This is a genomic window from Cellulomonas soli, assembly GCF_052036975.1.
Classification (GTDB): domain Bacteria; phylum Actinomycetota; class Actinomycetes; order Actinomycetales; family Cellulomonadaceae; genus Cellulomonas; species Cellulomonas soli_A.
This window is the reverse complement of sequence record NZ_JBQIAR010000003.1, coordinates 57,672-285,384: the sequence shown is the minus strand read 5'-3', so window position 1 is coordinate 285,384 and position 227,713 is coordinate 57,672. Positions and strand designations below refer to the sequence as shown.

Below are 227,713 nucleotides of genomic sequence, written 5' to 3'. Positions count from 1 at the left end.
TCGTAGCGCGGGCCGCCGCTCGGGAAGCCGTTCTCGATGAGGTCGACGGTGGCGAACGCGGAGAACAGGTCGCCGTGACCGAACACGAGGTCCTGGTCGTACTTGATGGACCGCTGGCCGTTGAGGTCGATGTGGAACAGCTTGTTGGCCCACAGCGCCTGCGCGATGCCCGAGGTGTAGTTCAGGCCCGCCATCTGCTCGTGGCCGGTCTCGGGGTTCAGGCCGACGATGTCGCCGTGCTCGAGCTGGGCGATGAAGCCGAGCGCGTGGCCGACGGTCGGGAGCAGGATGTCGCCGCGGGGCTCGTTGGGCTTGGGCTCGATCGCGATGCGCAGCGAGTAGCCCTTCTCCTTGATGTACGCGGCGACGGTGTCGATGCCCTCGGCGTAGCGGTCGTGCGCGGCCTTGAGGTCCTTGGCCGAGTCGTACTCGGCACCCTCGCGGCCGCCCCACATGACGAACGTGTCGGCGCCGAGCTCGGCGGCCAGGTCGACGTTGCGGACGACCTTGCGCAGGCCGTAGCGGCGCACGCGACGGTCGTTCGAGGTGAACGCGCCGTCCTTGAAGATCGGGTGGCTGAAGGTGTTGGTCGTGACCATCTCGACCGTGATGCCGGTCTCGGCCAGCGCGCCCTTGAAGCGGGCGAGGATCTGGTCGCGCTCGGCCGCGCTGGAGCCGAACGGCACGACGTCGTCGTCGTGGAACGTGACGTGCGCGGCGCCGAGCTCGGCGAGCTTGTGCACGGACTCGACGGGGTCGAGCCACGGGCGGGTCGCGCTGCCGAACTGGTCCTGCGCGTTCCAGCCGACGGTCCAGAGACCGAAGGAGAACTTGTCTGCGGGGGTGGGCTTCGTTGCCAAGGGAGTGCCTCCTCGTCGAGTTTTGTTTCCGGCATGAATTTATCCCCACCGCAGCGGTAAGGTCAAGCCATGCCGAGCCGCGACGACGCCCAGGTGGCGCGACAGGACCGGATGCGCGAGCACAACCTCAGCCTCACCCTGCGCCGGGTGGTGGACTCCCGCATCCCGCTGTCGCGCGCGCAGGTGGCGGCGTCCACCGGACTGGCCCGGGCGACCGTCACGGGGCTCGTCGACCAGCTGATCGCCGCCGGGCTGGTCCGTGAGCTGGACCCGGTCTCCCAGCAGCGGGCGGGGCGCCCCGCCGTGCCCCTCGCGCCCGCGCAGCGCACCGTCGCCGGGGTGGGCATGGAGGTCAACGTCGACTACCTGGGGGTGCGGGCGCTCGACCTGGCCGGCACGGTCCTGGCCGAGCACGTCGAGAAGGTCGACCTGCGCGCCTCCGACCCTGCGGACGTGCTCGGGCGCCTGGCCCGGTCCGCGGCCGAGGTGCTGGGCGGGCTCGAGGCCGCCGACGTGCGCGTCGCCGGAACGGCGCTGGCCCTGCCGGGGCTCGTCGACCGGGTCACCGGCCCGCTGCGTGTCGCCCCCAACCTGCACTGGCGCGACCTCGACGTGGTCGCCGAGCTGTGCCGCGAGCCCGCCCTGGCCGCCCACCCGCCACGCCTGGCGAACGAGGCCAACCTGGCCGCACGCGCCGAGGCGCACGCGCGCCGCGACACCGGCGACGGCCCACCCAGCTTCGTCTACGTCTCCGGTGAGGTCGGCATCGGTGGCGCGCTCGTGCTGGACGGTGAGATCTTCCTCGGGCGGCACGGGTGGAGCGGCGAGATCGGGCACATCGTCCTGGACACGTGCACCGAGTCCGGGACGCTCGAGGAGCTGGCCGGGCAGGACGCGATCCTGCGCGCCGCGGGGCTGCCCGTCGGCGGGGCGTTCGACGCGCTGCGCGACGTGCTCGACCACGGCGAACCTGCTGCGCAGGGGCGCGCACGTGCCGCGGTGCGGGCCGCGGGCCGCTCGCTCGGTGTCGCGCTGGCCAACGTGGTCAACGTCGTCGACCTGGGCGAGATCGTGCTCGGGGGCACGTTCTCGCTGCTGTTCGACGACCTGCAGCACGAGGTGGCCGCCGAACTGGCCCGGCGGGTCATCTTCGCGCCCTGGTCGCCGCTGGAGGTCTCGCGGGCCGTCGCCCACCCGTACCCGGCGATGACCGGCGGGGCGCTCGCGGTGCTGCGGACCGTCATCGCCGAGCCGGGGGCGTGGCTGCGTCCGGTCGGCTGAGCCGTACGCTCGGTGACCGTGAGCACGCAGACCACAGCACCGAACCCGCTCTGGGTCGGCACCTACCCGGTCGCCGGCGCAGGCACCCCGACGGGCCTGGGCGAGGGCATCTGGCGGGTCGACCTGGACCCGGCCACGGGTGCCCTGGGTCGGCCGCGACAGGTCGTCGTGACCCCGTCGCCGTCGTTCGTGCTGGCCCATCCGCACGGCGCGGTCCTCTACGCGGCCGACGAGTCGCAGGTCGGCAGCGTCACCGCGTTCGCGGTCGAGCCGGACGGCACGCTGCGACCGCTCGCCACCGTCGGCTCCGGCGGTGCCTACCCGTGCCACCTCGCGCTCGACGACGACGCCCGCACGCTGTACGTCGCGAACTACACGTCCGGCACCCTCGGGGTGATCCCGCTGGCCCCCGACGGCACGTTCGCCCCCGCCGCGCTCGACGCGGCCGGCCCCGTGCAGGTCTTCGGGCACGAGGGGTCGGGCCCGGACGCCGAGCGGCAGACGAGCCCGCACGCGCACTTCGCGGTCGTCGCCCCCGGTGGTGCGCACGTGCTGGTGGTCGACCTCGGCACCGACGAGCTGCGCCGCTATGCACGTGACGCCGACGGCCTGCTCACCCCGGACGGGATCGCCGCGACGTTCCCCGCGGGTGCCGGCCCGCGCCACCTGGTGTTCGGGACGGCCGACACGACCGCTCCCGCGGCGGCGTACGTCGTGGGCGAGCTCGACGGGCACGTGCACGTGCTGACCTGGGACTGCGCGACGGCCAGCGGCACGCTCGTCGCCTCGGTGCCCACGCAGGCCGCCGCGCCCGCAGCCGGGTCCCCGACCGGTCTGCAGCTCTCCCGCACGGGACCGGCCGCTGGTCGGCCCGAGACCGTGCCCTCGCTCGGGGCGCACGTCACGCTCGACGGTGACCGCCTGCTGGTCGGCGTGCGGGGTGCGGACGTGCTGGCCGAGCACCGGCTGGCGCCGGACGATGACGGCCCGGGCGCCGCTCTGCTGCCGCGCCACCGCACCGACCACGCCCTGCCCGGGTCGTGGCCGCGCCACCACGCCGTCGTGGCCGGGTGGACGGTCGTGGCCCAGCAGGTCGACGGTGGGCTGGTCGTCCTGGCGGCCGACGGCACCGTCGTGGGTCACGCGGACGTCCCGGCACCGACCTGCGTGACCGCAGTCCCGTCCGGAGCCTGACCACAGGGCGCGAGAATGGTGCCCTGGCCTCGGGCACGACCAGCCCGCCATCGCAGGAAGGAGCATCTGTGACGCCCGAACGTGCGCCGCGCGTCGCGATGCTCTCCGTGCACACCTCCCCGCTCGAGCAGCCCGGCACAGGGGACGCCGGCGGCATGAACGTGTACGTGCTGGAGCTCGCGCGCGCCCTGGCCGCCCGGGGCGCACGCGTCGAGATCTTCACGCGCGCGGTCTCCTCCGACCTGCCCGAGACGGTCGTGCTCGACGGCACGGACGCCGACGGTGCCCCCCTGACCGGCGACGCGGCCCGCCGCGTGCTGCTCGCCGAGGACGTCCCGCCGCTCGTGGTGCCGCCGGTGCTCGTGCACCACGTGCCCGCCGGACCGTTCGAACGGCTCGACAAGAACGACCTGCCCGGCGTGCTGTGCGGCATGGCAGCAGGCGTGCTGCGCTCCGAGGCCGCCCGGCGTCCCGGTTGGTACGACGTCGTGCACTCCCACTACTGGCTGTCCGGCCAGGTCGGCCGCCTCACCGCCGAACGGTGGGAGGTGCCGCTGGTGCACACGGCGCACACGCTGGCGCGGGTCAAGAACGCTTCGCTGGCCCCCGGCGACACCCCCGAGCCGACCGCCCGGATCCTGGGGGAGGACGAGCTGGTCGCCTCCGCCGACGCCCTGGTCGCCAGCACACCCGTCGAGGCCGGCGAGCTCGTCGACCTGTACGGCGCCGACCCCGACCGCGTGCACATCGTCGAGCCGGGCGTCGACCTCGACCGGTTCACACCCGGCGGCCCGGACTCGCGCGTGCAGGCCCGGAAGGCCCTCGGGCTCCCGCTCGAGCGCGACGTGGTGCTGTTCGCCGGACGGGTGCAGGCGCTCAAGGCCCCCGACGTGCTGGTCCGGGCGCTGGGCGTCCTGGCCGCCACCGGTCGCCCCGTGCCGCTGCTGGTGGTGCTCGGCGGTCCCAGCGGCCGGTCGACCTCCGTGCGCGAGCTGCAGGCGCTGGCCGCGATGACCGGCGTCGCCGAGCACGTCATGGTGCGCCCCCCGGCCACCCGTGACGTGCTCGTGGACTGGTACCGCGCAGCCGACGTGGTGGCCATGCCGTCCCGGTCGGAGTCGTTCGGCCTGGTCGCCGCCGAGGCGCAGGCGTGCGGGGTCCCGGTGGTCGCGGCGGCCGTCGGCGGGCTGCGCACCATCGTCGACCACCGTGTCTCCGGGCACCTGGTCGAGGGGCACGACCCGGCCGACTGGGCGGACGTGCTGGCCGGCGTGCTGGCCGACCCCGCGTGCCGGCTGCGCCTGGGAGCAGCGGCGCGCACGGTCGCCGAACGGTTCGGCTGGGACGCCGCGGCCGACCGCATGCTCAAGGTCTACGACGTCGCGCGGGAGGCGCGCCTCGGCGCTCGCGGCTGACCGTGGGACGGACGTCCCTGCGTGCGTCGGCGGCAGGTGGGGCAGGATTGCCCCATGACCTACACCCTCGTGCTCCTCCGCCACGGCGAGAGCGAGTGGAACGCCAAGAACCTGTTCACCGGCTGGGTCGACGTGGCCCTGTCCGAGAAGGGCGTCCAGGAGGCCAAGCGCGGCGGGACGCTGCTCACCGACGCCGGTGTGCTGCCCGACGTCGTGCACACCTCGCTGCTGCGCCGCGCGATCACCACCGCGAACTACGCGCTCGACGCCGCCGACCGCCTGTGGATCCCGGTCAAGCGCAGCTGGCGCCTGAACGAGCGCCACTACGGTGCGCTCCAGGGCAAGGACAAGAAGCAGACGCTCGAGGAGTACGGCGAGGAGCAGTTCATGCTCTGGCGTCGTTCCTACGACGTCCCGCCGCCGGACATCGAGCTCGGCTCGGAGTTCTCGCAGGACAGCGACCCGCGCTACGCCGGTGAGCCGATCCCGCGGGCCGAGGCCCTGGCCCAGGTGCTCGTGCGTGCGCTGCCCTACTGGCAGTCGGACATCGTGCCGGACCTGCAGGCCCGCAAGACGGTCCTGGTCGCCGCGCACGGCAACTCGATCCGCGCGCTGGTCAAGCACCTCGACGACGTGGACGCGGACACCATCGCCGGGATCAACATCCCGACCGGCATCCCGCTGCTCTACACGCTCGACGAGGAGACCCTCAAGCCGACGAACCCGGGCGGGACGTACCTCGACCCCGAGGCCGCGGCCGAGGCCATCAAGGCCGTCGCGAACCAGGGTCGCTGACCTTCGCCACGCCGCGACGGCGCCGGCACCCCGCGAGGGGGCCGGCGCCGTCGTCGTTCCTGCCCGCCGGTCCTCAGCGCCCTCCCCGTCGCGGTGCCGGTCGCGGCTGACCGGCCGGTGCGCCCGATCAGCCGGTGTGCCGACGACGACGCGGGCCCGCACGCCACCCCCCGGTGACCGTGCGAGCCCGCTGTCCTCGTCGCCCCCTGGGGGCCTCGATCACGCCGTCGGCGCGTCGACCTGCTCGGCGAAGTCGCCGGTCACCAGGAACACCACGCGTCGGGCGACCGAGACTGCGTGGTCGCCGAACCGCTCGTAGTACCGGCCCAGCAGCGTCACGTCGACGGTCTCCTGCGGGCTGCCCATCCACGAGCCGCCGAGCAGCGCCGTGAAGGTGTCCTCGTGCAGCTCGTCGAGCAGGTCGTCGTCGGCCTCGATCCGCTCGGCCAGCGCCAGGTCGCGCGACTCCAGCAGCGTCGTGGTGCGCCGGGCGACCCGGACCGCCGCGTCGTGCATCTCGGAGAACGTGCCGGACAGCGGCTGCGGCACGGCCTTGCGCGGGTAGGTGCGGCGGGCGACCTGGGCGATGTGCCGGGCGAGGTCGCCCATCCGCTCCAGCGACGCGCTCATCCGCAGGGCGGAGACCACCACCCGCAGGTCGGTGGCCACGGGCTGCTGCTGCGCGAGCAGGAGCACGCAGCGCTCGTCGAGCTCGCGCTCGACGGCGTCGATCGCCAGGTCGTGCGCGATGACGGACTCGGCCAGGGCGAGGTCGCCCGTGCCCAGCGCGATCCCCGCGTCGGTGATGGCCTGCTCGACCCGGGCACTCATTGCCACCAGGTCCTGACCGAGCTGCTTGAGCTCGGCGTCGAAGATCTCCCGCATGTGCTCCCTCTCCGATGCGTGCGGCGCCCAGGTTCGCACGGGCAGGTGAACGGATCTCCTCGCCCAGGTGAACACTGGACGGCCGAGGTGTGCCTGCACGCCCACGGTGCCCGAGGCGGCCCGCGGGCGCACCTAGGGTGTGGGCTGTGGAGGGGATCGACGGGCTTGTCCTGCTGCTGGCCGGTGCGCTGGGGCTGCTGACCGGCATCGGGGCTGCATGGGCGTTCGGCTGGAGCGAGCGCGCGCTGCGCACCGTGCCGCCGCAGCCCGAGCCGGAGCTCGACGACGGGCTGGTGCGCATGATGGCCGTGCTGCGCTCGGCCGCGGTCGCGCTCGACCCGGAGGACCGGGTGGTGCGGGCCAGCCCGCCGGCGTACGCCCTGGGGGTGGTGCGCGACGGGCGCCTGCAGCACGCGGCCGTCCGGGAGCTGGTCGCGGCGGTCCGCCGTGACGGTGTGATCCGTGACGAGGAGCTCGACCTGCCGCGCGGTCCGCTGGGGCAGGGGCGCATGCTGCTGCAGGTCCGCGTCGCGCAGGTGACGCCGCAGCTGGTGCTGGTGCTCGCCGAGGACCTCACCAAGGAGCGCCGGCTCGAGGCGGTGCGCCGCGACTTCACCGTGAACGTCTCGCACGAGCTCAAGACGCCCGTCGGCGCGTTGTCGCTGCTGGCCGAGGCCGTCGAGGACGCCGCCGACGACCCTGCCGCGGTGCGCCGGTTCGCGGCACGCATGGGCTCGGAGGCCACGCGGCTGTCGGTGCTGGTGCACGAGATCATCGAGCTGTCCCGCCTGCAGTTCTCCGGTGCGCTGCAGGACATGGCGCCCGTCGACATCGATGACGTGCTGGCCGAGGCGGTCGACCGGGCGCGGACGACCGCCGGCGCCAAGAACGTCGAGCTGGTGGTCGGTGGCGACGAGGGTGAGCAGGTGCTGGGAGACCGTGCGCTGCTGGTCACCGCGGTGCGCAACCTGGTCGACAACGCCGTGGCCTACTCGGCAGCGGGCACCCGGGTGGGTGTCGGGGTGCACCGGTCCGGTGACGTGGTGGAGATCGCCGTGGTGGACCAGGGCATCGGGATCGCGGCCGTCGACCAGGAGCGTGTCTTCGAGCGGTTCTACCGGGTGGACCCCGCGCGGTCGCGCGACACCGGCGGCACCGGGCTCGGTCTGTCCATCGTCAAGCACGTCGCCGCCGACCACGGCGGTGAGGTGACCGTCTGGTCGCAGCCCGGCAAGGGCTCGACCTTCACCCTGCGCCTGCCCCGACACGAGAGGACCTCCACCCCGTGACCCGCATCCTGATCGTCGAGGACGAGCCGTCGTACTCCGAGCCGCTGGAGTACCTGCTCACCAAGGAGGGGTACGAGGTGGTGACCGCCGCGACCGGCCCCGACGGGTTGGCGCGGTTCGACGAGGGCGGCGCGGACCTGGTGCTGCTCGACCTCATGCTCCCCGGCCTGCCCGGCACCGAGGTGTGCCGGCAGCTGCGCACGCGCTCGGACGTGCCGGTCATCATGCTCACCGCCAAGGACGGCGAGATCGACAAGGTCGTCGGCCTGGAGCTGGGCGCCGACGACTACGTGACCAAGCCGTACTCCTCGCGCGAGCTGATCGCGCGGGTGCGCGCGGTGCTGCGCCGTCGCGCGGCGGCCGGCGGGTCGGCCACCGGGCGCCCGGAGGCCGAGCCGGACGACGAGGACGAGTCGGTGCTGACGCTCGGCCCGGTGCAGATGGACGTCGAGCGGCACACCGTGCACGTGCGTGGCGAGCTGGTCGCGTTCCCGCTCAAGGAGTTCGAGCTGCTGGAGATGCTGCTGCGCAACGCGGGCCGGGTGCTGACCCGCATGCAGCTGATCGACCGGATCTGGGGTTCGGACTACGTGGGTGACACCAAGACCCTGGACGTCCACGTCAAGCGGGTGCGGGCCAAGATCGAGGTCGACCCGGCCGCGCCCGAGCTCCTGCAGACCGTCCGGGGGCTGGGCTACAAGCTGGCCGACTGACCCTGCTGGACGGCCGACCATCCGTCGACTGACGTTCACCTGGGGTTCACCCAGGACCTGCGGACAGGTCATCTGGGCTTCCTACCGTCGGACCACGGCGGCGCACACAACCGGTGCGCGCCTGGACCGACAGGACGGAACACAGTGAAGCTCTCCTTCCACCGCAGCATCGGGGCGGTCGCCCTGACCGGCGCCCTGGCCCTCACGCTCGCGGCCTGCGGCTCGGACGACCCGACGGCTGCCGCTGCGACCGGCGGCTCGGGTGAGCAGACGGAGGCCTCGACGTTGAGCGGCGAGCTCAACGGTGCGGGCGCCAGCTCGCAGGAGAAGGCGATGGACGCCTGGCGCGCCGCCTTCCAGAGCACGAACCCTGACGTCACGGTCAACTACGACCCGGTCGGCTCGGGCGGTGGCCGCACGCAGTTCCTCGAGGGCGGCGTGCTGTTCGCCGGCTCGGACTCGGCCCTCAACGAGGACGAGATCGCGCAGTCGGCCGACGTGTGCACCACGCAGGCCATCGACCTGCCGGTCTACGTCAGCCCCATCGCGGTCGTCTTCAACCTGGACGGCGTCACCGAGCTGAACCTGACCCCGGCGACGATCGCGGGCATCTTCAACGGCTCGATCACCTCGTGGGACGCCCCCGAGATCGTGGCCGACAACCCCGACGCGACGCTGCCGGCCGTGGCCATCACGCCCGTGCACCGCTCGGACGACTCGGGCACCACGAAGAACTTCACGGACTACCTGGCCAAGGCCTCCGGTGGCGCGTGGACGTTCGAGGCCGACGGCGTGTGGCCGATCGAGGGTGGCGAGTCCGCGCAGGGCACGTCCGGCGTGATCCAGACCGTCCAGGGCGGCCAGGGCACCATCACGTACGCCGACAACTCGGCCGCCGGGACGCTCGGCAAGGTCGCGATCAAGGTCGGCGACGCGTTCGTGGCCCCGTCCGAGGAGGGTGCGGCCATCGCGGTCGACGCCTCGCCGCGGGACGACGCACGTGACGCGAACGACATCGTGATCAAGATCGACCGCGAGACCACCGAGGCGGACGCCTACCCGCTGATCCTGGTCAGCTACGCCGTCGCCTGCCTGCAGTACGACACGCAGGAGAACGCGGACCTGGTCAAGGGCTTCCTCTCCTACGTGGTCAGCGCCGAGGGCCAGTCGGCCGCCGAGGACGCCGCGGGTTCCGCGCCGATCTCGGACGCGCTGCGCACGGACGTGCAGGCCGCGATCGACGCGATCACCGCGGGCTGATCTCCCGCCGGGCCGCCGATGGTCGGCCCGTCCCCACCACGGGTGACGGGCCGACCATCGGCAGCCGTACGACAGGACCCCGCAGCACATCGGCAGGAGCACCGTGACATCCACCCAGAGCATCCCCACCCCGGGGGCGTCGGCCCCCGGGACGGGTACGCCGGCGCCCGCCGGCACGCCGCAGCCCGGCAGCGGACGCCCTCGTCGGGCGGGCTTGCCGGGCCGCCGCACGACCCGGCCTGCCGACCGCGGCGCCAGCCGCGTGTTCCGGTGGCTGGCGACCGGCGCGGGCACGCTGATCCTCGTGGTCCTGGCCGCCGTGGCGGTGTTCCTCGTGATCAAGGCGTGGCCGGCGCTGAGCACCCCGGCGGAGCAGCTGGCCGACGAGGTGAGCCTGCTCGGCGGTTCGACGCTGCTGGAGTTCGTCGGTCCGCTGGTCTTCGGCACGGTGCTGGCCGCGGCGCTCGCCCTGCTGCTGGCGATGCCGGTGGCGCTGGGCATCGCGCTGTTCATCTCGCACTACTCCCCGCGCCGCCTGGCCAACGCGCTGGGCTACGTGGTGGACCTGCTGGCGGCCATCCCGTCGGTGGTCTACGGCCTGTGGGGGAGCCTGGTGCTGGCTCCCGCGATCCAGCCGTTGTGGGCCTGGCTGGGGAGCACCTTCGGGTGGATCCCGCTGTTCTCCGGCGTGGTCTCGCCGACGGGCCGGGTGCTGGCGACCGTGGGGATGGTGCTGGCGGTGATGATCCTGCCGATCATCACGGCGGTGACGCGTGAGGTGTTCCTGCAGACGCCGCGTCTGCACGAGGAGGCGGCGTTGGCGCTGGGCGCCACCCGCTGGGAGATGGTCCGCACCGCCGTGCTGCCGTTCGCCCGCTCGGGGATCGTCTCGGCCGCGATGCTCGGCCTGGGCCGTGCGCTGGGCGAGACGATGGCCGTGCTGATGATCCTGTCGCCCGGGATGCTCTACTCGTTCAAGCTCCTGGTCGCCGGCCAGCAGCAGACGATCGCGGCGAACATCGCCGGCCAGTTCCCCGAGGCGAACCCGATGGGTGTCTCGACCCTCATCGCCACGGGCCTGGCGCTGTTCCTCATCACGCTGCTGGTCAACATGGCGGCTCGTGCGATCGTCGCGCGCCGCAAGGACTTCTCGGGGGCCAACTGATGACGACGACGACCCCCTCCGCCTCGTCCGGGCCGGCGACGGCCCCGGTGAGCGACCTGCGCGCCCAGCTCGAGGCGCACGACCCGCGCCGCAAGCGCACCGACCTGATGATGCGTGTGCTGATCACCGGGGCGTTCGTGCTCGCGATGGTCCCGCTCGTGTCGGTGTCGTGGACCGTGATCTCGCACGGCATCGAACGGTTCGACCTGGACTTCCTGCAGTACTCGATGCGTGGCGTGTACGGCGGCATGGACGCCGGCGGCATCTACCACGCGATCGTCGGCACGGTCGAGATCACCTTGTTCGCGACGCTGATCTCGGTGCCGATCGGCTTGCTCACCGCGGTCTACCTGGTCGAGTACGGCCGGGGCGCGCTGGCCAAGGCCGTGACGTTCTTCGTCGACGTGATGACGGGCATCCCCTCGATCGTCGCCGGTCTGTTCGCCTACGCGCTGTTCGCGGTGATCTTCGGACCGGGCGTGAAGATGGGCGTGGTCGGCTCGGTCGCCCTGTCGGTGCTGATGATCCCGGTGGTCGTGCGCTCGTGCGAGGAGATGCTGCGGCTGGTGCCCAACGAGCTGCGTGAGGCGGCACTGGCCCTGGGCGTGCCGAAGTGGCTCGTGGTGGTCAAGGTCGTGCTGCGCACGGCGGTCGCCGGCATCGGCACGGGCATCATGCTGGCCATCGCCCGTGTCATCGGTGAGACCGCACCGCTGCTGATCACGGTCGGTGTCGTCGACTCGATCAACTTCAACCTGTTCGACGGCCGCATGATGACCCTGCCGGTCTTCGTGTACCGCCAGTTCCAGCAGGGGCTGGTCCCGTGCACCCCGGGCGACACCGCCTGCATCCCGACGATCAACTACGACCGTGCCTGGGCCGCGGCGCTGACGCTGATCCTCATCGTCATGCTGCTGAACCTGCTCGGACGCCTGATCACCCGCTTCTTCGCCCCCAAGAACCTCGGCTGAAAGACACACCCATGGCACAGCGCATCGACGTCAAGGACCTGAACATCTACTACGGCGACTTCAAGGCCGTGGCGGACGTGCAGATGCAGATCGAGCCGCGGTCGGTGACGGCGTTCATCGGCCCGTCGGGCTGCGGGAAGTCCACCTACCTGCGCACCCTCAACCGCATGCACGAGGTCATCCCCGGTGCGCGCGTGGAGGGCACGGTCGAGATGGACGGCATCGACCTGTACGCGGACTCCATCGACCCGGTGGCCGTGCGTCGCCAGGTCGGCATGGTGTTCCAGCGGCCCAACCCGTTCCCGACGATGTCGATCGCGGAGAACGTGCTGGCGGGTGTGCGCCTGAACAACAGGCGCATCTCCAAGGGCGACGCGCAGGACCTCGTCGAGCAGTCGCTGCGCGGCGCGAACCTGTGGAACGAGGTCAAGGACCGGCTCGACCGGCCCGGCTCGGGCCTGTCGGGCGGTCAGCAGCAGCGTCTGTGCATCGCGCGGGCCATCGCGGTCAAGCCGCAGGTGCTGCTCATGGACGAGCCGTGCTCGGCCCTGGACCCGATCTCCACGCTCGCGATCGAGGACCTCATCGCCGAGCTGAAGGCCGACTACACGATCGTCATCGTCACGCACAACATGCAGCAGGCGGCGCGGGTCTCGGACCGGACGGCATTCTTCAACCTGGCCGGCACGGGCCAGCCGGGTCGTCTGGTGGAGATCGACGAGACGGCGACGATCTTCTCCTCGCCGCACGAGCAGGCCACCGAGGACTACATCTCGGGCCGCTTCGGCTGATCGGCCGAGGCCGCCCGACCGGCCGGTCGGGTGGCGTGCCCGGTCGCGCTGACCGGTCAGCCCGCGGCGGGCACCAGATCGGCGTACTCGGGCAGCGTGCCGTCGAGCACGGGGACCTCCAGCTCGTCGGAGCCGGCCGAGCCGGTCGCGATCGTCAGCGTGGTGAGCGCACCGGGGGCCGCCCCGACGCTGTCGATCTCGAAGGACTCACCGTCGTCGCCGCCGAACGTGACGACGCCGTCGGCAGGGACCTCGACGGTGCTCTGCGTGCCGTCGACGGTGAGGGTGACCTCGGTGTCGCTGCTGCCGTCGTTGGCGAGGCCACCGATGAGCACGCCGGGTTCGCCTTCGGCCGCGGTGATCACGAGCAGGTTGACCGCGCGCACGTCGCCGAGCGTGGTGCCCACGCCGTCCGCGGCGCTGTACGCCTCGGCGGTCTGCAGCGGGTTGGTGGCCGAGCAGGCGCTGAGACCGGCGACGGCCAGCGCTGCGGCGGCGATGACGGCAGGGCGGGTGCGGCGGGCTCGGCGGGTGGCTGACGACGGGGCGCTCGGGAGGGCGGTCGACGGGGTCGACGGGGTCACGATGACTCCTCGGTGGGGGCGCGGGCAGACGGGGCCAGCGTATCGGCCTGGCGCGCGGACTCGAAGGGCAATGCGCTGACCTGCAAGAACGCGGTTCGAAAAGGAAATCTGGTCCGCGATCGTGGCAAATCCGGCGTGGTAAGATAGGCCTCTGCGAAAGGGGACACCAGCAGATGACTTTCACTGTTGGGGAGACGGTTGTCTACCCGCACCACGGTGCAGCGTTGATCGAAGAGATCAAGACCAGGACCATCCGGGGAGAGGACAAGCTCTACCTGAAGCTCAAGGTGGCCCAGGGCGACCTGACGATCGAGGTGCCCGCGGAGAACGTCGATCTGGTGGGCGTCCGCGACGTGGTCGGCCAGGAAGGCCTCGACCGCGTGTTCGAGGTGCTCCGTGCGCCCTACACGGAGGAGCCCACCAACTGGTCTCGCCGGTACAAGGCGAACCTCGAGAAGCTGGCCTCCGGCGATGTCATCAAGGTCGCGGAGGTCGTCCGCGACCTGTCGCGTCGTGACGCCGACCGCGGCCTGTCCGCGGGTGAGAAGCGCATGCTCGCCAAGGCTCGTCAGATCCTCGTCTCGGAGCTCGCCCTGGCCGAGCACACCGAGGAGGAGAAGGCCGAGGCCATCCTCGACGAGGTCCTCGCGTCCTGACGCGCCTCGTCACCGCCTGAACTCCCTGAGCCGCGTCCCGTGACCACCGCTGTCGTCCTGACTGCGGCCGGTAGCGGGGCGCGGCTCGGTCATGTGCTGCCCAAGGCGCTCGTCCCCGTGCGGGGCGAGCCCCTGCTGGTGCACGCCGCGCGTGGGCTCATGGCCGCCCGTACGGAGGCGGGGGAGCGGGTCGCGGTCCTCGTGGTGACTGCCCCCGAGGGGTTCGTCGCCGACGTCCGTGCTGCGCTCGAGACCGACCTCGGCGCCGGTCCGGGGGTCGTACCCCCGGTGGTCGTGGTCGGCGGCGCGAGTCGGCAGGCGTCGGTCGCCGCGGGCCTGGCTGCCCTGCCGCCCGAGGTCGACGTGGTGCTCGTGCACGATGCCGCCCGCCCGTTCGCGCCCCCGGCCCTGGTGGCGTCCGTGGTCGAGGCCGTCCGTGCCGGGCACCGGGCCGTGGTGCCGGGCCTGCCCGTCACCGACACCGTCAAGCGCGTGGGGCCGGGCGGCGTGCTCGGCTGGCCCGTCGAGGCGACGGTGCCGCGTGCGGAGCTGCGCGCCGTGCAGACCCCCCAGGGGTTCGACCGGGCGCTGCTGGACCGCGCGCACCGCGCGGCGGCGGCCGATGCGCACGACGAGTCCGTGGCTGCCTCGGACGACGCCGGCCTGGTCGAGCGGCTCGGGGAGCCCGTGTGGGTCGTCCCGGGCGACGAGCGGGCCGCCAAGATCACCACCGCTCGCGACCTCGCCGTCGCCGAGCTGCTCGGCGACGACCTGTCGCCGGCCTGAGGACGGAGCGCGCATGAGCCAGACACCCGACCACGGCGCGGGCGCCGACGACCGGCCGCGCGGCACGGCCGTGCCGATCCCACGGACCGGCATCGGGGTCGACGTGCACGCCTTCGACCCGGACCCGGCACCTGGCGCGATGCTCCACCTGGCGGGTCTCGCCTGGCCCGGGGAGCGGCCGCTGGCCGGGCACTCCGACGCCGACGTGGCCGCGCACGCCGCGGCGGACGCGTTGCTGTCGGCCGCCGGTCTGGGTGACCTGGGATCGAACTTCGGCACGGCCGAGCCGGAGTGGGCCGGTGCGGCGGGTGCGGTGCTGCTGGCCGAGGCGGCACGCCGGGTCCGAGGGGCAGGGTTCGAGATCGGCAACGTCGTGGTGCAGGTGATCGGGAACCGGCCCCGGCTCTCTCAGCGGCGGGCGGAGGCCGAGAGCGTGCTGTCGGCGGCGGCCGGTGCGCCGGTGAGCGTCTCGGCGACCACGTCGGACGGGCTCGGGCTGACCGGGCGCGGCGAGGGCGTCGCCGGCATCGCCTCGGCGCTGGTCGTCCCCGTCCTGCCGGTCTGAGCCGCCCGGCTGCTGCCCAGCAGCACCCCGCCCACGACCAGGGTGCCGAGGACGATCTCGACCAGCGGCGTGGGTTCGCGCAGCACGAGCCAGGACGTGCCGATGCCGACCACGGGAACCAGCATCGAGAACGGCGCCACGACGCTCGAGGGGTGCCGGGCCATGAGCGCGGTCCACAGACCTGAGCCGAGCAGCGTCGCGACGAGCACGGTGTAGAGCAGCCCGGCGAGGGCGAGCAGCCCTTGCCGGGTGCCCAGGCCGCTGAGTGAGTCGGCGATCTGCGCGGGGCCCTCCGTGGCCAGTGAGAGGGCCAGCATCGGCACGGGTGGCACGACCGACATCCACAGCGTCAGCCGCAGCGGTTCGGGGGCCCGGGCCTGCCTGTTGGCCAGGTTGCCGAACGCCCACCCCAGGCCACCGCACAGGGTCAGCAGCACGGGCAGGAGGGTCGCGCCGCCGTCCAGCTGTGCGCGGTGCACCGCGATCCCGCCGAGGCCGATCACCGCCAGTCCGATGCCGACCGCCTGCCGGGCGGTGAACCTCTCGCGCAGCAGCACCCCGGCCAGCAGCACGGTGAACGGCGCCGAGGACTGCAGCACCAGCGAGGCCAGCCCGGTGGGCATGCCGGTGTCCATGGCCAGGTACAGGAAGACGAACTGCAGCACGCCGAAGCCGACCCCGTAACCCAGGATCCACCGCCAGGCGACGGCGGGCCGCGGTACGAGCAGCACGGTGGGCACGGCGAGGAGGGCGAACCGCAGGGCCACCAGGAAGAACGGGGGGAACTGCGCGAGCGAGAGGTGGATGGCCAGGAAGTTCAGGCCCCAGCACACGGCGACGGTCACGGCGAGGAGGCGGTCGCGCAGGGGCATGGCCCGAGTCTTGCCGGACGGGACCGTTGAGCACCATCGACTTCTCGTGACGTGTCTGTGTAGCGTCGCTGCATGGTCTCTCGTCTGCCGACCGCGGCAGTCAGTGGGTGGCTCGGTCGTGCCCCGCGGGTCTGGCGCGCGGTGCTCGGCGCGCTGTGCGTCGTCGGGGGCGTCTGGCTGCTCACGCGTCCGCTCGCCTCGCTCACCACCCTCGTCCTGGTCAGTGCCGGGTGTCTGCTCGTCGCGGGCGTCGGTGAGCTGCTCCCCGGCCCGGACAGGTCGAGGGTCGCCGGCGCGGTGCAGCTCGCGGCCGCCGTCGTCCTGGTGGTCTGGCCGGGGCCGAGCCTGCGCGTCGTCGCGCTGCTGGTCGGGGCGGCGATGGTCGTCAGCGGCGCCCGGCGCGCGTGGGGGGTCCGCAGCGCCCGCGGCCTGGACCGGGTCGTCGCGGCCGGGCTCGGCGGCGCGACGCTCGTGCTGGGGCTGCTCGCGCTGTCGTGGCCGGACGTGACGTTGCTGGTCGTCGCGGTGGCCTTCGGTGCCCGCACGCTGGCGGTCGGTCTGGTCCACCTGCTGGCTGCGGTGCGCCGCACAGTGCCTGCCGTCGACCCGGGCGGCCCCGCCGAGGGGGTGACCGGTCCGCGCCGTGGTCGGCTCGCGGCGGCCGGTGCCGTCCTCGGGCTCGTGCTGGTCCTCGGGCTGGCGGCGGTCAGCGCGGCCGTCCACCAGGGCACTCCGGTCGTCGACGCGTTCTACGACGCGCCGCAGGACGTCCCCGACGAGGCCGGCGCGCTGCTGCGAGCCGCGCCGTTCGAGCGCGACGTGCCCGACGGGGCGCAGGGGTGGCGGATCCTGTACACGACGACGCGGGACGACGGGGTCCCGGCTGTCGCGTCCGCGCTGGTCGTCGCCCCGGAACGCCACGACGCGGCCCTGCCGGTGATCGCCTGGGCGCACGGCACCACCGGCTACGCGCGCGCGTGCGCCCCGTCCCTGGCCGCGCACCCGTTCGAGTCCGGCGCGCTGTTCGTCACCGACCAGGTGGTCGCCGAGGGCTGGGTGCTGGTCGCCACCGACTACGTCGGTCTGGGCACCGAGGGCCCGCACGGCTACCTCGTCGGTCAGGGCGAAGGACGGGCCGTGCTCGACGCGGTGCGCGCCGCCCACGCGCTCGACGGCCTACGGCTCGACGACCGGACCGTCGTGTGGGGGCACTCCCAGGGCGGGCACGCCGCGCTGTGGGCGGGTCAGCTCGCCGACCAGGTGGCGCCCGACCTCGACGTGCGCGGCGTGGCAGCCCTCGCGCCCGCCGCCGACCTCGGGGCCCTGCTGCCCGCCCTCGCCGACGTCACCGGCGGCAGCGTGTTCCTCTCGTACGCGATCGCCGCCTACACCGCGACCTACGACGACGTCTCGTTCACCGCCACCGTGCGCCCGGCGGCGCAGGAGCTCGTGCGCGCCATGAGCGGGCGCTGCCTCGCCGAACCGGGTGTCGCGGTCTCCGTGCTGCAGGCCCTCTCGCTCACGCGCGACCCACAGGTGCTCGCCGTCGACCCGACGCAGGGTGCTCTCGGTGAACGGCTCGAGCAGAACACACCGACAGGGCACGTGCCCGCGCCCTTGCTCCTCGCGCAGGGGCAGGCCGACGGCCTCATCACCCCGCAGATCCAGGCCGGCTACGTCGCACGCCGCTGCGCCGCCGGTCAGTCGCTGGACTACCGGGTCTACCCGGGGCTCGACCACGTCGGTCTGGTCCGCGCGGACTCGCCGCTGGTGCCCGAGCTGCTCGCGTGGACCAGCGCGCGGTTCGACGGTGACCCGGCAGTGTCGACCTGCGCGGGCGGTGGGGGATGAGCGCGGGCGACCTCGACCCACGCGCACTGCACACGCTGCGTGCGGTCGGCACGCACGGCGGTGTCACCGCGGCCGCCAGCGTGCTGCACCTGACCCCGTCGGCGGTCTCGCAGCAGCTCGCCGGGCTGCAGCGCGACGTCGGGGTCGCGCTCACCGAGCGCGTCGGTCGTGGCCTGCGTCTCACCGCGGCCGGTCAGGCGCTCGCCGATGCGGCCGTCGACGTGGCGGTCGCGCTGGAGCGCGCCCGGGCCGCGGCGGAGACGTTCCTCGGGCGGCCTGAGGGGGTGGTCAGCGTCAGCGCGTTCCAGAGCGGCGCGCAGCTGCTGCTGCCAGGGCTGCTGACCCGGGTCGCGGCGCTCGGTGGCATCACTCTGGAGTGCAGCGACGAGGACGTCGCGCAGGACGAGTTCGCGGCGCTCACCGACCGCGTGGACGTGGTCGTGGCGCACCGGCCGGACCGCAGCCACGACTGGTCCGCCGCCGGCGTGCGGGTGCTCACCGTGCCGCTTCTGCGCGAGCCCCTCGACGTCGCCGTGCCTGCGGGCCACCGGCTTGCCGAGCGCGAGGCGATCGATCCGGCCGACCTGGTCGGCGAGGACTGGATCGCGGTCCGCGACGGATTCCCGGTGGCGACGGTGCTCGCGGCGGTCGCCACGACCTCGGGCGGCGCCCCGCGGATCGTGCACCGGATCAACGACTTCCACGTGGTCGAGGCCTTCGTCGCCGCCGGTCACGGCATCGCGCTGCTGCCGCGCTACACCTCGGGCACGGACCCCCGGGTGCGCCTGGTGCCGTTGGCGGGGGTGCGGGCGGGGCGACGGATCGACGCCCTGGTCCGCCCCGACCGTGCCGAACGGCTCGTGGTGCGGCGGGTGCTCGCCGAGCTGGAGGACCTGGCCGGTGCGGTCGTCGGCGCCCGTCCGCGTCCGTGACCTGGAGCATGTAGAGAATCGGACATATCCCCTGTAGCGTCCCGCCCGTGACGTCGACGTCTGAGCAGCTCGCCATCGGATCGATGAGGACGGGAGCGCTCCCGCAGCTCTCCCCCGTGGGCCTGCCGAGGCGCGCCCCGGTCGCACGCGTGCGCGTCCGGGTACGGGTGCCCTCCGAGGTGCTGGAGGCGGCCTGGCAGGGCCTGCAGAGCCTCGACGAGGTGCACCGGCCCGTGCTGAGCGGGCCGCTGCCTCCGCGCCCGAGCTTCTGAGTCCCCGCGCCCGCGCCACGTCGTCGCGCGGGCGCCGACGTCAGGGCGGGACCGTCAGGGCAGGAGCACGAGCTTGCCCCGCGCGTGCCCGGCTCGGCTGTCGCGGTGCGCCTCGGCGGCCGCCTCGAGCGGGTACGTGCGGGCCACGTGCACCTCGATCGAGCCGTCGGCGGCCAGCTCGACCAGCTGCGCCCGGGCCGCCTCGCGCACCTGCGTGCCCGGGTCCGCCCCCGGCCCTGAGCCCAGCAGCTGGACGCCCAGTGCGGCACCGTGCGCGAACCCCGCGATCGTCGCGACCCGGGTGCGGTCGGCGACGAGGGCCACCGACGCGTCCAGCGCCTCGTCGGTGCCGGCGGTGTCGACCGCCACCGTGACGGGCCCCGTCGTGGCCTCGACCTCCCGGACGCGGTCAAGCAGCCCCTCCCCGTAGGCGACGGGGATCGCACCGAGCTCCTGCAGCTCCGCCGCCGAGTCGGCCGAGCCGGTCGCGATGACTCGCGCGCCCCGCAGCACGGCCAGCTGCACGAGGAGCCGGCCGACGCCTCCCGTGCCGCCGTGCACCAGGACGACGTCGCCGCTGCCGACCGCCGTGGCGGCCAGCGCGTGCATCGCCGTGGCGCCCGTCGACAGCAGCCCGGCGGCCTCGGCCCAGCCGAGCGAGGGGGGTCTGCGCACGCACGACGCCTCGGGCACCCGCACCCGCGAGGCGTACGCGCCGCGGACCGGCCAGGCGACGACCTCGTCGCCGGGTGCGAGCCACCGCACGCCCGGCCCCACCTCCAGCACCACACCGGCGGCCTCCAGGCCCAGGCGCAGCGGCAGGCGTGCGGGGTCGTGACCGGCGGTGCCGGAGTAGGACTTCCAGTCCCACGGGTTCACCGCGGCCGCCCTGACGTCGAGCAGCACCTCCCCGAGACCGGGGGGGCCGGGGTCGATCGGCACCACCTGCAGCACCTCGGGGCCGCCGTAGGCGGTCGCGACGACGGCGCGGGCAGGCTGGACTCCCGGGGCGAGGGGCATCACGACAGGGTGCACCCCCTGTCACGCGCACACCAGGGGGGAGGTGCCGTCGACCTACCGGTCGGCGCCGAGCACGTGGTCCAGGTAGGCGTTGCGGAACACCCCGTCGGGGTCGGCCTGCGCGCGCACGCGCTGCACGTCGGCGAACCGCGGGTACAGCGCGTCCAGGTCGGAGGCGTCGAGCCCGTGCAGCTTTCCCCAGTGCGGGCGTCCGGCCAGCTCGGCCGCGATCCGCTCGACCGCGTCGAAGTAGCGCCGGTGCGGCAGCCGCAGGTACTGGTGCACGGCGATGTACGCGGTCGGGCGCCGGTAGGCCGTCGAGAGCCAGACGTCGTCGGCCGCGGCGAAGCGCACCTCGACGGGGAACGGCACGGGGGTGTCGTGCGACCGGGTCCAGGCGTCGATCGCGGTGAGCATGTCGGCCACGTGCTCGCGCGGCACCGCGTACTCCATCTCGCGGAACCGGACCCGGCGGGGCGAGACGAAGACCTCGTACGACGGCGCGGTGTAGGTGCGGGCCGACAGCGCGCGGGCGGCGACGCGGTTGACCGGCGGGACGGCGGCGGGCACGAGCGTGGTGAAGCGGTTGGTCATCGCGAACAGCCCGTTGGACAGCAGCTCGTCGTCGACCCACGCGCGGGCGCGGGGCAAGGGTTCGTCGACGTCGTCCTCGACGCGGTTGTTCCGCTTGGTCAGGGCGATGCGGGTGTGCGGGAACCAGTAGAACTCGGCGTGGTCGTTGCCCTCGACCAGGCCGTCGGGGTGCGCGATGCTCGCGGCGTCGGAGATCTGCTCGAGCACGGTCGGCAACGGCCATGGCTCCTCGCGCGCTCGCAGGCGGAAAGCCGGCACGGCCTCGAGCGTGACGGCGGTGAGCAGCCCGACGGATCCCAGCCCGAGCCGCGCGACCTCGAACAGCTCGGGCTGGTGGGTCGGTGAGGTCTCGACGACCTCGCCCTGGGCTGTGACGAGCCGCAGGCCCACCACCTGGGTGCACAGGCCGCCCAGGTGGGCGCCCGTGCCGTGCGTACCGGTGGAGATCGCCCCGGCGATGGACTGCCGGTCGATGTCGCCGAGGTTGCGCAGGGCCAGGCCGCGGCGGGCGAGCTCGGTGTTGAGCCGGCCGAGTCGGATACCTGCACCGACGGTGACGTGCGTGGTGCCGTCGGGCCGGGGGTCGACGCGCTGCACGTCGGCGAGGTGGTCGAGGTGCACCTGGACCCCGTCGGTGACGGCGGCCCCGGTGAACGAGTGGCCGGCGCCGACGGCTCGCACGGGCAGCGTGCCGGCGGTGCGCACGAGCTCGCACACCTCGACCTCGTCCCTGGGGTGCGCGACGCGTCTCGGTGACGCACTCTCGGTGCGTGACCAGTTCTCCCAGTGCGCTGCGACGCTGCGGCGACCCATGACGCGAGCGTCGCCTGGACACCTGTCCACGTCAAGTGTTCCGGTCATAGCCCTGCGTTGACTAGTGTCATGCCCACCATGATGCACAGATGGACGGGGAGGGCCCGATGAACCGCCTGCCGGTGGCAGAACGACGAGAACAGCTGATCGAGGCGGCCCTGGCCGTGGCCAGCCGGGACGGCATCGACGCCGCCACCGTGCGCGCCGTGGCCGCCGAGGCCGGGGTGTCGCTCGGCGTCGTCCACTACTGCTTCCAGGACAAGGCCGAGCTGATGCGCGCCATGGCGCACGCCATCACCGGCCAGAACGCCTCCGGCTCGCTCGCAGGCCTGCCCGCGGACGCCCGGGTGGAGCAGATCATCGACGCGGTCCTCGGCGGGCTGTGGGACGGCATCAGCTCGCACCGCGGCTCGCAGCTGCTCAGCTACGAGCTGACCACCTCCTCCCTGCGGCACGCCGACCTGGCCCAGGTGGCCAAGGAGCAGTACGAGGGCAGCTGGACGGCCGCCGAGCAGGCGCTGGGCATGATCGAGCAGGCCGCCGGGGTCACCTGGTCCGTGCCCCGCTCCGACCTGGCACGGGTGGTCGTCGCCCTCGTCGACGGGTACTCCCTGGCCTGGTTGGTCGACGGCGACGACGGCGCCGCCCGCAGCGGCCTGCGCAGCGTCGGCGGCTACCTGGCGACCCTCGCCCGCCCGGCGCCGACGGCCGCACCCGCGCCGGACGCGCCGCACGACCAGGGCGCAGATCAGGCGCCGCACCCGGCGGGCACCACACCCGCGCCGGACGCCTGAGTGCGCGCGGTCGACCACGCCCCTGTGCCGGGGCCCGGCGCCCGAGCCGCCAGGTTCGCGGTCTCGGGCGGGTTCGCCGCGCAGGGACTCGTCTACGCCCTCCTGCTGACCAGCCTGGAGGGGTTCAAGGAGCGCTACGGCATCGACGACGGCCAGGTGACGCTGGTCGTGCTCGGTGTGTGCGTGGTGGCCGCGCTGGGTACCTGGCTCGCCGACACGGTGGCCCGCGGCGGAGGTGGCAGCCGGCGTGTGCTCACGCTCGGGCTCGCGGTGCTCGTCGTGGCCGTGAGCCTGGCAGCGACCGCCCCCACGACCGGTGTGCTCGTCGGGGCGTTCGCGGTCTACGGGCTCGGGCTCGGACTGGTCGACGCCGGGACGAACATGCAGGCGGTGAGCGTGCAGCGGGCGTACGGCCGTTCCCTGCTCACGAGCTTCTACGCCTCGTGGACCGTCGCGGGGATCGTCGGGGCGCTCGTCGTGTCCGGTGCGGCCCGGCTGCCCGCCGCAGCACCCGACGGGCTGGCGCTCCTGCCCGGCGGGCTCGTGGCGGCGCTCGCCGCAGTGCTCGTCGCCCGGTGGGGCTGGCGCTCGCGGCCCGTCGACGTGACGCCCGACGTCGACCGCGCGGCCGCCCGCGCCCCCGCTCCGGAGCCTGCCCGGAAGGACACCCGGCTGCCGTGGGGCCCGGTGCTGCTGCTCGGCCTGGGCGTCGTCGCGTTCTACGTCGCCGACTCCGCGGTGTCGACCTGGAGCACCATCTACCTGGGCGACGTGCTGCTCGCCCCGACGGCCGTGGCACCGCTCGCCTACGCCGCCTACCTGGGCACCACCCTCGGCTCGCGGCTCACCGGCGACCTGTGCGTGCGCCGCTGGGGTCGGGGACCGGTCGTGCGCGTCGCGGCGCTGATCGGCGCTGCGGGGCTCGCCCTGGTGGTCGTGGCCACGTCCGTGCCGCTCGCGCTGCTCGGGTTCGCGCTCGCCGGTGCGGGCCTCGGACCGATCGCCCCGCTGTGCTTCTCGGCCGCCGGCAGCCTCGCGCCGGGGCACGCCGACGCGGTCGTGGCGCGGCTCAACGTGTTCAACTACGTCGGAGCGGTGCTCGGCGGTGTCCTCGTGGGCGCCATCGCCACCGCCTCGACGTTCCGCATCGGCTTCGCAGTCCCGGTGCTGCTCGTGCTCGCCGTGGCGGCCGTCGCCGGCAGGTTCGGCCGACGCGCCACCCCGGTCCCCGACCCGCACACGCAGGAGGTCCGCACATGACGCTCGGCGAGCGGCTCGACGCCGCCACCGCGGGACTACCGGCACCCCTGGCCGTGCTCGACCTGCATGCGCTCGAGGCGAACGCCACCGACCTGGTGCGCCGCGCCGCAGGCACACCCGTGCGCCTGGCCAGCAAGTCGCTGCGCGTGCGCCACGTGCTCACCGAGGTGCTGGCCCGACCCGGGTTCGCCGGCGTCATGGCCTACAGCGTCCGCGAGGCGCACTGGCTCGTCGGGCACGGTGTGCACGACATCCTCGTGGGCTACCCGAGCGTCGACACCGAGGCGCTGGACTCGCTCGCGGTCGACCCCGCCGCGGCGGCCGCCGTCACGCTCATGGTGGACGACGTGGCCCAGGTGGACCTGCTCGCCCGCGCCGCCGCACGCCGAGGGGCGCGGCTGCAGCTGTGCCTGGACGTGGACGCCTCGCTGCACCTGGGGTGGGGCCCGTGGCGGGCGCACCTGGGCGTCCGGCGCTCCCCGGTCCGCACCGCCCAGGACGCCGCCCAGCTGGCGGCGCAGGTCGCCACCCGGGACGGCCTCCACGTCCGCGGCGTCATGTTCTACGAGGCGCAGGTGGCCGGCATGCCCGACTCCGACCCGCTGGTGCGGGCCGTCAAACGTGCCTCGGTGGCGGACCTCGACCGACGGCGCCGGCAGGTCGTCGACGCCGTGCAGGACGCGCTGGGCCACCCGTTGGCGCTGGTGAACTCCGGCGGGTCGGGCTCGCTCGAGACCAGCGCCGCCGACCCCGTCGTCACCGAGGTCACGGCCGGGTCCGGCCTGTACGTGCCGACCCTGTTCGACCACTACCGCGCGTTCACGCCCCGCCCGGCGGCGTACTTCGGTCTCGACGTGGTCCGGGTGCCGGGCCCCGGTTACGCGACCGTGTTCGGCGGCGGGTACGTGGCCTCCGGGCCGGCCACCCGCTCGCGGCTGCCGCGACCCGTCGAACCGGCCGGGCTGCAGCTCACCGGGCGCGAAGGTGCCGGCGAGGTCCAGACGCCCCTGCGCACGCGCGGGCAGGACCTGCGGGTCGGCGACCGGGTCTGGTTCCGGCACGCCAAGGCCGGCGAGCAGATGGAGCGGTTCGACACGGTGCACCTGGTGCGCGGCGAGCACCTCGAGGCGTCGGTGCCGACGTACCGCGGTGAGGGGCGCACCTTCGGCTGACGTGCGCCGGTAGCCTCTTCCCGTGACCCTGCGCCTGTTCGACACCGCCACCCGCACGGTGCGCGACTTCGTCCCCCTCGTCCCGGGTGAGGTCGGCGTCTACCTGTGTGGTGCCACGGTCCAGGCGCCCCCGCACATCGGCCACCTGCGCTCCGCCGTCGCGTTCGACGTGCTCGTCCGGTGGCTGCGCCGCAGCGGGCACCGCGTCACGCTCGTGCGCAACGTCACCGACATCGACGACAAGATCCTCGCCAAGGCCGCCGACGCCGGTCAGCCGTGGTGGGCGTGGGCCATGGCCAACGAGCGCGCGTTCACCGCCGCCTACGACGCGCTCGGCGTGCTGCCCCCGTCGTACGAGCCGCGCGCCACCGGCCACGTGCCCGCCATGGTCGAGCTCATGCAGCGGCTCGTCGACACCGGCCACGCGTACGTCACCGACCCGGGCGACGTGTGGTTCGACGTGCGCTCCTACCCCGAGTACGGCTCGCTGACCAACCAGCGCGTCGACGACATGGTCCCCGCCCCCGAGGGTGGCGCCGACGACACCCGCAAGCGTGACCCGCGCGACTTCGCCCTGTGGAAGTCCCCGCGCCCCGGCGAGCCCGCGACCGCGTCGTGGGACACCCCGTTCGGCCGCGGCCGCCCCGGCTGGCACCTGGAGTGCTCCGCCATGGCGCAGCGCTACCTGGGTGACACGTTCGACATCCACGGTGGTGGCCTCGACCTGCGGTTCCCGCACCACGAGAACGAGCAGGCGCAGTCCCGCGCCGCCGGGCACGGCTTCGCCCGCTACTGGCTGCACAACGGCTGGGTCACGCAGGGCGGCGCCAAGATGAGCAAGTCGCTCGGCAACGGCCTGCTGGTCGACGCCGTGCTCGCCCAGACCCGCCCGGTGGTGCTGCGCTACGCCATGACCGCCGTGCAGTACCGCTCCATGCTCGAGTGGACCGACGACACGCTGCGCGAGTCCGAGGCCACGTGGGAGCGGCTCGCCGGGTTCGTCGAGCGGGCCGCCGAGCAGGTCGGCGAGGTCGACGCCGCCGAGGTCGCGCACGTCGAGCTGCCGGCCGCGTTCGTCGAGGCGATGGACGACGACCTGAACGTCCCCGCGGCGCTCGCGGTCGTGCACGAGTGGCTGCGCACGGGCAACTCCGCGCTCTCGCGCGGCGAGGCGGACGTGGTGCGTGCGACCATGGTGCAGCTGCGCGCGATGCTCGACGTGCTCGGCCTCGACCCGTCCAGCAGCACGTGGACCACGGGTGCCGGTGACCAACGGCACGCGCACGCGCTCGAGTCGGTCGTGGCCGCCGAGCTCGAGGCCCGGGCCCAGGCGCGCGCGGCACGTGACTTCGCGACCTCCGACGCGATCCGGGACCGGCTCGCCGCCGCCGGGATCGTCGTGGAGGACTCGCCCGCGGGGGCGCGCTGGACCCTGGCGCAGACCCGGGTCGACACCCCCTAGACCGAAGGACAAGGACACATGGCTGGCAACTCCCAGCGCCGCGGGGCGACCCGCAAGCCCGGCTCGAAGAAGGGCGCGACCGTCGGGACGGGCGGCAAGAACCGCCGCTCGCTCGAGGGCAAGGGCCCGACCCCCAAGGCCGAGGACCGCCCGTACCACAAGGCGCACAAGGCCAAGGTGGCCTCCGAGCGACGAGCCGCCACCGGCACGTCGGCCTCGCCGCGCACCGCAGGCCCGCGCGGGCCGCGGTCCGGCGGCAAGGGCGGCACCCGCTCCTCGACCCACGAGATCGTCTCCGGGCGCAACTCGGTGGTCGAGGCGCTGCGCGCCGGCATCCCCGTCTCGACGGTGTACCTGGCTGCGCGGCTCGAGGCGGACGAGCGCACCAAGGAGATCATCACCACGGCCGCTGACGCCGGCTACCCGCTGCTCGAGGTGAGCCGTGCCGAGCTCGACCGGCTCACCGACGGTTCCGTGCACCAGGGTGTCGCGATCCAGGTCCCGCCGTACGCGTACGCGGACGACGAGGACCTGCTGGACGCCGCAGAGGCCACCGGCCGCCCCGCCCTGGTCGTCGCTCTCGACGGGGTCACCGACCCCCGCAACCTCGGCGCGGTGCTCCGCTCCGCCGGGGCGTTCGGCGCGCACGGCGTGCTGGTGCCCGAGCGTCGTGCCGCCGGGGTCACCGCCTCGGCGTGGAAGGTGTCCGCCGGTGCGGCGGCCCGCGTGCCCGTGGCGCGCGTGACCAACCTGGTGCGCACCCTGCAGGCCTACAAGAAGGCCGGTCTGTTCGTCGTCGGGCTCGACGGTGGCGGGGACGTCGCCGTGGCCGACCTGCCCTACGTGGGCGACCCGCTCGTGCTGGTCGTCGGCTCGGAGGGCAAGGGACTGTCGCGGCTCGTGCGCGAGGAGTGCGACGCGATCGCCTCGATCCCGATCGGCTCCGCCGTCGAGTCGCTCAACGCCGGTGTGGCCGCCGGCATCGCGCTGTACGAGGTCGCGCGGCAGCGCACCGCCTGACGCACGACGAGGGGGACGGACCGCCGCGTGGTGGTCCGTCCCCCTCGTCGTCCCCGGTCAGCCGATGAGCAGGTCGCCGGGCAGGTCGCCCTCGTCCTCACGCAGGTCGGAGGCCTGCACGCCGAGGATCGCCTGCTCGTCGGGCCGCGTGGGCAGGATGTGCTTGATGTAGCTCTTGACGATCTCGTGCATCGGCACGTCGCGCTGCTCCTGCTGGGACACGAACCAGCGGTGGTCGAGCAGCTCGTGGTACACCTGCGCCGGTTCGAGCTTCTTGCGCAGGTCGCGCGGCACGGCGCGCACCGCCGGCTCGAAGATCTCCGTCAACCAGTCGTGCGCGACGAACGACTCGTCCTCCCGCTGCCGGTCGGTGGCCGCACGGTACTCGTCGAGGTCGTTCAGCAGGCGACGGGCCTGGTTCTCCTGCACGTCCAGCCCGGTCAGGCGCATGAGGCGACGCGAGTGGTGGCCGGCGTCGACGACCTTCGGCTGGATCCGCACCGTGGTGCCGTCGACGTCGGTGGTGATGTCCAGCTCGCCGACGTCGAACCCCAGGTCGTTGAGGCGGTCGATGCGTGCCTGCACACGCCACCGGTCGCCGAACCCGAACGACTCGGTCGACGTCAGTGCGGTCCACAGCTCGCGGTACCGGTCGGCCAGTGCGTTGCCGATGGCCACCGCGTCGACGTCGTCCTCGAGGAACTCCCCGGCCTGCAGGTCCATCAGCTCGCCGATGATGTTCACGCGCGCGATCTCGAGGTCGTACGAGCGCTGCCCCTCGGTGAGCTTCTCGTGCAGGTCACCGGTCTCGGCGTCCACCAGGTACGCGGCGAACGTCTCGGCGTCGCGGCGGAACAGCGTGTTCGACAGCGACACGTCACCCCAGTAGAAGCCGATCAGGTGCAGGCGCACCAGCAGCACGGCCAGGGCGTCGATCAGCCGCGTGGCGGTGTCGGGGCGCAGCGACTGGCTGAACAGCGCGCGGTACGGCAGCGAGAACTGCAGGTGCTCGGTGATGAGCACCGCCTCGAGCGGCTCACCGTCGGGGTTGCGCCGCCCGGTGATGACGCCGACGGGCTCCACCGACGGTACGTCCAGCCGGCTCAGCTGGCGCAGCAGCTCGTACTCGCGGTACGCGACGGACTCGCCGATCTCCTTGATGGCGATGACCCGGCCCGACAGACGCGCGAACCGCACGATGTGGCGGGAGATGCCGCGGGGGAGTGCGGCGAGGGTCTCCGCGGGCCACTCGGCGAGCGGGACGTGCCAGGGCAGGTCCAGCAGCGCAGGGTCGGGCGAGGCCGCGGTGATCTGCAGGCTCTGCGGGGTGGCGCTCATGCACCGATCCTCTCAGGTCCGGGAACGGTGAAGGGCGGCCCGGAAGTACCGGACCGCCCTTCACGCGGGTGCTACAGGTGCAGCGGGCTGGGTCAGCCGATGCGCTCGCCCGAGCCGGCGTGGAACAGGTGCTGCTCGCCGGTGCGGATCCGCACGTAGATCGTCTGGCCCTTGCCGGGCACCTGGCGGGGGTCGACGCGCACGATGACCTGTGCGTCGCCGGCACCGGAGGTGACGGCCTCGGCGGCACCGAACTCGTTGGTGAGCGAGCCGTAGACGAACGCGTCGGAGCCGAGCTCCTCGACCAGGTTCACGATGACCGGGATGGCGTCCGGCGTGCCCTCGGCGACGACGTCCAGCGACTCGGGACGGAAGCCGATCGTGACGTGGTTCTTGTCCTCGGGGGTCAGGCCGGAGACGACCTCACGCGGCACGGCGATCTTCGCGCGGCCGAGCTGGGCGAAGCCCTCGAAGATCGGGAAGGTGCCGATGTTCATGGCCGGGGAGCCGATGAAGCCGGCGACGAACACGTTGGCCGGGGTGTCGTACATGTCGCGCGGGGTGCCGACCTGCTGGAGCAGACCGTCCTTGAGCACGGCGATGCGGTCACCCATGGTCAGGGCCTCGGTCTGGTCGTGCGTGACGTAGACCGTGGTGACGCCCAGACGACGCTGCAGCGAGGCGATCTGCGTGCGGGTCTGGACGCGGAGCTTGGCGTCGAGGTTCGACAGCGGCTCGTCCATGAGGAACACCTGGGGCTGACGCACGATGGCGCGACCCATGGCCACACGCTGACGCTGACCACCGGAGAGGGCCTTGGGCTTGCGGTCCAGGTACTGGGTCAGGTCGAGGATCTTGGCGGCCTCCTCCACACGGGTGCGGATCTCCGCCTTCGGCGTGCCGGCGATCTTCAGGGCGAAGCCCATGTTGTCGGCGACCGTCATGTGCGGGTACAGCGCGTAGTTCTGGAACACCATCGCGATGTCGCGGTCCTTCGGCTGGACGTCCGTGACGTCGCGGTCGCCGATGAGGATGCGGCCGGCGTTGACGTCCTCGAGCCCTGCGAGCATGCGCAGGGAGGTCGACTTGCCGCAGCCGGAGGGGCCGACGAGGACGAGGAACTCGCCGTCCTCGATGTGGAGGTTGAGTGCGTCCACCGCGGGACGCTCCGTGCCGGGGTACACCCGGGTTGCCTGGTCGAACGTGACCGTAGCCATGCGTGATCATTCCCTTCACCGGCAGGTACGTGCCGGACGATCCGTCGTGAAGAGTGTCAGAGTGTCTTCGCTGACACGGAAAGAGGGGGGTCGGATGACCCTCCTCGGTCCGCGGCCATCATGCCACAGCAGGGGTACCGACCGCTGTGACTCAGGTCTCGACCTCGCGCCGGACCGGCGGGGCTGATCAGCCGAGCACTGCCATCTCGCCGGTCGGCGACATGAGGGCCAGGTGGCGACCGACCATGGTCACCCAGGAGTCGCGGTCGCCGAGGCCGCCCGCCGCGGTGGCAGTGACGGACGGCGCGCCGGTGAGGGGTTGGAGCGCGGCGGAGCCGTCGGTGCTCACCACGAGGGACGACCACAAGGGTGTGCCGTCGCGCAGGTCGTAGGCGTCGATGCGTCCCTCGCCTGCCAGGATCGCGGCCGATCCGTCCGTGAGCAGCTGGGCGTCGCTGCTGGTCAGGTCGCGGGCCCACAGCACCGAGCCGTCCTGCGCGTCCACCGCAGCGAGCTCGCGGCCGGCCGAGGTGTACACGACGCCGCCGAGGACGATCGCCGACCACCCCGCGGTGCCCTCCGACTCCCAGCGCCGTGCACCGGTGCGGGCGTCGACCGCCACGAGCGCACCCGTGCTCCAGTTCGCGGTCATCTCGGCCAGCAGCACCACGTCGGACGCGCTGCCGTCGTCCACCAGCCGCGTCACCGGGGTCAGACCGGACAGGTCCGTGACGGTGCCGGCGGCGGTCAGCATCTGCGAGCTCGGGCCCGCACCCGCGTACGAGGAGGACACCACACCACCGCCGGGGATCGTCATCGTCGACCCGGAGTAGCCGTCGGGCCCGGTGAGCGAGCCGATGAGTGCGCCGTCGTCGGCATCGAGCAGCCACACCGTGCTGCCGGATTCGACCATGACCTGCTGCGCGTCGCCGAACACCCAGTTCCGCCCGAACCCGTCCGCCTCCGGCGTGGTGCGGAACGTCCACAGGGGTGTGGTCTCGCCCCAGTCGTACCGGGCGACCGTCACGGCGGACGGAGGGATGTCCTCAGGTGTGGTCCAGGCGGGGTCGAGGGTCACGTCGGGGGTCGCCGTGACGTACCCGCCGGGCAGGCTGCGGAACTGCGTGCCGAGGGGTGCCTCGACGTGCTCGAGCACCTCGCCGGTCGCGGTGTCGATCAGCAGAAGTGCGGACCGGCCCAGTGCGTACTGGTACGTCGAGCCGTCCTCGGAGGCCAGGTCGACGAGCTGCTCGGGAAGCGTGACCAGGCAGGATGCCGTCGCGGCGGACGGAGCGGACGCGGCCGGCGGGGCAGGCTCCGGCAGGCAGCTCACCGAGCCGGGGAAGTCGGTCCGGGGTGGTCCCGCGGTCAGCTCCACGTCCACGGTCCACACGTCCGCGCCGGTGTCGGGTTCCACCGCGGTCAGCGTCACGGAGCCGTCGGTGTCGACCACGCCGCCCAGCAGCAGGTCACCGCGGGGCCCAACGACGCTCCACTGGGGGAACGCCATGTCGGTCCGCGCCGACCTGCGCCACAGCTCGTGGGCGTCCGGCCGCAGCGGGGCCAGCACACCGGCGACGTCCGAGTACCGCGTCAGGCGTTCGCGCTCCTGGGCGTCGACGACCTGCTGCGTCACGACGAGGCCGGTCACCAGCACGGCGAGGCCGGCGAGCGCCACCCGGCGCAGGCGGCGCAGCCGCGGGTCGCGTCCCGCAGGGTCCGGGGCAGGGCCGTCGTCCGGCTCGACGGGCGTCGCCAGGCCACTCGAGGTGGCGTCCCGCCCCGAGGCGCGGCGCGGGCGCTCCTCGTCCTCGACGAGCTCGACGTCCGCCATGCCACCCATCCCGGCACGGTAACCGCCCGCAGCGCCCGGCGGGGGCAGTCCGTCAGACCAGTGCGGCGGCCAACCCGCCCAGGGTGTCGACCAGCTCCTGCGGTGTGGCCAGGCGGTACCGCGCGACGGTCTCGGCCTGGCCGACCTTGATGCTGAGGTCCTGCGGGCCGAGCGCGGCGAACGCGTGCTCGTCGGTCACGTCGTCCCCGGCGTACAGGACCACCGACGCCCCTAGCTCGGCGCGCAGGGCGCTCAACGCCTCGCCCTTGTCGGCGGCCAGCACCGTGATCTCGACGACGTCGCGACCTCGCAGCACCCCGGTGCCCAACCGGGCACCCAGCGCGGCCGCCTCCTCGGTGGCCTCCGCGGCCACGTCGGGCTCGGCGAGCCGCGTGTGCACCACCACGGCCGTCGGCTTCGTCTCGACCCACACCCCGTCGCGCCCGCGGGCGACCGCGGCGGCCTGCGCGCCGAGCGCGGCGAGCCGGTCGGCCTGCTCGTCGGTCAGCTGCACGACGTCGCGGTCCAGGCCGAACGCGGTGACCCGGGCACGCTCCGCGCCGTGCGAACCGATGAGGAACGTCCCGGCGGGGACCTCCGCGAGCGCGTGCAGGTCGGTCATGGCCCGACCCGACACGAGGGCCAGCTCCACCCCCTCGACCTGCGACAGCCGCGCGAGCGCCCCCACCCCGGCGGGCAGGATGCGCGATGCCGAGGGGTCGTCCTGCAGCGGGGCGAGCGTGCCGTCGAAGTCGAGCGCCACGAGGAACGGGCGGGTCGTCGGGTCGGTGACGACGGCCCGCAGGGCGGCGGTGAGTCCGTCGGGCGTGCCGTGCGCGCGCTCAGACATGGTCCTGCCGGTTCGGCACGGCCGTGAGCACGGCGAGGAACTGCTCCGACCAGGCGGCCACGTCGTGGTTCAGCACGCGGCGGCGCAGGCGGCGCATGCGCTTGCGGGCCTCGCGCGGGTCCAGGTGCGCGGCGTACGTGATGGCGTCCTTCATGCCGTCGATGTCGTGCGGGTTGATGAGGATCGCGCCGGTCAGCTCGTCGGCCGCACCCGTGAACTCCGAGAGCACCAGGGCGCCGCGGTCGTCGGAGCGTGCCGCGACGTACTCCTTGGCCACCAGGTTCATGCCGTCCCGCAGCGCGGTCACCAGCATGACGTCGGCCGCCAGGTACAGCGCGGCCATCTCCTCCATCGGGAACGACTGGTGCAGGTACTGCACGGGCGCGTGCCCCACCTGGCCGTGGTCGCCGTTGATCCGCCCGACCAGCAGCTCGACGTCGTCCCGCAGCTGCTGGTAGGCGCCGACGTTCTCCCGGCTCGGGCTGGCCACCTGCACGAACGTGGTGCTCTGCGGTGACAGGCGCCCGTCGTCCAGCAGCTCGCCGTACGCCTTGAGGCGGTGCCGGATGCCCTTGGTGTAGTCGAGGCGGTCCACTCCCAGCAGCAGCACCTCGGGGTCGCCGAGCTCCTTGCGGATCTCCGTCGAGCGGGCCTGCACGTCGGGCGTGCGCGCGAGCTCGTCGAACGCGTGCGAGTCGATCGAGATCGGGAACGCCGCGGCGCGCACGTGCCGTTCGACCCGCCCGTGCTTGCTCAGCGTGACGACCTGGCCGCGGGTGGTCAGATCCGTCAGGCGGCGCACGACCCGCACGAAGTTCGCCGCGTCGCCGCCACGCTGGAACCCCACCAGGTCAGCACCGAGCAGCCCCTCGACGACCTGCAGGCGCCACGGCAGCTGGGCGAAGATCTCCAGCGGCGGGAACGGGATGTGGTGGAAGTACCCGATGCGCAGGTCGGGTCGTAGCTGCCGCAGGAACTTCGGCACCAGCTGCAGCTGGTAGTCGTGCACCCACACGGTGCCGCCGGGCGCGGCCTTCGCGGCGGCAGCCTCGGCGAACCGTCGGTTGACGCGCTGGTAGGCGTCCCACCAGTGCCGGTGGAACGCGGGCGAGGCGATGACGTCGTGGTAGAGCGGCCACAGGGTGTCGTTGGCGAACCCCTCGTAGTAGCGCTCCACCTCCTCCTCGGACAGCGGCACGGGGACGAGCTCGGTGCCGTCGACCTCGAACGGGTCGAGCTCGAGCCCGGGTTGGCCGCCCCAGCCCACCCAGGCACCTTCGGTCTTGGCCATCACGGGGGCGAGCGCGGTCACCAGACCGCCGGGGGACCGGGTCCAGGTGGGCTCTCCGTCCGCATCGAGAGACAGGTCGACGGGCAGCCGGTTGGCCACGACGACGAGATCGAACTGGGCAGGGGCCACGGGTGATCAACTCCTCGGGTCTCGCTCGACCCTATCCGGACCTCACCCACAGCTCACCCGCTCGCCGACCGTCACCCCAGGTCCGGGGATCACCGATGGGCAGGTGAGCGCGCCGGACGCGTGCCGTCGCAGGGTGACGGCTACCGTGCCGACATGGAGCGCATCGGGCTGGAACCGGGGGCGGAGATCGGCGGGTACACCGTCGTCGCGCCCCTCGGCTCAGGGGGCATGGGCACGGTCTACCGCGCGGTCGACGGGGGCGGGACCACCGTCGCGCTCAAGCTCCTGCACCCGCACGTCGGAGCCGACCCCGTCGCCCGCGACCGGCTGCGACGCGAGGTGCAGGCCCTGCAACGGCTGCGCCACCCGGCAGTCGCCGCCGTGCTCGATGCGGAGGCCGACTCGACCGAGGCGTTCCTTGTCACCGAGCTGGTGCCTGGCGACTCGCTCGACGTGCACGTGCGACGCCGCGGCCCCCTCGACGCCGATGCGCTGCTCGCGCTCGCCCGCGGCCTGCTCGGGGCGCTCGACGCCGTGCACGGCGCCGGCGTGGTGCACCGCGACCTCAAACCGGCCAACGTCATGGTCACCCCCGACGGGCCCGTGCTCATCGACTTCGGCATCGCCCAGGCCTCCGGCGACACGCAGCTGACCTCCTCGGGGTTCGTGGTGGGCACGCCCGGCTACCTGGCCCCCGAGCTGCTCGACGGCGCCGACCCGACACCGGGCAGCGACCTGTGGGGGTGGGCGGCCGTGCTGGTGTTCGCCGCCACGGGCCGCCCGCCCTTCGGCACCGGACCGCTCGAGGGCGTGCTGGCGCGCGCGCACGGCGGCACACCCGACGTGGAAGGGCTCGGGGCGAGAACCGCCGCCGCGCTGCGTGGTGCGCTCGCCCCGGACCCGGCCGGACGGACCGCCCCCGCGGACGTGGTGGCGGCGCTCGCGGTCGTCGCGGACGAGGGCGACGTACCGCAGGGCACGGCCGACGAGGACGCCACGACGGTGCTCCCCGCCTCGGGGGTGGTCGGCGCGGCCGCTGCACAGGCGACCGCGCCGGCCCAGGCACCGGCCACCGTGGTGCTGCCTGCGGGCGATGCCGCCCGCGCGCAGGACGGCAGCACCCGCGTGCTCGACGCGGCACCCACCCAGTGGGACGGCGGACGCGGCCGCGATGCCGTCGGCGACGACGACGAGGACGACGAGGAGGGCGACGAGGAGGGCGTCGAGTGGTTGCAGGACGACCTGGAGCACTCGGGCGCCGACGAACCCGAAGGGTCCGGCTACGTGCGGCCCCCGACCGTCCGCCGCTGGGGGACCCTCCTCGCGCTCGGCCTGCTCACCGCCGTCGTCGGGGCCCTGTACCCGGGCTGGACCCTGCTCGTGGTGCTCGCGCTGGTGCTCCTGGTGCGTGCCACCGGCTCGACGGTCGAGGCGCTGCACGGACGCCGTGAACGGCGCGGGGTCCGCCGGGCCGACCGGGCCGGTGCTGTCCTCACCGCGCCCTGGCACCTGCTGCGGTCCGCCGTCGGGCTGGTGCCCTCGGTGGTCGTCGGCGCCAGCGTGCTGGTGATCCTGCTGGGCGTGGCGTGGTGGGCGCTCGGCTCGGGCACCGTGACCCTCGGCGACTCGCAGTCGGGCGGTGAACCCGAGGGGACCACCGCGTCGGTCGTCGTCGGCCTCGCCGTGCTGGTGGGCATCGCCACGGTCTGGTGGGGTCCGCTGTCCGCCATGACCCGCATCGGGGCGCGGCGGGTGCTCGCCGTCGTCGCACCCGGGTGGGTCGGCGCCCTCGTGCTCGTGGTCCTCGCGCTGGCCGTCGCCGCGCTGCTCGGCGCGCAGGTGGCCTCCGGTGCCCCGATCCACTGGGAGCCGTTGCCGCAGCCCACGCTGCCGTGACGACGCACGCCGGCCCGCTTCCCAGCCGGATCCCAGGCAGGTGGCCCTACCCTGGGGACATGCAGACGCGTCGAGCGCCGTCCGGCGTTCCCGCGCGCCTGCGTCCGGCCGCGCTGGTCGGCGGGCTCGCGCTCGTCGCGGCCGTCGCCGCCGGTGCCGTGGCCCAGGGGCGCCTGCTGCTGCACGGCTGCCTGCCCGGTGACGCGTTCGGCACCCTCGGGCTGCGCCTGGCGCTGCTGCGCGACGCGGCGGACTGCCCGGCCGGCACGTACGGCCTCGGTGCGACCTCACGCGGTGCGGTGCTCGTGCTCAGCGTGGCCCTGCCCGTCCTCGCCCTGCACCTGGTGCTCGCGGCGTGCGGTCTGGGGCTGCTCGTCGTCATCCGTCGTGCGCTGCGCGTCCTGGCCCGGGTGCTGCGTGAGGTCACCGGTCGGTTCCGGGACGCGTTCGTCCCCGTGCACGGGGCCCCTGTGGCACGCCCGGTGCTCCCTGCCGTCGTCGCGCGTCGGGTGCATGCCCGTGCGGGTCTGCTCACCTGGTCGCACCGCGGGCCACCGGCGCTCGCCTGACGCGCCCGGCACCCGCCGCACCGCGTCTCCGCCCGCACCCCGCACCGCACGACCCGGACCACCAGGAGAACCATGCCCAGCAACGACCCCCGCCTGTCCAAGGCGGACCGGCGCGACGCCGCCCGCGAGAAGGCCGCCGAGCTGCGCAAGCAGCAGGAGGCCAAGGCCAAGCGCACCCGCATCCTCGCCATGAGCGGCCTCGGTGTCGCCGTGATCGCCCTCGGCGTCGTCGTCGCGATGATCCTGCGGCAGGGTGCCGCCAACGACGCCGCGTTCGCTGACGTCGCCTACGGTGGCGGTGAGGACACGGTCGTGGCGCCCGCGCTCGCCGACGTGACCGCACCCGCCGGCGGCGACTCCAGCGGCGGCATCCCTGTCAGCAGCGACGGCGTGGGGTCTGTCGGCGACGACGACGTCGTCGTGCAGGTGTACATGGACTTCATGTGCCCTTACTGCGGCATCTTCGACCGCACCAACGGTGCCGAGCTCGACGCGTTCGTCGAGTCGGGCGACGTCACGGTGACGTACCACGTGCTCTCGTTCCTCGACTACACCTCGCAGGGCACGAACTTCTCCACCCGCGCGGCCAACGCCTCCGCGGTGGTCGCCGACCAGGCGCCCGAGCAGTACACGGCGTTCATCAGCGCGCTCTACGCCAACCAGCCCGAGGAGAACTCCGAGGGCCTCAGCGACACCGAGATCGAGCAGCTCGCCCTCGACGCCGGCGTGCCGCAGGCAGTCGTCGACACGTTCACCGAGACCGTCACCGGCACCTACAGCACGCAGGCCGACGCCGATGCCGACGCCGTGGAGCACGAGGGCACGTGGCGAACGTTCGCCCCGTGGACCGCAGCCGTGACCCAGCAGGCGCTCGTGGACCTGGGCAAGATCTCCACGCCGACGATCCTCATCGACGGCGAGAAGTTCGAGGGCGACTTCACCACCGTGGGGCCGCTCAGCGAGGCGATCACCGCCGCCATCGGCTGATCCCCGCACGCACGGCGCGCCGCCGGCCGGCCGGTCCCTCGGGACTGCCGGTCGGCGTCGCCGCCCGTGCCGGGCACGGACTGCTCCACGGGTCCGCGTGCTCTGGGTACGCTTGACCTGCCCGCCTCCTTAGCTCAGTCGGCCAGAGCACCTGTCTTGTAAACAGGGGGTCATCGGTTCGAATCCGATAGGGGGCTCCACGCGAACGAGGGTCTCTGGCGAGCTCAGAGGCCCTCTTTCGTCGCCCTCGATCGATCACCCAGCAGCGCGACCACTGCCGCTGTCGGGTGCAGGAACTCGAACAGCCCGGCGAACTCCTCGTGCGGGGTCGGCGTCTGCCGATGGGCTGCGCGGACGCCGCGCGCACAGGGTGCGGGGCGCCATCCGGTCCACCGAGGGGTCGTTCGATGCGTCGCGTCGCCGTCAGCAAGAAGCATGTCGTCGCGGTCGCGACTCTCCTGGTCTCGATGGCGGCCGGGCTGGCTGCCGGGTCGGCGGTGACGGCCGAGTCCGTCGGGACACCCACGGCGCCGGTGACGCAGGGCGAGTAGCCGACCGGTCAGCCCTCCAGCAGGGTGTGACCGAGGATCTCGCCCTCGGCGCAGCCCGGTGGCACCGCGAACACGGCCGACCCGATGGGGGTCGTCCAGCGGTTCAGCAGGTCGGCCTCGTCGAGGCGCTGCTGGATGGGCACGAACTGGTGCAGCGGGTCGCGCTGGAACGTGACGAACACGAGTCCGGAGTCGGTGCTGCGGCCCGGGGGCGGCGGGTCGTCGTAGTTGTAGCCGCGGCGCAGGAACCGCTGCGTGGGGTCGTCGGTGCGGGCGCGCCGGATGTGCGCGGCGGTGTCGATGACCGGGAATCCCAGGGTGTCCCGTGCTGCCAGGTCCGGCTCGTCGTGCTCGAAGGTGCCGGTCAGCGGTGCCCCGGTGTCGAGCGTGCGACCGATGACCAGCTCGCGGCCGACGCGGTCCAGCTGGTCCCAGGTGTCCAGGTCGGTGGCGATCCGTCGCACGATCATCGCGGTGCCGCCGACCAGCCAGGCGGGGTCACCGTCGGTCTGCCAGATCAGGTCGTCGTCCTGGCCGGGGACCAGGTTGCGGGTGCCGTCGACCTGGCCCATGAGGTTGCGCATCGTGGTGCCGGCCGGGGTGGTGCCGGGGCTGCGGCGGAACCCCCGCTGCACCCACCGCGGCGCGACGAATGTGCGCGCGTCCTTGGTGAGCAGGCGGACGGCGTGCGAGACGGTGACGGGGTCGTCGGCGCACACCTGCAGCAGGAGGTCGCCCCCGCACCAGGCGTCCTCGAGCCGGTCGACGCCGAAGGCCGGCAACGGTGCCAGCCACGGGGGTCGCTGCTCCTCCAGACCTGCCGCGGTGAACACCCGTGGCCCGAACCCGAGCGTGACGGTGAGCGAGGCGGGGACGGCCGCCAGCTCGGGCTCGGTGTCGGCGAGGCCTGCCCGCCCGGCGGTCAGGCGCGCGATGTCGTCCGTCCAGATCCGCAGCAGCCGCACGAGCGCGCCGCGGTCGACGCCGTCGCGCAGGTCGAGCGCGACGAAGGTCGCCCAGGCCGGGGGAGTGGTGACGACACCGGCCTGGTGCGGACCGTGGAACGGCACGGTCGCCGACCCCGCCGCGGTGGGGTCCACGGGGTCCACCGGGTCGGCGGGGGGAGCCTCGTCCGTGCGGGTGACGTCCCAGATCGCGCGCCCGGCCACGGCGACGGACGCCCCGCCGAGGGCGACGGCACCCCCACGCAGGAACGAGCGCCGGTCCCATTCGCGTGCGGTCACGAGTCGCTCGGTTCCGGCGATGGCGTCTCCATGCCCGTCATGTCGGCGCCCGCGTACTCCTCGTTCGCGCCGGTGAACGTGCGCACGGCCGCGGTGAACGTCGTGGTGCGTCCGTCCTCCGCGGTCAGTGTGATCTCGACGAGGTCCCCGGCGAGCAGCGGCGCGTCGAGGTCCATGAACATCAGGTGCTCACCGCCGGGGGCCAGCTCGGTGGTGCCGCCCGCAGGGACGACGATCCCGCCGTCGACCGGCTGCATGACCATGGTGCCGTCGTCGCCGGCGACCATCTCGTGCAGCTCCATGGGCGAGACCGCGGACGTCGCACCGACGATGCGCAGGTCCTCCTCGCCGTCGTTGTGCAGGATGCCGAAGCCTCTCGCCATACCGGAGTCGGCCGCCGTGGCCCAGGCGTCGGTGACGGTGAGGACGGCGGCGGCCGTGCCGGTCTGATCGGCCGCAGACGCGGCGGTGGTGGCGTCGGTGCCGTCGGGCGCGTCCGAGCCGGGGGTGCTGGACGAGCAGGCCGTCAGGGCGATCAGGATGCCGAGCGCGAGGGCGGGGCGGGTGGCCGCACGGGCGGCGCGGCGGGTGGTGTCGAACGAGGTCACGTCGATCTCCAAGGAACGGAAGGGAAGGGGGTGCAGGCGGGCGGCGGCGCGACCGTCAGGTGGTGGTCCGGCGCCGGCGTCGGAGGACGGCGACGACCACGACCACCACGACCGCCAGGACCAGGCCGAGCCCCACCCAGACCCCCGTGCTCACGGCGGGGGCGTCGGTGGACGGGGAGCCCTGGCCGAGGGTCGCGGTCGCCGTCGGGGTGGCGGACGTCGGGTCCTGCGGGGAGGTCGACTCCGTCTCCGCGGGTTCCGTGGCACTGGTGGTCGGCGTCGCTGTCGGCGCCGCGGCGGGCGGCCGTGACGGGTCGTCGACGACGTAGCCGAACGTGCCCTCGATCGGGTGCCCGTCGGCGGAGACGACGCGCCAGGCGACGGTGTACGTGCCCGAGGGCAGGTCAGCGGGCAGGGCTGCCGTGACGGTCGGCCCGTCGATGCTCGTCACGAGGTCCGTCGGTGTGCCGCCCGCGGGAGTCAGGACGACCGCCGTGGACAGGTCGAGCACGTCGGCGCTGAACTCCAAGGTCAGCTGCGACGGTGCGACCGTGAGGACCTCGCCGTCGGCCGGTGAGGTCGAGAGCAGTTGGTCGTGGGCGGTGGCGGGTGCGGCCACCGCCAGGGACACGATGGCCGACAGGCCACCGAGGAGGAGGGTCGCCAGGACCCGCCGAAGAACAGGCATCACACGCTCCGGGGACGACAGCACGCGACCGCAGGCCCCGCACCGGGCGGACCGAGGGGACGGTCGGGCACGGACGGGGGCGGTACGCCGAGGGGCAGGGCACGTCGGAGGGACGGCCGCCTCGCGGACCCTGCCGAGGGGCAAGGTCCGACGGTCAGCCGGCCGGGGCGACCGTCGGGGGGCCTCGCCGCACCTGGGTGCGGGCGAGCAGCGCAGGTGCGGTCGCCCAGTCGGCGTGCCGCGCGCCGATGTGCCGGACCGGACGGTCGATCGGTCGGGCACGCGGTGTGAGCAGTGCGGGCAGCAGCACCGTCCACAGGTGGGCGACCGTCGCCACGGCGCGGTCCGTGCCGATCAGGAGGGCGACGGTGAGCAGGGTCGCCGCCAGGTGCGCGGCGACCATCGTGAGGCTGAACGCGTGCGCGTGCGTGCCGACGCCCGCGCCGGCGGGGTCCGCAGCCGCCAACGAGGCGAGTGCGGCGTCCGCGTGCAGGTGCCTGCCCCCGGAGCCGGGGGATGTCGCGGTGGTGCCCGAGGGAGCCAGCCAGGCCAGTGCCGTGTGCAGCCCCGCCTGGGCGAGCACGGCGAGCGGCAGCAGGCTGCGTGCCCGCAGCGGCGCGCGGGTGGTCCACGCCGTGCACGCCAGGACCAGCGCGCCGAGGGCGCCCAGCGTGCGCGCGCCGGGCGTGGCCCCGCCGCCGAGCACGTGCGCGCCCACGCCCAGGGCGAAGACCGTCGTCGAGACGAGCAGCAGGCGACCAGCACCCAACCCGCGCCCGCTCGATGCCTGCACGGCGTCAGGGTAGCGCCCGACCAGGACCTTCGTCCCGGCCGGGCGGATGTGCCGACGACGGCACCCGGCCCGCCCGGCGCCCGCCGCTGATGGTCACAACGCCGGACCGGTCTCCTCCAGCAGTCGCAGCGCAGCGCTCACCCGCGGGTTGCGCTGCGGGTCGACGTCGATGCCGAGCGTCGCGTAGATGGCGTTCACGTGGTTCTGCACGGACTTCTCCGTGATTCCGAGCCGTTCGCCGATGCCGGCGTTCGACAGACCCTGCGCGATCAGGCGCAGCACCTCGTACTGGCGGTCGGTGAGGCGTGCGACCCCCGACCCGGCGCGCGGGGCCACCCGCGCCAGCAGGGCCGGGTCGAGCACCGTCTCGCCGACCGCGGCGGCGCGCACCGCCGTGACCAGCAGCTCCTCGCTCGTGCCGGACGTCTTCGACAGGTAGCTCCACCCGGCGGCGACGTCACCGGGCAGGTCCAGCAGCAGGTCCATCGCGTCGTGCGCGGACAGCAGCAGGATGCCCAGTCGCGGGTGCCGACGGCGCAGCGTGACGCCCAGCGCGATGCCGTTCCCGTCGGGCAGGTCGATGTCGAGCACCGCGACGTCCACGGTGCCGGGCGTGAGGCGCTGGGTGGCCTCGGTGACCGTGCCGACGGAGGCCACGACGCGCAGCCCCGGGGTGCTGCCGAGCGTGTGCTCCAGCATCGATCGGAAGAGCGGCTGGTCCTCGACGACGGCGACGCGCACGGGGTCCGAGGCAGGCTGGCTCATGGGACGTCAGTATCCTCGTCCACGTCAGGTGCGGCTCTTCGCCCCGCCGGTGACACGGCGGGAGGCAGCCCCACGATGACGTCAGGCCCCAGCAGCCCGCCCCCGGCGAGCCCCCGCCAGGCGGCACCGCGCCAGAGCACCATGGCGGCCCGGTTCGCCGCCCACGTGCCCGCACCGGACGCCCGGCGCCCCACGACCGCGCGCGAGTCCGAGGAGTGGGCGGCCGACGTGCGCCGCGACCGCCGGACGCTGCTGCGTGCGTCCGCGGTGATCGCCGGGCTGTACGGGCTCGGGGCATCGGTCCAGGCGGCCTACATCTACGCCCAGTACCTGCCCGAGTGGGATGCCGTGCCCGTCATGGCGAGGATCACCGGCAACGCGCTGGCCGTGGTGGTGCTCGCGCTCGGGCAGCTGCTGCTGCGTGTGCACCGGGCGCCGACGCTGGGCGCCGTGGCGATCCGGTGCCTGATCGCGAGCGTGGCGTGCTCGCTGGTGCGGGTCGCCTCGCAGACCGTCACCGGCGTGTATCAGCACTGGGACGCCTCCACCTTGAGGGCCGAGCTGATCAGCGGGTTCGTGGCGGGCGTCATCGCCTCGCTCGTCGGTGTGCGTGCCATGGTGCTCGTCCGCGAGATCCGGGTGGGTGCACGGGAGTCGGCGCGTCGCGCGGTCGACGTCGAGCACGCGGTGCACGCCCTGCAGCAGGAGGAGGTGCGGGTGCGGCGCGCGGTGGCCGAGGGGTTGCACTCGAGCCTGCAGCAGCGACTTGTCGTGATCGTCGCCGGCCTCGACGCCTTCCTGCGGGACGCCCCCGGCCGGACCTTGACCGAGCACGAGCTGGAGGCCCTGCGGGCGGTGCGCGACGACATCGACGTGGTGCGCGAGCAGGACGTGCGGGAGATGAGCCGCCTGCTGTATCCCGACCAGCTGGAGATCGGCGTCACCCCGGCGGTGCGCCAGCTGCTGCGGCGGGTTCCGACGAGCATCGCGGTGCGGTTCGTCGTCAGCCCGGGCGTGCGTGAGCTGGACGACCCGACCGCCGGGTGGCTGTCGGAGCCCGAACGGCTGCTGGCGGTCCGGGTGGTCGAGGAGGGGTTGTCGAACGCGTTGCGGCACGCGAACCCGACGAGCCTGGAGGTCGGGCTCGATCGGCAGGGCGACCAGCTGGTGGTCCGCGTGCAGGACGACGGCGCCGGTCTGGACCCCACCGTCGTGCACGCGTCCGGGACGGCACGACTGACCCAGCGGCTCGAGCTGGTCGGCGGGCGGCTGGAGCTGACCTCACGGCCCGAGGGCGGCGCGCGGCTCGAGGCGTGGCTGCCCGTCGCCTCGCTGCGCGGGTGACGGTGCGCGGGTGACGGTGACGGCTGCCGGACGTGTCCGGTCGTGTCCTGAGGTGTCGCACCTGCCCCGCCTCGTCCAGCATGCGGGATTCGTGGCCGACGCACGTCGGGCATTCCTGGACAGATGATCAGGACGCCTGTCCGGATCGCCCATTTCTGCAGGTCGCGGCGCGGGTGAAACATTCGGACGTTCCGGACGCCGGGGGTGCTTTGACCTGATCGTCGGCTCTGGCCCGGTCTGGGAGCGCCTAACTTCGTCGGGTTTCGCCATGCCTGTCCGCATGGTCCCCCGCGATCACAGGAGTCTGGGATGTCCTCCACGAAGTCGTCCAACCACCGCAAGGCGCTCGCCGTCGGTCTCGCCGTCGTCGGCGTCGCGGGTCTGTCCCTCGCGTCGGCCGCGCAGCTGAACTTCGCCGCGCCGCAGGCCCAGTTCCAGGCGGGCGTCGACACCGTCGCCTCGTGCCAGAGCGCCACCGTCGACTCGTCGTTCGGCACCCCCGTGCTGACCGGCGGCGCGTACGTCACCGACAGCGTCACGCTGGCCAACATCGACGCCCTGTGCGCCGGCAAGTCGTACAAGGTCTCGCTGCTCGACGCGACCGGTGCCGTGGTGGGTGCCGAGAAGTCGGGCACCGTCGCCGGCACCTCGATCGCCGTGACCGGCCTGTCCGTCACGGACGTCGACGCCGTCGCGAAGATCGCCCTGACGATCTACAGCTGAGCAGGGCAGGGGACCAGGGCGCTCGTGCGATGAGCAGCGAGCCGCAGCACCCGGCAACCGACGCCTCTCGGGCGCGTCGGTTGCTGGGTGCTGTGCCCACGGTCCTGCTGTACGTGGCCGCCGCCGTGGCGGCCTGGTTCCTGTGGCCTACGAGCCTGGGCGGTTGCACCACGATCACGCTGGTCAACGGCCACTCCATGGAACCGACCTACTACACGGGCGACATCGTCGTCTCCCGCTGCGGCAACCCGCAGGTCGGTGACGTGGTGGTCTACGAACCCCCCGGTTACGGCAGCGCCCGCGTGATCCACCGCATCGTCGGTGGCACCCCGGAGGGCTGGGTGATCCAGGGTGACAACAACGCGTACGAGGACCCCTTCGTCCCTACCGACGAGGACGTCGTGGGCGTGGCCGCCGTGCACGTGCCGAGGGTCGGGCTGGTGGCCACCGCCCTGACCAACCCGTGGATCTGGGTGAGTCTGATCGTGCTGGCGCTGGCGCTGCTCGTGTGGCCCGGCCGGCGTGAGCCCTCGGGGCCGCCGGAGGAGGCTTCCCCGGAGGCGCCGGCCGACACGGAGACGCCGGCCGTGTCCCCGGCGGCAACCGAGCGGGTCGCCGCCGCCGAGGAGGTGGCGGGGCCGTGAGGCACCTGCGTCGCGCCGTCGCCCTCGCGCTGGCGACGGTCGTCCTCGCCCTGCTCGGCGCGCAGGTCGCCCACGCGGCGGGGTTGAGTTTCTCCGCCGCCAGGCCCGGGTTCTTCGCCACCTCGCTCGCGCGCTGCTCGGACGCGGCCGTCACGGTGGCACCCGGTGCCGGGACCGGCAACCAGCGCAGCGGGCTGCTGCTCACCGTCCCGGCCTCGTGCGCCGGGACGGACGGCTACGTGCTGCTGGTGCGCGGCAACGGCAACCCGGTCGCCTCGGCGGCCCGGTTCACGGTGCCCGTGGGGTTCCCGGGCGGAACCCTGACCGTGCCGTACGGCAACGCGGGCAACCCTGCCCAGTACAACGCCGCCACGGTGGCCGGCGCCGTGCTGACGCTCGACACGTGGCGGATCCGCACGGCCTGGACGTTCGCCGCGGCGGTCGAGCCGATCACGCCCACGACCGCGGGGACTGTCGTCTCGCAGCACAGCTGGGCGACGCAGGCGGCGACCGCGTTCTGCGTCGCGTTCAGGATCACCAACACCTCGACCGCGCCGGTGGCCTGGGTCCTGGACATCGACCTCGCGCAGGCGCCCTTCAACGTCCCCGCCGGTACCTCGATCCGGTCCGACCGCTACAACCTGACCAGCGGCACCACCCAGCTGCAGCCGGTGCGCGCCGGGACGACGACGTCCCAGGCGGTCGCCGCACCCTCGCCGTACACGGTCACCGGTGGTCACCTGCTGCTGCAGGGCGCCGGGTGGCAGCCGACCCGGGTGCTGGCGGCGGGAGCCTCCACCACCGCCACGATCTGCGACCCCGCCGCGCCCTCGCCGGCCGTCGTGGAGGCGGGCAGCACCACCTACTCGGTGGCGCAGGCGGCATCCGTGCAGAACCACCAGCTGTGCGTGACCACGACGATCACCGGGCTCACCAAGCCGACCTCGACGGGTCTGGTGCCGTTCGTCGGGTGGCGGGCCGACGTCGACTGGGCAGCTGCCGTGCAGCAGGCGGCGGCCGCCGGGTCGATCTCCGCGGCGCAGGCCACCACGATGCTCGGTCGGACGTTGACGTCGTGGTCGAACGTGGCACCGAGCTCGCGCTGGGGCTCGTACGCCGGGACCGCCCTCACGTCGTCGGCCTACCGCCTGGTGGGGACCGACACCTGGAACACGGCCAGCATCGCCGGCGGGATGACGTTGTCGGCGCAGGCCTGCCAGCCTCTCGGCTGATCGGCGCCCGGCTGGGCCAGCCGGGCGATCCGCACCCGTTGTGCTCACGCCCGCCGCGTGCTGCCCGATGGGCTGGTGCAGGACCCTCGTGCGGCCGCCGGCACACCGGCGACGGGCGGGGGCCTGACGGTCGGCAGGAGGCTGACCGCACGAGCGCTCACCGCGCGACCGCCCACGGAGGGGAGGGTCGGTGCCGTCGACCCCGAGTGTGCCGCGCCGTCGACCGTCCTCACGGCGGGTCTTCTGGGCGAGCTCCTTGGCCGCCGTCTCGGTCGCCGGGCTGTACGCCTCCGCCCGCGCGACCGACCAGCTGGTCGGGATCGGGCCGGAGGGCTGCGACGCCGGTGGTGTGCGCTGGTCGTACGAGGTCGCGCTCGACGCGCAGGACGGCTACGGGATCACCGGCACGCGCTTCGTCACGGTCCCCGAGGCGTGCGAGGGCACCCCGGTGCAGGTCGTGTACCGCGCCGACGGGCAGGTCGTGCACCGCTCGGACGTGGTGCTGCGGGCGGGGCTGGTGGACGCGCTGCCGGACGCCGACCTGGCAGCCGCGCCGGTCGACGACGCCTTCCTGCTCGTGCTGCCCGAGTGAGCGCTGCGCGCAGCGGGCCGTGATGCTGGGGATCGTGATGCGGCGGACCGCGTGCGGTCAGTCGGTGCTCTCGACCTCGACGGGTGTCGCCTCGGGTCGTTTCGCAGTGCGGGTCGCACCGCTGGACGTGCCGTGCAGGCGACGGGTCGCCCACGGGTAGAGGTGCACCTTGGCCCACCGGGCGTCGTCGCGGACCTGCGCGAGCCGCGGCACGGGTGGCAGCGGCGCCGGCGGGTCGTCCCAGTCGGGCACGTCCGGCGTGAGACCCAGCCCGACCAGGGCGGCCTGTGCGACCCGGGCGTGCCCCTCCGTGGTCAGGTGGATCCGGTCGTCGGCCCACATGCGCCAGTCGCCGAGCGCCCGCATGCCCCACAGGTCCAGCACCGCTGCGCCGTGACGGCGGGCGATGGACCACACGTGCGCGTTGTACACGCCCACCCGTGCCCGGGTGGCCCGCACCAGGGGTGAGCCGGCCGAGTCCACCCCCGTGCCGAGCAGGACGTCGATACCCGCCGCACGCAGCCGGGCGACCCCTGCCTCGAGGTCCCGGGCGAGCCGGTCGACGTCGACCGAGGGCCGCAGGATGTCGTTGCCGCCGCCGACCAGGCTGACGAGGTCGGGCTTGAGGTCGAGCGCCACGGGAATCTGCTCGCGCAGGATCGGGCGCAGCAGGCGTCCGCGGATCGCGAGGTTGGCGTACTCCAGCGGCTCCTGACCGGCCGCGGTGCGGCGCTGCGAGAGTGCCATGGCCAGCTGGTCGGCCCAGCCGCGCAGCACGGCGTCGGCAGGCGGCAACGGCAGCTGGGGGCCGGCGGGGTAGCCGGGCGCGTCCCACAGGCCCTCGGTGAACGAGTCGCCGAGCGCCACGTAACGGCTCCAGCGGACCGCGCCGGAGGGGTCGGGGGTGTCGCCCTGGCGGTCGGCGGGCATGCTCATCGGGCCAGTGTGCCTGGTTGCGGCCGCCGTGCGCCCCGCCATCTGCCCTCGGCGGTCAGGGGAGCGTCCAGTCGACCGGCGGGGCGCCCTGCTCCGCCAGGAGCCGGTTCACCTCGGAGAACGGGCGGGAGCCGAAGAACCCCCGACTGGCGGACAGCGGGCTGGGGTGCACGCTCGCCACGACCGGTACGCCGCGCAGCGCGGGCGCCAACGACTGCGCGTCCCGACCCCACAGCACCGCGACGAGGGGCCCGCCGCGGTCCACGAGGGCCTCGATCGCCCGGTCCGTGACGGCTTCCCAGCCACGGCGACGGTGCGAGGCCGGCTCGCCGGGACGCACGGTGAGCACCCTGTTGAGCAGCATGACGCCCTGGTCGGCCCACGGGGTCAGGTCGCCCGACGTGGGTGCCGGCACGCCCAGGTCGTCGACGAGCTCCCGGAAGATGTTCGCCAACGAGCGCGGCACGGGCCGCACGTCGCCCTGCACGGAGAACGACAGGCCCATCGGGTGCCCGGGCGTCGGGTACGGGTCCTGCCCGACGATCAGCACACGCACCTGGGCGAGCGGCCGCTGGAACGCCCGCAGGACGGCGTCACCGGCGGGCAGGTAGCCGCGACCGGCGGCCACCTCGGCCCGCAGGAACTCGCCCGCGGCACGCAGGTCGGGCTCGACAGGAGCGAGGGCGGCGGCCCAGTCGGGGGCCACGAGCTGGTCGAGCGGGGCTGCGGTCACGGGCGCGAGGGTACCCGGCCGGTCGAATGACACCCGTGTCGTTCGCGCCGTACCATGGCGGGGGCCGGATGGTCGCGGCGCGGGCGCAGGCCCGGCAGCACCGGACCCGCAGCACCGGAGGAGGACGCATGACCGTGACGGCGATGCTCACCACGAGCCCCGAGGTCGACCCTTCTGCCGCGGCGGGCAGCGGCCTCAGCGAGCGGGACCAGGCGATCCTCGCCTTCGAGCGCCAGTGGTGGAAGTACGCCGGTGCCAAGGAGCAGGCCGTGCGTGAGCTGTTCGACATGTCGGCCACGCGGTACTACCAGGTGCTGAACGCCCTGATCGACGACGACGCCGCCCTCGCCCACGACCCGATGCTGGTCAAGCGGCTGCGGCGGATGCGTTCCTCGCGCCAGCGGGCGCGCACGGCTCGCCGGCTCGGTGCCGAGGGCTGAGTCGTGCCCCTGGTGCGCGGGGGCCCTCGTCCGGCGACCGCCCACCGGCGCCGCGCGGCCCGTCCTCGGCCGTACGCCCAGGGTGACCCGCTAGCCTGTCGGCCGTGAGCAAGGCCGACTACCCGTACCCGCCGGACGAGTTCGACGCGCCCCGGAGCCCGGACGCGCCGCGTGACCCGTACCTGGCACCGCGCTCGTGGTGGAGCAGGTGGTGGCCGTTCGTGGCGGTCCTCGTGGTCGTGCCGACGCTCGCGTTCGTGCTGGTGAACCTGGCTGCGCGGTACGACTCCCTGCCGATCGTCGGCGGGGACTCCGGTGCCTCGGAACCGGCGGCCGAGGAGTCGGCCGCGGCGGAGACGCCCGCCGAGGGGGAGACCCCGGTGGAGGAGACCCCGGCCGAGACGCCAGCGCCCACGCCCGTGCTCACCACCCCGGTCGTGGTCTACAACGCTGCGGGGATCGCCGGTCTGGCGGCCTCGACCGCCGAGACCCTGACCGCTGCCGGCTTCACCGCGGTGACGACGGGCAACCAGGACGCGGGCGATCTCGCAGACTCGGTCGTCTACTACGGCAGCGAGGACCTGAAGGTCACCGCGGACCTGGTCGCGCAGACCCTCGGCATCGCCACTGTGACGCTCTCGCTCGCGGACGCACCTGGCGGCATCTCGGTCGTGCTGCTCAGCGCCCCCTGAGTCACACCCTGGTCGGGACGTGACCTGCGCCACTAGGCTCACCGGCACCCCGCCGCCATGCGGAGCGTCGGGGTCCCGATCGGCGAGGAGTGCGCATGGCCCAGGGCACGGTCAAGTGGTTCAACGCGGAGAAGGGGTTCGGCTTCATCACCCCTGTGGGTGGTGGGCAGGACCTCTTCGTCCACTACAGCGCGATCCAGGTGGACGGCTACCGGACCCTCGAGGAGGGCCAGGAGGTCGACTTCGAGGTCGGTCAGGGCACCAAGGGGCCGCAGGCGGAGCAGGTCCGGCCCGTGTGACCTGACGTGCCAGGTGTCGCGTCCCGTGCCCCACAGCACGCGGACGTGCGAGGAGGCCACCGTCGCGCGCAGCACCGCGGCCGACGGTGGCCTCCTCGTGTCTGCAGGGCCCCCGTGCCGGGGCCGCGGACGGTTCGCCGGGGGCGGACGGCCTTGCACTCGCCGGGGTCGAGTGCTAACCATGGACTTAGCACTCTCCGGTGGAGAGTGACAGAATCACCACGGCCGTCCGGTGAGGGCCGTCGGGTGCGGGACATGACCGCGCACGGCGACCCGTCCGTCGCGGGCACCAGTGCGGCCGACCCACGAACCGAGTGAAGGATCACAGCCCCATGGCCAAGATCATTGCCTTCAACGAGGAGGCCCGGCGCGGCATCGAGCGCGGGCTCAACGTCCTCGCCGACACCGTCAAGGTGACCCTCGGCCCGAAGGGCCGCAACGTCGTCCTGGACAAGAAGTGGGGCGCCCCCACGATCACCAACGACGGTGTCTCCATCGCCAAGGAGATCGACCTCGAGGACCCCTTCGAGAAGATCGGCGCCGAGCTCGTCAAGGAGGTCGCCAAGAAGACCGACGACGTCGCGGGTGACGGCACCACCACCGCCACCGTGCTCGCCCAGGCGCTCGTGCGCGAGGGTCTGCGCAACGTCGCCGCCGGCGCCAACCCGATCGCCCTGAAGAAGGGCATCGAGAAGGCCGTCGAGGCCGTCACCGCCCAGCTCCTGGCGCAGGCCAAGGAGGTCGAGTCCAAGGAGGAGATCGCCGCCACGGCCGCCATCTCCGCCGGTGACGTCGCGATCGGCGAGCTCATCGCCGAGGCGCTCGACAAGGTCGGCAAGGAGGGCGTGATCACGGTCGAGGAGTCCAGCGCCCTGGGCCTGGAGCTCGAGCTCACCGAGGGCATGCGCTTCGACAAGGGCTTCCTGTCGGCGTACTTCGTGACCGACCCGGAGCGTCAGGAGGCCGTCCTCGAGGACGCGTACGTCCTGCTCGTCGAGTCGAAGATCTCGAACGTCAAGGACCTGCTGCCCCTGCTGGAGAAGGTCATCCAGTCCGGCAAGCCGCTGTTCATCGTCGCCGAGGACGTCGAGGGCGAGGCCCTGGCCACGCTCGTCGTCAACAAGATCCGTGGCACGTTCAAGTCGGTCTCCGTCAAGGCCCCCGGCTTCGGCGACCGCCGCAAGGCGATGCTGCAGGACATGGCCATCCTCACCGGTGGTCAGGTCGTCTCCGAGACCGTCGGCCTCAAGCTCGACACCGTGGGCCTCGAGGTCCTCGGCACCGCGCGCAAGGTCGTCGTCACCAAGGACGAGACCACGATCGTCGAGGGTGCCGGCGACGCCGCGCTCATCGCCGGTCGCGTGAACCAGATCCGCGCCGAGATCGAGAACTCGGACTCGGACTACGACCGCGAGAAGCTCCAGGAGCGCCTCGCCAAGCTGGCCGGCGGCGTGGCCGTCATCAAGGCCGGTGCGGCGACCGAGGTCGAGCTCAAGGAGCGCAAGCACCGCATCGAGGACGCCGTCCGCAACGCCAAGGCTGCGGTCGAGGAGGGCATCGTCGCCGGTGGTGGCGTCGCGCTCATCCAGGCCGGCAAGGTCGCGTTCGAGAACCTGGTTCTCGAGGGTGACGAGGCCACCGGTGCCGCGATCGTCAAGCTCGCCATCGAGGCCCCGCTCAAGCAGATCGCGATCAACGCCGGTCTCGAGGGTGGCGTCGTGGCCGAGAAGGTCCGCAACCTGCCCACCGGTCACGGCCTGAACGCCGCGACCAACACCTACGAGGACCTGCTGGCCGCCGGCGTCAACGACCCGGTCAAGGTCACGCGCTCCGCGCTGCAGAACGCGGCGTCGATCGCGGCGCTGTTCCTCACCACCGAGGCCGTCGTGGCCGACAAGCCGGAGAAGGCCGCCCCGGCCGGCCCCGGTGGCGGCGAGGACTTCGGCGGCGGTTTCTGATCCGCTGAGCCCCACCCGACAGCCCTGAGCTGCCGAGACGCTCGGACGAAGGGCCGGTCACCCACGGGTGGCCGGCCCTTCGTCGTGCCCGGGGTGTCATCCCCGGCGGGGGTGGTCGCTGCGCTACTGGTGGTAGCTCGACAAGAAGTTGCCGATGCGCTCGACGGCCTCGGCGAGCACACGCGCCTCGGGCAGCGTCACGACGCGCAGGTGGTCGGGCGTGGGCCAGTTGAACCCGGTGCCCTGCACCAGCAGGATGTGCTCGCTGACCAGCAGGTCGTACACCAGGCGGCTGTCGTCGTGGATCTCGTGGACCTCGGGGTCCAGGTGGGGGAACAGGTACAGCGCACCGTCGGGGCGCACGCAGTGCACACCCGGGATCGACGTCAGCCCGCGCCAGGCGACGTCGCGCTGCACGTGCAACCGCCCCCCGGGGGCGATGAGCGCGTCGATGGACTGCACGCCGCCGAGCGCCGCCTGGATGGCGTGCTGCGCCGGCACGTTCGGGCACAGCCGCGTCGAGGCCAGCAGCATGATGCCCTCGAGGAACCCGCGGGCGTGCTCGCGCGGGCCCGTCACCACCAGCCACCCGGCACGGTACCCGGCGACCCGGTACGTCTTCGACAGCCCGTTGAACGTCAGGCACAGCAGGTCAGGGGCCAGCGAGGCCAGAGGGATGTGCTGCGCGCCGTCGAACAGGATCCGGTCGTAGATCTCGTCGGCGAGCAGCAGCAGGCTGTGCCGCCGGGCGATCGCCACGATGCCCTCGAGCACCTGGCGTGAGTACACGGCACCCGTCGGGTTGTTCGGGTTGATCACCACGAGCGCCTTGGTGCGCGGCGTGATCAACGACTCCAGGTGCTCCAGGTCCGGCTCCCAGCCGGCCTCCTCGTCGCACCGGTAGTGCACGGGAACCCCGCCGGACAGGCTGGTCATCGCCGTCCACAGCGGGTAGTCGGGGGAGGGCACCAGCACCTCGTCGCCCTCGTCCAGCAGCGCCTGGCACACCATGGTGATCAGCTCGGAGACACCGTTGCCGACGAACACGTCGTCGACGTCGAGCGGCGGGAAGCCGGGCGTCGTCTCGTAGCGGGTCACGATGGCACGTCGTGCGGGCAGGATGCCGCGGGACTCGGAGTAGCCGTGCGCGGAAGGGATCGCCGCGATGATGTCGCGCACGATCTGGTGCGGTGCGTCGAAGCCGAACGCCGCCGGGTTGCCCGTGTTGAGCTTGAGGATCGTGTGACCCTCGGCCTCGAGGCGGGCGGCCTCGTCCAGCGTCTTGCCCCGGATCTCGTACAGGACGTGGCGCAGCTTGGCGGACTGGTCGAGGGGACGCAGCGGCATGGCTCGAGCCTAGCCCCGTCGCAGGTCGGGGCCTTCCGGGCGGGTGCCGACGACCACCGTCGCGTCCAGCTCGTCGTCGGTGACCAGCCGGGCCTGCAGCCCGTGCTCGACCATGACGGCCAGCGCCACCGGTGCCTGACGGTCGCTGACCTCGACGAGCAGGTGACCGCCCGGTGCCAGCCAGTCGACTGCGACCCGGGCGAGCCGACGCTGCAGGTCCAGGCCGTCGTGGCCGCCGTCGAGCGCGACCGGGTGCTCGTACAGGCGCGCCTCGGCGGGCATGAGGACCACGGCATCGGTCGGCACGTACGGGGTGTTGGCGGTGAGCACGTCGACCCGGCCGCGCAGCGCGTCAGGCAGGGGTTCGTCCAGGTCGCCCTCGAGCACGCTCGCGCCGCGCGGCCCCAGGTTCCGGCGCGCGCACGCCACGGCGACCGGGTCGATGTCCGCTGCCACCAGGTGCGCGTCGGGGCGCGCCGCGAGCACGGCCAGACCGACGGCGCCGGACCCGCAGCACAGGTCGACGACCACCGGTGGCGGTGCAGCCGCGCCCCGGTGCGAGGCGTGCGACGCACCGAGCAGGCGGAGAGCCTCGTGCGCCATGAGCTCGGTGCGGCGACGCGGCACGAAGACTCCCGGCTCGACCGCCACGCGCAGCCCGCAGAACTGCGCCCACCCCAGCAGGTGCTCCAGCGGCTGCCCCTCGACCCGACGGGTGACGAGCGACTCGAGCGCATCCGGGTCGAGCGTGCCGTCGGCGCGCGTGGCGGCCTCGAGCAGCAGCGCAGCCTCGTCCTCGGCGAACACGCACCCGGCGGTCCGCAGCCGGGCGACGAGCGCGTCGGTGCCGTCGGTGCCCGGGCGGGGCTGAGGCCGAGACTGCGGTCGGGACTGCTCAGGCATCGGCGACGTGGTCGCGCCAGCTGTGCTGCGGCTCCCAGCCGAGCAGCCGGCGGGCCTTGTCGATCGACAGCAGCGTGGTGCGCTCCCCGATCTCGCCGCGCACGGGCACCTCGGGGAAGACCTCGGCGAGCAGCTCGGCATTCGGGCGGCTCATCACGGTGTCTGCGGCGGCGATGATGAACCGGTCGTACCCCGGTGGGGCGGACTCGAGCGCACGCAGCACGGCCTGCGCGCCGTCACGGCCGTCGATGTACGCCCACAGGTTCCACTTGCGCAGTGTCGCGTCGGCGTCGAACGCGGGGAACTGCGCGTAGTCCTCGGGGTCCATCACGTTGGAGAACCGCAGCGACGTGAGCGCCAGCTGCGGGTTCCACCGCACCAGCTCGATCGCGAGGGTCTCCTCGAGGTGCTTGCCCAGCGAGTAGACGGACTCGGGGCGCGCCGGGTACTCCTCGTCGACGGGGACGTACGGCGGCGGCGTGTCGAACGGCAGGCCGAGCACGGTCTCGCTCGACGCGTGCACGATCCGCCGGATGCCGAGCCGGGTCGCCGCCCACAGCACGTTGAAGGTCGCAGGCATGTTGTGGTGGAACGTCGCGACGTCGGGGACGATCCCCGGGGCAGGGATCGCCGCCAGGTGCACCACCGCGTCGAGGCCGTCGTGCTGGTCGTCGACCGCGGTGAGGGCGTCGACCACCTGCCCGTAGTCGGTCAGGTCGACCCGCACGAAGCCCGGCCCACGGGTGCCGTCCCGGTCGAGGTTGACGACGACGTGGCCGGCGGCGGCGAGCTCGCGCACCACCGTCCGACCGAGCTTGCCCGAGCCTCCGGTGACCGCGATACGCATGGCTCGATCCTCGCACCGGTCAGTGCCGGCGCGCGCGCTCCCTGGCCGGGACGCGCAGCCCGGAGGCACGCAACCGGCGGATCAGCTCGTGGGCCGAGACCGGCTGCGCACCGAGCTCCACGAGCTGGTCGTACAGCGAGTCGGGGATGTCGTAGTGGTCGTGGTCGAACGCCCGCTCGGGCAGGCCGGCGCGGGCGGCGAACGCGTGCAGCTCGGCCAGTGACGTGTCGGAGACCAGATGGCCCCACAGTCGCCCGTGGTTGGGCCACACCGGGGGGTCGACGAGCACGGTCACCGGCCGAGCGTACGGGGATGTCAGCGCACGAACAGCCGGCTGGCGTGCGACTCGGCCTCGGCGTAGGTGCGGGCCGCGGCGTTCATGGCCGCGACGATCTGCTCGAGCGAGGCGTCGACCCGGGCCTCGGTGGCCGACCAGTCGGTCATGACACCGGCGAACGCCCCGGCCGCCGCACCACGCCAGCCCGCCTGCAGCTCGGCGAGCTGACGGTGCATGGCCGCGACCTCGGTGCGGATGGTCGCGGCGCGTGCCTGGACCGATGCGGCGGATGTGGCCAGCTGCGCGCTGTCGACCTCGTACCTGCTCATGGGGACCTCCCGGGTGGCCGGAAGGCGCGGCGCCCGGGCGGGCACCGGCCGTTGTCCGGCGGTGGAGGTCCCGACGCTACGAGCGCTGCGGGGCCCGCCCGAGATTGCCGGACACCTACCGGGCGTCCGGCCCGTGAGCGCGGGCTGAGGGCGGTTCGGCACCGTCAGTGCCCGTCAGTGCCCCTCAGCGCCACGCTGGGCCATCCGCAGCCCCTGGTGCTGCTCAGGAGTCGACGTCGGACTGCTCGGCTGCCTGGCGTGCCGCAGCCTCCTCGGCCAACCGGCTCTGCTCCTTCTCCAGCCGCTGCAGCTCGCCCGACAGGTTCTGCCGCGCGGGCTCCTCCCACGCCGCGCCGAGGGGGCTGACGAACAGGGACTCGCGGTCCAGCAGCTTGTGCAGGATCCGCACCCGGGCCCGCACGTAGTCGGCCACGGGCAGGTGCGAGTACTCGGCCCGCACGTCGTGCAGGTACGCCTTGTACCGCTGCGGCTCGGCGGCCAGCATGGCCAGGTCGGCGTCGCACAGCACCGCGCAGTCGAAGTCGCTCGGGTCCGGGGCGTGCCGCACGAGGGCCACCACCAGGTCGCGCACACGGGCCGCGCGATCCGCGGGGACCCCCAGCTCGGTCAGCTCGGCGTAGGCCAGGGCGCCGCTGGCGACCTCGTCCTCACCGCCCTTGTTGGCGTACGCCTTCAGGTCTGCGGCGTCGAACACGGCCCCGTGGTACCAGGCGGCCAGGCGCACGAGCGCCGGCTCGTGGGTCTCCTCGGCGAGCTCGTCGACCCGCTGCAGGACGTCGACCAGGTGCCGGAGGTTGTGGAACTCGCGGCCGGGTGCGCTCCATCGGGCGACCAGCTCCTCGGCCCTGCTGTGCACCTCCGCCGGCGAGGCGGTCGCACCGGCCTCGAGAGCGCTGCGCTGGTACGCGGACAACAACCACTGCGGTGCGTCGATGACGCCCATGAACAAGCCTCACGTGACGGCGAACATGTCTCGGACCCGTCATCGTAGCCCGCAGTTGCCGTCACGAACCGCCCGGACCGGACGTGGACTGCTCCTGCGCCGCCAGAGCCAGGGGGACCCGCACCCGGACCGTGGTCCCGCCCCCCTCGGTCGCGGACAGGTCCACCGTGCCGTCGTGCGCCTGCACGATCGCGGCGACGATCGCCATGCCAAGGCCCGCACCGCCCGATTCCCTGGTCCGCGAGGCGTCCACCCGGTAGAACCGCTCGAACACGCGCGCGGCGTGCGCGGGGTCGATGCCCGGACCGTGGTCGCGGACCTCCAGCACCCCGGCCCCCTCGTGCGTGCCGACGGCGAGCTCGACCGGTGTCCCCGGCGGCGTGTGCTGGACCACGTTGCCGACCAGGTTCGCCACGACCTGCCGCAGGCGTGCCTCGTCGCCCGTCACGACGCACGGGCCGATGCCACCGTCGACCGTCAGCGGCACCAGACGGGTCGGTCGGCCCGGGTCCAGGGCGTGCAGGTCGCTGATCGCGTCGCCCGCCAGCACCGTCAGGTCCACGGGGTCCGTCCGCAGCGCCCGTCGCTCGTCCAGCCGGGCCAGGGCCAGCAGGTCCTCGACCAGGCCACCCATGCGGGTGGCGGACTCCTCGACGCGTCGCATCGTGTCGTCCACCTGTGCCTGCTCGCTCAGCGCGCCCATCCGGTACAGCTCGGCGTACCCGCGGATCGTGGCCAGCGGTGTGCGCAGCTCGTGCGAGGCATCGGCCACGAACCGGCGCATCCGGGCCTCGGAGGCGGTGCGCGCCTCGAACGCCTGCTCGATCTGGGTCAGCATGCCGTTGAGCGCCGCCGACAGCCGGCCGACCTCGGTGGACTCCGGGGCCGGCGGCACACGCCGCGACAGGTCGCCGTCCGCGATGGCAGCCGCCGTCGTCTCGATCTCACGCAACGGGCGCAACGAGCGCTGCACCGCCCAGCCGCCCACGACGACACCGATCAGCACGATGCCCAGCCCGGTGAGCACGATCGCCAGCGTGACCTGACGCACCGTGCGGTCCACGTCGAGCAGCGGCAGCGCCACCACCACCGACCCCTGCTGACCGAGCACGTTCGACTGCGGGTACGCCACGGCCCGCCAGCGCGAACCCGTCAGCGAGGAGTGCGTCGTGAACGGCACGCCGGACGCGGCCGCTGCCTCGTCGGCACCGATGTCGGGCACCGACGGCTCGCCGTACTGCGCGATCGCGGCGCGCGAGAGGAACGCCTTCTCCAGGCCGGGGAACTGCCAGCGCACGTAGTAGTCGCTGGGGGCGTACTCGCCGATCGACTGGCCGTAGAGCACCGCCTTGGCCTGGTACCCGGCTTCCGCCTGCAGCTTGTCGTCGACCTGCCCGACGAGCGTGCCCCGCAGCAGCGTCGCGGTGGCGGCGCCCGCGAGCATCAGGCCCGCACCGAGCAGCACCGCGATGATCGTCACCAGCCGGGTGCGCAGCGACACCCCCGCCCACCGGGCGTGCGTGGCCTCGAAGGTCACGACTGCTCGCGCAGCAGGTACCCCACGCCCCGCTTGGTGTGGATCAGGGGCGGCAGGCGGTTCCCGTCGGCGTCCTCCAGCTGGTCGACCTTGCGCCGAAGGTACGAGATGTACGACTCGACGATGTTGGCGTCACCCACCCAGTCGTACTGCCACACGTGGTCGAGGATCTGCGCCTTGGACAGCACCCGTCCCGGGTTGAGCATGAGGTAGCGCAGCAGCTTGAACTCGGTGGGCGACAGCTCGATGTCGTGGCCTGCGCGGCGCACCTCGTGCGAGTCGTCGTCCAGCTCCAGGTCGGCGTACCGCAGCACGCTCGAGTCGTCGACGTCGCCGGGTTGCGTGCGGCGCAGGATCGCCCGGATGCGCGCCACGACCTCCTCCAGGCTGAACGGCTTGGTGACGTAGTCGTCGCCGCCGACCGTCAGGCCCTGCACCTTGTCGGAGGTGTCGTCGCGCGCCGTGAGGAACAGCACGGGCACGTGCTGGCCCTTCTCGCGCAGGCGCCGGGTGACGGTGAACCCGTCCATGTCGGGGAGCATCACGTCGAGCACCACCAGGTCCGGCTCGACGTCGCGGGCCAGCTGCAGGGCATGGCCACCGTCCGCCGCGGCGTGCACCTCGAACCCGGCGAAGCGCAGCGACGTGGCGAGCAGCTCGCGGATGTTCGGCTCGTCGTCCACGACGAGCAGGCGCGCCTCGGGCGCGGACGACGGGGCGGTCATGCACCCAGTCTGCCGGGCCGGCCTGGGAGCCGCCTGGGAGCCGGCTCCACGTTCCCGCCCCGCTCCGGCGGGCGTCGCGGGCGCCCCGGACCCGTCAGACGAGGACGGCGTCCTGCGTGCGCTCCCGCACCACACCGGCGAACGTGCGGGCCAGGAGCGCGCCGTGCGCCGCGATCGACCGGTCGTGCCGCTGCACGGCCTCGTCGACGGCCGCCGTGTCGACGTCCGCGTGCAGCTGCGCCCACGCGTGCAGCGTCGCGGGGGAGGCCTCCGGGTGGAACTGCAGGCCCCACGCGGACGGGCCGACCCGGAACGCCTGGTACGGGTACTGGCGCGAGTGCGCGAGCCACACGGCACCCCGGGGCAGGTCCACCACGGCGTCGGCGTGCATCGACGGCATCGGGGTCGTGCGGCGCTCCTCCGGCGTCCCCGGGTCGAGCAGGGGCCCGACGAGCGCGTCGGTGAGGGCCTCGGGGCGCCAGTGCACCTCGATGACACCGGCCTCACGGCCGGGAGGGGCCGCCACGTGCACGCGACCGCCCTGCGCGACGGCCAGCAGCTGGGCGCCCAGGCAGATGCCGAGCGTCGGCACACCGGCGGCGACCGCCTCGGCCAGCAGCGTGCGTGTCGCGGCGATGCCGGGGACGTCCACGTCGAGCGCGGACATCTGGCCGCCGAGGACGATCAGGCCGTCGCCGACCTCGTCGACGGTGAGGGGCTCGCCACGGTAGGCGTGCACGGTGCGGGTCTCGACACCGTCCAGCCAGTCGGCGAAACGGTCGAGGGGGACGCCGGCATCGAGCTGCACGACGGTGACGACGGGGGTGTGCGCAGGACTCACGAGGAGGCACGGTACCCCCCGCTCGTCCCATGACCGAAGCCGCGCAGGTCACATGGTGGTCACGGTATGAGAACGCTGCCACGCCGACGTGGTGAAGGCTCGGCGCACGAGGGTCCAACGTGCCGGGCGAACCGGGTGAGGCCCGCGCGCACCCGGCGCTCGGGCCTCACCCGTCACGTCAGGGGGCCTCGATGGCCGGGGTGACCTGGGTGGGTGCGATCTGCGGCGTCGACGAACCGGACTTCAGCTGGGCGAGCCGGGCCTCGATCTCCAGTGACGCGGTCGACTGCTCGAGCTCGGCGAACTGCGAGTCGAAGCTCGACGCGGCGATCTCGGCCTGGCCCATGGCCACCGCCTCCTCGCGGCGCACCTTGTCCTCGAACCGGGCCAGCTCGCTCGTGGGGTCCAGCACGTTGATCGAGGAGATCGCGGTCTGCACGGTCTGCTGCGCCTGCGCCGACTTCTGCCGGGCCACGAGCGTGTCCCGGCGCTGCTTGAGCTGGCCGAGCTTGTCCTTCATCATCGCCAGGCCGGCCTTGAGCTTCTCGACCGTCTCGCGCTGCTGGGCGATCATCGGGCCCGCGTCACGGACCTCCTGCTCGGCGGTGATCTGCTTGCCGAGCGCGACCTTGGCCAGGTTGTCGAACTTGTCGGCGTTGAGCGCGTCGCCCGCGGCGCGGTACTGGTCGGCCCGTGCGGAGGCGGCCAGCGCCTTCTGACCCCACTCGCTCGAGGCCCGCACGTCCTCGTTGTAGTCCTGCTCGGCCAGGCGCAGGTTGCCGATGGTCTGCGCGATGGCCTTCTCGGCGTCCGCGATCGAGTTCGTGTAGTCGCGCACGAGCTGGTCCAGCATCTTCTGCGGGTCCTCGGCGCTGTCGATGAGCGCGTTGATGTTCGCACGGGTGAGCTGGGTGATGCGTCCGAAGATGGACTGCTTCTCGGTCATCGGTCGTGCCTTTCGTCGTAGGAACACCTGCGTCCTTGCCGTTCAACTCGTCCTGGTGCCGTGGACCGGCCGTCCTTGTGCTGCCCGGCCGTCAGAACCCGCCGCCGTGGCCTCCGTCGCCGAAGCCGCCCCCGTCGCCGCCGCCGAACCCACCGCCGTCGCCGAAACCGCCGCCCCCGCCGAACCCGCCCCCGCCGCCCCCGCGCAGGATCGAGTCGATGAGGATGCCCCCGAGCACCATGCCGCCGACGCCGTTGAACGGGCTGCCACCGCCCCCGCGGCGCGCCTGGTCCTGCTCGGCCCGCTCGACGTCACCCTGGGCGCTCCACTGCGCCTCCTGGACGAGCTTCTCGCCACGGCCGGCCGCATTGAGGGCCGCCGCCGGGTCGAGGACCTGCTGGTCGAGGGCCGACCGGAACAGACGGGTCGCCTCCGCCAACCGGGTGCGTGCCGCCGGACCCACGGCGCCGCGGCGGGTCTCGATGTAGTCGGTGGTCGCGCGGATCGAGGAGTCCAGCCGGCCCAGCGTCTCCACGAGCTGCGCCTGGGCCCGGCGGGCGACCTCCTCGGCCTGGCGCCGTGGAGCCAGTGCGCGGTCGAGCGCCGCCTCCGCCTCGCCGATGCGGCGCAGGGCCGCCAGCGGGTCGCCGCCGCCGTCGCGGGCCGCCCGTGCCTCCTCGACGGCGGTGCGGGCGTCCTGCGCGAACGGGGCGATGTCGGCGCTGCCGGCCGCGAGGCGGTCGACGTCGCCGAGGTCGGCGCTGATCGACTCGATCGCCGCCGAGAGCCGCACACCCGCGGAGGCCAGGTCCTTGCCGGCGCGGTCGACCGCGTCCAGCAGCGTGCCGACCTGGCCGAGGGCCTCCTGCGCGGCGCGCGCGTAGCCGACGGCGGTGGCGCGGTCCTCGGCCGCGACGGCCGCCCGGCCCTTCGCCACGGCGTCGCTCACCTGCTCCAGCAGCAGACGCGCCTGCGCGGGGTTGTGCGCGACCGAGGCCAGCGACTGCGCCGGGTAGGTCGCCCCGAGCGTGGCCAGGGTGGCGTTCGCGGTGTCCACACGTGCAGCGCAGGCCGCGGCGGCGCGCTCGTGCTCGTCGAGCGCGGTCGGCACGGTCGCCTGCGCGTCGCGCAACGCGTCGAACGCCGCAGCCTGGGCGTCGAGCTCGCCGGAGACCTTCGCGCACTGGCGGATGATGAGCATCGCGGTCTCGCGGACCTGCGGCTCGGTGTCCGGGATGTCGTCGTCGAGCGTCTGACGCAGCCTGAACGCCTCCATGACCTGCGCCTTCGCCTGCGCGAGGACCGTGTCGAACTCCTTGACGGCCTCGTCGCCGAACTGCGCGTGCGCGAACCCGAGCTCCTGCTCGGACGTGCGCAGGGCGTCGTCCAGGGCGACCAGCGCCGACGACGAGCGCCGGTCCAGCTCGGCGGTGGGCAGCGCGTCGAGCCCGTCGCCCTCGCCGGGGGCGCCCGGGCCGGTGATGACCGGGGAGCCCGCACGGCGGCCGCGGGCCGCCACGACGGCGACGATCACGCCGATCACGACGAGCCCGCCCAGCAGGAGCCAGACGAAGGTCCCGCCGGAGCCGCCCGTGGCTTCCTCCCGGATCGCGTCGGCCGTGGCGATCGCCGCACCCGCCCAGTCGCCGTCCCGCAGCGCGTCCTCGGTCTTCGAGGCGATCGAGCTGAGGTCGCTGCTGGACAACCCCTCGACGCTGTCCGGCGCGAGCAGGTACTGCCGTGCGTCGACGGCCACGGCGAGCATGAGGTCCTGCGAGCCGAGCCCGGACGCCTCGGCGGTCGCCTGCACCCACTCGTCGGGAGTGGCGTCGCCGAAGTCGTCCACGTACACCACGTACAGCTGGTAGTCGGTCTCGGTGGCCAGCTGGTCCAGGGCGGCCTGGACGTCGTCCGTGCTGCCCTCGAGCGCACCGACGGGGTCGGTGATCTCGGCGGTGAGCGTCAACGGGTCGGTGGTCGGCAGAGCCAGGGCCGACGCGGCCGGCGCCAGGCCCAGCGCCAGGGCGCCGAAGGACGCGGCGACCGCGGCCAGGCGCGCCGACCGGGCTCGCGCCGATGGCCTCACCCCTCCGGCGGCGGAGGAAAGGGACGACACGGACCTGCGACGACGGGGAGGCACGGGTTCGATCCTTTCTCAGGCCGGCACACCGGTGCAACGTGGGGTGCCGACCCCCGGTTCCCGTCCGGGGCGGTGGCGTCAGCGAGGACCTGCGTCCAGGTCCTCGGCGTCCAGGATCGTGTAGGCGTAGCCCTGCTCGGCCAGGAACCGTTGACGGTGGGCGGCGAACTCCTGGTCGACGGTGTCGCGGGCCACGACCGTGTAGAAGTGCGCCGTGCGCCCGTCGCCCTTGGGGCGCAGCAGCCGGCCCAGACGCTGGGCCTCCTCCTGCCGCGAGCCGAACGAGCCCGACACCTGCACGGCGACGGACGCCTCGGGCAGGTCGATCGAGAAGTTCGCCACCTTGGACACCACCAGCTTGGTGATCTCGCCCGCGCGGAACGCGTCGAACAGGCGCTGGCGTTCGCGGACCGTCGTCTCGCCCGTGATCAGGTCGGCGCCGATGTGCTCGGCGAGCTCGTGCAGCTGGTCGAGGTACTGGCCGATGACCAGGGTCGGCGCGCCGTCGTGGGACGCGACGATCTGCTCGACGACCTTGTTCTTGCCGGACGCGGTGGCCGCGAGGCGGTACTTGTCCTCCGGTTCGGCCGTCGCGTAGGTCATCCGCTCGGAGTCGGGCAGCGTGAGCCGGACCTCGATGCAGTCGGCGGGCGCGATGTAGCCCTGCGCCTCGATGTCCTTCCACGGCGCGTCGAACCGCTTGGGGCCGATGAGGCTGAAGACCTCGTCCTCACGGCCGTCCTCGCGCACGAGCGTGGCCGTCAGGCCGAGCCGGCGGCGGGCCTGCAGGTCGGCCGTCATGCGGAAGATCGGCGCGGGCAGCAGGTGCACCTCGTCGTAGACGACCAGACCCCAGTCGCGCGCGTCGAGCAGCTCCAGGTGCGTGTAGACGCCCTTCCGCTTGGTCGTCAGCACCTGGTAGGTGGCGATGGTGACCGGGCGGACCTCCTTGCGGGCACCGGAGTACTCGCCGATCTCGTCCTCGGTCAGGGACGTGCGCTTGACCAGCTCGTCACGCCACTGCCGCGCCGAGACGGTGTTCGTCACCAGGATCAGCGTGGTGGTGCCCGACCGTGCCATGGCGCCCGCGCCGACCAGCGTCTTGCCGGCGCCGCACGGGAGCACCACCACGCCCGAGCCGCCGTGGAAGAAACCGTCGACGGCCTGCTGCTGGTACGGACGCAGCGACCAGCCGTCCTGCCGCAGCTCGATCGGGTGCGCCTCGCCGTCGACGTAGCCCGCGAGGTCCTCCGCCGGCCAGCCGAGCTTGAGCAGCACCTGCTTGAGGTGCCCGCGCTCGGAGGGGTGCACCACGACGTCGGTGTCGTCCAGGCGCGCCCCAAGCAGGCCTGCGGTGCGCTTGGACCGGGTCACCTCGGCGAGCACCGCGGCGTCGAGCGCGTGCAGCACGAGCCCGTGCACCGGGTCCTGCACCAGCTGCAGGCGCCCGTACCGGGACATCGTCTCGGCGACGTCGACCAGCAGCGCGTGCGGCACCGGGTAGCGGGAGTACTCCAGCAGCACGTCGACGACCTGCTCCGCGTCGTGCCCGGCGGCGCGGGCGTTCCACAGGCCCAGCGGGGTCAGCCGGTAGGTGTGCACGTGCTCCGGGGCGCGCTCGAGCTCGGCGAACGGGGCGATCGCGCGCCGGCAGGCCTCGGCCTGGTCGTGGTCGACCTCGAGCAGCAGCGTCTTGTCGCTCTGCACGATGAGCGGGCCGTCGGGCACGCGCGCCTCCTGGGGCTGGGTGGTGTGGCGGTGTAGCGGGTTCGGTCAGGTGTCAGGCGCGGGTCACCGAGGCGATGCGGTGCACGGCGACGGTCAGCTCGGCCTCACGTTCGGCGTCCACGGCACGCAGGCGGCCGCCCTCGACCACCACCGGGCGCAGCAGCCGTCGCTGCGGCACGCCCTGCGAGCCGACGAGCTCGACCCACACCTGCGCGCGCTCGGCGGCGGCCTCACGCAGCAGCACCAACGCCTCGGCGGGCTCGGCTGTTCCGCCGCCCGCCGGGACCCCGCTGCCGCCCAGTCCGTCGGGGCCCGACAGGTCGGACCCCGCGGCCGTGGAGGTGCCGGCGCCGTCGGGCTCGGCGGTCCGCAGCCGACGGACCAGCGAGGCCAGGCGTGCGGTGGGGTCGCCCGCGGGCGCCGCGGCGCCGTCGAGCGCACGTCGGCGGGCGCGGTCGGCGACCCGGCCGCGCACCCGGTGCACCGTCAGCGCGGTGTGCACCACCTGACCGTCGGGCGTCTCGGCGACCGGGGCCAGGCCGTGCTCGCGCAGCGCGTCGAGCAGCTCGCCGGTGGGTGCCTGCGCCGCCAGCACGGTCGGGGCCAGCTGTACCAGGCCCAGCCGCGCCAGACGCGGGTCGTCGACCAGACCGGCCAGCAGCGAGGGGTCGTCGGAACGCACGTAGCTGGAGGCCATGCCGGCCCGCAGGCGTCCGTGCCGCCGGGCCGCGTCGCGGACCAGGTACTCCAGCGCCTGCGGCACCCCGCCGCGGGCGCGGGTGGCCAGCTCGGACAGCAGGTCGTCCGCCGTGCTGCCGCCGTCGAGGGCCGCGCGCACCGACGCCGGGGTGAAGCGCACCGTCAGTGCGCCGCCGCGGGACTCCACCACGGCGGCACGGTCGAGCAGGTCCTCCAGGGCGGCCGTCGGGCGGCCCGGGACGACGCCCGTCAGGTCGCCCTGCAGCAGCAGCTCGTCGACCGGCTCCGGCAGCGTGGCGGCCAGGGCCCGCGCGGCCGGTGTGGCACCGGTGACGGCCGCGTCGCTCACCGAGACCGCCGAGCTCGCCTGGGTCGCCGGGGCTGTCGGGGGCAGGGCGGGCGCGGTGGCGTCCTCGGCGGCACCGTCGGTGCCTGCGCCGAGCAACGCCCGACCGGACGGGGAGAGTGCGCCCGCGCCGACGACCCCGAGCAGGGACGCCTCGGCAAGCACGGCCGCGACGGCCGCGGTGGGCGGGACGGCGCGCGGCGTGCGCCACCGCAACGTCTCGACCACCCGCTCGGCGCCGGGCGCCGAGCCGTCCGGGGCGTCGGCCAGCACGTCGAGCACCGAGCGGCGCAGCCGGGGCGCCCACGGGCGGTGCAGCTCGGGGTCGAGCGCCGCCACCACGGTGCCGCGCTCGTCGCGCCCGCCGACCAGCCACGGCGTGCGGGTGGTGGTCAGCCAGACGCCGGCCAGCCGCGCCCAGCGGTCGGGCAGCGGGGTGGCGGCCCACTCGTCGGCGAGCACGGTCGGCACGAACGACGGTGTCTCCTCGCCGTCGTCGGCCACGAGCCCGGCCGCACCGGCCAGCTCGACCACGAGCGCCGCCTCGGCCTCCTCGACCTCCAGCAGCCCGGCGGTCCGCCGCAGGTCGCGCACCCCGAGGCCCCCGGCGCGCAGCACCGCCGGGGGTGTACGCCCCCACAGGCGCACCAGGTGCGCCACGAGCCGCACGGCGCGTTCGGCGGCGGCGGTCGACTCGGCGCTCACCAGCGCGGCCGGACGGTCGACCGCCTCGGTGCCGAGCGACGGCGCGCGAGCCGGCTCGCGGTGCGTGCGGCCCTCCCGCAGGGCGAGGGCGACCGCGCGCGGCAGCACGACGTGCCGTGCGTCGCCCTGGTCGAGCAGCCCGTGCTCGGTCAGCCACGCGACGGCCTGACCTGCCGGGGACCCCGCCGGGGGCGCGACCCCGACCGGAGGCCCCCAGGTCAGCGCGTCGAGCACGGGGCGGGCCCCGGCGGGCGCCCCCGCCAGCAGCGCGTCCAGCTCCTGCGGATCCCGTGGCGGCTGCGCGGCCGCCTGCCGCCGGGCCGGCATCTCGGCCGTGCCGTCCAGCGGGACGAGCCCGGCAGGGAACGGCCCGAGCACCTCGGCCAGGCCGGGGCTCGTGTGCAGCGGTGCGTCAGGGGTGTCCTCCTGCGGCCACAGCAGGGCCAGTGCGACCGCCTCGTCGATCGCGTGCGTCACCGCACGGGCGTCCGCCGGGTCGGCGGCGCCGACCGCCTGCAGGACCTGGTCGCGGCGGAGCGGTCCGAGGGCGACGACGGTCTCCAGCACCTGCAGGACCTGCGCGTCGACGTGCGTCAGTGCGCGTTCCAGCCCGGTACGGTTCGTCGACCGCGCAGCCAGCGAGGTCAGCGTCGCCGGGGAGGGCGCCGCCAGGTCGGGGCGTCGGCGCAGCAGCTCGACGAGCATGTCGTCGCCGCGCGAGCGCAGGTACCCCGTGAACGTGGCCATCCGCACCACGATACGTGGGTGGAGTTCCTCACGCCCCGGACGCCGGGGTCGATGGGAGGGGGAGCTGAGTGGGGAAAGGTCACCTGTCAGCACGACGCGACCAGGTACGTCACGCGGAAGGTGGTCACGTGAGCTCTGGCCCGATCGAGGTGCTCCCGCCTGCGGTCCGGGAGATCTGCGTGGGTCGGCAGGCCATCCACGACGTGCTCGGTCGGGTGGTCGGGCACGAGCTGCTGTTCCGGCCGAGCCGGACCGCCGATCGTTCGGGTGTGGGCATCGGCCCCGAGACCGAGGGTGTGCGGGTCACCGGCGACGACGAGGCCACCGCCTCCGTGATCGTGGCCACCACCACCGAGTTCGGCACGCGTGACCTGGCCGGTGACGGTCAGCTGTTCGTCAACCTGCCGCGCTCGTTCATCGTCGACGAGCTGCCCGTGCCCCTCGACCCCCGCCGCGTCGTGCTCGAGGTGCTCGAACGGGTCGCCCCGGACGAGCAGGTCATGGCGGGGCTGGACCGTCTGCACCGCCGGGGCTTCGCGCTCGCGCTGGACGACTACGCGCCGGGTGACCACCGCGAGGAGATGCTCCCGCTGTGCGAGTACGTCAAGGTCGACCTGGGCGACGTACCGGTCGAGGCGCTGCCCGACCTGGTCGCCCACGTGCGTCGACAGGCGCCGCGCGCGCGGCTGGTGGCCGAGCGGGTCGAGACCGCCGACGACTTCACGCTGGCGGCCGACGCCGGGTTCGACCTGTACCAGGGCTACCACCTGCGTCGACCGGTCGTGCTGTCGCGGCCCGCGCTGGTGCACCACGCGCTGGTGGCCTCCCGGCTGCTCGTGCGCCTGGGCGACCCGCACGTGTCCTACCGGGTGCTGGCGCGGCTGACCGCCGCCGACCCGGCCATCACCCTGAAGGTGTTCCGCGTCGTGAACTCCGTGGCCGGCGCCGGGCAACGGGTGCGCAACCTGCACCAGGCCCTCGTGCTGCTGGGTCGTTACCGGTTCCGGTCGATGCTGGTGCTCGAGGTCATGGCGATCGCCGGGCACCGCGACGACGAGGTCGCCCTGCGGTCCCTGGCCCGTGCGAGCGCCGCGGAGATCCTGGTGCCGCACGACCCTCTGGCCGCGTCCACCGAGACCCTGGTGCGGATGGTCGCCGAGCTGCTCGACATGAGCGTCGAGGAGCTGGGGACCTCGATCCACCGCACACGCCCGACGCACGAGGTGGAGGTGGCCTGCGACGTGCTCGACGCGTACCTGGCCGCCGTGGAGTTCGACACCGAACCGGTGGCCGAGCTCTCACGCGAGATGTTCGCGGTCTCGATGGCGTACCTCGCGGGGGTGCGCGAGGCCCGCGAGCTGCTCAGCGGGGTGCTCGGGCCGCTCCCGCTGGACTGAGCCGGCGACCCCGCCGAGCCCGCGTCACCCGTGGTTACCCACCGGTAACCTGCGCGGTGGACACTGGCGTCCCAGCATGCGGGCGCCGTCCCGCGCGGCGAGGAGGGGTCATGGCGGTCGGCCGTCGTCGGATCGTGGTCGCGAGCACGGGCGGGATCTTCGTCGAGTCCCTCGACTGGACGATCTACGGCTTGCTGGCGCCGTACTTCGCCGGGCAGATCTTCCCCGGGGCGGACCGGGTGACGCAGGTGCTCAGCGCCTACGTCGTGTTCGCCGTCGGGTTCATCGCCCGACCCGTCGGCTCGTTCCTCATGGGCCGGCTCACCGACACCCGCGGCCGGCGGACAGGGCTGCTGGCCTCCGTCAGCATGATCGCCGTCGGCTCCGCCCTGATCGCCGTCGCACCCACGCACGCCGCGGTCGGCGCCTGGTCCGCCGTGATCGTCGTGCTGGCCCGCATGCTGCAGGGCATCGCCATGGGCGGCGAGGTGGCCACCGCGGCGACCTACGTGGTCGAGGTGGCCCCCGCCGACCGGCGGCACCGGTTCGGGGCGTTCGCGTACTCGGGCGACGCGCTGGGCACCCTGGCCGGGACGATCGTGCTGGCGGTGCTCCTGGGTGCGATGGGCGTCGACGGCGTCGAGGACGGCGGGTGGCGCATCGCGTTCGCCGTCGCCTCGCTGTGCGGTCTGCTCGCCCTGTGGATCCGCCGCGGCGTGCCCGAGTCCGAGGTGTTCGAGAAGGTCCGGGCCGCCGGTGTCGGACCGACCCTGCCGCTGGTGCGTGCGCACGCCGGACGGATGCTGCTGGCGTTCATGCTCACGATCGGATCGACCATGGGCGTGTACCTGGGCAGCGTCTACCTGCCCGAGCTGGCCGTGCACACCGGGCGGTACACCGAGGCGCAAGCCACCTCGCAGCACACCGTCGCCCTGGTGTGCCTGCTCGCGGCGATGATCGCCTCAGGGTTCCTGGCCGACCGGTTCGGGCCGCTGCCACTCATCCGCACCGGGTTCACCGCCGCCGCGGTGCTCGTGGTGCCGCTCCTGCTCGCGATGGCCTCCGGTGTGCTGCCGTACGTGGTCGCCGCACCGCTGTTCACGACCTGCATCGGGCTGCAGCTGGGCGTGACCCCGGTGGCGGGGGCCCGGCTGTTCCCGGTGCCCATCCGTGCGGTGGCCCTCGGGGTGCCCGCGGGGGCGGCCATCGCGCTGTTCGGCGGCACGTTCCTGTTCGTCGCGGAGTGGCTCGTCTCGCGCGACGCCCTCAGGCTGGTGCCCGTGTACGCGGCGATCGGTCTGACGGTCTCGGCGGTCGGCGCGTGGCGCGTGTCCGAACGGCTGCTGTACCCCGTCGACACGCTCGCCGGCACGCGAGCCGACGCGGCCGGCGCCGACCCCGACCCACTGCCCGACCGGGTGCCTGCCCGCTCCGCACCCTCGTCAGCGAAGGACCCGATGTGACCACCGACCCCGCCGCGCAGCCGTTCCTGGACCCCGGCACCCTCGCCGGGCTGCGCGCCGACGCCGCCGCACAGCTCGAGCAGGTCGTCGCGCTGCGCCACGCGCTGCACCGCACACCCGAGATCGGCCTGGACCTGCCCGCCACGCAGGCACTCGTGCTCGACGCGCTCGCGGACCTCGACCTGGAGGTCACGACCGGGACGGGGCTCAGCTCGGTCGTTGCCGTGCTGCGCGGCGCGTCGCCCGGCCCGGCCGTGCTGCTGCGTGCCGACATGGACGCGCTCCCCGTCACCGAACGCTCGGGCGAGCCGTTCACGTCCGAGCGCGACGGCGTCATGCACGCGTGCGGTCACGACCTGCACGTGGCCGGCCTGGTCGGTGCCGCCCGGCTGCTCGCCGCCCGACGTGAGCAGATCGCCGGGTCGGTCGTGCTCATGTTCCAGCCCGGCGAGGAGGGCGACCACGGCGCACGCCTGATGATCGAGGAGGGCGTGCTCGACGCCGCGGGGGAGCGGGTCGTGGCCGCCTACGGCCTGCACGTCATGTCCTCGATGCTGCCCGCGGGGCTGGTGACCTCACGGCCCGGCACGCTGCTGGCTGCGGCCGACACGGTGCACGTCACGGTGCACGGTGCCGGCGGCCACGGCTCGATGCCGCATCTCGCGCTCGACCCCGTGCCCGTCGCCGCCGAGATCGTCCTGGCCCTGCAGGCCATGGTGACCCGCCAGTTCGACGTGTTCGACCCGGTCGTGGTCACCGTCGGCCGGATCGCCGCAGGCACCACGGACAACGTCATCCCCGCGACCGCGCACCTGGAGGCCACGGTCCGCACGTTCTCCGAGCCCGTGCACGCGCTGGTGCCCGAGCGGGTGCAGCGGGTGTGCGAGGGTGTCGCCGCCGCGCACGGCCTGACCGTGAGCGTGGACTACCAGCGCGGGTACCCGGTCACCGTCAACCGCCCGGACGAGTTCGCGCGCGTGGGGCGACTGACCACCGCGCTGTTCGGCGAGCGCGCCTTCCTGGAGGCCCCCCAGCCGATCTCCGGTGCCGAGGACTTCTCGTACGTGCTGCAGCAGGTCCCCGGGGCGTACCTGGCGGTCGGGGCGACACCGGTGGGTGCCGACCCGACGACGGCCGCCTACAACCACTCCGCGCAGGCGCGGTTCGCCGACGAGGCGCTCGCGGTGGGGCCGGCCGTGCTGGCGGCGCTCGCGCTCGACCGGCTCGCGCAGGGCTGACCGACCCCGGAGCGGCTGCATGCCGGTAGCCTGGGGCCGTCCATGTTCTCCGAGGATCCCAGAGGTTGCGGTGCCCACCGGCAAGGTCAAGTGGTTCGACACCGAACGCGGCTTCGGCTTCATCGCCAGCGACGACGGCGGTGAGGTGTTCCTGCACGCCTCCGCCCTGCCCGCGGGGGTGACCGCGCCGAAGCCCGGCGCCAAGGTCGACTTCGGCGTGGCCGACGGCCGGCGCGGCCCGCAGGCGCTGTCCGTCACGCTGCTGGACCCGGTGCCCTCGGTCGCCAAGGCGCAGCGCAAGCCCGCCGACGACATGGCGATCATCGTCGAGGACCTGATCAAGGTGCTCGACAAGGTCGGCAACGACCTGCGCCGCGGCCGGTACCCCGAGAAGGCCCGCGCCACCCAGTACGCCACGCTGCTGCGCGCCGTCGCCGACGACATCGAGGCCTGACGTGGCTGCCGCGACGAAGGACGCTGTGCTCGGCTCGGCCGTCGAGCTCGCCCGCGAGGTCGCCCTCGGCCTCGCCGAGCAGCCCTCGGACGTCGGTGAGCACCTCGGTCTGGTCGTCGAGGGCGAGCGTCTCGTCTCGCACCGGTTCGCGTGCACGGCGCGCGGGTACCGCGGCTGGGAGTGGACCGTCACCGTCGCCCGGGTGCCCCGCGCCCGGACCGCGACCGTCTGCGAGGCCGAGCTGCTGCCCGGCCCGGACGCCGTGCTCGCGCCCGCCTGGGTGCCGTGGGCCGACCGTCTGCGTCCGGGCGACATCGGGCCCGGGGACGTGCTGCCGTTCCGCGCCGACGACCCGCGCCTGGAGCCGGGGTGGACGCCGTCGGGCGACCCCGAGCTCGACGCGGTCGCCATCGACGAGCTGGCGCTGGCCCGTGCCCGGGTGCTCTCGCCCGAGGGGCGCGACGAGGCCGCCGAGCGCTGGTACCGCGGGTCGCGCGGACCGACGTCCGCGGGGTCGCTCGCCTCGGCGGCGGCGTGCGGGTCGTGCGGGTTCCTGGTCGCGCTGCGCGGGTCGCTCGGCACGGTGTTCGGGGTGTGCGCCAACGAGTGGTCGCCCGACGACGGCAAGGTCGTCAGCGTGGACCACGGCTGCGGTGCCCACTCCGAGACGGACGTCGACCCGGTGCCCAGCGACTGGCCGGCGCCGGACCCGCTGATCGACGAGGCCCTGCTCGAGATCGTGGAACCCGAGGAGCGGGCCGAGCCCGCAGCGACGGGCGCCGCACCGACGGATGCCGCAGCGGCCGCGGAGGAGACCCCCGAGGTCGACGAGCCTGCCGCGGACGAGGCTCCTGCCGTCGACGAGGCACCCGCCGTGGACGGGGCTCCCGCCGAGCCCGACACCGACCAGGGGCCGTGAGCCCCGACGTCTTCGGCACGGCGGACCTGCGCGCCGCCGTCCTGGAGGCGTGGCGTCTGTCACCGGCACGCCTGCGCGAGGACGCCAACCTCGAGGAGGACCACGCCCGGGGGTACTACCGCGACCGTGTGCTCGTCGAGCTGGCGCAGAACGCCTCCGACGCCGCGGTGCGTGCCGGGGTCCCCGGGCGGTTGCTCCTGCGCCTGACGCACGCCACCGACGGCCCGGAGGACGGGTCCCGGCACGTGGCCGGCGACCGGTCGGGCGGGCCGGTGCTCGTCGCGGCCAACACCGGTGCGCCGCTCGACGTCGCCGGGGTGGCCTCGCTCGCGTCGATGCGGGCCTCGGCGAAGTGGCCGGGCACGGCGCACCGGACGGACGCCGGCGCACCCCACGGGGGTGCCGTGGTCGGGCGGTTCGGCGTCGGGTTCGCGGCCGTCCGGGCCGTGTCCGACGACGTGTCGGTGCTCTCGACCACGGGCGGTGTGCGGTTCTCGCTGGCGGACGCCCGGGCACTGCTGGACCAGGCGGGCGCGCAGGACCGTGTGCTGGCCGAGGAGGTGCACCGACGTGACGGCTCGCTGCCGGCGCTGCGCCTGCCGTTGCCGGCCGACGGCCGCCCGCCGAGCGGCTACGACACGGCCGTCGTGCTGCGGCTGCGTGACGAGGTCGCCGCCGACGAGGTGCGTGCGTTGCTGGCCGAGGTCGGGGACCCGCTGCTGCTGGGCCTGCCGGGGCTGGTCGAGATCGTCGTGGAGGACCTCACCTCCGACGCCCCGGGCCGGCGGGTGGCCGATGCGGCGTCCCGGTGGCACGTGGCCAGCGGCCAGGGTGAGCTCGCCGCGCACCTGCTGGCCGACCGGCCGGTCGAGGAGCGCGGCAGCCGGTCGTGGCGGGTGACCTGGGCCGTGCCTCGCGCCGGTGTCGACGTGGGCTGGGACCCCGTGGTGCACGCCCCGACGCCCACGGACGAGGACTGCACGGTCCCGGCGCTGCTGATCGCGACGGTGCCGCTGGACCCCTCGCGACGGCACGTGGCGGCCGGGCCGGCCACCGACGCCGTGCTCGACCACGCCGCGGACGTGCTGGCCGAGCTGGCGCAGGAGCTGGCCCGCGAAGGCGGCGACCCGCTGTCCCTGGTGCCCACGGGGTTCGCGGCCGGCACGCTCGACGGGTCGCTGCGGGCGCGGGTGGTCGCTCGGCTGGCGCGCACGCCGCTGCTGCCCACGCACGACCCCGCCGACGAGGGCGGGTTCGTGGCACCGGACCGTGCGGTCGCGGTCGCCGGTGCGGTGGGGCGCGACGAGGGCGCGGTCGAGGCGCTGGCGCACGCCGTGGCCGACCTGGTGCGTGTCCCGCCGGGCCGCGAGACCGAGGCCCGGGTGCTCGGGGTCGAGGTGCGTCCGCTGGCGGACGTGGTCGAGCAGCTGCCGACCGACCCGGCTGTGCCGTGGGCGCGGCTGTACGCGGCGCTGGCTGCCGCGGACGCGGACCCGCAGGTGCGCGAGGCGCTCGGGGGGCTGCCCGTCCCGCTCGTCGACGGGCGGGTCGTGCGGGGGGTGCGGGGCACGGTCCTGCTGGCCGCCGACGTGGTCGACCGGGTCGGGGCGAGGGCGTTGGCGCTGCTCGGTCGCTGGGGGTTGCGGGTGGTGGATCCTGCTGCCGCGGACCCGCTGCTCGGGCGGCTCGGCGCGGACGAGACCGGCGCCGCGGGGCTGCTCGGCAACCCGGCGGTGCGCGCGGCCGTGCTGGCGCAGGCGGACGACGACGACCTGGAGCTCGCGGACGAGGTGACCGACGCGGTGCTCGCCCTGGTGGCGGCGGTGCTGCACGACGACGACCCGGAGGACGGGGCGCAGGCCGCCGAGGGGCGGCTCGCGGTGCCGACCCTCGAGCCCGGTGTGGCCGCGTGGCTGGGTCTGCTCACGCTGCCTGCCGCGGACGGTGAGCCCACCCCCGCGCACGGCCTGGTCCTGCCCGGCTCACCGGCCGCGCAGCTGCTCGACCACCGGGTGCTGGCCCCGGTGGCGCTGGAGACCGTGGAGCGCTGGGGTGCGCGCGCCCTGGTGACTGCCGGGGTGCGGCAGGACCTGGTGCTCGTCGCGCTGCCCGACCAGGTCGCGGACGCCGACGCGCTCGACCCGGACGCGACGGACGCCGCGGCGCTGGCCGCCCAGCAGCTCGACGGGTGGCCGGAGTACCTGGACGACCTGGCGGTGCGGCTGGGTGCGGGGGAGTACGTGGGCGACCTGGTGGCCGTGGCCGACCTGGATGCGGTCGACGTGGATGCGTGGCCCCGCGTGCTGCACCGGATCGCGTCGACGACGGCGTTGCGCGACGCGCTGCTGGTACCGGTGCGGGCGGAGCGGGGCGGCCACGCGCCGTCGTACACGCAGTGGTGGGTGCGCACACGATCGGGTGCCGTGCCCGATGGCCCCTTCGCGGTGGACGGGGCTGCCGCGGTGCTGGCCGCGACGCTGCCCGGTGCACCCCCGGCTCTGGCGGGGCTCGACGTGCAGGTGCAGCGGGCTCTGGGAGGTGTCGCGGAGACGACCGAGCTCGACGCGGACGGTTGGACGGCGGTGCTGGGTGGGCTGGGGCGCGTCGGCTCGGCGGTCGAGGTGCGTACGGCCGTCGCGGTGTGGCGTGGCCTTGCGGGATGGTCCGTGGCGTCGCACGCGGGCGACGGGAAGGGCCCGCAGCCTGGTGCCGCGACGGACTGGGCGCCGGCCACGGTGCCGGCGCTGGTGGGCCCCGGGCGGGTCGCCGTGGTCCGTGCCGAGGACGCCGCGGTGGCCGACGCACCCTTCTGGTGGCAGCGGACCGACGTGGCGGCGATGGTCCCGGCGGTCGACCCAGGGCGGGCGGCTGCCCTGGCGGCGTTCCTGGACGTGCCGCACGCCGCCGACCTGGCCGAGGGGCTCGTCGACGCGCAGGGCGCCCTGGTGGACGTGCCGCCGGAGGTCCGTGCCCTGCTCCCCGGGGCCCCGGACCGCTGGTACGAGCACGAGGACCTGACGGTCGACGGTGCACCGGTCGACTGGTGGGTGCTGGGCTCGGGTGCGGACGCGCAGGTGCACGCGACGACCGTGTCCGGGCTGGCCGCCGGCCTGGCGTGGGCCGTGGGTGGTTGGACGTTGCGGCACGCCGTGGAGCAGGTGCTCACCGACCCGGACCGGGCGGTGGAGGTGCAGCTGGACGGGCTGCACACCCCTGACGAGGGCGGCTGCTGAGGTTCAGTCGGTGTGGCTGCGCGTCCAGAGCAGGGCGAGCACGCCGAGCACGAGACCCGCGACGCACACCGCGACGGCCTGGCCGGGTGCCCGGCCGGTGAGGGCGAGCACGCCGACGACGATCAGGCCGACGGTCCACAGCGCCATGCCGACGAGCACCACGTGCCGCAGGTCGACCTTCACGGGGTCCACCGGCGACTGGGTGCTCGGGTTCATCAGGTCCTCGCGCAGGGTGCCCACGGGCCCGAGCCTACTGCGCGCCCGTGGGGCGCCGGACGCCGCTCAGCCGGCCGAGCTGATCGCCAGCGCGCTCGCCGTGGCCAGGGCCTCGGGCACTGCCGCCAGGTACGTGTGCGCCACGTCGAACGGCTCCAGACCGGTGGCCAGGACCCCCTCGACGTCGTTCTCCTCGTGGGCCAGCACGGCCGCCAGGGCCGGTCCGTACGGTCCCGTGGACGTGCGCAGCGCCTGGGCGATGTCGTCCGAGACGCCGGTGCGCCGCACGAGGTCGTCCACGGAGTAGTGCTGCTGCGCGGCGACGGCGGACAGCAGCCCGACCGTGTACCCCGCGTCGGAGCCGGCCAGCGAGCGCACGGTCTGGGCCCGGGTGAGCACGGCCCACAGGGCGCCGACGGTGGTCGGGCGGGCGTCGATGAGGGAGGCCATCGCCAGGGCGGCCAGCTGCTGCGGGCCGACCAGCACGACGGCCTGGTGCACGGAGTCGACGCGTGAGCGCATGCCGTACGAGCTGGAGTTGACCAGGTGCAGCACGCGGATCGCGAGCTCGGGGTCGGAGCCGACCATGCGAACCACGGCGGCCTGGTCGATCGAGTCGGCCGAGAGCAGCTGCATCAGCTCGAGGCACTGCAGCTCGCCGGCGGTGAAGTCGCGGCCGGTGACCTCGTGGTTGCGTTCGAACATCGGGCCCTGCAGCAGGTCGATGCCGATCTCGCGGGACAGGCGGATCCGTTCGCGGGTGTCGGCGCGCTCGCCGATGACGCCCGCGCCGCTGTGGTGCGCACGCTCGACCAGGGTCGCGATGCGGTCGGCGCTGCGCGCCGTGTCCAGCTTCACGTGGTCGACGTACGGCAGCAGCGCGTCCTGCGAGGCGGTCCCGCTGTAGTCGCCGAGCACGAGTCGCTGCCCGGAGCCGCGCAGCGTGGAGGCGAGCGCGACCGCGTCGTCACGCATGGCCAGCGGCAGCGGGATCTCCAGCAGGAGTCCGCTGCGGGGCGGGGTGAGCTGCTGACGTCCGGTGAAGATGCCGGTGGTGGCGCGCAGCACGAGCGGACGGTCGCCGCCGAGCGCCTCCAGGTCCAGCTGGCCCAGCTCGGCGTCCACCAGGTGCTCGACGCGGTCGTCGGCCTCCGGGGTGCCGCCGGCGCCGATGATCTGCGCCCGGACCGCATAGCCGAAGACGCTACGGTCCGGGTGGACGATCGGCTGACGCTGGATCGTCACGGACCCGACGTGACGTCGGAAGCTGAAGTCGTGCAGCACGCTCATCGTCCCTCCCTCGTGTTCTTGAGCTGTCCCTCGCACCATCGGTCGGTCGGCGCCGACTCTGAGGAGGTCGCCGAGGTCCGTCGTGCGGGAGGTCAGCTCAGTGGTGCCCGCAGCGGCCAGTCGCCCTCGAGGACCACCTGGGCGGCGCGCCCGGAGGCGAGGTCCACGACGAGTGGTGCGAGCAGGTTGGCGGTCGGCTCGGCGTGGTGGGGGCCGGCGGGGTGCACCACGACGAGCACGGTGTGCCCGGCGTCGGTGCCGTCGGCCCGCAGACGAGCCGCGGTGGCGGCCACGTCGGGCGTGTAGCCGCTGAAGAACGCGTCCGGTGCGACGACGAACAGTCGCAGAGGAACCCCGGTGTCGTCGGTGCTGCGCAGGGCGAACAGCGCGCCGGCGTCGTCGAGCGCGTCGAGCTCGAGCGTGTCGTGCGCCGGCAGGCCGGGCAGCGGGTCGACGAGCGTGAGGAGTGCGGGCACCGCGTCGGTGCCGCGGGTGGTCCGCACGGGGAGCGTGGTCGAGGTGCGCACGGTGGGCGCCTCCTTCGTCAGGGTGGCGGCGCTCATCGCAGGTAGTCCAGGAGCGTGGGCTGCAGCACCTTGGCCGTGGCGCCGAGGGCGCCCTTGTAGGCGACCTCCTGGGCCTGCAGGTCCAGGATGATCGCGGCGAGGTCGACGTCCTCGATGGCGGACAGCTGCGTGGTGAGCGCGAGCTGCCGGTCGGCCAGCGTGGACTGCGCGGTGAGCACCTGGTTGTGCCGGGCACCGACGGAGGCGACCTGGGTGAGCATCGCGTCCTTGTGCGCGTCGAGCTCGTCGAGCGAGCCCGTGGGGTCGCCTCCGGCCCGCAGCTGCGTGGCGATGTCGTCGAGGAGCGCGAACACCGAGGTGGCGCCTTCGCCGAAGACCGCGGCGCCGTCGGCGTCGACGCGGACCTCGACGGCGTCGCCGACCGTGCGCTCGACGGGCGGCGTGGTGCCGGCCACCGTGCCGGTGAAGGCGTAGGTGGTCTCGTCGAAGGCGTAGCCGGCGTTCGAGGTGCCGGCGAAGACCGTGCGGCCCAGGTACGTGGCGTTGGACTGGCTCAGCAGCTGGGCCTTGACGCCGTCGATCTCGGCGGCGAGGGCCTCGCGGGACTGCGCCCCGAGGGCCGCGTCACCACCCTGCACCGTGAGGTCGCGTGCGCGGCGCAGGGCTGCCAGCGACGTGGTCAGGGCGCTGTCGACCGTGGTGAGCCAGGCCTCGGCGTCGGTGGCGTTCCGGCCGAACTGGCTGGCCGTGCGCTGGTCGCTGCGCAGCCGGAGCATGTCGGAGGCCGCCGCCGGGTCGTCGGACGGCGCGTTGACGTTCTTGCCGCTGGACATCTTGGTCTGCAGGTCGGCCATGGACCGCAGGTTCGTCTGCAGGTTGCCCAGGGTCGACCGTTGCACGGTCAGGTGGGTCACTCGGGGAATCACTGGTCACTACCTCCCGACCACGCCGGTCCGGTTGATGAGGGTGTCGAGCATCTCGTCGATGGCGGTCATCACCCGGGCGGCACCTTCGTAGGCGCGCTGGAAGGCCAGCATGTTGACCGTCTCCTCGTCGGTGTCGACGGAGGCCTGCGAGAGCTGCTGGGTGGCGGCGTTGGTGCGTGCCGCCTCGGCCACGGTGTGCCGTGCGGTGGCGCTGCCGGCGCGGCTGCCCAGCTCGACGACGGTGGCGCTCCACTGGGCGTCGGGACCGGCGGGGGAGGCGCCGAGTGCACCGATCTTGGTGCCGATGGACCCGTCGAGCGCACCGAGGTTCGCGCCACCCACCGCGATGTCGGCGGGGCCGGCGACCGCGATGGTCAGGCCGAGGGCCGCCGGTGTGCCCGGCGCGAGGGAGAAGAAGTCGCTGCCGGTGGTACCGGCGATGGTGTACCCGCTCTGGTGCAGCGAGTTGACCTGGCCGGCGATCGTGGTGGCGAGCGCGTTGTACCGGGCGGCTGCCTCGGCGAGGATCCCGCCGGTGCCGCTGGCGTCCGCCGGTGCGAGCACGGACAGCTGCCCGCCCACGGTGCCGCTGCTGAGGCCGGCGGACACGCCCGGGCGGTGCGCCCACTCCACCGAGACGCCGACCGGCGTGGTGGGGTCGGTGGCCTGCGCGAACGTCGTGGCGCCGGTGACCGCGAGCGTGTGGACGGTGGTGCCCGAGACGAGAGCGTTGCCGCCGACCAGGACGTCGATCTGCCCGTTGTCGCGCACGCTGGCCACGCCGCCGACCAGCTCGGACAGCTGCGTGACGTACAGGTCGCGCTGGTCCATGAGCTCGTTGGCGTTGCCGCCCGCGTTCTGGATGTTGAGGATCTGCTTGTTCAGGTCGGCGACGTTCGCCCCGATGGTGTTCGCCTCGGCGACGGCACCGACGGTGCTGGTGCGAGCCTGCTCCCACTGCGTCTGGGCGGCGGTGTACAGCGAGGCGAGTCGGTCGACGACCGCGGTGGAGGTCTCCATCACCACGGCGCGGGCGGAGTCCTTGTTCGGCGTGTTGCCCAGGTCCTGCCAGGCCGACCACATGCTGCTGAGCTGGGTGGCCAGGCCGGTCTTGGCCGGTTCGCCGACGGACTTCTCGAGCGTGGAGTACGCGGTGGCGCGCACGCTGAGGTAGGCGGTGGAGGAGGTGGTCACGCGCACCTGGGCGTCGAGGAAGCTGTCCGCGAGGCGGGCGACGCCGTTGACGCGGGTGCCGTTGCCGACGCCGTCCGAGGTGGAGAACATCGAGGCGACCACGGCGGTGGGCTGGGAGACCATGGTGGCGCGCTGGCGCGTGTACCCGACGGTGTTGGCGTTGGCGACGTTCTGGCCGGAGACCTCGAGGGCCTGGCGCTGGGCGATCAACGAGCTCAGCGCGGTGCCGAGTCCGGAGAAGGTGCTCACGGGGTGGTGCCTCCTAGATCGAGCGGTCGAGCAGCTGGGCGAAGACCTCGCCGTCGTGGCGCTGACCCGTGCCGTCGTAGGTGTGGACGGTCTCGTGCAGGGTCATCAGGGTTTCCTGCGTGGCCCGGTGCGACATGGCCAGGAGCTCGCGGTTGCCGTCGGCCAGCTGCGAGATCTCGGCGGTGAGGACGGCGAACGCGTCGCGGTGCGCGCGCAGCAGCTCGTCCCAGGGTGCCGGTGCGTGGTCGGCGAGGACGCCCAGGCTCGTGCCGGGGTCGATGCCGAGCTGCTGGGCGACGGCCTCGGCCTCGACGGCCCGGCCGAGCTCGGCGTCGCGGATCTCGGCGAGCACCTGCTCGACCTCGCGGGTGGCGTGGGCGAGCCAACGGGTGCGTCCGCTCGTGAGGAGCAGCTGCTCCTCCTCGAGCTTGAACAGCAGCAGCTCGAGGAGGTGGCGCTCCTGCCACAGCACCTCGGACAGCCGGTTCAGAGCCATCGTCGTCCCTTCTCCTGCGTGCGCCGCTCGGGTCGCCGACCGGTCGTTCCCTGCCCATCGGGCCTTGCGTCCGGTTGCTGACGAGTTCGGTGAAGGAAGTTGCGGGCGTGGGGGTTCTGCGGCGGAATCACGCGGTGCGGACCGTCGCTGAACTGGACGTACGTCCGGGTAGCAGCACATCGACGGGGGAGACCAAGGAGAATCCTGTGTGATGTCCGTCACACAAGGTGAGCCCGGTCCACACGCCTATGGGTCACGCTGGGCGATTCGCCGACCGGGTACGTCCGGATTGCCAACGATGGGATTCACCCGGCCCCGAAAACTGGCTGTTCCCGCGAAGAGCCTTCGTGCTCAAGACTGCCGCCATGGCAACCGACCACCGACCTGTGAGCAACGTGAAGCAGAGCCGGAACACCAGCGAGGCGAGCGCCGAGAGCGACGCTCTCGTCCTCGCCAACCTTGCGCTCGTCGGCTACCACGTCAGCGAGCTCCTGCACCGCGTCCCCCCGACGGTCTCGCGCGACGAGCTGGCCTCCGCCGGCTCCCTCGCGCTGGTGCTGGCAGCCCGCGCCTACGACCCCTCCACCGGGGTGCCGTTCGCCCGCTACGCCGCGCTGCGCATCCGCGGTGCGCTCGTCGACGAGCTGCGCTCCATGGACTGGGCGTCCCGCGGCGCCCGGCACCGGGTGCGCGAGCTGGCCGCCACGTCCGAGCGGCTCACCGCCGCCCTCGGCCGCACCCCCTCGCGCGTCGAGCTCGCCGAGGCCCTGGGCTCCGACGTCGAGACCGTCGACCGGGCCCGCCAGGACGCCGAGCGTCGCGTGCTGTCCATCGACGCCACCGAGCACCCCGTCGCCGACCTGGTCCGCGACGAGTCGCCGAACCCCGAGGAGGCGCTGCTCGTCGACGAGCGCCTGCGCTGGCTCGGTGCGGCCGTGCACACCCTGCCCGAGCGCCTGCGTTTCGTCGTCGAAGGCCTGTTCCTGCAGGACCGGCCCGTGGCCGAGCTCGCCGACGAGCTGGGCGTCACGCAGTCGCGGATCAGCCAGCTGCGCACCGAGGCGCTCACGCTGCTGCGCGACGGCATGAACGCCGGCCTCGACCCCGACCTGGTGCCCGCCGCGAGCCGTCCCGACGGCGTCGCCGAGCGTCGTCGTCAGACCTACTTCGCCGCCGTCGCCGCGCGGGCCGCCCTGGCCCCCGCTGCGTCGATGACCGCCGGGCCCGGCGTCGTGCCCACCCAGCGCGGGACCGACATCGCCGGCGACCGCGTGATGGGCCGCGAGGCCGAGCTCACCGCCTGACCGCCCTCCCTCTGCCCACCCGGGCGTGCCGCGTCGCTCACAACGGCGTCGGACCGGCCGATCGGGTGACGGGGTGCGTACAGGACGTCCCCGGGAGGGAGTCCTCGTGCGCCAGCAGGCCGTGACCGTGTCCGCGGTGCTCATCGTCAAGGACGAGGAGGCCGTGCTCGCCGCGTGCCTGGAGTCCGTGGCATGGGTCGACGAGATCGTCGTGTACGACACCGGCTCCACCGACCGCACGCGCGAGATCGCCCGCGAGCACACCGACATCGTCGTCGAGGGCTACTGGGACGATGACTTCGCCGCCGCCCGCAACAGGGCCCTCGCGCACGCCACCTCCGACTGGGTCCTGTCCATCGACGCCGACGAGGTGCTCGAGGCGGACCCCGCGCGGTTCCGGGCGCAGCTCGGGCGCCAGGGGATGTCGCTGCACTCGGTCATGGTGCGCGGCACCCAGGGTGCCGCCCTGCCGCTCTCGCTCGCGCGCGGTGACGCGGACGTGCCCGTCGCCCGCGTGTTCCGCCGCACCGAGCACACCTGGCGCGGTGCGCTGCACGAGCAGGCGGTCCGCGTCGACGGGAAGCGTCCCGTGCTGCTGCCCCTGCTCGACGTCGTCCTGCACCACTCCGGGTACCAGGCCGACGTCGTGGCGGAGAAGGGCAAGGCCGAGCGCAACGTGCAGCTGGCCCGCCACGAGCTCGACAGCGCCGTGCGTGCCGGCCTCGCGCCGGCCGAGCTGGAGGAGCGCCGCGAGCACCTGGCGCGGTCCACCGTGCTCACCGGCCGGCACCGTGAGGCGCTCGACCTGGCCGACCAGGTCGCCGGACCCGACGGGTTCCTCAACCCCCGGCACGCCGTGATGCTCGCGCAGGCGGTGCTCCTGTCGGCCGAGGCGCTCGACGACGAGGATGCCTACGACCGGTGGCTCACCGTCTGGGAGACCCACGACCACACGCCCTGGCCCGCCCGGGCCGCCCGCGCCCGGCGCGCCGCCGCGAAGGGCGACGCGGCCGCCGCGCTCGCCGCGCTCGAACCCGTGCCCACCACCTCCGTCGACGCCTTCGGAGAACGCTTCGAACGGGTCGGCTCGGTGACGGTGGAGGTGTGGGCGCTGGCCACCCTCGGGCGCACGCGGCGCGCCGGCCAGGTCGCCCTCGACGCCGCCCGCCGCGGGGTCGCACCCGGCGCCCCCGCCGGGCTCGTGCAGCTGCTCGGCCACGAGCGCACGGTCGCGGTCCTCGGCGCGCTCGACGACCGGCTGTGGCGTGAGTACGCCACCTGGTGCGTCATGGCCGCCGACAGCGACAGCCTGACGTTCCTCGACTGGATGCACGAGGTGCGCCCTGCGGACCCGACCGTGCTCGGGTCCGTCGCCCTGCTGGCCCCCGTGCTCAGCCTCGAGGCGGCCGCCCGCTGGGCCATGGTCCTGCGAGGAGCAGGGGCAGGGGAGCAGTGCCCGCTCGTGCAGATCTGCCTGGACGACCGGCAGGACCCGCGGCAGCGGGCGCTGGCAGGCGCGCTCGCGTTCAGCGCGTACGGCGACGAGCGCGGCCTGAGCGGGCTGGAGCAGGCGCTCGCGCTCGTGCAGGACCAGGACACCGCTGCGCTGCTGTCCGAGCTGCAGGTCGTCGCGCCAGGGCTGGTCACCGCCGGCGCCGACGACCCTGCAGCCTGAACGAGAAACTCGTCCGAGAACTTCTCAACAGCCTCCCGGCAGCGCCGATGGAGGGGGTGTGCCCACGGAAGGGCTGCTCTGACCCGATTCAAGGAGGACGTTCATCATGGGTCTCTCGATCAACACCAACATCGCGGCGCTGAACTCGTACCGCAACCTGACGAACACGCAGAACGACCTGAGCAAGTCGCTCGAGAAGCTCTCCAGCGGCCTGCGCATCAACCGCGCTGCTGACGACGCTGCCGGCCTCGCGATCTCCGAGGACCTGCGTGCCCAGATCGGTGGCACCAAGCAGGCCGTCCGCAACGCGCAGGACGGCATCTCCGTCGTCCAGACCGCTGAGGGCGCGCTCACCGAGACGCACTCCATCCTGCAGCGCATGCGCACCCTGTCGGTGCAGGCGTCCAACGAGGGTGGCCTGTCCGGCACCGCCAAGGACAACATCAAGGACGAGATGGACCAGCTCAAGACCGAGCTGACCCGTATCTCCGAGACCACGCAGTTCAACGGCACCAAGCTGCTGGACGGCAACTACTCCGGTGTGTTCCAGGTCGGCGCCAACAACTCGGCGCAGGACAAGATCACGGTCGACGTCAAGACGGCCAACGGCAAGGGTCTCGACACGGCCGGTCTGGGCCTCGCGGGCGTCGACGTGACGGCCGTGGCGTCCAACGCCATCTCCGCGACGGCGACCAACGCCGTGGCCGGCACCGCCGGCGAGCTGTCGACCGCGGGCGACTTCACCGCCGCCGCGTCGTTCGACGCGCTCAACGGCACGATCTCCGTCGGCTCGAAGAGCCTGGACCTCACCTCGGTCACCTACGCGACGACCGACACCGCGGCCCAGCGTCTCGTCAAGCTGCAGGCGGGCCTGGACAAGGCGTTCGGCACCGGTACGGTCACGGCCGCCGCGTCGGGCACCACCGACCTGGTCTTCACCGGCACCGCCCCGGCCGCCGGTGCGACCGCCGCCGAGGTCGCTGCGGCCTCCCCGGTGTTCACGCAGGCCTCCGGTGCGAACGAGGCGATCGACCTGATCGACTCGGCCATCACCGAGGTCTCCAAGGTCCGTTCGGGCCTCGGCGCCGTGCAGAACCGCTTCGACCACACCATCAACAACCTCAACGTCGCGGTGGAGAACCTGTCCGCGTCGGAGAGCCGGATCCGTGACACGGACATGGCCTCGGAGATGGTGTCCTTCACCCGCTCGCAGATCCTCTCGCAGGCCGGAACGGCGATGCTCGCGCAGGCCAAGTCGCTCCCGCAGAGCGTGCTGCAGCTGCTCCAGTGAGCCGCGGGTCACCCCACCGGGTGACCCTCGACCCCCGATGAGCTGACCGACCGGCGGTGGGTGGACGACCGTCCGCCCGCCGCCGGTCTGCTGTACCGGCACCACCGCAGTACCTGATCCACCTGCACCGCGCCGCCGGCGCACGACGAAGGACGAGGCATGGCGACCGGAATCGACGGGTACGTGTCCGGGCTCGACACCACGAGCCTGATCAACAGCCTCATGGCCGTCGAGGCGAACCAGCAGACGCTGCTCAAGACGAAGCAGTCGACCGCCTCCACGCTGGTCACCGCACTGCAGACCCTGAACACGAAGGTCGCCTCGCTGGCCACCGCCGGCACGACCGCGTCGACCGCGGCCTCCTGGGCCAAGGCGAAGGCCACCAGCTCCGACACGACCGTCACGGCCACCGCCTCCACGTCGGCCCAGCCGGCCTCGCTGAGCTTCCGGGTCACCGCCGTGGCCGCCGCGCAGACCTCCCTCGCCTCGGTCCCGACCGACTTCTCCGGCTCGCCGACCTTCACGATCACGCACGGCACGGGCCCCGACGCCACGACGTCGACCGTCACCGCGCAGAGCACCCACATCGAGGACATCGTCGCCGCGTTCAACGCCGACGGCACCGGTGTGAAGGCCTCGGCCATCAACGTCGGGACCTCGGCGGTCCCGGTCTACAAGCTGCAGCTCACCGGCGCCGAGACCGGTGCCGCGAACTCCTTCACCGTCGCGTACACCAAGGACGACAACGGGACCCCGGCGCAGGCCGCGCTCGGCCTGACCACGACCACCGCCGCGTCCGACGCATCGCTCACGCTGTTCGGCGGCACCGCCGCCGAGGCCACCGTGACGTCCGCCTCGAACGTGTTCACCGGCCTGGCCACGGGGGTCGACGTCACGGTGTCCGCCGTGACCGCCGCCGACGCCGCCGACGTCAAGCTGACCGTCGCGCGCGACACGTCGAACGCCAAGTCGATGGCCTCCGCGCTCGTCAGCAACCTCAACGTGGTGCTCTCGGAGATCTCCTCGCGTTCCGCCTCGACGAACGGCACCGCGGCCGACGGCACCAAGATCCTCAAGGGCGGGCTGTTCGCCGGGGACTCCGCGATCCGCCAGCTGCGGCAGGACCTGCTCGAGAAGGCCTCGCTGCCCGTCGACGGCGTCTCGCCGTCCACGATCGGTCTGGTCATCAACAAGGACGGGACGTTCACGTTCGACGACGCCCTGTTCAGCAGCGCGCTCGCCGACGACCCGGCCAAGGTCCAGTCCATCGTCAGCGGTGTCGCCGAGCGGCTCGCCTCGACCGCGACGACGGCCTCGAACGCCACCAACGGCACCCTGACCCTGAACATCCAGGCCCAGCAGGGCGTGGTCAAGGACCTCGACCAGCGCATCGCCGACTGGGACGACCGGCTCGCGGTGCGTCGGGAGTCGCTCACCAGGATCTACACGAACCTCGAGGTCTCGTTGTCGAACCTGCAGGCACAGTCCACCTGGCTCAGCGGCCAGCTCGCCTCGCTGACGTCGTCGACGTCCTCGAACTGACCCGTCGACCGGTCCGGCCGCAGAGGGGAACACCATGAACGACGTCCGCCAGCGCTACCTCACCGACGCCGTCCAGACCGCCGGGCCGACCCGGCTGCTGACGATGCTCTACGACCGGCTGCTCGTGGACCTCGACCGTGCCGAGGCGTCCTTGCAGGTCGGTGACCGCGGCGCGGCGTCGCAGTGCCTGGTGCACGCCCAGGACATCGTCGGCGAGCTCATGTCCAGCCTCGACACCGACGCGTGGGACGGCGCCGAGCAGCTGCTGTCGCTGTACGGGTTCGTGCTCACCGAGCTGGTCGAGGCCAACGTGCGCGCCGACGTCGAGAAGGTGCGCGCGTGCCGCGCCCTGGTCGCCCCGCTGGCCTCCGCCTGGCACGAGGCCGCCGACCAGGCCCCCGCCACCCCCGCACGCGGACGCTCCGTCCCCCAGTTCGCCGCAGCCGGGGGTGCCGACGACGGCTCCGGCCTGCTCGGCGTCGGCTGACGGACATGGCCCGCGCGCGCGGCACCGGTGCCGCCTCCCTCGTCGCAGCCGTCGCGCCCGCGGCGACCGTCGAGACCTTCCTCGACCGCACCCCCCGCCCCCCGGCTCCCGCGCACACGCCCCGGCCGGACGAGGCCTGGGACGCGGCGTGGTCGCGTGCGCTCGACGCGCTCGAGCTCGACGTCGAGCAGGTCGAACGGGACCTGGTGCACGCCCACCTCGTCGAGGCCGACGCACTCGCTGCCTCGACCCCCTGGCAGCCGCCCGCAGGGCTGGGCCCGCTGCCGGCCTCCCTGCGTGACCGCGCCCAGGCGGTGCTCGACCGTCAGCTGGATCTCGCCCGGCGCACCGCCGAGGCGCTGGTCGCCTCCCGGCGGCACGCACAGGCCTCCCAGGCGCTGCGCCCGCGTCAGGTCGAGGTGCCCGTGTACCTCGACACCGACGCCTGACGGGCCGCGCTCCAGCCACCCCCACCGGGTTGTCCCGGTTCGTGGTGCGCCGTTCGGGTGATCCGTGGTTCCACCCGCGAAAACGGCTCAGGACGTCTCACGACGTCTCACCCCCGGTCGATGGGGGGACTGAGCACGGATCGCTCGCCAACCAGGCCACGGATAGGCCGCACCGCACTGCACCTGGGTGAGGGGCCTCGTCATGGGCTTGTTCGACTCCGTGGGCTACAGCGCGCTCAACAGCGCGCTGGACGGCCTTGCGCTGCGCCAGCGCGTCATCGCGGACAACATCGCCAACGTCCAGACCCCCAACTACCACGCGCGACGCGTGGCGTTCGAGGAGGAGCTGACCCGTGCGGTCAGCCAGGGCTCGGGATCGGTGACCGCCACGGTCGCCCGCTCCCTGGAGCCCACCCGCGAGGACGGCAACAACGTCAACCTCGACACCGAGACGCTGCTCAACGTCGACACCAACCTGCGGTACCAGCTCGCGACGCAAGCCGTCTCGGGCACGTACTCGTCCCTGCGCACGGCGATGAGGACCAACTGACATGACGATCTTCGGCGCCATCGGCATCGCCAGCACGGGTCTGACCGTGCACCGCAAGTGGCTCGACGCGGTCTCCGACAACCTGGCCAACGCGAACACCGCGACCCGGACCTCGGAGGACGCTTTCCAGCAGCGGTACGTCGTCGCCCAGGAGATGGCCGGCGACACCGGCGGCGTGCAGGTCAAGGAGGTCCTGCTCGGTTCCGCGGAGGGCCGCCTGGTCTACGAGCCCGCGAACCCCCTGGCCGACGAGGACGGGTACGTGAAGTACCCCGACCTGGACATGTCGAGCCAGATGACCCAGCTGATCATGGCCCAGCGCGGCTACCAGGCGAACGCCGCGGTGGTCGACCGGGCCAAGGAGACCTACCAGGCAGCACTGCAGATCGGACGCTCCTGATGAGCATCGCCATCCCCGCCCTGGCCGGTGTCACCGGCGTCGCCCCCACCCAGTACCTGCAGGCGGCCTCCGCCGCGGACCCGGTGGCTGCGGGCACCTCCGGTGCCGACTTCGCCTCGGTCCTGTCGTCCGTCGACGGGCTGCAGGCCGCGCAGTCGAACGCCCAGAACCTGGCCGTGCAGGCCGTCTCCGGCGACCTGGAGGACGTGCACGACTACACCGTCGCCGCCTCCGAGGCGTCCCTCGCACTCGAGCTGACCGCCGCGGTCCGTAACAAGGCCGTCGACGCGTTCACCGAGATCATGCGGATGCAGGCCTGATGCCCGCCCAGGTCCAGGCGGCCCTCGACCGCGTCACCGGTGCCGTCAAGCAGTTCACGCTCGCGCAGCGCACGCTGGCCCTCATCGGCCTGGCCGTGCTCGTCCTGGGCGGCTTCGCCCTCAGCAGCTGGATGTCGCGCCCCACGATGAGCCCGCTGTTCAGCGGACTGTCCGGCACCGACGCCAGTGCGGTCGTCGACCAGCTCACCGCCGACGGCGTGTCCTACGAGCTCGCCGACGGCGGCACCACCGTGCTGGTGCCCGCCGACGCGCTGTACGCCGAGCGCATCAAGCTGGCCGCCGCGGGCCTGCCCGCCAACGCCGACGGTGGCGGCTACTCGCTGCTCGACGAGATGCCCATGACGTCCTCGGAGTTCCAGCAGCAGACCACCTACCAGCGGGCCCTCGAGGGCGAGCTGGCCAAGACCGTCGGCGCGATCGAGGGTGTCGAGGCCGCCACGGTGCAGCTGGCCGTGCCGCAGGAGACCGTGTTCGTCTCGGAGAAGGCCGACCCGACCGCGTCGGTGTTCATCCGCACCCGTGCGGGCGTCGAGCTGAGCTCCGACCAGGTGCAGGCGATCGTCCACCTGGTCTCCGCCGGTATCGAGGGCATGAAGACCACCGACGTGGCCGTCATCGACTCCACCGGCAAGGTGCTCTCCGCCGTGGGCACCGGCACCACCGGTCTGCCCGGCTCCGACACCAACGACTACGAGGCGCGGGTCACCGCCGCCGTGCAGAGCCTGCTCGACTCCGTCGTCGGGGTGGGCCGGTCCGCCGTGACCGTCACCGCGCAGGTCAGCACCGCCGACAGCCAGAAGACCGTCGAGGAGTTCTCCGCGACGCCGAACACCCCGCCGCTGGCCTCCTCGACCACCAAGGAGCAGTACACGGGCTCCGGCTCGGGTGCCGCGGGCGTGCTCGGGCCGGACAACATCGCGGTGCCCTCCACGGACGGCACCGGCACGTACAGCTCGGAGAGCACCGACCTGCAGAACGCGGTCAACAAGTCGACCGAGGTCATCACCCAGCCCGCCGGTGCCGTGGCACGCCAGTCCGTGGCCGTCGTGGTGGACGCCGACGCGGCCGCCGCGCTCGACATGGCCGAGCTGACCACCACGCTGGCCGCCGCGGCCGGTATCGACACCGCCCGTGGCGACACCATCGCCGTGCAGCGCATGGCGTTCGACACGACCGCCGCGGCCGCAGCGCAGGAGGCTCTCGACGCAGCCGACACGGCTGCCGCGGCCGCCGCGCAGCGCGACCTGATCAAGCAGGGCGCCATCGCCGGTGGCGTGCTGCTCCTGGTGATCATCATGGCCATCGTCCTGGGCCGCCGCTCGCGCCGGGCCCGCCGTGAGGCGCTGGACCTGGGCGAGCTGCAGGTCGACCCCGTCGGCGACCTGCTCGGCCTGGACGACGAGGACGACCTGCCGGTGCTGCCGCCGGCGCCGGCCCCCATGAACGACCCGCTGGTGCTCAAGCGCGCCGAGATCAGCGCGCTGGCCACCGAGCAGCCCGGTGAGGTCGCCGACCTGCTGCGCGGCTGGCTCGCCGGCTCCGGATCGGGGCGTCGCTGATGGTCGCCCTGAACGGCACGCAGAAGGCCGCCATGCTGCTGCTGCAGCTGGGCAAGGAGAACGCCGCACGCGTCATGTCGCAGCTCGACGTCATCGAGATCGAGGAGCTGTCCGCCGAGATCATGCGCCTGGAGCGCGTCGACCAGGGGCTGGCCGACGCCGTGCTCGAGGAGTTCTACGACGTCTCGCTGCTCGGCCCCGGTGTGGGCGGTGGCGCGGGCATGGCCCAGCACCTGCTCGAGGCCTCGCTCGGCCGCGACCAGGCGGCGGGCGTCATGGAGCGCCTGCAGACGTCGATGGCCGGTCAGCCGTTCGAGTTCCTGCAGCAGGCCGACGCCCGACAGGTGGTCTCGCTGCTCAACGGCGAGCACCCGCAGGCCGTCGCCCTGGTGCTCGCGCACCTGCGCCCGGACCACGCCTCGGCGATCCTGGCCGGCCTGCCCGGCGAGATGCAGGGGGACGTGGCGCACCGCATCGCGCTCATGGAACGCGCCTCGCCGGACGTGGTGACCGTGGTCGCCGAGGCGCTGCAGCGCAAGGCCTCGACCGTGCTCGCCCCGCGTGAGCTGGCCGCCGTCGGCGGTGTGCAGCCGCTGGTGGAGATCATCAACCGCGCCGACCCGACCACCGAGAAGCTCATCCTCGAGGGCCTGATCGCCCGCGACGAGGCCCTCGCCGAAGAGGTCCGCAGCCGCATGTTCGTCTTCGGCGACATCGTGCTGCTCGAGGACCGGGCCATGCAGCTCGTGCTGCGGCAGGTGGAGACCTCCGAGCTGTCGGTCGCGCTCAAGGGTGTCGCCGAGGAGGTCCGCGACAAGATCCTGCGCAACCTGTCCGAGCGTGCGCGCGAGAACCTCATCGAGGAGATCGACCTGCTCGGCCCGGTGCGTCTGTCGCAGGTCGAGGACGCCCGTGCCGGCATCGTCCAGGTGATCCGTCGCCTGGAGGAGTCCGGCCAGATCGTCATCCGGCGCGAGGGCGAGGACGAGTTCGTTGCGTGAGGACCACGGCTTCGTGCCCGCCCGCCCCGTCGCCAGCGCAGCCACGGTGAGCCTGCGCGGCGCCTTCGAGGTGCCCGCCCAACGCCGGGCACCCAGTGCGCTCGTCACCGCTGGGACCCCCGGCGCCACGTCGGTCGAGGAGTCCGACGAGCGACCGCTGGCCCGGGTGCTGCCGTTCCGCGCCGCGCCCGTCACCGCCCGCACCGGCCAGGGTGTCGACGAGAGCGCCCGCGCCCAGGGGTTCGCCGCCGGGTACGCGGCCGGCTCCCGCGAGGCCGCCCGGGTGGCCGCCACCGAGGCGCAGGGCGTGGCAGCCCTCGTCGAGCAGGCCGCGGCCCGTCGCGCCGCCGAGCACACGCGTGCGCTGGAGGTGCTCGCCGCGGCGGCCGCCGCCGCACAGGCCCGCACCCAGCCCGTGCTGGACCAGGTGGAGCGTCGACTGCACCTGGCCGCCGTCGAGCTGGCGCAGGCGCTGCTGGGTGTCGAGCTCTCCGACGCCGAGCGGGCCGGGCGTGCCGCGCTGGCCCGTGTGCTCGGCAACCCTCGCCTGCCCGCCGCCGTCGACGTCCACCTGCACCCGCGTGACCTGGAGGCGCTGCGCGTCGCCGGTGTCGACGCGACCCTCGCCGAGGGCGTCGTGCTGACCCCGGACCCCTCGCTGGCCCCCGGTGACGCCGTGGCCGAGCACCCCGACGGGCTGCTCGACGCCCGGCTCGGGGAGGCGCTCACCCGTGCGCTCGACGCCCTGCTGGACCCCTCATGATGATGAGCGCGCTCGCGATGACGGCGCCCCTGACCAGCACCGCCCCGGACCAGCCGTGGGCGGCGGCCCTCGAGGCGGCCCGCCCCGAGGTCGTCGGGCAGGTGCGGGCGATCGTCGGCCTGGGCATCGAGGTCGTGGGCACCGGGGCAGCCGTCGGTGAGCTCGTGAGCATCGGTGAGCACCCCGACCAGGTGCTCGCGGAGGTCGTGGCGACCTCGGCCGGGACCGCCCGCTGCATGCCGCTGGGACCCACCCGTGGGCTCAAGGCCGGGCTGCCCGTCAAGCCCTCGGGCCGGTCGCTGCACGTGCCCGTCGGTCCTGCGCTGCTCGGTCGGGTGCTGGACGGCCTGGGTCGTCCCATCGACGGCAAGGGGCCGCTGCGGGCACAGGCGTGGCTGCCCGTCGACGGCCACGCGCCGCACCCGCTGGACCGTGCCCGTGTCGACCAGCCGCTCGACCTGGGCGTGCGCGTGCTCGACACGCTCGTCACCGCCGGCCGTGGCCAGCGCCTGGGCCTGTTCGCCGGCTCGGGTGTCGGCAAGTCGAGCCTGCTGTCGATGATCGCGCGCGGCACGGACGCCGAGGTGTCCGTCATCGCGCTGGTCGGCGAACGTGGCCGTGAGGTCCGCGAGTTCCTCGAGGACGACCTCGGACCCGAGGGCCTGGCCCGGTCCGTCGTGGTCATCGCCACGTCCGACCAGCCGCCGCTGGTGCGGCTGCGCTCGGCGTTCGTGGCGACCCGGATCGCCGAGCACCTGCGCGACCAGGGCACGCACGCGGTGCTGATGATGGACTCCTTGACCCGTGTGGCCATGGCGCAGCGCGAGATCGGCCTGTCGGTCGGCGAACCCCCCGCCACCCGCGGGTACCCGCCGAGCACCTTCGCGATGCTCGCCCAGCTGCTCGAGCGTGCCGGCACCGGCCCGACCGGTTCGGTGACGGGCCTGTACACGGTGCTCGTCGACGGCGACGACCACAACGAGCCGATCGCCGACGCCGCCCGCTCGATCCTCGACGGCCACGTGGTGCTCGACCGCCGCCTGGCGGTCTCGGGGCACTTCCCGTCGGTCGACGCGCTCGGCTCGATCAGCCGCGTGGCCTCCCGTGTGACGACCGCCCCGCAGCGCGACGCCGCCCGGCGCCTGCGCTCGGTGATGGCCGCGCGCCGGCAGGCGCAGGACCTGCTCGACGTCGGCGCGTACGTGGCCGGCTCGAACCCGCTGGTCGACGCCGCGGTGACGCACGGTCGTGCGATCGACGCGTTCCTGCAGCAGGGCATGGACGAGCGGTCCACCGCGGCCGACGCCTGGGGCCGGCTGTCCGCGCTGGTCGCCGAGCTCGGAGACCTGACATGAGCCGCCTGTTCCCGCTCGGCGGGTTGCTGCGCCTGCGCGGCATGGCCGAGGACCGGGCCGCCGCCGAGCTGGCGGGCGCGCACTCGCGCCACGACCGCGCGCAGACCCGTGCGCTGCAGACCGAGGCGATGCTGCGCGGCACCGCGATGCCCGAGGGGGTCGACCTGACCTCGTGGCGTGCCGTCACCGCCAGCCGAATCGCCCTGGGCGCGCTGCTGGTGGAGCGCGAGGACGAGGCCGCCCGCGCGCTCGGTGACGTCGACGTGTGCACGCAGGCCTGGTCGCACGCACGCCGGGAGACCCGTGCGCTCGAGCGGCTGGCCGAGCGGCACGAGGAGACGGTGCGCCTGGAGGAGAACCGCGCCGAGCAGCTGGTGCTCGACGAGGTCGCCGGCCGGGCCCGCACACCGGGCCTGGGCGCCGAGGACCCCGCCGAGGGGGGCGCACCGTGAGGACGCGCAGCACGAGGCAGGCATGGACCGAGCCGGCAGGCAGCAGCCGCCGGCACCGTACGCAGGCGGGGGACCCGATGAGCCAGACGTGGGCACACGCACCGCACCGACCGGAGGTGACCGCATGAGCACCGTCGCCGTGGCACCGAGCCCGAGCACGACACCCTCGGCCTCCCGGCAGGCGGCCCGGCCGTCGTCCGGGGGAGACTTCGCGCAGACGTTGGCCGCCGAGCTCGGCGCCCGTCCGGCCGACCGCGCCGCGGAACGCCCGGTGGACCGCAGTGCCGACCGCAGTGCCGACCGCCGTGCCGACGCCCGCACCGAGGGCGCGGAGCGCGGGGCGGGCACCGAGGGCAGCACGCCCACGGACACCGCTGCCGACGCGGACAGCACGGGCACCGGGACCGACCGCCCGGCGCAGCCCACCGCCGACCAGGCGCAGACCACCACCGCCGCGGCACCCACCGTGGACCCCGCGGCCCAGCTGGTGCCGGCGGTGCTGGTCGCCGCCGTGAACGCCTCGACCGAGGCCGCCGCGGCCGCGACACCCGCTGCCGCATCGACCGACGGCGGGCCCGCCGCCACCGTGGCCGGCACCGTCGCCGCGGTCACCGGCGCATCGAACGACGACCCTTCCACCGCGGCCCTGGTCGGGACCGCCCCGGCTGCCGAGGCCACCCCGACCGCCCCCGCCCCGGCACCGGTCGGCGCGCCCGTCCCGGCCGACGCGACCACGGACGCGACCGGGGCGTCGGCACCGACCTCCCCGGCCCCGGCCGCGAGCGCGTCCCCGACGACTGCCCGCGCGCAGAGCACCGTCGACGGCGCGGACGCGGCCGGTGCACCGGCAGGTGCCGCCACCGCCACCGAGCGCCCGGCCGTCGAGCCGGCGGCGACTCCCGTGCCCGGTGCGGACCGGGCGAGCACGTTCCCGGTCGTCGTGCCCTCGACGACCGCGCTCGACACGGCCCGGCCCACGGCCGCCCCCGTCGCGCCCACCGCCACCCCTGCCCCGGCCCCGTCCACGCCGTTGCCGCTCGCCGACCAGCTCGGTGCGCGGCTCGCCTCCGTGGGTGCGCTCGGCCAGGGCAAGCACGTGCTGAGCGTGCCGATCGACCCCGAGAACCTGGGACCGGTCCGGGTCGTCGCGCACATCACCGCCGACCACGTGCGCGTCGAGCTGGTCGGTGCGACCGAGGCGGCACGGGACGCGCTGCGCCAGTCGCTGACCGACCTGCGGCGCGACCTCGCGGCGCACGGGCTGCAGGTCGACCTGGGCTCGGGTGACGCGACGTCCGACCAGGCCGGGTCCCGGACCGGCGCGCAGGCGGGCACCGGCACCGACGACGGATCGGGTACCGACCCGTCCGCCGGCCCCGCGGCACGCGGCAACCGCCCCGCCACCGACGCTGCGCCGACCGCGCAGCCCACCCCGATCCGCGTGCCCACCGGCGCGCTCGACGTCGTCATCTGACCCGGAGGACACCCGTGAGCACCGACATCCCGGTGTCGTACCTGACCACCACGCGTCAGACGGCGACGAGCACCGACACCCCCAACGAGCTCAGCTCGCAGGACTTCCTGGAGCTGATGATCGCCCAGCTGCGCAACCAGGACCCGAGCTCCCCGATGGACTCCTCGGCCCTCATGCAGCAGACCACCCAGATGTCGACGATGGAGAGCCTCATCGAGCTCACGTCGACCTCCCGCGAGCAGTTCGCGGTCTCGATGCGGATGGCCGCGGCCAACCTCGTCGGGCAGACCGTCAGCTGGGCCGACGCCGACGGGGTCGCCCAGACCGGGGTCGTCGACTCCGTCTCCTACGCCGGCGCGGTGCCCACCGTGCTCGTCGGCGGCAAGGAGATCGCCCTCGACTCCGTCGCCTCCGTCAAGCGCACCACCTCGACCACCACCGCCTGACAGACCCACCCCCGAAGGGACAGAACCATGCTCCGCTCACTCTTCTCCGGCATCAGCGGTCTGCGCAGCCACCAGACCATGCTCGACGTCACCGGCAACAACATCGCCAACGTCAACACGACGGGCTTCAAGTCCTCGCAGATCCAGTTCCAGGACACCCTGAGCCAGATGCTGCAGAACGCCGGTGCGGCGCAGACCGGCGCGGGCGCCGGTGGCACCAACCCGGCGCAGGTCGGTCTGGGTGTGCGCGTCGCGGGCATCACGACGAACTTCACGCAGGGTGCCTCGCAGCTGACCGGCCGCAGCACCGACATGATGATCCAGGGCGACGGGTTCTTCGTGGTCCGCAAGGGCGCCGAGACGTTCTACACGCGTGCCGGTTCGTTCGACTTCGACGCCACCGGCCAGATGGTGCTGCCGGGTGACGGCGCGCTCGTGCAGGGCTGGGCGGCCGTCAACGGTGTCATCGACACCAACGGCCCGGTGAGCGACCTGCGGGTCCCTGCCGGTTCGGTCATGGCGGCCGTGGCCTCGACGGGCGCCACCTACGAGGGCAACCTGGCCTCCGACGCGGCGACCGGCACCGTCATCGAGCGGACCATCGACCTGTATGACGCCACGGGCGCCGCCCGCGAGCTGAGCCTGACGTTCACCAAGTCGGCGACCGGCTGGAGCCTGGACGCCAGCGACGGCACGACGACCGTCACGCCCGGTGCGATGACGTTCGCCGCGGACGGCTCGCTGACCAGCCCGACCACCTTCGCCGTCGGCGGCGTCACGGTCGACATCTCCACGCTCACGGGCTTCGCCGGGCTGGACACCGTCAAGGCCAAGACGCAGGACGGGCAGGCGGCCGGCGTGCTGCAGTCGTTCGCGCTGGGCGCCGACGGCACCATCACCGGCTCGTTCTCCAACGGCCTCAAGCAGACCATCGGCCGCCTGGCCATGGGCTCGTTCACCAACCCGGCCGGTCTGGCCAAGGCCGGTGGCTCGCTGTTCAGCACGTCGGTGAACTCGGGCGACGCGCAGATCGGCGCCGCCGGCACCGGTGGCCGCGGCACGCTGGCCGGCGGTGCGCTGGAGATGTCGAACGTCGACCTGTCCAGCGAGTTCACCAACCTGATCGTCGCCCAGCGTGGCTTCCAGGCGAACTCGCGGGTCATCACGACCTCCGACGAGGTGCTGCAGGAGCTCGTCAACCTCAAGCGTTGACGTGAGTAGCTGATGGGACTGGAAGGGGTCGCTGCGATCTCGCAGCGCATGTACGAGATCCGTTCGCTCGTCGAGGGGTCGACGCTGTCGGCCACCTCGACGACGAACGTCACCAGCTCGAGCGCGTCGAGCGCCTCGGGCACGTCGAGCAGCTCGGGGACGGCGTTCGCCGCGGCGCTCGCCGAGGCCGTCACGGGCGGGTCCTCGACCCGCCTCAACGGCGACGGCGTGCCCGTCGAGCTCGCCGCGTACGGCAACGGGAAGATCCCCGCGTCCGCGCTCGCACAGGTGGGCACCACCGGGCACCGCCTGTGGGCGCCCGCCGCCGAGAAGCTCACGCAGCTGATCGCCGGCGCGGCCGCCGACGGCGTGACCATCGGCATCACCGACTCGTACCGCTCCTACGAGGCGCAGGTCGACGTGGCCGAGCGCAAGGGGCTGTACAAGAACGGCGGCCTGGCCGCGGTGCCCGGCACGTCGGACCACGGCTGGGGCATGGCGGTCGACCTTGCGCTCGACGACACCGCCCAGGCGTGGATGCGTGAGCATGCCGACGAGTATGGATTCACCGAGGACACCCCCCGCGAACCGTGGCACTGGGGCTTCCACGGCTGATCGGGACGGACCGCTCACATCGAAGAGCGGTCCGCCGATCGGAGGGGTGCAAGGGCCCACGGACGGGCCCGGGCGGCGTACGCCGCTGCAGGACTGTGACCAGGGACGGGACCAAGCCGTGATCGTTGTGACGCGCCTCAACGGGGGCCAGTTCGGGGTGAACCCGGACCTCGTCCAGCGCATCGACAGTGCGCCCGACACCATCCTCACCCTCATCGACGGGTCGAAGTTCATCGTCGAGGAGTCGATGCAGGAGGTGATCGACCGCGTGAACGAGCACCGTTCGCTGCTGCTGGCCCGCGCCCGCGAGCTCAAGGCCGAACCGCGCTTCGAGGTCGTGCAGGACCAGGACGACGACGGCGCCGAGGACGAGCATCCGCTGGCACCCGCGGTGCCGCTGCGTCCGAGGAGCCGCTGATGGACCCCGCAGGCATCATCGGGCTGGTCCTCGGCTTCGGTGCGATCTTCGGCGCCCTGCTCCTCGAGGGCGCCGACCCCATGTCGATCTTCCTGCCCGCACCGCTGCTGCTGGTGTGGGTGGGCACGATCGGTGTGGGCATCGCCGGCCACACCATCAAGGACGTCATCGAGTCGTTCGCCGCGGTGCCCCGGGCGATGCGCAGCAAGGCGCCGGACCCGTCCGCGACGGTCGAGACGGTCGTGTCGTTGGCCGACCGGGCCCGCCGTGAGGGTCTGCTCGCGCTCGAGGACGCCGCCCGCACCATCGACGACCCGTTCCTGCGCAGCGGCCTGCAGGCCGCGATCGACGGGACGGACCCGGAGGACCTGCGGATCATCCTCGAGGACCGCATCGCCACCAAGCGCACGCGGGACCGCGTGCACGCCAAGTACTTCGCCGACATGGGCGGCTACGCCCCCACGATCGGCATCATCGGCACGGTCATCTCGTTGGTGCACGTGCTGGAGAACCTGGCCGACCCGTCCGCGCTGGGCCACTCGATCGCTGCGGCGTTCGTCGCGACCCTGTGGGGCATCTTGTCCGCCAACGTCGTGTGGCTGCCGATCGGCGCCCGCATCCGGCGCATCTCCGACCTGGAGTGCACCCAGATGGAGGTCACCCTCGAGGGTCTGCTGGCCGTCCAGGCCGGCGCCAACCCGCGTCTGGTCGGCGAGCGGCTGCGCAGCCTGCTGCCCGACGACGGCAAGGCCAAGGAGGAGAAGGCCGCATGAGTGGGCACGCAGGGGGTGGACGTGGTCGGCGCCGGGGTGGCGGCCACGAGGAGGAGCACGTCAACCACGAGCGGTGGCTGGTCAGCTACTCCGACATGATCACCGTGCTGATGGCCTTGTTCATCGTGCTGTTCGCGATCAGCCAGGTCGACCAGGAGAAGTACATCGCGCTGCGCGAGTCGCTGTCGGCGGGGTTCGCCGACATGGGGTCGCCGTCGGTGCTGGACGGCACCACCGGGACGCTCGACGGTGAGTCCATGGCGCAGGCCAACCCTGCCCCGGGGACCGCGGGCATGGTCGACGCCGACCTGGGACTGGGCGAGCAGGGCGCGAACCCGCAGGTGGCGCAGACGCAGGCGCAGGTGGACGCCGCGACGATGGCTGCCGCGCAGGCCGAGGCCTCGCACCTGCAGGAGATCCGTGACCAGATCGCCACGATGCTCGCGCAGAGCGGGCTCGACGGCGCGGTGCGGTTCCGCATCGACGACCGGGGCCTGGTGATGGGTCTGGTCGCCGACGACGTGTTCTTCGCGCCGGAGAGCGCGGACCTGACCGACACCGCACGTCAGGTGCTCGACGTCGCCGCACCCACCATGCGGGCCATCAGCGAGGAGATCTCGGTCGAGGGCCACGCGAACACGCTGCCCGTCAGCGGCCGGTACGCGACCAACTGGGAGCTCTCGGCCGACCGGGCCACGCAGGTGCTGCGGCACCTGGTCGAGCGCGCCGGCATGCCGGCGAACCGCATCAGGTCGGTCGGCTACGGGGACACCCGGCCGCTCGTGGCGGGCACCGACGAGGCGGCGATGACCCAGAACCGCCGCGTCGACCTCGTCATCCTCAGCAGTGCACCGGACACGGTGCGCGCGCTGATCCCCAGCATCGCGAACGGGACGGAGCAGTAGCCATGGCAGCTATCGAGCAGCGGGTGATGTCGAGCCCGAAGATCGGGGCGAAGATCGGCGGCGGGGGCGGGTCGTCCAAGCCGGAGCCGGAGCCGGAGCCGCCCGCGAAGAAGTCGAAGAAGAAGCTGATCATCATCGTCGCAGCGGTCGTCGTGGTGCTGGCCGCCGCGGCCGCCTGGTACCTGCTGATGGGTCCGGGCAAGGCCTCCGGTGCGGAAGGTGCCGCACCGGCGCCCGAGCCGACCGCCGAGGCGGGTGCCGTGCTGCCCGTCGAGCCCATCAGCATCAACCTGGCCGACGGCCACTACCTGCGCATCGGCCTGGGCCTGCAGCTGACGGCCGACGTCGGCGAGGAGACGCCCGACCCGTCGGTCGCCCTCGACCTGGCGATCTCCCTGTTCTCCGGGCGTACCGTCGCCGAGGTCTCCGACCCCGCGCAGCGTGACGCCCTCAAGACCGAGCTGGCCCACCAGCTGTCCGAGGCGTACGAGGGCGAGGTGATGGACGTCTACCTGACGAACTACGTCACGCAGTAGCCCACCTGGGCTCAGGGCACACAGGCCGGTTGCCCACCGGCGAGTCGGGGCGCCACGGAGGGCGCCGCACCGCTCCGCACGCAGGGGTGTCCCACGAGGGGACGCCGCGGAGAGAAGTTCTCGCACCCGGTTGCTCACAACCTCGGCGCGCCCGCCGATGGGCTGCCTGTGACGGTCCAGGAGACAGCCCGACCCCGCCGGGGCTCGCGGAGCAGTGCCGGTGCGGAGAGCACCGAGCCTGAGCTCTACGACTTCCGGCGCCCGCTGACGCTCGCGCGCGAGCACGCGCGCCTGCTCGAGATGGCCTTCGAGCGGTTCGCCCGGCAGTGGGGCACCCAGATGACCGCGCGGCTGCGCGTGCTGTCCCACACGACGCTCGACCAGCTGACGCTGATGCCGTACGACGAGTACGTCTCGACGCTCCCGACGCCCACCGCGATGGTGCTGTGCACGGTCGAGCAGAACCGCCAGACGGCCGTGCTGCAGCTGCCCGTCGGTGCCGCCATGGTGTGGATCGACTACCTGTTCGGCGGGGCCGGCCGCGGCGACGACCGCGAGGGCCGCGAGCTCACCGAGATCGAGTTCACCTTGGTCAAGGACCTGCTGCAGCACACCCTCGGCGACCTGGGCTACGCGTTCGCGCAGATCACCCCGCTCGAGGTGACGGTGCGCTCGGTGCAGTACAACCCGCAGTTCGTGCAGGCCGTGCCCGCCGGTGACGCGGTGCTCGTCGCCCAGTTCACGGTGCGCACCGCCGAGCGGGAGGACACCGCCACGTTCATGCTGCCCGCCGAGCTGCTGCTCACCGCGGTGCGCGCCTCCGAGGGTGGTGACGGCCGGTCCGAGGAGGACCGTCGGGCCGCGCTGGCCGCCCAGGCCGACCTGGAGAAGGCCGTCCAGGAGGTCCCGGTGCCGGTGGCGGTGCGGTTCACGCCCATCACCGTCCACCCCCGCGACGTGGTCGACCTGCAGGTCGGCGACGTGCTTCCCCTGTCCCACCCGTCGAGCCGTCCGCTGGACGTGGTGGTCGACGGGGTCGTGCTCGCCCGTGCCGCCGCCGGCAGCCACGGGTCCCGGCTCGCCTGCCAGGTCGTCACCGTCGAGGAGATCCACTGATGAACACCACGCTCGCCACGGCAGAGCTCGCGGCGCGGGCCGCGCAGGCCGCCGCCGTCCTCGTGCCCTCGACGGTGCCGCTGACCGCGGTGCCGGCCGCGGGCGAGGTGCCCGCGTCGGACGCCGTGGCCATCGTCGCCTCGTTCGTCGGCTCGCCCAGCGCCGAGCTGGCCATCATCGCCGGTGACGCGGTCACCGATGCGATCGCCGCGGGCCAGGAGGCCGGTGCGGCGCTGGGGCCGGCCGAGGCGCTGCGTCCCGCGCTGGAGGCCGCCACCCACGAGCTGGGTGCCGGGGTGCTGGACACCGCGCGCACCGAGACGACCGCGGACGTGATCGGCGCGGACACCGAGCTGTTCGCGCTGCAGCACGAGGGCGTCACGCTCGCCTGGTTCGCGGTGCGGCTGCGCGGCCCGCAGGTCACCCGCCCAACCGCCAACCACGTGCCTTCGCAGCGCGCCAGCATGCGCGTGCTCTACGACGTCGAGATGACCCTCACCGCCGAGATCGGCCGGACCCGGCTGCCCGTGCGCCAGGTGCTGGACCTGACGCCCGGCGCGATCCTCGAGCTGGACCGCACCGCGGGCAGCCCCGCGGACATCATGGTCAACGGTCGGCTGATCGCCCGCGGCGAGGTCGTCGTCGTCGACGAGGACTACGGCGTGCGGATCACCGAGATCGTCGCCGGCACGGAGTCGGTCGGCTGATGGAGGGGCCGCTGCTCGTGCTGCGTGTGCTGCTCGCACTCGTCTGCGTCATCGGGATCATCTGGTACGCCGGTCGGCGGCTGGGTGGCCAGACGCAGGCGCGGCGTGCCTCGCACGAGCCGAGCGTGCGGCTGGTCGGTCGTCAGACCATCGGCCGGCACAACGGCGTGGCCGTGGTGGCCGTCGGTACCCGCCGGATGCTCGTCGGCTACGGCGACACGCAGGTGACGATGCTCGCCGAGCTCGACCCGGTCGAGGAGGAGGCACCGGTCGCGGCGCCGGCGGCCGTGCTGCCGCGCCCGCGGCGCACCCCTGTACCCACGGCATCCCCGAGCACCACGCCCGTGTCCTCGACGGCCGTCGACTCGCCCCTGGACGCCCCGATGCCCGACGTCGAGCTGCGCGAGCCTGCGCTCGTGGGTGCCGTCGTGCCCCGCACCGCAGGTCCGACCTCCGCGCTGCACGGCTCGCTGCTCGCGCCGACGACGTGGCGCCAGACCTGGCAGGCCCTGCAGGAACGCACGGTGCGCCGGTGAACCTGCTGACCCTGGGCGTGGCCCTGCTGCCGTACGCCCCCGTGGACCCCACGGCGCCCACCGCGCCCGGCGCGCCCGCCCTGGGCGAGTCGGTGACCGTGGGCCTCAACGGCGTCAACGGCACGCCGTCCAGCTCGATCGTGGTGCTGCTGGCCATCACGGTGCTGTCCGTGGCGCCGTCGCTGCTGATCATGATGACGAGCTTCACCAAGATCTTCGTCGTCCTGACGATCACCCGGAACGCGCTCGGCCTCCAGGGTGTGCCGCCCAACCAGGTGCTGGCCGGGCTCGCCCTGTTCCTGTCGCTGTTCATCATGGGACCGGTGCTGTCCGACGTGAACGACACCGGGGTGCAGCCCTACCTGGCGGGCGAGCTGACGTTCTCCCAGGCGGTCGACGTCGGCAAGGCGCCGCTGCAGGACTTCATGCTGGAGCACACGCGCGAGTCGGACCTGGCGCTGATCACGCGGGCCGCCGAGCTGGAGAACCCGCAGTCGCCCGAGGACGTGCCGTTCACGACGCTCGTGCCGGCGTTCATGCTCTCCGAGCTGCGGGCCGCGTTCATCATGGGCTTCGTCATCTTCGTGCCGTTCCTGGTCATCGACCTGGTGGTCTCGGCGTCGCTGATGTCGATGGGCATGATGATGCTGCCGCCGACGATGGTGTCGTTGCCGTTCAAGCTGCTGCTGTTCGTGCTCGTCGACGGCTGGGGCATGGTCCTCACCTCGCTCGTCGGCTCCTACGCGGGCGGCGGGTGATCGCGCATGGACACCACCGCCGTCCTCGACATCGGCATGGACGCCCTGATCCTGGCCGCCAAGCTCTCTGCACCCGTGCTGGTCACCGCGCTGGTCGTCGGCTTCATCGTCTCGCTGGTGCAGTCCGTGACCCAGATCCAGGAGGTCACGCTCTCCTTCGTGCCCAAGGCCATCGCGGCGGCGATCGCCCTCATGGTCGCCGGGCACTGGATGATCGCCGAGCTGGTCACGTTCACGCAGGAGCTGATGGCGCGCATCCCGGCCCTGGTCGGGGGCTGACGTGGACCCCGTCGCGGTCACGCTGCCCCTGGCGGAGCTGGAGACGACGATGCTCGCCGGCGTGCGCATGGCCGCGTTCCTGGTCATCGCCCCGCCGTTCGCCCACCGGGCGATCCCCGGCGCCGTCAAGGTCGTCCTGGCGATCGGCCTTGCCCTCGCCGTCGGACCGCGGCTCGAGGCGCTGCCCTCGGACACCACACCGGTGTTCGTCGGCGCGCTCGTGCTGCAGGCCGCGATCGGTGCCGGTCTGGGGTTCCTGGTCGCGCTGGTCTTCGACGCGATCCAGTCGGCCGGGGCGCTGATCGACGTGTTCGGCGGGTTCCAGATGGGTCAGGCGTTCGACCCGATGAGCATGACCAACGGTGCGCAGTTCGCGCGGCTGTACCAGATGACGGCCCTGACCCTGCTGTTCGCCTCGAACGCCTACCAGCTGGTCCTGGCCGGCCTGGTGCGCACCTTCGACGCGTTGCCGCTGGGTGTCGGGCTCGACATGCCCGCGTTCTCCTCGACGCTCGTGGAGAGCACCACCCAGATGTTCGTCGCGGCCCTGCAGATCGCCGGGCCGCTGCTGGTCGTGCTGTTCCTCGCCGATGTCGGCCTGGGCCTGCTGACCCGGGTGGCACCGGCGCTCAACGCTTTCGCGATGGGCTTCCCGCTGAAGATCTTGCTCACCCTGACGTTCGGCTCGTTCGCCTACCTGGCGCTGCCGCACGTGGTGGAGACCCTGACCGGGCGTTCGCTCGGGGCGATGCTGGGGGTGCTGCCGTGAGCGACGGCCAGGAGCGCAACCAGAAGGCCAGCCCGCAGCGCATGAAGGACGTGCGACGCAAGGGCGGCCTGTCCACGTCGCAGGACCTGTCCGCCTGGGTGGGTCTGGGCGTCGCGATGCTCATGCTCCCCGGGGTCATCTCGCGCGCCCGGAGCGCCGCCGTCGGGCAGCTGGCGACCGTGCGTGACGTGGCCCTCGACCCGGCCTCCGTGAGCGTCACCCAGGTGCTCGGCGACGGCCTGCGCTCGATCGTGCCGACGTTGGCCCCCCTGCTGGCGGTCGTCGCGCTGGCCGCCGTGGCGGTCGCGGCCGCGCAGGGCGGCATCCACGTGCGCAAGCTCAAGCTGCACGTGGAGCACCTGAACCCCACGGCCGGCGCCAAGAAGCTGTTCGGCCCGCAGGCGTGGTGGCAGGGCGTCAAGACGTTGCTGAAGACCGGTGTGGTCGCGCTCGTGCTGCTGGTCGTCGTGCAGGGCCTGGTGCCCGTGCTGACCGTGTCGGGGCGCCTGCCGTTGCAGCAGCTGCTCGACACGGCCGCCGGCGGCACCGCGAGCCTGCTGCGGTTCGGCATCGTGGCCGGTCTGCTGCTCGGCGTGGCCGACCTCGTCGTGGTCATGAAGCGCAACCGCAAGCAGACCCGCATGACCTTGCGCGAGGTCAAGGAGGAGCACAAGAAGTCCGAGGGCGACCCGCAGGTCAAGGGCGCGATCCGGGCCAAGCAGATGGCCATGAGCCGCAACCGCATGATGGCCGCGGTCGCGCAGGCCGACGTGGTCCTGGTCAACCCCACGCACGTGGCCGTCGCACTGCGCTACGAACCCGGCTCCGGCGCCCCGAAGGTCGTCGCCAAGGGCTCCGGGGCGCTCGCGGCCCGCATCCGCGCCGAGGCCACCGAGCACCAGGTGCCGATGGTCGAGGACATCCCCCTGGCCCGCGCGCTGCACGCGGCGTGCGAGGTGGGCCAGGAGATCCCCGAGCACCTGTTCACCGCTGTGGCCCGCGTGCTCGCGTTCGTCATGGCCCTGCGCCGACGCGGCGCCAGCACCGGCCAGCACCGGGTCCCCGGCGGCACCGCGCTGCCCGCCGAGGCCCCCACCGACCACCGTGCCGCCGCACGTGAGGCCAAGCGCCGCGCCCGCGCCGCCCGTGCCGCACGCCGCGCGCCGGCCATCCGCACCACACCCGTGACGACCCCGCTCGACCCGACGGAGGCCCGCCCGTGAAGAACCGGCCGATCGCCCAGATGGCAGTGCCCGCCGGCGTCGTCGGCATCGTGCTGCTGCTGGTCATCCCGCTGCCCTCGCAGATGCTCGACGTGCTGCTCGCCGTGAACATCACCGCCTCGCTGGTGATCCTCATGACCAGCATGTACGTCAAGCGACCGCTCGACTTCTCGATCTTCCCCTCGCTGATCCTGGTGTTCACGCTGTTCCGGCTCGGCCTGAACGTGGCCTCCACCCGGCTCGTGCTGCGTGACGGGTTCGCGGGCGAGGTGATCGACGCGTTCGGGCACTTCGTGGTCGGCGGGTCGCTGGTCATCGGCCTGGTGATCTTCCTGATCCTGGTCGTCATCCAGTTCGTGGTCATCACCAACGGCGCCGGCCGTGTCGCCGAGGTCGGCGCCCGGTTCACCCTCGACGCGATGCCCGGCAAGCAGATGGCCATCGACGCCGACCTCAACTCGGGTCTCATCGACGAGGACACCGCCCGCAAGCGCCGCTCCGACGTGGCCGCCGAGGCCGACTTCTACGGCGCCATGGACGGTGGGTCGAAGTTCGTCAAGGGCGACGCGATCGCCGGCATCATCATCACCGTCATCAACCTCATCGGCGGCTTCGTCATCGGCATGCTGCAGATGGGCCTGACCGCGCAGGAGTCGCTGGAGAAGTTCAGCCTGATGACCATCGGCGACGGCCTGGTCACGCAGATCCCCGCGCTGCTGCTGTCGGTGTCCACCGGCATCGTCGTCACCCGCGCCACGGCCGAGGGCGACATGGGCACGGCGGCCGCCACCCAGCTGCTGCAGTCCAAGCAGGCCCTGTACATCGCCGGTGGGGGAGCTATCGCGCTGGCGCTGCTGCCCGGTATGCCGAAGCTGCCGTTCCTGCTGGTCGGCTGCGGTCTGCTGGTCCTGGCCCAGCGGGTGCGGGCCTCGCAGGCGCGTGAGGAGGAGGCCGCGCTCGCGGCCGCAGCCAGCCCCACCGTGGCCGCCGGCGGCACCCCGGCCGACACCCCCGAGCAGCTCATCGAGCAGATGCGCGTGCACACCCTCGAGGTGCTGCTCGCCCCCGACCTGGTCGACCTGGTCGGCCAGGGCCCCGAGGCGGACCTGCTGGCCCGTGTGCGCGGCCTGCGCCGCAAGATCGCCCTCGAGCTGGGCATCGTCGTGCCGCCCGTGCGCACCCGCGACAGCGTCGACCTGCCGCGCTCCACCTACGTGGTGCGCATCGCCGGCGTCGAGGTCGGCCGCGGCGAGGCCCCCGGCGGGCGCGTGCTGGCCCTCGGCGACGACCTGGCCTCGCTGCCCGGCACGCTGGTCACCGAGCCCGTGTTCGGGCTGCCCGGCAAGTGGGTGCCCGCCGAGCTGCGGCACGCCGCCGAGCTGACCGGTGCCACGGTCGTCGACCGCGTGTCGGTGCTCATCACGCACCTGGGTTCGCTCATCACGCAGAACGCCGGCCGCCTGCTCGGCCGGGAGGACGTGCGGATGCTCACCGAGGCGCTCAAGCGGGTCAACCCCTCGGTCGTCGAGGAGCTCGTGCCCAGCCTGCTCACGCTGGGGGAGGTGCAGCGCGTGCTGCAGGGCCTGCTCGCCGAGGAGGTCCCCATCCGCGACCTGGCCCGCATCTACGAGGCGCTGTCGTTGCGCGCCCGCACCTCGACCGACCCCGAGGGGCTCGTGGAGGCCGCCCGTGCCGCGCTCGGCCCGGCGCTGGCCCAGCCGCACGTGCAGGACGGTGCGCTGCGCGTCGTCACGCTGGAGCCCGTGCTCGAGCACCAGCTGCTCGAGCAGCTGCGCCCGGGGGAGGGCGGCTCGCACCTGCTCGTCGAGCCCGGGGTCCTGGACGCGATCCTCAACCAGCTGCGTCAGGTCGTCGCGACCGCCGAGAGCGACGGCCGGCCCGTCGTGCTGGCCTGCGCGCCCGCGATCCGGCCCGCGCTGCGCCGCCTGGTCTCGCTCGGCCTGCCCCGCCTGCCGGTCCTGGCCTACGGTGAGGTCACCGGCACGGGGGTCACCATCGAGACCGCAGGGGTGGTGAGCAGTGGCCACGCGATTGCTGCTTGAGGGCGCCGACCTGACCGAGCTGCTCGCGCACGTGCGCGACGAGTACGGCCACGGCACCAAGGTGGTCCGTGCCGAGCGCATCCGCTCCGGCGGGTTCGCCGGGTTCTTCGCCAAGGAGCGGTACGAGCTGACCGTCGACGTCCCCGAGACGCCCCCGCCGCTGACGCTCACGGCCCGTCGACGGGCCGCGGCCGGCCTCGACGGGCTGCTGGCCGCCGCGGACGCCGCCGACGTGCTGCCCGACGGCACACCCGCCGGGTCCCTCGACCTCGGGACGTCCACGCTCGCGGAGTCCTCCTCGGGCGGTGACCAGGCCCCGGGCGGTGAGCTGCCCGCCGCCGGACCGCGCGTGTCGACCGGCGGTGCCGAGTTCGCCTCCGTGCTCGACCTGGTGCGGTCCATGGCGGGCGCCCCGGCGCCGGCCGACATCGAGGTGCCCGCACCGTTCGAGCCGATGGCCCCACCGTCCGCGCGGCCCACCCGACGGGTGGGGGACACCGGTGACGCCGCCGCCGACGAGGCAGGCGCCGACGAGGTGAACGCCGACGACTCCGGCCCGGACGGGGTCGCCACAGGCACACGCGAGACGCGCCCCGGCAGCACGGACACGGCACCGGCTGCACCGGACCGCCAGTCAGCGGCCGACGAGGGCGCCCTGCGCGACGACCTGCACCGGCTCGGCGTGCCCGACCGGCTGCTCGAGGGCAGCCCCCTCACGGTGCCCGCCGTCGTCGCCCGCATCCCCGTGGTCACCGCACCCTCGCGCGCCCCGGGCACCGTGGTCGTGGTCGTCGGCACGGGCGCCGACGTCGACGCCGTCGCCCCGGTGCTCGCCGATCGGCTGAGGTGCGCCCCGGACGCCGTCGTGCGTGCCGGGACCGTCGGCAGCCGACCCGACGACCTGCCGGCGGACGCCCGCCCGCGCGGTTCCGCCGGCCGCCCCGGTGCGCCGCTCGCCTCGCCGCAGGCCGTCGCCCGGTGGCGCCGTACCGCCGACGAGGCCCCGCACGCCTGGGTCGTCGCGCTCGCGGTGGGCCCCACGCAGGCCGACCGCACGGCCGCCGCCGGTCTGCTGCGAGGGCTGCGCGGCGACACCGTGTGGGCCGTGGTCGACGCCCGCACCAAGGCCGCCGACGTGCGCCGGTGGACCGACGAGGTGGCTGCCCAGCGGCCCGAGCGCACCGTCGACGCGGTGGCCGTGCGGGGGCTGTTCGACACGGCGGAGCCCGGCACGGTGCTCGACCTGGGGGTGCCGGTCGCCTGGATGGACGGTGTGCCGGCCACGTCGTTGGCGTGGGCCTCCGTGCTGTCCGCGAGCCTGGCGGGCGCCGCCGTGCCCGACGCCGGCTGGGGCTGACCGGCCCGCCGTCGCCGTCTACCGCCCGTCCGGGCGGTAAGGTCGCCGCATGCTCGTGCTCAGCCGTCGTGTCGGGGAACGTCTCGTCATCGGCGACGGGATCGTCCTCACGGTGATCGAGGTCCGGGGCGACGGCGTCCGACTGGGCATCGACGCCCCCCGTGACGTGCGCGTGCACCGGGCCGAGGTGCTCGAGGCCGTGCAGGCCGCGAACGCCGAGTCCGCCACGAACGACGACGCCGAGGCCGCGGCGACCGCAGCCGCCCTGCGTCGACTGGTCCCGCCGGCAGCGGGCCTCACCCCCGAGGACCCCTCAGCAACATCCTCCGACGACCGATGAGGTCGTTCGCCGGGACACACGGTCCACGGCGGTCGGGAGGAAGCCGTGGAGGACGTCGACGAGATCGTCCGTGAGTTCCTGGTCGAGAGTCACGAGAACCTCGACCAGCTGGACCGCGACCTGGTCGCACTCGAGGAGTCGCCGGGATCGCGCCCGCTGCTGAGCAGCATCTTCCGGACGATCCACACCATCAAGGGGACCAGCGGGTTCCTCGCGTTCGGCAAGCTCGAGAAGGTCACCCACATCGGGGAGAACCTGCTCGTGGAGCTGCGGGACGGACGCCGCCAGATGGACCAGCGCACGACGGACGTGCTGCTGCTCCTGACGGACACGGTGCGCGAGATCCTGCAGGCCATCGAGGTCGACGGCACCGAGGGGGCCGTGTCGGTGGATGCCTGCATGGCGGCCCTGGAAGCCGTGCGGGCCGAGGTGCCGGGCGACGAGCCCGCCGCCGAGCCCCCCGCCGCGCCCGCACCGGTCGACGTCGCACCGGCGACGCCCGCACCGGTCGAGCCCGCCGCCGAGCCGGCTGAGCCCGCTCAGCCCGTGGCCGAGGCCCAACCCCCCCAGCCCGCACCCGTCGCCGAGGCGCCCGTCCAGGACGCACCGGCCCCCGCCGTCGAGGAGGTGGTCCCGGTGGTCGCAGAGCAGCCCGCACCGGTACCCACACCCGCCGCGCCCGCTGTGGCGGCCCCCGCCGCCGCCGGGCCCGTGCTGCCTGCCCAGGGCCGTCCGCCCGTCGTGGAGCAGGCCCCCGTCGAGGAGGTCGGCACCCTGCGCGGTGCCGCCGACACCTCGATCCGTGTCGACGTCGACCTGCTCGACGCGCTCATGCGTCAGGTCGGCGAGCTGGTGCTGGCCCGCAACCAGATCAGCCGGCTGGCCACGGGCACCGAGGACGTCGACCTGGCCCGCTCCGCGCAGCGCCTCAACCTCATCGCCGGTGAGCTGCAGGAGGGCGTCATGAAGACGCGCATGCAGCCCATCGAGCACGTGTGGTCGAAGATGCCGCGCATCGTGCGTGACCTGGCCGCCGCCTGCCACCGCGAGGTGCAGCTGGAGATGACCGGTGGTGACACCGAGCTCGACCGGGGTCTGCTCGAGGCCGTCAAGGACCCGCTGACGCACCTGGTGCGCAACGCGGTCGACCACGGCATCGAGCCGGCCGACGAGCGCACCGCGGCGGGCAAGCCCGCCAAGGGCCTGCTGAGCCTGCGTGCGTACCACGCGGGCGGTCAGGTGGTCGTGGAGGTCGCCGACGACGGTCGTGGCATCGACACCGACAAGGTCTCCGCCAAGGCCCTGCAGCGTGGTCTGCGGACTGCCGAGCAGCTGGCCGCGGCCAGCCAGGCCGAGCTGCTCCAGCTGCTGTTCCTGCCGGGCTTCTCCACCGCCGAGGCCGTCACGAACGTCTCCGGACGTGGCGTCGGCATGGACGTGGTCCGCACCAAGATCGAGGGCATCGGCGGGAACGTCGACGTCGAGTCGGTCGTGGGTGTCGGCACGGTCTGGCGGCTGCGCATCCCGCTGACGCTGGCGATCATGCCGGCGCTCACCGTGGAGTGCTCCGGTGACATGTACGCGGTGCCGCAGGTCAACCTGCTCGAGCTCGTCGCTCTCGACGGGCAGGGGCAGCGCGCCGGGTCGGGCATCGAGTACGTGCACGCCGCACCGGTGTACCGGCTGCGCGGTGAGCTGCTCCCGCTGGTCTCGCTCGCGTCGGTGCTGCAGCTCGACGGTGCCGGCAGCGGCGACGCGGTGCCCGACCAGCCGGCCGTGATCGCGGTCGTGCAGGCCGACCACCAGCGCTTCGGCCTGCTGGTCGACCGGGTGCTGAACACCGAGGAGATCGTCGTCAAGCCACTCTCGGCCCGGTTGAAGTCCATCGGGGCGTACTCCGGGGCGACGGTGCTCGGTGACGGCCGCGTCGCGCTGATCCTCGACGTGCAGGCCCTGGCCCGCCGGGCGATGGTCGGCGAGATCGACGGCATGACCCGCGACCAGGCCCGCGCGCAGGCTCAGACCACCCGTGCCACCGAGGTCGAGCAGGTGCTCGTCGTGGGCATCGGCGGCGGCCGTCGGGTCGCGATGCCGCTGGCGTCCGTGGCCCGCCTGGAGCACGTGGAGGCCACGCAGGTCGAGCTGGTCGGTGGGCGCGAGGTCGTGCAGTACCGCGGCACGATCCTGCCGCTGGCCCGGCTTGACCGGATCCTCGGGGCGTACGGCTCCGAGCAGTCCGACGAGCTGCTGGTCGTGGTCTACAGCCGCGGCGGGCGCAGCGTCGGCATGGTCGTGCACGAGATCGTCGACATCGTCGACGACGACGCCGGGCGGCACTCCGACATCGAGGACGCGGGCCTGGTCGGCTCGACGGTCCTCGGTGACCGGGTCACCGAGCTGCTCGACGTGCGCACGGCGATCCTCGCGGCGGATGCCGCGTTCTACGACGACCCGGCCGTCGACGATGGTCTGGTCGCCCACTCCGACCTGGTGGGAGCGAACCGATGAGCCAGTACGTGACGTTCACGCTGGACGGCAGCCTGTACGGGATCGACGTGCTGCGTGTGCAGGAGGCCCTGCGCTCGCACACCCGCACCCGTGTGCCGCTTTCCCCCGACACGGTGGCCGGTCTGGTCAACCTGCGTGGCCAGGTCGTCCTCACCGTCGACCTGCGCACGCGCCTGGGCCTGGCCCGTCGCGCCGACGCCGAGCCGATGATGGTCGTGGTGCAGGTGGCCGGCGAGCCGGTGAGCCTGCTGGTCGACGAGATCGGCGACGTCGTCGACGTGGGCCCGGAGACCTTCGAGGCGCCGCCCGAGACGCTCGCGTCGGGGATGCGCTCGCTGGTGCTGGGCGCGCACAAGCGCGAGGAGGGTCTGCTGCTGATCCTCGACGTGGATCAGGCCGCCGCGGCCTGACCCCTCGGATGACCGGCCTGCCACGACGGTGGGTGGCCGGCGGTGCACGACCACGAGGCCCGTACCCCGCCCCCGGGGGTGCGGGCCTCGTGCCGTGCCCGTGGCCTGCGCCTGGGTACTTGGACCCAGGTGCAGGCCTTTCACCCGGTGGTTACCGGTGAGTCACACTCACGAGGTCCCCCGGATGGCCGATCGGACTTCTGTCGAGGCCACCGGGGTCTCGTCGGGAGGAGTCACCATGTCGTCTTCGACGATCGGCGCTGCGACGCCGTCGCTGCGAGCCTCGCGCCGACCGCGGTCGGCCTGGTTCGGCGACCGCGGTGTGCGCACCAAGATCCTGTCCCTCATGGCGCTCGCGGTGGTCCTGTCCGCTGGCGTCGGCACGTTCACGCTGATGCAGCTGAAGACGGTCGCCGACCAGACGCGTTCCATCGCGGACATCGTCAACGACATGCAGGCGCCGTTGCAGACCGTGCACCAGGGCCAGCTCAAGGGCCGCATGATCGCGGCGCAGATCGCCGCGGTCCGCTCGCCGGAGGCCGAGGAGGCGTGGGTCGCGGACCAGGCGGAGAACGACGCCGAGGTCGACGCCGCGATCGCCGCGTTCGAGGAGGCCGGCGGCACGATCGTCCAGCCGTGGGCCGACTTCGTCCCCGCGTACCAGGCGTGGCGCGAGGCTCGTGACTCCCAGCTGGTCCCGGCCGCGCTGGCGAACGACGTTCCCGAGTACGAGCGGGTGCTCGAGGAGGTCACGGAGCCGCTGAAGGACACGTACGTCGACGCGCTCGACGCGACGGCGGCGGACATCGACAACTACATCGACGGTGTGGGCACCCAGGCCGAAGCTCAGGCGTCCCGGGCGATCACCATCGTCGTGGTCGTGCTGGTGGCCTCCGCAGCGCTGCTCGCGCTGGTCGGCTGGGTCATCGCCCGGCAGATCCGTCGGGCGACCGACCGCGTGCAGCGCGCGCTGACCGCCATGGCGGACGGCGACCTGACGGTGCGCGCCGACGTGACCTCGGCCGACGAGCTGGGCCAGATGGCGGCGTCGCTGACCAGTGCGCAGGACGCGCTGCGGGCGACCCTGTCCGGTGTCGTGGAGACCGCGGCGTCGGTCGCGGCGGCGGCCGAGGAGCTCTCGGCGGCGTCGTCGCAGGTGTCGGCGGGTTCGGAGGAGACCTCGGCGCAGGCCGGTGTGGTCGCGGCGGCGGCCGAGCAGGTCAGCCGCAACGTGCAGGCGGTGGCTGCTGGTGCCGAGGAGATGGGCGCGTCGATCCGGGAGATCGCGCAGAACGCGACGGAGGCGGCGAAGGTCGCCGGGGCGGCCACGACCGTGGCGGCGTCGGCCAACGACCAGGTCGCCCGCCTGGGTGCCTCCAGCCAGGAGATCGGCAACGTCGTCAAGGTGATCACGTCCATCGCGGAGCAGACGAACCTGCTGGCGCTCAACGCCACGATCGAGGCGGCCCGCGCAGGCGAGGCCGGCAAGGGCTTCGCCGTGGTGGCCGGGGAGGTCAAGGACCTGGCCTCGGAGACGGCCAAGGCGACCGAGGACATCGCCCGCCGGGTCGAGGCCATCCAGGCCGACACCACCGGTGCGGTGGCCGCGATCGGGGAGATCGCCTCCATCATCGCCTCCATCAACGACTACCAGCTCACGATCGCCTCGGCGGTCGAGGAGCAGACGGCCACCACCAACGAGATGTCCCGCGGTGTGGCCGAGGCCGCCACCGGGTCCGGCGAGATCGCCGTCAACATCACGGGTGTCGCCTCCGCGGCGCACACGTCGTCGCAGGTGCTCGGTCAGATGGGCGGCTCGGTCTCCGAGCTGGCGCAGATGGCCGCCGACCTGCGCAGCCGGGTGGACGCCTTCACCTTCTGAGGCCCCAGCACCCGCAGGGACCAGCACGACGGCACGGCCACCCCGGTCAGCGGGGGGCCGTGCCGTCGTCGTTCAGGCGACCGTCGTGTACCGCACCTCGTGCAGCCCGACCGTGCCGGCCACCGGCAGCACCCCCACGACCCGCCCGGTGAACCCACCGGCCACCTCGGTCGACAGGTAGCGCCCGTCGAGGGCCGCCAGGCGCACGTAGCCGTCCGGCCCGTCGACCCCGAGCTCGATGTCGTCAGGCCCCTCCGGGAAGCCCTGCGGCCCGTCGGACGGGTCGGTGCTGCGCACGTGCAGCACCACCCGGTCCTCGCCCGGGGCGGCGACCTCGTGGACGACCTGCTCGAACGGGCCCACCTGGACGCGCACCCGCACACCGGTCGGGTCGGCCTCGAGGGCGTACCAGTGGCGCGAGTCCACTCGCACCACCAGACGGGCGGTGCCGGCGCTCACGTCGAGGACCGCCTGCACGTGCCAGCGCGGGTCGCGTGCCCGCACCGACAGCAGCCGCGGCTCCGGGCCCGGCTCGGCGGCGGCGTGCAGCAGCAGCGGGCCGTCGCCCTCGCGGCTGGTGAACGAGTCCGGGTGGGCCCCCGGGCACACCCACCGGGGGTGCAGCGGACCGGCGGGGAACGTCTCGACGAACGAGTGGTCCTGCGGTTCGACCGTGAACCGGTCCTCGACGAACACCGGCCATCCGTCCACCCAGTCGATGCCCGTGAGGAAGGTCTCCCGGCCGTTGACGTGGTACAGCGGCGTCCAGCCGGCCGTCCGCACCCCCAGGTGCACCGCGGCCCAGCTGCCGTCGGCCAGCTCCACCATGTCCGCGTGCCCGGTGCTCTGCACGGGCCACCCGGTGCTGCGGTGCGTCAGCACCGGGTTGGTGGGCGCACCCTCGAACGGGCCGGTGACGTGCCGCGAGCGCGCCACCGACGCGCAGTGCCCGCGCTCCGTGCCGCCCTCGGCGATCAGCAGGTACCACCAGTCGCCGACCCGGTACAGGTGCGGCGCCTCGGGGCTGGCCAGTCCGGTCCCGCTCCACAGCGAGCGCGGCTCGGTCAACGAGGCCCCCGTCGTGGTGTCCAGCTCGACCTGCAGGATCCGGCTGGCGCCGTCGGCGTACGCCGCCCATGTCAGGTAGCAGCGACCGTCCTCGTCCCACGCCAGGTCGGGGTCGATGCCCAGCAGGCCCGGGGTGCGCACCGGGTCGGACCATCCCTGACGGGGGTCGGTGGTGGTGACGATCAGGTGCCCGAGCCCGTCGCCGGCCGAGACGTCGGTGGTGATCAGCCAGAACCGCCCGTCGTGGTGCCGCAGGGTCGGGGCGTAGACACCGCGGTTGCTCACCAGGCCCGCGGTGGGCAGCTGGGTGGGTCGCTCGAGCGCGTTGCCGACCTGCTCCCAGTGCACCAGGTCGCGGCTGTGGAACACCGGGACCCCGGGCACGTACTCGAACGACGACGTCGCGAGCCAGTAGTCGTCGCCGACCCGGCAGATGGTCGGGTCGGGGTGGAACCCGGCGATGACGGGGTGCTCGTTCATGCTCTCCCTCGGGGTGGCGGTCGGCCGCGACGATGCGGTGGCGACGGGTGATACGGGTGGCGGCCGGCCGTGCAGCGGTGACGGCCGCGCGCACGTCACAGTCAACCGCACCGCTGCGACCTGCGGTTCCACCCGGCAGGACGCTCGCGGTGCACGCAACCGCGTGATTCCGGTCAGTGAGCGGGCTGGGCGGCCGATGGGAAGGGCGCATACCCCCACACGTCTTGGAGCCCGCCTGTGTCGTCTGCCGCACCGCCCACCGCCCGCCGCCGCTTCGTCGACCGCCCCATCGGGGTCCGGATCGGGGTGGCGGTCGGCCTGCTCGCGCTGGTCGCCTCCGTGATGGGGGTCCTCGGCATCGTGGTCTCCCGCTCGTTGAGCGAGGGTCAGCAGCAGATGTACGACGAGTCCGTCGACCCGCTGGTCGCCCTCGCCGACATGCAGCGCGACGTGCAGGGCAGCCGGGTGCGGGCGAACGTGCTGGCGTTCGCGAACCCGCAGGACCGGGCCGACCTGGTCGCCGAGCTCGACGAGCGCGGTGCACATCTGATCGAGCAGGCCCAGGAGTACGCGGGGCAGGCGCTGACGGCTGACATGCAGGGGCCGTTCGTCGACGAGCTCACGGCGTTCCACGACGCGATCGACGACGAGTGGATGACCGCGATCCTGGCCTCCGAGAGCGGACAGGACGTCGACCTGCACGCGCTGTACGAGAGCACGCTGTACGCGCACGCCGACGCGGCGCTCGACATCCTCACCGCCGAGGGCGACGCGCGTGCCGCGCACGCCACCGAGCTCAACGACGCGGGCACGCGACAGGCCGCGAACCTGCAGCGCCTGCTGGTCATCGCCCTGCTGGTCGGTCTGGCGCTCGGCGGCTTCCTCGCGGTGCGCGTCGTGCGCTCGGTGGTGCGGACGGTCGCCGTGGTCGGGGAGAGCCTGGAGGCGCTCGCCGCCGGTGACCTCACCCGCCCGCCGGCCGTGGACACCCAGGACGAGCTCGGCCGCATGGCCGCCTCGCTCACCCGCGCGCTCGAGTGGTTGCGGCAGACCATGACCTCGGTCGGCGCCACCGCCGAGACCGTCGCCTCCGCCGCCGAGGAGCTCTCCGCCGGGTCGACGCAGGTCGCCGCCGGGTCGGAGGAGACCTCGGCGCAGGCGGGTGTCGTCGCCGCGGCCGCCGAGCAGGTCTCCCGGAACGTCGAGGCCGTCTCCACCGGTGCGGAGCAGATGGGGGCCTCGATCCGTGAGATCGCGCAGAACGCGACCGAGGCCACCCGGGTCGCCGCGCAGGCGGTGAGCTACTCGCAGACGACCGCGGACACCGTGAACGAGCTCGGGGCGTCCGCGCAGGAGATCGGCGCGGTCGTGAAGGTCATCACGTCCATCGCGGAGCAGACGAACCTGCTGGCGCTGAACGCGACCATCGAGGCCGCGCGCGCCGGTGAGGCGGGCAAGGGGTTCGCGGTCGTGGCCGGTGAGGTCAAGGAGCTCGCGCAGGAGTCCGCGCGGGCGGCCGAGGACATCGGGGCCCGCATCGCCAAGAACCAGGCGCAGACCGCCACGGCTGTCGCGGCGATCGGGGAGATCTCCCAGATCATCGCCTCGATCAACGACTACCAGCTGACCATCGCGTCGGCCGTCGAGGAGCAGACGGCCACGACGAACGAGATGAGCCGGAGCGTGACCGAGGCCGCCTCGGGCGCCCGCGAGATCGCAGAGAACATCGTCGGCGTCGCCACCGCCGCCGGCGCGACCAGTGCGGTCACCACCCAGATGACCGTATCCACCGCAGAGCTGGCCCGGCTCGCCGTCGACGTACGCGGCGCCGTCGGGCAGTTCACCTACTGACACCCGACGATGGGTGAGAGGAATCAGCGATGACAGGCAACAGGATGCGACGCAGGGCGGCCGCCCTCGTCCTGGGACTGACCGCCACCGCGGGTCTGGCGGGGTGCTCCGGCGCGTCGGGTGACGCCGCCGGCGACGCCCCCCTGGTCGGTGTCGCCATGCCCACGACGACGTCGGCCCGGTGGATCGCCGACGGGGAGAACCTGCAGCGCCAGCTCGACGCGCTCGGCTACACGGTCGAGCTGGAGTACGCCGAGGACGACGTGCCCACGCAGGTCGCGCAGCTGCAGGCGATGGTCGACGGCGGCGCCGACGCGCTGATCGTCGGGGCGATCGACGGCACCGCGCTGAAGGACGTGCTGGCGCAGGCGGCCGAGAAGGACATCCCGATCGTGTCGTACGACCGGCTGATCCGGGACTCGCCGGACGTCGACTACTACGCCTCGTTCGACAACTGGCGGGTCGGCGTCCTGCAGGCCAACTCGCTGCTGCAGGGCCTGGGTGTGCTCGACGCGTCGGGCCAGCGCACGGCTGCGTCGGGTCCGTTCGCCGTCGAGCTGTTCGCCGGCTCCTCGGACGACAACAACGCGACGGTGTTCTACAACGGCGCGATGTCGGTCCTCACCCCGCTGATCGACTCCGGTGTGCTCGTGGTGCCCTCGGGGCAGACGGACTTCGCCACGATCGCCACGCAGGGCTGGTCCGGTGACGTCGCCGCGGAGCGCATGGCCACGCTGCTGCCCGCGTACCAGGGCACCGGGCTGCACCTGGACGGTGTGCTCTCGCCGTACGACGGCATCTCCCGCAGCATCCTCGAGACCGTCTCGACGCTCGGAGGGCCGCTCCCGGTCGTCTCGGGTCAGGACGCCGAGCTCGACTCGGTGAAGTCGATCGTCGCGGGTGAGCAGTACGCGACGGTCTACAAGGACACCCGCCAGCTGGCCGAGGTCGCCGTCTCGATGGTGCGCGCGCTGCTGGACGGCACGGAGCCCGAGGTCAACGACACCGCCACGTACGACAACGGCCAGAAGGTCGTGCCCTCGTACCTGCTGGCACCGCAGCTGGTGACGGTCGAGAACTACGAGGCCGTGCTGATCGAGAGCGGCTACTACGAGGCGGCGGACCTGTGAGCGCCGGGTTCGTGAGCACGCGGGCAGCGCAGTCAGGTTCGGCACCCAGGACAGGCGGGACGACGACGATGGTCGGGACGAACGAGGAGTGGATTCCGCAGGGCGAGGCTCGCAGCAGCCGCGCGGCATGGTTCTGGGACCGCCCGGTGGGCGCCAAGATCGCTGTGGCGATGCTGGTGCTGGGCACCGTGTTCGCCATGGTCGGCGCGCTCGGCGCGGTGGCCCTGTGGCGGGCGGGCGAGAACCTGCGTGAGATGTCGGTGCTGACCGGTCAGCTGCAGTCGGCGATGTCGCAGCTGCGTGCCGACCAGGCGCGCAGCCACGTGCTGGTGCGCCGGGCCGCCTCGGCCTCGGACGAGGCCGTGCGCACCCAGCTGCTGGAGTCCTCGGCGTGGGTCGACGCGGACGTGGACCGTCAGGTCGCCACGATCGAGGAGTTCCCGCAGTCGGACACGGCGCAGTGGTCGGACTTCGTGGTCCGGTGGGACGCGTGGGTGGCCTACCGCGACACGACGCTGATGCCGCTGGTGCAGGCCGGTGACGAGGCGGGCCTCGCGGCGGCGATCGACGCCAGCGTCGCGGCCGACCCGGACTGGGCGGGCCGTGCGCTGTCGCTGGCCGAGGGCCAGGTCGGGGCGTCGGTCGACGAGATCCTGGCGGCCGGTCAGTCCGAGGTGGACCGCACGATCATGATCCTGGCGGTCTCGTTCATCATCGGCGCGTCGGTGTCCGGTCTGCTGGCGATGGCGGTCGTGCGGCGCCTGTCCCGCGCGGTGCGCGGGGTGGGGGCGGCGCTCGACGCCCTGGCCGAGGGTGACCTGACGGTGCACGCGCCGGTGGAGTCCGGTGACGAGACGGGTCGCATGTCGGCGTCGCTGGGCCGGGCCCAGGGTGCGTTGCGGGCCACGTTGTCCGGTGTCGTGGAGACGGCGGCGTCGGTGGCGGCGGCCTCGGAGGAGCTGTCGGCGGCGGCGTCGCAGGTGTCGGCGGGGTCGGAGGAGACCTCGGCGCAGGCGGGTGTCGTGGCGGCGGCCGCGGAGCAGGTGTCCCGCAACGTGCAGGCGGTGGCGGCTGGTGCGGAGGAGATGGGTGCCAGCATCCGGGAGATCGCGCAGAACGCGACGGAGGCGGCCAAGGTTGCCGGGGCGGCCACGGGGGTGGCGCAGGCCACCAACGAGCAGGTCGCCCGTCTGGGTGCCTCGTCGCAGGAGATCGGCAACGTGGTCAAGGTGATCACGTCCATCGCGGAGCAGACGAACCTGCTGGCGTTGAACGCGACCATCGAGGCGGCCCGGGCCGGGGAGGCCGGCAAGGGCTTCGCGGTGGTGGCCGGGGAGGTCAAGGAGCTGGCGCAGGAGACGGCCAAGGCCACCGAGGACATCGCCCGTCGGGTCGAGGCCATCCAGGCCGACACCACCGGCGCGGTGGAGGCCATCGGGGAGATCTCGGCGATCATCGCCAGCATCAACGACTACCAGCTGACCATCGCCAGCGCGGTCGAGGAGCAGACGGCGACGACCAACGAGATGTCCCGCGGTGTCGGCGAGGCGGCGACCGGGTCGGGTGAGATCGCGGTGAACATCACCGGCGTCGCCACCGCGGCCTCCACCTCGGCGCAGGTGCTCAGCCAGATGGGCGGTTCGGTCTCCGAGCTCGCGCAGATGGCCGCCGACCTGCGCGGACGGGTGGACGCGTTCACCTTCTGACGGGTCGCACGATCAGCCGGCGCCCGACGCCGGCGCACGCACACGGGGCGTGCCGAGAGAGGTCCTTCCACGGAGTTCTCACGGCACGCCCCGTGGCGTCGATGGGACGGACAGCAGGCTTTCGATCCGAGGAGCACCGATGAGCACCGCCCGCACCCCCGACGCCGGACGCCGAGCCTGGGCCGACCGGTCCGTGCTCACCAAGATCGTCGTGGTGGTGGCCGTCATGGCCGCCGCGGCCCTGCTGGTGACGACCGTCGCCCTGCAGGCCGTCAACGCCCTGCGCGCCGACGCCGCCGCGATGTACGAGTCGCGCGTGGTTCCCCTGACGCAGCTCACCGAGATCCAGCGCGCCTACCAGGGTGACCGCGCGCGCGTCATCCAGTACGGCATCGCGGACGCCGAGACGCGCGCCGAGCTGGCCACCGAGCTGGACGAGCGTCGGGTCGAGCTGGACGCCCTGGTCGAGGCCTACCGGGCCGTCGCGGTCGACGACGCTGCCGTCGACGCCATGGTCGGCGCGTTCGACGCCTACTACTCCGCCGCGCACGGTGAGCTGTTCCCGCTCGCGGACGCCGGCGACACCGAGGCGTTCGGTGCGTTCTTCCAGGAGACGATCCGACCGCTGACCACCGGGGTGATGGACGCGATCCAGGTCGAGACGGCCGCGCAGGAGGAGCAGGCAGCGGCCCTGTCCACGCACACCCAGGAGCTCGTGCAGACCTCGCGGGTGCAGGTGCTGGTCGCCTTCGGCATCGGTGCGCTGCTCGCGTTCGTCCTGGCGTTCGTCGTGGCCCGCTCGATCCGTCGTCGTCTCGACTCGACGGCCCGTGCGCTGGCGGCGGTGGGTGAGGGCGACCTGACCGTGGCGACCACGGTCGACGGCCAGGACGAGATCGGCCGCCTGGTGATCGCGCTGCAGACGACGCAGGACAGCCTGCGCGGTCTGGTCGCGGGTGTGGTGGCCACGGCGGGTTCGGTGGCGGCGGCCGCGGACGAGCTGTCGGCGGCGTCGTCGCAGGTGTCGGCGGGTTCGGAGGAGACCTCGGCGCAGGCCGGTGTCGTGGCCGCGGCCGCGGAGCAGGTCTCGCGCAACGTGCAGGCCGTGGCGGCTGGTGCGGAGGAGATGGGCGCGTCGATCCGGGAGATCGCGCAGAACGCGACGGAGGCGGCGAAGGTCGCCGGTGCGGCCACCACCGTGGCGGCCTCGGCCAACGACCAGGTCGCCCGCCTGGGCACGTCGAGCCAGGAGATCGGCAACGTGGTGAAGGTGATCACGTCGATCGCGGAGCAGACGAACCTGCTGGCGTTGAACGCCACGATCGAGGCGGCGCGTGCGGGGGAGGCCGGTAAGGGCTTCGCCGTGGTGGCCGGGGAGGTCAAGGACCTGGCCTCGGAGACGGCCAAGGCGACCGAGGACATCGCCCGCCGGGTCGAGGCCATCCAGGCCGACACCACCGGTGCGGTGGCCGCGATCGGGGAGATCGCCTCCATCATCGCCTCCATCAACGACTACCAGCTCACGATCGCCTCGGCGGTCGAGGAGCAGACGGCCACCACCAACGAGATGTCCCGCGGTGTGGCCGAGGCCGCCACCGGGTCCGGCGAGATCGCCGTCAACATCACAGGTGTGGCCACCGCCGCGCAGTCGTCGACCGCAGCCGTCGGGTCCGTCTCGGCGCAGGTCGCCGAGCTGGCCCAGCTGTCCGGAGACCTCCGCCAGCAGGTTGCCTCGTTCCGCCTCTGACGCGACCCGCTCGACCGCCCCGAGGGGTGGTGGCCACCGGGGGGTGAAATCTCCGGTTGTCACCCCCTTGGTGGTGTCGTCCTCGTCACACCTGGCCTGCCCCGGTCGATCAGTGAGGTGAGCGGCCCCGACGCCGCGCCCTCCGTCGAGGAGCACTCATGTCGCAGTCCGGATCCACCGCCAGGCGCACCGTGCGGGCCAAGGTGCTCGGGATCGTCGCAGCAGCCGCCGCGGTCGCGCTCACGCTCGGCGTGGTCGCCATGACCAGCACGACGCGTCTGCGCGCGACGACCGCCGAGATGGCGCAGACGCAGACCTCGGTGACCGCCTCGCTCAGCAACCTCAAGAACGCGCTGTGGACCATGCGCAACTCGGTCTCGGTGATCGGCATCTTCGTCGGCAGCGACGTCGAGGAGAAGGTCAGCGCCTACGTGGCCGCCAGCGACGGGCTCGACGAGGCCGTGACGGCGTTCACGGAGGCCTACGCGCAGTCCGGCGAGCAGTTGCCGGGGGACTTCGACGAGTTCCTCACCGCGCTCGATGGCTACCGCTCCGGTGTCGACGAGACGCTCGTGGTGCCGGCTCGCGCGGGCGACCGTGCCGGCTTCCAGGCGGCTCGCGACGGCCTGGGTGCCGTCGGTGGGCAGATGGTCGAGAGCCTGGGTGCGGTCGAGGTGACCGTGGCCGAGGACCTGGCCCGGGTGGCCTCCGACGCCGAGGCCGAGGCGACTCGCACCGTGGTGCTGATCGGCGTCGTGCTGGCGGCGGGCATCGTGCTGCTGGTGGTGCTCGGGCTGTGGTTCGCCGCCGCGCTGCGCCGCTCGGTGCAGTCGCTGCAGGTGGCGATCGACGCCCTGGCCACGGGTGACCTGACGGTGCGCGCCGAGGTGACCTCCTCGGACGAGCTGGGTCAGATGGCCCGGTCGCTGGGCACGGCCCAGGACGCGCTGCGGGCCACGCTGGCCGGTGTCGTGGAGACCGCCGGGTCGGTGGCGGCGGCGGCCGAGGAGTTGTCGGCGGCGTCGTCGCAGGTGTCGGCGGGTTCGGAGGAGACCTCGGCGCAGGCCGGTGTCGTGGCCGCGGCCGCGGAGCAGGTCTCGCGCAACGTGCAGGCCGTGGCGGCTGGTGCCGAGGAGATGGGCGCGTCGATCCGGGAGATCGCGCAGAACGCGACGGAGGCGGCGAAGGTCGCCGGTGCGGCCACGACCGTGGCGGCTTCGGCCAACGACCAGGTCGCCCGCCTGGGCACGTCGAGCCAGGAGATCGGCAACGTGGTCAAGGTGATCACCTCGATCGCGGAGCAGACGAACCTGCTGGCGTTGAACGCGACGATCGAGGCGGCGCGTGCGGGGGAGGCCGGTAAGGGCTTCGCCGTGGTGGCCGGTGAGGTCAAGGACCTGGCCTCGGAGACGGCCAAGGCGACCGAGGACATCGCCCGCCGGGTCGAGGCCATCCAGGCCGACACCACCGGTGCGGTGGCCGCGATCGGGGAGATCGCCTCCATCATCGCCTCCATCAACGACTACCAGCTCACGATCGCCTCGGCGGTCGAGGAGCAGACGGCCACGACCAACGAGATGTCCCGCGGTGTGGCCGAGGCCGCCACCGGGTCCGGTGAGATCGCCGTCAACATCACGGGTGTGGCCACCGCCGCCCAGTCGTCCACGCAGGCCGTGGGCGCGGTCTCCGACCAGGTCAGCGAGCTGGCCCAGCTGTCCGGCGACCTCCGCCGGCAGGTCGCCGCGTTCCGCTTCTGACCGGCCTCCTGCGAGGCAGCACGCAGTACCCACGAGAGGAGCCACCCGTGTCCATCGCACTCCCGAGCACCGAGGCCCTTGCCGTTGCACGCCGCCCCTGGGCGGATCGCTCGGTGCGGACCAAGATCCGGGCCGTGGCCGCGCTGGGCGCAGTCGTCGCCACCGTGGTCGGCGGCGTCGCGCTGGCCGGCTACGGGGCGCTCTCCTCGCGTACCCATGACCTGGCCGACCTGCAGGAGCTCTCGACGCAGGTCGGTGAGGTCAGGTTCCTCAACGGCGACATCGCCAGCTGGCAGCTGTCGTACATCTGGGACGTCTACCGGCTGGGTGCCGCCGAGGGCCTGGCCGACGGCTCGGCGAACCTGCAGGGCATGCGCGACTCGCGCGCCACGCTCGAGGACGCGCTGGCTGCCGTGGACACCAGCCTGCTGACGTCCTCCGAGCAGGAGACGTTCGCGCAGGTGCAGGACCTGTGGTCGCAGTTCGACGCGATCGACACCCAGATGCAGCAGACGTACGCCGCGGGCACGCCGGAGGCCCTGGCCGAGGCCGACGCGTTGCTGCTCGGCGACGGGTACACGGTCTACTTCGCCATCAGCGACGCCACCAAGGCGCTCGTCGACTCGCTGGGGGAGCGGACCTCGGCGGTGGTGGCTGATGCCGAGCACCAGGCCTCGCTGCTGCGGATCGTCGTGATCAGCGTGGTCGTGGCCGGTGCGGCCCTGGCGATGCTGGTCGGCTCGGTCGTGGCCGGGCGGATCCGCCGTGATGTCGGCGAGGTGCAGGGTGCTGTCGAGGCCCTGGCCGACGGCGACCTGACGGTGCCGCTGCACGTGCGTTCGCGCGACGAGCTCGGAGCGATGACGGCTGCCCTGGCGCGCGCCCAGGCGCAGCTGCGGGCGCTGCTGTCGGGGGTCGTCGAGACGGCCGGGGCGGTGGCGGCGGCCTCGGAGGAGCTGTCGATGGCGTCCTCGCAGGTGTCGGCGGGCTCGGAGGAGACCTCGGCGCAGGCCGGTGTCGTGGCCGCGGCCGCGGAGCAGGTGTCCCGCAACGTGCAGGCGGTGGCGGCTGGTGCCGAGGAGATGGGTGCCAGCATCCGGGAGATCGCGCAGAACGCGACCGAGGCGGCGAAGGTCGCCGGGGCGGCCACGGGGGTGGCGCAGGCCACCAACGAGCAGGTGGCCCGTCTGGGTGCCTCGTCGCAGGAGATCGGCAACGTGGTCAAGGTGATCACGTCCATCGCGGAGCAGACGAACCTGCTGGCACTGAACGCCACGATCGAGGCGGCCCGGGCCGGGGAGGCCGGCAAGGGCTTCGCGGTCGTGGCCGGGGAGGTCAAGGAACTGGCCCAGGAGACGGCCAAGGCCACCGAGGACATCGCCCGCCGGGTCGAGGCCATCCAGGCCGACACCACCGGCGCCGTGGAGGCCATCGGGGAGATCGGCGCCATCATCGCCAGCATCAACGACTACCAGCTCACCATCGCCTCCGCGGTCGAGGAGCAGACCGCCACCACCAACGAGATGTCCCGCGGGGTGGCCGAGGCCGCCACCGGGTCCGGCGAGATCGCCGTGAACATCACCGGCGTCGCCACCGCTGCCCAGTCGAGCACGCAGGCCATCGGTGCGGTCTCCGACCAGGTCGCCGAGCTGGCCCAGCTCTCCGGTGACCTGCGTCAGCAGGTGGCGGCCTTCCGCTTCTGAGGTTCTCGACACCGACCACGAGACCGCCTCCCGGCACCGGGGAGGCGGTCTCGTGCCGTGCACGGGCGACCGCTGACAACCGCGGAATCACGCGGTCTTCACCCCGAGCCGGGCTCACCGGGCCTCGCTGACGTCCGATCAGGCCGGTAGGCGCTCGTGTGGCGCCGCTGCTCGCAGAACCCCGAGAACGGAACCCCGCGATGTCGCATCCCCTCCCTGCCGCCCGCCGCTCCCGTCGGCTGGCCGACCTGCCGGTCGGTGCCCGCATCGGGGCCGCCCTGGCGATCGCCGTGCTCGTGCTGCTGTCGGTGACCGTGATCGGGCTGACGCGGATCGTGTCGCTCGACGACTCGATCGGCCGGCTGCACACCACCGCGATCGAGCCGCAGAGCTACCTGGTCGGCACGCAGCGCTGGTTCCAGGCCAGCCGCGCCCGGGTGCTGGAGTACGGCATGGTGCTCGAGGCCGACCGGGCCACGATCGTCGAGGAGCGCGCGGGCTACGACGCCGACGCGCTCGACAACATCGAGGGGTACGGCCCGTTCGTCCTCGACGACGCCGCGTACGCGGCCCTGCAGGACGCCTACGGGCGCTACCAGCAGGCGGCCGACGCGATCATGCCGTTGGCTGCCGAGGACCCCGTCGCGTACCACGACGCCTACGTGGAGCAGGTCCGCCCGCTCACCAGCGAGATCGGGGACGCGCTGCAGGCACTGACCGACTCCGTGGCCGCCCAGGCCGCCGCGGACGTCGAGGCGAGCGACGCGAACGCCCGCTCGGCCATCACCACGGTGATCGTCGTCGGCTCCCTCGGTGCCCTGCTCGCCATCGGGCTGGTCGTCGTGGTGGTCCGGCGCCACGTGCGCGACCTGGGTCGGGTGCAGCAGACGGTGGAGAGCATGGGCCGTGGTGACCTCACCGTGTCGGTCGACCTGGACTCGCACGACGAGCTCGGACGGATGGCGGGTTCGCTCAACACCGCCCAGCAGCACCTGCGTGACCTGATGGCCGGTGTGGTGGCCACCGCGGGGTCGGTGGCCGCGGCCGCCGACGAGCTGTCCTCGGCGTCCTCGCAGGTGTCGGCCAGCTCGGAGGAGACCTCGGCGCAGGCGGGTGTGGTCGCGGCGGCCGCGGAACAGGTCTCCCGCAACGTGCAGGCGGTGGCGGCTGGTGCGGAGGAGATGGGTGCCAGCATCCGGGAGATCGCGCAGAACGCGACGGAGGCGGCGAAGGTCGCCGGTGCCGCGACCGGGGTGGCGCAGGCCACCAACGAGCAGGTCGCCCGCCTGGGTGCCTCGTCGCAGGAGATCGGCAACGTGGTCAAGGTGATCACGTCCATCGCGGAGCAGACGAACCTGCTGGCACTGAACGCCACGATCGAGGCGGCCCGGGCCGGGGAGGCCGGCAAGGGCTTCGCGGTCGTGGCCGGGGAGGTCAAGGAACTGGCCCAGGAGACGGCCAAGGCCACCGAGGACATCGCCCGCCGGGTCGAGGCCATCCAGGCCGACACCACCGGCGCCGTGGAGGCCATCGGGGAGATCGGCGCCATCATCGCCAGCATCAACGACTACCAGCTCACCATCGCCTCCGCGGTCGAGGAGCAGACCGCCACCACCAACGAGATGTCCCGCGGGGTGGCCGAGGCCGCCACCGGGTCCGGCGAGATCGCCGTGAACATCACCGGCGTCGCCACTGCCGCGCAGTCGTCGACCACGGCCGTCGGGTCCGTTACGGAGCAGGTCGCCGAGCTGGCCGGGCTGTCGCGCACGCTGCGCGAGCAGGTGTCCGCCTTCACCTTCTGACGCGCGTCCCCTGCCGGACGTCAGACCACGCAGGCCGCCCTGGGGCCCTCCCAGGGCGGCCTGCGTGCGTCCGGGCGGTGGCGCGCCCGAGAACCCGCCGTGACCTGCGCACCCGTGCCGAAGGTCCTAGAGGCGCCCGACATCACCCCGCCGCGGCGCGGCAGACCGCTCAACGAGCCCCCGCACGCGCCGATGAGGACCTAGACGCCGCGCACCGCGCAGGCACCCGAGGAGGAGCACGTGACACGCATCCGCGTTCTCGTCGTGGACGACTCTGTCGTCGTGCGGCGGCTCGTGACCGACTCCCTCTCGCGCGACCCCCAGATCGAGGTCGTCGGAGTCGCAGCCAACGGCAGGCTCGCGCAGTCCAAGGTCGAGCAGCTCGCGCCGGACCTGGTGACGATGGACGTCGAGATGCCGGAGATGAACGGCATCGAGGCCGTGCGGGCCCTGCGCCGCGCCGGCCACACCATGCCGATCATCATGTTCTCCACGCTCACCGAGCGCGGGGCCGAGGCGACCCTGGACGCCCTGGTCGCCGGAGCCAGCGACTATGTGACGAAGCCCGCCAACGTGGGCAGCGTGCAGGAGTCGATGGCCCAGGTCGCCGACAACCTGCTGCCCAAGATCAAGGCCCTCGTGGCCAGCCCGGCCCTCGGCGGGCGTACGCGCGGCTCGCTCGGTGCCGGCCCCGCCGCCGGCGGCCTGCCGGGCGCCCGCAGCGTCGGTGCCCTGGCCCCGCCGCCCGCGCGCGTGCCCCGTGCCGTCACGACCCGCCCCGAGCCGCCGGTGCACCCGCTGAGGCTGGCGATCCTCGGGTCGTCGACCGGTGGGCCCGAGGCGCTGTCCAAGCTCTTCACGGCGCTCAACAACCCGCTGCCGGTCCCGCTGCTCATCACCCAGCACATGCCGCCGGTGTTCACCCGGCAGCTGGCGGCGCGGCTCGACCGCCTCGGTCCGGCGCAGGTGCACGAGGCCGGTGACGGCGTGCCGCTGCAGAACGGCCACGTGTACATCGCGCCCGGCGACCGGCACCTCGAGGTGCGCCGGGTCGGCGCGGCCCTGCAGACCCAGCTGACCGACGGTCCGCCCGTCAACTACTGCCGTCCCTCCGTCGACGTGCTGTTCCGCTCCGCGGTGCGGGCGTGCGGTGGAGACCTGCTGGCCGTCGTGCTCACCGGCATGGGGGCCGACGGTCGGACCGGCTGCGAGGACGTGGTCAGCGCCGGTGGCCTCGTGATCGTCCAGGACGAACCGACCAGCGTCGTGTGGGGGATGCCCGGCGCGGTCGCCACCGCCGGACTGGCCCACCGTGTCCTGCCGCTCGGCGACATCGCACCCACCGTCGAACGCGTGCTCCACGGCGCTGCCGTCGGTGCCGGAGGGGGAACCGCATGACCCTGAACCGTGACACGTTCACCTACGTGGCGGACCTGGTCCGTCGCCGCAGCGCGATCCAGCTGACGCCCGGCAAGGAGTACCTCGTCGAGAGCCGGCTGATGCCGCTCGCGCGCGAGTGCGGCGCTGCCGACGTCGACGCCTACGTCAGTGGCGTCCGCAGCCGGCCGACCGAGGTCGACCTGGTGCGGATCGTCGAGGCCCTGACCACCAACGAGACCTCGTGGTTCCGCGACTCGGCGCCGTTCGTGGCCCTGCGCCAGCACATCCTGCCGCCGCTCATCGCGGCACGCGGGCAGTCCGCGCGGCTGCGCATCTGGTCCGGGGCGTGCTCGACCGGCCAGGAGCCGTACTCGATCGCGATGACCCTGACCGATGCGCTCCCGGCGTCCATGTCGTTCGAGATCCTCGCCACGGACCTGTCGACCGAGGTGCTGGAACGGGCCCGCAGCGGCACGTACTCCCAGCTCGAGGTCAACCGAGGTCTGCCTGCGCCGATGCTCGTGCGTCACATGGTGCGCGCCGGGACCGACTGGCAGATCAGCGACGAGCTGCGCCGGGCGATCACGTTCAAGCAGCACAACCTGCTGGACCCCGCACCGCTGGGTGGGCCGTTCGACGTGATCTTCCTGCGCAACGTGCTCATCTACTTCGACCTGCCGACCAAGCGGGCGATCCTCGGTCGGCTCCGGCAGGTGCTCAAGCCCGACGGCATCCTCGTGCTCGGCGCGGCCGAGACCACGATCGGTGTCGACGACGACTGGGCCCGCATCCCCGTGGGTACCGGCTCGGTCTACCGACCGGGGGACTCGACCGCACCGGTCCCGCAGCCACGCACCCCGGTCAACGCCGTCCCCGCGGCCACCACGGCCCCGGCCTCGTATCTGTCCCGCACCACCCCGTCCACGCCCGTCACGTCCGTAGGAGCACGCCGATGAGAGCCCTCGTGATCGACGACTCGCGCACCATGCGGCGCATCGTCGCAGGAACCCTGGAGCGGCTCGGTTTCGAGACCGCCCAGGCCGAGCACGGCAGGGAGGCCCTCGACCTGCTCGACGCAGGCCTCGAGGTCGACCTCGCGTGCGTCGACTGGAACATGCCGGTCATGGACGGGCTGCAGTTCGTCACCGAGGTCCGCAACGACCCGAGCCGTCGGGGCATCACGCTCATGATGGTCACGACGGAGGCGGAGACCGCCCAGATCGTCAAGGCGCTGGCCGCCGGAGCGCACGAGTACCTGATCAAGCCGTTCACCCCGGACGCCATTCGCGACAAGCTCGACCTGCTCGGGCTCGTCCCCGTGGAGGAGACAGTATGAGCACCATCGTCGAGCAGGACCAGGTCTTCGCGATCGCCCAAGAGGTGTTCGCGGCGATGATCGACGGCGACGAGGGTCTCCTCGTCCCGCTCGAGGGTGACCTGCCCACGTTCCACGACCCGGTGGTCGCCTGGGTCGACCTGCACGGTGACCTGGCCGCCCGGTCGGCGCTGACCACCGAGATGGCCGTCGCGCACGACCTGGCCCGTGCGCTGCTCGGCATGGGCGAGGATGAGGAGGTCTCGCGCGCGGACCTCGAGGACGCGTTCGGGGAGGTGGCCAACGTCGTGGGTGGCAACATCAAGTCGTTGCTCCCGACCCAGGGCACCCTCGGGCTGCCGCAGGTCTCGGACGCGTTGCCCGACGTCTCGGGGGCGAGCCCGGTGCACGAGCTGCGGCTGGCCTGGCGTGGTCGCCCGATCGTGGTGACCACGTGGGTGTTCCTCTGAGCAGTTCCTCCAGTGACCAGCAGTTGATCGGAAAGGAAGACTCATGATCCGTGTCCTCGTCGCGGACGACAGCCGCGTCATGCGGCAGATCGTGATCCGTACCCTGCGGCAGGCCGGGTACGACTGGGACGTGCGGGAGGCCGAGAACGGCGCCGCGGGTCTGGCAGCCGTGCGGGCGGACGAGCCCGACGTGGTGCTCTCGGACTGGAACATGCCGGAGATGACCGGTATCGAGTTCCTGCGGGCGCTGCGTCGCGAGGGGTTCGCCACGCCGTTCGGCTTCGTCACCTCCGAGGGGTCGCCCGAGATGCGGGCGACGGCCGAGGCGGCCGGTGCCCTGTTCCTCATCGCGAAGCCCTTCACCCCGGAGGCGTTCCGCGAGGTCATCGAGCCGGCACTCGCATGAGCCAGGACACCCCGCTCCCCAACGCCAAGGACGTCCGCGAGATCGTCATGGGCCTGGTCGGTCGTGACGTCGAGGTGCTCACCGGTGGTGGCATGGTCGACCCGACCAGCCCGTCCGGTGCGCTCGTCGGCGTGTACGTCGACAACCGGCTGCAGCTGACGGCCCTGGTGATCCTCGACGTGCCGCTCGCGGCGTACATCGGTGCTGCGCTGGGTCTGGTGCCGGCGGCCGCCGCGAAGGACGCGGCGTACGAGGAGACGCTCACGGACAACCTGTCCGAGAACGCCGGCGAGGTGCTCAACGTCATGGCGTCGTTGTTCAACGCGGAGGGTGCCCCGCACGTGCGGCTGGACTGCGTGTACCAGCCGCGCGATCCGCTGCCGGCGGACATCGCCCAGTGGGTGCTGGCCTACGTGCGTCGCACGGACCTGGACATGACGATCGAGGGCTACGGTCGCGGGAAGTTCTCGCTCCTGGTGATCTGAGGTCCGGGCCGGCGTTCGCCGACGTCCGCCCGTGCGGCGGCGGCGATCTCCAGCACCGCGGGCGCCAGCAGGGCGAACGCCGCGCGGTAGGTCTTCTCCGTGCCCAGGTACGGGTCGATGACGTCGTCGTTCTCGGGTTCCGGGCGCACGGTCCGGCGTCGTGCGGCCGCCAACGGCACGATCGCCCGCAGCCGGTCGGCGGTCGTGGCACCCGTGCCGGGCAGGTCCGCGGGTTCCATGCCGAGCAGCAGGCGGGCCAGCTCACGCACGGTGAAGGTGCGCACGGCGGCGTGCGGCTCGAGCCGGACCACCTGCGAGCGGTGCTGCGCGGTCAGTGCGAGCACCAGGTCGGCCTGACGCAGCATGCCCGGGGTCACCTGGCGTGCCACGAACCCGGTGGGGTCGCACCCGTGCTCCACGAGCAGCCGGGCCGTGAGGTCGGTCATCGGCATCCCGGCCACGGCCCCGGTGCCGGCCGAGGCCACCTCGACGGCGGGCACGAGCCGACGACGGGCCGCGGGGACGGCAGGCCGCCGGTAGGCGGCCCCCAGCCGGGTGGCGAGCAGGCGCTCGACGGCGGGGGATCGGCAGACGTTCCCGGAGCAGACGGCGAGCACGCGGAACGGCGTGGGCACGTCGGCGGGGGTCACTCGTCCTATCCTGCCCGGCGCGACCGGTCAGGCAAGGCCTGCGCGGGCCTGCGGTGACCCGATCGGCCTAGCAGTTCCACCCGACCGGTGGTGTCCGGGGCGGCCCGCCTCGGTCCGGACCGGTCCGGCGCCCCCTCCCGTGTTACAGGCGTGTGAACTCCGCGGAACCGTCCACAGGTCCTGCACGGGCTCTGCCACACTTCGCGCATGGCATCCTCCCCCTCCGGAGCCGCGCCCTCCGAGGCTCCCCCCGCACCTCCTCGCTCGCCCCTCGACCGCTACTTCAAGATCACCGAGCGTCGCTCGACGATCGGCACGGAGATCCGCGGCGGCCTGACCACGTTCTTCACGATGAGCTACATCATCGTGCTCAACCCGCTGATCATCGGCACCGTGCCCGACAGCACGGGTCACTACCTCGGGGGCGGCACGGAGCCGAACCTCGCCCTCGTGGCGGCGGCCACCGCGCTCGTCGCCGGTGTGCTGTCGATCCTCATGGGTGCGGTCGCGAACTTCCCGATCGCGCTGGCCGCGGGCCTGGGGCTCAACGCCGTGGTCGCCTACTCGATCGCGACGCTTCCGGGCATGACCTGGGCCGACGCGATGGGCATCGTCGTCCTCGAGGGTCTCGTCATCCTCGTCCTGGTGCTCACGGGCTTCCGGACCGCGGTCTTCAAGGCCGTCCCGCGCGAGATCAAGGTCGCGATCTCCGTCGGCATCGGCCTGTTCATCTCGCTCATCGGGTTCGTCGACGCGGGCTTCGTCCGCCCGGGCAACCCGGTCCTGCAGCTCGGCATCGACGGCTCGCTGGCAGGCTGGCCGCTGCTCGTCTTCTCGCTGGGCCTGCTCACGGCCATCGTCCTCATGGTCAAGAAGGTCCGCGGCGGGCTGCTCATCGCGATCATCGGCACGACGGTCCTCGCGATCGTCGTCGAGCTCGTCGCCAACGTCGGTCTGCTCGACGCCGAGAACCCCACCGGCTGGAAGCTGAACACGCCGGCGCTGCCCGACTCGCTCGTCGAGGTGCCCGACTTCTCGCTCCTGGGCCAGTTCTCGCTCTTCGGGGCGTTCGGCAAGATCGGTGTCGTCGCCGTGGCGCTGCTGGTCTTCTCGCTGCTGCTGGCCGACTTCTTCGACACGATGGGCACCATGGTGGCCGTCGGCGCCGAGGCCGAGCTGCTCGACGACGAGGGCAACCCGCCGAACATGGAGCGCATCCTGGTGGTCGACTCCCTGGCGGCCGTCGCCGGTGGTGCCGGGTCGGTGTCCTCCAACACCGCCTACATCGAGTCGGCGTCCGGTGTGGGTGACGGTGCGCGCACGGGCCTGGCCTCCGTGGTCACCGGTCTGGCGTTCCTGGTGGCCACGTTCCTGTCGCCGCTGGTCGACATGGTTCCGTCCGAGGCGGCCGCCCCGGCGCTGGTCGTGGTCGGGTTCCTCATGGTCATGCAGGTCTCGGGCATCGACTGGAAGAACTACGAGATCGCGATCCCGGCGTTCCTCACGATGATCCTCATGCCGTTCACGTACTCCATCACCGCGGGCATCGGTGCGGGCTTCATCGTGTTCGTCGTGATCAAGGTCGCCGTGGGCAAGGCGAAGGCCGTCCACCCGCTCATGTGGGTGGCTGCGGCGCTGTTCGTCGCCTACTTCGCCCTCGGTCCGATCAAGGACGCCATCGGTATCTGACGTGGCACCACGCTGCGCCACGGCGCAGTGCTGATGCCTGACGGGCCGGGTCTGCCACGTGCGGACCCGGCCCGTCGTGCGTGCGGGTGCGACCCGGACATCACCCGACCTCACCCGGGTCGTCCGGCGGTGGCTGGCTACCATGGCGAACGGCACCGCCGTCGTGCGTGTGCGTGCACCGGGGGGTGCCGGTCTGCGTCGACGAGGGGTGCACCATGAAGATCGCGGTCGCGGGCACGGGGTACGTCGGCATGTCGAACGCGGTGATCCTGGCCCAGCACCACGAGGTCGTGGCCCTCGACATCGACGCCGCGAAGGTCGACCTGATCAACCGTCGGGTCTCCCCGATCATCGACCCCGAGCTCGAGGACTACCTGCAGCGGGTTCCCCTGTCGCTGACCGCGACGACCGACGCGGCGTCGGCCTACCGTGGCGCCGAGTTCGTCGTGGTGGCCACGCCGACGGACTACGACCCGGTCTCCAACTACTTCGACACCTCGTCCGTGGAGTCGGTGATCGCCGAGGTGCTGGTAGCCGAGCCGGGTGCGGCGATCGTGGTGAAGTCGACGGTCCCCGTGGGCTTCACGCAGCGGATGCAGGAGGCGCACCCCGGCGCCCGCATCCTCTTCTCACCGGAGTTCCTCCGGGAGGGCCGGGCGTTGCACGACAACCTCTACCCCTCGCGGATCGTCGTGGGGGACCGGTCGGCGGTGGGCAAGCAGTTCGCGGACCTGCTCCTCGAGGGGGCGATCGCCACCGACGTCCCGGTGCTGCTCACGGAGCCGACCGAGGCCGAGGCCATCAAGCTGTTCGCGAACACCTACCTGGCGCTGCGGGTGGCCTACTTCAACGAGCTGGACACCTACGCGGTCACCCGCGGGCTCGACTCGGCGCAGATCATCGAGGGTGTCGGTCTCGACCCGCGGATCGGGTCGCACTACAACAACCCCTCGTTCGGCTACGGCGGCTACTGCCTGCCCAAGGACACCAAGCAGCTGCTGGCCAACTACCAGGAGGTGCCGCAGAACCTCATCGCGGCCGTGGTGGACGCCAACACGACGCGCAAGGACTTCATCGCGACCGACATCCTGCGCCGTGAGCCCGAGGTGGTGGGGATCTACCGGCTGATCATGAAGGCGGGGTCGGACAACTTCAGGTCGTCCTCCATCCAGGGGATCATGAAGCGGCTCAAGGCCAAGGGTGTCGAGGTGATCGTCTACGAGCCGACGTTCCCCGAGGACGAGTTCTTCCGGTCCGAGATCGTGCGTGACCTGGAGGAGTTCAAGCGGCGTGCGGACGTGATCGTGGCCAACCGTCGCACGGCCGTGCTCGACGACGTCGCCGAGAAGGTCTACACGCGCGACATCTACGGGCGCGACTGAGCGCCGGCGTCGGCGCTGCCCCGGGGGAGAGCGGGGTCCGGTTCCTGCCGATTTCATTACCTGAGGTAATGAGTTAAGGTAAGGACCTGTGAGCACACCCGTCCCCGCCCTGGCCGCCGAGCTGCGCGTCTCGCTCAGCCGGGCCAGCCGCCGGCTCAAGGCCGAACGGGGCGACGCCGCACTGCCCGACCCCCAGTTCAACGTGCTCGCGTTCCTGCACCGCGACGGCCCCATGACCCCCGGGCAGCTGGCCGAGGCGGAGCACGTGCAGCCCCCGTCGATGACCCGCACCGTCAACTGCCTGGTCGAGCTCGGGTTCGTCCGCAAGGACGAGCACCCCACCGACGGCCGCCAGGTCGTGGTGAGCCTCACCGAGGAGGGGCAGGCCGAGGTCGTCGAGACCCGCCGTCGCCGCGACGCGTGGCTCACCGCCCGGCTGACCGCCATGACCCCCGACGAGCGCGACCGCCTCGCCGACGCCATCGAGCTCCTGCGGAGGATCGCCACCTCATGAGTCCGACGTTCACGTCGCTGCAGTACCGGAACTACCGCCTGTGGTTCGCCGGTGCCCTCGTCGCGAACATCGGCACCTGGATGCAGCGCGTCGCGCAGGACTGGCTGGTGCTCACCGAGCTGTCCGACGAGTCCGGTGTCGCCGTGGGCATCACGACCGCCCTCCAGTTCGCCCCGGTGCTCTTCCTGTCGGCCTGGGCCGGTCTGCTGGCCGACCGGGTCGACCGCCGCAAGCTGCTCGTGGCCACCCAGGTCGGGCAGAGCGTGCTGGCCCTCGGGCTGGGTGTGCTGGTGCTCGGCGGTCACGCGCAGCTGTGGCACGTGTACGCGTTCGCCGCGGCACTGGGCTGCGTCTCCGCGATCGACGCACCCGTGCGGCAGACCTTCGTGGCCGAGCTCGTGCCCGCGCACCGGCTGTCCAACGCGGTCGGCCTGAACAGCGCCTCGTTCAACGCCGCACGACTCATCGGCCCCGGCCTGGCCGGGCTGCTCATCGCGGCCGTCGGCACCGGCTGGGTGTTCCTGCTCAACGCGGTCACGTTCGGGGCCACGATCCTGTCGTTGACCTTCATGCGGACCTCGGAGCTGCACCGCATGCCCACCGCGCCGCGCGCCAAGGGGCAGATCCGCGAGGGCGTGCGCTACGTGCGCAACCGGACCGACATCCTCGTCATCATGGTCGTGGTCGGCGTGGTGTCCACGTTCGGCCTCAACTTCCAGCTGACCTCCGCGATGATGGCCCGCACCGAGTTCGGCCGCGGTGCGGGGGAGTACGGCATCCTCGGCTCGGTGCTGGCGATCGGGTCGCTCACCGGGGCGCTGCTCGCCGCCCGCAGGGAACGGCCACGGGTGCGGCTCGTCATCGGCTCGGCGTTCGCCTTCGGCATCGCCAGCGGCACGATGGCGCTCATGCCGACGTTCGCGTCGTACGCCGTCGCGTCCATCGCGGTGGGGCTGGCCTCGCTGACGATGATGACCGCCGCGAACTCCACCATCCAGCTGTCGACCGACCCGGCGATGCGCGGACGTGTCATGGCGCTGTACATGATCGTGTTCCTCGGGGCCACGCCCGTGGGTTCCCCGGTGATCGGCTGGGTCGGCGAGACGTTCGGCCCCCGGTGGGCCGTGGGCATCGGGTCGATCTGCGCGCTGCTCGTCTCGACCGGCGCGGCCGTGTGGGCCGCCCGCGCCTGGCACGTGCAGGTCCGGTACCACGTCACGTCCCGCCCGCACGTCGAGGTCGTCCACCTGGACGGCCCCGCACCGGACGTCCTCGGCAGCGGCGAGGAGCGCGGCCCGGACGGCCCCGACGGCACGGGCGGTCCCGGCGGTCCTGGTGGTCGCAGCGGCGGTCCGGCAGAGCGCCTCGTCACGGCACGGCGGCTGGGTGCGCAGGACGCCGCCGACCAGCAGTCGGCGGCCTGAGCGCCATCCCGCCCGCCGCACCGGCCACCCGGGTGAAAGTCCGGCGGAAGTCCTGACCGGGCGCCCGCGCGAGATGTCCGACATGTGACGATCTGCTCATGGCCGATCCGCTCGTGACCGCCGACGACGCCGCAGGGGCCACCCCCGCCGCGGCGCCGACCGACGTGCACGAGACCCCGGCGCGGCCCGCGCGGCACCGTGTCCGTCGCGTCGTGCTGGTGCTGCTCGTCGTCCTCGGCGTGCTCGCGCTGGCCCTCGGCTGGGTCGGGTACCGCGCGTGGCAGACCGCCCAGGCGCTGCGGGAGGCGCAGGACCTCGTCGGCGCCGTGCAGGACGACGTCCGTGCCGGAGACATGCAGTCGCTCGCCGATGCGGTCCCCGCGATCCAGGAGCTCACACGCAGCGCGCACGGCTCGTCGGGCGACCCGGTGTGGCGGGCCGCCGAGGTGCTGCCCGTCCTCGGCGACCAGCTGCGCGCCGTGCGGGTCGTGTCGGCCTCGCTCGACGACGTCGCGGTCGACGTGCTGCCCGCGGTGGCCTCGCTGGGTTCCGCCCTGGACGGGCGCGAGGCGGATGCCGAACGCGGACGGCTGGTGCTCGCGCAGCTGGTCGAGGTCGCCCCGGACCTCGTCCAGGCCGCCACCACCGCCCGTGGCGCGGCGGACGACGTGGCCGCACTCGACACGGGCGCCCTGCTCGGCCCCCTGGTGGATCCGGTGACGAGGGCCCGGGACGCGCTCGAGGAGGCCGCCACCGCGCTCGAGGGGGGTGCCGGGATCGCGTCGCTGCTGCCGGCGATGCTCGGCTCCGACGAGCCGCGCACCTACCTGCTGCTGTCGTTGAACTCCGCCGAGCTACGTTCGGGGGGCGGGATCGTCGGCGCCGTCGTCGTGCTCGAGGCGCAGGACGGGCAGATGGAGCTGGTCGGCCAGGTCAGCACCGCCGAGCTGCCGGGTCTGGAGGCGCCGGTGCTGCCGCTGTCCGAGGCCGAGCTGGCGATCGACACCGACCGGCTCGGCCGCTGGGTGCAGGACGCCACCATGACCCCGGACTTCCCGCGGACCGCACAGCTCGTGGCGGCGCGCTGGGAGCAGCAGACCGGCGGCTCGGCCGACGGTGTGATCGCCGCCGACCCGGTGGCCGTCTCGTACCTGCTCGGTGCGACCGGACCGATCGGCACCCCCGACGGCAGCACGCTGGACCAGTCCACCGTGGTGGCTGCTCTGCTGCACGACAGCTACCTGCGCCACGCCGACGCCGCCGAGGCCGACCGGTACTACGCGGGTGTCGCCAGCGCGATCTTCGGTGCGGTGGCCGCCGGTCGCGGCGACGTCGGTGCGCTCGGTCAGGCCCTCGTGCGGTCGGGGGAGGAGGGGCGTCTGCGCATGTGGTCGGCGCACCCCGACGAGCAGGCGCAGATCCTGGAGACGGACTTCGCCGGGGCGTTCCTGGCCGAGCAGAGCGCCGACGAGGTCGGCGTGTTCCTCAACGACGGCACTCCCGGCAAGCTCGACTACTTCCTGCAGGCGCAGGTGACGGTCGAGGACCTCGTGTGCGAGGGGCCCGAGCCGACCGCGCGGGTGCGCCTCACGCTCGCCTACGACCCGCCGGACGACATCGCGACCTACCCCGACTACGTCATCGGCCGCCACCTGGACGGCCGGCCCGACGGCTGGGTCGACACCAACGTCACCGTGTACGCCCCCGTCGGTGCTGCCCTCGGGGCGCTGGGTTGGGGCAGCGCGTACGTGTCGGGCACCACGGCGACGATCGAGGGGCGTGCCGTGCAGGTCGTGCGCTCGTCGCTCGACCCCGGGCAGAGCGAGTCGTACTCGTTCACGGTGCCCGTGCGCGACGGTCGCGTCGTCGTCCGCACGACCCCCACGACGACCACCCCGGGCCTTGTCGTGGCCTCCTGCACCCCCTGACGGCCGGGCCCCGGGTGTCCACTGTCCGAAATCACCCGATAGATGACGGTTCTCAGCGACCTGCGCGCGTCATGATGGTGGTGATATGTCGGAGTTGTGAAGTCGGGAGGGTGTCATGAGAACGATCGCGCGTGCGTGCCTGGCAGTGCTCGTCGCGGTCGGAGCCGCAGCCGCTGCGGCAGCGCCCGCCGCCGCAGAGGTCACGCCCCCGGCGGGCCAGTACGGGTGCCTGGACCAGAAGGACGGCTACGGAGCCCCGCTGCCGTGCGAGCTGGTCGTCACCGACCTGACGCCGACCTGCGTGGACGACGTGGCCCTGCTGAACTACGCGGTCCAGGCCGTCGGGACGCCGAACACCACGGTGACCCTGACGTTCGTCAACCCTGACGGTGCGAGTGTCGTCATGAGCGACCTGCCACTCAGCGGTCAGGTCCGGTGGCCCGGCATGGTCGTGGGTGCCGACGGCAAGGGCATCGACTGGCCCGGCTGGAAGCAGCTCGAGGACGGCACCTGGATCGAGACCGACGACGGGTACAGCTGGGTCCGCCCGACCGTGAGCGTCAAGCTCCAGGTCAACCCTGAGGCCACCGTCGCCGTGACCTACCCGCCGTCGTCGCCCCAGTGCCTGACGAGCCCGCCGACCACGGTCGTGCTGGCCGACAGCTCCGTCTCGACGTCCCGACCGGCGATCGTCACCGCGGTGCTCGCTGCGACCGGCTCGGAGGTCATGCCGTTCGTCGTCGTGGCGCTCGCGCTGCTGGTGGTCGGTGGCACGGCCGTCGTCGTGGTGGCCCGCAGCCGGGCTCGCGACGCTCACCGCTGACGCACGCCGAGCGTCGCACGAGGCGGCCCCGGGGACTCGTTCCCGGGGCCGTCGCGTGCCTCCGGGCGGTGGGCCACGCGTGCGCTCCGCGGGTGCCGGGCGTACGCCCGGCGGTGCTCAGAGGTGGTCGACCACGTGGTCGATGCACGCGGTGAGCGCCAGGACGTCCTCGGGGTCCACCGCCGGGAACATCGCGACGCGCAGCTGGTTGCGGCCCAGCTTGCGGTAGGGCTCCACGTCGACGACGCCGTGCGCGCGCAGGATCTTCGCCACGGTCGGTGCCTCGATCTCGGGTGCCAGGTCGATCGTGCCGACCACGCTGGAGCGGGCCTGCGGGTCGGCGACGAACGGTGCGGCCCAGTCGCGGGCCTCGGCCCAGCCGTACAGGTGGCCCGCCGAGGTCGCCGTCCGTGCTGCGGCCCAGGCCAGGCCCCCCTGCTCGAGCATCCAGTCGAGCTGCTCGGCGAGCAGCACGAGCGTGGCGAGCGCCGGCGTGTTGAGCGTCTGGTCGAGCCGTGAGCTGGCCACGGCCGTGCTGAACGACAGGAACTCCGGCACCCACCGCCCGCTGCCCTCGACGCGCGCGGCACGCTCGATCGCCGCGGGGGAGGCGACGGCGAGCCACAGCCCGCCGTCGGAGGCGAACGACTTCTGCGGTGCGAAGTAGTAGACGTCGGTCTGCGCGACGTCCACGCTCAGCCCGCCGGCCGCGGAGGTGCCGTCCACGAGCATGAGGGCGCCCTGGTCGGCGGATCCCGCCACGCGCCGCACGGGTGCGACCACACCGGTCGACGTCTCGTTGTGCGGCCAGGCGTACACGTCGACACCGTGCTCGTGGGTGGGCAGCGCGACGCTGCCGGCCGGGGCCTCGTGCACGGTCGGCGCACCGAGGAACGGTGCCCGTGCGGAGGCGGCGGCGAACTTGGCGCCGAACTCCCCGAACACGGCGTGCTGCGAGCGCTGCTCGACGAGGCAGAGCGTGGCGATGTCCCAGAACGCGGTGGAGCCGCCGTTGCCCAGCACGACCTCGTAGCCCTCGGGGGCGCCGAACAGCTCGGCCAGCCCGGTGCGGACCCGACCGACGAGGGTGCGGACGGGTGCCTGACGGTGCGACGTCCCCAGCAGGGAGGTGCCGACGGAGGCCAGGGCGTCGATCTGGGCACGGCGGATCTTCGACGGCCCCGAGCCGAACCGGCCGTCGCGCGGCAGCAGGTCGGCGGGGATGGTCACGGGTGCTGGCGTCGTCTCGGGCACGAGGCCGAGGATAGGCCCCCGTCGCCGCGCCCGGTGGGCGGGACCAACTACCCTGGGCACGGGCATGTGGACGCGACGTGCGACGACGTGGGAGGCAGTGCGGTGAGCGACCTGATCGACACGACCGAGATGTACCTCAAGACGATCTACGAGCTCACCGAAGAGGGGCGCACACCGCTGCGCGCCCGGATCGCCGAGCGTCTGGGGCACTCCGGTCCGACCGTCTCGCAGACGGTGGCACGCATGGAGCGCGACGGTCTGGTGGTGGTGACCGGGGACCGGCACCTGGAGCTGACGGCCGACGGTCTGGCCAAGGCGGTGCGCGTGATGCGCAAGCACCGCCTGGCGGAGCGTCTGCTGACGGACGTCATCGGCCTGGACTGGCCGCACGTGCACGAGGAGGCGTGCCGCTGGGAGCACGTGATGAGCGAGCAGGTCGAGCGGCGTCTGGCCACGCTGCTGGACCACCCGCGCGTGGACCCGTACGGCAACCCGATCCCGGGTCTGGCCGAGATCGACGAGGAGGCGGCCGAGCAGGCGTTCCTCGACGGTGTGACCTCGTTGGTGGCCTACGACAGCGCGGACACCGACGGCGGTCTGGACCGCAGCGGGTCGAGCGCCGTGGTGGCGCGCATCGCCGAGCCGCTGCAGGTGGACGTCGAGCTGCTCACGCGGCTCCAGGAGGCGGGTGTCCGTCCCGGCGGCACCATCTCGATCGAGCGCGGCGAGGGTGTCGTGACCATCGGCGCCCCTGGTTCGGCCACGGTGCTCGACCTGCCCGACGAGGTCGCGAGGCACATCTTCGTCGGCCGTCCCTGACGGCGCCGATCGGCGTGTCGTCGGCGACGCGCGGGGATTCGTCCGTGCGTGTCCCGACATGTCCGTGACCGGAGCGTGACAATCGCGCCGGGGGTCCTGTACGTTCGTCCTGCTTCTAGGAACCCTCCTCCCAGTAGCCCTCGAGCGGAACGCCGAACCCTGCCGCCGTCCGAGGTTCCGTACAGACCGCCGGCAGGGGCGGGGGACCCAATCGCGGGCACCGGGAAGTTGACGGTGTCCTTGGGGTGAAGTCGCACGACGGCCTTGGCCGGCGGACGACCGGGTGTTCTCCCACCCGAACCCGACAGCTCACCTCGTAGGCGATCAGGAGAGGCAACGCGTGACCGTGAGTACCCCTCGTGCCCGCCATCGTGCGGCGCGGCGTCCGTCGACGCCGCTGACCGAGATCGCCAGTGCCGCATCGGAGCAGATGGGCACGGTGGGTCGTCGGACGGCCGTCGTGGCCGCCGCCTCGGGCCTGGCCGTCACCATGCTCGGTGGCCCCGCCTCCGCAGCCAACCAGAACGAGGCAGGGGCTCTTCCTGCCGTCGACACCACCTCGCTGACCGCCTCCGCGCGTGCTGTCCTGGAGACCGCGCCCGTCGTGACGGCACCCGCCGAGGTGTCGTGGAGCTTCGACACCCCGACCGTCACGGCGGTCAAGCCGGTCGTCAAGGAGACGCCCGCCCGCACCGCCACTGCGACGACGACCTCGCGCAGCGAGGCCCGGACCGCGGTGGCCAGCAACCCGATCCCGCAGTCGGTGGCCGGCAACGCCGTGCTCGAGATCGCGGCCCGCTACGTGGGCACCCCGTACGTCTCCGGCGGCTCGACCCCGGACGGCTTCGACTGCTCCGGCTTCGTCTCGTACGTGTACGCGCAGCTGGGTATCGAGCTGCCGCACTCCTCGGGTGCCTACCCGTCCATCGGTACGGTGGTCTCCGCCGCCGACGCGCTGCCCGGCGACATCATCTGGAGCCCGGGGCACGTCGCGATCTACGCCGGTGGCAGCCAGCAGATCGACTCCCCGCGGCCGGGCAAGACCGTCCAGTTCCGTGAGATCTGGCAGAGCAACCCGATGTTCATCCGCATCGGCTGACGCTGAACGCTGCAGGAGGCCCCGACGACCCGCCGGTCGTCGGGGCCTCCTGCGTTTCCCGGTAGATCCGCAGAGGCGTCGCGTACGCTGGTCGCGCACCACTCAGGTCACGTCGCTTCGCGGGCCGGCAGCCAGCCGGTCCGACCGCACGAGGTCAGGAGGACGCCGTGCTGACGACCGCCGTCGGGGACGCCCCGACCTGGACGCTGCCGCCGTGCGGGCCCGCACGGCGGGCCACGAGAGAGCCGGCCCGGTGAGCGGCACGCTGGTGCTCAACGCCTCCTACGAGCCGTTGTGCGTGGTGCCGGTCCGCCGTGCGGTGGTTCTCCTGCTGCTCGACAAGGCCGTCGTGGAGCGGGTCGGGGACGCGGTCCTGCGGTCGGAGCACCTGACGCTGGAGGCTCCGTCCGTGGTGCGCCTGCACCGGTACGTGAAGGTGCCCCGGCGCGCACGGGTGCCGATCACCCGTCGAGGGGTGCTGGCCAGGGACCGCGAGCGCTGCGCCTACTGCGGCGCGCGGGCCGACACGATCGACCATGTCGTCCCGCGCAGCCGTTCGGGACCTCACTCCTGGGAGAACGTGGTGGCCGCGTGCCGCCGCTGCAACCACCGCAAGGCCGACCATCTGCTGTCCGAGCTCGGGTGGACGCTGCCTTTCACCCCTGCGGCCCCGCAGGTGTCGGTGCTGGGGACGGCGTCGAGCCCTGACCTGCTCTCGGAGTGGGAGCCGTACCTGGGGTGGTTCGGCTCGGGTGAGTCGTCCGTCGCCTGACGCGGGACGACGTCCGCGGTGGCTGGTTCTTTCAAGGAAGGGCCAAGACATGCTCAGGCGATGGCACAGATCCGCTGCGGACCAGGCATGATCGGACCAGACTGGCATCGGACGATCAGCACCTGGAGGTACCCATGCCGCGCCCAGTGATCCTCGTGGGGGTCGACGGTTCGACAGCTTCGTTGCACGCGCTCGACTGGGCGGCGGCCGAGGCCACGGCCCGCGGCTGGGCGCTGCGGCTGGTGTGCTGCTACTCGTTGCCGTCGTTCACGGCGGCCTCGCTGGACGGCGGGTACGCGGCGCTGGACGACACGGCGATCCTCGAGGGCGCCAAGGCGGTGCTCGCCGACGCGTCGGCGCGTGTGGCCGGTCGAGGTCTGGAGGTCACGGCGAGCGTCGTGACCGGTGACGCCGCGGGTGTGCTGGTGGACCTGTCGCGGGAGGCGTCGCTGGCGGTGGTCGGCACGCGGGGTCGCGGCGGGTTCGCGGACCGCCTGCTGGGCACGGTGTCCTCGGCCCTGCCGGCGCACGCGTACTGCCCGACGGTCGTCGTGCCGTTGCGGGGGCACGGCCGTGCGCTGCCGGACGACGAGAGCCTGCCGGCGGTGCGTCCGCTGCGCCGGATCGTGGTGGGCATCGACGGGTCGCCCCAGGCGGAGGCGGCGCTGCGGGTCGCGATCGACGAGGCGGCGGCGTGGGGTGCCGAGCTGACGGCCGTGGCGGGGGTGCCGATCGGGGCGGGCACGGGGATCCTGGCGTGGTTGCCGGCGTCGGTGGACCACGAGCAGATCCTCGCCGACGTCACCGAGGGCCTGCACGTGGTGGTGGACCGGGCTCTGGCCGGACGGACGGATGTCGTGGTCAAGCGGCACGCGCTCGACGGCACGGGTGCGCAGCTGCTCACGGAGTTCTCGCAGGCCACGGACCTGGTGGTGCTCGGGTCGCGCGGGAGGGGCGGGTTCACCGGGCTGCTGCTGGGTTCGACGAGCCAGGCGGTGCTGCACCACGCCGAGTGCGCGGTGATGGTCGTGACGCACCGTGCGCACACGTGGGCGCAGAGCGAGTCGCCGGCCGGGAGCGAGGCGGGCTGAGGTGTCAGGCCGTCGGCGAGGGGTCTGACGGGGTCGGGGGGACGTCGGGTCGGCGCACCAGTGCGGACAGCACCACGGTCGACCGGGTCCGGGCGACGAAGGGCTCTGCGGCGAGGCGCTCGACGACGCGCTCCAGGTGGCGCATGTCGGAGGTGCGGACCTGGACGACGAGGTCCACGTCACCGGTGACGGTGCTGGCTGCCACGACCTCCGGGTACTGCGACACCGCGGCGCGCATGGTGGCCGGGCTGGTCGACCCGTGGCAGAACAGCTCGACGAACGCCTCGGTCTGCCAGCCCAGGGCCGCCGGGTCGAGGCGGACGGTGAAGCCGCGGATGACGCCTCGGTCGAGGAGACGGTCCACGCGGCGCTTGACCGCCGGCGCGGACAGGGCGACGACCTTGCCGATCTCGGCGTAGGTGGTCCGTGCGTCGAGTGCGAGCTCGCGCACGATGAGTGCGTCGAGCGGGTCGAGCGGGTCGGGTGCGGCGGTCAGGTCGGCGTCGGCGGACACCCGCTCATCCTTGCGCACGCCGTCGGTCGACTGGGCCGAACGGGGGAACGGACGCACGTTCGTGCATGTGACCCGCACGTTGATTCAACGAATCAGACATATGTGTCCTAAAGAACCCGTGCAAGGCGCCGATGTGGTGGGGGAGGACGTCGCCGCGGCACTCTGCGGAGCGCAGGGCCCGGACGTCGACGGCGGATCGGGCGCACCGCAGGCGGCCCCGACGGGTTGCCGACCACGGGAGAGCCGACATGACGGACATGCTCGACGCGAACCGCTCGCCGCTGCAGACGGCGACGGACGAGGCGACCACCGCACCGACGATCCCGACCCAGCGTGTGCAGCCGGCACCGGCACCCGCCGACGCGCCGGACGCCGCCGAGCACGGCGCACCGGTCGTCCCGACTCAGTCCGCCCCGGCACGCCGGGACCGGAGCCGCACGGCCCCGGCCCCCATCGTGCCCACCCAGCGCGTCGCGGCCCCGGCCGTCCTCACGCCGCCGACCGCCCCGCTCGAGAGCCCGACCGCCCCCGCCCCGCAGACCGTCGCGGCACCGGCCCGGACCCGACGCCCCGTGCGCCGCCTCGCACTCGTCACCGCATCGGTCGCGGCGCTCGTGGGTGCGCTCGGCGGCGGGCTGGTCGTCAACGCCCAGGCCGACGCACGGGCCGCCGAGCTGGCGCGCGCCCAGGGTCGCGTCGCAGCCACCCTCGACGGCGCGCAGCAGGACGAGGTGTTCCAGGGCGCGACGCAGGAGCGGGCCGTCCTGGCGGCGACCTCGACCGTGCACGACGCCGCCTACACACGCGCTTCGGCGGTGCTGGCGCAGGCCGCCGCGGTGCTCGCCGCGACCCCGCAGGCAGGTGACGCGCCGCGAGCCCAGCTGCAGGCGTCCATCGACTCCGTGTCCGCCGCGGTGACCGCCGACCAGGTCAACCCGGCCGCGATCGACACGCTGGCCGCCGGCCTGGCCGCACCCCAGAAGGCGGCCACCGAGGCGCAGGCAGCCTGGCAGGCAGCCGAGGACGCCCGGATCGCGGCCGAGAAGGCCGCGGCGGAGAAGGCCGCAGCGGAGGCTGCCGCTGCGGCGGCGCGCCGCAGCACCGCCCCGCGCACGTCCCGCGCTGCCGCGCCCTCGGCGGGTGCAGCAGGTGCAGCAGCTGCGCCGGCCGCCGTGGGGATCCCCGCCGGCGGCCTGGTCTGCCGCGGTGCCGGTGGGTCCGGGTCGGAGTCCAGCGTCGGCGCGATCGGCGAGGCCATCAACTCCTACCGTGCCTCGCAGGGCCTGCCGACGCTGAGCGTGAACCGCTCCGGCAACCTGGTGCAGCACGCGATCACCATGTCGACCGCGGGCGGCATCTGGCACTCGGGCGGTGACAACATCGTCGGCTGCTCGAACGGCGGGCTGTCGTCCCTGATGTCGGGCTGGAAGAACTCCCCGGGTCACAACGCGCAGATGCTGCGCACGGACGTCTCGACCATGTACGTCGGCGGCGCGACCGGTGCCGGCTTCCTGTTCGGGGCCGTGCTCTTCAAGTAGCCGCCACCAGCAGGCAGCCGTCACCGTCAGGCAGCGGCCGTCGTCAGGGAGCCGCCGCCGTCAGCGCAGGGCGTCGGCCAGCCGGTCGAGCGCGAGGTCCAGCTCGTCGCGCTCGATCGTCAGCGGCGGGGCGAGCCGCACCGTGGCGCCGTGCGTGTCCTTGGCCAGCACCCCGCGCGCGAGAAGACGCTCGCACAGGTCCCGGCCGTCCTTCGGGCCGCCCGGGCGTACCGGGCCGAGGTCCAGCCCTGCCCACAGCCCGATGGTGCGGGCGCGGGCGAGCTGCCCCTCGTCGACCAGTGCGTCGAGGCGCTCGGTCAGGTGCGTGCCGAGCTCGGCGGCCCGCGCCTGCAGCGTTCCCGGGGTCAGCAGGTCGACGACCGCGATGGCCACGGCGCACGCCAGCGGGTTGCCGCCGAACGTCGATCCGTGGGTGCCGGCGGTGAGCACGCCGAGCACGTCCGCCCGCCCGACGACCGCAGAGACCGGCACGATGCCGCCGCCGAGCGCCTTGCCCAACGTGACCAGGTCTGGCCGTACCCCCACGAGCTCGCAGGCCAGGGTGCTGCCCGTGCGCCCCAGGCCCGACTGGACCTCGTCGGCGACGAGCAGCACGTCGGCGGCGGTGCACAGGGCCCGCACGGCGGGCAGGTAGTCGGACGGGGGGATCACGACACCCTGCTCGCCCTGCACGGGTTCGAGCAGCACCGCGACGGTCGTCTCGTCGATGGCGGCGCGCACGGCCTCGGCGTCGCCGTAGGGCACCACGCGGAATCCCGGGGTGAACGGGCCGAAGCCACGGCGGGCGTCCTCGTCGTCGGAGAACGAGACGATCGTGGTGGTGCGCCCGTGGAAGTTGCCGCTGGCCACGACCACCGTCGCCCGGTCGGGGGCGACCCCACGGACCTCGTAACCCCACTTGCGGGAGGCCTTGACGGCGGTCTCGACGGCCTCGGCGCCGGTGTTCATCGGCAGGACCATGGCCGGGCCGGCCACGTGCGGGCCGATCAGGTCGGTGACCGCCTGCGCGAAGGGTTCGAGCAGCTCGTGGTCGAACGCCCGCGAGGTCAGGGTGAGCCGGTCGATCTGGTGGTGCGCGGCCGCGACCAGGGCGGGGTGCCGGTGCCCGAAGTTGAGCGCCGAGTACGCAGCGAGCAGGTCCAGGTACCGGCGCCCGTCGGTGTCGGTGACCCAGCACCCCTCGCCCGTGGCGATCGTCACGGGCAAGGGGTGGTAGTTCGGCGCGAGCAGGCCGGACCCGCTCACGTGCAGGCTGGTCGACATGCTCGTCTCCTCGGGCCCGGTGGCGGGGGTGGGTTGGTCGGACGGCTCAGAGGGCGGGACGGATCTCCAGGGTGCAGCACTTGGCGCCGCCCCCACCCTTGAGCAGCTCGGTGGTCTCGACCGGGATCGGCGTGTACCCGCGCTCGCGCAGCGCGCCGGCCAGGTGGGTGGCGGCGGGGGCGACCACGACGTTCTCGCCGTCGGAGACCGCGTTGAGCCCGAGGGCGACCGCGTCGGCCTCGACGGCGTGCACGGCATCGGGGTACCGCTGCGCGAGCACCTCCTGCGAGGCGGCGGAGAACGCCGCGGGGTAGTAGGCGACCTGCGGGTCGTCCACGTCGGAGGACAGCACGGCCAGGGCGGTGTCGAGGTGGTAGAACCGCGGGTCGACCAGCTCGAGCGAGACGACCTCGATGCCGAACAGCGCGGCGGCCTCCCGGTGGGCGGCGCGGTCGGTGCGGAACCCCGTGCCGGCCAGCAGGGTGCGACCGACGAACAGCATGTCGCCCTCGCCCTCGTTGATCTGCTCGGCGGTGTGCGTCAGGTACCCGCGGTCCGCGAACCACTTCTGGTACGCCGGGCCCTCGGGCTGACGCTCGGGGTAGCGGAACCGGGCCGAGTAGACGATGCCGTCGATCACGGTCGCGCCGTTGGCCGCGTAGACCATGTCGGGCAGGCCTTCGAGCGGGTCGATCGTCTCGATGGTGTTGCCGAGGTCGAGGTAGGTGTCGCGCAGGCGGCGCCACTGCTGCAGGGCCAGCTCCACGTCCGTGTACCGCGTCTTGTCCATCCACGGGTTGATCTCGTACGACACCGTGTAGTGGGTCGGCTCGCACATCAGGTAATGGCGGGCGGTACGTCCGGGCGCGCTGGCAGACATCGATCTCCTCGGGGAAGGACGCGGCGGTGGGTTTCGTCCGAGCGTACGCGTCGCCCGTGCGTGGACCCGTGTCGCGGTGTTGCGCGCCGACCATCGATCCGTTGTGCGATGTCCGGTCTGTTCCGCGATCTGTTGCGCGACGTGCGCAACCCAGGTTCGTCGGGGCCGCCGTGCCCGGCCGCGTGCCGCCGCTGCCCGTGCCCGGACGCCGGGGCCCTGCCCGCCCGGTAGCGTCGGTGCCATGCAGACACGGATCCTGGGCAGGACCGGCCGCGCCGTCGGCGTCGTCGGTCTCGGGTGCTGGCAGCTGGGGGCGGACTGGGGTGAGGTCGGCGAGGACGCCGCCCTGGCCGTGCTGCGCGCCGCGACCGATGCGGGCGTCACGTTCCTCGACACCGCTGACGTCTACGGCGACGGACGCAGCGAACGGCTCGTCGGTGAGTTCCTCGCCTCGCACGACGCCCCGCACGGCATCACGGTGGCCACCAAGATGGGTCGGCGCGCCGACCCGCACGTGGCCGGCGCCTACACGCTCGACGCGTACCGGGCGTGGACCGACCGGTCCCGGACGAACCTGGGGGTCGACACGCTCGACCTGGTGCAGCTGCACTGCCCGCCGACCGAGGTGCTGATGCGCGAGAGCACCTACGACGACCTCGACGTGCTCGTCGACGAGGGGCGCATCGCCGCGTACGGCGTCTCGGTCGAGACCGTCGAGGAGGCGCTGGCCGCGATCGCCCGCCCGCACGTGGCCTCGGTGCAGATCATCCTCAACGTGTTCCGCCGCAAGCCGCTCGAGCGGGTGCTGCCGGCCGCCGCAGCCGCCGGGGTGGGCATCATCGCCCGGGTGCCGCTGGCCAGTGGGCTGCTCACCGGCCGCTACGACGAGTCGACCACGTTCGCGGCGGACGACCACCGCAGCTACAACCGGCACGGTGAGGCGTTCGACGTCGGCGAGACGTTCTCGGGCGTGCCCTACGAGGTCGGTGTCGCGGCAGCCCGCGAGGTCGGGGAGCACACCCCGGCCGGTGCCACCACCGCGCAGCTGGCACTGCGGTGGATCATCGACCAGCCGGGTGTCACCACGGTGATCCCCGGCGCCCGCAACGCCCAGCAGGCCCGGGGCAACGCCGCCGCAGCCGACCTGGCCCCGTTGGACGCCTCGACGCTCGACGCGCTGCGTGACGTGTACGACACCCGTATCCGGGAGCACGTGCACGACCGCTGGTGAGCTCAGGCGCCGCGGCCCGCCCCGTCGTGCTCGGCGGGCTGCGGCGCCGGTTCGATGTGCGCGACGCCGCCCGGTGCGACGACCTCCAGGGCCTGCGGGAACTGCGCAGGGGCCGGCCCGAACGCCTCGCGGGCCCCGGCCACGACCGTGCGGCCCAGGGCCCGACCGCCGGTGATGCCGATGAACGCGCCGAGGCCGAACGGGGCCAGACGCCCCAGTGCGAGCCCGCCGTGCCGGGTGGCCTGCGTGCGCAGCAGCCGCCGGGTCAGCGTGGTGTTGACCTTGCGGATGGTGCGGGTCGGCATCCGGGTCAGCACGGCACGGCCGACGTGCATCGCGGTGATCTGCGTGGAGTCCCCGACCATCCGCACGCCCGACTCGCCCAGGATCGTGGCCAGCAGGAGCGTGGTGCGTCGCGGTACGTCGTCGACCTGGATGCCGTGCACGCTGGCCACCGCCAGCGAGAAGGCCGCCGACGCGGCGAAGAACGTGGCCACGTCGCTGACGGTCAGCACGGTGGCGGTGGCGGTCCCCACGGCCGGTGCGGCCGCGGCGGCGCCGACCGCACCACCGGTGCTGGCCACGACCAGCAGGTACTCACGTTCGAGCAGCGCGACGACCTGCGCGGGGCTGGCCTCGGGGTTGCGTCGTCGGACCGAGTCGACGTGTGCGTGGATGACCGAGGACGGCACGGTCACCGCGCGTCCGAGCGCTGCCTCGACGAGCCGCGGCACGCCTCTCAGCGCTCCCCGGTGACCGTCAGCTCGACGCTGGCGCCCGCCTTGAAGGTGCGACCGACCGTGCAGGCGGCGTCGATCGCCCGCTGCAGCACGGTGACGAGCCGTGCGCGCTCCTCGGGCTCGAGGCTGCTGAGGTCGACCACGAGGTTCTCCACCAGCTCGGGGTAGAGGTTCTCCTCGGGGTCGGACAGCCCGCCGACCTCGATGGTCACCTCGACGTCCTCACCGAGGCGACGTGAGAGCGCGCTGTCGGCGCTCAGCCCGCTGCAGCCGGCGAGTGCGATCTTGGCCAGCTCCCCGGGCGTGAACGCGCCCTCGTACTTGATGTCGCCGATCTCGACGCGGGCGCCGCGCGAGTTGTGGCCGACGTACCTGCGTTCCCCGGTGCGCTCCACCCACAGGCGGGTGCCGTGCGCGTTCTGCAGCTCAGTCATCCCGCGATCCTGCCACGGCGGATCGCGTCGGTCGGGGCGACGCCCGCGGTGTCGACCGGCGTGGCGGTGCTCAGCTGCGCGGCGGGAAGTCGCCCTGCAACGCGATGATCGCCCGCACCGCGAGGTACGGCGACATGTTGTTGTGCGCGACGCCGCCGCCCGTGACGGCCGTGGCCTGCTCGGACATCGGCCGGGTGCCCGCGTCCGTGGAGTACAGCTGCTCGCGCAGACGGCCCTGCACGGAGGTGGCCCACGCGCCGCCCGACGGGTTGCCGCTGGTGCCGGTGGTCCCTGCGGCGACGGTCCGCACCGTGTGGGTGTGCGCCGGCATCTCGGCCTCGGTCAGCATGACGGTCTCCGTCCCGCCCTGCTCACCCAGCTGGTACGACTCGAGCCCCGGGCCCTGCCCGTGGTGGATCGGCGACGCGCCGCGCAGGTCAGGCAACCCGAAGGTGGTCATGCCGTTGCCGCCGTACGTGGTGCCGAGCAGGGAGAAGAGTGCCGTGTTCTGGGCGAGGGCCATCAGCTGCCCGTCGCACGCGGCCCAACCGCCGGGGGTGAAGGACCCCGCGAAGAGCCGCACCTCGCCGAGGTAGGGATCGCCGCCCGTACCTGACTCGCGGCTGGGGAAGACGCCTTGGAGGGCGATGGCGTACTGCAGGGCGAGGTACGGGGGCATGTTCTCGTGGGGCTGGCTGCCGCCCACCTGCTCGACCGTGCCCGGGTGCAGTGCGACCTGGGCGGTGCCTGCGTAGTGGGGGCGGCCGGTGGTCGCCCACCGGGCGCCGCTCGGATCGGCGGTCGTGGCGGTCGAGGCGGCCACCGCGGTGTGGCGGTGCGCGGGCAGCTCGGCGGACGTCAGCTGGTGGGCGGTCGTCCCGGCGGACTCGCCCTGGACGTGCTGGTCGTCGACGTGCAGCGGGCTGCGGAACCGCAGGTCGGGCAGGGCGAAGGTGGTCTGACCGTTGCCGCCGTACATGGTGCCCAGGAGCGAGAACAGGGCCTGGTTCTGGTTGATCGGCAGCAGCTGGCCCTGGCAGGGGGCCCAGCCCTTGGGCACGAAACCGAAGGCGAACAGCCGGATCTCGGCGAGCAGGGGTTCCATGGCGTGCTCTCAGCTCGGGGACGGGTAGATGCCGACGAGGGCGATGATGAAGGTCAACGCCAGGTACGGGGGCCGGTTCTCGTGCGGCTGGCCCCCTCCCACCGCGGTGAGCGCGTTCGGGGCGAGGGCCGTCGGCAGGCTCCCGCCGCCGGGGACGGCGAACGCCGGGCCGGTCGAGGACGCCCACACGGCACCGGCAGGGTTGCCCGTGGTGGCGGCTGCCGCCGCACCGAGGGCGGTGTGGCTGTGGGCCGGCAGCTGCGTGGTGCTCAGCGGTGCGAGCTCCACGCCGCCGGCCTGCCCGATCACGGCGGCGCCGTGGCCGGCGTTGCCGACCCCGACAGGTCGGCGGCCGCGCAGGTCGGGCAGCCCGAACGTCTCCTGGCCGTCGCCGCCGTACGTGGTGCCGATCAGCGTGAACAGGGCGTCGTTCTCCGAGATCTGCAGCAGCTGCCCGTCGCACATGGCCCATCCGGCGGGCGCGAAGTTCCCCCCGAACAGGCGGATCTCCCCGAGGTAGGGCTCCATGGTCAGCTCCTCGTCCGGTTGACGACGGCCTCGAGCCGCGTGCCCTCGGCGCCGACGGGACCCAGGGCGAGCACCAGCTCACCCTCGGCGTGGCGCAGGGTGTGGATGCCGGCGGGGACCTCGTGCGTGGACGGGTCGCCGTCGAACGCCAGCGTGAACGCCTCGGCTCGGGGGTTGTCTCCACGAGAACCGGCGATGGTGGTGAGCGTGACCGGGTGGGTGCCGTCGACCAGGAACCGGGTGCCCACGAGCGCGGACAGGGCGGTCAGGTCGAGCGGCAGCGTGTCCGGCCGCCCGCGCAGGACGGCCCTGCCGACGGCGGTCCCGACCGTGCCGACGGCGACGGCACCGGCACCCGCGACGAGCACGGTGCGGCGTGTGAGCACCTGGGGCCTCCGAAGGTCGAGTGACTGTCCCAAAGATCCGAATTGCCGCATTCCCGCAGGTCAGCGCGTTGCGAGCCTAGAAGAACTTCACCCCCTTCTGGGGTCTTTCGCCCCGTGTGCGAGGGTGAATCCTCCTAGGCTCCGAGCGTGCCGACCCGCCGTGCCGCCCCTGTCGCTCTCGCTGCGCTCGCCGCTGCCGCAAGCGCGTTCGCCTCGCTGGCCGTACCGGTCGCGCTGCCGACGGCGGCGGCCGCAGGGGGCGTGGAGCTGACCGTGACGGTCGACCGGGACGCCCCCGTCGACGCAGGGTGCAGCGACTCGCTGGCCGGGCTCAGCCTCCGGGAGGCGTTGTGCAGCGCGGCCGGTCAGCCCGCGGCGACCGTCGTGGTGCCGGCGGGCTTCGTGGTGACCCTGGCGGTCGGGCCCCTGGTCGTGGACCCGGTGCTCCCGTCGACCGACGTGACGGTGCGCACGGCAGGCCCGGGGCGCTTCACGATCGACGGCGCGGACCGTCGGATCCTCGACCTCGACCCGTCGATGTCCGGCGGGCTCGACGTCACGCTCACCGGCGTGGTGCTGCGACACGGTGCGTCGACCGCTGCCGACGCCGGGCCGGGCGGCGGCGCGATCCTGGCCGGGTCGGCCGACCCGGGTGCGCCGGACAGCCTGACGATCGTCGACTGCCTGGTGCAGGACAACCGCAACGCGGCGACGGGCGTCGAGGGGGTGGCCGGCGCGGCCGGTGGGGCGGTGTCCATGACGGGCGGCACGTTGACGGTGCGCGACTCGACGTTCACCGGCAACGTGGCCGACGGTGCTCCCGGCGGTGCGATCGCGATGTTCGGCATCGACAGCTCCGACTCCCTGGTGATCGAGGGGTCCACGTTCGAGGGCAACGTGATCACCCCAGGGGCCGGTGACGGGGTGCTGGCCGGCGGTGCGGTGTTCGCCGACGACGTGGCGCTGAGCGTCACCGGCTCGACCTTCCGCCACAACGCCGTGACGTCGACCTCCGCGACCGCTGCGCTCGGATCCGCCGTGCGGGCGACCGTGGCCCGGGCCGGTGCCGCGACGATCTCCGGCAGCGTCGTCGAGGGCAACACGCTGACCTCCTCCGCGGACCGCGCCGTCGCCGGCGGCGGGGGAGCCCTGGCGCTCGCGAGCGGCACGGTGACGGCGTCCCGACTGGTCGGCAACACCGACACCGTCGGTGGGTCGACCGCGCCGGTGTCGGTGCTCGCCACGACGGGAAGCCCGATCGGCGCCGCCGGCAACTGGTGGGGTAGCGCGACCGGGGCGGGCGCCGCCGCGGTGGGTGCCACGACGGTCCCGTTCGCGACGCTCACGCCGCCGACCGCGCCCGACTACCCGACCAGGGGTGTGGCGACCACCGCCTCGGCGCACCTGACCTTGTCGGACGGGACGGCCGTGGCGCCGGCGCTGGCTGCCCTCCTGGCGGGGACGGTCGGCGAACTCACCCTCGTGCAGGGGTCCGGGACGGCCGGCGGGCCGGCGACCCTCACGACCGGGGGTGTCCTGTCGGTCGGGTACACCCCTGGCGTCGAGAGGTCCGTGACGGCGACGGCGACGCTCGACGGTGTCACGGTCAGCGGCCAGATCGACCACTCCTCCGTGCCCGAGCTGGTGGGGCCGGTGGACGTGTCCGCGGCCGAGGGGCAGACGGCGACCCTCGCCGCGACCGTCGACGCGTACCCGGCCGCCACGGCGCTGCGGTGGCAGAGCGCACCCGCGGGCTCCTCGACGTGGACGGACGTGCCCGGTGCGACGACCGCCACGCTCGACGTGCCCGCCACCCGTGCCGACCAGGGGCGCCGGTACCGGCTGCTCGCCACGAACATGGTCGGCACCACCACCAGCGGGGTCGCCACGCTCGAGGTGCTGTGGGGTGCCGAGATCACCACGCAGCCGGTCGGCACGACCGTCGTCGTCGGCGACGAGGCGACGTTCACGGTCGGCGTGGCCGGGCACCTGACCCCGACCGTGCAGTGGCAGACGGCGCCCGCGGGCACGGCGGACTGGACCGACGTGCCGGGCGGGACCGCGACGACGGCTGTGCGCCCGGCGGTGACGGCGGCCGACGACGGGCTGCAGGTGCGGGCCGTGGTGCAGGGTTCCGTCGGCCCGGTCACCAGCGACGTCGCCGTGCTGCACGTGCAGACGCCTGCCACCGTGGCGACCTCGCCGTCGGCGGCCACGGGCGTCGAGGGCGGCACCGTGAGCCTGTCGGCGACGTTCGAGGCGACCCCGGCGCCGACCCGTGTGGTCTGGCAGCGGTTCGACGCCGGCGCCGGCACCTGGACGGACCTGTCCGGTGGCACCACGACCAGCGGTGCCGGGACCACCACGGCCACGCTCGACGTCGCGGTGACGCGCGCGCTCGACGGCGCCCGGTTCCGCGTCCGCGCCGAGCAGACGCTGGTCAGCGGCCCCCGCGTCGTGACCAGCGCGGAGGCGGCTCTCGACGTCAGCTGGGTGCACGCGGTGCTCACCCAGCCCGTCGACGCGACGGCGCTCGCCGGGCAGGACGCGACGTTCTCCGTCGTGACCGACGGGCGGCCCGCGCCCACCGTGACCTGGGAGGCCCTCGCGCCGGGCGGCGCCGGTGGCTGGGTGGCGGTGGGTGCCGGGTCGACGCTGACCCTGACGGGTGTGGACGTGGCGGCCGACGGCACCCAGGTGCGTGCCCGCCTCGTCGGCCCGCTCGGCCCCGACGTGCTGTCCGGCACGGCCACGCTCGAGGTGCGTCAGGGTGCGTCGATCCTCACGCAGCCGGCGGGCACCACGGTCGACGACGGCGACGTGGCCACGTTCACCGTGGCCGCGGGCGGACACCCTGCGCCGTCCGTGCGCTGGCAGGAACGCGCCACGGCCGACGGCACCTGGGTCGACGTGGTCGGCGCGAGCGGCAGCACGCTGACCGTGACCGCGACGCCCGCACGGCACGGCCACGAGTTCCGCGCGGTGGCAGGCAACGGCGTGCTCGCCGACGCGACCAGCGATGCGGCGGCCCTCACGGTGCTCACCGCACCGTCCGTGAGCGACCCGCAGGACGCGGGTACCGTCCCGGGCGGCACCGCGCGGTTCACGGTGACCGCCACCGGCAACCCGGCACCGACGATCGGCTGGCAGACCTCCGTGGACGGGCTCACCTGGGTCACCGTGCCCGGGGCCGTCGGCGGGGTGCTGGACCTGGCGGCTGCCGCGGGAGACGACGGGCTGCTGTTGCGGGCGGTCGCCACGAGCACCCTGGTCGCCGGTCCGCGCAGCCAGGCCAGCGCCGCGGCGACGCTCACCGTGGTCGACCTGCCCGTGGAGGTCTCCGGCCCCGACGGGGTGACGCCCACCGGCACGCTGGCCGGGGCCGCGGGCACACCGGTGACCATCGGCTGGGTGGTGCTCGCCTCCGACGGCGTCGGCACCTGGCAGGCCTCGCGCGACGGCGGCTCGACGTGGGGTGCGCTCCCCGCCGGTGCCACCACGCAGGAGGTCACCGGGGTGGCGGCCGTCCGCAGCCTCGTGGTCCGGGCGGCGGCCCCGGCGACGCGCACCGCCTACCGGCTGACCTACACGCCGTCCGCGGCCGACACGGGCCTGCAGGTGCGGCTCGTGGTCACCAACGCCGCGGGAAGCACGGTGATGGGTCCGGTGCGCCTGCAGGTCGCGCCCGTGGTGCTCACCCCCGGCGGCGGGACGGGCGGCACCGCGCAGGCGGGGGCGAGTGCCACCGCCTCCCGCGCCGCGGGGACCTCCACCACCGCGACACGTTCGCTCGCACTGGCCCGGACCGGGGCGGACGTGCCGTCCCTGCTGCTGCTGGTCGTGGTCCTCATGGGGTCGGGGACGGCGGTGCTGGTGCTCCGCCGTCGCCGCGCGACGACCACCACACCAGCGCCAGCAGGCCCAGACCCGCTCCGAGGGTGTTGAGCACGACGTCCTGCAGGGTCGGCACGCGGGTCGGCAGGAACAGCCGCTGACTGAGCTCGATGGCGGCCGACAGGACGGCCGCCATCGGCACGACCGGCCACCGACGCACGAGCAGCAGGCCGGTGAGCACGCCGAACGGCACGAACATCAGCACGTTCGCGACGGCCTCGACGCCGGCGTACGTCACCGGGATCCCGTGGTCGACCAGCCAGGCGATGGTCGCGCGGACCACGTCGAACGTGTCGTCGGGCGCGGGGGCCGGCCACAGGGTGAGCCGGACGACGACCAGCGCCCAGGCGGCGAGCAGCAGCCGGATCGTCCGTCGTGCTCGCCACCGGTCCATGCCCGGCACGCTACGTGACCGGTCGGCAGGGCGGGGCCGCGCCGGTGGGGGGCCGGTGGAGGACCTGTGCGGGAGCGGCGGGCATCGTGCCCGTGGGGGTGCGGGCGGGTGATGACCGCTGCCGACGGGATGTCGCGCCACCGGTTGCCGGGGCGTCGCTGGTGGGATGGACTCGCTGTCGGCAGGCCCGCACCGAGCCACCTCAGGGAGCAGAGCATGGACGTCGTACCGCTCGAGCTGTACGTCGACGCCGTCGAGAGGGCGTCGACGACCGGATACTGCCTGCCGGACGCGGCACTGGCGCAGGTGCGGACGGCGTTGCGCGGTGCCGCACCGGTGTTCGCCGCGCTGACCGCCGAGCTCGACGGCGGCTCGCCGGCCCGGGCCAACGGGCACCTGGTCGTCTACACCGAGGACCTTGTCGCCTACGTCACCTTCACGCGGATGCCGGCCCGCGGCCCGTTCCCCGAGGACGACGAGGCGCTCGGGGTCTTCACGATCGAGGTCGCGGCGCGCTCGGCGCTGTCCGCGTTGTCGTTGCTCTACGCGACGGCGCCGGCACGCGCCTACCCGGACAGCCTGTCGGGCCTGTCGGGCAACGCCCGGCTGGTGCTCACGTACACCGGCTTCGGCAACGAGGTCGTGATCCCCACCGGCGGTGCGCACGACGTCGACGCGCTGTACGCCTCGCTGCTGGAAGACCTGCGGTAGGACCTGACGGACCTGCGGCGGCCCGGCCCCGGGGGAGGGCCGGACCGCCGCAGGTGGTTCGGGCGGATCAGCCCTGGGTCGCGCGGGCCAGGACCGCGAGTGCCTCCTCGCGGGTCGCGACGTACGTGACCGGGAACCCGGTCTTGGTCGACAGCCGCTGCATCTGGATCGCGACGAGCGGGTTCGAGGCGATGAACGCGCACCAGGTGAGCCCGTTGCGGACGGCTTCGGCCATCATCGCCTCGTGGGTGCGCTGCACCCGCTCGGCCTGTGCCGGGTGGGCGCTGAAGTCGACCAGGAACGTCCAGCCGGGCTTGTTCTCCTTGTAGGCGGCGGACAGCACCCGCACGTAGTCGTCGCACGTGGCGTCGTTCCACAGGCCCACGCACACGTCGGACAGGCGGTTGAGCGTGCGGTCCCAGCTGATGTCGAAGTAGCCCTCGCCGGCGGCGGTGGCGAACCGCAGGCCGGCGGTCTCCTTGGTCATGGTGGCGCCCATCCGGGAGATCTCCCCGACGGCGACCCGGCTGCGGTCGGCGGCCTCGGTGTTGGAGCGGGCCAGGTCGACGACGGTCGCGATGGACTCGGCGATGTGCTGCACGGCCGAGGACACGCCCTGCGTGGTCTGGGAGACCTGCTGCGTGGTCTGGCTCTGCTCCTCGATCGCCGAGGAGATCGTCAGCTGGGACTCCGAGATCTGGTCGATGATCTCGCTGACCGCGCCGATGGCGGTGACGGCCTCGGCGGAGTCGGCCTGGATGCGCCCGAGCATGGAGGAGATCTCCTCGGTGGCGCTCGCGGTCTCCTGGGCCAGGCTCTTGACCTCGGAGGCCACCACGGCGAACCCCTTGCCGGCGTCGCCGGCCCGCGCCGCCTCGATGGTGGCGTTGAGCGCGAGCAGGTTGGTCTGCCCGGCGATCGAGGTGATGGTCTGGATGATGTCGCCGATGCGGGCCGAGGAGTCACCGAGGGTGCGGATCGTGGAGGCGGCCGTGGTGACGGAGTCGACGGCGCGGCGGGCGACCTGCGAGGCGGCCGAGGTGGTGCCGGCGATCTCGCCGATGGAGGCGCGCATCTGCTCGCTGGCGGCCGCGACGAGCTCCATGTTCTGCGAGACGTCGCGGGCGGCCTCCTCGATGGTGCTGGCCTGCTCGCTGGTGCCGCGGGCGCCCTGGGCGATGGTGTCGCCGATGATGCTGAGCTCCTCGCCGGCGATGGTCAGCAGGCTGGCCTCGGGGGCGATCTGGCCGAGCGTGCCGCCGAGGCGGTCGAACGCGGCGCCGACGCTGCTGGTGAGGCCGAGCGGGTCGGCGTCACCCTGCAGCTCGCGCAGGCCGGTGAGGTCGCCTGCGGCGGCCTGGGCGGACAGGGTGCGCACGCGCTGCACCGAGGCGTCGAGCCGGTGGCGGGCACGGGCTGCCAGTCCGAGGGAGGCGGCGCCACCCACGACGGCCAGGGCCCAGCCGAGCCAGCCGGCGCCGGAGGTTGCGGCCACGACGAGCGCGGCCAGCGCGGCGGGGAGCACGGCGAGCAGGTGTGCACCGCTGCCCGGACCGGCGGGTGTGGGCCGAGGGGTGGCGGTGCGGGGCGCGGCGGTGGTGCCGGGTGTGGTCACGGGGGTCTCCTGTGTGGGCGGAGCGGCGCCGTTGCTCGGCTCCGGGCGGGCTGTGCCGCTGCCCGACCGGTCGTCGCCGGACGGGCCCCGGTGAGTCGTCGCAGATGTGATGCGCGTCACGTCTCTCAGCGGCGGGTCGTTCCCGCAGGTCCCGGACCTGACACCGACGGACGTGCCTGCGGGTGAGTTCTGCATGGAAACGTGACCATCCGGCAGGCCCGGTATCGTCTGGCCCCACCATGATCCGGATCGGCATCGCGGAGGACGACGCAGCCAGCGCCCAGCTGCTCGTCGACTACCTGCACAGGTACGAGCAGGAGCACGGCGAGCAGTTCGCCGTCTCCGTGTTCACCGACGGCAGCGAGATCGTCGCCAGGTACCGGCCCGACTACGACCTGCTCCTGCTCGACGTCGAGATGCCCGGCCTGGACGGGCTGAGCGCCGCGGAGCAGATCCGCCAGGTCGACCAGGACGTCGTGATCGTGTTCATCACCAACATGGCGCAGTACGCGATCCGCGGGTACGAGGTCGACGCGCTCAGCTACCTGCTCAAGCCTGTGCCGTACTTCGCGTTCTCCCAGCAGCTCAAGCGCTCCGTCGAGCGTGCCCGGCGGCAGGCCACCGACTACCTGACCGTGCCTGTGGCCGGCGGGCTCGCCCGCGTCGACACGTCCCGCATCGTGTTCGTCGAGTCGATCAAGCACCGGATCGTCGTGCACGCCACCGACGCCACCTACGCGTTCTCCGGCGCGCTGAAGAACGTCGAGGCCGAGCTCGAGGGCAAGAACTTCTTCCGGTCGAACAACTGCTACCTGGTGAACCTGCGGCACGTGACGTCCGTGAAGGACAGCACCTGCCTGATGGTCGGCGGGCACGAGCTGCTCATCAGCCGCCCGCGCAAGAAGCCGTTCCTGGCCGCCCTCACCGACTACCTGGGTGGACGGCACGGATGATCACCGCGACCCTGCCCGACATCCCCCGCGTGCTGACCGGCATCGCGGAGTGGAGCGCGTGCCTGGTGTACGTGCTGCTGCTCGGACGCCACCTGCCGCGCGTGCGCCTGGTGGCCTTCTCGGTCCTGTTCCTCGGGGTGCAGGTCGTCGTCCAGGTGGTCGCCGGGCGGCAGCCCCTGATGATGTGGCCGGTCGGCATGGCCGTCGCCGTGCTGACCATGCTGCTGTTCCTGCGCGTCGCGGCCCGGCTGCCGTGGCGCGCCGCGGGCTACCTGCTCGCCCGCGCGTTCGTGCTGGCCGAGCTGGTCGCCTCGTTCCACTGGCAGCTGCACTGCTTCTTCTTCGACGCCGCACCCGCGCCCACCGGCATCGGCCAGATCGCGTTCCTGGTCGGGGTGTACACGGCCGCGTTCGGCATCTCCGCCGCCGTCGAGTCGCGCAACTACCCGCGGGGCGTGCCGCTGGACGTCAGCCACCGCGAGCTCGCGCTGGCCGCGGCGATCGCCCTGGTCACCTTCGGCATGAGCAACATGTCGTTCCTCAGCGCGCGCACCCCGTTCAGCGGGCGCCTGGGCTCCGAGGTGTTCTACATCCGCACCCTGGTGGACTTCGGGGGCTTCGTCGCCCTGCACGCCCAGCAGGGGCTGAGGCTGGAGGCGCAGGCCCGCGCCGAGCTCGCCGCGATCGACGGCGTGCTGCGCACCCAGCACGCCCAGTACCTGCAGTCCAAGCGCTCCATCGAGGCCGTCAACCGCACGTACCACGACCTCAAGCACCAGATCGCGGTGATCCGCGCCGAGGACAACCCGCAGAAGAAGACCACCTACCTCGAGGAGCTCGAGGAGAGCATCCGCGACTACGCCACGCACACCCGCACCGGCAACGGGGTGCTCGACGTGCTGCTGTCCACCAAGAGCGCGATCTGCGCCGAGAAGGGCATCGAGCTGACGTGCGTGGCCGACGGGCGCCTGCTCGGCTTCATGTCGGTCATGGACATCTGCTCCGTCGTCGGCAACGCGCTCGACAACGCCATCGAGGGCACCGATCAGGTCGAGGACGCCGACCAACGGCTCATCCGCATGGCCGTGTACGCCCAGGGCGACCTGGTCATGCTGGTCGTCGAGAACTACTTCCCGGGCGCCCTGCAGCTCGAGCACGGGCGGATCGTCACCACCAAGGGCGACCCGGACCGGCACGGCTACGGCCTGAAGAGCATCCGGCACGCCGCCGAGAAGTACGGCGGCTCGATGACCGTGCGCACGGAGCAGAACTGGTTCACGCTGCGCGTGCTCCTGCCCGCCACCGACTGGCGGACCCACCCGCACGGTGCGCCCGAGGAGCAGGAGCTGGCCACGCCCTGACGGCGGGCGGCGGTCGGCGGCTCAGCCGCTGGTGCGCAGGCCCGAGATCCCCGTGCCCCACAGCTGCAGCGCCGCGGCGACCGCCATGTGCATGTCCAGGTACAGGTAGCTGCCCAGGCGCCCGCCGAAGTGCACGTCCGGCTCGTCGCGCTGCAGGTCGCGGTAGACGCGCAGGCGTTCGCGGTCCTGCGCGGTGCTGACCGGGTAGTACGGCTCGTCGTCGTCGACCGCCAGGCGCGAGGTCTCGTGCGCGATTACGGTGGCGTCCTGCGCGTGCCGGTCCTCGCGCTCGGGGTGGAAGTGCCGGAACTCGTGGATCCGGGTCCACGGCACGTCGAGGTCGGCGTAGTTCATCACCGCGGTGCCCTGGAAGTCGCGCACCGGCAGGGTGGCCGTCTCCAGGTCGAGCGTGCGCCAGGTCAGCCGTCCGGCGTGGTGGTCGAAGTAGCGGTCGACGGGCCCGGTGTACACGATCGGCACCTGCCCGCGCGCGCGGTCCTTGCTCAGCGGCTGGTCGGCGTCGAAGAAGTCCGTGCCGAGCCGCACGTCGATGCGCGGGTGGGAGGCCATGCGCTCGAACCACGCGCCGTACCCGTGCACGGGCAGCCCCTCGTAGGTGTCCGCGAAGTAGCGCGTGTCGTACGTGTACCGCACGGGCAGGCGGGCGATGACGGCGGCGGGCAGCTCGCGCGGGTCGGCCTGCCACTGCTTGAGCGTGTACCCGCGCACGAACGCCTCGTACAGCGGGCGCCCGATCAGCGAGATCGCCTTCTCCTCGAGGTTGCGGGCCTCGTCGCGGCCGATCTCGGCGGACTGCTCGGCCACCAGGGCGCGGGCCGCGTCGGGGCCCAGGGCGGTGCCGAAGAACTGGTTGATGGTGCCCAGGTTGATGGGCATCGGGTAGACCGACCCGGCGTGCGTGGTCATCACCCGGTGCTGGTAGCGCGTGAACGCGGTGAACCGACGCACGTACTGCCAGACCTGCTCGTTCGAGGTGTGGAAGATGTGCGAGCCGTAGCGGTGCACCTCGATGCCGGTGGCCGAGTCGACCTCGGAGTGCGCGTTGCCGCCCAGGTGGTCGCGCCGGTCGATGACGGTGACGTCCAGGCCGGCGTCGGCCGCACGCTCGGCGACGGTCAGCCCGAACAGCCCGGCGCCGACAACGAGCAGGTCCATGCGATGCCTTCCCTCGACGGGCGTGCTCCGGGGGCCCCGGGCGCGGCCAGTGTAGGGGCGCGGCACCGGCGTCCGGGTGTGCCCCAGCACCCCGATCTGTGATCTCGCGGTGACCTGCCCGTGACCTTGCTGGCCGTTCGTGCACGCGAAACAACAGTCCGTGCACACGGCCCGATCGGCCACCCGGCGCGCTCCTACGTTGACGACCGCGGCCGCAGGACCACGACGTCCCGACGCCGCGATCAGCTCGCACAGTGCGCTGTGTCGCGCACGTGCCGCCCTCTCGCCCGATGAAGGTGCGACGACGGCGGGTGCGGGCAGGGCCGCTAGACGACAAGGGAAGGTCGATGAAGACAACCACAGACGCGCGACGGCTCCACCGCTCGGCAGCACAGGTCAAGGGGACAGCCGTGGTGGCTGGTCTCGCCCTGTTCGCCCTGACGGCGTGCACCGGAGGCACCTCCGACGACTCGGCGGAGGCCGACACCTACACGACCCGCGAGGTCACCGACGGCAAGACCACGTTCGTGGCCGTCGACAACCCCGGTGACGGGCCGACGTTGTCCTACGGGGCGGACAGCAAGATCGAGCTCCTCACCGAGGAGGTCGACGGCAAGACCTACGCGTTCAAGGACATGAACGCGAACGGCACCCTGGACACGTGGGAGGACTGGCGTGAGGCCGCGGCCGACCGCGCCGCCGACCTGGCCCAGGACCTGTCGATCGAGCAGATCGCCGGGCTCATGCTGTTCAGCTCGCACGAGCGCTCGCCCGCCGACGGCATCACGGACGCGCAGAAGGAGTACATGTCGCAGTCGCGGCTGCGCAACGTGCTCAACGCCGGCCCGAACGACACCGAGGCCAACGTCACCTGGTCCAACCAGCTGCAGGCGTACGCCGAGTCGCTGGCCACCGAGGACGAGCCGTACGTGCCGGTGAACTTCAGCTCCGACCCGCGCTCGACCGCGGAGAGCGGCGGCAACTACAACGCGTCCGGCGACATCTCGCGCTGGCCGTCGAACCTGGGCCTGGCCGCGACATTCGACACCGAGACGATGAGCACGTTCGCGACGATGGTCTCGGCCGAGTACCGCGCGCTGGGCATCGGCACGGCCCTGAGCCCGCAGATCGACCTGGCGACCGAGCCGCGCTGGCTGCGCGTCGACGGCACGTTCGGCGAGAACGTCGAGCTGGCCAGCGCCATGGCGGCCGCCTACGTCGACGGCTTCCAGGCGACGCCCGGTGCCGACGGCTGGGGCACCGAGTCGGTCAACGCGATGATCAAGCACTGGGCCGGCGACGGTCCGGGCGAGGGCGGCCGCGAGGCGCACACCGAGGCCGGCAAGTACGGCGTGTACCCGGGTGACAACTTCGACGCCCACGCCGAGGTGTTCCTGGGTGCGATGGACTCCGCCGCGGTCATGACGGCGTACTCGATCGCGCTCGACGCCGACGGCCAGCCGCTGCTGGGTGGCGACCGCATGGGCAGCGCGTACGACTCGGCCCGCACGAGCCTGCTGCGCGAGAACTTCGACGGCGTCGTCGTCACCGACTGGGGCGTCACCGCCGGTGGCAACACCGACCCCGAGGCGTTCATCGGCACCTCGTGGGGTGCCGACGACCTGACCGTCGAGGAGCGCCACTACGCGATCCTCAAGAACGGCGTCGACATGTTCGGCGGCAACAACGCGGTCGAGCCGGTGCTCGCCGCGTACGACATGTGGCAGGCCGACTTCGAGGCCGGCGTCAACGAGATCGACGCCGACACGCGGTTCCAGGAGTCCGGCACGCGCATCCTGACGATGCTGTTCCAGCCGGGTCTGTACGAGAACGCGTACCTGGACCTCGAGGAGTCGAAGGCCGTCGTCGCCAGCCAGGACAAGCTGGACGCCGGCTACCAGGCGCAGCTCGACTCGGTCGTCATGCTGAAGAACGACGGCTCGACGATCAGCGCGAGCGACGCCGAGTCGTGGAAGGACAAGACCGTCTACATCCCGCGGTCGTACGACACCGGCCAGGCCGGCCTGTTCGGCCCCGGTGAGTTCACGGAGGGCCCCGGCCTGACGATCGAGATCGCCGAGCAGTACTTCGGCAAGGTCGTCACCGACGAGGCAGTCCTGGACGCCGACGGCAAGGTCACCAGCTACACGGCTCCCGACCTGAGCGACGTGGACCTGGTGCTGGTCGGCATGACCAGCCCGAAGAGCGGTGCGGTGTTCGCCAACTCCGGTCACGACAAGGAGACCGGCGAGTGGTACCCGCTGTCGCTGCAGTACCGCCCGTACACGGCCGACGGCGCGAACGTGCGTCAGGTCTCCATCTCCGGTGACATCCTCGCGGACGGCACCCAGGAGAACCGCTCGTACTTCGGCCACACGTCGCGCACCTCGAACGAGTCGGCTCTCGACGCGTTCGACCGTGCCGTGGCCGCGGTCGAGGCGTCCGGCAAGGACATCCCGGTGATCACGGTCCTCAAGGCCACGAACCCGACCGTGCCGGCCGAGTTCGAGGCCCGCACGGACGCGATCCTGGTCGGCTTCGGTGTCAGCGACCAGGCGCTCATCGAGACGGCCATCGGCCTCTCGGAGCCCCAGGGCCGTCTGCCGATCGCCTTCCCGGCGTCGATGGACGCGGTCGAGAAGCAGCTGGAGGACGTCCAGGAGGACACCGAGCCGTACGTGGACTCGGCGGGCAACTCCTACCTGTTCGGCTTCGGCCTGAACTACGCGGGCCCGATCGCGGACTGATCGCGTCGAGCACGACCTGCGGGTGGCCGGCGGTGCACGCCGTCGGCCACCCGCAGGGAACCGGCCGCGGGGTGGGCCCGCAGCCAGATCTCACCAAGGAGCAGAAGTGAAGCGAAACAGGGTGCTGACCGCCGGCCTCGGGCTCGTGGTCGCCCTCACCGGGGCGTTCGGCCTGACGGCGTGCAGCAGCGACGACAACGGCTCGGACAGCCCGGCCGGGCAGAGCCAGGAGACGGAGTCCGACATCGCGACGGACCTCGAGGCCGCACGCACGGCCGTCGCGGACGCGCTGGCCGAGGACGACTCCTGGGCCCAGATCATGCTCGCGAGCGACGTGAAGTCCCCCACCGTGAAGTACGGGCTGCTCGTGGTGCCCTACTCCTTCTCGGAGGCTGCCTCGCGGATCCAGGGCACCATCAACATCGAGGACGGCAAGTACACGATCGACGGGGACTCGGCGGCGACCGGCGAGACCTGGCAGATCGACCAGGACGGCACCATCACCAAGGTGTCCAAGTAGCCCGTCCGACCGTGCCCCACCCGTCCGTGCCCGCCGCGGCCGACCGTCCGACCCGCTCGTCGTGGGTCGACGTCCGGCGCCGGGCCGGGCGGGCCGGGGACCCGACGGTGACGGTCCGTGCCGCCGATCCGACCGATCGTGCGACCGGACCGGCCGGCCCGTGCGGCCGCACCTAGCCTGGCCGCCGGCCCGCACTCAAGGAGGAATGCAGTGAACGCCAAGGCGCAGAAGAACGCCCCCCGCGCGAAGACGCCGATGTCGAACAAGAAGTACCTGTGGATCTGGGCGCCCGTGCTCACCACGGTGACGGCGGTGACCGTGGTCGCCAACGTCGCGCTCGTGGTCGCCGGCCCGTGGGTCGCCTCGCAGCTGGGCACCGGGACGTACACGTTCACCAACTCGGCGCAGGCCGCCGACTGGGACACCGAGTACTACAGCTCGGACTTCGGCAGCATCGACGAGGTCGACGCGGCCGCGAAGGCGCTCGTCGAGGAGATCTCGGGGGCGGGCATCGTCCTGGCGAAGAACGACGCGGCCGCCCTGCCGCTGGCCGCGGGTGCGAAGGTCACAATGCTGGGCCGTGCGGCCGCCGACCCCGTCTTCGGTGGCTCCGGCTCCGGTTCGGTCGACACGAACTCCGCGGTGACCGCGCGCGGCGGGCTGGAGAACGCCGGGTTCCAGGTCAACGACCAGGTCTTCACCACCATCGAGGCGTACGCCGCCGAGAACCCCCGCGGCTACATCGAGATGGACAACCCGGGTGCGTCCTCGTACTACGTCGGGGAGCTGCCCGTCGGTGAGTACGAGGCGCAGCAGTCCTCGTTCGCGGAGTACTCCGACGCGGCCGTGGTGGTCGTCGGTCGCCCGGGTGGCGAGGGCGGCGACCTCACCCAGGACATGAGCGACTGGGACGACAACGCGGTCGAGGGTCAGCACCAGCTGGAGCTGAACCAGGACGAGAAGGACCTGATCGCGCTGGCGGAGGCGAACTTCGAGACCGTGGTCGTGGTGGTCAACGCCTCGACGACGATGGAGATGGGTGCGCTGCAGGACGACCCGCAGATCGACTCGATCCTGCTGGCCGGCTCGCCCGGCGCGTCGGGCTTCAACGCCCTGGGGCGCATCCTCAGCGGTGACGTGAACCCCTCGGGTCGCACGGCGGACCTGTGGGCGGCGGACTTCACCGCGGACCCCACGTACGTGAACTTCGGCGACTTCGTCTACGAGAACCTCGACGTGTCGTACCCGGTGTCCTCGCTGGAGACGGCGACGTCCAACGCGACGGTCACCTCGGACGCCCCGTTCGTGAACTACGCCGAGGGCATCTACGTCGGCTACCGCTACTACGAGACCGCCGCGGCCGAGGGCTTCCTCGACTACGACGACGCCGTGGTCTACCCGTTCGGGTACGGCCTGAGCTACACCGACTTCACGTGGGCGGTCACCGACACGCAGGCCGGTGCGGTCGACGGCACGGTCGCGGTGACCGTCGAGGTCACCAACACCGGCGCGGCGGCGGGCAAGGACGTCGTCGAGCTGTACTACACGGCGCCCTACACCGACGGCGGCATCGAGAAGGCCGAGGTCGTCCTGGGCGACTTCGCCAAGACCGGTGTGATCGAGCCGGGCGCGAGCGAGTCCGTCACGCTGGAGATCGCGGTGGAGGACATGGCCTCCTACGACTACCTGGGTGAGCAGGCGTACGTGCTGGAGGCCGGCGACTACGACCTCACCGTGCGCACCGACTCGCACACCGTGGCCGAGGGCACGCAGCCGATCGTCTACACGGTCGACTCCGATGTCGTGTACTCCGGTGAGAACCACCGTGCGAGCGACCTGACCGAGGTCACCAACCAGTTCGACGACGTCTCGGCGCAGTTCTCGGCCGAGCCGACGGACGGCCAGATCGTCCCGATGTCGCGGGCGGACTTCGCCGGCACGTTCCCCACGGCACCCAGCGCGGACCAGCTCGTCGCGAGCGACGCCGTGGCGGAGGGCTTCGCGGTGTGGGACGACGAGGCGGCGGCCGACGCGTTCGAGGGCGACATGCCCACCACGGGCGCCGACACCGACCTGTCGCTGATCGACCTGCGCGGCCTGCCCAAGGACGACCCGCAGTGGGACGAGCTGCTCGACTCCCTCAAGGTCGGCGAGATGACCGACGTGCTGCTCAACGGCGCCTACCAGACCGCCGCGATCGGCTCGATCGGCAAGCCCGCGACCACCGAGCCCGACGGCCCGGCCGGGTTCTCCTCGTTCATCAACTCCTCGATCAACGGGGTGGCGTACCCCTCGGAGTTCCTCATCGCGCAGACGTGGGACGTCGAGATGGCCCACGCGATGGGCGTGATGCTCGGCAACGAGGCGCTGTTCAAGGACATCAACGGCTGGTACGCGCCGGCGATGAACCTGCACCGCTCGCCGTTCGCCGGCCGCAACTTCGAGTACTACTCGGAGGACCCGCTGCTGTCGGGCATGCTCGCCACGGCGGCGTCCAACGGTGCGGCCACCAAGGGCGTGTACACCACGCTCAAGCACTTCGCGATGAACGACCAGGAGACCAACCGCGTCAACAACGGTCTGGCCACCTGGGCGACCGAGCAGACGATGCGCGAGCTGTACCTCAAGCCGTTCGAGATGGCCGTGAAGAACATCTCGATGGAGGTGCCGTACATCGCGGACACCGACGGCACGATCTCGACCACGACGGTCGGGGCCACCGCGGTGATGAGCTCGTTCAACCGCATCGGTGCCACGTGGGCCGGCGGTTCGCAGGCGCTCATGACGACCGTGCTGCGTGAGGAGTGGGGCTTCGAGGGCTTCGCGATCTCGGACTTCAACCTGTACCCGTACATGAACCCCAACCAGGGGATCAGCGCGGGCACGGACCTGACCCTGACGTTCCAGCCGTCGAAGTCCTTCTCGGACACGTCCTCGGCCAAGGCGGTCAGCGACATCCGGGACGCGACGCACAACATCTTGTTCACCGTCGCGAACTCCAACGCCATGAACGGCCTGGCCACGGGCGCCACGATCGCCTACACGCCGCCCACCTGGGTGTACGTGCAGATCGGCGCGACCGTCGTGATCGGCCTGCTGGTCCTTCTCGGTGGCTTCCTCGTCACCCGTCGGGTGCTGCGGCACCGCCGCACCGCGGTCGACGGCAGCACGCCGGCCGTCGCGGGCGGCACGGACTAGCACCAGCAGCCGGCGGCGCGTCGGGCCCGACCTCATGGGCCCGACGTGCCGACCCGGCGACGGATCCTCCGTCGGTCCGGCAGGCGCCCACCACCGCCGGCCCGACGGTCGGGCCGGTGCGGGGGCCCGCGCAGAACCGCGGGTCTCCGTACCGGCAGGAGAGCACCGCACGAGGTGCCAGGGCGAGAAGTCGCCCGCGACGAACCAAGGAGTGAACGTGCAGACCAACGGCGATGCCACGACAGCACGGCCGGTGCACGACCGCAGCACGTCCTCGCGCGCAGCGCAGGACGTGACGGTGCAGGACCTGTCGCTGCTGGAGAAGGCCGCGCTGGTCACCGGCAAGTCGGTGTGGGAGACGTACGACCTGCCGCGGCACGGGGTCCGCTCGCTGTGGCTGGCCGACGGCCCGCACGGTGTGCGCAAGCAGGTCGGCTCGGCCGATCACCTGGGCCTGAACGCCTCCGAACCGGCCACGTGCTTCCCGACGGCCGCTGCCGTGGCGAACAGCTGGGACCCGTTGCTGGCCGAGCAGATCGGTGCGGCGCTGGGTGCCGAGGCCGCCGCGCAGGGCGTGGACGTGCTGCTCGGCCCGGGCCTGAACATCAAGCGCAGCCCGCTCGGGGGCCGCAGCTTCGAGTACTTCTCCGAGGACCCGCTGCTGGCCGGGAAGCTGGCCGCCGGGTACGTGCGCGGCATCCAGTCGCACGGTGTGGCCGCGTGCCCCAAGCACTTCGCGGTGAACTCCCAGGAGCTGCGCCGCATGGTCAGCGACTCCGTGGTCGACGAGCGCACCCTGCGGGAGATCTACCTGACCGGGTTCGGGATCGTGGTCGAGGAGGCCGCCCCGCGCGCCATCATGTCGGCGTACAACCTGGTCAACGGCGTGTACGCGAACGAGAACCCGTTCCTGCTGCAGCAGGTGCTGCGCGACGAGTGGGGTTTCACGGGTGCGGTCGTCACCGACTGGGGCGGCTCGAACGACATCGTCGCGGGCACGCGGGCGGGCAGCTCGCTGGAGATGCCGTGCGCCGGGCTCGACTCGGCCCGTCAGCTGGTCGACGCGGTGCGCGCCGGCACGCTCGCGCAGGCCGACCTGGACGCCCGCGCCGGTGAGATCCTCGCGCTGGTGCGTGACGCCGCGCAGCCCGGTGCGGCCGCCCCGGTGGACCTGGACGCCCACCACGCGCTGGCCCGGCACGCCGCGGCCCGCAGCGCGGTGCTGCTGAAGAACCAGGACGAGCTGCTGCCGTTGGCGGCAGGCACGCGGGTGGCCGTGATCGGCGACTTCGCGCAGACCCCCCGGTACCAGGGCGCCGGTTCGTCGGCCGTGAACCCCACCCGGCTGGACAGCGTGCTGGACCTGGTCGGCGACAGCGGCCTGGAGCTGGTGGAGTTCGCGCCCGGGTTCCGCCGCAACGGCACGCCCGACGCCGAGCTGCGCCGCGCGGCTGTGGACGCCGCGCGCCGGGCGGACGTGGTGCTGCTGTTCCTCGGGCTGGACGAGATCGCCGAGTCGGAGGGGATCGACCGCTCGCACCTGGACCTGCACGCCGTGCAGACCGAGCTGCTGGCCGAGGTCGCCGCGGTGAACCCGGCCGTGGTCGTGGTGCTCAGCGCAGGTGGTGTGGTCGAGGTGCCGTGGCTGGACCGGTGCGGTGCGCTGGTGCACGGGTACCTGGCAGGCCAGGCCGGTGCGGGCGGGCTGCTCGACGTGCTGACCGGGAAGGTCGACGCGTCGGGCCGGCTGGCCGAGACCGTGCCGCTGCGCCTGGCCGACACCCCGACCGCCGACACGTTCCCGGCCCTGCAGCGCACGGCCGAGTACCGCGAGGGCCTGTACGTCGGGTACCGGTACTACACGAGCGCCGGGGTGCCGGTGGCGTTCCCGTTCGGCTTCGGCCTGTCGTACACGACCTTCGCCTACGGCGACGTGGTCGCGGACGCCGAGCAGGTCAGCGTCACCGTGACGAACACGGGTCAGCGCACCGGCGCCGAGGTCGTGCAGGTCTACGTGCACCGCGAGACGCCCGGCGTGCACCGACCGGACCGTGAGCTCAAGGGGTTCGCACGCGTCGAGCTGGCGCCGGGGGAGTCGACCACCGTCACGGTGCCGCTCGGTGAGCGGGCGTTCCGGCACTTCGACGTCGGCACAGGGGCGTGGCAGGTCGAGCAGGGGCGCTACGCCGTGCTCGTCGGCTCGCACGTGGACGACGTGCGCGCGTCGGTGGCCGTGGACGTCACCGGCACCATGCCCGCCGCCGCGCCCGACCCGGCGCTGCCCAGCTACGCGAGCGCCGCCGTGCGCGACGTCTCCGACACCGAGTTCGCTGCGCTGCTCGGGCGGCCGGTGCCGTCGGCCACATGGTCCGGGCCGCTCGGCCCCAACGACGCCCTGGACCGTCTGGCCGACGCGCGCAGCCCCCTGGCACGACTGGCCCACCGGGTGCTCAGCTCCCGCAAGGACCGCGCGGAGGCCAAGGGCACGCCCGACCTGAACATCCTGTTCCTGCTCAACATGCCGTTCCGGGCCATCGCGAAGATGACGAACGGCATGGTCAGCGCCGAGATGGTCGACGGCATCGTCCGGATCGTCAATGGGCACTTCTTCTCCGGCGCGGGCGCCACCGTCGGCGCCTGGGTCCGCAACGCACGGGCCAACCGCCGCACCGCGCGTCAGCTGCGCGACGGCGCCTGAGCCGCACCCCCTGTACGACCCGTCGTCCGACGGCACCCACGGAAGAGAGATCGACGCACATGGTGACCCGCATCCGGCAGGCCTGGGGCCGATTCGCCGAGAACCGTCCCGGCACGGCCCAGTTCGTCGTGTTCTTCCTGCTCAGCAACGGCATGACCGTGTTCCAGCTGGCGCTGATGCCGGTGCTGAAGTGGCTGTTCGGCATGACCGCGCTGGTGAGCACCACGTTCCAGCTGTGGCCGGTCGGCACCAACACCGACGGGTCGACGTACTACGTGTTCGACTACGCCGCCGGTGCGTTGCCCGACGGTGGCGGCGGGCTGGCGTACTTCCTGGCGGTGCAGATCACGCTGCTGATCGCGCAGGTCATCAACTTCTTCCTGCAGCGCAACGTCACGTTCAAGTCGAACAGCAGCATGGGCAAGGCGGCGTTCTGGTACGTCGTGGCGTACATCGCGATCACCCTCGGGGCGGCCGCCGCGCAGGGGCTGTACAAGGCGCCCGTCTACGATCTGTTCATCGACACCTGGGGACTGGGAGGGACGGGGGAGACGCTGGCGGACTTCACGACGATGATCATCAACGCGGCGATCTCGTTCTGGGTCTTCTTCCCCATCTTCAAGGTGATCTTCAAGCAGGTGCCCGTCGAGGAGCCCGCCGCCGCCCCTGCGACCGCCGAGGCGCAGCCGTGAGCGTGCTGACCCCGGTGCTCGAGCGGCCCCGGCCCGACGCGCCCGACGGTGAGCCGCTGCTGACGGTGATCGTCCCGGCGTACAACTCGCAGGACTACCTGGAGCGCTGCCTGGACACCCTCGTCGGTGCCGGCACGCGCCTGGAGGTGGTCGTGGTCGACGACGGCTCCACCGACGGCACCGCGGCTCTGGCCGGTGTGTACGCGCAGCGCCACCCCGGGGTGGTGCGGGTGGTGTCGAAGCCGAACGGCGGCCACGGCTCGGCGATCAACGCCGGTCTGGTGCACGCCCGTGGCCGGTACGTGAAGATCGTCGACTCCGACGACTGGGTGGACCGCGCGGCCCTCGACGAGGTGCTGCGCACGCTGGCCCGGTTCGTGGCCGACGGTACCGACGTGGACCTGCTGGTCTCGAACTTCGTGTACGAGAAGGACGGCAAGCGCACCAAGGTCGCCGTCCGGTACGCCAACGCGCTGCCGCGACGGCAGGTCACCACGTGGGCTCGTACGCGCAAGTTCCGCAAGGGCCAGTACCTGCTCATGCACGCGCTGATCTACCGCACCGACGTGCTGCGCGCGTGCGGCCTGCGGCTGCCCGAGCACACGTTCTACGTCGACAACCTGTACGCGTTCGTGCCGCTCGCGCACGTGCGCACCCTGTACTACCTGGACGTCGACCTGTACCGGTACTTCATCGGCCGCGACGACCAGTCGGTGCACGAGGCCGTGATGCTGCGTCGCCTCGACCAGCAGCTGCGCGTCAACCGGCTCATGCTCGAGCACCTGCAGGAGGCCGACGTGACGGACGCCCACCTGCACCGGTACCTGGTGCACTACGCCGAGATCATCTGCGCGGTGTCCTCGATCCTGCTGGTCCGTTCGGGGACCGCCGAGGCCCTGCGCGAACGTGACCGGCTGTGGGCCGACCTGCGCGAGCAGGACCCGTGGCTGTACCGCAAGGTGCGCCGCGGCGGTGCCGTGCAGGTGGCCAACCTGCCGGGGCGGGTCGGGCGCGGGGTGTCGGTGGCGACGTACCGGGTGGCGCAGCGGGTGGTCGGCTTCAGCTGACGGGGGCGTCGGCCTGCTGCCGTGCCGGGGTGTACGGCGCGAGCGGTGCGGTGAGGAAGCCGGAGATGAGGCGTTCGATGTCGGCGGCCATGTCGACGTCGAGGCCGTTGAGCCACAGGACCTCGAGTCCTTCGGTGGCGGCCAGGGTGTCGATGGCGGCGCGGCCGGGGTCGACGCCGTCGGCGAGCCCGCCGTCGGCCGCGATGGCCTGGTAGGCGGCGGTGACGGCCTGCGTGATCCGCGAGAAGCGCTCGACGAAGTAGTCGTGCGCGGGGTGGTCGGGGTCGGTGCCCTCGGCGGCGAGGACCTTGTAGAGCTGGACCATGCCCCGCTGGTCGGCCTGGCGGCGGGAGATCTCGACGAGCCCGGCGAGGAAGTCGCGGCCGGTGCGTCCCGCCAGGATGTCCTCGGCGCCCGAGTCGCGGCTCTCGAGCACGGCGCGCAGCAGGGCGATCTTGCCTCCGGCGAAGTGGTGCAGCACGCCGGTCTGGGTCATGCCGACCTGGCGGGCGATCTCGTTGACCGAGCTGCCGGTGTACCCGGAGCGGGCGAACACGACGTGTGCCGCCTCGAGGATCTGCGCCCGTCGTTCTGCGCTCTTGCGGTACTCACCGCGGGGCCCGGCCATGTCTGCAGGGTAGTCGCGGCCACGAAAACATTGACGGCTTCATATTTTCGGGTCTACCGTTCCAGCATCCCCGAAGACGGGGCGTCAACGTCGACACCGGCCGCAACGTCGCGGCCCCTTCCTCCAGGGAAGCCCACATGACCACCTCCGCTGAAACGACTCAGTCCGTGGACCCCGCCGCCGGCGGACCGCACGGCCCGGCACACCCCGAGACCGACACCGCCGGGTCCACCGCGAAGACCATCGCGCTCGTCCTCATCGCCGCCGTCGGCATGTACGTCATGGCGATGAGCCTGTCGACCGCCCTCTCGCTGCGCATCGCCTCCGTCGCCCCCGACACCAAGGACGTCCTCTACAGCCGCATCGTGTCGATCGGCGCGTTCGCGATGCTCGTCGTCGTCCCGCTCGCCGGAGCCCTCTCGGACCGCACCACCAGCCGGTTCGGCCGCCGCCGGCCGTGGATCGTCGGTGGTCTGCTCGTCACCCTGCTCGGTGCCCTCGTGGTCGGCGCCTCGCCGAACCCGCTGGTCATCGGTGCGGCGTACATCGTGGCGGTGGCAGCCATGCAGGCCGGCTTCAACGCCTACGCCGTCATCCCGGTCGAGGCCGTGCCCGACGCGATGCGTGCCCGGGTCATGGGCGTCATGGGCCTGTTCGGTGCGCTGGCGTTCTCCGGCGGCTCGTACCTCACCGGCGCGCTCGTCGACCAGCCCCTGCTGCTGATGACCGTGCCCGTCCTGCTCGCCCTGATCGCCTCCCTGCCGCTGCTCGTCCTGTACCGCGACCCGGTCAAGGTCCGCACCGAGGTCCCCGCCCTCGACGTGCGCTCCATGGCCGTCGGGATGCTGGTCAACCCGCGCAAGCACCCGAACTTCGGCTGGACGTGGCTCGCCCGGTTCCTGGCCGGCATGGCCATGGCCGCCCTGTTCACCTACTTCATCTACTTCATGATCGACGTGCTGCACGTGCCGCTGCCCGAGGTCGGCGCCAAGGCCGGTCTGCTCACCCTCATCTCCGCACCCGTGTCGATCATCTTCTTCACCGGGTCGGGCTGGCTGTCGGACAAGATCGGCCGCCGCAAGCCCATCGTGGCCGTCGCCGCGCTGTTCATGGCCGCCGGCCTCGTGCTGGGCGCCACCGCGTCGAGCTTCACCGGGTTCGCCGTCGCGTGGGTCGTGTTCGCCGTCGGCCAGGCCGCCTACCTGACCGTCGACCTGGCGCTGTGCGCCTCGGTGCTGCCCGACTCCCGCGACGCCGGCAAGGACATGGCGGTGTTCGGGCTCGCGCTGAACATCCCCAACATCCTGGTGCCGGCCCTCGGCCCGACCGTCCTGGCCCTCGGTGCCGGGCAGAACTACGCGGCCCTGTGGATCGGCGCGGCCGTCCTCTGCATCGCCGGGGCGGCCCTCATGCCGCTCATCAAGGGGGTGCGCTGAGCACTCGCCCCACCGATGAACCCACGGCGGCCCGGGCAACCCGCGCCCGGGCCGCCGCACCACCCACGCACGCGGGCCGCGCAACGCACGAACCACGAGGTGTACGACATGACCAGCACGTTCCCCGACGACTTCCTCTGGGGGGTCGCCACCGCCGGCCACCAGGGCGAGGGCGACAACGACCGCAGCGACATCTGGACGCTGGAGCACACCACGCCGTCGCTGTTCGTCGAACCGTCCGGCCCCGCGTGCCGGCACTACCAGCGGTGGGAGGAGGACCTCGACCTGGTCGCCGACCTCGGCCTGAACGCGTTCCGGTTCTCCGTCGAGTGGGCCCGCGTCGAGCCCGAGCGTGGCGTGGTCGACACCGCGGCCCTCGACCACTACGAGCAGGTCGTCGACGGCTGCCTGGCCCGCGGGCTGGCGCCCGTCGTCACGTTCAACCACTTCGCGTCGCCGCACTGGTTCGCCGCGGGCGGCTCCTGGCTCGCGGCCGACGCGCCCGCGCTGTTCGCGGACCAGTGCGACCGGGTCATGGCCCGGTTCGGGGACCGCATCGCGAGCGCCGTGACCCTCAACGAGCCGAACCTCGAGCAGGTGCTGCAGGCCGGCGGCAAGCTGCCGCCCATCGCCGAGCAGATCAAGAAGGAGATGCTCGCCGCCGCTGCGCGTGACGCTGGCGTCGAGCGGTACTTCGCCTCGAACGTCATCCCCGCCGACCAGCAGGACGCGTTCCAGGAGGCGTTCACCCGGGCGCACCGGGCCGCCGTGGCTGCCATCAAGGCCCGGCGGGCGGACCTGCCGACCGGGGTGTCGATCGCGATCCTCGACGAGGTCGCCCTGCCCGGCGGTGAGGAGCGCCGTGACGCCAAGCGGGCAGCCGTGTACGACCACTGGCTGACCGTGGCCCGCGACGACGACTTCGTCGGCGTGCAGAACTACGAGTCGGCGTTCCACGGACCCGACGGCGAGGTCGTGCCCGACGGGCCCCGCAACGGCATGGGCACCCTGGTCGAGCCGGCGTCGTTGGCGCGCGCGGTGCGGTACGCGCACCAGGTCTCGGGCGTCCCGGTCATGGTCACCGAGCACGGCATGCAGACCGAGGACGACACCCAGCGGGCTGCGTTCGTGCCGCAGGCCCTGGAGCACCTGGCCGCCGAGATCGCCGCGGGCACCCCCGTGCTGGGGTACTGCCACTGGACGCTGCTGGACAACTTCGAGTGGATCTTCGGCTACGGCCCCAAGCTCGGGCTCGTCGAGGTCGACCGCACCACGTTCACGCGCACGCCCAAGCCGTCCGCGTCCGCGTACGCCCGGGCGGTGGCGGGCTACCGGCCCGTCGTGGCCGGCTGAGCGGCGGCGGCCGACCATGGGCCCGACCATCGAGCAGGTGGCGCTCGCGCACCACCTGCTGAGCGCCGACCTGCACGTCGACCCCGTCGTCGTCGAGCATCACCGCACGCCCCTCGGCATCGGCGAGCGCACCCCGCGCCTGTCGTGGACCACCCGCACCACGACCCCCGGGTGGCGTCAGCTCGGGTACGAGCTCGAGGTCGCTGACCCCGACGGGCCGGCCGCCACCGTGCGCACCGGTCGCGTGACCTCCGACGAGCAGGTGCTCGTCGCGTGGCCGGCCGCGCCCCTCGGGCCCGGCGACCGACGTGCGGTGCGCGTGCGCGTCTGGGGCCCCGACGCGGACGGGCCCTCGGTGTGGAGCGAACCGACGGTGCTCGAGACCGGGCTGCTCGAGCCCGCCGGGTGGCAGGCGGTCATGCTCGGCCCGCGGCTGCCGGCCCCCGGCACCGACGGCGAGCCCGCGGCACTGCTGCGCGGCGTGGCGACCCTGCACGGCGACATCGTCCGCGCTCGGTTGCGGGCCACCGCGCACGGCCTGGTCACGCTGCACCTCAACGGCCAGGTCGTCGGGCAGGACGTGCTCACCCCCGGCTGGACCACCTACGAGCACCGCCTGCGCTACGTCACGCACGACGTCACCGCGCTCGTACGTGACGGCGACAACGTGCTCGGCGCGCACCTGGCCGACGGCTGGTACCGCGGGTTCCTCGGCTTCGCCGGGATGCGCGACGTCTACGGCGACCGCACCGGTGTGCTCGTGCAGCTCGAGGTCGACCACGCCGACGGCACCCGCACCGTGCACGGCACCGACTCCTCGTGGCGGTGGACCCTCGGCCCGGTGACCCGCGCCGACCTGTACCTGGGCGAGACGCACGACACCCGCCGCGAGGCGCCCGGCTGGGACTCACCCGGGTTCGACGACACCGCCTGGCAGCGCGTCGACGTGCTGCCGTGCGACCTGACGCGGCTGGTGGAGCCGACAGGCCCCGGGGTGCGCCGCACCCAGCTCGTCGCACCCGTCGACATCCTCACCACGCCGGCCGGTGCCACGGTGGTCGACCTGGGCCAGAACCTGGTCGGGCGCATGCGTCTGCACCTGCCCGACGCGCCCGCCGGCACCGTGGTGCGGCTGCGCCACGCCGAGGTGCTCGAGCACGGCGAGCTCGGCACCCGCCCCCTGCGCGCCGCCCGCCAGACCGACGAGATCGTGCTCGACGGCCACGGCCCGCGCACCTGGGAGCCGTCGTTCACCACGCACGGCTTCCGCTACGTGGAGGTCACCGGCTGGCCCGGCACCCTCACCCCGGCCGACCTGCAGGCCGTGGTGCTGCACACCGACCTGCGCCGCACCGGCACGTTCGCGTGCTCCGACCCCCTGCTGGACCGGCTGCACGAGAACGTCGTGTGGGGCATGCGCGGCAACTTCCTCGACGTACCCACCGACTGCCCGCAACGCGACGAACGCCTCGGCTGGACCGGCGACCTGCAGGTGTTCGCCCCCACCGCCGCGTTCCTGTTCGACACCACCGGCATGCTCACCGGCTGGCTCGCCGACCTGGCCGCCGACCAGCACCCCGACGGCGTCGTGCCGCCCTACGTGCCCATGGCCGCCATGGACCCGCACATGCCGCCGCTCGGCGCCGAGGCCGGCTGGGGCGACGCCGCCACGCTCGTGCCGTGGACGCTCTACCAGCGCACCGGCGACGCCGGGCTGCTGCGCACCCAGTGGCCCTCGATGGTCGCCTGGGTCGACGCGTTCGCCGCCCGCGCCGGCGACCACCTGGACTTCTCCTCCGGCGGGTTCTCGTTCGGTGACTGGCTCGGCGCCTCCGCCCCCGACGACCAGCCGTGGAAGGCCCGCGTGCCCTGGCAGCTGGTCGCCACCGCCTACCTGGCCCGCTCCGCCCGCGTGATCGCCGACGCCGCCCAGGTGGTGGGGGAGGACGAGGCGGGCGTGCGGTACGGCGCGCTCGCGGACCGTACCGCCGCCCGGTTCCGCGCCGAGTACCTCACGCCCAGCGGCCGCGCCGCCTACCCCGCGCAGACCGCCTATGCCCTGGCCATCGTGTTCGACCTGCTGCTGCCCGAGCAGCGCGCGCACGCCGGACAGCTGCTCGCCGAGCAGGTCGCCGCCGACGAGTTCCGCATCGGCACCGGGTTCCTCGGCACACCGCTGGTGTGCGACGCGCTCGCCGACACCGGTCACGCCGCGACCGCCTGGCAGCTGCTGCTGCAGCGCGAGTGCCCGTCCTGGTTGTACGCCGTGACCATGGGTGCCACGACCGTGTGGGAACGCTGGAACTCGATGCTGCCCGACGGATCGATCAACCCCGGCGGCATGACGTCGTTCAACCACTACGCGTTCGGTGCCGTGGCCGACTTCCTGCACCGGCGCGTGGCCGGTCTGGCCCCCGCCGCACCCGGGTACCGCCGGCTGCGCATCGCCCCGTTGCCCACGCGTGCGCTCGACTGGGCGGCCGCGACCCACGAGACGCCGTACGGGACGGCCGCCGTCCGCTGGGACCGCACCGGCGACGACGTGGTGCTCGTGGTGCTGGTCCCGCCGTCCACGACGGCCGAGGTGGTCCTGCCCGACGGTTCCGAGCCCGTCGAGCTCGCGCCGGGGGAGCACACGGTGAGGTTCACGGTGCCGCCCGAGCGTGTGGTCGAACGCGCCGCGGAGTTCTCCGCCGGGTGAGGACGAGGCCCGGTTCGGTGGCGCGCGCGACGACCTCGTCACGGACGGACGCAGGTGGCCACGCCGGGTGAGGACCGGCGTGGCCATCTGGGTCGGTCCGCTCAGGCGCTCGTGGCCTTGAGCTGGGGGTAGACAGCCTCGATCGGTGCGCTGAGGCCGGCCTTGGCCTGGACCGAACCCTCGTCGGCGAGCACCTCGAACTCCCCGGCCTGCACGGCGTCGAACACGGCACGGACGAGCACCGCCGGGTCGACCTTGGGCTCGGGGGCGTAGGCCGCCATCGGGGTGTCGACGTACCCGACGTGCACCCCGACGACGTGCACGCCGGCGGGTGCGAGCTCCAGGCGCAGCGAGTTGGTCGCCGACCACAGGGCCGCCTTGGTCGCCGAGTAGATGCCGGCCACCGCGTACCAGCTGAGCAGCGAGTGGATGTCGATGAGGACCGACTCGTCCTTGGCCGTCAGCACCGGCGCGAACGCCCGGGCCAGGAACAGCGGGCCGAGGAAGTTGGTCTCGACGTTGCGGCGGATCTCCTCCTCGGAGTGGGTCAGGATGCCGGCGCTGGACACCGACGCCCCGGCGTTGTTGATCAGCACGGTCACGTCGGGTGCCGCCTCGACCGCTGCCTGGATGGACGCGGCGTCGGTCACGTCGAGCGTCAGCGGGACGACCCGCTCGTCGTCCCAGGTGCGGGGGGTGCGTGCGCTGGCGTAGACCTTGGCCGCACCGCGGGCCAGAGCCTCGTGCACGAACTGCGTGCCGATGCCGCCGTTCGCGCCGGTGACCAGGACAACTGCTCCGTCAAGAGTGGGCATGCTCGTGGTTCTTCCTTCGAGGTGGGGGGAGGTCGCGCCGACCGGGTGGCCGGGTCGGCGTGGGCCCGCTCGCCCGGGGCAGGGGTCCCGGACGAGCGGGCGGCTGGGGGTGCTCAGACGCGGGCAAGGGTCGGGTAGTCGGTGTAGCCCGCGGCCCCGCCGGTGTAGAGCGTGGCGGGGTCCAGGTCGTTGAGCGGGGCGTCCGTGCGCAGCCGCTCCACGACGTCGGGGTTGGCCAGCGCGAACCGCCCCAGGGGCGCGATGTCGGCCAGGCCGGCGTCGATGTCGTCGGCGATCTGCTCGCGCTCGCGGCCGTACCGGACCACGAGCACCGCGGCCGGCCACACCTCACGCAAGGAACGCAGCAGCTCGTCGTCGCCGAGGTGGTGCACGTGCAGGTAGGCCAGGTTCAGCCGTGCGAGCTCACCGACCAGGTGCCGGTACTGGGCGCGGACCGCGTCGGTGTCGCCCTCGTCGAGCCCACCGAGCGGGAACGCGGGGGAGATGCGGATGCCGGTGCGGTCGGCACCGATCTCGTCCACGACGGCCGCGGCCACCTCGACGACGAACCGGGCGCGGTTCTCGACCGAGCCGCCGTAGGAGTCGGTGCGCTGGTTGGCGTTCGGGGCCAGGAACTGGTGCAGCAGATACCCGTTCGCGGCGTGCAGCTCGACCCCGTCGGCGCCCGCGGCGATCGCCGCGGCGGCGGCGTGCCGGAACTCCTCGATCACCACCTGGATGTCCTCGGTGCTCAGCTCGCGCGGCACCGGGGTCTTCTGCGTGCCGGTCGGGGTGACCATGTCCTGCTCGGCGGAGATCGCCGAGGGGGCCACCGGCTGACGGTGGTGCGGGGTGTTGTCCGGGTGGGAGATGCGGCCCACGTGCATGAGCTGGATGAACAGGTGCCCGCCCTGGGCGTGCACGGCGTCGGCGACCTCGCGCCATCCCTCGATGTGCTCGGGCGTGTAGATGCCGGGTGTGCCCAGGTACCCCTGCCCGTCCGGCGAGGGCTGGGTGCCTTCCGTGATGAGCAGCCCGAGCGAGGCCCGCTGCGCGTAGTGCTCCGCGACCAGCTCGCCGGGGGTGCCGTCCGGGTTGGCCCGGCTGCGGGTCATGGGCGCGAGCGCCAGGCGGTGGTTCAGCTCGACCCGTCCGAGGGTGAACGGCTGCCAGAGCGAAGGGGAGAGGGACATGCGTGCGTTTCCTCACGTCGGGCGAACAGGGGTCACGGCCTGGGCCGGGTCTGCCCGTGGGAGGTTGCGACGAGGTGCGTCGCGAACCCACGTGGCAGTGACTTCACTCATAAGTGAGGCCGGTCAGCACCTATTCCCGCGGGATCCGATGTCCCCCGACTCCCCGCCCCGTCGGACGACGCGCGCGGCGCCGCCGACCGGGGCAAACCCTCAGTGCTCCGACGGCAGGAGGGTGAGTGCCTCGCGGACGAGGCGACCGAGGGCGGCGTCGTCGAGCTCTGTGCGTCGTGTCACGAGCGCGGCGACGCCGTAGATGACGATGTTCCCGGCTGCGACCGCCCCGGTGCTCCTGCCGGCCGCCATGGCGTCGGCGAGCTCGTCGACGAGGTGGTCGACCTGCTCGGGCAGGTCTCCCGGCAGGGCGCTCCGGTCGAAGAAGACCATGTTGATGACCTGCCGGTGGCGGACGACGAACGTGAGGTAGAAGCCGCGGGCCGCTGCCGGCCTGTCCTGGGCACTGGTGCCGCGCAGGCTCTCCAGGGCGGTCGTCACGTCGGCGATGACGGGTTCCATCAGGGTGGCGACGATGTCGTCGCGTGAGCGGAAGTGGTGGTAGATCGCCGGCTTCGAGACGCCGAGGCGGTCCGCGATCATCTGCAGCGACGTCCCCGCCAGGGTGTGGGCCCGAAAGAGCTCCGCAGCGGCGGTGAGCATCCGTTCGCGTCCCCCTCGGGTGCGCTTGAGGCCCTTCGGGTCCGGCGACTGCGGTGCAGCGTCCACGGCACACCTCCTCTCGAGCGCTCGGCGGCGAACTTACCAGTTGTTCAGTTCGCTGGTACCTTACCGATCGTTAAGTTGACGATCGGACCGAGGAGCCGAGATGCCCGACTGGTACCAGCCGCTGATGGACGCGTTCACCCTCGACAACACCCCGCTGCTGATCTCCGCGGGCATCACGTTCCTGATCGGCTACCTCGAGTACATGTACTCGTTCGCTCTCATCCGCCGCGAAGGCCGCGCCCCCTACCCCGTGTGGATGCACACCTTCTACCTCGCCCACGACAGCAGCTGGGCCGTGATCATGCTGCTGGCCGCCTCCCGCAACGACTGGAACTGGTTCCTGACCGCCGTCGGCCTGGCGCTCATCGTGTGGAACTGCTTCGAGGTCTACAACATCGCCAAGGTGCTCACCGTCGAACGCCAGGAGGTGTTCGGCGACTACGTCAAGGGCGAGGTCACCTTCCGCACCGCCGCCCTCTACGTCGCCATCCAGATCCCCGCCATGTACGCCCTCGTCAACATCCTCATCAGCTTCATGGGCGAAGGCAGCGTCCTGCAGTGGTTCCTGTTCACCAACATGCTCATCGCCGCCGCACCCGGCGTGCTGTGGCTCAAGCGAGGCGCCCAGGACAACAGCCGGCGCGGCGCCAGCATGGGCCTGGCCATCGTCATCCTGATCGGCACCATCAACACGTTCCTGCCCGGCGCCAACATGTGGGTGCTCGCACTGCCCGAGGTGTTCGACACCCCGATCTTCTACGCCACGGGTGTCGTCTTCGTGGCGATCGCCGCGTACCACCTCTACCGGCTCTCGACGCTGCCGCCGAAGATCAGGACCGAGGAGATGCCCCGACCGGTCTGGTGACGGGCGCAGGCGGCGCCTGGCGGAGGGGGAGTGTGGTCCCGAGCGTCGGCGCTCCGTCTACCCGGGCCTGGCATCCATCGAGACCGCGGCCCGGTACCCTGGACGCGCGCTGATGGTCGGCTCTCGCCTCCATCGGCGCAGCACGGGTTCCCGCTGCCCCGCCAGCTGTTCACGACGCCCTCGGCGCCGCGTCACTGACTAGGCATCCGACGGGGCCTGCGCGCCTGTAGCTCAGGGGATAGAGCACCGCTCTCCTAAAGCGGGTGTCGGCAGTTCGAATCTGCCCAGGCGCACGGTGTGTTGGTCCAGGTCAGCGCGATGTGGGTGCGATTAGCGGGATGGCTGCGACCGCAATGTCCGGTTCAAAGCCGGCATGTGGTCAGCAAGGTGCGCACAGCGTGGCGGGCTTTCACCACTCCTGACTGGCAGTCCGATTCCGCGGTTGGCACGGTCGAGGGCAAGCGCACGGCGTTAAGGTCGGGCCCATGTCCTACGCCGCGACGGTCCTGCGCGTGATGATCGCTTCCCCGTCGGATGTCCCCATCGAGCGTGACGCGGTCGAGCAGGCGGTGCACGGATGGAACGACGCCAGCGCTCGGGTGAAGGGCTACATCCTTCAGCCGTGGCGATGGGAGTCGTCGGCGGTCCCGCTGTTGGGTGGGCATCCCCAGGCGCTCATCAACTCCCAGGGCGTCGACGACTCCGACATCGTCATCGCCATCTTCGGGAGCCGGCTGGGATCGCCCACACCCGAGGCAGCGTCGGGGACGGTGAGCGAGATCGAGCGCGCGACGGCGCAAGGAAAACCGGTCCACCTCTACTTCTCCACGGCCCCACTTCCGCGTGACGTCGACCTGGAACAGCTGGAAGGTCTGCGCGCTTTCCGAAGCGAGATGGAGCAGCGCGGTCTGCTCGGCGAGTTCGCGAACGCAAGTCAGCTGGAGCACGAGGTCTGGAAGGCGATCGAGCACGACATCGCCGCGATGGGGCCACACAATGTGACGTTGCCGAATGTTTCGGCGAAGGTCGGCCTCCTCGTGCAGCCGATGCAGCAGCGAGAACTCAAGGGCCACACCCGCCAAGGCAGGCCGCAGTACACCACCCGACGGTGGATCGAGGTCACCAACCAGGGGTCGGATGACGCCGAGTTGGTCACGTTCGAGAGCGTGGGAGACAGCGGGCTGCACCTGGGCGTGGACGGTCAACCAACCGTGATCCACGCTGGTCAGACGAGGACGATCGAGACCGTTCGCGCGATGGGTGGTGCGGACGAACCGGTCGTCCGTGTTCGGTGGCAGGTTAGGGGCGAGGACTTCGAGCGCGACTTCCACATCGGCTGATGCTCGGTCACCGAGGGCGGGCGGAACTGCGCGCGCCCGCGGTCGCCTCGGCCGCGCGGGGCCGTCGTTGCGGTGCCGGTCGGCCTCCTGCTCGCGTCGCGAAGCAGGGAGCCTGACCCGCTTCTTCGGGCACCTTGATCTTGACCCGGTTCGACGGACTCGCGGGTTACTGGGACCGACCTGGTGCGTCGCGGCTTTCACCGGTTCGGGCCGAATGAGCTCTGGGTCACCGGCATCACCTGGGGGTACCCCCGCTCGCGGGGGAGCACCCCACCCGTGAAGGCAAGCGCTGCTGCTGTGTGGTCATCGACACGTACTCCCGGCGCGTGGTTGGCTGGGCCCTCGACTCTCGGCAACGCGCTGATCTGGCCACCAACGCCCTCGGCATGGCGATCGACTCACGCCCACCGTCGCCTGGAACGATCATCCACGGGGACCAGTGCCCGCAGTTCACCTCGTCGGCCTTCACCGAACGCGCCCTCCGCGCCAGCCTGCTGCCCTCTCTCGGGACCGTCGGCGATCCCTGCGACAACGCCGTCGTGGAGTCCTTCTGGGGGGGTGCATGCACACCGGGCTTCTGAACCGACGACGCTGGAACACCCGTGTCGAGTTGGCCATCGCGATCTTCGAGTACGTCGGTGGCTTCCACAACCGCCGACGCCGTCACCCCGCGCCCGGCTGGGCCACACCCCCTGAGCTCGAGAACATCACTCGCCAGCAGACGCTCGCTCCTTATCACTGAGTCCGTCGAACCGGGTAAAGATCACGGGTCGTTCGTTGGTGAGCCGGCTTGCCTCAGTCGAGCGCACCGCGATCTCCGACCTCGGACGCGGGCCAGCTGTTCCCGACATGGGCTCCCGATCTCTCCGGCTGTGCCGCGGGCAGCCTTAGGCTGCGCGTCATGACCAGCACTGACGGCCGGAATGGCGGGCCCGGGGAGATGCCGCCCGAGGGCAGTGGTGACCGGGCCGAGCCGGAGGATCCGGACGATCTTGAGGATGACCCCGTCATCCGCGTCAAGGGCGCCGACGGAGAGTGGCGCGTGCTCAAGCCAGCGCCGCGTGTGCCGACCGATGACCCGGAGTACGAGGCGCTGTGGGCACTGAGGCTCGGCGAACTGGAGGCGATTCTCGAAGACCCGTCGCACCCGCAATACGAGAAGGCGAAAGCAGTCTCTGACGAGGTGATGGCGCCGCTTCGCGACGGTGTGAAGAAGATGCTGGAGAGCAGCGCTGGGAGTTTCACGCGGGCGCTGTCGCCGTTCACTGATCGACTGCGCGAGAACATCAAGTTCGTCGAGCCACTGCCGTCTACGCCCGAGTGGTCCGGGTGGGAAACCCCAGACCTCTCCGGCATCGTGCCAGCGCCCGACCCCGGCTGGGAGGTGCTCGAGGAGCAGCGCGAGACCAACAAGCGTCTCGGTGACCTGGTGGACACGATGGCCCAGATGCTCGACGTGGCGAAGGCGGACGCCGACGCCGCGCGCAACGACTCCGCCGACGCCGCCCAGCACTCGCAGGAGCAAACCAAGCTCAGTCGCCACGCTCTGGGGTGGGCGATCGGAGCGACGATCATCGCCTTCGTCATCGGCGTCGTGACGATCTGGGTGACCTTAGCTGCCGGGGCACCAGACCAGGACCAACAAGTCCCAATACCAGCCTCAACGACGAGCGTGCCATCGTCTCCCAGTTCGGCGCCGTCGCGGCCGAGCCCGACTCCAGGCATATCGAGGCAGGCCGCACCCAGCCAGTCCCCGGCGGCTGGCTGACCTCACGCCGTCCTGCGCCGGTGTCCTTGCCGTGGCGGCGATGCTCGCACCGAGCGAAGGAGGGCGTCAGAAGTGTTCGTCGGCTGATCATCCGCCAGAGGTCACACGAGCGTGCTGCCAAGGAACCCAGGAGGTCGTGCCGGCGCGGACAGCGTTGCCGTGGTCAGCATGTGGTCAGCAGGCGGCGTGGAAGTGGCGCAACGACGGAACTACCTGCCTGTGCTTCTGCAGGTAAAGGAGTCACGCGGCCGCCCAGAGCGGACTCCCAAAACGGGTGTCGGCCGTTCGATCTTGCCCAGGCGTACCGAGTATTGATGCAGGTCAGGGGCAGTTACTGCGAATGCCTGCCGGACCGCGGTGTCCGCCGGTGGCGCGGGGTCGGCGGCACATCTCACGTCTCGATTCGATCTCCGGACGCGGAGGATGCAGGCGAACCTCGCTAGCCTTCGCCGGGTCCTCAGAAGCCGGTGGCCTTCCAGGCTAGGGCACGCGGGCTCTGGGCGTAGCGCGAGGGCCCCCACGCGAACTCGATCCACAGGCCGCTGGGGTCGACTCGGTGGTCGGGACGACTTCGCTCCGGCCTGCAGTCCTTTGTCCGAATGGACCACCGCCACGCCTCGCGAGGTTGTGGCTCACGGCGGACGCCGCCTGCCAGCCCGCCGCGTTCAGGCGCACGACGTCATAGTCAACGTCCACGAGGTTCCGAACCGCCTGTTCGAGTACCTGCGGTCGCCGGGACAGCACTAAGCCGCGGCGCGTGCGATCCGGAATTCGGCCGGGTGAGTGGTGTCCGCTTCATGACCGAAGGCCGCCAAGACTCGCACGCTACTGCGGTCACGGGCCGATGACGGGCCGTGACTCTTCCTGCATCTGCGCGATGCTCGCGGGGCGACCAGGTGGGTCCCGGGGCCAGCCTGGCGGGTCGCACGCGACGCGCGCGCAGTGGCGGGCTCGCCCGCGGAAGGGCCGAGCCCACTAGGCTCATTGCGGCCGGGCTGGCGCGAAGGAAGGCGAAGGGTACGAGCTATGTTCAGTCTGCTGGTTGGGCTAAACGACGGCACGGTGCAGGCCGCGCGGCTTCTCGAGTACACGGACGATGCCGTAAAGACCCGGCTGGGACGCGATTACGCCGCATCATTGTCGATGCTCCCCGCTCTGGCAATGCCGGAGATCGGAGATGATCGTTTCGAACAGGTGGCGCAGGTCGGCACGATCACTGCAATGCACCGCATTGGAAGCGACTACCGGTTCACGTTTGTACCGAACCCGAATCTGAGTCCGATTCCCTTAGCAGTTATCCAGGAGATGGCGGCGAGTTTGGGTGTGGATCCAGGGAGTTGGGAGTTCAAGAGGACACATTGGGCGGTCAAGGATGTTGACGTGTTCCAAGTCCTCCTGGAGTACGACGCGGGGCCCGGATCTGCTGGCAGCGGTGGCCCTCGACCTCCCAGGGCCGTCCGGTTCCCCACCGAACTGCCTCGCGACCTGTCACTTGTGGCGGTGATGATGCCGTTCTCCCCCCAGTTTGACGTTGTATACGAGACGATCGAGATGGCTGTCAACGACGCTGGTCTGGTCTGTGCCCGCGCCGACAACATCTGGGAGCACGATCATGTCATGGGAGACGTGCTGTCGCTCCTGTGGCGTTCGCGGATAGTGATCGCGGATCTCACTGGAAAGAATGCGAACGTATTTTATGAGGCGGGGCTAGCGCACGCACTTCCTAGGCCAACAGTGCTCGTCACGCAGAATGCAGACGACGTGCCGTTCGACCTGCAGTCCATCCGGTACCTCAAGTATGGCCTGGGCACAACTGCGCGCTCGGAGTTTCGGCAGAAGCTCAGCGAGCGCCTCAAGACGCTCGCTTGACTACCTGCCGCCTGGATGCGACGCGCTCGCCTCTTCGCGAGTGTGCTTGGAATCCACTCGGCCCTGCCGCAACTCTACGGGCTCTTCGCCGATCCGGTGGGCGCGGGAACTTGATCGCTGACATCCTCATCGTCATGGATGAGGCGTCGGCGTTGCCGGTCGCACTTGATGAGATGCAGAGGCAGTTTCTCGAGCGGCGCTCTTGGACAGGGATGGCCCGGCCAGCCCCACGGAGGAACCGGCGGCCGCGTTGGGATTCGGCTGCGCTGAGACTCTCTCCCGCGAGGCCTGGGCTCTTTGGACGCGCATCGAGGCGGGCGAGGCGGTCACGACGGATGACTGGCGGCGAGTCCGACTGGCGGTGGAAATTGTGTTTGTCAGTAATGTCGCCAGCTCGGGCCTCGACTGGCACATCACCTCTGGGATGTCTGACGAGGAGACGATCCGGGTGCGGCGAGGACTTCAGTGCACATTGCCGCGGTGGCGTGGGAGCGTTTGGTTCTCTACCAAGGCGGAGAAGTCGAGATTGAACCCAGACCGCCGGGCACCCTGACGTCCGCTCTTGCCGTGGGTCGGCGCGGTGAGCGGTAGGGGGGCGAGGTCCCCGAGGATCAGAGGCGACCAAGCTGTCTGATCGATCTCGAGGACCTCGCGGTGCTACACGCTACGGGGTGCGACGCGCCCACCATGACTGCTCCGTGCTCGCGTTGCGACTGCTGCTCGGGTTGGATCTCGTCCGCGTCGAGGCCGTCGGTCCTCGTGAGTTCGCACAGGCATTCGGGGAACGTGCGGAGAGGGCGGCGGCGGCCTCGTTCCGTGCCTGACCGAGGTCGCTGCGCTCGGCGTGAACCCTCGGTGATCGCGGCGGTCCTCGTGTCGCCGCCGGTGCCGCAGTCGGGACGGTATCCTGCGAGTCGCGATGACGCGGGATCCGCGCGTTCGACGTCGCAGCGGCGTAGCCCCTGCCGCGCGACCTGACACGGTCGCCCCTCAGGCTTCGACGCCCTACCGCTGCCGGCGGGCGCGGCCCGCCCGGGCGCTGCCGTCGCGTCGTCGGTGACGAAGGAGGAGATGTGGCACGACCTGGCCAGAGCAGGTCCGGTCGCGCGCGCAGCGAGTCGGGCTCCCCGCGTCGCCGGACCGCGCGCCCCGACGAGGAGGGCCTGATCCCGGTGCTGGCCGGGGTGGCCCGTGAGGTCGACAACGCGGTGCAGCGTCCCCCGACGCGTCCGGCGGTGCGCACCAAGTTCCAGGTCGTGGCGCTGCTGGTGCGTGAGGAGCGGGCGCGCGTGATCGCGGACCGCACGCTGACCGAGTCGAAGCGGACCCAGGAGCTCAAGCGGCTCGACGGGGTGGCGACGCAGCTGGCGAAGACGGCCGCGAGGGACACCTCGCTGCTGGCGTTGCTGGCGGAGGACGCCCGGGTGTCGGACGCGGCACGGGCGTACAAGGCGACGGTGATGCGGGCCGGGGGGCTCGAACCGCCCGAGGAGCCTGAGCCGGCCCCGGTGGTCGCACCGACCCCGGCTGCCGACAACCGGGTGGTGCCCATCTCGGCGATCGCCCGTCAGCGCGCCAACCCGTTCCTGGAGCCGGACTTCGAGGCGGTGGCCGAACGGCTGGCCGCACGTCCGCGCCGGTTGGCCGGGTGGGAGCTGCTGGAGCCGCTGTTCCGCTCGTTCGAGGTGGCCGGTCCGGGTGCTCCGGCGTGCATGACGTTGCCGGAGGGCCGCTCGACGATCGTGGTGCCCGGCCGTGAGCTCATGCCGCACCAGGCGCAGGTGGTCGCCGCCACGGCCCGCGGTCACCGCACGTTCCTGCTGGCCGACGAGCCGGGGCTCGGCAAGACCGCGCAGGCGCTGCTGGCCGCGCAGGCAGCCGACGCGTTCCCGCTGCTGGTCGTGGTCCCCAACGTGGTCAAGACGAACTGGGCGCACGAGGTCGGGCTGTGGACGCCGCTGCGCACGGCCACCGTGGTGCACGGCGACGGCGAGCAGGTCGACGCGTTCGCGGACGTCGTCATCGTCAACTACGAGCTGCTGGACCGGCACGTCGGCTGGTTGGGGAACCTCGGGTTCCGCGGCATGGTCGTCGACGAGGCGCACTTCATCAAGAACAAGACGTCCCTGCGGTCCCAGCACGTGCTGGCGCTCTCCGAGCGGATCCGCGAGCGCACGTCCCGCCCGCTGCTCATGGCGCTGACCGGCACGCCGCTGATCAACGACATCGAGGACTTCCGGGCCATCTGGCAGTTCCTCGGCTGGATCGACGAGACGGTGCCGCTGGGCCCCCTGATGACGGCGTTGGAGGAGACCGGGCTGACGCCCGCCGACCGGGGCTTCGCGGCGGCAGCCCGCCAGGCGGTCATCGAGCGGGGCATCGTGCGGCGCCGCAAGGCGGACGTCGCGGCGGACATCCCGGCACGCCGGGTGGCCGACCTGCCCGTCGAGCTGGACGGGGCGGTGGGGCGCTCGATCCGTGCGGCCGAGGCGGTCCTCGCGCACCGGATGGTCGAGCACTACCGGGCAGCCGTGCAGGCCCGAGGCCACGAGCGTCCCGGTGAGGGCATCGACCTGGAGCTGGCGCGTCGCGTCGCCGCGGCAGAGCTGAAGGACTCCAGCTCGAAGACCGGCGGCGAGAACGTGTTCAGCATGGTCCGCCGCATCGGTCAGGCGAAGGCCGGGCTGGCCGCCGACTACGCCGCCCAGCTGGCCCGCAACGTCGGCAAGGTCGTGTTCTTCGCCAAGCACGTCGACGTGATGGACCACGCGGAGCAGCTGTTCGCCGACCGTGGCATCCGGTACTCCTCGATCCGCGGCGACCAGACCCCGCGGGCCCGCGCGAAGGCCATCAAGGACTTCGTCGAGGACCCGGAGGTCTCGATCGTCGTGTGCTCCCTGACCGCCGCCGGTGTGGGCATCAACCTGCAGGTCGCCTCCAACCTGGTCCTCGCCGAGCTGTCCTGGACGTACGCCGAGCAGACCCAGGCCATCGACCGGGTGCACCGGATCGGCCAGGCCGAACCCGTCACCGCGTGGCGTGTCATCGCCGCGCAGACCATCGACTCGAAGATCGCCGAGCTCATCGACAGCAAGTCGGGCCTGGCGGCGCGTGCGCTGGACGGTGCGGGGGAGGACGAGGGCTCCTCGTCGACCGACGTGCAGCTCGACGCGCTCGTCGCGCTGCTCACCGACGCGCTCGCCGCCGATCTGCCGGCAGCAGGCTGAGGGGTCGGTCTCCAGCGGGTCGACGCGCCGATGCGACGCGGACCGCCGCGGACAACAGGGAGGTCGGATGAGCGCGGAGACATGGCAGCTCGTCGTCGATGCCGAGCGCTTCTCGGTCGTCGCCCACGCGGCCGGCGCCTACCACCTGACCTGGGAGACAGGGCCGAACCCCGGTTACGGCTTCTCCATCGCGACCAACGACCGCAGCCCTCTGAGTCGCGAGAGGCTCGAGGAGGAGGCCAGGGGCTTCCTCCGGCAGGTTGACGCCGAGACCGGCCACATCGAGTAGTCCGCGAGCGCCCGGCCAGCATGGCGGGCCGACAGGATCGCGTGGATGAGGTCGTCGCGGGTCACCATCGGCGGGCCTTGCGGATCGCCGCCGCGCGCTCGTCCTCGGTGAGCACTCCTGCGAAGGGCGAGACCTGACGCATGTCGATGCCGTGCTCGTCCTGACGGACCAGCAGGTCGACGAGTTCCCCTGTCGGTCCGGCGAGTGCGTCGCTCCACTCCCGCACCCACTCCTGCGCCTGCGGCCCGTGCACGGTGCGCGAGACCGTCTCCAGGTTGGCCTTCGCTCTCGCCCTGACGCCGGGTCCGTCGGCGCGGAGGCGACGTGCGACCGCGCGGTGCATCTCCAGCGAGACCTTCTCCTCGCGGCGCTCCAGCGTGGGGCGTACGTGGGTCTTGCCGGACACGCGTCGGCGGCCGTGAGGCGGTTCGCTCTCGACGCCAGGCAGGGTGACAGGGGTGTCCAGCACGCGCAGGACGGCCAAGGTCGTGCGCAGGGTGCTGCCCTGGCCGGCCTCCAGCCGACGCAGGGCGCTGGTGCTCACGCCTGCCAGCTCGGCGAGGTCGCGCTGGTCCAGCCCCCGCGCGAGTCGCTGGTGGCGGATGGCGGCGCCCACCTGGGACTCGTTGGTCACGATCATGCTCACGAGGCAACGATGAAGGATGATCTGTCGAAAAGCAACGATAAACAGGCCCGAGCTGGGCCTGACAGGCTGACGGCCCAGGGGCCCGGACGGCGGCGACGTCGAGTCGCCGCGGGGCAGCCGAGCACGGCGAGGACGACTCCCCAGGCCGCCATGGGACAGGGGGCCTAACGGCCCGGGTCCCGCTCCGCCGGGCGTGCCTACCCTGGCGGTAGGAGGTCGACCGGCGCAGGTCGAAGGAGGTGCGCCGTGACGGTCCGCACACCGATGACACTCGCCGCCGTCGAGTCGGAGGCGGGCCTGCGTGCCGCGCTCGCGTTGTCGCCGGCGCAGGTGATCTCGCAGATCGTGGCCTCAGGGATGCGCGGTCGCGGCGGTGCCGGGTTCCCGACGGGCCGCAAGTGGGGGCTCGCCGCAGAGGCACCAGCCCCCCTGGGCCGTCGCTACGTGGTCTGCAACGCCGACGAGGGCGAGCCTGGGACCTTCAAGGACCGTGTCCTGCTCGCGGAGCACGCCGACCTGGTGCTCGCAGGCATGACGATCGCCGGGTACGCGATCGGTGCAGCCGACGGCGTCGTGTACCTGCGCGCCGAGTACGTGTACCTGCGCGATGCGCTCCTCGACGCCCTCCGGGAACGCCGGGAGCAGGGACTCCTCGGCCCCGAGGTGGCCCCCGGGTTCGACTTCGACATCCGCGTGCACATGGGCGCCGGTGCCTACGTGTGCGGGGAGGAGAGCGCCCTGCTGGAGAGCCTCGAAGGCCGACGGGGCGAACCGCGCGACCGGCCGCCGTACCCGGCGGTGCGGGGGCTGCACGGCGCACCGACGGTGGTCAACAACGTGGAGACCTTCGCCTGGGTGACCGCGGTGCTGGCGCGAGGGCCCGACTGGTTCGCGGCCATCGGCACCCACCGGTCGACCGGTCCGAAGCTGCTGAGCGTCTCAGGTGACGTCGCCCGACCAGGTGTGTACGAGTTCCCCCTCGGGGTGCCGATCGCCGAGGTGCTGCGCGCCGCCGGAGGGACCGACGCGAAGGCGGTCGTCGTGGGCGGGGCCGCGGGCACCTGCGTCCCGGCGACCCAGTTCGGGCGAACCATCAGCTATGAGGACGTCGCCACGGGCGGCGCGTTCATCGTGCTCGGGCCCGACCGCGACCTGCTGGACGTCGCAGAGAACATCGCCGAGTTCTTCGCGGACGAGTCGTGCGGGCAGTGCGCGCCGTGCAGGCTCGGCACGGCGGCCCTCCGCGAAGGTGTGCGTCGGCTCCGTTCCGGTGCCTGCACCCGCGAGGACGTCGCACGCCTGCGCCGGCTCGGCGCGACCATGCGGCTCACGTCGAAGTGCGGGCTGGGCCAGGCGAGCCCGAAGGTGTTCCTGTCGCTCCTCGAGCACTTCCCGGCAGAGATGCGGGTCCCGGACGCGGGGGTCGCGGCACGGGTCTCTGACGCAACCGCTGTCGGCATCCCTCGCCACGGAGGTGAGTGACATGACCGCACCACGGGCACCGGCCGCCGGCGGCGTCATCACCGACCTGGTCGCCGTCGACATCGACGGGCGGCGCCTCGTCGTCCCCGCCGGCACGACCGTCCTGGATGCGGCTGCCGCCGCGGACGTCCGGATCCCGACGTTGTGCCACCATCCGGACCTGCGCGACGTCGGCTCGTGCCGGCTGTGCGTCGTCGACGTCGAGGGGGAGCCGGGCCCTCAGGCGGCGTGTACCTACCCGGTCACCGACGGCATGCAGGTGCGGACCGACGGCGCTCAGGTCGTCGCCGCCCGCAGGGACGTGCTCGAGCTGCTGATGGGAGAGCACCCGGAGCCCTGCCCGGAGTGCGCACGGACAGGGGCCTGCGAGCTGCAGGTGCTCGCCACGGAGCACGGCGTCGGTCCCGTCCCTGAGCGGACCGCCCGTCCCGCTCCGCTCGTCGACCTGCTCGGACCCGCCGTGACGGTCGACCTCGACGCGTGCATCGGCTGCCTCCGGTGCGTCCGGACCTGCGCCGAGCTGCAGGACCTCGGGATCCTCGGGGTCGTGGGACGCGGCAGCTCCACGGCCGTCTCCACCTACCGGGGGCTCCCGCTGGCCGAGGTGAACTGCATCGCGTGCGGCCAGTGCATCAACCGCTGCCCCACGGGAGCGCTGCGCCCCGTCGACCGGTCGGCGGAGCTGTTCGCCGCGTTGGCCGACCCCGCCAAGCACGTCGTCATCCAGACCGCGCCGTCGCCCCGCGCCGCCATCGGTGAGGAGTTCGGACTCGAGCCGGGGACCCCGCTGACCTGGCAGCTGAACACCGCGTTGCGCCGCCTCGGGTTCGACAAGGTCTTCGACACCAGCTTCGCGGCAGACCTGACCGTCCTGGAGGAGGGCGCCGAGCTGCTGGTGAGGCTCTACGAGAACCTGGTGACGGGTGAGTCCACGCATCCGCTCCCGCTGCTCACCTCGTGCAGCCCCGGCTGGGTGAAGGACCTCGAGCACCGGGACCCGCAGCGACTCGGCCACCTGTCCTCCTGCCGGAGCCCGCAGCAGATGTTCGGCTCGCTCCTCAAGACCTGGTACGCCCAGCAGGAGCAGCTCGACCCGGCCGACATCATGTCCGTCTCCCTCATGCCGTGCACCGCGAAGAAGTTCGAGGCCACCCGCCCGGAGTTCACGCACGACGGCCGACCGGACGTCGACATGGCGCTCACCACGCGTGAGCTGGCCGCGATGATGCGCGCGCGGGGCATCGTGCCGATGGACCTGCCTCCCAGCGACTTCGACGAACCGTTCGGCACCGCCAGCGGTTCCGGTGTGATCTTCGGGGTGACTGGCGGTGTGATGGAGTCGGCGCTGCGGACCGTGATCGAGCTCGTCACGGGGCGCCCCGCGGAGGACTACTTCACGCATGCCGACATCACACCGGTGCGGGGGTTCGACGGCGTCCGGTCGCTCGAGGTGACGCTCGACCAGGTGGGGCCCGTGCCGCCGATCCTGGCCCACCTGCTGCCGGACCTGGAGTGGCTGCGGGGAGCCACGCTGCGGTGCGCCGTCGCCCACGGCACCGCCGTCGCCCACGAGGTCATGGAGGACCTCCGCGCCGGTGGGCGGTTCTCCACCTACCACTTCATCGAGGTCATGGCCTGCCCCGGCGGGTGCCTGGGTGGCGGCGGACAGCCCGTGCCGACGAATGCGCAGGTGCGGGCCGCCCGCGCGCGGGCGATCTACGCCGAGGACGCCGAGTACGGGGCGACGGGTCGCGCGCGCAAGAGTCACGAGAACCCGGCGGTCCTGCGGCTCTACCGCGAGGTGCTCGCCGAAGGGCCGTGCGGGCCCACGAGCCACCGGCTGCTCCACACCAGGTACACGGCACGCGGGACCCGCATCGGGACGGGGAGGTGATCACGGTGACGACCCCACCGCTCGCCGACCCGGGACTCGTGGCGGACATCGACGCGCTCGTGGCCGAGCACGGTCGTGACCGCGGTGCGCTCCTGCCGGTGCTCCACCAGCTCCGTCGACGTCACGGCACGATCAGCGACGCGGCGATGCAGGTCGTCGCCGACCGCCTGGGCGTGCCACCCGTCGAGGTGCTCGGGGTCGTCACGTTCTACTCGTTCCTGCGGGGCGGGCCCGCGCGGCACACGGTGCGGGTGTGCCGCACGTTGTCGTGCGAGCTCGCCGGCGCGGCGGCCGTGTGGACCCGGCTCGAGGACGAGCTGCGCGTGCCCGCCGGGACGGCCACACCGGACGGTGCCGTCGTCATCGAGCGGGTGCACTGCATCGGCCGGTGCGACCACGCACCGGCGCTGCTCGTCGACGACCATGCCATCGACGGCGTCACCCCGGCCGGTGCCGCCGCGCTCGTAGCGGGGCTGCGCGAGCAGGCCTCCGCGGCGGGAGACCGACCCGACGACGGTGCGCGGACGAGATGACCGCGGGCCTCGCCGCGGCCATGCTGGCGGCGGTCCTCTACGGCATCACCCCGGTGTGCGCCCGCCGAGCGATCCGGCTCGTCGGGTACGTCCGGGCGAACGCCGGTCGGCTCGCGCTCGCGGCGGCGGTGATGGCGGTGCCGGCGTTCGCCCTTGGGCGGGCGTCGGCCGACCGGTCCGCGATGTTCGCCCTCGCCGGAGCGGTGGGGTTCGGCCTGGGCGGGCTCGGCGTCTTCCGCGCACTGTCCCTGGCCGGTGCGCCGCTCACCTCGCTGGTGGTCGAGACGGTCGCGGCGCTCACCGCCGGTGTGCTCGCCTGGGTGTGGTTCGCGGACGCCCTGACCCTGGCCGAGCTGGTGTGCGGCCTGGTGGTCCTCGCAGGCGTGGTGCTCGGGCTGCTCCCGTACACGCACGGTCAGGCGCACTCGCGCCGGGTCGGGCGCGGCGTGGTGCTCGCGCTCGCCGCCGGCATCGCCCAGGCGGTGAGCGTGGTGATCAGCCGGGAGTCGCTGCTCGCGCTCCAGGAGTCCGCGGTGCAGCGCATGCCCGTGGCGGGTCGGTTCGACGTGGTGAGCTCGGCCGCGTTCGACCGCCTCGTCGGCGGCGTGGCCGTCGCCCTCGTGGCCCTCGCCGTGGTGCGTGTCGTGCCGGGCAGGCTGACCTCCGGTGGGGGCGGGGACGTCGCACGCTCGAGCGAGCGGGGGAGGCTGGGCGACGCGCTGCCCGACCGTGCCGCGTTCTGGATCAGCGCGAACGCCCTCCTGGGACCCGTGCTCGGTGTGACGGCGATGGTCTGGGCACTCCAGACCCTCCAACCGGGTCTCGCCCAGGCCGTCGCGGCGACCGCACCGCTCGTCACCATCCCGGTCGCACGCTCGCTCGACGGCGACCGGCCCCCTCCCGGCTACTGGGCGGGCGCGACGGTGGCCGTCGCGGGCCTCGTGGTCCTCGCGCTGGTGCGGGCCTGATCGGCTGGCCGCCGGTCCACAGACGCCACAGGTGAAGGCGCAGGTGCGGTACACATGGCTGAGCGCCGCCTCTGCGACCGTCAGCGTCCCCGGACCCAGAGGCGTCGGACGCGCAGTGCGAGCGGAGCACCGAGCGTCACGGCGACCGCGGCCAACGCCACCATCTCCGCGACCTCGTGGGCCGCCGCAGTCAGGACGAGCAAGAGCCAGAACCACAGCACGCCGGTGGTGACGAGCGAGAGCAGGCACCGGCGATCCGCAGGGCTCAGTGATCCCGTGGGCCAGGTGGTGCTGACGCCGGTTCCACCCGGAACGCTGCGATGAAGCGCCCAGGCTGAGCGCCAGTGGAACCACACGAGTACGAGGAACAGGGCCCCCAGGGGGAGGGCAACCAGGCTGACCCCGCCGACGCCGAACATGACCGCCGGGGTTCCGACGAACAGCAGGGTGAGCCCCATCAGCCCGTAGGTGACCTGCCCGCGGAGCGAGACGACGGCGTTGCCCAGGTCGAGGCTGCGCTCACGCCGAGCGGCCGCACCCATGGCCTCGCCAGCGCCGGACTCGACCAGGACGACGTCGGTGTCCCGCGTCGGCGCCCCGTGCAGCACCCGCTGTGACGTCAGCGCGGCGGCGACCCCGGCGAGAGTGAAGGTCGTCGCACTCAGCCACGGGGGCGCGCCGGCGAGGGCCAGGCCCAGAGAACTGACACCTCCGACCAGAGCCAGCAGCAACAGCAGGGTGCGCCCAGACCGCGGGGTCACTGAGCGTTTCCCTGCACGATCTCTCCCTGGAGGTTGCCGCCGTGGCATGTCCACAGTGTGCCGCGCCGTCTGCGTCGGCGAGCGCTCCCGCGATCCTTCAACTCGACCGCTCCTTGCTGAAGGATCGACCCTGAGCCTTCAGTAGCGAGCGGAAACTGCGACGGCCAAGGATCCACGACGCCATGGCCGCACAATGCCGAGCTCGACCTTGCGACTGGATCAGTCGCCCGTGCCGCCGATGCGCACCAGCCCCGACTGGTAGGCGGCGACCACCAGCTGGGCCCGGTCGCGCAGATCGAGCTTGGCCATGGACCGGTTCACGTGGGTCTTGACGGTCAGCGGCGAGATGACCAGCCGTTCGGCGATCTCGTCGTTGGTGAGGCCCTCGGCGACCAGGGCGACGATCTCGCGCTCGCGGTCGGTGAGCTGGCCGAGCTGAGCGGGGGCGGCGGCGGAGGTCGCACGGCTGGGTTGGGCCAGGAAGCTGGAGATGAGTGAGCGGGTCGCGGCGGGGGAGAGCAGGGCCTCGCCAGCGGCCACCAGGCGGATGGCGTCGAGCAGGTCGTCGGGGTCGACGCCCTTGCCGAGGAACCCGCTGGCCCCGGCGCGCAGGGCCAGGTAGACGTACTCGTCGAGCTCGAACGTGGTCAGCACCAGGACCTTCACACCGGCCAGGTCCTCGTCGGCGCTGATGCGCCGGGTGGCCTCCAGCCCGTCGACGCCGGGCATGCGGATGTCCATGAGCACCACGTCGGCGCGCGCGGAGCGGGCCAGGGCGACGGCCTCCTCACCGGTGGAGGCCTCCGCGACGACGGTGAGGTCGTCGGCGCTGTCGACGAGCACGCGGAACCCGGCACGGATCAGGGCCTGGTCGTCGGCGATGAGCACGCGGACGGTCATCGGTCCTCCTCGGTGAGCGGTAGGTCGGCGGCGACGCGGAACCCGCCGTCGGGGGTGGGGCCGACGTCGAGCGTGCCACCGGCAGCCAGGACGCGTTCGCGCATGCCGACGAGCCCGAGCCCCGAGCCGAGTGGCTCCGCTGCGGTGTCGGAGGTGCCGCGGGGGCGCCCGGCGGGAGCGGCGTTGGTCACGGTGACCGTCACGCGGTCGTCCGCCGGGGTGATGCGCACCGTGGTCGCGGCGCCCGTCGCGTGCTTCTGCACGTTGGTCAGGGCCTCCTGCACCAGCCGGTACGCGGCGCTGCCTGCCGCGAGGCTCAAGGCAGGCAGGGCGGTCGGGGTCTCGACGTCGACGGGGGTGCCCAGGGACCGGGCGGTGGCGACGAGGTCGTCCAGGTCTGACAGGCCCGGGGCGGGTGCGGTGGGCAGCGCCGTCTCGTCCTGGCGCAGCACCCCCAGCACGGATTGCAGCTCACCCAGCACGGACCGGGCCGAACCGCGCACGTGGTGCAGGGCTGCGCGCGCACCGGCAGGGTCGCGCTCGAGCAGGTGCTCGGCGACGCCGGACTGCACGCTGATCACCGCCACGTGGTGGGCGATCACGTCGTGCAGCTCGCGCGCGATCCGCACCCGGTCCTCGGCCACGCGGCGACGGGCCGTCTCCTCACGGGTCTCCTCGGCGCGCAGGGCCCGTTCCGTCAACGCGACCATGGTCGCCCTGCGGCCCTCGACGGCCACCCCGGCGGCCGTCGCCAACCACAGCCACAGCACCACGTCGAGGCGCGCCCACTCCCCGTCGCGCAGACCCCCGACGAGCACGGACACCACGCCCAGCACCACCGAGGTGATCGTCGCCGCCCGTAGCGACCGGTCGCGGGGGCGGCTGCGCGCGTACCCGAACATCGCGAACGTCACGGCCACCTGCGCCAGGTTGACCTTCCAGTCGCCGAGCATCGCCGCCAGGCTCGCCGCCGCCGTGATGGCCAGCACCGCCTCGGGGAGCTGCCGCACGCGGGTCAGTGCCAGCGCGCACACCACGGTGACGGCGACGTCCACGGCCGTCAGCTGCAGGTCGACGCCCTGCTCGTGCCGCATCCGGCCGGCCAGCAGCGCAGGGACGAGCAGGAACGTCAGGCCCAGCCCGAGGCCGAAGAGCGTGTCCACGAGGGACGGGCGTCGCCGCAGCTGCTCGGCCCACGCCCGTCCCGCGATCATGACCGCCACCCTACGGACCCGCTCACACGTCGCGGCGGACGATGGACACGACGGCCCCGACGAGTGCGGCGACGACCCAGGCGGCGAGCACCACGGCTCCGGCCCCCACCCCGAGCACCTCGGACCCGGCACCCTGCACGACCGTGAACGCCGAGGCGGCCGAGCTCGGCAGGTACGACAGGATCGGGTCCCAGCTGTCGGGCAGCAGCACCCCGGCCAGCGGGGGCAGCACCACGACCGCGGCGACCACGGCACCAATGGCCCCGGCGACGCTGCGCAGCAGCACGCCCAGGCCCAGACCGATCAGGCCGACCGCCGTGATGTACGCGGCCATGCCCAGCACCTGACGCAGCACGCCGTCGTCCGTCAGCGCGACCGTGGCGGCGTCCCCGCCGGACAGCACGGCCATACCGACCGCGAAGGCCCCCAGCACCCCGATCACCGAGGTGATCAGCGACACCGCCCCGAACACGGTGGCCTTGGCGGCCACGACCTGCCAGCGCCGGGGCACCGCCGCGACGGTCGCCGCGATCATCCGCGAGCCGTACTCGCGGGCGCCGGCCAGCGCCCCGAGGATGCCCATGAGCAGCACGGCGAAGTTCGCGCCCAGCAGGACCGTCGAGACCGGGTCGACCCCACCGAACCCGCCGTCACCGCCCCCGTCGGGGGACGCCACGGACCCGGTCGACACGGCTGCGGCGATCGCACCGAACCCGACCAGCACCAGCAGTGCCGAGCCGAGCCCGATCCAGCTGGACCGCAGGGTGCGCAGCTTGACCCACTCGGAGCGGATCGCGGTGCCCAAGCCCTGCGGGCGGACGGTCGTCGCGTCGCCCGGACGTGCGGCGGTGTCGAGGTCCGGCAGGGGGCGCTCGAGCGTGGTGGTCATCAGGCGGCCCTCCGGGAGGCGTCGGTCGAGGTGGACGAGGTCGTGCGTGCCTGGCGTCGGACGGTGCCCGTGTACTCGACGGCGTCACGCGTGAGCTCCAGGTACGCCGTCTCCAACGAGGTGGTCTGCGTGGCCAGGCCGTGGATCCGCAACCCGTGCGCCGCGGCAAGGTCGCCGATGGTCTCCGCCGGCACGCCCCGGACCTCCAGGTGCCCGGCCTGCGAGGACGACACGACCACGTCCGGTCCGACGATCAGCGGCGCCAGCGCGCCCGCATCGGGTGAGGTCACCGCCACCACACCGGGTGAGGACGCCGCGATGAACTCGTCCATCGCCGTGTCCGCCAGGATCCGCCCCTGACCGATGACCAGCAGGTGCTCGGCGACCAGCTCCATCTCGCTCATCAGGTGCGAGGACAGCAGCACCGTGCGCCCCTGCGCCGCCAGCTCGCTCAGCAGCGTCCGGATCCACTGGATGCCGTCCAGGTCCAACCCGTTGACCGGCTCGTCGAGGATCAGCACGCCCGGGTCGGCGAGCAGTGCGGCCGCCAGACCCAGGCGCTGACCCATGCCCAGGGAGAACGTGCCCGCGGACTTGCCGGCCACCTCGCTCAGCCCCACCGTGCCCAGCACCTCGTCGACCCGGCGCGGCCCGATGCCGACCGTGGCACCCAGGGCGAGCAGGTGGTTACGGGCCGAGCGCCCCTTGTCGACGCCCTTGGCGTCCAGCAGCGCGCCGACCTCGGCCAGGGGCGCCGGTGCGCTCACGTACGGACGCCCGTTGACCAGCGCGACCCCCGAGGTGGGTCGGTCCAGGCCCACGATGGCCCGCATCGTCGTGGACTTCCCGGCACCGTTGGGACCGAGGAACCCGGTCACCACACCCGGTCGCACGACGGCGCTGATGGCGTCGACGGCCGTCTTGTCCCCGTACCGCTTGGTCAGCTCCCGCAGCTCGATCATGGTCGTCCTTCGTCTCGTCGATGGCGTGCGACCAGCCTCGCGAACCGGCCGCCGCACGTCGTCGTCCGGGCGCACGGACCTGCCGGTACTGCGACGGCAGTACGACGAGCACGGCGTGGCGTGCGGGCATCGGCTGTTCGCCGGTCACGGTGCTCCGTATCGTGGGAACGTGAGCCAGCTGCACGAGCGAGTCCGCGACGCCCGGCAGAGGGCTGGGCTCAGCCAGGGCGAGCTGGCACGCCAGGCGGGCGTGCACCCCACCTACATCTCGCACGTCGAGAGCGGACGGCGTTCCCTGGGGGACGACGCCCTGACCCGCATCGCGCAGATCCTGGGCGTCCCGGCGGCGTTCCTGCGGGACGGCGAGGCCGCCCCGGGGTACCGCAGCGCGCAGGACGCCCTCGTGGAGGCGCGAGGACTCGTCCGTGCCGGTGACGCGAGGGCCGCCGTCCAGGTGCTCGACGTCGTGGACGTCTCCGAGCTGGACGTCGACGGTGCCGCCCGGGTCGGGCTGGCGTACGCCGAAGCGCTTGACGTGGCCGGTGACCTGGACGCCTCGATCGACGTGCTGGAACGGGTGTGCACGAAGCTGCTCGAGGCGCACCGCTACCAGCAGGGCGCCTACGCGGCCATGCGCATCGTCATGGCGCTGACCGAGGCGGCCGACCTGCACCGCGCGGTGGGTCGCGGCGAGGAGCTGCTCGCGCTGCTGCCCCCCGAGGTGATGGCCACCGACGAGGTCGTCCGCCTGGAGTCCACGATCATCTGGGCGTACATCGCCCGCGGCGACGTGACCTACGCGCGCTACCGTGGCAGTCGCCTGCTGGAACGCACGCGCGCCCACGGCTCACGCCGGGCGCTGTCGTCCGTGCACTGGAACCTGGCGTTCGTCGACGAGGCCCTCGGCCAGCCCGACTCCGCCCTGGCGCAGCTCGAGGCCGCCATCGCGCTCGCCGGCGAGGACGAGGTCGACCGTGACCTTCCCCGCCTGCGCCTCGACCGTGCGTTCCTGCTCGTCGCCGTCGAACCGCCCCGCCCCCAGGAGGCCCTGGCCGACCTGGACGCAGCCCGCACTGCGCTCGAGATCAGCGAGTCCCAGGTCGAGCTGGCCCGTGCCGCGTCCGTGCGCTCGCGGGCGTGGCTGCAGCTGGGTGACTCCGAGGCCGCCGCACGGTACGCCGTCGAGGCCGTCGACCTGCTGCGCGACGGGGTCCGCCGCGACGCCGCCTCGGCCCACGAGGTCCTCGGCGATGCGCTGCTGGCCCAGATGTCACCCACGGAGGCCGTCAAGGAGTACCGGTCCGCCGCGGACCTGCTCGACATGATCGCCTCGGGCCGGTCCGCCGCGACCCTGTGGCGACGCATCGGCGACCGTCTGCGGGTCGCCGGTGACGACGACGAGCGGGTCGCGGAGGCCTACAGCCGTGCGCTGGCCGCCGCGGGAATCCGCGGGACCCTGCCGCCGCTGTCGCGCGGCCGCTCCTGACGGGCACTGACGGGCACTGGTGTCCCTCGGGCAGGTGACCGGATACCCCGGACGGGCGCTTGTCTGGTCGGGTGTCGTGTGCGTCATTGCGCCCCAGACACCGGGCCGAGACGATGCTTGCGTGCCGGAAAGACCGGTGCATCCTGTGAAAGGTCGTCTCCCGTGAAGAAGCTCAGCATCGCCCTCGCCATCGCCCTCGCCGCCGTCACCGGCCTCGCGGGCGCCTCTGCCGCCTCGGCCGACGTCGCCGCACCCTGCTGCAAGGTCATCACGATCGTCGCTCTCTGATCCCCGCCTGACGCGTCGCCGCACCCGGACAGGGGGCGGGTCATGCGCCGGCGACCGTCAGCCCGGGCGGGACAGGCACCACCTCCGTCGTGCCCGGGCTGACACACGCCGCGGTCGGCCCCGGTTCACCCGGTGCGCTGTGGCTCCACGACCGACCCCTCGTCCGGCATCCCCGAGGAGCGGTCGATCGTCTCGCCGTGCCGCCGGTGCTCCCGGAAGTCGCGGAACACCATCGGCACACCGCGCGCCACGGTCAGGTCGGCGCTGTCCATCACCTGCACGTGCACGTGCGGCTGCGTCGAGTTGCCCGAGCTGCCGCACTCGGCCACCTGCTGGCCGACCTCGACCCGGTCACCGACCCGCACCCGGGACGAACCGGCGCGCAGGTGCGCCAACGCCACGAACGTGCCGCTGACGTCGTCCCGCACGATCACGTGGTTGCCCGCCACGGCGGTCACCCCCTGCCGCAGCCGGGCCGCCTGACCCAGCGCGTACGGCACCAGCACCAGCTGCGAACGTCGCGCCGCATGGTCGGGCTCGCCGTCGTGGACCAGCACGACCACGCCGCACACCGGTGCCAGCAGAGGGCGGCCGTACGCCAGGAACCGCTCCGGCGGCTCGAGGGCCAGCACGGTCCGCCAGTCACGCACGGTCGAGGACCGACCGCGCTCGTCGACCGCGACGAAGTCGATCGCGAACCGCTGCCCGAGCACGTCCGCACCGTGGCTGGGCACCCGGCGGGCCGGGCTGTTCTGCGTCGACCAGCGGCCCGTGAACGGCAGGGCGAGGCCCGTCGGCGTCGTGGCCGTCGGGCTGCTCATCGGCACCCACCCGACCACGGACGCGAGTCGGCCGGGGCGCGCCCCGTGGCGTGCCATGGCACGGTGAGCCGATGAGCGCCGACCTCTCCCGCACCGCCCGACAGGTCAACGACCACCCCGCCACGACGGCCCTGGCCCGCATCGGCTACGTCGCCAGCGGCGTGCTGCACCTGACGTTGGCCCTGATCGTCGTGCAGGTCGCCTGGTTCGGGTCGACCGCCGACGCCGACCAGTCCGGGGCGCTGGCCGCACTGGCCGGCAGCCCGGGCGGACGCGTGGTGCTGTGGGTGGTGGCCGTCGGGTTCGCCGGTCTGGCGCTGTGGCAGGTGACCGAGACGATCGGCACCCGGGAGGGCGCCGGCGCCAGGGTCAAGGCCGCGGCCAAGGCCGTGCTGTACGCCGTGCTGGCATGGTCGGCGTTCCAGGTCACCCAGGGGGTGGCCACGTCGGGCAGCGCCCAGAGCCAGGACCTGACCGCCGAGATCATGGCGCGCCCCGGCGGGCGGGTCGCCGTGGCGGTCGTCGGCCTGGTGGTCGTGGGCGTCGGCGCGTACCACGTGCACAAGGGGTGGACCCGCGGGTTCCTGCGCGACCTGAGGCGCTCGCCGGGGCGCGCGGTGCAGGCCGCGGGCCGGCTGGGGTACGTGGCGAAGGGCGTCGCGCTGGGCATCGTGGGTGCCCTGTTCGTCGCGGCCGCCTGGCACGCGCAGCCGCAGGAGGCCGGTGGGCTCGACGCGGCGCTGCGCACCCTGGGCCGGCAGCCGTTCGGCACGGCGCTGCTGACGGTCGTGGCCGCCGGGCTGGCGGCGTACGGCGTGTACTCGTTCTTCCGGGCGCGGTACGCACGCACCTGAACCCGGGGTCGGCAGCACGGCGCTCAGGTCGGCTTCCCGGCCACGCGGACCAGCAGCGCACCCGGGCGCACCCGGCACTCCAGCCGCCGGTGCACCCCGATCGGGTCGCCGTCGAGCTGGGTGGCCGTCGGTCGGTCGGCCACCACCCGGAACGCCGCGCCCTGCAGCCGGGCGAGCTGCCGGTTGCCCCGGCCCCGGGTGAGCACGGTCGCGATCGTCCGCGCCCAGCCGAACGGACCACGCGGCGAGACCACCGCGACGTCGAGCAGGCCGTCGTCGAGACTCGCCTCCGGCAGCAGCTCGATCCCGCCCTGCAACCGCCCGGAGTTGCCGATCAGCACGGCCCGGACGTGGCGCCGCACGGTCGTGCCGTGCTCGGGCTGCACGTGCGCCGTGAACCCGCGGCCCGCTGCCGCCCGCAGGCCCGAGAGCACGTACGCCGGCCAGCCCAGCACTCCCTTGAGCCGCTCGTCGGTGCCGCTCATCGTCTCGGCGTCCAGGCCCATGCCGGCCATGACCAGGAACACGTGCTCGTCGGATGCGCCGTCCGCGCGCAGCGCCCCCACGTCGATCCGGGCGGTCCGCCCCGTCAGCGCCAGCTCGACGGCCGCCTCCAGGTCGTCCGGGGCCAGCTCCAGCGCCCGGGCCAGCAGGTTCCCCGTACCCGCGGGCAGCAACCCGAGGGGCACCTCGCCCCCGGCCAGCACCTCGGCCACCGCGCGCACCGTGCCGTCGCCCCCGAGCGCGCACACCAGGTCGACGCCCTCCGCGAGCGCCTCGCGGGCCTGCCCGCCGCCCGGGTCCTCCTCGGTCGTGTCGATCCACAGCGGGGTCGACCAGCCGTGCCGCGTGCACACCCGCTCCACGACCTGGCGTGTCGCGGCGGGGTCGTCGAGCTTGCTGGGGTTCGCCACGATCGCGGCGCGGTTCATCGGGCACCTCCGGTCGGGCTCACGGCGGAGGTGCCCGCGGTAGGTCCGGCCACCTCCGACGTCCCGGTCGCGGCGGGTGTGCGGCGCAGGTAGCCCCAGGCCAGCACCGTGCACACCAGGCCGTTGAGCACCCCCACGGCGACGTCGCTGAGGTGGTGCATGCCGCGGTACAGCCGCGAGTAGGCCACCAGTGCCGGCAGCACGAGCAGCACCACGGTGACGATGACGCGCAACCAGGTGCGTTCGATGCGGTGCGCCATGAGCGCCAGCGTCACGTACAGCGCCGTCGAGGCCCCCGAGTGGCCGCTGGGGAAGCTGGAGGTCGGCGGGGCGTCGTCGAGCCTCGGCACGTCCGGGCGGTCACGGCCGACGACGAGCGCGGCGAGCATGAACACCGCCGCCTGCGTGGCGACCGCGACGGCCGGCACGATCGCGTACCACCACTGCCGGGTGCGCCACCACACCACAGCACCGACGATCAGGCACAGGCCGATGACCGTCTCGGTGGTGCCCGCGTTGCTCCACCACAGCGTGACGGTGTCCATCGTCGCGGTGCGCTGCTCGACGAACCACTCGTTGAGGGCCAGCTCGCGGTCGCCGAACGCCGCCCACGGGCCGGTCAGCAGCAGCCCCACCCCGACGACCACGGCCCACAGCGCGACCGCCGGTGCCGCGACCCGGACCGCCAGGTCGCGTCCCACCTCGCGGCCCGTGGGGCGTGAGGGGTCGTCGGCGTAGCGGTCGAGCCAGCGGTGCAGGTCGGTCATCGGGGAACCTCCGTGAGGGCGGGGGGTGGGGTGGCGGTGCGGGTGGCCTCGGGGCGGTGCGACCAGCCTCGGTACCCCAGGTACGAGGCGATCACGAACCCGGTGCCGAGCAGCGTCCCCGCGATCACGTCCGAGGGGTAGTGCACGCCCAGGAGCACCCGGTCCGCCGCAGTCAGCACGGTCAGCCCGACCGCTGTCAGGACTGCCGCGACCCGCGCCGAACCGGTGCGCAGCACCGGCCACGCGAGCACCACGAGTGCCGTGGTCATGGCCGCGGTGTTCGTCGCGTGACCCGACGGGAACGAGTACCCCGGCGCGTTCGCCACGGGTTCGTCGAGCACGGGGCGGGCCCGCTGCACGAGCTCCTTGGCCACGTTGGCCACGACCCAGGCCGCCAGGATCGTGCTCAGCGCCCACCACGTGCGGGTGCGCCGGCCGGTCCGCCACCAGAACAGCAGGCACAGCGCGGCGACGGGCACGAACAGGCGCGAGGCGGCGAACGCCCACTGCCAGCCGAGCAGCACCGGTGCCAGCCCCGGGGTCGAGGCGGTCAGCTGGGTCGCCGCGGTCACCACCCGCTCGTCGAACCGGACCAGGGGCGGCCACTGCTCGCGCACCAGCAGGGCGAGGAGCAGGACGACGGCCGCGGTGCCCAGCGCCGCCAGGACCGCGCGGACCAGCCGCCGGGCTCGACTCGTGGGGGCGCTCATCCGCACCACCGTGCCACAGTGCTCACGACCGGGCCCGTCGGGGGAGTACGGGCGACGGCGGTCAGGGCCGGTGCAGCAGGTCCCGCAACGCCTCACCCAGCTCGGGGTGCCGGAACGTGAGACCGGCCTCGCGCAGGGTGGTGGACACGGCTCGTCGTCCGGTCAGCCCGAGGGCTGGGTCGGTCCGCAGCAGCACCGAACCGGCGCGCACGAGCCACGTCGGTGTCGGTGGTGCTGCCGGTCGGTGCAGCGTCGTCCGCAGGATGCGCATCAGCTCGTGGTTGCGGACCGGCTGCGGTGCCGTGGCCACGAGCACGCCGCGCGGTGGTGGCGCCGTCGGCAGCCCCAGCGGGTCGATGTCCCGGTCGGCGGCGCCGCCGGTGGGATCGGCACCGAGCCCGAGGCTCCAGTGCACGACCCGCAGCCAGTCGGCCACGTGGATCCAGCTGAACCACTGCTGCCCGCTGCCGACCCGGCCGCCCAGCCCGGCACGCGTGAGGCCGACGAGCCGGTCGAGGGCGGGGGTGCCGCGGTCGAGCACGATGCTGGTGCGCAGCACGACCTGCCGGTCCGTCCGGGCACCGGCCGCCGCGGCCTCCCACGCCCGAGCCACGTCCACCATCTGCGGGGGGCCGTCGCCGGGCGGGCTGGACTCCGTGACGAGGGCCTCGCCGGCGTCGCCGTGGATCGCCAGGGTGCTTGCCTGCACCCACACGCGCGGGGCGCGCCGCACCTGCTCGGCGGCCTCGACGAGCGCCCTGGTCGGGTCGACGCGCGACCGGGTCAGCAGGGCCACGTTCGCGGCGGTGGGGCGCCGGTCCACGAGCTCCCCGGCGAGGTTCACCACCGCGCTCCCGTCGAGCTCGTGCGCCCACGGCCCGGCGGTCGCACCGTCCCAGACGACCTGGCGGTACGGGCTCTGCCGCGGACGGCGGGTCAGGACCACGACGTCGTGCCCCGCGGACGCCAACGACCCGCACAGTGCGCGGCCGAGCGCGCCGGAGCCCCCTGCAACCACGACCTTCACGCTCCGGACGGTAGCCGCCCAGCCACGACCTCGCCGAAGAGACGTTCGTAGGCGTCCACCATGGTCGCCGCGGAGAACCGTGCGATCCCGTCCGCGCGGCACGCCGCCCGGTCGATCAGGTGCACCGAGGCGACCGCCCGGACGGCGTCGTCGATGCCGGTGACGAGGTGACCGGACAGGCCGGGACGGACGAGCTCGGGCATCGACCCGCGGGCGTACGCGACGACGGGCGTACCGGTGACCAGCGACTCGGCGACGGACAGTCCGAACGGCTCGTCGAACTCGATCAGGTGCAGCAGGGCGAGCGCCCCGCCCAGCAGGCGCTCCCGCTCGGGCGGCCCGACCGGCCCCAGGTAGCGCACGCGGTCGCCGTCGACGGCCGGGGCGACGGCTCTGCGGAAGTAGGCCTCGTCCTGCACGGGTCCGGCGATGACGAGGGGCAGCCCGGCACGGCGGGCCACCTCGATCGCCGTGGCGGTGCCCTTGTCGGGGTGGATGCGCCCGAGGAACAGCAGGTAGCCGCCCTGCCCGTCGCCGGCGCCGAACCGGTCGACCTCGATGCCGTGGTGGATCGTCGCCGCGTAGTGCAGGTCGGGGTGGCGGTCGGCGTCGGAGATCGACACGTAGTGCGCGACGTCGTCGTAGGCGCGGTACACCGGCACGATCCGCTCGGAGGAGAACCCGTGGACGGTGGTGACCACCGGCGTGCCGACCAGGCGGCTGAACACCAGCGGCAGGAAGTCGAACTGGTTGCTGATCACGTCGAACTGCGCGGCCCGCTCGAAGACGGCCGCGATGTGCAGGGCCTCGGACACCTTGGCGTCGACCGTGGGGTCCTCCTCGTACCCGGCTGGTGCCTGCGCGTGCAGGTGCGCCGAGGTCGTGGAGTCGGCCGTGGCGAACAGCGTGACGTCGTGGCCGCGGGCCACGAGCCCCTCGGTGAGCGTGGCGGCGACCTGTTCCCACGGGCCGTAGTCGAGGGGTGGGACGCGATGGGCGATCGAGGCGAGCACGGCGACCTTGACGGTGACCTCCAGGGGTGGCGTCGGCGGGGGAGTGCGGGCGTCCTGTCCCGGGTCGGGCGCAGGGCGCACTGCTAGGGTGGCACTTCACCCGGCGTTCGGTCGTCCGTGCGCTCGAGGGTGACTCCCTGGCTGAGCGACCGCCTCCGGTGGCCTCCCTCCCTTCCGCGTACGGCAGCGCCTCGGCTGCACACAGGCACACGGAAGCAGGGCCCTCATGGCCGTCCGTCTTGGCTTTCTGTCCACCTACACCCCCACGCAGTGCGGGATCGCCACCTTCACGGCGGCGTTGGTCGCCCACATCCACGCCGGGGGCGACCAGGTCGGCGTGGTCCGGCTCGTCGACGAGCCGCAGCCGGAGTCCTGGCCCGTCGCGTTCGAGTGGGTCACCGGCCGGCCCGGTGACGCCGAGCACGTGGCGCGCGTCCTCGACGGGTACGACGTCGCGGTGATCCAGCACGAGTACGGCATCTTCGGCGGGACCGACGGTCAGGACGTGCTCGAGGTGGCCACGCGTCTGCACGTACCCCTGGTCACGGTGCTGCACACGGTGCTGACGCAGCCGACCGCGGGCCAGCACCGGGTGCTCGACCTGCTCGTCGAGGCCTCCGTCGCGGTGGTCACCATGACCGAGACCGCGCGGGACCGGCTGATCGCCGGCTGGGGTGTCGACCCCGAGCGGGTGCACGTCATCGCGCACGGCGCGGACGACAACCGGGCGCCGCAGCTGCGCCCGGCCGGGCCGCCGGCGACGCCCACCCGCCCCCCGACGGTCCTCACCTGGGGGCTGCTGTCGGAGGGCAAGGGCATCGAGTGGGCGCTGCTGGCCCTCGCCGAGCTGCGCGAACGCATTCCGCTGCCGGAGTACCAGGTCGTCGGGCAGACGCACCCGCGCGTGCTGGAACGCGAGGGGGAGGCCTACCGGGACCGGCTCTTGGCCATCACCCGTGACCTGTCGCTCACCGGGTCGGTGCACTTCGACGCCCGGTACCTGGCCGGACCCGAGCTGCGGCGTGTGGTGCGCGAGGCCGACGTCATCCTGCTGCCCTACGACTCCCTCGAGCAGGTGACGTCCGGCGTGCTGACCGAGGCCGTCGCCGCGGGCAAGCCCGTCATCTCCACCCGGTTCCCGCACGCCGTCGAGCTGCTCGCCGGGGGCGCGGGCCAGCTCGTGCCGCAGCGCGACGCCACTGCGATCGCCGACGCGCTCGAGCACGTGCTGCGCGGCGACGGCGTGGCGGCGCGCATGGCAGCGGTGTCGCAGAGCCTGGCGGAGCAGCTGCTGTGGCCCGCCGTGGCGGCGCAGTACAGCGCACTCGCCTCGTCCGTGCTGGTCGCCGCCACCCCGGTCGCCGCCACCCCCGTGGTCGGCTGATGCCGGGGGCCGTCCGGTTCGACCACCTGCAGGTGCTGACGACGTCGACCGGGCTGTACGAGCACGCCTCAGGGACGCGGCCGCGGGTCGAGCACGGCATGTGCGTGGACGACGTCGCGCGCGGCCTGGTCGTCACCGCGCGGGAGCAGGACCCCTCGGCGCAGGTGCGGGCGATGGCCGACACCTACCTGACGTTCCTGCTCGACGCGCAACGCCCCGACGGGACCATGCACAACCGGCGTTCGGCCGACGGCGCGTGGCTCGACGAGCCGTCCACCGACGACCACTGGGGTCGGGCGCTGTGGGCGTTGGGCACCGCGGTCGCGCACAGCCCCGACGCCGACCTGGTGGCCAGGGCGCAGGCGGGGGCCACCCGCGCGCTGCAGGCCCGGTCCGTGCACCCGCGCGCCATGGCCTACGCCGCGCTCGGTGCCGCCGAGCTGTTCGGCGCGCACACCGACGAGCTGGCCGCCCGCCGCCTGCTGCGCGACGTGCGCGCCGTGCTGCTGCCCGGCCGGCACGACAGGCCGTGGCCGTGGCCGTACGGGCGCCTCACCTACGCCAACGCCGTCCTGCCCGAGGCCATGGTCCGGGTCGCCGACGTGCTGCACGACACCGACCTGCGGGCCGACGGCCTGGCCCTGCTCACCTGGCTCGTGCAGGAGCAGACCCTCGACGGGCACGTGTCGGCGGTGCCCGCCGGCGGACGCTCACCCGGTGACCGCAGTCCCGCGTTCGACCAGCAGCCCATCGAGGTCGCCGCGCTCGCCGAAGCCGGGTGGACCGCCTACCGCTCCACCCACGACCCCCGGTGGGTGAGCCTGGTGACCCGCTGCGCGCAGTGGTTCACCGGTGACAACGACACCGGCCTGCCGATGCGCGACGCCACGACCGGGGGCGGGTACGACGGTCTGGAGCGCGGCTCGGTGAACCAGAACCAGGGCGCGGAGTCGACGCTGGCGTGGCTGTCCACGGCCCAGCTGGCCGCCCGTGCCACGTCGATCGACCAGGGAGCACCCGTGCACAGCGCACCGTCCGACGGCCCGGCGTGGGTACGTCGCACCGAGCACGTGCTGCGCCCGGACCCCGCCCGCACCGTCGACCTGCTGTTCCTTCCGGGCCAGGAGGCGGCCGCGTCGGGGGAGTCCCGCGCGACCCTCGTGCTCGAGCGCATCCGGGCGCTGTCCGACGCGCAGGTCGCCGACGAGCTGCGCGACCTGGCCGTCCGGTTCGGCGAGCGTCACGGCACGCTCACCCGCACCTGGCGGGCCGGTTACCGGCTCGTCGAGCACCGGCTCCCCGACGACGGCCCGCCGCTGTCCGCGGATCGCCAGCAGCTCGCCGGCGCGTACGTCACGCAGCAGTACGCCCTGGAGGGGTCGGCGCTGTGCAACCCGTCGATGGTCGAGCACCCCGACCAGAGCGGCACCGCGCCCGGCAGCACACGGTTCGTGCTGTCCCTGCGCGCCATCGGCGAGGGCCACCACTCGAGCGTCGAGTTCCGCACGGGCACCATCGACGCGGCCGACGTGCTGACCTTCGACGCCCCGCCCCGGGCCGTGCACCTCGCGGCCCCGCACACGGCACGCTTCTCACGCACGGCGTTCGCGCACCAGATCCACGACCTGCACGGCGACGACGCGTCCTCGGGCGTCGTGCTCGACGCGCTCGAGCCCGAGTTCGACCGGGAGGACCTGGCCCGCGCGCTCGCCCGCCTGCACGACCAGCAGCTCACCCGCGGTGGCGCCGCGGAGACCATCCGGCGGGTGGACCAGCTCGCCGAGCGCACCTACGCCGTGCGCTTCCCGCGGGAGTCGAGCCTGCAGGAGCGGGTCCTCATGCCCCGCGCGGCCGCGGAGAGCCGAGGCATGGAGGACGTGCGCCTCACCCGGTTCGACGAGCCCGGCGGCGTCCCGGAGTACCTGGGCACCTACACCGCCTACGACGGCCACCAGGTGTCCCTGCAGCTGCTGCGCACCCGCGACTTCCGCACGTTCACCTCGACCCCGCTGAGCGGACCGGGTGCCCGGAACAAGGGGCTGGCCCTGTTCCCCCGCCGTGTCGGGGGCCGAGGTCTGGCGCTGTCCCGCGCGGACCGGGAGAGCAACGCCGTCGCGGTCTCGGACGACCTGTCGCACTGGGAGGCCCCGCAGCTCGTCCAGGGTCCGGTGCAGCCCTGGGAGCTCGTGCAGCTGGGCAACTGCGGCTCGCCGATCGAGACCGAGCGCGGCTGGGTCGTGCTCACGCACGGCGTCGGGCCGATGCGGACGTACAGCATCGGCGCGATGCTGCTCGACCTGGACGACCCCACGCGGATGCTCGGACGACTGACGCGCCCGCTGCTGGCCCCGGTCGGCGACGAGAGGACCGGGTACGTGCCCGACGTCGTCTACTCGTGCGGGGCGATGCGCCACGGGCGCACCCTCGTGCTGCCCTACGGGTGCGCCGACACCCGCACCCGGATCGCCCTGGTCGACCTCGACGCGCTGCTCGAGGAGCTGCTCGACCCGGCGGTGACGGCATGAGCGCCACGACCGCCGTGCCCCGCGCCGAGTTCTTCGTCGCCGCCACCCAGCACAAGCCGTGGGGTCGCGAGTCGCTGTTCGCCGCCGGCGAGCAGGGGTACGTCGGCAAGCTGATCGAGGTCGGCGCCGGCCAGTCGCTGAGCCTGCAGCTGCACCTCGAGAAGGACGAGACGATCAGTGTCATCTCCGGCGCGGCGACGTTCGAGCACGGACCCGCGGAGGACCAGCTGACCGCCCGCACGCTTCGCCCCGGCGACACCGTGCACATCCCGGCGACCGTCGTGCACCGCATCACGGCTCTCACGGACCTGCTGTTCGCGGAGGCCTCGACCGCGGCGCCCGGCTGGCGCGAGGACGTCGTCCGGCTCGCCGACCGGTACGGACGCACCGGCACCACCCACCCGTGAGGCGCTGACGCACGACCGCCCCCGCGGTCCCGTGCGTCAGGGGACCACCGTGACGGGCCAGCGGGCCTTGCGCACCAGCCGCACGGCCAGCGATCCGGCGATCCGGTGCCCGAGGCTGGTGGAGGAGCCGACGACCAGGCTGTCCGCGCGCACCTCACGGGCCACCTGCGAGAGCACGCCGAACGGGTCGCCCGTGCGCACCACCAGCTCGCTGCGGGTGCCGTGGGCGGCGGCCTGCTGCTGCATCTCGCGCAGCATGGCCTCCGTGCGGTCCTGCTCGGTGAGGGCAGCGGCCTGGCCGGCTCCGGTGGTGTCCATCATCGCGCCGATGCCACCGCCCGGGCTGCGGGCGTACACGAACACGAGCCGGGCGCCCTGACGTCGGGCGGTCCCCACGGCGTAGGCCGCGGCGCGCATCGAGGTGTCCGAGCCGTCGACCCCCACCACGATCGACGCACGCCCGTCGTGGCGGTCGGACGCGCCCTGCTCGTCGTTCATCGACCGGTCCTGCCGCGGGCGCACGTCCCGGGGCTGGTGTCGCAGCAGGCGCCGGGGGTGCGGGGCAGGGTGGTCGTCGGCAACGTCGCCATGCCCGAAGTATCCCGCCTCGCCGAGCGCCGGTGTCGTAGGGTCACGGGCACCACGTCCGGAAGGAGCCGGTGATGACCGTCGGTCAGGGTCCCCGTCACCCGCGCGCAGCCCAGGCGGACGCGCTCGACGAGGCGTTCGGCGTCCCCGGGCCGGCGCACCCGGACGGCGAGGGGGCCGCGATCGGTGACTGCGGCTGGTACCGCGAGGGGCGGCGCCGCGGGTCGCGGTTGTCGCTGGCGGACGCCGCGCAGGCCGCCCGGGAGGGTGACGGGTTCGTGTGGGTCGGCCTGCAGGACCCTTCCGACGACGACATCGCCGAGGTCGCGGCCCGGTTCGCCCTGCCGACCCTCGCGGTCGAGGACGCCGTGCACGCCCACCAGCGACCCAAGCTGGAGCTCGACGGCGATGTCGTGTTCGTGGTGCTCAAGCCGATCCGGTACGTCGACCACGTCGAGGTGGTGGACGTCGCCGAGCTGGCGTTCTTCCTGGGCCCCACGTTCGTGGTCACGGTGCGGCACGGTGAGTGCGACGTCCTGGCGCGGGTGCGCGCCGAGCTGGAGGCCGGTCTGGAGTCCCCACGCGACGGGTTCGGCCCTGCCGGGGTGCTGTACCGGGCGGCGGACCTGGTCGCGGACGGGTACGAGCAGGCCCTGCAGCTGATCAACGAGGACGTCGACGAGATCGAGGCGCTCGTGTTCGGCCCCGGTGCGGACGACCACGCCGAGCGCATCTACAAGCTGAAGAGCGAGGTCGCCGAGTTCCGCCGGGCGGTGCTGCCTTTGGTGCGCCCGTTGGAGCGGCTCGCGGCGGGCGGTGTGCCGCACGTGCCGTCGGCTGCCGAGCCGTACTTCCGTGACGTGCACGACCACGTGCTGCGGGCGGCGGACGGCGTGGAGCTGGCCGACCGGCAGCTCAGCGACGTGCTGCAGGCCAACACGGCCCGGGTCACCACCGGTCAGAGCAAGGTGGCGCTGCGGCAGAACGAGGACATGCGCAAGATCTCGGCGTGGGCGGCGATCGCCCTGGTCCCGACGGCTGTCGCGGGTGTCTACGGCATGAACTTCGACCACATGCCCGAGCTGCGCTGGCGGTACGGGTACTTCGTGGTGCTGGGCGTGATCGCCGCGACGTGCCTGGGTCTGCACCGGTTGTTCCGCCGCAACGGCTGGCTGTAGCCGCCTCAGGCGTCGAGGTCCCACTCGTGGACCTGCTCGATCGCGGTGCGCAGGGTGGCGACGGCCTCGTCACGGTTGACCCGGGCGAGCAGCAGGCCGGCGACGGTCAGCGAGGTGACCTGCCGGGCACGGCGGGTGAGCCGGGCGTCGGACGCCGAGGGGTAGCGGGCGACGAGAGCGCTGCGGAACGCGTCGGTGAGCTCGGCGCGGTAGTCGTCGACGACGTGCTGCAGGTCGGTGTCGTGGGAGGAGACACCGGCCGCGCAGGTGAGCAGCAGGCACCCGCGGCGCGGGGAGTCGGCGGGGAGGGTGCCGACGGTGTCGATCAGACCGCGCATGTACGTGACGATCGCCTCAGGTTGTACGGGTGCGGTGACGAGCACCTGCAGCCGGGGGCGGACGACGGTCTCGAGGTAGTCCTGCACGGCCGCGTCGAACAGTCCGCGCTTGCTGCCGAACGCGTGGTAGATGCTCGAGCGCGACAGGCCGGTGGCCTGTTCCAGGTCGGGCAGGGAGGTGCCCTCGAGTCCGCGGTTCCAGAAGGCGTCGCGGGCGGCCTGCACGACCTCGGTCGTGTCGAAGCCCTGGTGTCGGCCCATGGTGTCGGTCACCTCGCACTTTGTGAACAGTTCGGTCTACTATAGCGACAGTTGTGGACCGTTCGGTGCACAACCTCTCGCGAAAGGCCGCCGACATGATCACCACCGGACTCGTCCTCACGGGCGTCGCCGCCCTGATCCACGTGTACATCTTCACGATGGAGTCCTTGACATGGACGTCGCCGCGCACCCGTGCGACGTTCGGCACCACGGCGGAGGGGGCTGCGGCGACGCGCGAGATGGCCTACAACCAAGGTTTCTCCAACCTGTTCCTCGCGGTGCTGGTGGTCGTCGGCACGGTGCTGGTGACGGTCGGGCAGCAGGCGGTGGGTCTGACCCTGGTGCTCGCGGGTGCGGGCTCGATGGTGGCGGCAGGGCTCGTGCTGATCACCTCCTCGCCCAGCAAGGCACGGGCCGCGCTCGTGCAGCTCGTCCCGCCCGCCCTGGGTGTTGCTGCCCTGGTGGTCGCGCTCCTGGCCTAATGAGAACGAGTCGCATTCTCTGATACGGTCGGCGACGCACGCCCCGACGCGTGCGCCCGCCCACCGGAAAGGAGCGGGTCCGGGCCCCTGCGCGCCCGGACCCCGACGACCCATGCGCCCCACGCCCCGCCTCGCCCGCCCCCACCGACGACCCACGCTGCTCGGACTCGGCCTGGCCGTGCCCCTCGCGCTGCTGACCGCCTGCGCCTCGGGCGCCCCGGCCGCAGACACCACCGCCGGCACCCGGGGCACCGCCGAGACCCCCGGCGCCACCGCGGCCACCGAGGCCGCCGCGGCCACCCCTCGGCTCGCGCTGACCTACGACGGCGGCATCCTCGTGCTGGACGCCACGACGCTGGAGACCCTCGCGGACCTGCCCCTCGACGGCTTCACCCGGCTCAACGCCGCCGGCGACGACCGGCACCTGCTCGTGTCCACCACCGGCGGGTTCCAGGCACTCGACCTCGGCGCCTGGGGAGAGCCCCACGGCGACCACGCCCACTACTGGACGGCGGAGCCGCAGCTCACCGACGTCCTGCACCCGGCCGAAGAACCCGGGCACGTGGTCGTGCACGACGGACGCACCGCCCTGTTCGACGACGGCACCGGCCACGTCGTGGTGCTCGACTCCACCCATGTCGCCGACCCCGACGACAGCCAGGCCGACGCACGCGAGCTGACCACCCCGAGCGCCCACCACGGTGTGGCCGTCGAGCTCACCGACGGCACGCTCGTCGTCACCGAGGGCACCCATGACGCCCGCACAGGCATCCGCGTGCTCGACGCCCACGACCAGGAGATCGCCTCCACGGACGCCTGCCCCGGCGTGCACGGGGAGTCGGTCGCCGCCGACGAAGCCGTCGTCATCGGCTGCGAGGACGGGGCACTGGTGGTGACGGACGGCCAGATCACCAAGGTCGCCAGCCCCGACGCCTACGGCCGCATCGGCAATCAGTCCGGCACGCCGGTCTCGCCGATCATCCTCGGCGACTACAAGTCCGACCCCGAGGCCGAGCTCGAGCGGCCCGTGCGCGTCTCCCTGATCGACACCCGCACCGCGGCGCTCACCCTGGTCGACCTGCCCTCCTCGTACTCGTTCCGTTCGCTGGGCCGCGGCGAGGACGGCGAGGCGCTGGTGCTCGGCACCGACGGATCGCTGCACGTCATCGACCCGGTGACCGCGACCCTGACCCGCTCGATCCCCGTGGTGAGCCCCTGGCAGGAGCCGCTGGTCTGGCAGGAGCCGCGCCCGACGCTGTTCGTCATGGACGGCACCGCCTACATCACCGAACCGGCCACCAGCACCCTCTACGCCGTCGACGTGCAGACCGGGGAGATCTGGAACAGCGTCCGGCTGGCCCAGGTCCCCAACGAGCTCAACGGGGTCGGCGGCGACATCGCCGAGGGTGCCGAGCACACCGAACAGACCGAGCACACCGAACAGACCGAGCACACCGAGCACGAGGACTGAGCCGGTGCCGCCACGCGTCGCGGCCACCACGTCAGTCGCCGCGCTCGTGGCGGGCCTGGTCGCCTGCGCGCCCGCCACGCACGACGACCGACCCACCGTGGTCGTCTCCTTCTACCCGTTGCAGTACGTCGTGGAGCAGATCGCCGGAGAGCGTGTCCTCGTCGACACGCTCACACCCCCGGGCGCCGACCCGCACTCGCTCGAGCTGTCCCCGGCACGGGTGGCGGACCTCGCCGAGGCCGACCTGGTCGTCTACCTGTCCGGGTTCCAGGCCGCCACCGACCAGGCGGTGGCCTCGGCGCAGCCCGACCACGTGGTCGACGCGGCCGCCGTGCTTCCCGCCGCGGCGCACGGCGAGGCCTCGGCCGCCGACCCGCACCTGTGGCTCGACCCGACGCTGCTGGCGGCTGTCGGGCAGCAGGTGGCCGCGGCGCTCGCGACCGTCGACCCCGAGCACGCTGCCGAGCACGCACAGGGGGAGCGGGCGCTGACGGCGCAGCTGGACGCCCTCGACGCCGACTACCGGTCGGGTCTGGCCACCTGCGCGGGCGCCACGCTCGTCACGGCGCACGAGGCGTTCGGCCACCTCGCGCGGCGTTACGGGCTGGTGCAGGTGGGGCTCGCGGGGGTCGACCCCGAGGTGGAGCCGTCGCCGGCGCGCCTGCGGCAGGTCGCCGAGGTGGTCCGGGAGCACGGGGTGCGCACCCTGTACTTCGAGACCACGGCGGCGCCGGGCGTCACCCGGACCCTCGCCGAGGACCTCGGGGTCGAAGCAGCCGTGCTCGACCCGCTCGAGACCCGCCCGGCGCTCGCCGCCGCCGCGGAGGACTACGAGGAGGTCATGCGAGGCAACCTAGAGGCCCTGCGGGCAGGGCTGCGATGCGGGTGAAAATCCGTGCATGCTGTGACGAATCTGTGAGCGCGAACATCCCGATCGAGGCGAATGCCGAGGTCATGCCGTGTCAGGTTCGTTCACAGGTTCCGCTGCAGGCCATGACCGCCCCCGCAGGTGTTTGACCGGGAGGTACTTGGTGATCCACACTCGTCCTGACGGTGCGCATCGCCTGCCCCCTGCGCGGTGCGCACCGTCTCGACGTCCGAGGGGCGGAGAGGTCATCGCGACCTCTCCGCCCCTCGTTTTTCACGCGGACGGCCCGCAGCGCCTCGCACTCATCGGGCGCCGCACCGGCGCGTCCGCAGGGCCCCGCCGGTGCGCGCGGTTAGCGTTCGCAGGGTGAGTACCGTCCCCGCGCGCACCCCGGGCACGGGAGCCTCCTCAGGTACGGAGCGGGTTCCCGGCACCGACGCGAACCTCGACCCGTCCGCCGACCACGGCGACCCCGTCGCCCTCGTCGAACCGCCCTCGCCGGCAGAGATCCTCGAGGGGGCCGTCGCGACCTGGCGTGCCGCCCTCGTCGAAGCCGCCGGGGGCTCCACCCTCGCCGACGTCGAGCTGCTCGGCGAAGCCTCCCTCGACCTGTCGGCCGCGCACCCCTCGGGCCTGGCCCAGCTGTTCGCCGGCCGCGAGACCCGCCTGTCGAACCTGGTCCGCGAAGGCGCGGCGCTGTCCACCGCACGCCGACGCTCCCGTGCGGTCAGCGCCCGCGCCGCCTCCTACGCCCAGCGGTACGGCATCGCCCCGACCTACCTGGCCATCGGTGTCGCGACCTGGACCGAGCGCACCACCCCCGACGTGGCCACCGACGACGTCGCCGCGCTCGCCGCGGTCACCCGCACACCCGCCGCCCGTCCCACCGACGACCGCGAGCCCGGTGCCGACGACACCGCCGAGGCCCAGCACCCGCGCACCGTGCGCGCCCCCGTGCTGCTGCGGCCCGTGACCCTGCACCCGCGCGGCTCGGGCGAGAGCGACTACGCGCTCGAGCTCGAACCCTCGGTCGAGGTGAACCCCGTGCTGGCGCGCGCGCTGCGCTCACGCGGTGCCCTGCTCGACCCCGGGTCCGTGGCCCGGGGCACCTTCACGTCCGCCGGGTTCGACCCCCGCAGCGCACTGGATCGCATCAGCTCGCTCGGCACCGCCGTCCTCGACGGGTTCACCCTCACCGAGCGGATCGTCGTGGGCACGTTCGTGCACCCCGGGCAGGTGCTCGTCGACGACCTCGACAACCTGGCCGGCGCACTCGGACGGCACGAGGTCGTCGCCGCCCTCGCCGGCATCGACGACGCCCGGCTCATGCTGGCCAACCCGCTGCCCGACCCGGTCGTCGGCGACCGCGAACCCGGCATGGAACGAGGGGTCGGCGACCTCGACCCGGCCCAGCAGCACGTGCTCGACGTGGTCGCCACCGGTGTGCACGCCTTCGTCGACGCCCCCGCCGGCGCCGACGTGCTCGGCACGCTCGCCGCGATCGTCGCCGACGCCGCCGCCTCGGGCCGCACCGTGCTCTACGTGCCCGGGCACCGGCGAGCCGCCACCGCGCTCGCGGCGCACCTGGACCTGCTGGGCGTCGGCGACCTGCTGCTCGACATCGCCCCCGACGCAGGGTGGCGCACCGCCACCGCGCGCCGCCTGCTCGGCGCCATGACGCTCGAGGCCCCGCTCGTCGACGCCGCGCACCTGCAGGGGCTGCGCGCCGACCTCGTCGCGCAGCGCGAGACCCTGCGCGCCTACGTCACCGCCCTGCACGCGGAGCGCCAGCCGTGGGGCGCCTCGGCGTACGACGCGCTGCAGCACCTGGCCCGGTTGACCTCGACCCGACCGGCCCCGCGCACCACGGTGCGCCTGGCCCCCGACGTCGCCCGTGACCTGGACGCCTCGGCACGCGCCGCGCTCGCCGCCGACCTGGTCCGTGCCGGTGAGCTCGGGGCGTTCGACGTCCGCCCCGGCGACACCCCGTGGTACGGCGCCGACCTGCGCACCGACGCCGAGGCGGAGGTCGTCCGGCACCGGCTCGACCGGCTCCTCGACGTCACGCTGCCCGAGCTCGTCGCCCGCACCCAGGCCGTCGCCGACGAGACCGGTCTGGTGCACGCCACCACCCTGGACGCCTGGGCGGAGCAGCTGCGCATGCTCGACGGCGTGCGTGGCGCGCTCGACGTGTTCCAGCCGCTGGTGTTCGAACGCACCGCCGCCGACCTCGTGGCGGCCACGGCCACCAAGGAGTGGCGGGCCGAACGTGGCGTCGAGATGGGCTACTGGCTGCGCCGGCGGCTGCGCAAGCAGGCCAAGGACATGGTCCGCCCCGGACGTCCCGTCGCCGACCTGCACACCGCGCTCATCGACGTGCAGGCGCAGCGTGAGGTGTGGCAGCAGCACTGCCCGTCCGGCGGTTGGCCTCGCCTGCCCGACGGCCTGGCCCTCATCGAGGAGCAGTACCGGGCCGTGCGGGCCGACATCGACGCGCTCGACGAGGTCCTGGCCAGCACGCCCGCCGGTGCAGGGCTGGCCGCCGCCGGCTTCGGGCCGCTCGTCGAGCGGCTCGGCCGGCTGCGTGCGGGCGCCGACGCCCTGACGACGCTGCCGCGACGCACCGCGCTGCTGCACCACGTCCGTGCCGCCGGGCTCGGCGAGCTGCTCGACGACCTCGCGCAGCGTCGGGTCGACCCGTCGCTCGCCCCTGCCGAGCTGGACCTGGCCTGGTGGACGACCGTCTTCGAGCAGATCCTGCTGGCCGACCCCGCCCTCGCCGGGTACGACGGTGCGACGCTCGGTGCGATGTCCGCGCAGTACGCCGCACTCGACCGCGCGCACGTCGCCAGCCTCTCGCAGCCCGTGATGTCCGCCGTGGTCGGCCACGTGGGTGCTGTGCTGCGCCAGCACCGCGAGCAGACCGAGGGGCTCTTCGCCGAGCTCGTCGAGGAGCGGCTGACGTCCGTGCGCGACACCCTGGCTCGCTACCCCGACGTCGCGCGGCGGCTGCGCCCCGTGCTGGCCGCCAGCCCCATGCTGGTGCCGCAGGTGCTGCCCCCGACCCGCACGGTCGACCTGGTGCTCATCGACGCGGCGGCGCACCTGCCCGTCGAGGTCGCCCTCGCTGCCGTCGCACGCGGCCGGCAGGTCGTCGTGGTCGGCGACGCCCGGTGCGCCTCGGGCAGCGCGGTGCGTGAGCTCGCCGACGTGCTGCCGACCGTCGCGCTGCACGCCGACGCCTCGCGCCGCGACCCGTACCTGACCACGTTCCTGGCCGCGCACGGCTACGAAGGCGTGCTCAGCCCCACACCGCTGCCGCAGTCCGGCCCGCTGGTCCACCTCGACGTGGTCGACGGCACCGGGATGCCCACCGAACGCACCGGCACCGTGGACTCCACCCGTGAGGAGACCGAACGGGTCGTCGAGCTCGTCATCACGCACGCGCTGACCCGGCCCGAGGAGTCGCTCGCCGTCGTCACGCCGTCGCCGAACCACGCCGAGAACCTGCGCGAGGCCGTGCTGGCCGAGGTGCGCGACAACCCGGCGCTCGCCGCGTTCTTCGACGCCGCACGGCCCGAGCCGTTCACGGTCGTCGACCTGGCCAACGTCGCCGGCCTGCGCCGCGAGGCGATCATCTTCACGCTCGGCTACGGGCGCACCCCGCACCGGCGGATCCTGCACCGGTTCGGGCCCATCAGCAGCCCCGGCGGTGACGCGCTGCTGCTCGACGCCCTCGGCGCCACCCGGCACCGGCTGTCCGTCGTCGCGTGCTTCGGCGCCGACGACCTGGACCCCGAGCGGCTGCGCGGTCCCGGTGCCCGGCTCCTGGCCGACCTGCTCGCCTTCGCCGCCGAGCGCGGTGCGGGCGGTACGCCGTCGTTCACGGACGGCGCAGGCCCGGCCGACGGGCCGCCCGCGGCCGAAGGAACCTCGGACTCGTCCGACGTGCCCGCCGCCGAGGTCCCGGCCGACACGCAGAGCCCCGCGACGAGCACGGACGTGCCTGTCGCGGACGGCGCGGAGCACGGCGTGGGGGACGACGCGGGCGAGGCCGACCGGCTCGTGCTCGACCTGGCCGAGCGCCTGTGGCGCGCCGGCCTGCGCGTCGAGGTCGACCACGGCATCGCCGGAGGCGCGCGCATCCCGCTCACTGTCGGCCACCCGAGCGTGCCGGACCGCATGCTCGTGGCGGTGCTCACCGACGACGAGGCGTACGTGGCCGAGCAGAGCATCCGGGTGCGTGACCGGCAGATGGCCGAGCGGCTCGCGCGGCTCGGCTGGTCCGTGGTGCGGGTGTGGTCGGCCGCGGCGTTCCTGGACCCGCAGGCGGAGGCCGACCGGGTGGTCGCCGCCGTGCTCGCGGCCCTGCCGGGCACCGTCCCGGGCGCCCGGCCCGCGCTGCCCGGTGCGTTCCCGGACCTCGACGCGACCGCTGCCGGGCCCGCCGGCGGTGCGCCGGCGGCGGCGTCCGGAATGATCGAGTCCGCCGACGTACCGACCGCGCCGGCTGCCGACGAGCTCGCGCAGCAGCCCCGCCCGGTGACGGGCAACGTGCCGATCGTGACCGGCTCCATGCCCGTCTGGGCCCCGACCGGTGCCACCCCGGTGGTGACCGGTGCCGTGCCGACGGTGACCGGCGCGACGCCGACGGCCACCGGTGCGGTGCCCACCGTGACGGGTGCCGCGACGGGTGCTGTGCCCGTGGCCACCGGTGCCGTCCCCGCGGTGACCGGCGCTGTTCCGGCCGTCACCGGTCCGGTGCCCCAGCAGGGTGCGCTGATGTTCTCCACCCAGCCGCGTCCGGACGTGCGCGCGGGCCTGCCCATCAGCGCGTACAGCGACGACGAGCTCGACGCCCTGGTCGGCTGGCTGGTCTCCGACGGTGAGGTGCGCACGCGCGACGAGCTCGCGGCGGCCCTGCGCTTCGAGCTGGGCATCACGCGCCGCAGCTACCGGATCGACACCGCCCTGCGCGCGGCGATCGCCCGAGCCGGCAGCTGACGCCCGACGCCCCGGCCGAGCGCAGTGCCGGCGGCGGTGTTCGCGGCGGCCGGTGGGATGATCGGGCGATGACCTCGCAGGCACACCCCGACCGGCCCGACGGTCCGGCCGTGCGCAGCGTGCGGGCCCCGCGGCGGGCCGTGCGGCTCTCCGACACGGTGGGCGCGGACGAGAGCGTCCTGCGCGCCACGCTGCCCGCCCCGGCGCCCGCCGCCGCCTCGGTCTCCCGTTCGCCCGCGGCGTCGGACTCGCCGGACCTGGTCCTCGCCCGCCTGCTCGAGCGTGCAGGCGACCTGGACCGGTCGGCGGACGACTCGGGCGCCGGGTGGGGCGAGGGCACCGACACCAACGACGACCGCCTCGCCCGGGATCGCCCACCGCACTGGTGAGGGTCGCCGTATGAGGCGGGTCCGGGTGCGCCGGTCAGGCCTGTCTGTCGCCCTGTCTGTCGCCGCGCCAGGAGCGCCGCGTGCGGGCCGTGGGTCAGGGCGTGGGGCCGTTCTTCTGCGCCAGCAGGTCCCGGATCTCGGTGAGCAGGAGGACGTCCTCGGCGGGTGCGGCGGGTGCCGGCTCGAGACCCTTCTTGCGGCGCTCGGCCAGGCGGTTGAGCGGCAGGACCACGAGGAAGTAGACGGCAGCCGCCGTGCCGAGGAACGTGACCAGCGCGTTCAGGATCAGGCCGAAGCTGATCGTGGCGGCGGTACCGTTCTCCGTCCACGCAGGGATGCTGAAGGTCAGCACGCCCTTCAGGTTGGTCGACCCGAGGATCCAGCCCACGAGCGGGCTGATGACGCCCTCGACGATCGAGCTGACCACGGCCCCGAAGGCCGCACCGATGACGACGCCGACGGCCAGGTCGACCGCGTTGCCGCGCGAGATGAAGTCCTTGAAGCCCCCGAACACCTTGCCCAGGCCCGAGAGCTGGGCACTGCCGATTCCTGGTCGTCCTTCGGTCACGTCGAGCCTCCGTCGCGCTGGTCAGCAGATTCGTCCCGTGTCGTCGGGATTGCCGCGATCATTCCACGATGACGGCCGACAGCAGCGCCCCTCCGGTGGCGCCGGCCAGGGCGGACGCCTCCGCGGGGCTCACCGCCAGCAGCACGGGCCCCGCGTCGGCCGGGGTGGTGCCGCCGGTCAGCAGCGACCCCGCCTCGGGCGCGTCCGTGGCCGGGGTGCGCGCGGGCAGCACGAGCGCGCGGGTGGCGAGCGTCCCACCCGGTCCGCCGTCGGGGGTGGCGGCGAGCACGTCGACCCGGTCACCGGGCCGCAGGTAGCCGCCGACCGCGGCATCGGCGAAGCGCACCGCCGCGACCACCGTGCCCGGAGGTCCGGCGAGCGCCTCGGCGAGCAGCCCGGGCGAGACGGGGCTGCCGGTGGGCAGGGCGAGCGCGGTGGTGGCTCCCACGGCGGCGGACTGCTCGCGCAGGGCGCCGCGGACGGCCATCTCGGCAGGGAGCTGGACGGTGCGCAGGTCGGCGGCGGTGAGCTCGTGGCCTGCGGTGACGTCGTGCGCGAGGACGACGGTGGGGACCGTGGGCGGTGCCGGTGGTCGCAGTGCGGCGAGGGCGGCCGCGGCGGCGAGGGCGACGCACAGTGCGGCGAGCGGGGCCCGGGCCCGCCAGGCGAGCGCGCGCAGCCGCGTGCTCAGCGACGGCGTGCGGTGGTCGAGCGGGGGCGGGCTGCCCCGCGGGGTCGTGGGTCGGTGCGCCATGCTCGCGACGCTAGGTCGCGAGGCCGACCGTCATCCCGGCAGGAGCGGGCACGCGCGTCCCCGGGCGGCCGGCCCAGGGCTGGGGGTGCGTCAGGAGGACGCGGCGGGCTTCGCGGCAGCCGGCGTGGCCGAGGAGGACCCGGACGAGGTGCTGGCCGTCGTCGACGTGCTGCTCGATCCGCCGTTGCTCGACGACGAGCCGGACGACGACGTCGAGCTGGACGACGAGGCCGTCGAGGTCTTCGTGCCGCGCGAGTCGGTGCGGTAGAAGCCCGAGCCCTTGAACACGACCCCGACCGTCGAGAACACCTTGCGCAGCCGCCCGGCGCACTCCGGGCACACCGTCAGGGACTCGTCGCTGAAGGACTGCTGGATCTCGAAGGCGTGACCGCACGCCGTGCAGGTGTAGGCGTAGGTGGGCACTGGCTCTCCCGGGGACTCGTCCGCCGCCGCCCCGGTGAGGGCGGTCTGGCACTCGCGGTTTCCGAGTGCCAATTCTACTCGACGGCCGCGAGCCCCTGACCAGCACCGCCGTTCGGGGGGTCGGGGCCCGATGCGGCGGTCCTGGCGCGCCGGAGGTCACCGCGGGCCGATACCCTCCCTGACGTGAGCCGCCCCCGTACGATTCGTCGCATTCTGGTCAGCGTCGCCTCGGTGCTCGTGGTGCTGGTCGCCGCGACCGTGGTGACGGGCGTCGTCGTGGTGCGCCGACCGCTGCCGCAGGTCGAGGGGACGCTCGAGCTCGACGGCCTCGACGAGAAGGTGGTCGTCACGCGTGATGCGCTCGGTGTGCCGACCATCACCGCGCAGACCACGCACGACCTGTTCGCCGCGCAGGGCTTCGTGGCCGCGCAGGACCGGTTCTTCGAG

The 227,713-nt window shown here is 73.1% G+C and carries 208 protein-coding genes, 2 tRNA genes, 2 pseudogenes and 1 riboswitch (2 of these 213 only partly in view); of the genes and pseudogenes, 140 read left to right on the top strand and 72 right to left on the bottom strand.

Annotated features, from left to right (window positions below):
* Positions 1-860: the 5' portion of a xylose isomerase gene (xylA, locus tag ACTHAM_RS05255; RefSeq protein WP_440685071.1), read on the bottom strand. The gene continues 328 nt to the left of window position 1, outside the view; the window shows 860 of its 1,188 coding nt (coding positions 1-860); the start codon lies at positions 858-860; the stop codon falls past the left edge of the window.
* Between the two features lie 69 nt (positions 861-929).
* Between xylA and ACTHAM_RS05250 the strand changes: the two genes are divergently transcribed.
* From ACTHAM_RS05250 to ACTHAM_RS05235, 4 genes are all read left to right on the top strand, one after another.
* On the top strand, positions 930-2,141 hold the full coding sequence (locus ACTHAM_RS05250) for an ROK family protein (RefSeq protein WP_440685069.1): 1,212 nt from the start codon (positions 930-932) through the stop codon (positions 2,139-2,141).
* An 18-nt stretch (positions 2,142-2,159) separates the two neighbouring features.
* A complete protein-coding gene (locus ACTHAM_RS05245; RefSeq protein WP_440685067.1) occupies positions 2,160-3,335 on the top strand; it encodes a lactonase family protein in 1,176 nt (391 codons plus the stop codon).
* A gap of 68 nt (positions 3,336-3,403) precedes the next feature.
* The gene (locus ACTHAM_RS05240; protein WP_440685065.1) at positions 3,404-4,750 is read left to right on the top strand and encodes a glycosyltransferase; all 1,347 of its coding nucleotides are present in this window, start codon (positions 3,404-3,406) and stop codon (positions 4,748-4,750) included.
* Between the two features lie 54 nt (positions 4,751-4,804).
* Positions 4,805-5,545 carry a phosphoglyceromutase gene (locus tag ACTHAM_RS05235; protein WP_440685063.1) on the top strand — a complete coding sequence of 247 codons (741 nt, stop codon included), beginning with the start codon at positions 4,805-4,807 and terminating at the stop codon, positions 5,543-5,545.
* A 219-nt stretch (positions 5,546-5,764) separates the two neighbouring features.
* Here ACTHAM_RS05235 and phoU read toward each other — a convergent pair whose 3' ends face one another.
* Positions 5,765-6,430 carry a phosphate signaling complex protein PhoU gene (gene phoU / locus ACTHAM_RS05230; RefSeq protein ID WP_440685061.1) on the bottom strand — a complete coding sequence of 222 codons (666 nt, stop codon included), beginning with the start codon at positions 6,428-6,430 and terminating at the stop codon, positions 5,765-5,767.
* A 146-nt stretch (positions 6,431-6,576) separates the two neighbouring features.
* On the opposite strand from phoU, the gene ACTHAM_RS05225 reads away from it, so the two are divergent.
* The 6 genes from ACTHAM_RS05225 (at position 6,577) to pstB (ending at position 12,619) form a co-directional block, all read left to right on the top strand.
* On the top strand, positions 6,577-7,719 hold the full coding sequence (locus ACTHAM_RS05225; protein WP_440685059.1) for a sensor histidine kinase: 1,143 nt from the start codon (positions 6,577-6,579) through the stop codon (positions 7,717-7,719).
* Positions 7,716-8,432, top strand: a complete 717-nt coding sequence (locus ACTHAM_RS05220) for a response regulator (RefSeq protein ID WP_440685057.1) — start codon at positions 7,716-7,718, stop codon at positions 8,430-8,432. Before ACTHAM_RS05225 ends, ACTHAM_RS05220 begins: the two co-directional genes overlap by 4 nt.
* Before the next feature lie 144 nt (positions 8,433-8,576).
* Entirely contained in the window at positions 8,577-9,692 is a 1,116-nt protein-coding gene (gene pstS / locus ACTHAM_RS05215) for a phosphate ABC transporter substrate-binding protein PstS (protein ID WP_440685055.1), read from the top strand.
* A 103-nt stretch (positions 9,693-9,795) separates the two neighbouring features.
* Positions 9,796-10,857: a phosphate ABC transporter permease subunit PstC gene (gene pstC / locus ACTHAM_RS05210; protein ID WP_440685053.1), complete on the top strand. Its 1,062-nt coding sequence runs from the start codon at positions 9,796-9,798 to the stop codon at positions 10,855-10,857.
* Positions 10,857-11,828, top strand: coding sequence for a phosphate ABC transporter permease PstA (pstA, locus tag ACTHAM_RS05205; RefSeq protein ID WP_440685051.1), 972 nt, complete (start codon positions 10,857-10,859; stop codon positions 11,826-11,828). The genes pstC and pstA overlap by 1 nt, the downstream gene beginning before the upstream one ends.
* Before the next feature lie 11 nt (positions 11,829-11,839).
* Positions 11,840-12,619: a phosphate ABC transporter ATP-binding protein PstB gene (pstB, locus tag ACTHAM_RS05200; RefSeq protein ID WP_440685049.1), complete on the top strand. Its 780-nt coding sequence runs from the start codon at positions 11,840-11,842 to the stop codon at positions 12,617-12,619.
* Between the two features lie 56 nt (positions 12,620-12,675).
* Here the strand turns inward: pstB and ACTHAM_RS05195 are convergent, their stop codons facing one another.
* Positions 12,676-13,203 (bottom strand): hypothetical protein, encoded by a 528-nt coding sequence (locus tag ACTHAM_RS05195; protein WP_440685048.1) that lies wholly within the window; start codon positions 13,201-13,203, stop codon positions 12,676-12,678.
* 173 nt (positions 13,204-13,376) lie between these two features.
* Between ACTHAM_RS05195 and ACTHAM_RS05190 the strand changes: the two genes are divergently transcribed.
* The 3 genes and pseudogenes from ACTHAM_RS05190 to ACTHAM_RS05180 form a co-directional block, all read left to right on the top strand.
* Positions 13,377-13,859 carry a CarD family transcriptional regulator gene (locus ACTHAM_RS05190; protein WP_028046210.1) on the top strand — a complete coding sequence of 161 codons (483 nt, stop codon included), beginning with the start codon at positions 13,377-13,379 and terminating at the stop codon, positions 13,857-13,859.
* 39 nt (positions 13,860-13,898) lie between these two features.
* Positions 13,899-14,645: a 2-C-methyl-D-erythritol 4-phosphate cytidylyltransferase gene (ispD, locus tag ACTHAM_RS05185; protein WP_440685046.1), complete on the top strand. Its 747-nt coding sequence runs from the start codon at positions 13,899-13,901 to the stop codon at positions 14,643-14,645.
* Between the two features lie 13 nt (positions 14,646-14,658).
* Positions 14,659-15,132, top strand: a pseudogene (locus tag ACTHAM_RS05180) (2-C-methyl-D-erythritol 2,4-cyclodiphosphate synthase); the annotation flags it as partial.
* Here ACTHAM_RS05180 and ACTHAM_RS05175 read toward each other — a convergent pair.
* Positions 15,054-16,082, bottom strand: a complete 1,029-nt coding sequence (locus tag ACTHAM_RS05175) for an EamA family transporter (RefSeq protein WP_440685044.1) — start codon at positions 16,080-16,082, stop codon at positions 15,054-15,056. The pseudogene ACTHAM_RS05180 and the gene ACTHAM_RS05175 overlap by 79 nt on opposite strands.
* 72 nt (positions 16,083-16,154) lie before the next feature.
* On the opposite strand from ACTHAM_RS05175, the gene ACTHAM_RS05170 reads away from it, so the two are divergent.
* From ACTHAM_RS05170 to ACTHAM_RS05160, 3 genes are read left to right on the top strand one after another with little or no spacing between them, the layout of a single operon-like run.
* On the top strand, positions 16,155-17,933 hold the full coding sequence (locus ACTHAM_RS05170; RefSeq protein WP_440685042.1) for a lipase family protein: 1,779 nt from the start codon (positions 16,155-16,157) through the stop codon (positions 17,931-17,933).
* Positions 17,930-18,865 carry a LysR family transcriptional regulator gene (locus tag ACTHAM_RS05165; RefSeq protein ID WP_440685040.1) on the top strand — a complete coding sequence of 312 codons (936 nt, stop codon included), beginning with the start codon at positions 17,930-17,932 and terminating at the stop codon, positions 18,863-18,865. The genes ACTHAM_RS05170 and ACTHAM_RS05165 overlap by 4 nt, the downstream gene beginning before the upstream one ends.
* A gap of 47 nt (positions 18,866-18,912) precedes the next feature.
* Positions 18,913-19,137 (top strand): hypothetical protein, encoded by a 225-nt coding sequence (locus ACTHAM_RS05160; protein ID WP_440685038.1) that lies wholly within the window; start codon positions 18,913-18,915, stop codon positions 19,135-19,137.
* Positions 19,138-19,191: 54 nt separating this feature from the next.
* Here ACTHAM_RS05160 and ACTHAM_RS05155 read toward each other — a convergent pair whose 3' ends face one another.
* Both ACTHAM_RS05155 and ACTHAM_RS05150 read right to left on the bottom strand, forming a co-directional pair.
* Entirely contained in the window at positions 19,192-20,157 is a 966-nt protein-coding gene (locus tag ACTHAM_RS05155) for a quinone oxidoreductase family protein (RefSeq protein WP_440685036.1), read from the bottom strand.
* A gap of 54 nt (positions 20,158-20,211) precedes the next feature.
* Positions 20,212-21,564: a D-arabinono-1,4-lactone oxidase gene (locus tag ACTHAM_RS05150; protein WP_440685034.1), complete on the bottom strand. Its 1,353-nt coding sequence runs from the start codon at positions 21,562-21,564 to the stop codon at positions 20,212-20,214.
* A 107-nt stretch (positions 21,565-21,671) separates the two neighbouring features.
* On the opposite strand from ACTHAM_RS05150, the gene ACTHAM_RS05145 reads away from it, so the two are divergent.
* The 5 genes from ACTHAM_RS05145 to rlmB are packed head-to-tail and all read left to right on the top strand — an operon-like array spanning position 21,672 to position 27,272.
* Positions 21,672-22,358 carry a TetR/AcrR family transcriptional regulator gene (locus tag ACTHAM_RS05145; protein ID WP_440685032.1) on the top strand — a complete coding sequence of 229 codons (687 nt, stop codon included), beginning with the start codon at positions 21,672-21,674 and terminating at the stop codon, positions 22,356-22,358.
* Positions 22,359-23,618 (top strand): MFS transporter, encoded by a 1,260-nt coding sequence (locus ACTHAM_RS05140; protein WP_440685030.1) that lies wholly within the window; start codon positions 22,359-22,361, stop codon positions 23,616-23,618.
* On the top strand, positions 23,615-24,790 hold the full coding sequence (locus ACTHAM_RS05135) for an alanine racemase (protein WP_440685028.1): 1,176 nt from the start codon (positions 23,615-23,617) through the stop codon (positions 24,788-24,790). The genes ACTHAM_RS05140 and ACTHAM_RS05135 overlap by 4 nt, the downstream gene beginning before the upstream one ends.
* Positions 24,791-24,812: 22 nt before the next feature.
* Positions 24,813-26,252 carry a cysteine--tRNA ligase gene (cysS, locus tag ACTHAM_RS05130; RefSeq protein WP_440685026.1) on the top strand — a complete coding sequence of 480 codons (1,440 nt, stop codon included), beginning with the start codon at positions 24,813-24,815 and terminating at the stop codon, positions 26,250-26,252.
* A gap of 18 nt (positions 26,253-26,270) precedes the next feature.
* Positions 26,271-27,272, top strand: a complete 1,002-nt coding sequence (rlmB, locus tag ACTHAM_RS05125) for a 23S rRNA (guanosine(2251)-2'-O)-methyltransferase RlmB (protein ID WP_440685024.1) — start codon at positions 26,271-26,273, stop codon at positions 27,270-27,272.
* Positions 27,273-27,329: 57 nt separating this feature from the next.
* Here the strand turns inward: rlmB and ACTHAM_RS05120 are convergent, their stop codons facing one another.
* From ACTHAM_RS05120 to ACTHAM_RS05100, 5 genes are all read right to left on the bottom strand, one after another.
* Positions 27,330-28,610 (bottom strand): DUF4032 domain-containing protein, encoded by a 1,281-nt coding sequence (locus tag ACTHAM_RS05120; protein ID WP_440685022.1) that lies wholly within the window; start codon positions 28,608-28,610, stop codon positions 27,330-27,332.
* A 92-nt stretch (positions 28,611-28,702) separates the two neighbouring features.
* On the bottom strand, positions 28,703-29,827 hold the full coding sequence (locus ACTHAM_RS05115; protein ID WP_440685020.1) for an ABC transporter ATP-binding protein: 1,125 nt from the start codon (positions 29,825-29,827) through the stop codon (positions 28,703-28,705).
* A gap of 187 nt (positions 29,828-30,014) precedes the next feature.
* Entirely contained in the window at positions 30,015-31,670 is a 1,656-nt protein-coding gene (locus ACTHAM_RS05110) for an outer membrane protein assembly factor BamB family protein (protein ID WP_440685018.1), read from the bottom strand.
* A 43-nt stretch (positions 31,671-31,713) separates the two neighbouring features.
* The gene (gene otsB / locus ACTHAM_RS05105) at positions 31,714-32,511 is read right to left on the bottom strand and encodes a trehalose-phosphatase (protein ID WP_440685016.1); all 798 of its coding nucleotides are present in this window, start codon (positions 32,509-32,511) and stop codon (positions 31,714-31,716) included.
* The gene (locus ACTHAM_RS05100; protein WP_440685014.1) at positions 32,504-33,931 is read right to left on the bottom strand and encodes an alpha,alpha-trehalose-phosphate synthase (UDP-forming); all 1,428 of its coding nucleotides are present in this window, start codon (positions 33,929-33,931) and stop codon (positions 32,504-32,506) included. The genes otsB and ACTHAM_RS05100 overlap by 8 nt, the downstream gene beginning before the upstream one ends.
* Before the next feature lie 153 nt (positions 33,932-34,084).
* Between ACTHAM_RS05100 and ACTHAM_RS05095 the strand changes: the two genes are divergently transcribed.
* The 5 genes from ACTHAM_RS05095 (at position 34,085) to ACTHAM_RS05075 (ending at position 37,934) form a co-directional block, all read left to right on the top strand.
* On the top strand, positions 34,085-35,827 hold the full coding sequence (locus ACTHAM_RS05095; protein ID WP_440685012.1) for a serine/threonine-protein kinase: 1,743 nt from the start codon (positions 34,085-34,087) through the stop codon (positions 35,825-35,827).
* Between the two features lie 59 nt (positions 35,828-35,886).
* Complete coding sequence (locus tag ACTHAM_RS05090; RefSeq protein ID WP_440685010.1) at positions 35,887-36,396, top strand: hypothetical protein; 510 nt, start codon at positions 35,887-35,889, stop codon at positions 36,394-36,396.
* A 72-nt stretch (positions 36,397-36,468) separates the two neighbouring features.
* Positions 36,469-37,383 carry a DsbA family protein gene (locus tag ACTHAM_RS05085; protein ID WP_440685008.1) on the top strand — a complete coding sequence of 305 codons (915 nt, stop codon included), beginning with the start codon at positions 36,469-36,471 and terminating at the stop codon, positions 37,381-37,383.
* A gap of 123 nt (positions 37,384-37,506) precedes the next feature.
* Positions 37,507-37,583 (top strand) — tRNA-Thr (locus tag ACTHAM_RS05080).
* 207 nt (positions 37,584-37,790) lie between these two features.
* The gene (locus ACTHAM_RS05075) at positions 37,791-37,934 is read left to right on the top strand and encodes a hypothetical protein (protein ID WP_440685006.1); all 144 of its coding nucleotides are present in this window, start codon (positions 37,791-37,793) and stop codon (positions 37,932-37,934) included.
* Between the two features lie 8 nt (positions 37,935-37,942).
* Here the strand turns inward: ACTHAM_RS05075 and ACTHAM_RS05070 are convergent, their stop codons facing one another.
* The 5 genes from ACTHAM_RS05070 to ACTHAM_RS05050 form a co-directional block, all read right to left on the bottom strand.
* Positions 37,943-39,178 (bottom strand): Dyp-type peroxidase, encoded by a 1,236-nt coding sequence (locus ACTHAM_RS05070; protein ID WP_440685004.1) that lies wholly within the window; start codon positions 39,176-39,178, stop codon positions 37,943-37,945.
* Positions 39,175-39,786 carry a copper chaperone PCu(A)C gene (locus tag ACTHAM_RS05065; protein WP_440685002.1) on the bottom strand — a complete coding sequence of 204 codons (612 nt, stop codon included), beginning with the start codon at positions 39,784-39,786 and terminating at the stop codon, positions 39,175-39,177. Before ACTHAM_RS05065 ends, ACTHAM_RS05070 begins: the two co-directional genes overlap by 4 nt.
* A gap of 55 nt (positions 39,787-39,841) precedes the next feature.
* On the bottom strand, positions 39,842-40,474 hold the full coding sequence (locus ACTHAM_RS05060; protein WP_440685000.1) for a copper resistance CopC family protein: 633 nt from the start codon (positions 40,472-40,474) through the stop codon (positions 39,842-39,844).
* A 154-nt stretch (positions 40,475-40,628) separates the two neighbouring features.
* Complete coding sequence (locus ACTHAM_RS05055; protein WP_440684998.1) at positions 40,629-41,267, bottom strand: hypothetical protein; 639 nt, start codon at positions 41,265-41,267, stop codon at positions 40,629-40,631.
* A gap of 93 nt (positions 41,268-41,360) precedes the next feature.
* Positions 41,361-42,032, bottom strand: a complete 672-nt coding sequence (locus ACTHAM_RS05050) for a response regulator transcription factor (RefSeq protein ID WP_440684996.1) — start codon at positions 42,030-42,032, stop codon at positions 41,361-41,363.
* Positions 42,033-42,107: 75 nt separating this feature from the next.
* Between ACTHAM_RS05050 and ACTHAM_RS05045 the strand changes: the two genes are divergently transcribed.
* The 5 genes from ACTHAM_RS05045 (at position 42,108) to ACTHAM_RS05025 (ending at position 46,567) form a co-directional block, all read left to right on the top strand.
* Complete coding sequence (locus ACTHAM_RS05045; protein ID WP_440684994.1) at positions 42,108-43,376, top strand: sensor histidine kinase; 1,269 nt, start codon at positions 42,108-42,110, stop codon at positions 43,374-43,376.
* Positions 43,377-43,685: 309 nt separating this feature from the next.
* On the top strand, positions 43,686-44,099 hold the full coding sequence (locus tag ACTHAM_RS05040) for a hypothetical protein (RefSeq protein ID WP_440684992.1): 414 nt from the start codon (positions 43,686-43,688) through the stop codon (positions 44,097-44,099).
* 29 nt (positions 44,100-44,128) lie between these two features.
* Positions 44,129-44,743: a signal peptidase I gene (locus ACTHAM_RS05035; protein WP_440684990.1), complete on the top strand. Its 615-nt coding sequence runs from the start codon at positions 44,129-44,131 to the stop codon at positions 44,741-44,743.
* A complete protein-coding gene (locus ACTHAM_RS05030) occupies positions 44,740-45,975 on the top strand; it encodes a hypothetical protein (RefSeq protein WP_440684988.1) in 1,236 nt (411 codons plus the stop codon). The genes ACTHAM_RS05035 and ACTHAM_RS05030 overlap by 4 nt, the downstream gene beginning before the upstream one ends.
* A gap of 190 nt (positions 45,976-46,165) precedes the next feature.
* Complete coding sequence (locus tag ACTHAM_RS05025) at positions 46,166-46,567, top strand: hypothetical protein (protein ID WP_440684986.1); 402 nt, start codon at positions 46,166-46,168, stop codon at positions 46,565-46,567.
* A 57-nt stretch (positions 46,568-46,624) separates the two neighbouring features.
* Here ACTHAM_RS05025 and ACTHAM_RS05020 read toward each other — a convergent pair whose 3' ends face one another.
* Positions 46,625-47,503, bottom strand: coding sequence for an SGNH/GDSL hydrolase family protein (locus ACTHAM_RS05020; RefSeq protein ID WP_440684984.1), 879 nt, complete (start codon positions 47,501-47,503; stop codon positions 46,625-46,627).
* A 55-nt stretch (positions 47,504-47,558) separates the two neighbouring features.
* Positions 47,559-48,236, bottom strand: coding sequence for a uracil-DNA glycosylase (locus ACTHAM_RS05015; protein ID WP_440684982.1), 678 nt, complete (start codon positions 48,234-48,236; stop codon positions 47,559-47,561).
* A 128-nt stretch (positions 48,237-48,364) separates the two neighbouring features.
* Between ACTHAM_RS05015 and ACTHAM_RS05010 the strand changes: the two genes are divergently transcribed.
* The 4 genes from ACTHAM_RS05010 (at position 48,365) to groL (ending at position 51,625) form a co-directional block, all read left to right on the top strand.
* On the top strand, positions 48,365-48,676 hold the full coding sequence (locus ACTHAM_RS05010; protein WP_440684980.1) for a DUF3263 domain-containing protein: 312 nt from the start codon (positions 48,365-48,367) through the stop codon (positions 48,674-48,676).
* Positions 48,677-48,780: 104 nt separating this feature from the next.
* On the top strand, positions 48,781-49,368 hold the full coding sequence (locus ACTHAM_RS05005; protein ID WP_440684978.1) for a LytR C-terminal domain-containing protein: 588 nt from the start codon (positions 48,781-48,783) through the stop codon (positions 49,366-49,368).
* A gap of 95 nt (positions 49,369-49,463) precedes the next feature.
* Positions 49,464-49,667 (top strand): cold-shock protein, encoded by a 204-nt coding sequence (locus ACTHAM_RS05000; RefSeq protein ID WP_440684976.1) that lies wholly within the window; start codon positions 49,464-49,466, stop codon positions 49,665-49,667.
* A gap of 332 nt (positions 49,668-49,999) precedes the next feature.
* Complete coding sequence (groL, locus tag ACTHAM_RS04995) at positions 50,000-51,625, top strand: chaperonin GroEL (RefSeq protein ID WP_440684974.1); 1,626 nt, start codon at positions 50,000-50,002, stop codon at positions 51,623-51,625.
* 123 nt (positions 51,626-51,748) lie between these two features.
* Here the strand turns inward: groL and ACTHAM_RS04990 are convergent, their stop codons facing one another.
* The 13 genes from ACTHAM_RS04990 to ACTHAM_RS04930 all read right to left on the bottom strand — a co-directional run bounded on the left by ACTHAM_RS04990 (position 51,749) and on the right by ACTHAM_RS04930 (position 66,706).
* On the bottom strand, positions 51,749-52,972 hold the full coding sequence (locus ACTHAM_RS04990; RefSeq protein ID WP_440684972.1) for a pyridoxal phosphate-dependent aminotransferase: 1,224 nt from the start codon (positions 52,970-52,972) through the stop codon (positions 51,749-51,751).
* Between the two features lie 9 nt (positions 52,973-52,981).
* Positions 52,982-53,875 carry a putative protein N(5)-glutamine methyltransferase gene (locus tag ACTHAM_RS04985; protein ID WP_440684970.1) on the bottom strand — a complete coding sequence of 298 codons (894 nt, stop codon included), beginning with the start codon at positions 53,873-53,875 and terminating at the stop codon, positions 52,982-52,984.
* Positions 53,868-54,722, bottom strand: a complete 855-nt coding sequence (locus ACTHAM_RS04980; RefSeq protein ID WP_440684968.1) for an NAD-dependent epimerase/dehydratase family protein — start codon at positions 54,720-54,722, stop codon at positions 53,868-53,870. The genes ACTHAM_RS04985 and ACTHAM_RS04980 overlap by 8 nt, the downstream gene beginning before the upstream one ends.
* Positions 54,723-54,741: 19 nt before the next feature.
* Positions 54,742-55,017, bottom strand: coding sequence for a DUF4031 domain-containing protein (locus tag ACTHAM_RS04975; protein ID WP_440684966.1), 276 nt, complete (start codon positions 55,015-55,017; stop codon positions 54,742-54,744).
* A 20-nt stretch (positions 55,018-55,037) separates the two neighbouring features.
* The gene (locus tag ACTHAM_RS04970; RefSeq protein ID WP_440684964.1) at positions 55,038-55,328 is read right to left on the bottom strand and encodes a WXG100 family type VII secretion target; all 291 of its coding nucleotides are present in this window, start codon (positions 55,326-55,328) and stop codon (positions 55,038-55,040) included.
* A gap of 223 nt (positions 55,329-55,551) precedes the next feature.
* Positions 55,552-56,292 carry an HD domain-containing protein gene (locus tag ACTHAM_RS04965; RefSeq protein ID WP_440684962.1) on the bottom strand — a complete coding sequence of 247 codons (741 nt, stop codon included), beginning with the start codon at positions 56,290-56,292 and terminating at the stop codon, positions 55,552-55,554.
* 61 nt (positions 56,293-56,353) lie between these two features.
* Positions 56,354-57,829, bottom strand: a complete 1,476-nt coding sequence (locus ACTHAM_RS04960; protein ID WP_440684960.1) for a sensor histidine kinase — start codon at positions 57,827-57,829, stop codon at positions 56,354-56,356.
* A complete protein-coding gene (locus ACTHAM_RS04955) occupies positions 57,826-58,554 on the bottom strand; it encodes a response regulator transcription factor (protein WP_440684958.1) in 729 nt (242 codons plus the stop codon). Before ACTHAM_RS04955 ends, ACTHAM_RS04960 begins: the two co-directional genes overlap by 4 nt.
* A gap of 94 nt (positions 58,555-58,648) precedes the next feature.
* The gene (locus ACTHAM_RS04950; RefSeq protein ID WP_440684956.1) at positions 58,649-59,395 is read right to left on the bottom strand and encodes a type 1 glutamine amidotransferase; all 747 of its coding nucleotides are present in this window, start codon (positions 59,393-59,395) and stop codon (positions 58,649-58,651) included.
* 178 nt (positions 59,396-59,573) lie between these two features.
* Positions 59,574-60,341 carry a PspA/IM30 family protein gene (locus ACTHAM_RS04945; protein ID WP_440684954.1) on the bottom strand — a complete coding sequence of 256 codons (768 nt, stop codon included), beginning with the start codon at positions 60,339-60,341 and terminating at the stop codon, positions 59,574-59,576.
* Positions 60,342-60,432: 91 nt separating this feature from the next.
* The gene (locus tag ACTHAM_RS04940) at positions 60,433-62,427 is read right to left on the bottom strand and encodes a TPM domain-containing protein (RefSeq protein WP_440684952.1); all 1,995 of its coding nucleotides are present in this window, start codon (positions 62,425-62,427) and stop codon (positions 60,433-60,435) included.
* A 132-nt stretch (positions 62,428-62,559) separates the two neighbouring features.
* Positions 62,560-64,209 (bottom strand): DNA repair helicase XPB, encoded by a 1,650-nt coding sequence (locus tag ACTHAM_RS04935; protein ID WP_440684950.1) that lies wholly within the window; start codon positions 64,207-64,209, stop codon positions 62,560-62,562.
* A 52-nt stretch (positions 64,210-64,261) separates the two neighbouring features.
* Complete coding sequence (locus tag ACTHAM_RS04930; RefSeq protein ID WP_440684948.1) at positions 64,262-66,706, bottom strand: helicase-associated domain-containing protein; 2,445 nt, start codon at positions 66,704-66,706, stop codon at positions 64,262-64,264.
* Positions 66,707-66,834: 128 nt separating this feature from the next.
* Between ACTHAM_RS04930 and ACTHAM_RS04925 the strand changes: the two genes are divergently transcribed.
* The 6 genes from ACTHAM_RS04925 (at position 66,835) to ACTHAM_RS04900 (ending at position 75,410) form a co-directional block, all read left to right on the top strand.
* The gene (locus ACTHAM_RS04925) at positions 66,835-68,103 is read left to right on the top strand and encodes an EAL and HDOD domain-containing protein (protein WP_440684946.1); all 1,269 of its coding nucleotides are present in this window, start codon (positions 66,835-66,837) and stop codon (positions 68,101-68,103) included.
* A 110-nt stretch (positions 68,104-68,213) separates the two neighbouring features.
* Positions 68,214-69,566: an MFS transporter gene (locus ACTHAM_RS04920; protein WP_440684944.1), complete on the top strand. Its 1,353-nt coding sequence runs from the start codon at positions 68,214-68,216 to the stop codon at positions 69,564-69,566.
* Positions 69,563-70,804, top strand: a complete 1,242-nt coding sequence (locus tag ACTHAM_RS04915) for a M20 metallopeptidase family protein (RefSeq protein ID WP_440684942.1) — start codon at positions 69,563-69,565, stop codon at positions 70,802-70,804. The genes ACTHAM_RS04920 and ACTHAM_RS04915 overlap by 4 nt, the downstream gene beginning before the upstream one ends.
* Positions 70,805-70,874: 70 nt before the next feature.
* Positions 70,875-71,258, top strand: a complete 384-nt coding sequence (locus tag ACTHAM_RS04910; protein ID WP_440684940.1) for a cold-shock protein — start codon at positions 70,875-70,877, stop codon at positions 71,256-71,258.
* Between the two features lies 1 nt (position 71,259).
* Positions 71,260-72,177: a DUF3027 domain-containing protein gene (locus tag ACTHAM_RS04905; RefSeq protein WP_440684938.1), complete on the top strand. Its 918-nt coding sequence runs from the start codon at positions 71,260-71,262 to the stop codon at positions 72,175-72,177.
* The gene (locus tag ACTHAM_RS04900; RefSeq protein WP_440684936.1) at positions 72,174-75,410 is read left to right on the top strand and encodes a sacsin N-terminal ATP-binding-like domain-containing protein; all 3,237 of its coding nucleotides are present in this window, start codon (positions 72,174-72,176) and stop codon (positions 75,408-75,410) included. Before ACTHAM_RS04905 ends, ACTHAM_RS04900 begins: the two co-directional genes overlap by 4 nt.
* 3 nt (positions 75,411-75,413) lie before the next feature.
* Here ACTHAM_RS04900 and ACTHAM_RS04895 read toward each other — a convergent pair whose 3' ends face one another.
* From ACTHAM_RS04895 to flgN, 6 genes are all read right to left on the bottom strand, one after another.
* On the bottom strand, positions 75,414-75,650 hold the full coding sequence (locus tag ACTHAM_RS04895; protein ID WP_440684934.1) for a DUF2530 domain-containing protein: 237 nt from the start codon (positions 75,648-75,650) through the stop codon (positions 75,414-75,416).
* A gap of 42 nt (positions 75,651-75,692) precedes the next feature.
* Positions 75,693-76,916, bottom strand: a complete 1,224-nt coding sequence (locus ACTHAM_RS04890) for an EAL and HDOD domain-containing protein (RefSeq protein ID WP_440684932.1) — start codon at positions 76,914-76,916, stop codon at positions 75,693-75,695.
* Between the two features lie 92 nt (positions 76,917-77,008).
* Positions 77,009-77,479 (bottom strand): flagellar assembly protein FliW, encoded by a 471-nt coding sequence (locus ACTHAM_RS04885; RefSeq protein ID WP_440684930.1) that lies wholly within the window; start codon positions 77,477-77,479, stop codon positions 77,009-77,011.
* On the bottom strand, positions 77,476-78,357 hold the full coding sequence (gene flgL, locus ACTHAM_RS04880) for a flagellar hook-associated protein FlgL (protein ID WP_440684928.1): 882 nt from the start codon (positions 78,355-78,357) through the stop codon (positions 77,476-77,478). Before flgL ends, ACTHAM_RS04885 begins: the two co-directional genes overlap by 4 nt.
* An 18-nt stretch (positions 78,358-78,375) precedes the next feature.
* A complete protein-coding gene (gene flgK, locus ACTHAM_RS04875) occupies positions 78,376-79,812 on the bottom strand; it encodes a flagellar hook-associated protein FlgK (protein WP_440684926.1) in 1,437 nt (478 codons plus the stop codon).
* Between the two features lie 13 nt (positions 79,813-79,825).
* The gene (gene flgN, locus ACTHAM_RS04870) at positions 79,826-80,308 is read right to left on the bottom strand and encodes a flagellar export chaperone FlgN (protein WP_440684924.1); all 483 of its coding nucleotides are present in this window, start codon (positions 80,306-80,308) and stop codon (positions 79,826-79,828) included.
* A gap of 365 nt (positions 80,309-80,673) precedes the next feature.
* Between flgN and ACTHAM_RS04865 the strand changes: the two genes are divergently transcribed.
* The 35 genes from ACTHAM_RS04865 to ACTHAM_RS04695 all read left to right on the top strand — a co-directional run bounded on the left by ACTHAM_RS04865 (position 80,674) and on the right by ACTHAM_RS04695 (position 113,804).
* On the top strand, positions 80,674-81,612 hold the full coding sequence (locus tag ACTHAM_RS04865) for a sigma-70 family RNA polymerase sigma factor (RefSeq protein ID WP_440684922.1): 939 nt from the start codon (positions 80,674-80,676) through the stop codon (positions 81,610-81,612).
* A 106-nt stretch (positions 81,613-81,718) separates the two neighbouring features.
* Positions 81,719-83,287, top strand: a complete 1,569-nt coding sequence (locus ACTHAM_RS04860) for a glycosyltransferase family 2 protein (protein ID WP_440684920.1) — start codon at positions 81,719-81,721, stop codon at positions 83,285-83,287.
* Positions 83,288-83,393: 106 nt separating this feature from the next.
* Positions 83,394-84,578, top strand: a complete 1,185-nt coding sequence (locus ACTHAM_RS04855) for a flagellin N-terminal helical domain-containing protein (protein WP_440684918.1) — start codon at positions 83,394-83,396, stop codon at positions 84,576-84,578.
* Between the two features lie 159 nt (positions 84,579-84,737).
* Positions 84,738-86,120, top strand: a complete 1,383-nt coding sequence (gene fliD, locus ACTHAM_RS04850; protein ID WP_440684916.1) for a flagellar filament capping protein FliD — start codon at positions 84,738-84,740, stop codon at positions 86,118-86,120.
* Positions 86,121-86,154: 34 nt separating this feature from the next.
* On the top strand, positions 86,155-86,607 hold the full coding sequence (gene fliS / locus ACTHAM_RS04845) for a flagellar export chaperone FliS (protein ID WP_440684914.1): 453 nt from the start codon (positions 86,155-86,157) through the stop codon (positions 86,605-86,607).
* A 5-nt stretch (positions 86,608-86,612) separates the two neighbouring features.
* Positions 86,613-87,056: a hypothetical protein gene (locus ACTHAM_RS04840; protein WP_440684912.1), complete on the top strand. Its 444-nt coding sequence runs from the start codon at positions 86,613-86,615 to the stop codon at positions 87,054-87,056.
* A 208-nt stretch (positions 87,057-87,264) separates the two neighbouring features.
* Positions 87,265-87,606, top strand: a complete 342-nt coding sequence (locus ACTHAM_RS04835; protein WP_440685095.1) for a flagellar basal body rod protein FlgB — start codon at positions 87,265-87,267, stop codon at positions 87,604-87,606.
* Position 87,607: 1 nt separating this feature from the next.
* A complete protein-coding gene (gene flgC, locus ACTHAM_RS04830; RefSeq protein ID WP_440684910.1) occupies positions 87,608-88,006 on the top strand; it encodes a flagellar basal body rod protein FlgC in 399 nt (132 codons plus the stop codon).
* Positions 88,006-88,326 carry a flagellar hook-basal body complex protein FliE gene (fliE, locus tag ACTHAM_RS04825; RefSeq protein ID WP_440684908.1) on the top strand — a complete coding sequence of 107 codons (321 nt, stop codon included), beginning with the start codon at positions 88,006-88,008 and terminating at the stop codon, positions 88,324-88,326. The genes flgC and fliE overlap by 1 nt, the downstream gene beginning before the upstream one ends.
* Complete coding sequence (gene fliF / locus ACTHAM_RS04820; protein WP_440684906.1) at positions 88,326-89,906, top strand: flagellar basal-body MS-ring/collar protein FliF; 1,581 nt, start codon at positions 88,326-88,328, stop codon at positions 89,904-89,906. Before fliE ends, fliF begins: the two co-directional genes overlap by 1 nt.
* On the top strand, positions 89,903-90,907 hold the full coding sequence (gene fliG / locus ACTHAM_RS04815) for a flagellar motor switch protein FliG (protein WP_440685093.1): 1,005 nt from the start codon (positions 89,903-89,905) through the stop codon (positions 90,905-90,907). Before fliF ends, fliG begins: the two co-directional genes overlap by 4 nt.
* Positions 90,900-91,670, top strand: a complete 771-nt coding sequence (locus tag ACTHAM_RS04810; RefSeq protein WP_440684904.1) for a FliH/SctL family protein — start codon at positions 90,900-90,902, stop codon at positions 91,668-91,670. The genes fliG and ACTHAM_RS04810 overlap by 8 nt, the downstream gene beginning before the upstream one ends.
* 2 nt (positions 91,671-91,672) lie before the next feature.
* The gene (locus ACTHAM_RS04805; protein WP_440684902.1) at positions 91,673-93,025 is read left to right on the top strand and encodes a FliI/YscN family ATPase; all 1,353 of its coding nucleotides are present in this window, start codon (positions 91,673-91,675) and stop codon (positions 93,023-93,025) included.
* On the top strand, positions 93,022-93,477 hold the full coding sequence (gene fliJ, locus ACTHAM_RS04800) for a flagellar export protein FliJ (RefSeq protein WP_440684900.1): 456 nt from the start codon (positions 93,022-93,024) through the stop codon (positions 93,475-93,477). The genes ACTHAM_RS04805 and fliJ overlap by 4 nt, the downstream gene beginning before the upstream one ends.
* A gap of 124 nt (positions 93,478-93,601) precedes the next feature.
* Positions 93,602-94,951 (top strand): flagellar hook-length control protein FliK, encoded by a 1,350-nt coding sequence (locus ACTHAM_RS04795; RefSeq protein WP_440684898.1) that lies wholly within the window; start codon positions 93,602-93,604, stop codon positions 94,949-94,951.
* Positions 94,952-94,965: 14 nt separating this feature from the next.
* A complete protein-coding gene (locus tag ACTHAM_RS04790; protein ID WP_440684896.1) occupies positions 94,966-95,397 on the top strand; it encodes a flagellar hook capping FlgD N-terminal domain-containing protein in 432 nt (143 codons plus the stop codon).
* Between the two features lie 27 nt (positions 95,398-95,424).
* Positions 95,425-96,609 carry a flagellar hook protein FlgE gene (locus ACTHAM_RS04785; protein ID WP_440684894.1) on the top strand — a complete coding sequence of 395 codons (1,185 nt, stop codon included), beginning with the start codon at positions 95,425-95,427 and terminating at the stop codon, positions 96,607-96,609.
* Between the two features lie 12 nt (positions 96,610-96,621).
* Positions 96,622-97,224: a M15 family metallopeptidase gene (locus tag ACTHAM_RS04780; protein WP_440684892.1), complete on the top strand. Its 603-nt coding sequence runs from the start codon at positions 96,622-96,624 to the stop codon at positions 97,222-97,224.
* A gap of 118 nt (positions 97,225-97,342) precedes the next feature.
* Positions 97,343-97,642, top strand: a complete 300-nt coding sequence (locus tag ACTHAM_RS04775; protein ID WP_440684890.1) for a flagellar FlbD family protein — start codon at positions 97,343-97,345, stop codon at positions 97,640-97,642.
* A complete protein-coding gene (locus ACTHAM_RS04770; protein ID WP_440684888.1) occupies positions 97,642-98,415 on the top strand; it encodes a motility protein A in 774 nt (257 codons plus the stop codon). The genes ACTHAM_RS04775 and ACTHAM_RS04770 overlap by 1 nt, the downstream gene beginning before the upstream one ends.
* Positions 98,412-99,320: an OmpA/MotB family protein gene (locus ACTHAM_RS04765; protein ID WP_440684886.1), complete on the top strand. Its 909-nt coding sequence runs from the start codon at positions 98,412-98,414 to the stop codon at positions 99,318-99,320. The genes ACTHAM_RS04770 and ACTHAM_RS04765 overlap by 4 nt, the downstream gene beginning before the upstream one ends.
* Positions 99,321-99,322: 2 nt before the next feature.
* On the top strand, positions 99,323-99,856 hold the full coding sequence (locus ACTHAM_RS04760) for a flagellar basal body-associated FliL family protein (protein ID WP_440684884.1): 534 nt from the start codon (positions 99,323-99,325) through the stop codon (positions 99,854-99,856).
* Positions 99,857-100,024: 168 nt separating this feature from the next.
* The gene (locus ACTHAM_RS04755) at positions 100,025-100,972 is read left to right on the top strand and encodes a flagellar motor switch protein FliM (protein WP_440684882.1); all 948 of its coding nucleotides are present in this window, start codon (positions 100,025-100,027) and stop codon (positions 100,970-100,972) included.
* A complete protein-coding gene (gene fliN / locus ACTHAM_RS04750; protein ID WP_440684880.1) occupies positions 100,972-101,679 on the top strand; it encodes a flagellar motor switch protein FliN in 708 nt (235 codons plus the stop codon). The genes ACTHAM_RS04755 and fliN overlap by 1 nt, the downstream gene beginning before the upstream one ends.
* A complete protein-coding gene (locus tag ACTHAM_RS04745; protein ID WP_440684878.1) occupies positions 101,679-102,215 on the top strand; it encodes a flagellar biosynthetic protein FliO in 537 nt (178 codons plus the stop codon). The genes fliN and ACTHAM_RS04745 overlap by 1 nt, the downstream gene beginning before the upstream one ends.
* Positions 102,212-102,973 carry a flagellar type III secretion system pore protein FliP gene (gene fliP / locus ACTHAM_RS04740; RefSeq protein WP_440684876.1) on the top strand — a complete coding sequence of 254 codons (762 nt, stop codon included), beginning with the start codon at positions 102,212-102,214 and terminating at the stop codon, positions 102,971-102,973. Before ACTHAM_RS04745 ends, fliP begins: the two co-directional genes overlap by 4 nt.
* Before the next feature lie 6 nt (positions 102,974-102,979).
* On the top strand, positions 102,980-103,252 hold the full coding sequence (gene fliQ / locus ACTHAM_RS04735) for a flagellar biosynthesis protein FliQ (RefSeq protein WP_440684874.1): 273 nt from the start codon (positions 102,980-102,982) through the stop codon (positions 103,250-103,252).
* Position 103,253: 1 nt separating this feature from the next.
* Positions 103,254-104,021 (top strand): flagellar biosynthetic protein FliR, encoded by a 768-nt coding sequence (locus ACTHAM_RS04730; protein WP_440684872.1) that lies wholly within the window; start codon positions 103,254-103,256, stop codon positions 104,019-104,021.
* Positions 104,018-105,244, top strand: coding sequence for an EscU/YscU/HrcU family type III secretion system export apparatus switch protein (locus tag ACTHAM_RS04725; RefSeq protein ID WP_440684870.1), 1,227 nt, complete (start codon positions 104,018-104,020; stop codon positions 105,242-105,244). The genes ACTHAM_RS04730 and ACTHAM_RS04725 overlap by 4 nt, the downstream gene beginning before the upstream one ends.
* Positions 105,241-107,307, top strand: a complete 2,067-nt coding sequence (locus ACTHAM_RS04720; protein WP_440684868.1) for a flagellar biosynthesis protein FlhA — start codon at positions 105,241-105,243, stop codon at positions 107,305-107,307. Before ACTHAM_RS04725 ends, ACTHAM_RS04720 begins: the two co-directional genes overlap by 4 nt.
* Complete coding sequence (locus ACTHAM_RS04715; RefSeq protein WP_440684866.1) at positions 107,285-108,664, top strand: hypothetical protein; 1,380 nt, start codon at positions 107,285-107,287, stop codon at positions 108,662-108,664. Before ACTHAM_RS04720 ends, ACTHAM_RS04715 begins: the two co-directional genes overlap by 23 nt.
* Positions 108,665-108,713: 49 nt before the next feature.
* The gene (csrA, locus tag ACTHAM_RS04710) at positions 108,714-109,004 is read left to right on the top strand and encodes a carbon storage regulator CsrA (RefSeq protein WP_440684864.1); all 291 of its coding nucleotides are present in this window, start codon (positions 108,714-108,716) and stop codon (positions 109,002-109,004) included.
* 45 nt (positions 109,005-109,049) lie between these two features.
* On the top strand, positions 109,050-111,512 hold the full coding sequence (locus tag ACTHAM_RS04705; RefSeq protein ID WP_440684862.1) for a chemotaxis protein CheW: 2,463 nt from the start codon (positions 109,050-109,052) through the stop codon (positions 111,510-111,512).
* Positions 111,509-111,922: a chemotaxis protein CheW gene (locus ACTHAM_RS04700; RefSeq protein ID WP_440684860.1), complete on the top strand. Its 414-nt coding sequence runs from the start codon at positions 111,509-111,511 to the stop codon at positions 111,920-111,922. Before ACTHAM_RS04705 ends, ACTHAM_RS04700 begins: the two co-directional genes overlap by 4 nt.
* Positions 111,923-112,160: 238 nt before the next feature.
* Entirely contained in the window at positions 112,161-113,804 is a 1,644-nt protein-coding gene (locus ACTHAM_RS04695) for a methyl-accepting chemotaxis protein (RefSeq protein WP_440684858.1), read from the top strand.
* Between the two features lie 72 nt (positions 113,805-113,876).
* Here ACTHAM_RS04695 and ACTHAM_RS04690 read toward each other — a convergent pair whose 3' ends face one another.
* The gene (locus ACTHAM_RS04690; protein WP_440684856.1) at positions 113,877-115,352 is read right to left on the bottom strand and encodes a family 43 glycosylhydrolase; all 1,476 of its coding nucleotides are present in this window, start codon (positions 115,350-115,352) and stop codon (positions 113,877-113,879) included.
* Positions 115,353-115,589: 237 nt separating this feature from the next.
* Between ACTHAM_RS04690 and ACTHAM_RS04685 the strand changes: the two genes are divergently transcribed.
* The 13 genes from ACTHAM_RS04685 to ACTHAM_RS04625 all read left to right on the top strand — a co-directional run bounded on the left by ACTHAM_RS04685 (position 115,590) and on the right by ACTHAM_RS04625 (position 131,104).
* Positions 115,590-117,203: a methyl-accepting chemotaxis protein gene (locus tag ACTHAM_RS04685; protein WP_440684854.1), complete on the top strand. Its 1,614-nt coding sequence runs from the start codon at positions 115,590-115,592 to the stop codon at positions 117,201-117,203.
* A 29-nt stretch (positions 117,204-117,232) separates the two neighbouring features.
* Positions 117,233-118,333 (top strand): multiple monosaccharide ABC transporter substrate-binding protein, encoded by a 1,101-nt coding sequence (gene chvE / locus ACTHAM_RS04680; RefSeq protein WP_440684852.1) that lies wholly within the window; start codon positions 117,233-117,235, stop codon positions 118,331-118,333.
* A 68-nt stretch (positions 118,334-118,401) separates the two neighbouring features.
* The gene (locus ACTHAM_RS04675; RefSeq protein ID WP_440684850.1) at positions 118,402-120,039 is read left to right on the top strand and encodes a methyl-accepting chemotaxis protein; all 1,638 of its coding nucleotides are present in this window, start codon (positions 118,402-118,404) and stop codon (positions 120,037-120,039) included.
* A gap of 139 nt (positions 120,040-120,178) precedes the next feature.
* The gene (locus tag ACTHAM_RS04670) at positions 120,179-121,786 is read left to right on the top strand and encodes a methyl-accepting chemotaxis protein (protein WP_440684848.1); all 1,608 of its coding nucleotides are present in this window, start codon (positions 120,179-120,181) and stop codon (positions 121,784-121,786) included.
* A gap of 158 nt (positions 121,787-121,944) precedes the next feature.
* A complete protein-coding gene (locus tag ACTHAM_RS04665; RefSeq protein WP_440684846.1) occupies positions 121,945-123,543 on the top strand; it encodes a methyl-accepting chemotaxis protein in 1,599 nt (532 codons plus the stop codon).
* A 47-nt stretch (positions 123,544-123,590) separates the two neighbouring features.
* Positions 123,591-125,246 (top strand): methyl-accepting chemotaxis protein, encoded by a 1,656-nt coding sequence (locus ACTHAM_RS04660; protein ID WP_440684844.1) that lies wholly within the window; start codon positions 123,591-123,593, stop codon positions 125,244-125,246.
* A 200-nt stretch (positions 125,247-125,446) separates the two neighbouring features.
* Positions 125,447-127,048: a methyl-accepting chemotaxis protein gene (locus tag ACTHAM_RS04655; protein WP_440684842.1), complete on the top strand. Its 1,602-nt coding sequence runs from the start codon at positions 125,447-125,449 to the stop codon at positions 127,046-127,048.
* A gap of 240 nt (positions 127,049-127,288) precedes the next feature.
* Entirely contained in the window at positions 127,289-128,446 is a 1,158-nt protein-coding gene (locus ACTHAM_RS04650; protein WP_440684839.1) for a protein-glutamate methylesterase/protein-glutamine glutaminase, read from the top strand.
* Positions 128,443-129,384: a CheR family methyltransferase gene (locus ACTHAM_RS04645; protein WP_440684837.1), complete on the top strand. Its 942-nt coding sequence runs from the start codon at positions 128,443-128,445 to the stop codon at positions 129,382-129,384. Before ACTHAM_RS04650 ends, ACTHAM_RS04645 begins: the two co-directional genes overlap by 4 nt.
* The gene (locus tag ACTHAM_RS04640) at positions 129,381-129,764 is read left to right on the top strand and encodes a response regulator (protein ID WP_440684835.1); all 384 of its coding nucleotides are present in this window, start codon (positions 129,381-129,383) and stop codon (positions 129,762-129,764) included. The genes ACTHAM_RS04645 and ACTHAM_RS04640 overlap by 4 nt, the downstream gene beginning before the upstream one ends.
* Positions 129,761-130,213: a chemotaxis protein CheX gene (locus tag ACTHAM_RS04635; RefSeq protein WP_440684833.1), complete on the top strand. Its 453-nt coding sequence runs from the start codon at positions 129,761-129,763 to the stop codon at positions 130,211-130,213. The genes ACTHAM_RS04640 and ACTHAM_RS04635 overlap by 4 nt, the downstream gene beginning before the upstream one ends.
* Before the next feature lie 43 nt (positions 130,214-130,256).
* Positions 130,257-130,619 (top strand): response regulator, encoded by a 363-nt coding sequence (locus ACTHAM_RS04630; protein ID WP_440684831.1) that lies wholly within the window; start codon positions 130,257-130,259, stop codon positions 130,617-130,619.
* Entirely contained in the window at positions 130,616-131,104 is a 489-nt protein-coding gene (locus ACTHAM_RS04625; RefSeq protein WP_440684829.1) for a hypothetical protein, read from the top strand. The genes ACTHAM_RS04630 and ACTHAM_RS04625 overlap by 4 nt, the downstream gene beginning before the upstream one ends.
* Here ACTHAM_RS04625 and ACTHAM_RS04620 read toward each other — a convergent pair.
* Positions 131,068-131,754 carry an arsenate reductase/protein-tyrosine-phosphatase family protein gene (locus ACTHAM_RS04620; protein ID WP_440684827.1) on the bottom strand — a complete coding sequence of 229 codons (687 nt, stop codon included), beginning with the start codon at positions 131,752-131,754 and terminating at the stop codon, positions 131,068-131,070. The two genes, ACTHAM_RS04625 and ACTHAM_RS04620, sit on opposite strands and share 37 nt — an antisense overlap.
* 207 nt (positions 131,755-131,961) lie before the next feature.
* Here ACTHAM_RS04620 and ACTHAM_RS04615 point away from each other — a divergent pair, with 207 nt between their 5' ends.
* The 6 genes from ACTHAM_RS04615 (at position 131,962) to ACTHAM_RS04590 (ending at position 139,514) form a co-directional block, all read left to right on the top strand.
* Entirely contained in the window at positions 131,962-133,443 is a 1,482-nt protein-coding gene (locus ACTHAM_RS04615) for an NCS2 family permease (RefSeq protein ID WP_440684825.1), read from the top strand.
* A 215-nt stretch (positions 133,444-133,658) separates the two neighbouring features.
* Complete coding sequence (locus ACTHAM_RS04610) at positions 133,659-134,825, top strand: nucleotide sugar dehydrogenase (protein WP_440684823.1); 1,167 nt, start codon at positions 133,659-133,661, stop codon at positions 134,823-134,825.
* 88 nt (positions 134,826-134,913) lie between these two features.
* Positions 134,914-135,339, top strand: coding sequence for a MarR family winged helix-turn-helix transcriptional regulator (locus ACTHAM_RS04605; protein ID WP_440684821.1), 426 nt, complete (start codon positions 134,914-134,916; stop codon positions 135,337-135,339).
* Positions 135,336-136,763, top strand: coding sequence for an MFS transporter (locus ACTHAM_RS04600; protein WP_440684819.1), 1,428 nt, complete (start codon positions 135,336-135,338; stop codon positions 136,761-136,763). The genes ACTHAM_RS04605 and ACTHAM_RS04600 overlap by 4 nt, the downstream gene beginning before the upstream one ends.
* Positions 136,764-136,861: 98 nt before the next feature.
* Positions 136,862-138,691 carry a DUF4012 domain-containing protein gene (locus ACTHAM_RS04595; RefSeq protein ID WP_440684817.1) on the top strand — a complete coding sequence of 610 codons (1,830 nt, stop codon included), beginning with the start codon at positions 136,862-136,864 and terminating at the stop codon, positions 138,689-138,691.
* Between the two features lie 115 nt (positions 138,692-138,806).
* A complete protein-coding gene (locus ACTHAM_RS04590; RefSeq protein ID WP_440684815.1) occupies positions 138,807-139,514 on the top strand; it encodes a peptidase in 708 nt (235 codons plus the stop codon).
* Between the two features lie 117 nt (positions 139,515-139,631).
* Here the strand turns inward: ACTHAM_RS04590 and serC are convergent, their stop codons facing one another.
* Positions 139,632-140,768, bottom strand: a complete 1,137-nt coding sequence (gene serC / locus ACTHAM_RS04585) for a phosphoserine transaminase (protein ID WP_440684813.1) — start codon at positions 140,766-140,768, stop codon at positions 139,632-139,634.
* A 102-nt stretch (positions 140,769-140,870) separates the two neighbouring features.
* Between serC and ACTHAM_RS04580 the strand changes: the two genes are divergently transcribed.
* The 4 genes from ACTHAM_RS04580 (at position 140,871) to ACTHAM_RS04565 (ending at position 144,549) form a co-directional block, all read left to right on the top strand.
* A complete protein-coding gene (locus ACTHAM_RS04580; protein ID WP_440684811.1) occupies positions 140,871-141,587 on the top strand; it encodes a metal-dependent transcriptional regulator in 717 nt (238 codons plus the stop codon).
* 140 nt (positions 141,588-141,727) lie between these two features.
* Positions 141,728-141,925, top strand: a riboswitch (cyclic di-AMP (ydaO/yuaA leader).
* Between the two features lie 2 nt (positions 141,926-141,927).
* Positions 141,928-142,686, top strand: coding sequence for a C40 family peptidase (locus ACTHAM_RS04575; protein ID WP_440684809.1), 759 nt, complete (start codon positions 141,928-141,930; stop codon positions 142,684-142,686).
* A 253-nt stretch (positions 142,687-142,939) separates the two neighbouring features.
* Positions 142,940-143,458 (top strand): HNH endonuclease, encoded by a 519-nt coding sequence (locus tag ACTHAM_RS04570; RefSeq protein ID WP_440684807.1) that lies wholly within the window; start codon positions 142,940-142,942, stop codon positions 143,456-143,458.
* Positions 143,459-143,592: 134 nt separating this feature from the next.
* Complete coding sequence (locus ACTHAM_RS04565; RefSeq protein WP_440684805.1) at positions 143,593-144,549, top strand: universal stress protein; 957 nt, start codon at positions 143,593-143,595, stop codon at positions 144,547-144,549.
* A gap of 4 nt (positions 144,550-144,553) precedes the next feature.
* On the opposite strand, the gene ACTHAM_RS04560 is transcribed toward ACTHAM_RS04565, so the two are convergent.
* Positions 144,554-145,063 (bottom strand): Lrp/AsnC family transcriptional regulator, encoded by a 510-nt coding sequence (locus tag ACTHAM_RS04560; protein WP_440684803.1) that lies wholly within the window; start codon positions 145,061-145,063, stop codon positions 144,554-144,556.
* 248 nt (positions 145,064-145,311) lie between these two features.
* Here ACTHAM_RS04560 and ACTHAM_RS04555 point away from each other — a divergent pair, with 248 nt between their 5' ends.
* Positions 145,312-146,601, top strand: coding sequence for a hypothetical protein (locus ACTHAM_RS04555; protein ID WP_440684801.1), 1,290 nt, complete (start codon positions 145,312-145,314; stop codon positions 146,599-146,601).
* Between the two features lie 60 nt (positions 146,602-146,661).
* On the opposite strand, the gene rocD is transcribed toward ACTHAM_RS04555, so the two are convergent.
* Both rocD and ddaH read right to left on the bottom strand, forming a co-directional pair.
* Positions 146,662-147,885 carry an ornithine--oxo-acid transaminase gene (gene rocD / locus ACTHAM_RS04550; protein ID WP_440684799.1) on the bottom strand — a complete coding sequence of 408 codons (1,224 nt, stop codon included), beginning with the start codon at positions 147,883-147,885 and terminating at the stop codon, positions 146,662-146,664.
* 46 nt (positions 147,886-147,931) lie between these two features.
* Positions 147,932-148,765 (bottom strand): dimethylargininase, encoded by an 834-nt coding sequence (gene ddaH, locus ACTHAM_RS04545; RefSeq protein ID WP_440684797.1) that lies wholly within the window; start codon positions 148,763-148,765, stop codon positions 147,932-147,934.
* Positions 148,766-149,006: 241 nt separating this feature from the next.
* On the opposite strand from ddaH, the gene ACTHAM_RS04540 reads away from it, so the two are divergent.
* Positions 149,007-149,996 carry an aldo/keto reductase gene (locus ACTHAM_RS04540; RefSeq protein ID WP_440684795.1) on the top strand — a complete coding sequence of 330 codons (990 nt, stop codon included), beginning with the start codon at positions 149,007-149,009 and terminating at the stop codon, positions 149,994-149,996.
* Between the two features lie 2 nt (positions 149,997-149,998).
* On the opposite strand, the gene ACTHAM_RS04535 is transcribed toward ACTHAM_RS04540, so the two are convergent.
* From ACTHAM_RS04535 to ACTHAM_RS04515, 5 genes are all read right to left on the bottom strand, one after another.
* Entirely contained in the window at positions 149,999-150,730 is a 732-nt protein-coding gene (locus ACTHAM_RS04535) for a hypothetical protein (RefSeq protein ID WP_440684793.1), read from the bottom strand.
* A 5-nt stretch (positions 150,731-150,735) separates the two neighbouring features.
* A complete protein-coding gene (locus ACTHAM_RS04530; RefSeq protein ID WP_440684791.1) occupies positions 150,736-151,170 on the bottom strand; it encodes an OsmC family protein in 435 nt (144 codons plus the stop codon).
* Between the two features lie 70 nt (positions 151,171-151,240).
* A complete protein-coding gene (locus ACTHAM_RS04525; protein WP_440684789.1) occupies positions 151,241-152,275 on the bottom strand; it encodes a phage tail protein in 1,035 nt (344 codons plus the stop codon).
* A gap of 9 nt (positions 152,276-152,284) precedes the next feature.
* A complete protein-coding gene (locus ACTHAM_RS04520) occupies positions 152,285-152,803 on the bottom strand; it encodes a phage tail protein (protein WP_440684787.1) in 519 nt (172 codons plus the stop codon).
* Positions 152,804-152,805: 2 nt separating this feature from the next.
* Positions 152,806-153,189, bottom strand: a complete 384-nt coding sequence (locus ACTHAM_RS04515; protein ID WP_440684785.1) for a DUF6916 family protein — start codon at positions 153,187-153,189, stop codon at positions 152,806-152,808.
* A 147-nt stretch (positions 153,190-153,336) separates the two neighbouring features.
* Here ACTHAM_RS04515 and ACTHAM_RS04510 point away from each other — a divergent pair, with 147 nt between their 5' ends.
* A complete protein-coding gene (locus tag ACTHAM_RS04510; protein WP_440684783.1) occupies positions 153,337-157,134 on the top strand; it encodes a hypothetical protein in 3,798 nt (1,265 codons plus the stop codon).
* On the opposite strand, the gene ACTHAM_RS04505 is transcribed toward ACTHAM_RS04510, so the two are convergent.
* A complete protein-coding gene (locus tag ACTHAM_RS04505) occupies positions 157,037-157,477 on the bottom strand; it encodes a VanZ family protein (RefSeq protein ID WP_440684781.1) in 441 nt (146 codons plus the stop codon). The two genes, ACTHAM_RS04510 and ACTHAM_RS04505, sit on opposite strands and share 98 nt — an antisense overlap.
* Positions 157,478-157,693: 216 nt before the next feature.
* On the opposite strand from ACTHAM_RS04505, the gene ACTHAM_RS04500 reads away from it, so the two are divergent.
* The gene (locus ACTHAM_RS04500) at positions 157,694-158,188 is read left to right on the top strand and encodes a hypothetical protein (RefSeq protein WP_440684779.1); all 495 of its coding nucleotides are present in this window, start codon (positions 157,694-157,696) and stop codon (positions 158,186-158,188) included.
* 67 nt (positions 158,189-158,255) lie between these two features.
* Here ACTHAM_RS04500 and ACTHAM_RS04495 read toward each other — a convergent pair whose 3' ends face one another.
* Positions 158,256-159,803, bottom strand: coding sequence for a methyl-accepting chemotaxis protein (locus ACTHAM_RS04495; protein ID WP_440684777.1), 1,548 nt, complete (start codon positions 159,801-159,803; stop codon positions 158,256-158,258).
* Positions 159,804-160,042: 239 nt separating this feature from the next.
* On the opposite strand from ACTHAM_RS04495, the gene ACTHAM_RS04490 reads away from it, so the two are divergent.
* Entirely contained in the window at positions 160,043-160,756 is a 714-nt protein-coding gene (locus ACTHAM_RS04490) for a LytR/AlgR family response regulator transcription factor (RefSeq protein ID WP_440684775.1), read from the top strand.
* Positions 160,753-162,117 carry an ATP-binding protein gene (locus tag ACTHAM_RS04485; RefSeq protein WP_440684773.1) on the top strand — a complete coding sequence of 455 codons (1,365 nt, stop codon included), beginning with the start codon at positions 160,753-160,755 and terminating at the stop codon, positions 162,115-162,117. Before ACTHAM_RS04490 ends, ACTHAM_RS04485 begins: the two co-directional genes overlap by 4 nt.
* Positions 162,118-162,138: 21 nt before the next feature.
* On the opposite strand, the gene glf is transcribed toward ACTHAM_RS04485, so the two are convergent.
* Entirely contained in the window at positions 162,139-163,293 is a 1,155-nt protein-coding gene (glf, locus tag ACTHAM_RS04480; RefSeq protein ID WP_440684771.1) for a UDP-galactopyranose mutase, read from the bottom strand.
* A gap of 347 nt (positions 163,294-163,640) precedes the next feature.
* On the opposite strand from glf, the gene ACTHAM_RS04475 reads away from it, so the two are divergent.
* The 6 genes from ACTHAM_RS04475 to ACTHAM_RS04450 all read left to right on the top strand — a co-directional run bounded on the left by ACTHAM_RS04475 (position 163,641) and on the right by ACTHAM_RS04450 (position 174,215).
* On the top strand, positions 163,641-166,040 hold the full coding sequence (locus tag ACTHAM_RS04475; RefSeq protein ID WP_440684770.1) for a glycoside hydrolase family 3 N-terminal domain-containing protein: 2,400 nt from the start codon (positions 163,641-163,643) through the stop codon (positions 166,038-166,040).
* A gap of 106 nt (positions 166,041-166,146) precedes the next feature.
* Entirely contained in the window at positions 166,147-166,560 is a 414-nt protein-coding gene (locus tag ACTHAM_RS04470) for a hypothetical protein (protein ID WP_440684768.1), read from the top strand.
* Between the two features lie 210 nt (positions 166,561-166,770).
* Entirely contained in the window at positions 166,771-169,758 is a 2,988-nt protein-coding gene (locus tag ACTHAM_RS04465; RefSeq protein WP_440684766.1) for a glycoside hydrolase family 3 C-terminal domain-containing protein, read from the top strand.
* A 217-nt stretch (positions 169,759-169,975) separates the two neighbouring features.
* Positions 169,976-172,456: a glycoside hydrolase family 3 C-terminal domain-containing protein gene (locus ACTHAM_RS04460; protein ID WP_440684764.1), complete on the top strand. Its 2,481-nt coding sequence runs from the start codon at positions 169,976-169,978 to the stop codon at positions 172,454-172,456.
* Positions 172,457-172,515: 59 nt separating this feature from the next.
* Complete coding sequence (locus ACTHAM_RS04455; protein ID WP_440684762.1) at positions 172,516-173,148, top strand: hypothetical protein; 633 nt, start codon at positions 172,516-172,518, stop codon at positions 173,146-173,148.
* Complete coding sequence (locus ACTHAM_RS04450) at positions 173,145-174,215, top strand: glycosyltransferase family 2 protein (protein ID WP_440684760.1); 1,071 nt, start codon at positions 173,145-173,147, stop codon at positions 174,213-174,215. The genes ACTHAM_RS04455 and ACTHAM_RS04450 overlap by 4 nt, the downstream gene beginning before the upstream one ends.
* Here the strand turns inward: ACTHAM_RS04450 and ACTHAM_RS04445 are convergent.
* Positions 174,208-174,843, bottom strand: coding sequence for a TetR/AcrR family transcriptional regulator (locus ACTHAM_RS04445; RefSeq protein ID WP_440684758.1), 636 nt, complete (start codon positions 174,841-174,843; stop codon positions 174,208-174,210). The genes ACTHAM_RS04450 and ACTHAM_RS04445 overlap by 8 nt on opposite strands.
* Positions 174,844-174,980: 137 nt before the next feature.
* Between ACTHAM_RS04445 and ACTHAM_RS04440 the strand changes: the two genes are divergently transcribed.
* The 3 genes from ACTHAM_RS04440 (at position 174,981) to ACTHAM_RS04430 (ending at position 180,333) form a co-directional block, all read left to right on the top strand.
* Complete coding sequence (locus ACTHAM_RS04440; RefSeq protein WP_440684756.1) at positions 174,981-176,279, top strand: MFS transporter; 1,299 nt, start codon at positions 174,981-174,983, stop codon at positions 176,277-176,279.
* A 108-nt stretch (positions 176,280-176,387) separates the two neighbouring features.
* A complete protein-coding gene (locus tag ACTHAM_RS04435; RefSeq protein ID WP_440684754.1) occupies positions 176,388-177,632 on the top strand; it encodes a glycoside hydrolase family 1 protein in 1,245 nt (414 codons plus the stop codon).
* Positions 177,633-177,648: 16 nt separating this feature from the next.
* The gene (locus ACTHAM_RS04430) at positions 177,649-180,333 is read left to right on the top strand and encodes a family 78 glycoside hydrolase catalytic domain (protein WP_440684752.1); all 2,685 of its coding nucleotides are present in this window, start codon (positions 177,649-177,651) and stop codon (positions 180,331-180,333) included.
* A gap of 101 nt (positions 180,334-180,434) precedes the next feature.
* On the opposite strand, the gene ACTHAM_RS04425 is transcribed toward ACTHAM_RS04430, so the two are convergent.
* The 3 genes from ACTHAM_RS04425 to ACTHAM_RS04415 form a co-directional block, all read right to left on the bottom strand.
* Positions 180,435-181,148 (bottom strand): SDR family oxidoreductase, encoded by a 714-nt coding sequence (locus ACTHAM_RS04425; protein ID WP_440684750.1) that lies wholly within the window; start codon positions 181,146-181,148, stop codon positions 180,435-180,437.
* Positions 181,149-181,261: 113 nt separating this feature from the next.
* Positions 181,262-182,341 (bottom strand): alkene reductase, encoded by a 1,080-nt coding sequence (locus tag ACTHAM_RS04420; protein ID WP_440684748.1) that lies wholly within the window; start codon positions 182,339-182,341, stop codon positions 181,262-181,264.
* Positions 182,342-182,551: 210 nt separating this feature from the next.
* Positions 182,552-183,121 carry a TetR/AcrR family transcriptional regulator gene (locus ACTHAM_RS04415; protein WP_440684746.1) on the bottom strand — a complete coding sequence of 190 codons (570 nt, stop codon included), beginning with the start codon at positions 183,119-183,121 and terminating at the stop codon, positions 182,552-182,554.
* Between the two features lie 100 nt (positions 183,122-183,221).
* Here ACTHAM_RS04415 and ACTHAM_RS04410 point away from each other — a divergent pair, with 100 nt between their 5' ends.
* The 8 genes from ACTHAM_RS04410 to ACTHAM_RS04375 all read left to right on the top strand — a co-directional run bounded on the left by ACTHAM_RS04410 (position 183,222) and on the right by ACTHAM_RS04375 (position 192,479).
* A complete protein-coding gene (locus tag ACTHAM_RS04410; RefSeq protein WP_440684744.1) occupies positions 183,222-183,986 on the top strand; it encodes a hypothetical protein in 765 nt (254 codons plus the stop codon).
* A gap of 220 nt (positions 183,987-184,206) precedes the next feature.
* Positions 184,207-184,279: transfer RNA gene (locus tag ACTHAM_RS04405), tRNA-Arg, on the top strand.
* Positions 184,280-184,471: 192 nt separating this feature from the next.
* On the top strand, positions 184,472-185,326 hold the full coding sequence (locus tag ACTHAM_RS04400; protein ID WP_440684742.1) for a DUF4062 domain-containing protein: 855 nt from the start codon (positions 184,472-184,474) through the stop codon (positions 185,324-185,326).
* A 221-nt stretch (positions 185,327-185,547) separates the two neighbouring features.
* The gene (locus ACTHAM_RS04395) at positions 185,548-185,907 is read left to right on the top strand and encodes a DDE-type integrase/transposase/recombinase (protein WP_440685091.1); all 360 of its coding nucleotides are present in this window, start codon (positions 185,548-185,550) and stop codon (positions 185,905-185,907) included.
* A 320-nt stretch (positions 185,908-186,227) separates the two neighbouring features.
* Entirely contained in the window at positions 186,228-187,094 is an 867-nt protein-coding gene (locus ACTHAM_RS04390; protein WP_440684740.1) for a hypothetical protein, read from the top strand.
* Positions 187,095-188,120: 1,026 nt separating this feature from the next.
* A complete protein-coding gene (locus ACTHAM_RS04385) occupies positions 188,121-188,963 on the top strand; it encodes a hypothetical protein (protein WP_440684738.1) in 843 nt (280 codons plus the stop codon).
* 1,073 nt (positions 188,964-190,036) lie between these two features.
* The gene (locus ACTHAM_RS04380; RefSeq protein ID WP_440684736.1) at positions 190,037-192,190 is read left to right on the top strand and encodes a DEAD/DEAH box helicase; all 2,154 of its coding nucleotides are present in this window, start codon (positions 190,037-190,039) and stop codon (positions 192,188-192,190) included.
* A gap of 67 nt (positions 192,191-192,257) precedes the next feature.
* Positions 192,258-192,479, top strand: a complete 222-nt coding sequence (locus tag ACTHAM_RS04375) for a hypothetical protein (protein WP_440684734.1) — start codon at positions 192,258-192,260, stop codon at positions 192,477-192,479.
* A 61-nt stretch (positions 192,480-192,540) separates the two neighbouring features.
* On the opposite strand, the gene ACTHAM_RS04370 is transcribed toward ACTHAM_RS04375, so the two are convergent.
* On the bottom strand, positions 192,541-193,119 hold the full coding sequence (locus tag ACTHAM_RS04370; RefSeq protein ID WP_440685089.1) for a helix-turn-helix domain-containing protein: 579 nt from the start codon (positions 193,117-193,119) through the stop codon (positions 192,541-192,543).
* A gap of 252 nt (positions 193,120-193,371) precedes the next feature.
* Here ACTHAM_RS04370 and ACTHAM_RS04365 point away from each other — a divergent pair, with 252 nt between their 5' ends.
* From ACTHAM_RS04365 to ACTHAM_RS04350, 4 genes are read left to right on the top strand one after another with little or no spacing between them, the layout of a single operon-like run.
* Positions 193,372-194,607 carry a complex I 51 kDa subunit family protein gene (locus ACTHAM_RS04365; RefSeq protein WP_440684732.1) on the top strand — a complete coding sequence of 412 codons (1,236 nt, stop codon included), beginning with the start codon at positions 193,372-193,374 and terminating at the stop codon, positions 194,605-194,607.
* Between the two features lies 1 nt (position 194,608).
* Positions 194,609-196,501, top strand: coding sequence for a [FeFe] hydrogenase, group A (locus ACTHAM_RS04360; protein WP_440684730.1), 1,893 nt, complete (start codon positions 194,609-194,611; stop codon positions 196,499-196,501).
* Between the two features lie 5 nt (positions 196,502-196,506).
* Positions 196,507-197,034, top strand: a complete 528-nt coding sequence (locus ACTHAM_RS04355; RefSeq protein WP_440684728.1) for an NADH-quinone oxidoreductase subunit NuoE family protein — start codon at positions 196,507-196,509, stop codon at positions 197,032-197,034.
* Positions 197,031-198,002, top strand: coding sequence for an EamA family transporter (locus tag ACTHAM_RS04350; RefSeq protein ID WP_440684726.1), 972 nt, complete (start codon positions 197,031-197,033; stop codon positions 198,000-198,002). Before ACTHAM_RS04355 ends, ACTHAM_RS04350 begins: the two co-directional genes overlap by 4 nt.
* Before the next feature lie 80 nt (positions 198,003-198,082).
* Here ACTHAM_RS04350 and ACTHAM_RS04345 read toward each other — a convergent pair whose 3' ends face one another.
* From ACTHAM_RS04345 to ACTHAM_RS04325, 5 genes are all read right to left on the bottom strand, one after another.
* A complete protein-coding gene (locus ACTHAM_RS04345) occupies positions 198,083-198,763 on the bottom strand; it encodes a hypothetical protein (protein ID WP_440684724.1) in 681 nt (226 codons plus the stop codon).
* A 219-nt stretch (positions 198,764-198,982) separates the two neighbouring features.
* Positions 198,983-199,663 (bottom strand): response regulator, encoded by a 681-nt coding sequence (locus ACTHAM_RS04340; protein WP_440684722.1) that lies wholly within the window; start codon positions 199,661-199,663, stop codon positions 198,983-198,985.
* Complete coding sequence (locus tag ACTHAM_RS04335; protein ID WP_440684720.1) at positions 199,660-200,877, bottom strand: sensor histidine kinase; 1,218 nt, start codon at positions 200,875-200,877, stop codon at positions 199,660-199,662. Before ACTHAM_RS04335 ends, ACTHAM_RS04340 begins: the two co-directional genes overlap by 4 nt.
* 22 nt (positions 200,878-200,899) lie before the next feature.
* Positions 200,900-201,766: a hypothetical protein gene (locus ACTHAM_RS04330; RefSeq protein ID WP_440684718.1), complete on the bottom strand. Its 867-nt coding sequence runs from the start codon at positions 201,764-201,766 to the stop codon at positions 200,900-200,902.
* Positions 201,766-202,728 carry an ATP-binding cassette domain-containing protein gene (locus tag ACTHAM_RS04325; protein ID WP_440684716.1) on the bottom strand — a complete coding sequence of 321 codons (963 nt, stop codon included), beginning with the start codon at positions 202,726-202,728 and terminating at the stop codon, positions 201,766-201,768. The genes ACTHAM_RS04330 and ACTHAM_RS04325 overlap by 1 nt, the downstream gene beginning before the upstream one ends.
* Before the next feature lie 169 nt (positions 202,729-202,897).
* On the opposite strand from ACTHAM_RS04325, the gene ACTHAM_RS04320 reads away from it, so the two are divergent.
* Positions 202,898-204,214 carry a helix-turn-helix domain-containing protein gene (locus tag ACTHAM_RS04320; protein ID WP_440684714.1) on the top strand — a complete coding sequence of 439 codons (1,317 nt, stop codon included), beginning with the start codon at positions 202,898-202,900 and terminating at the stop codon, positions 204,212-204,214.
* A gap of 162 nt (positions 204,215-204,376) precedes the next feature.
* Positions 204,377-204,502 carry a hypothetical protein gene (locus tag ACTHAM_RS04315; RefSeq protein ID WP_440684712.1) on the top strand — a complete coding sequence of 42 codons (126 nt, stop codon included), beginning with the start codon at positions 204,377-204,379 and terminating at the stop codon, positions 204,500-204,502.
* A gap of 125 nt (positions 204,503-204,627) precedes the next feature.
* On the opposite strand, the gene ACTHAM_RS04310 is transcribed toward ACTHAM_RS04315, so the two are convergent.
* On the bottom strand, positions 204,628-205,323 hold the full coding sequence (locus tag ACTHAM_RS04310) for a M23 family metallopeptidase (protein ID WP_440684710.1): 696 nt from the start codon (positions 205,321-205,323) through the stop codon (positions 204,628-204,630).
* Positions 205,324-205,394: 71 nt separating this feature from the next.
* Between ACTHAM_RS04310 and ACTHAM_RS04305 the strand changes: the two genes are divergently transcribed.
* Positions 205,395-206,177 (top strand): DUF1206 domain-containing protein, encoded by a 783-nt coding sequence (locus tag ACTHAM_RS04305; protein ID WP_440684708.1) that lies wholly within the window; start codon positions 205,395-205,397, stop codon positions 206,175-206,177.
* 23 nt (positions 206,178-206,200) lie between these two features.
* Here ACTHAM_RS04305 and ACTHAM_RS04300 read toward each other — a convergent pair whose 3' ends face one another.
* From ACTHAM_RS04300 to ACTHAM_RS04280, 5 genes are all read right to left on the bottom strand, one after another.
* Entirely contained in the window at positions 206,201-207,109 is a 909-nt protein-coding gene (locus ACTHAM_RS04300; protein WP_440684706.1) for a diacylglycerol/lipid kinase family protein, read from the bottom strand.
* Positions 207,106-207,876: a phosphatase PAP2 family protein gene (locus tag ACTHAM_RS04295; protein WP_440684704.1), complete on the bottom strand. Its 771-nt coding sequence runs from the start codon at positions 207,874-207,876 to the stop codon at positions 207,106-207,108. Before ACTHAM_RS04295 ends, ACTHAM_RS04300 begins: the two co-directional genes overlap by 4 nt.
* Positions 207,873-208,586 carry a phosphatase PAP2 family protein gene (locus ACTHAM_RS04290; protein WP_440684701.1) on the bottom strand — a complete coding sequence of 238 codons (714 nt, stop codon included), beginning with the start codon at positions 208,584-208,586 and terminating at the stop codon, positions 207,873-207,875. Before ACTHAM_RS04290 ends, ACTHAM_RS04295 begins: the two co-directional genes overlap by 4 nt.
* Before the next feature lie 61 nt (positions 208,587-208,647).
* Positions 208,648-209,613 (bottom strand): epimerase, encoded by a 966-nt coding sequence (locus tag ACTHAM_RS04285; RefSeq protein WP_440684699.1) that lies wholly within the window; start codon positions 209,611-209,613, stop codon positions 208,648-208,650.
* The gene (locus tag ACTHAM_RS04280; protein ID WP_440684697.1) at positions 209,610-210,707 is read right to left on the bottom strand and encodes a glycosyltransferase family 4 protein; all 1,098 of its coding nucleotides are present in this window, start codon (positions 210,705-210,707) and stop codon (positions 209,610-209,612) included. The genes ACTHAM_RS04285 and ACTHAM_RS04280 overlap by 4 nt, the downstream gene beginning before the upstream one ends.
* Before the next feature lie 145 nt (positions 210,708-210,852).
* Between ACTHAM_RS04280 and ACTHAM_RS04275 the strand changes: the two genes are divergently transcribed.
* The 3 genes from ACTHAM_RS04275 to ACTHAM_RS04265 are packed head-to-tail and all read left to right on the top strand — an operon-like array spanning position 210,853 to position 214,942.
* A complete protein-coding gene (locus tag ACTHAM_RS04275; protein ID WP_440684695.1) occupies positions 210,853-212,010 on the top strand; it encodes a glycosyltransferase in 1,158 nt (385 codons plus the stop codon).
* Entirely contained in the window at positions 212,010-214,535 is a 2,526-nt protein-coding gene (locus tag ACTHAM_RS04270; protein WP_440684693.1) for a hypothetical protein, read from the top strand. The genes ACTHAM_RS04275 and ACTHAM_RS04270 overlap by 1 nt, the downstream gene beginning before the upstream one ends.
* Positions 214,532-214,942: a hypothetical protein gene (locus tag ACTHAM_RS04265; protein ID WP_440684691.1), complete on the top strand. Its 411-nt coding sequence runs from the start codon at positions 214,532-214,534 to the stop codon at positions 214,940-214,942. Before ACTHAM_RS04270 ends, ACTHAM_RS04265 begins: the two co-directional genes overlap by 4 nt.
* A 36-nt stretch (positions 214,943-214,978) precedes the next feature.
* Here ACTHAM_RS04265 and ACTHAM_RS04260 read toward each other — a convergent pair whose 3' ends face one another.
* On the bottom strand, positions 214,979-215,440 hold the full coding sequence (locus tag ACTHAM_RS04260; protein ID WP_440684689.1) for a universal stress protein: 462 nt from the start codon (positions 215,438-215,440) through the stop codon (positions 214,979-214,981).
* Between the two features lie 164 nt (positions 215,441-215,604).
* Here ACTHAM_RS04260 and ACTHAM_RS04255 point away from each other — a divergent pair, with 164 nt between their 5' ends.
* Complete coding sequence (locus tag ACTHAM_RS04255) at positions 215,605-216,708, top strand: magnesium and cobalt transport protein CorA (RefSeq protein WP_440684687.1); 1,104 nt, start codon at positions 215,605-215,607, stop codon at positions 216,706-216,708.
* 5 nt (positions 216,709-216,713) lie between these two features.
* On the opposite strand, the gene ACTHAM_RS04250 is transcribed toward ACTHAM_RS04255, so the two are convergent.
* A complete protein-coding gene (locus ACTHAM_RS04250; RefSeq protein WP_440684685.1) occupies positions 216,714-217,319 on the bottom strand; it encodes a TetR/AcrR family transcriptional regulator in 606 nt (201 codons plus the stop codon).
* Positions 217,320-217,402: 83 nt separating this feature from the next.
* On the opposite strand from ACTHAM_RS04250, the gene ACTHAM_RS04245 reads away from it, so the two are divergent.
* The 5 genes from ACTHAM_RS04245 (at position 217,403) to ACTHAM_RS04225 (ending at position 225,521) form a co-directional block, all read left to right on the top strand.
* Positions 217,403-217,789, top strand: coding sequence for a DUF1304 domain-containing protein (locus tag ACTHAM_RS04245; protein WP_440684683.1), 387 nt, complete (start codon positions 217,403-217,405; stop codon positions 217,787-217,789).
* Positions 217,790-217,901: 112 nt separating this feature from the next.
* Complete coding sequence (aztD, locus tag ACTHAM_RS04240; protein WP_440684681.1) at positions 217,902-219,260, top strand: zinc metallochaperone AztD; 1,359 nt, start codon at positions 217,902-217,904, stop codon at positions 219,258-219,260.
* A gap of 4 nt (positions 219,261-219,264) precedes the next feature.
* Positions 219,265-220,149 (top strand): metal ABC transporter substrate-binding protein, encoded by an 885-nt coding sequence (locus tag ACTHAM_RS04235; RefSeq protein ID WP_440684679.1) that lies wholly within the window; start codon positions 219,265-219,267, stop codon positions 220,147-220,149.
* A gap of 345 nt (positions 220,150-220,494) precedes the next feature.
* Positions 220,495-225,132: a hypothetical protein gene (locus ACTHAM_RS04230; RefSeq protein WP_440684677.1), complete on the top strand. Its 4,638-nt coding sequence runs from the start codon at positions 220,495-220,497 to the stop codon at positions 225,130-225,132.
* 68 nt (positions 225,133-225,200) lie between these two features.
* The gene (locus ACTHAM_RS04225) at positions 225,201-225,521 is read left to right on the top strand and encodes a hypothetical protein (RefSeq protein ID WP_440684675.1); all 321 of its coding nucleotides are present in this window, start codon (positions 225,201-225,203) and stop codon (positions 225,519-225,521) included.
* Positions 225,522-225,615: 94 nt separating this feature from the next.
* Here ACTHAM_RS04225 and mscL read toward each other — a convergent pair whose 3' ends face one another.
* Both mscL and ACTHAM_RS04215 read right to left on the bottom strand, forming a co-directional pair.
* Positions 225,616-226,089: a large conductance mechanosensitive channel protein MscL gene (gene mscL / locus ACTHAM_RS04220; protein ID WP_440684673.1), complete on the bottom strand. Its 474-nt coding sequence runs from the start codon at positions 226,087-226,089 to the stop codon at positions 225,616-225,618.
* Between the two features lie 58 nt (positions 226,090-226,147).
* On the bottom strand, positions 226,148-226,843 hold the full coding sequence (locus ACTHAM_RS04215) for an RcpC/CpaB family pilus assembly protein (RefSeq protein WP_440684671.1): 696 nt from the start codon (positions 226,841-226,843) through the stop codon (positions 226,148-226,150).
* Positions 226,844-226,928: 85 nt separating this feature from the next.
* Here ACTHAM_RS04215 and ACTHAM_RS04210 point away from each other — a divergent pair, with 85 nt between their 5' ends.
* A complete protein-coding gene (locus tag ACTHAM_RS04210) occupies positions 226,929-227,111 on the top strand; it encodes a hypothetical protein (RefSeq protein ID WP_440685099.1) in 183 nt (60 codons plus the stop codon).
* Positions 227,112-227,125: 14 nt separating this feature from the next.
* Here ACTHAM_RS04210 and ACTHAM_RS04205 read toward each other — a convergent pair.
* Positions 227,126-227,266, bottom strand: a pseudogene (locus ACTHAM_RS04205) (FmdB family zinc ribbon protein); the annotation flags it as partial.
* A 183-nt stretch (positions 227,267-227,449) separates the two neighbouring features.
* Between ACTHAM_RS04205 and ACTHAM_RS04200 the strand changes: the two are divergent.
* A protein-coding gene (locus tag ACTHAM_RS04200; RefSeq protein WP_440684669.1) for a penicillin acylase family protein crosses the window boundary here: on the top strand, positions 227,450-227,713 show its 5' end (the start). 2,328 nt of this gene lie beyond the right edge of the window; the window shows 264 of its 2,592 coding nt (coding positions 1-264); it begins with the start codon at positions 227,450-227,452; the stop codon falls past the right edge of the window.

What these genes read in the sequence shown, in the direction of transcription:
- ACTHAM_RS05250 (WP_440685069.1), top strand. Translation starts at nt 930, where the DNA reads ATGCCGAGCCGCGACGACGCCCAGGTGGCGCGACAGGACCGGATGCGC.
- ACTHAM_RS05235 (WP_440685063.1), top strand. Translation starts at nt 4,805, where the DNA reads ATGACCTACACCCTCGTGCTCCTCCGCCACGGCGAGAGCGAGTGGAAC.
- phoU (WP_440685061.1), bottom strand. Translation starts at nt 6,430, where the DNA reads ATGCGGGAGATCTTCGACGCCGAGCTCAAGCAGCTCGGTCAGGACCTG.
- pstA (WP_440685051.1), top strand. Translation starts at nt 10,857, where the DNA reads ATGACGACGACGACCCCCTCCGCCTCGTCCGGGCCGGCGACGGCCCCG.
- pstB (WP_440685049.1), top strand. Translation starts at nt 11,840, where the DNA reads ATGGCACAGCGCATCGACGTCAAGGACCTGAACATCTACTACGGCGAC.
- ACTHAM_RS05190 (WP_028046210.1), top strand. Translation starts at nt 13,377, where the DNA reads ATGACTTTCACTGTTGGGGAGACGGTTGTCTACCCGCACCACGGTGCA.
- ACTHAM_RS05175 (WP_440685044.1), bottom strand. Translation starts at nt 16,082, where the DNA reads ATGCCCCTGCGCGACCGCCTCCTCGCCGTGACCGTCGCCGTGTGCTGG.
- ACTHAM_RS05170 (WP_440685042.1), top strand. Translation starts at nt 16,155, where the DNA reads ATGGTCTCTCGTCTGCCGACCGCGGCAGTCAGTGGGTGGCTCGGTCGT.
- ACTHAM_RS05165 (WP_440685040.1), top strand. Translation starts at nt 17,930, where the DNA reads ATGAGCGCGGGCGACCTCGACCCACGCGCACTGCACACGCTGCGTGCG.
- ACTHAM_RS05155 (WP_440685036.1), bottom strand. Translation starts at nt 20,157, where the DNA reads ATGCCCCTCGCCCCGGGAGTCCAGCCTGCCCGCGCCGTCGTCGCGACC.
- ACTHAM_RS05150 (WP_440685034.1), bottom strand. Translation starts at nt 21,564, where the DNA reads ATGGGTCGCCGCAGCGTCGCAGCGCACTGGGAGAACTGGTCACGCACC.
- ACTHAM_RS05145 (WP_440685032.1), top strand. Translation starts at nt 21,672, where the DNA reads ATGAACCGCCTGCCGGTGGCAGAACGACGAGAACAGCTGATCGAGGCG.
- ACTHAM_RS05135 (WP_440685028.1), top strand. Translation starts at nt 23,615, where the DNA reads ATGACGCTCGGCGAGCGGCTCGACGCCGCCACCGCGGGACTACCGGCA.
- rlmB (WP_440685024.1), top strand. Translation starts at nt 26,271, where the DNA reads ATGGCTGGCAACTCCCAGCGCCGCGGGGCGACCCGCAAGCCCGGCTCG.
- ACTHAM_RS05120 (WP_440685022.1), bottom strand. Translation starts at nt 28,610, where the DNA reads ATGAGCGCCACCCCGCAGAGCCTGCAGATCACCGCGGCCTCGCCCGAC.
- ACTHAM_RS05115 (WP_440685020.1), bottom strand. Translation starts at nt 29,827, where the DNA reads ATGGCTACGGTCACGTTCGACCAGGCAACCCGGGTGTACCCCGGCACG.
- ACTHAM_RS05110 (WP_440685018.1), bottom strand. Translation starts at nt 31,670, where the DNA reads ATGGGTGGCATGGCGGACGTCGAGCTCGTCGAGGACGAGGAGCGCCCG.
- otsB (WP_440685016.1), bottom strand. Translation starts at nt 32,511, where the DNA reads ATGTCTGAGCGCGCGCACGGCACGCCCGACGGACTCACCGCCGCCCTG.
- ACTHAM_RS05095 (WP_440685012.1), top strand. Translation starts at nt 34,085, where the DNA reads ATGGAGCGCATCGGGCTGGAACCGGGGGCGGAGATCGGCGGGTACACC.
- ACTHAM_RS05090 (WP_440685010.1), top strand. Translation starts at nt 35,887, where the DNA reads ATGCAGACGCGTCGAGCGCCGTCCGGCGTTCCCGCGCGCCTGCGTCCG.
- ACTHAM_RS05085 (WP_440685008.1), top strand. Translation starts at nt 36,469, where the DNA reads ATGCCCAGCAACGACCCCCGCCTGTCCAAGGCGGACCGGCGCGACGCC.
- ACTHAM_RS05075 (WP_440685006.1), top strand. Translation starts at nt 37,791, where the DNA reads ATGCGTCGCGTCGCCGTCAGCAAGAAGCATGTCGTCGCGGTCGCGACT.
- ACTHAM_RS05060 (WP_440685000.1), bottom strand. Translation starts at nt 40,474, where the DNA reads ATGCCTGTTCTTCGGCGGGTCCTGGCGACCCTCCTCCTCGGTGGCCTG.
- ACTHAM_RS05050 (WP_440684996.1), bottom strand. Translation starts at nt 42,032, where the DNA reads ATGAGCCAGCCTGCCTCGGACCCCGTGCGCGTCGCCGTCGTCGAGGAC.
- ACTHAM_RS05045 (WP_440684994.1), top strand. Translation starts at nt 42,108, where the DNA reads ATGACGTCAGGCCCCAGCAGCCCGCCCCCGGCGAGCCCCCGCCAGGCG.
- ACTHAM_RS05040 (WP_440684992.1), top strand. Translation starts at nt 43,686, where the DNA reads ATGTCCTCCACGAAGTCGTCCAACCACCGCAAGGCGCTCGCCGTCGGT.
- ACTHAM_RS05035 (WP_440684990.1), top strand. Translation starts at nt 44,129, where the DNA reads ATGAGCAGCGAGCCGCAGCACCCGGCAACCGACGCCTCTCGGGCGCGT.
- ACTHAM_RS05020 (WP_440684984.1), bottom strand. Translation starts at nt 47,503, where the DNA reads ATGAGCATGCCCGCCGACCGCCAGGGCGACACCCCCGACCCCTCCGGC.
- ACTHAM_RS05010 (WP_440684980.1), top strand. Translation starts at nt 48,365, where the DNA reads ATGACCGTGACGGCGATGCTCACCACGAGCCCCGAGGTCGACCCTTCT.
- ACTHAM_RS05000 (WP_440684976.1), top strand. Translation starts at nt 49,464, where the DNA reads ATGGCCCAGGGCACGGTCAAGTGGTTCAACGCGGAGAAGGGGTTCGGC.
- groL (WP_440684974.1), top strand. Translation starts at nt 50,000, where the DNA reads ATGGCCAAGATCATTGCCTTCAACGAGGAGGCCCGGCGCGGCATCGAG.
- ACTHAM_RS04990 (WP_440684972.1), bottom strand. Translation starts at nt 52,972, where the DNA reads ATGCCGCTGCGTCCCCTCGACCAGTCCGCCAAGCTGCGCCACGTCCTG.
- ACTHAM_RS04985 (WP_440684970.1), bottom strand. Translation starts at nt 53,875, where the DNA reads ATGCCTGAGCAGTCCCGACCGCAGTCTCGGCCTCAGCCCCGCCCGGGC.
- ACTHAM_RS04980 (WP_440684968.1), bottom strand. Translation starts at nt 54,722, where the DNA reads ATGCGTATCGCGGTCACCGGAGGCTCGGGCAAGCTCGGTCGGACGGTG.
- ACTHAM_RS04970 (WP_440684964.1), bottom strand. Translation starts at nt 55,328, where the DNA reads ATGAGCAGGTACGAGGTCGACAGCGCGCAGCTGGCCACATCCGCCGCA.
- ACTHAM_RS04965 (WP_440684962.1), bottom strand. Translation starts at nt 56,292, where the DNA reads ATGGGCGTCATCGACGCACCGCAGTGGTTGTTGTCCGCGTACCAGCGC.
- ACTHAM_RS04955 (WP_440684958.1), bottom strand. Translation starts at nt 58,554, where the DNA reads ATGACCGCCCCGTCGTCCGCGCCCGAGGCGCGCCTGCTCGTCGTGGAC.
- ACTHAM_RS04945 (WP_440684954.1), bottom strand. Translation starts at nt 60,341, where the DNA reads ATGACCGAGAAGCAGTCCATCTTCGGACGCATCACCCAGCTCACCCGT.
- ACTHAM_RS04930 (WP_440684948.1), bottom strand. Translation starts at nt 66,706, where the DNA reads ATGGCCACGTTCACGGGGTACCTGCGCTCGCGCGGCGACGACATGCTC.
- ACTHAM_RS04920 (WP_440684944.1), top strand. Translation starts at nt 68,214, where the DNA reads ATGGCGGTCGGCCGTCGTCGGATCGTGGTCGCGAGCACGGGCGGGATC.
- ACTHAM_RS04890 (WP_440684932.1), bottom strand. Translation starts at nt 76,916, where the DNA reads ATGAGCGTGCTGCACGACTTCAGCTTCCGACGTCACGTCGGGTCCGTG.
- ACTHAM_RS04885 (WP_440684930.1), bottom strand. Translation starts at nt 77,479, where the DNA reads ATGAGCGCCGCCACCCTGACGAAGGAGGCGCCCACCGTGCGCACCTCG.
- flgN (WP_440684924.1), bottom strand. Translation starts at nt 80,308, where the DNA reads ATGGCTCTGAACCGGCTGTCCGAGGTGCTGTGGCAGGAGCGCCACCTC.
- ACTHAM_RS04865 (WP_440684922.1), top strand. Translation starts at nt 80,674, where the DNA reads ATGGCAACCGACCACCGACCTGTGAGCAACGTGAAGCAGAGCCGGAAC.
- ACTHAM_RS04855 (WP_440684918.1), top strand. Translation starts at nt 83,394, where the DNA reads ATGGGTCTCTCGATCAACACCAACATCGCGGCGCTGAACTCGTACCGC.
- fliD (WP_440684916.1), top strand. Translation starts at nt 84,738, where the DNA reads ATGGCGACCGGAATCGACGGGTACGTGTCCGGGCTCGACACCACGAGC.
- fliS (WP_440684914.1), top strand. Translation starts at nt 86,155, where the DNA reads ATGAACGACGTCCGCCAGCGCTACCTCACCGACGCCGTCCAGACCGCC.
- ACTHAM_RS04840 (WP_440684912.1), top strand. Translation starts at nt 86,613, where the DNA reads ATGGCCCGCGCGCGCGGCACCGGTGCCGCCTCCCTCGTCGCAGCCGTC.
- flgC (WP_440684910.1), top strand. Translation starts at nt 87,608, where the DNA reads ATGACGATCTTCGGCGCCATCGGCATCGCCAGCACGGGTCTGACCGTG.
- fliE (WP_440684908.1), top strand. Translation starts at nt 88,006, where the DNA reads ATGAGCATCGCCATCCCCGCCCTGGCCGGTGTCACCGGCGTCGCCCCC.
- fliF (WP_440684906.1), top strand. Translation starts at nt 88,326, where the DNA reads ATGCCCGCCCAGGTCCAGGCGGCCCTCGACCGCGTCACCGGTGCCGTC.
- ACTHAM_RS04805 (WP_440684902.1), top strand. Translation starts at nt 91,673, where the DNA reads ATGAGCGCGCTCGCGATGACGGCGCCCCTGACCAGCACCGCCCCGGAC.
- fliJ (WP_440684900.1), top strand. Translation starts at nt 93,022, where the DNA reads ATGAGCCGCCTGTTCCCGCTCGGCGGGTTGCTGCGCCTGCGCGGCATG.
- ACTHAM_RS04795 (WP_440684898.1), top strand. Translation starts at nt 93,602, where the DNA reads ATGAGCACCGTCGCCGTGGCACCGAGCCCGAGCACGACACCCTCGGCC.
- ACTHAM_RS04785 (WP_440684894.1), top strand. Translation starts at nt 95,425, where the DNA reads ATGCTCCGCTCACTCTTCTCCGGCATCAGCGGTCTGCGCAGCCACCAG.
- ACTHAM_RS04780 (WP_440684892.1), top strand. Translation starts at nt 96,622, where the DNA reads ATGGGACTGGAAGGGGTCGCTGCGATCTCGCAGCGCATGTACGAGATC.
- ACTHAM_RS04770 (WP_440684888.1), top strand. Translation starts at nt 97,642, where the DNA reads ATGGACCCCGCAGGCATCATCGGGCTGGTCCTCGGCTTCGGTGCGATC.
- ACTHAM_RS04765 (WP_440684886.1), top strand. Translation starts at nt 98,412, where the DNA reads ATGAGTGGGCACGCAGGGGGTGGACGTGGTCGGCGCCGGGGTGGCGGC.
- ACTHAM_RS04760 (WP_440684884.1), top strand. Translation starts at nt 99,323, where the DNA reads ATGGCAGCTATCGAGCAGCGGGTGATGTCGAGCCCGAAGATCGGGGCG.
- fliN (WP_440684880.1), top strand. Translation starts at nt 100,972, where the DNA reads ATGAACACCACGCTCGCCACGGCAGAGCTCGCGGCGCGGGCCGCGCAG.
- ACTHAM_RS04745 (WP_440684878.1), top strand. Translation starts at nt 101,679, where the DNA reads ATGGAGGGGCCGCTGCTCGTGCTGCGTGTGCTGCTCGCACTCGTCTGC.
- fliQ (WP_440684874.1), top strand. Translation starts at nt 102,980, where the DNA reads ATGGACACCACCGCCGTCCTCGACATCGGCATGGACGCCCTGATCCTG.
- csrA (WP_440684864.1), top strand. Translation starts at nt 108,714, where the DNA reads ATGCTCGTGCTCAGCCGTCGTGTCGGGGAACGTCTCGTCATCGGCGAC.
- ACTHAM_RS04700 (WP_440684860.1), top strand. Translation starts at nt 111,509, where the DNA reads ATGAGCCAGTACGTGACGTTCACGCTGGACGGCAGCCTGTACGGGATC.
- ACTHAM_RS04695 (WP_440684858.1), top strand. Translation starts at nt 112,161, where the DNA reads ATGTCGTCTTCGACGATCGGCGCTGCGACGCCGTCGCTGCGAGCCTCG.
- ACTHAM_RS04690 (WP_440684856.1), bottom strand. Translation starts at nt 115,352, where the DNA reads ATGAACGAGCACCCCGTCATCGCCGGGTTCCACCCCGACCCGACCATC.
- chvE (WP_440684852.1), top strand. Translation starts at nt 117,233, where the DNA reads ATGACAGGCAACAGGATGCGACGCAGGGCGGCCGCCCTCGTCCTGGGA.
- ACTHAM_RS04675 (WP_440684850.1), top strand. Translation starts at nt 118,402, where the DNA reads ATGGTCGGGACGAACGAGGAGTGGATTCCGCAGGGCGAGGCTCGCAGC.
- ACTHAM_RS04670 (WP_440684848.1), top strand. Translation starts at nt 120,179, where the DNA reads ATGAGCACCGCCCGCACCCCCGACGCCGGACGCCGAGCCTGGGCCGAC.
- ACTHAM_RS04665 (WP_440684846.1), top strand. Translation starts at nt 121,945, where the DNA reads ATGTCGCAGTCCGGATCCACCGCCAGGCGCACCGTGCGGGCCAAGGTG.
- ACTHAM_RS04655 (WP_440684842.1), top strand. Translation starts at nt 125,447, where the DNA reads ATGTCGCATCCCCTCCCTGCCGCCCGCCGCTCCCGTCGGCTGGCCGAC.
- ACTHAM_RS04645 (WP_440684837.1), top strand. Translation starts at nt 128,443, where the DNA reads ATGACCCTGAACCGTGACACGTTCACCTACGTGGCGGACCTGGTCCGT.
- ACTHAM_RS04640 (WP_440684835.1), top strand. Translation starts at nt 129,381, where the DNA reads ATGAGAGCCCTCGTGATCGACGACTCGCGCACCATGCGGCGCATCGTC.
- ACTHAM_RS04635 (WP_440684833.1), top strand. Translation starts at nt 129,761, where the DNA reads ATGAGCACCATCGTCGAGCAGGACCAGGTCTTCGCGATCGCCCAAGAG.
- ACTHAM_RS04630 (WP_440684831.1), top strand. Translation starts at nt 130,257, where the DNA reads ATGATCCGTGTCCTCGTCGCGGACGACAGCCGCGTCATGCGGCAGATC.
- ACTHAM_RS04625 (WP_440684829.1), top strand. Translation starts at nt 130,616, where the DNA reads ATGAGCCAGGACACCCCGCTCCCCAACGCCAAGGACGTCCGCGAGATC.
- ACTHAM_RS04615 (WP_440684825.1), top strand. Translation starts at nt 131,962, where the DNA reads ATGGCATCCTCCCCCTCCGGAGCCGCGCCCTCCGAGGCTCCCCCCGCA.
- ACTHAM_RS04610 (WP_440684823.1), top strand. Translation starts at nt 133,659, where the DNA reads ATGAAGATCGCGGTCGCGGGCACGGGGTACGTCGGCATGTCGAACGCG.
- ACTHAM_RS04600 (WP_440684819.1), top strand. Translation starts at nt 135,336, where the DNA reads ATGAGTCCGACGTTCACGTCGCTGCAGTACCGGAACTACCGCCTGTGG.
- ACTHAM_RS04595 (WP_440684817.1), top strand. Translation starts at nt 136,862, where the DNA reads ATGGCCGATCCGCTCGTGACCGCCGACGACGCCGCAGGGGCCACCCCC.
- ACTHAM_RS04590 (WP_440684815.1), top strand. Translation starts at nt 138,807, where the DNA reads ATGAGAACGATCGCGCGTGCGTGCCTGGCAGTGCTCGTCGCGGTCGGA.
- ACTHAM_RS04565 (WP_440684805.1), top strand. Translation starts at nt 143,593, where the DNA reads ATGCCGCGCCCAGTGATCCTCGTGGGGGTCGACGGTTCGACAGCTTCG.
- ACTHAM_RS04555 (WP_440684801.1), top strand. Translation starts at nt 145,312, where the DNA reads ATGACGGACATGCTCGACGCGAACCGCTCGCCGCTGCAGACGGCGACG.
- rocD (WP_440684799.1), bottom strand. Translation starts at nt 147,885, where the DNA reads ATGTCGACCAGCCTGCACGTGAGCGGGTCCGGCCTGCTCGCGCCGAAC.
- ddaH (WP_440684797.1), bottom strand. Translation starts at nt 148,765, where the DNA reads ATGTCTGCCAGCGCGCCCGGACGTACCGCCCGCCATTACCTGATGTGC.
- ACTHAM_RS04540 (WP_440684795.1), top strand. Translation starts at nt 149,007, where the DNA reads ATGCAGACACGGATCCTGGGCAGGACCGGCCGCGCCGTCGGCGTCGTC.
- ACTHAM_RS04530 (WP_440684791.1), bottom strand. Translation starts at nt 151,170, where the DNA reads ATGACTGAGCTGCAGAACGCGCACGGCACCCGCCTGTGGGTGGAGCGC.
- ACTHAM_RS04525 (WP_440684789.1), bottom strand. Translation starts at nt 152,275, where the DNA reads ATGGAACCCCTGCTCGCCGAGATCCGGCTGTTCGCCTTCGGTTTCGTG.
- ACTHAM_RS04520 (WP_440684787.1), bottom strand. Translation starts at nt 152,803, where the DNA reads ATGGAGCCCTACCTCGGGGAGATCCGCCTGTTCGGGGGGAACTTCGCG.
- ACTHAM_RS04505 (WP_440684781.1), bottom strand. Translation starts at nt 157,477, where the DNA reads ATGGACCGGTGGCGAGCACGACGGACGATCCGGCTGCTGCTCGCCGCC.
- ACTHAM_RS04500 (WP_440684779.1), top strand. Translation starts at nt 157,694, where the DNA reads ATGGACGTCGTACCGCTCGAGCTGTACGTCGACGCCGTCGAGAGGGCG.
- ACTHAM_RS04490 (WP_440684775.1), top strand. Translation starts at nt 160,043, where the DNA reads ATGATCCGGATCGGCATCGCGGAGGACGACGCAGCCAGCGCCCAGCTG.
- ACTHAM_RS04485 (WP_440684773.1), top strand. Translation starts at nt 160,753, where the DNA reads ATGATCACCGCGACCCTGCCCGACATCCCCCGCGTGCTGACCGGCATC.
- glf (WP_440684771.1), bottom strand. Translation starts at nt 163,293, where the DNA reads ATGGACCTGCTCGTTGTCGGCGCCGGGCTGTTCGGGCTGACCGTCGCC.
- ACTHAM_RS04475 (WP_440684770.1), top strand. Translation starts at nt 163,641, where the DNA reads ATGAAGACAACCACAGACGCGCGACGGCTCCACCGCTCGGCAGCACAG.
- ACTHAM_RS04455 (WP_440684762.1), top strand. Translation starts at nt 172,516, where the DNA reads ATGGTGACCCGCATCCGGCAGGCCTGGGGCCGATTCGCCGAGAACCGT.
- ACTHAM_RS04445 (WP_440684758.1), bottom strand. Translation starts at nt 174,843, where the DNA reads ATGGCCGGGCCCCGCGGTGAGTACCGCAAGAGCGCAGAACGACGGGCG.
- ACTHAM_RS04440 (WP_440684756.1), top strand. Translation starts at nt 174,981, where the DNA reads ATGACCACCTCCGCTGAAACGACTCAGTCCGTGGACCCCGCCGCCGGC.
- ACTHAM_RS04435 (WP_440684754.1), top strand. Translation starts at nt 176,388, where the DNA reads ATGACCAGCACGTTCCCCGACGACTTCCTCTGGGGGGTCGCCACCGCC.
- ACTHAM_RS04430 (WP_440684752.1), top strand. Translation starts at nt 177,649, where the DNA reads ATGGGCCCGACCATCGAGCAGGTGGCGCTCGCGCACCACCTGCTGAGC.
- ACTHAM_RS04425 (WP_440684750.1), bottom strand. Translation starts at nt 181,148, where the DNA reads ATGCCCACTCTTGACGGAGCAGTTGTCCTGGTCACCGGCGCGAACGGC.
- ACTHAM_RS04420 (WP_440684748.1), bottom strand. Translation starts at nt 182,341, where the DNA reads ATGTCCCTCTCCCCTTCGCTCTGGCAGCCGTTCACCCTCGGACGGGTC.
- ACTHAM_RS04410 (WP_440684744.1), top strand. Translation starts at nt 183,222, where the DNA reads ATGCCCGACTGGTACCAGCCGCTGATGGACGCGTTCACCCTCGACAAC.
- ACTHAM_RS04400 (WP_440684742.1), top strand. Translation starts at nt 184,472, where the DNA reads ATGTCCTACGCCGCGACGGTCCTGCGCGTGATGATCGCTTCCCCGTCG.
- ACTHAM_RS04390 (WP_440684740.1), top strand. Translation starts at nt 186,228, where the DNA reads ATGACCAGCACTGACGGCCGGAATGGCGGGCCCGGGGAGATGCCGCCC.
- ACTHAM_RS04385 (WP_440684738.1), top strand. Translation starts at nt 188,121, where the DNA reads ATGTTCAGTCTGCTGGTTGGGCTAAACGACGGCACGGTGCAGGCCGCG.
- ACTHAM_RS04375 (WP_440684734.1), top strand. Translation starts at nt 192,258, where the DNA reads ATGAGCGCGGAGACATGGCAGCTCGTCGTCGATGCCGAGCGCTTCTCG.
- ACTHAM_RS04370 (WP_440685089.1), bottom strand. Translation starts at nt 193,119, where the DNA reads ATGATCGTGACCAACGAGTCCCAGGTGGGCGCCGCCATCCGCCACCAG.
- ACTHAM_RS04360 (WP_440684730.1), top strand. Translation starts at nt 194,609, where the DNA reads ATGACCGCACCACGGGCACCGGCCGCCGGCGGCGTCATCACCGACCTG.
- ACTHAM_RS04350 (WP_440684726.1), top strand. Translation starts at nt 197,031, where the DNA reads ATGACCGCGGGCCTCGCCGCGGCCATGCTGGCGGCGGTCCTCTACGGC.
- ACTHAM_RS04340 (WP_440684722.1), bottom strand. Translation starts at nt 199,663, where the DNA reads ATGACCGTCCGCGTGCTCATCGCCGACGACCAGGCCCTGATCCGTGCC.
- ACTHAM_RS04335 (WP_440684720.1), bottom strand. Translation starts at nt 200,877, where the DNA reads ATGATCGCGGGACGGGCGTGGGCCGAGCAGCTGCGGCGACGCCCGTCC.
- ACTHAM_RS04330 (WP_440684718.1), bottom strand. Translation starts at nt 201,766, where the DNA reads ATGACCACCACGCTCGAGCGCCCCCTGCCGGACCTCGACACCGCCGCA.
- ACTHAM_RS04325 (WP_440684716.1), bottom strand. Translation starts at nt 202,728, where the DNA reads ATGATCGAGCTGCGGGAGCTGACCAAGCGGTACGGGGACAAGACGGCC.
- ACTHAM_RS04310 (WP_440684710.1), bottom strand. Translation starts at nt 205,323, where the DNA reads ATGAGCAGCCCGACGGCCACGACGCCGACGGGCCTCGCCCTGCCGTTC.
- ACTHAM_RS04305 (WP_440684708.1), top strand. Translation starts at nt 205,395, where the DNA reads ATGAGCGCCGACCTCTCCCGCACCGCCCGACAGGTCAACGACCACCCC.
- ACTHAM_RS04300 (WP_440684706.1), bottom strand. Translation starts at nt 207,109, where the DNA reads ATGAACCGCGCCGCGATCGTGGCGAACCCCAGCAAGCTCGACGACCCC.
- ACTHAM_RS04295 (WP_440684704.1), bottom strand. Translation starts at nt 207,876, where the DNA reads ATGACCGACCTGCACCGCTGGCTCGACCGCTACGCCGACGACCCCTCA.
- ACTHAM_RS04290 (WP_440684701.1), bottom strand. Translation starts at nt 208,586, where the DNA reads ATGAGCGCCCCCACGAGTCGAGCCCGGCGGCTGGTCCGCGCGGTCCTG.
- ACTHAM_RS04275 (WP_440684695.1), top strand. Translation starts at nt 210,853, where the DNA reads ATGGCCGTCCGTCTTGGCTTTCTGTCCACCTACACCCCCACGCAGTGC.
- ACTHAM_RS04270 (WP_440684693.1), top strand. Translation starts at nt 212,010, where the DNA reads ATGCCGGGGGCCGTCCGGTTCGACCACCTGCAGGTGCTGACGACGTCG.
- ACTHAM_RS04265 (WP_440684691.1), top strand. Translation starts at nt 214,532, where the DNA reads ATGAGCGCCACGACCGCCGTGCCCCGCGCCGAGTTCTTCGTCGCCGCC.
- ACTHAM_RS04260 (WP_440684689.1), bottom strand. Translation starts at nt 215,440, where the DNA reads ATGAACGACGAGCAGGGCGCGTCCGACCGCCACGACGGGCGTGCGTCG.
- ACTHAM_RS04255 (WP_440684687.1), top strand. Translation starts at nt 215,605, where the DNA reads ATGACCGTCGGTCAGGGTCCCCGTCACCCGCGCGCAGCCCAGGCGGAC.
- ACTHAM_RS04245 (WP_440684683.1), top strand. Translation starts at nt 217,403, where the DNA reads ATGATCACCACCGGACTCGTCCTCACGGGCGTCGCCGCCCTGATCCAC.
- aztD (WP_440684681.1), top strand. Translation starts at nt 217,902, where the DNA reads ATGCGCCCCACGCCCCGCCTCGCCCGCCCCCACCGACGACCCACGCTG.
- ACTHAM_RS04225 (WP_440684675.1), top strand. Translation starts at nt 225,201, where the DNA reads ATGACCTCGCAGGCACACCCCGACCGGCCCGACGGTCCGGCCGTGCGC.
- ACTHAM_RS04215 (WP_440684671.1), bottom strand. Translation starts at nt 226,843, where the DNA reads ATGGCGCACCGACCCACGACCCCGCGGGGCAGCCCGCCCCCGCTCGAC.